The sequence below is a fragment of the Vibrio sp. MMH1-50 genome, assembly GCF_022347645.1.
Lineage (GTDB): Bacteria > Pseudomonadota > Gammaproteobacteria > Enterobacterales > Vibrionaceae > Vibrio > Vibrio harveyi.
The window spans coordinates 1-224,686 of record NZ_JAKRGG010000010.1 but is presented as its reverse complement, the minus strand read 5'-3'; the positions used below and the strand labels follow the sequence as shown (position 1 = coordinate 224,686).

Here is a 224,686-nt window from a genome sequence, read left to right as displayed (position 1 = left end):
GACGACTTAGAGCTTCCTGAATTCAGCGAAGAAGATGCGCTAGCGTCAATGGCAGAGGAGCCAGCGCTAACAGAATCGGAAACAGCCGATCTTGAAGCGCCAGTTGCGGAAGCAGAAGAAGAGTTCAACTTCGACGACTTAGAGCTTCCTGAATTCAGCGAAGAAGATGCGCTAGCGTCAATGGCAGAAGAGCCATCAACTGCTGAATCTGACACTATTAGTCCAGAAGCATCGAATGAGCGCTTAGAAACGCCTCAGCCAGTGTTGCAAGCTGACAATGACCACGATGCTTTGTTCGAAGTCTTTGCGCAACCAGAAGCTTTCAGTGCCGATGTGGAGCCAGAAGCGAACAATGCCTTTGAGTCAGAGTTAAATGACTTCGAAGAATCAGCGATGGCGAACCTGTTATCGGAAAATGCTGAATCTGAGGTCTTTGATGGCAAGCTAGATAGTGACACGATTGCAAGCGCTGGTATGGACTTCGAGACTATGCTGGATGTTGGTGATGACTGGGACGGCTTTAAACTGTCGCCAGAAAGCACTTCATCAGCAACAGAGGTACCAGAAGATCAGCGTGAAGTATGGAGTTCGTCTGACGCGTTAGCACAGCCAGAAATCGCGCAAGAAAACTGGGGTGAGCAAGAAGACTTAACGGACTTTGATCCTAAGAAGAATCAATTCATGACGATTGATGAGTTGATGGCGCAAGTGGACAAAGACGGTGGCGAGTTTGAAGAGCAAGATCTCAAACTCGATGTGGGTCTGAACGAATTTCCTGACGTGATTGGTGATATTGGCGATGTCGATGTAGATACCAATGCAGAAGCTGCAGGTAAGCTGGATCTCGCAAAAATCTACCTTGAGATGAACGATCCTCAAGGCGCGATTAAGTTGCTAGAAGAAGCGATTGTCTACGGAGAAGATGATATTCGCCGAGAGGCTAAAAACCTTATCGATACGATTAACGGTCGGTAACTAAAAGGGCAGCAAACGCTGCCCTTTTTGTATCTGGAAGGACTTACGTATATACTTCCCGCCCCATTTTAGAGTTCGAAGGTTAAAATGAGAATCGCATTAGGTATCGAATACAACGGTACAAACTACTTTGGCTGGCAACGTCAAAGAGAAGTGAAAAGCGTCCAAGAAGAGCTAGAAAAAGCATTGTCTGTGGTAGCGAATCACCCTGTTGAAGTTCAGTGTGCAGGTCGTACAGACGCTGGTGTGCATGGCACTGGTCAGGTTGTTCACTTTGACACCAACGTGAGTCGTAAAATGGTGGCTTGGACTATGGGTGCAAATGCAAACATGCCAAGTGATATCGCTGTCCGCTGGGCAGTGGAAGTGAACGATGACTTTCATGCTCGATTCTCTGCAACTGCGCGTCGTTATCGCTACATCATCTTCAATCATGCACTGCGTCCAGGTATTTTGAATTCTGGGGTGAGCCACTACCATGGTGAACTCGACGAGAAGAAAATGCATGAAGCAGGGCAGTATCTATTGGGTGAGAACGACTTTAGCTCATTCCGTGCTGCGCATTGCCAATCATTGAGCCCATTCCGTAACTTGATGCACCTTAACGTAACTCGTCATGGTGACTACATCGTGATTGATATCAAAGCCAATGCATTTGTTCATCATATGGTGCGCAACATCACCGGTAGCTTGATCAAAGTGGGTCGTGGTGAAGAAAAACCAGAATGGATAAAATGGCTACTAGAAGCGAAAGACCGCAAATTAGCAGGCGCGACCGCCAAAGCTGAAGGCTTATATTTGGTGGATGTGGACTACCCAGAAGAGTTTGGATTGCCACGAGTGCCGATCGGTCCGTTGTTTTTGCCAGATAATTTGAACTAAATTTGCGATTTTGTTTCAAAATATCGGTACTTTAGGCTGGATACGTGCTGAAACTGTGCGTTATTAATGATATCAAAAATAGGTACAACCAGTTTTTTATCTACAGTCGCGGCAAGATATGTTTTAATCCATCCGCAATATTCCCGAATTTATATCTTTCGCAATGAAGCGGAAGAGTTGAGAGAAAAGGTCTTCCATGAGTTGGCTTGAAAAGATTTTAGAGAAAAGCAACCTAGTAAGTTCACGTAAAGCTTCTATTCCTGAAGGCGTGTGGACCAAATGTACTTCTTGTGAGCAGGTTTTATACCACGCTGAGCTTGAGCGTAACCTAGAAGTTTGTCCTAAGTGTAACCATCACATGCGTATGAAAGCGCGCCGTCGTCTAGAAACATTCCTAGATGAAGGTAACCGTGTGGAACTTGGTACTGAGCTTGAGCCGCAAGATAAACTGAAGTTTAAAGATTCTAAACGCTACAAAGAGCGTATCTCTGCTGCACAAAAGAGCAGTGGTGAGAAAGATGCACTGATCGTAATGCAAGGTGAATTGTTGGGCATGCCACTAGTGGCGTGTGCTTTTGAGTTCTCTTTCATGGGCGGTTCAATGGGTTCTGTTGTTGGTGCGCGCTTTGTAAAAGCAGTAGAAGCAGCAATTGAAAACAACTGTGCACTTGTTTGTTTCTCAGCAAGTGGTGGTGCGCGTATGCAGGAGGCGTTGATGTCTCTAATGCAAATGGCGAAAACCAGTGCGGCACTTGAGCGTCTTTCTGAGAAAGGCTTGCCATTCATCTCTGTACTGACTGACCCAACAATGGGCGGTGTATCAGCAAGTTTGGCAATGCTAGGTGACATCAACATTGGTGAACCTAAAGCACTTATCGGCTTTGCTGGTCGCCGTGTAATTGAACAGACAGTACGTGAAGATCTTCCTGAAGGCTTCCAACGTAGCGAGTTCCTTCTTGAGCACGGTGCGATCGATATGATCGTTGACCGTCGTGAAATGCGTCAGCGTGTGGGTGGTCTAGTAGCTAAGCTAACTAACCACAAGTCTCCTATGGTGGTTTCGGTTAACGAATCTCCAAATGAAGAGCCATATTCTGTACCAGAAGCGGACGAAAAAGGGTAAAGTATCAACTAACATAAAAACCAAAGAAATTAATGGTTAAAGTTAGATGACCCAAAACTCTATTCCTCAAGCCACATCTCCTCTAACGATGTGGCTTGATTATTTAACAAATCTCCACACTTCAGCGATTGACCTTGGCTTAGACCGCGTTCAAGCGGTAGCGCAAAAGGCTAACCTTACCAAACCAGCTCCTACTGTGATTACTGTTGCCGGCACCAATGGCAAGGGCTCAACATGTGCGTTGATGGAAGCCATTCTATTAGATGCCGGTTACTCTGTCGGTGTTTACAGTTCACCACACCTGATTCGCTACAATGAGCGAGTACGTATCAATGGCGTCGATGCAGAAGATAGCAAACACTGTGAGGCGTTCGATTACATCGAAAAACAGCGCGGCGAGATAAGCCTAAGTTTGTTTGAATTTGGTACGTTAGCGGCACTTCGTATTTTCCAAGTTGAGAAAGTGGATGTGGTCCTGTTAGAAGTTGGTCTAGGTGGACGCTTAGACGCGACTAATGTGGTTGACCATGACGTGTCTGTTATCACTAGCTTGGCTATCGACCATGTTGATTGGCTGGGCGATGACATCAATGTGATTGGCTTCGAGAAAGCCGGTATTTACCGTGCGGGCAAACCTGCAATTTGTGGTCAGCCAACACCGCCGGCGACGGTTGCTGCCCATGCTGATGATATTCAAGCTGAGTTTTTCCAAGTCGGTATTCAATTTGATTACCAGATAACTGAGAAAGGTTGGAAGTGGAGCAGTGGCGCATTTGATTTAGAAGATCTGCCATTGCCATCTCTACCGTTACCGAATGCAGCAACAGCGTTAATGGCTCTCGGCGCGTCAGAATTGCAAATCACTGACATTAATATCGTTAATGGCTTGAATAATGCTCGCTTGGCTGGCCGAATGCAGGTTTTGCAAACGGGTCCGGAAATCGTCCTTGATGTTGCACACAACCCTCATTCAGCTGAATACTTGGTTGAGAAGGTGAAGCGTCAATATGCGGATAAGAACATCCACGTTGTGGTTGCTATGCTGCATGATAAAGACATCAAAGCAACAATCGAAGCATTAACTCCAATTGCAACGCAATGGTATCCAGCATCGCTGACAGGTCCACGAGCAGCGACAGCAGATGAACTGTGCCAATACTTACCTCAAGGTCAAGTTGAGTTCCAAGCTCCAGTAGAGGCGTTTGAGAGCGCGAAGACTCACGCAGCTCACGACGATGTCATTTTGGTGGTTGGTTCCTTCCATACTGTGGGCGAGGTGTTGGAGCATTGGCAATCAAATAATGAGTAATCAAAGGTAATTTGATGGCAAGTAAATTCCAAAGTCGTTTAGTCGGCACCATCATTCTAGTAGCGGTGGGGGTCATTGTGCTCCCTGACGTCCTAGATGGTAAGAAACTGCACTACAAAGAAGAGTTTGCCAGCATTCCTATCAAACCAGAACTTGATAGCGATGTGGAAAACTTTGAAATCTTGGAACCTGAAGAAGACAACGTTTCGTTACCAGAATCTCCGGTAACTGCGACGGTGGATGAATCTGAAGTGTCTCCAGCTGACGTTTCTGTACCAAAAACAGAGCCTGCCACTCAACCTGAACACGCGAACAAGCAGCCTGAAAAGGTAGAGGTCGCTGTTCGTCCGGTTGAAGAAAAAAATCAATATGAGGATTCGGCTTGGATCATTCAATTGATGGCACTGAAAAATCATGAGAATGCAGTTGCATTGGTAGAGGATTTACAGAAGCGCGGGTATCAAGCTCATGTAAAAAAAGAGAATACCTTTACTCGAGTAATTGTTGGTCCTGATGTATCAAAAAGTAAACTTGAACGACAGGTCAAGGAATTACAAAAAATTACAGGCTCAAAAGGTCAATTGCTTAAATTTAAGCCATTAAATCCATAAGAAAACGTTTGCGTCAGCATTTTTTCTGTTAAAATGCGCGCCAACTTAAGATGAAGAAAACATGAATTGGTTAGATTTTGTCATTTTAGGTGTGATCGGATTTTCAGCTCTGATCAGTTTAGTTCGCGGTTTTGCTAAAGAAGCTTTGTCTTTGGTGATTTGGTTCGGAGCATTTTTTATCTCCAGTAACTACTACGCCAAATTGGCGGTGTACTTCACCAACATCGAAGATGAAATGTTTCGAAACGGAGCCGCAATTGCGGCGTTATTCGTCGCAACCCTAGTGGTTGGTGCAGTGGTGAATTACGTCATTGGTCAACTGGTACAAAAAACAGGGCTATCAGGAACCGATCGAATTCTCGGTGTGGTGTTTGGTGGTTTACGCGGAGTACTGATTGTTTCTGCGGTGCTGTTTTTTATGGATGCGTTTACTGCATTCCCAAGCTCGGATTGGTGGAAAGAGTCACAGTTGGTCCCTGAGTTCAGCCGTATCATCGCCCCATTCTTCGAGCATTTAAAAGCAACATCAAGTTTTCTGTCTGGCACTATCTAGTAGTGCCAGCTACTGTCGCAAATCGAGGATTAGGACATGTGTGGTATTGTTGGAATCGTGGGCACAACGCCTGTAAACCAGTCTATTTATGACGCGTTAACGGTGTTACAGCATCGTGGCCAAGATGCCGCTGGTATTTGTACCATAGAAAGCAATCGTTTTCGTCTGCGCAAGGCGAACGGTTTAGTGAAGGATGTGTTCGAAGCAAGACACATGCAACGCTTGCAAGGTGAGGTGGGTATTGGTCATGTTCGTTACCCTACTGCAGGTAGCTCAAGCGCCTCAGAAGCTCAACCTTTCTACGTAAACTCTCCTTTCGGTATTACACTTGCCCACAACGGTAACCTGACAAACGCTCATGAAGTTCGTCAGAAACTGTTTGAAAAAGACCGCCGCCATATCAACACCACTTCAGACTCAGAAGTGTTACTTAATGTACTGGCTCATGAAATCGACACCGTTAAAGGTAACGTGACTTCTGAAGACGTGTTCCGCGCGGTGACTAATGTGCATCGCACTATTCGTGGTGCATACGCAGTAACAGCGATGATCATTGGTCACGGTATGATTGCATTTCGTGACCCTCACGGCATTCGTCCTCTTTGTCTTGGCAAGCGAGAAGTAAACGGCAGAACAGAGTATATGGTGGCGTCAGAATCTGTCGCATTGGATGCTGTTGGCTTCGATTTTGTTCGCGACGTGGCGCCTGGTGAGGCAATTTACGCGACATTTGACGGTGAGCTATACACTAAGCAGTGTGCTGACAACCCTAAGCTGAACCCATGTATTTTTGAGTTCGTTTACTTTGCTCGTCCAGATTCATTCATCGATAAGATTTCAGTGTACAGTGCTCGTGTTGAAATGGGTAAGAAGCTCGGTGAGCGTATCAGCGAAGACTACGCAGATTTAGACATCGACGTGGTTATTCCTATTCCAGAAACATCTTGCGATATCGCACTGCAAATTGCTCAAGCGATTGATAAGCCATACCGCCAAGGTTTTGTGAAAAACCGTTACGTAGGTCGTACCTTTATCATGCCGGGACAACAGCAACGTAAGAAGTCGGTACGTCGCAAGCTCAATGCGATCCGCTCTGAGTTCAAGGGCAAAAATGTCCTGCTAGTCGATGACTCTATCGTACGTGGTACGACTTCAGAGCAGATCATTGAGATGGCTCGTGATTCCGGTGCGAACAAAGTGTTTATGGTTTCTGCCGCGCCAGAAGTTCGTTTCCCGAATGTTTACGGTATCGACATGCCAAGCGCAACAGAACTGATTGCTCATGGACGCGATAACGAGACCATCTGCAAGCAAATCGGTGCGGATGCTCTGATTTATCAACGTCTCGATGATTTAGTCGAGGCAGTTGGTCTTGGTAACCAAGACATCACTACGTTTGATACATCCGTATTTAACGGTGAGTACGTGACGGGTGATATTGACCAGCAATATCTGGATTTCCTTGATGGTCTGCGCAACGATGATGCGAAAACACAGCGCGAAATCCAGCAAGACCTAGCAAACTTAGAGTTGCACAACGAAGGCGCTTAAATCGCACTTCTCAAGAGATAAAAAAACCAGAGCTTCGGCTCTGGTTTTTGTTTTCTATCGGCTTCTGTTTTTAGCTTAGTGAATGTTGTAAGCAATCACGAAGTCGATGAATAAGCGTACCTTTTCAGGTAAGTGGTCTTTGTGGTTGTAGAGCATGTAGATGTCACGCGGGTTTGCGCTCCAATCTGGTAGTACGCGCACAAGATCGCCGCTTTCGATGTACTCTTTGATCATCACGTCAGGCATCAAAGTAATACCTAAACCTTCTGAACAAGAGCTACGAACCACGTTAAGTGCGTTTGCTTGAAAACGACCGCGCTCTACGTTCACCACAGACTCTCCTTTGCTGTTAATCAGTGTCCACTTGATAAGCGGTGAGCCTTTTAGCAAAGAGTGGTTAGAAAGCTCCTCAGCGTGATTTGGAGCTGGGTTCGCCGTTAAGTAGTCAGGGCTTGCAACCAAAATATCTTTTACTTCACCAATTTTGCGTGCAATCAGACTTGAATCACGTTGCGGACCAACACGGAAGATCACGTCCCATTCGGTCGGATCAAGTTGATCCGCATTGCTTTCCGTCGTCAACTCAATGTTGATATCTGGGTACTGCTTCATGAACGAATTGAACATTGGCATCATCATGCGCTTCGTCAGATTGTACGGCGCAGAAATTTTGATTTTGCCCGATGCACCGCGGCAGTCATCCGTAATTTCCTCAGCTGTCGAGGTTAGGCGTTGCAGCAGAGGTGAGCATTCATGGTAAAAGCGTTCTCCAGCTTCAGTGAGAGAAAGCTTACGCGCATGACGGTTCAGCAATCGAAGATTGACAGAGTCTTCTAGCGCTTGAATGCGTCGGGTGATGGTTGCCACCGGAATCATGGTTTTTCGCGAAGTTGCGGTATAGCTCCCATTTTCGACAACCAATCGAAACAGGTTTAGATCATCTAATTTCATATTTCCAGACACATTAAATTACCGTTTATGGCTAATTTATAATTAACTTTGTGATCAAAGTTTGCTTTAAGTCAACATGTTGCACCATTTGAACACAGCAGGACGCTCTTAGTAAATACTGATAAACCATGGAATATTTGTATAAACGTCAATTTAAGGCTACGGTTTATAACAAGGTGAAAGGGCCTGACGTCTTGCTGCACAACGTTTTGTAAGATGTGAATACAACAAAAATAATAACGTATAAATTTGTTTTTTGACTGAGCTTTGTGAGGTGCAAAGGTATGTTTAAGACTCACGGTCAAACGGCAATGGTCTCGGCGCAGGAAGTGGTCAATCACAAGCTCATCATGTTGGTGGACGATGACCCCATATTTCGTAGAGTAACTAGTGCCTATTTAGAAAGTCAGGGTTACAAGGTAGTAGAAGCTAAAAACGGTTTAGAAGCACTGCAGCAATTGCGTGAGTGCGAGCCTGACCTTGTCTTATGCGACTTATCCATGCCCGTTTTAGACGGAATCGAGTTTGTGGAGGAAGTAAGCCTAGAATATCCATCGATGCCATTGATCGTGGTGTCAGGTACAGACGAAATGTCTGACGTGGCAAAAGCGCTTCGATTTGGTATCAAAGACTTCCTACCAAAACCTATTGGAAATTATCACCATCTCTCTCAAGCGATTGACAATACGCTGGAAGATTCGGACTGCCACTTTGCAGAACAACGAGATTTTTCGAGCCAGTGGTTCCGAGTTGATGATGGTGGAGAGATGCCAGATGACCAAGAGCTTCATTGGCATCTTGAGTATCTACAGCAAAACCCGAATGCAGCGCGTGATTTGTTGCACGCTCTATTGCCTGAGAAAGACACCTCTCAGGGAGATTGGAAGTGCTCGTACCGATTACTGCAATCGACAGACGTGATGCCATTGGTGTTTGACTACCGATGGTTAATGAACGGGCAATTTGCTTTCTACCTTGTGGATTCGGCTTCACTGCAGCAAGACGGCGTAGCAACCACATTACTGGTGAGAGCTCTGTTTGATGATTATCTACGCAACTTAAAAAGTTTTAGTGCCGATCTTAAAGACATGGTTGAGATCATTGAAAAGGGCATACAATGTTCAGAGTGTGCAGGTGCAGTAAATGCAGTGTTCGGCGTGGCTGATTTAGCATCATCGTCAGTCTCTATATTGCCGGCAGGTCTGGACAGTCAGTGGTCTGATGGACATGTTAATCAACACATCGCGGCCGGCAATCGTCTTGGCGATGGTAGTATGAAGAATTTTATTACCCGCGAACTTCCAATTACCACAGGTGGACAGCTTTCAATTGGCTGCTTAGGGACCTCAAGCTTTAGCCTAAACATTGTACGATTGAATCGTTTAATGTAATGAATTCAGAAATTCACGAGCAGCACTCATGTGCTGCTTTTTTTATTGTTTAAAATCCTATATCTTATTAATAATCATTCTCACAATAGCCTTACTTTTTGTTGGTGTTTAGCGTTTGCTGTTTAAGGTATAGTCAGCGCTTAAAACAATAATGACCCATTTGCGTAACGATAATTTAACGATATGTGATTGGGAGAAAGCTAAGTCAACAAGTGAGAAGAAGCATCATGGCAGACAAAGATTTTAAAGAGCCTTATAATATTTTTTACTTTTTAGGTTTCATTGCAGTTCTTTTGATCCCAACTTTACCTGCAACGCTAACCTGGATTCGCGTACTAAACGGTTACGCAGGTTTTTAATTAAACGATTGTTTTTTGGAGTCCACCATTCGTATTAAGCGTTACTTTTTCAATATTGCTGGTGGACTCTGCATGATACTTGGCATTGCTGGTATCGTCCTTCCATTACTTCCAACCACACCTTTTATTCTATTAGCCAGCGCCTGTTTTATGCGTGGTAGTCCTGCTTTTCATCGTTGGTTGCATGAGCATAAAACGTTCGGACCTATGCTAGAAAACTGGCACAAACACCGAGCGGTTACACGAAAAGTGAAGCAGCGTGGTGCTGTATTTATCGTGCTCAGTTTTACCGTATCTATTCTGGTTGCTCCCATTGTCTGGGTAAAAATTGCGCTTTTAGTGATGCTAATCGTTTTACTGAGCTGGTTTATGCGTCTACCTGTGACTGAGCTGGTTGCTGACCGAGAAGAAAATCACTAAGATTGTAGAGAATAGTGTGCCCGCTCTTCGAGTGGGCGTTTGTATTTTCAGCGCCTGTAACTTTTAAAATAATGAGTACGTCGCGCTGAAAACCTATTGTTTATTGCCCTCATATATACTGCGATAAGAACAGAGGGTGATGAGCCAATCTAAGTAAATCGGTATTATGACTACAGAAACAATTTCGCTGATCAAATCTAGCATCAAAAGCATCCAAGATTACCCAAAACCAGGCATTCTTTTCCGCGACGTAACTAGCCTACTGGAAGACGCAAAAGCGTACCAAGCAACGATTAACCTATTAGTTGAACGTTACAAAGACATGGGCTTCACGAAAGTGGTCGGTACAGAAGCTCGTGGTTTCCTATTTGGTGCGCCTCTAGCACTTGAACTGGGTGTGGGTTTTGTCCCTGTGCGTAAGCCAGGCAAACTACCTCGTCCTACTGTGGCTCAGTCTTATGAGCTTGAGTACGGTGTGGATACGCTAGAGATTCATACTGATGCAATCGTAGAAGGCGATAAAGTATTGGTTGTTGACGATCTGCTAGCGACTGGCGGTACAATCGAAGCAACAACAAAACTGATCCGTCAGCTTGGCGGTGAATTAGAGCACGCTGCGTTCGTTATTAACCTACCAGAAATTGGTGGTGATAAGCGCCTAGAAGGTCTAGGTCTTAACGTATACAGCATTTGCGAGTTTGAAGGACACTAATACATTCAATGAGTTATTTAGCTTTAGCGCGAAAATGGCGTCCTAACAAGTTTGATCAAGTGGTTGGACAAAGTCATGTCTTAACTGCTCTGGAAAACGCGTTAGCGCAAAATCGCTTACACCATGCGTACCTATTCAGTGGCACGCGAGGCGTTGGTAAAACGTCAATTGGCCGCCTGTTCGCTAAGGGCTTGAACTGCGAAACAGGGATCACTGCTAACCCTTGTGGGAAATGTGATACTTGTCGTGAGATTGATGAGGGTCGCTTTGTAGACTTACTTGAAATCGACGCAGCTTCTCGTACTAAAGTTGAAGATACTCGTGAACTGTTAGACAACGTTCAATACAAACCCGCGCGCGGACGTTTTAAAGTGTACCTCATCGATGAGGTACACATGCTTTCGCGTCACTCTTTCAACGCGCTGTTAAAGACATTGGAAGAGCCGCCAGAGTATGTGAAGTTCTTGTTGGCAACGACAGATCCACAGAAACTGCCAGTGACGATTTTGTCACGTTGTTTGCAGTTCCATCTTAAGCCAATCAGTGTTGATGATATCCATCAGCAACTTGACCATATTCTGGAAAAAGAACAAGTCTCTGCAGAAGCAAGAGCACTTGGCATGATCTCGCACGCTGCAGATGGCAGTATGCGCGATGCACTGAGCTTAACTGACCAAGCTATCGCCCTTGGTAACGGTACGATTCAAACTGACATCGTTAGCCATATGCTGGGTACGATTGATACAGACCAAGCTATCCATTTGCTGGAATCAATCAGTAGTAAGCAACCTCAACAAGCGATGGATAAAATCCAACTACTCGCATCAAATGGTGTAGAGTGGGATGGGTTACTACAGCAATTAGCTTCTCAGCTTCATCGTGTTGCGATGCACCAAGCTCTGCCTTCGACTTTGGACCAATCGCAGCCTGATGCTGAAAAAATTGAATTATTAAGTAAAGCTCTGACACCGCAAGATGTTCAGCTTTACTACCAGATCGCCTTGAAAGGTCGTGAAGACCTGACGCTGTCACCAAATGGTCGCGTCGGCATGGAAATGATTGTATTGCGTATGATGGCATTCCGTCCGTCAGCAAATAACAACGCAAACGTAATTTCTACCTCATCGCAGCCTCAAGTCGCGCCGACTGCGACAGTGAGCCAACCACAAATTGCTCCACAACAGCAATCACCTCAACTGCAGCCATCGAAGCAACAAACACCTGCAGCACAAGCGCCAATGCAGCAGATGCAAAGCCGCCCAGCGCAATCAGCGCCACAGCATGCAGCTTCTCAACCGATGAGCCAACCAGCGACGCAGAACGAAGCGCCACAGTATCAACCTGAGTATCAGGGTGGATACGATATGGCACCACCGCAATATGACATGGCTCCACCAATGAGTGAGAATCCTGCGCCAACGCAGCACGCTCCTCAACAGGCTCAGCCACAACAAAGTGCGCCTTCTCGCGGTAATTTGAGTGGTTTACGCCATCAATTGCGCTCACAGCGTCAAGGACAACAACAAGCAACAACTCCGACTGGTGGTCCAAAAAAGCCTAAAGCGGCACCTGCACAAAAAGAATCGGTTATTGACCGTTTAGCGCAATTGCATGGCAATTCTGCGCAGGTGTCGCCTAAATCTACTCCTCAAGCTGAAAATCAAGAGCCGGAGGATGAGGCATACCGTTGGCGACCAACAAAACCGGTCGAAAAGAAAGCCAATACGGAACTGACACCGACGCAGCTCAAACAAGCGTTAGAACATGAAAAAACGCCAGAAATGGCGCAAAAGCTGGTGGATGAATCTCTAGAAAGAAGTGAATGGGCGAATCTAATTAGCCAAATGGACACACCTAAATTGGTGGAACAATTGGCTTTGAACTCGCACTTTGATAAAGAAGGTTCAACGGTTTCACTACAATTAAGAGGCAATCAAGCTCACCTCAACACCGATAGAGCGCAGAGCGAGTTATTAAATGCTCTCAATACAGTGCTAGGGGAAGAGTGCCATTTAAGCATTGATGTCGGTGAAAATGGTGAAACCCCGCTAGAGTTAAGAGATAGGCTCTACCAAGAGAAATTACAACAGGCTCTGATCAGTTTAGAAAACGATCCACACGTACAGTTCATCGAACGTCGATTTACAGCAGAGCTTGATAAAGATAGTGTACGCCCTATCTAAAAATTGAACGGAATGGGGTTGAAAACGTAAAGTGATAACCCCATTAACAGATGCAACACCTAATTAAACCAGAGAGATAAACATGTTTGGTAAAGGCGGTATGGGCAACCTAATGAAGCAAGCCCAGCAAATGCAAGATCGCATGCAAAAGCTTCAAGAAGAAATCGCGAATATGGAAGTAACTGGCGAGTCTGGTGCTGGTCTAGTTAAAGTTACAATCACTGGCAGTCACAGTGTGCGTCGTGTAGAAATCGATGAAAGTCTGATGGAAGACGACAAAGAGATGCTAGAAGATCTAATCGCTGCAGCATTCAACGATGCAGCACGTCGCGTTGAAGAGACTCAAAAAGAGAAAATGGCTTCTGTAACTGGCGGTATGCAACTACCACCAGGTATGAAAATGCCATTCTAATCTGCTGAATTCTAACTAAGCGGATTTTCAATGCGTACCAGTCATATGCTGGAACAATTGATGGAGGCCTTACGTTGTCTACCTGGGGTAGGTCCCAAGTCGGCGCAACGTATGGCCTTTCATTTGTTACAGCGTGATAGAAAAGGCGGTCTGCAACTAGCAGACGCGCTGAGCCAAGCAATGACAGAAATCGGTCATTGCACCGAGTGTCGTACCTTCACTGAAGAAGAAATTTGTCATATTTGTACTAACCCAAAACGCCAAGAAAACGGTCAAATTTGTGTAGTAGAAAGCCCGGCAGACATCGCTGCAGTAGAAGCGACCGGTCAATACTCAGGTCGATACTTTGTACTTATGGGGCACTTATCACCGCTGGACGGAATTGGTCCAAGTGATATTGGTCTTGATGTTCTTGACTACCGTCTGCGCCGAGGTGATATTTCTGAAGTGATCCTTGCTACCAACCCTACGGTAGAAGGGGAAGCAACAGCACACTACATTGCAGAATTATGTAAAGAACACCAAGTCGACGCCAGCCGCATTGCACATGGTGTACCTGTAGGTGGGGAGCTTGAGCTCGTAGATGGGACAACCTTGTCACACTCACTCTTAGGTCGACACAAGATTTAATAAAAAAGCCGCTGAATTCAGCGGCTTTTTTGATCTTGCGGTTTGATAATCAATTAGTCGTTTGATTCTACACCTAGAAGATTCTTATAGATAAGCGCACCTAAGATACCACCAACAATTGGTGCTACCCAGAATAGCCAAAGCTGAGAAACTGCCCAATCGCCAACAAATACGGCAACACCAGTACTACGCGCAGGGTTAACGGATGTATTCGTTACAGGGATACTGATCAAGTGAATCAGGGTTAAACATAGACCAATCGCGATAGGTGCAAATCCCTGAGGAGCACGTTTGTCGGTCGCGCCCATGATCACGATAAGGAACATCATTGTCATCACAACTTCTGTTACAAGTGCTGCTACCATTGAGTACTGACCTGGAGAATGTTCACCGTAGCCATTTGATGCGAAGCCAGAACCAACTACATCAAAGCCAGCTTGACCTGTTGCAATAATGTAGAGCACACCGCCTGCAATCACGCCACCAATCACTTGTGCGATGATATAAGGGATAACGTCTTTGGTATCAAAACGACCGCCAGCCCATAAACCGACTGTTACAGCTGGGTTTAAATGACAACCTGAGATATGACCAATCGCAAATGCCATGGTGAGTACGGTTAAGCCGAACGCAAGAGAAACACCTAGTAGACCGATGCCAATATCTGGAAAGCCCGCAGCTAATACCGCACTGCCGCAACCACCAAGCACTAACCAAAAAGTACCAAAAACCTCTGCCATGTATTTATTCATGTTGTTTCCTATTTCGGATTTAGATTACCCGCTGAACATAGTAGAGAATTGTCAGAAAAGTGTGATTCGAAGCACGGAAATTAAGCGAATAACCAGATCGGCGGGTTTTTGTCTCAGATATGAAACGAAATACTCTATGAAGTGGAAACGTAGAGAACCTCGGTCATCATCATGAAGACGAATAACCGAGGTGAGAGGAAGGGTTAACTAAATGCGATGAAAGGTGAGATACACAGTAGAATACCTGTCGCAATGATTAGGTAGAGTGAAGCACCTTTGTATTTATGCAGTGAAGGAACTTGATACACCAAGTACGCAGGGATCAAACAACCAATCAAACCAAAGATCGGGCTACATATTGAAGTAAAACTCAATACTGGCAAGTTCAACACGATAGCGCCCCAAGCCATCAAAATAGCAAATAGAATGATGCCTTTGGTTACCAAATTACGGTTAATCTGCTCTTCAGGCATGACTTTCTTAAGAGCCAGCATTGCAAGACCTTGGCAAGAATCGCGGAACCCTAGGTACACCCCAAAGAACGCCGTCATAACAGAGAAAATGTTCAACATTAAGCTAAGCAATTTCAATGTTGTCCCGTCCATACCCTGTGCGACCATCGCTAATGCAGAGATGTTCTCTTCAGCTGCTTTTACTGCTTGATCGTGAGACATCGCAAGGGTGAACGAGATTGCATAGAAGAACACGGTGACAAACAGAATACCGAAAGCAATCTTCATCGCACGCATCGCTTTAAAACGCGCAACCTCAATTGATTTTTCTTTAGAGCGGTAAGAGATAACCATTGGGCTCAAGCTTTGAATAAACAAGATTGAAGTAAGAGTGAAGGGCAATAGTTCAATGGCGTCTTTCAAACCTGCACCTGCCGCAGGTACAGAGCCGACGTTAGCAAAGTCCCACTTTTCAATCATCATCACGCCAAGTAAGGCAACGGTACATAACTTGATCAAAACCAGACCAGTGCTCACTTTAAATAAGATCTTTTCACCACGTGACGCGATGGCCACTAAAGCACAAACTAAAGCAAGACCATACAGCGGGTTTTCCGACAATAGCCCCTTAGTGATGCCAAAGCTATGTAGGAAAGAGGCTGAGTCATTGTTGATTGCTGTGGAGTAAACGAACACCCAAATCACCAGCATGATGAAGTAGAGTATCCCCAACAGAGCCCCCCATTTATTTCCTAGGTACCCTGAAATGACACCAGCGTAGTCTTGGCATTTTGGTGACGTCGATAAGGTGTTAATGAATAATCGTTGGAATAAGTACATGGCAGGGTAACCAATAACTGCCGAAGCAAGGAATACCCAAATGCCCAGTACACCAACTTTTACAGGAAGAAAAACAATACCAGCACCGATTGCCATGCCGATACTCATGATCACCCAACCCCAGTCTGTGCTGTCAAACTTGGTTGCGGCTTTCCATTCTTCTACGGTCATTCCCGCCTTAACGTGAGGCGGCTCTTTGGTTATTGGAAGAGTTTGTGTAGGTACAGTAACGCTCATTGTCGTTGTCTCTTTGTTAGTATGAATTTTTCTCAAATCTATTTGAGAAAAAGAACAACAACAATTTTTTTGTGGAAAATTCAGATAAATTTGAGATCTCGGCAAAAATACTCAATAAAATCTGAAAAAAGATCGATTTATGTGATCTGAAGTAGTTGTTGTATTCGCATATAGTTGAAAGAATAGCTTTGAAATGAAAACTTACTTAAGAGTTTTCTTATTAAAATTAAAAATTATGTGAGGATTAAAATGAAAGAATTGATTACTTCAGAGCACGCTCCAGCTGCTATTGGCCCTTATTCGCACGGCACTGCTTACGGAGACTTGATTTTTACGTCTGGTCAACTGCCAGTTGATAGTGCAGTAGGCAAAGTAGTTGAGGGGGGCATTACTGCTCAGAGTCATCAATCTTTGACGAACCTAAAACACGTCTTAGAAGCAGGCGGTGGTAGCATTGACACTGTTTTGAAAACAACTTGTTATTTGGCGAACATCAGTGACTTTGCTGAGTTTAACAAAGTCTATGCTGAGTTCTTTAATAAAGAGTGTCCTGCGCGCAGCTGCTTTGCGGTAAAAGATCTTCCGCTAGGCGTATTGATTGAAGTTGAAGCGATTGCTTGCAAAAAGTAATACGGAGAAAAAACATGAATCAGCAATGGAACCAATATATCCAAATCATTAAGCAAGTTGTAAAACCTGCACTCGGATGTACAGAACCCATTGCTGCTGCATACGCGGCAGCAGTTGCAAAACGTGAGCTCGGATGCCAGACCCCAGAGATGATAGAAGTCCGTGTCTCTGACAATCTATTTAAAAACTCAATGGGAGTTTATGTCCCTGGAACCGGAAAGATTGGTCTAAAGATTGCCGCATCTGTAGGTGCGTTGGCCGGCGACCCTAATGCCGAATTGGAAGTTCTTGCCCATATTAATCAAGACAATGTGACTGCTGCTCAACAACTGATTGATGAAGAGCGCGTTAGCGTTGCGCGCATTGATACCCAAGAATTCATCTTTTGCAGCGTCACCATGACTGCTGGAGAAGACACGGTATCAGTGACAATCAGTGGTGGACACACCAACATTATTCAGATCACTCACAATGGCAAAGTGACATTTGATGCGCCCCAACAGCAACGAGTTGCAACTGGGTCTGTTTGTGAAGGTGTGGACATCTCTATCAAACAAATCTACGACTTTGCACTTAAAGCGCCTTTTGAAGAGATCAAATTTATCCTACAAGCGGCCGAGCTCAACAGCTCATTAGCGCAAGAGGGTATCGATAATGGTTATGGATTGGAGATCGGTCGTACATTAAAAGGTAATATCGAGCAAGGGTTGCTTGGTAATGATTTGATGAGCCGTATCCAAATGATGACCTCTGCCGCCTCGGATGCACGTATGGGGGGAGCTACGCTACCAGCCATGAGTAACTTTGGCAGTGGTAACCAAGGTATTGCGGCTACTATGCCAGTAGTCATTGCAGCAGAGGTTTTCCAAAGTACTGAAGAGCAATTAGCTCGTGCGTTAATCATGAGTCACTTAGGTGCGATTTACATTAAATCGTACTACCCACCGCTATCGGCGTTTTGTGGTAATACGGTCACCAGTGCCGCAGCTTCCATGGCGCTAGTATATTTGGCGGGAGGTTCGTTTGAACAGTCATGTTATGCGATTCAGAACGTGATTAGCGACAGTTCGGGCATGGTATGTGATGGGGCGAAATCGTCCTGCGCGATGAAAGTCTGCACTTCCTCTACCACCGCAGTACGCTCATATTTGATGGCTATGGGTAACCACAGCGTGAAGAATCAAGGTATAGTAGGTAACGAAGTCGAACAAACGATTAGAAATGTAGGCTCGATGGTTAGACTCGGTATGCCGTATACTGACAAATCTATTATCGATATTATGTCAGCCTAGCCTCAACGTTTTTGCTAAGGGAAGTAACATTGCTGCTTAAGAAACTCACTAAAAGTGATTTAGATATTTTGAATTCAATGAAGAACGTCGTGGATGGTATTGCACGCATGTATGGTGAGCACACCGAAGTCGTTCTTCACAGCCTTGATGCGGAAGCACCGGAAATTATCAAAATTGCCAATGGTCACATTACTGAACGTGGTGAAGGTGCACCGATTACCAACTTAGCAAGAATGAAGCTGTTAGAGGGCAATGACGTTTCAGACTCGTATTTAACGAAAACGGCGAGTGGAAAGACCTTGCACTCCATTACCACGATAGTTCGCAACCCTAAAAATAAACCGATCGGATTGCTGTGTATTAACGTGGACATGGACGTACCAATGCAAGATTTCTTGCGTTCAATTATGCCGCAACAGCAAAACGAATGTTGTACAGGAGCGCGTTCACCTGAGACATTCGCGCGTAATATTGATGAGACCATCATTAGCACGATTGAAACTGTTCAATCAGAAGTGTGGATGAATGAAGCGATCACACCATCCAAACGTAACCGAGAACTGGTCACCCGTTTGCAAGGGCTGGGTATTTTCAAATACAAAGATGCGGTTTTGATGGTGGCAAATCACCTCGGTATCTCACGCGATACGATCTACCTGTACCTAAGAGAGCTGGGGAACGATTAAGTGAGTTGCTCTAATTCTGAAATGTTGTTTAACGCTTCTTGATTTGTTTTGCCACACACAACCGGACATGGTTTGAAGTCGTGGCAAACTTTCGGGCGTTCTGGTTTTCCGAACAGCTTACACAGATTATCGTCATTTAATTGGATACAACGTTCACCTGCTGGTTTGCCATTTGGCATGCCTGGAATCGGGGAAGAGATGCTCGGTGCTATGCAGCATGCCCCACAACCTAATCGACAATCCATCTTAAAGCCCTCGTAAAAATGAAGGGGGCATTATGGACATTTCTCGCCAGATTGGAAGAGGCGCGCGTAAATTCATCGCAATATGATCGCATTGCTAAATGCGAACAAATCTTACTCAATATTCCTATCACTTCACTCACACCGTAAAACTTGAATTTTGATGCCCAGAGGGGTATAAAACGCACCCAATTCATTCCCACTCAGTAATAAGTAGTAAGCGTATGAGCACTCCATTTTGGCAAAGTAAATCGTTAGAGAACATGACAGAAGAAGAATGGGAATCTCTCTGTGATGGGTGTGGCAAGTGCTGTCTACACAAGCTAATGGATGAAGATACGGACGAAATTTATTACACCAATGTTGCTTGCAGTTGGCTGAACAGCAAAACGTGTTCGTGCAAAGATTACCCGAATCGTTTCACTTCAGGGGAAGAGTGCACCAAGCTAACACGTGAAGATATTGATGACTTTACTTGGCTACCGCACACTTGTGCCTACCGTTTGCTCGCAGAGGACCAACCACTACCAGAATGGCACCCACTGATAACGGGTTCCAAGTCAGCCATGCATGCTGCTGGCGAAAGTGTCAGAAACAAAGTGGTGTACGAGATAGACGTGGTGGACTGGGAAGACCATATCTTAAATCACCCTAATCGATAATATCGGAATAAAAACAAGCCTTTCATGTGAGTGAAAGGCTTGTTTGTTATTGGGGGAAATCGCCTAATTTTTCAAGAAGCGGTTGTAGACAAACAACAATACAAACGCGCCTAATGTGGCAGTGATGATGCTGCCGATATTTACGCCATCAGCACCGCCCAGCCCGACAAAGCTTCCCAAGAATCCGCCTACGAAGGCACCAGCAATGCCCAACACCATAGTCGCGATCCAACCGCCGCCATCATTGCCTGGCATCAGCCACTTAGCGAGTGCTCCGGCTATCAAGCCCAGAATGATCCAAGATAGAAAACCCATGATTTCTCCTTATTGATGAAACAATTAGCGTTCACTCCGTTCAATCATAGTCCATTCTTACTCAGGTGATGTATTTGTGGCGACGGTGATGCACACCTAATCTTCAGTTTGTATCAATATCAACACAATGGAACTTGTTATAGGTTTGAGCTAATAGCGAATAAAACAGAGTAAATAATGGACATTGATTATGAATTTTGACGCTTAATTTACTAAATGCTGCTCGGTTTGCGAATTCGTGTTGTAAACTTAGAGCATCTAATTTCAAGGATTTACATTCCATTTCTCGATCGTGTTGATTGGGATTGTCTCTTACGAGGTAAAAATGACGTTACTATCCCCCCTTAAAGTGCGTTTGACCCCATGGTTGGTTTTAATGGCTCTGCTGACTCTGACAATGAGCCCTTTCATTGTACAAGCTACGGAAAGCGTTGAGACCACAGTAGATACGCCAAAAGTTTCTGCAGCAGAGAAGGCTATTGATAATATTAACCGAGACATTCTCGACTTATCTGAAAGTTTAAAGTTAGCTAGTGGAGACGAACGCGATGCACTTCAACTACAGCTTTTCCAGAAAAACGAAGAACTGAGAAGTCGTCTCGCTACTGCGATCAGTAATAAGTCCATTCCTCATGAGAAGTTGATTGAGCTCGTACAAACTCAAGAGAAGTACTCAGAAGGTGCCGTGGTTTATCTCGATGACAAAATCAAAGCGCTGAATGAGGAAATCAATAAGTCAAAAGACGAAGATAAGCTTTCTTTAATCAATAGCTATCGTGAACTGCAACAGTATTTGGATGTGAGTTATGAATCGAGTTGGCAAAATTTAAACTGGTTGAAGAAGTTAGACGTCCAAGACGAAGATGCTGATGCTGAGTTTAAAGAGGGCGTAGATAAGCGTATGCGTCTGCTATCTGCGTCTATCGAGTACCTCAACCAGCAAAGCGAAATCATCGGTTCACAAGTCTCTTCCAGCCCAGAATCTGAAAAAGCGTCTTTACAACTGAGCCAACTGATCCTTAAACAACGCCTTAATATTGCTACCGATAGTCTTCGCAAATTAATTTCGATTGGTGACAAAGTAGGGCTGGAGACGTCTGAGTATAAACGTCAGATATTTGAAGTGACAGGTAGCATCACCCATGATCTTCTGAACTCAAAAGTCATTCTGTCTATCCTGAGTCATTGGTCGAACTCTGCGGTAGATTGGTTCGCGGAGAATGCGCCACAGCATGTTTTCCAGCTTTTTGTCTTTGCCCTGATCTTATTGATTGCTCGTTCATTGGCGAAGTTAACCCGAAAAGTCGTGAGTAAAACGGTAGCCTCTAAGAATTTGAAATTGTCGCATTTGATGCAAGATTTCTTTATTTCGATGTCGGGCAAGGCGGTATGGATCATCGGTATCATGGTCGGTTTGTCTCAAATCGGTTTAAACCTTGCTCCAATCCTAACTGGTTTCGGTATCGCCGGTGTGATCATTGGTTTTGCATTACAAGATACATTATCGAATTTTGCGGCAGGCATGATGCTGCTGATCTATCGCCCATTTGATGTTGGCGATTTCGTATACGCGGGTGGTGTTGACGGTAAGGTAAGCCACATGAGTTTGGTGAATACTACGATTCGTACATTCGATAACCAAATTATCATTGTGCCAAACAGCAAGATTTGGGGCGATGTGATTAAGAACGTGACGCACGAGCGTATTCGTCGAGTTGATATGGTCTTTGGTATTGGCTATGCCGATGATCTGCTAAAAGCAGAAGAAGTTCTGAATGATATAGTCACGTCTCACCCTTCAGTGCTTCGCTCACCAGAGCCAAACATCAAGGTTCATACGCTAAATACATCATCGGTTGATTTTATTGTTCGCCCTTGGGTGAAAACCGACGATTATTGGGATGTGTACTGGGATGTGACAAAAGAAGTGAAATTGCGTTTTGACCGCGAAGGTATTTCGATTCCTTTCCCGCAACAAGATGTTCATTTACATATGGTCGACAAGAAAGACGCGTAACTCTCTCAACAGAAACTAAAGGCACTCACTTGAGTGCCTTTTTTATTTTTGTGCTTTAACGCTTATAGCTCTTCAAAGAAGGTGATTTTTGGCTCACTAGCTAGTAAACCATCGATAGTACTAAGCAGAGCTTGGAAATGTTCAGTATTACAGTGTTGGTCAAAAGCCGCTTGGTCAGCAAATTGCTCTTGGAACAAAAATTGGCAAGCGTCATTTTTGTCTTGGAAAAGTTGGTAACGCACGCATCCTTCTTCATTACGAGTTGGCACTAACATAGCTTCTAGTGCCTGCTTAAGTGTCGATGTGTGTTCTGGTTTTGCGTGAAATGCAGCAGTTAAATGAATCATAGTTATGTTTACTTCTTTGTTGTTATTAAAGGTAACGACCTTGTCGTTGTAAGAATTCGATTTTGTAACCGTCAGGATCGGTGACGAAGAAGAAGGTTGCTAAGTGTTTTTGCTGGTGGTCAAACACCTTGATATCACTTGCCTCAATATCAAGTGATGTTAAGCGGCGGTGTGCGGCTTCAATGTCTTCAACACTCACCGCAAGGTGACCATAACCCGAGCCGTGAGTGTACGGTTCGCTTTGGTCATGATTGTGAGTCAGTTCAAGTTCGAACCCTGTTTCTGAGTTCGCTAGGTAAGTAAGAGAAAAGCCGTCGAATACGTATTGGTCTTTGATTTCTAGCTCAAGTGCGTCGCGGTAGAACTTAAGAGAACGCTCCAGATCGCTTACGCGGATCATGGTATGAATTATTTTTGTCATGAGTACTCCTTAATCGTGCGCCTAGACTAGTCAGTTTCGACGCGCAATGGGTAGTACTCAGGTACGACAATAAAATGCAGGGATCAGTGTTGCTCGCTCAAAGCTTTTTCAATCGTTGCCTGAGGTTGGCGGGCGTAGGTGAGGCAAGCGCAACGAAGTAGGGAAGCAAAGTTGTTGACTTCACCGTTGTGTTCCAGCGCTTCTTGGTAAACAGTGCTGATGAATTTTGGTACCGTCATGTCTTGTGCTGAGGCAATTTCTTCTAGTGTTAGCCAGAAACTTGATTCGAGCTTCACACTGGTTGCATGGCCATCAATACGAATCGAACGGGTCACAAACTGATAATTTTCCTGGGGCTGTTTGGCAAATATTTCACACATAGCATTGGTCATTTTTATAAATATTTGGCAAATAGTGGAGCGCGAAGCGCGAAGCGTCAACCGTTTCAATGTAAAAAAACGCCCTCAAACGAGGGCGTTGAAGTTTCATCAGAAGATGAAAGTAAGTGCAGAGCGGAAATTATTTAATTTGTTGAATGAGGTATTCGCCCAGTTGTGAGTGATGCATGATCTTTGATACTGGCAGGATGGTCCCCGCAGGTCCCCAAGCGAATACATTGACCGGCGTATGCGTGTGTGTACCCGTTCCCCACACTGTATTTTGTTTGGTCGCTTGTTCTCGAGCCAACAAGTTTCCGCGATCGTTGTATGGGAAAAAAGCATCAAAATCATTGATTGCTGGAACATTCTCTTCACTCAGGTACTTGTGGCTTGCCAGTCGGTAAGGGTTTGGCTTACTTGCCAATACGCGCTCAGCTTGCTCCGGAGTAATGGCAAAGTCGCTACTTGCATTCACGATTTCTGCTAACTTTTCTGGTGTTTGCTGCGCTTTATCGAGTTTTTGGAACTCGCTGATCATACCGTAGTAGCTTTGTTTTTGATTGTAGAGTCCATCGAGAATGTCAAACTGACCAAAGTTGAAGTTTGGTGCGTAATCACGCTTAGCAAAAGCTTCGCCACTGCGCTTTTCTGGTTTAAGAAGGTTTGCCGAGGAGTAGCTGAAGCCAAAAGAGCCTGTTTCATGGTCGGCAGTGACGATTACTAGCGTATCTTCACGACCTTTCGCCCATTCATAAACGGAATTGACGGCTTCATCAAATTTGATCAACTCATGAAGCATGGTACCTGCATCGTTGCTGTGACCTGCCCAGTCAATTTGACCGCCTTCTACCATTAAAAAGAAGCCATCTTTGTCTTTTGATAGCACATCCAGTGCTTTTTCTGTCATCTCTTTAAGGGATGGTTGGGTGCGTTTCGGGTCATTTTTGCTATGGCTGTAAGCAATGCCATCGTTCATTCCTGAGTAAGCAAATAGACCAAGAACTTTTTCTCCTTTAGCGTTTTCTAACATGTCGCGATTAAACGCTAAGCTGTAGCCTTGCTGTTGCGCTTCTGTCAGCAAGTTGCGCTCATCTTTACGCTTTGATTTTAGGTAAACATCGCCTTGGGTGAGCTTTTCAAGTTGCTTATATGTGTCGCCTTTGTCGTTGGTAGATTTTGGGATCCAATGACGAAGACCGCCAGAAAGCATGACATCAACACCCGTCTCTAGCATGTCGACGGCGATACTGTTTTCTAGTGAGCGGTGAGGTTGGTGCGAGGCGAAAGCGGCTGGGGTCGCGTGCGTCATTCGAGTGTCGGAAACAAGACCTGTCGCTTTACCTTTTGCCTTAGCTTTTTCTAAGATCGTTTCAACGTGGTTGCCTTGACTGTCGATACCAATTACTTCAGAAGCGGTTGGAATACCAGTGGCAAGCATGGTTGCAGAACAAGCAGAATCCACCACAATGGCATCTTCAGGGTTGGTTAACGATGAACCAATAACACCTTCCTGTGCCAGTTTATAAAGTGCGGTGGTTTCGCCTTTGTAGATTGAATTAGGTGCATGATTCGCGTAGGTCTCAAGCAAACCGACTTGTTGAGGTCCCATACCATCGCCAATCATTAAGATAACGTTTTTGATCTCTGCTGACAGAGCGCTGAAAGAGAGCGTAGATGCCGCCACTGCTGTGACGATTGGGGTCGCTAAGTGCTTCATTGTATATTCCTTATTTATAAAAGCGCTCGAATTACAACAAGGATTTATGACAAAAATACTACCGTCACAAAAGATTCATATGAGATACACAGGCGCATACTACGTCAGACACAAAAAAAGCTCACCGAAGTGAGCTTTGAGTTATGTTTAGGAGTTGAAAGTCATGGGCTAAAGCTACACTGCGTAAGAGGTACTTTGGGCCACGATTTGATTAAACTCGGCTCTGGATTGCTGGGCAGTTTCCGATAACTCGAGTTTTCTCTCTTTTGCCTTCATCACATTATCCAATAGGGCTTGCAACTCCTCTTGCATATCCTGCGGTAAGTGATGATCGGCAAAATCATTGTCGTCGCTATGTTCAAGAGCGAAAGCACGAATGCGTTTACGCAGTGTCATCAATTGTGCCAGTGCGTCACGCTCTTGCTCCGCCGCTTCTTGAGCGGCGTCTCGTGCGCGTTCAAACCTAGCCATTGCCATCCCTTCTGTTGACCAAGGATCAAATTCTGGTAGCTCTTCAATATTAATGGTTGGTTCGATGTAATCTTCCTGATGTCGAATATCCAATGTTGTCGCTCGAACAGCCGACACCATGAGCATAATTGAGATGCCAAGTAGAGGTAAGCCTCCAACAATTGCCGCTGTTTGTAAGGTGCTTAGTCCCCCCATAAACATCAGAACAGTAGGCAGGAAAGACAACGTAAATGCCCAGAACATTCGGTTCCAACGCATTGGCTCCTCAGTGACGTTGTTTTGTACAACAGAGGCCAGAATGTATGAAATCGAATCAAAAGTCGTCGCTGTAAAAATGATGCACAGCAAGGTAAATACAGCGATAACAAAATAGCTCATCGGTAATGCATCAAGCATCGAGAATATCGCTGCTGTAGCGCCTTCGGCATTCAAAATTCCGACGACATCGAGTTCTCCGGATAACTGCAAAGACAAGCCGTAGTTACCTAAGATCATGAAAAATAGGAAGCAGCCCAGTGAACCAAAGAAGATGGAACCGGAAACCATCTGCTTGATGGTACGACCGCGAGAAATGCGAGCGACAAACAGTCCCATACTTGGAGCGAAGACTAGCCACCACGCCCAGTAGAAGATAGTCCAATCTTGTGGGAAATGTGTGTTGTCAAAAGTGCCGTATCCACCAAATGGCTCTGCCCATGTCGCCATAACAAAGAAGTTAGATAACATACGACCAATCGAATCTAAGCCAGTCTCCAGCATGAAGATGGTTGGTCCTACTGCCAACACAAAGGCTAGTAGTCCCATCGCTCCCCAGAAGTTAATGTTGCTTAGTACTTTGATGCCTTTTTCCATGCCTGCGTAAGAGGAGTAAGCAAAGATCGCAGTACAGATCAGCAATACAAGCACTTGACTGTAAGTATTTTTAGGCATGCCGAAGAGGTAATGCAGACCTTCTCCGATCAAAGGTGCAGCTAAGCCTAAACTGGTTGCTGCGCCGCCAAGTAGACCGAAGATAAACAGTACGTCAACGATCTTGCCAGCGGTACCTTTGCTGCGTTCTTCGCCAAGTACTGGCATCAATGCACTGGAGACTTTCAGTACGGGTTGTTTTCGTACGTAGAAGAAGTACGCAATTGGTAATGCAGGAATAAGGTAGATAGACCAGGCAATTGGTCCCCAGTGGAACAGACCGTAAGTTGCAGCCCAACGTACAGCTTCTTCGCTACCAGGCTCTAGTTGAAACGGAGGAGATTGGTAATAGTATGCCCACTCGATACAGCCCCAATAGAGGATACTTGCCCCGATGCCGCCACAGAACAGCATTGCGGCCCACGATGCCGTGGTGAATTCTGGCTTTTCATCAGGATCGCCTAACTTGATTTGGCCCATGTCGCTAAAAACGACATAAATCATGAAAATAAAAGCGGCAAGTCCTAGTGCAAGGTATAAGAAACCGAGCTTGTCAGTCATAAAGGTTTTAGCAACGGCAATCCATTGTGCACCTTCAGCCGGAAACAAAATTAAAGGGAAAACAATCGAAAGGAGCAGCGCGATTGCGCCAAAAAAAGTGGGTTTGTCTATAAGCGAAAATGCGTTTTTCACAGTTCATCGTCCGTTAATGAATAGTTTTCCATTATGGACTTGGACAAAAAAAGCGTTCAAATGAGGTTACTTATCGTAACGAAAGAAACTCTTGTTTAACCTGATACTAAACGGTTAACACCTAAACAAGAGCTAAGATGATACCACCAACCGTGAGGGCTGCTGAAAGATATTGACCTGCAGAGTAAGAGCCATCTTCCTCTTCTTCGATAGTGTGAGGATGGTCCATACCCAGTGCTCCATGAGCAAAAGATTCGACTTTGTCGCCAACGGTTTGGTTTTCGAGTTCCGCCTTCTTGCTTTCATGATCGATTTGCTGAAGCGCAGCGAGTAGTGCTTTCCCTTCACTAGAGAGTGATACTTTATTTTGCTCAATCTTTAATGGTGCGCCATCGGTGATTTTTTCGCTGGCTTTCGCTTGTTCAACTTTATTTTGTTGAGCAGCGTATGTATTGACTGAATTGCTTCCTACTGGATTCATCTGTTACCCCTTCGAACAACGACACTCTCTGATTGAGTGCAGGTAAAAAGCAGTTATCTTTATATCGACGGCAATAGGTATATCTTGAATCAATCAGAAAAAATAGGTCTGTTTTTGCCGCTTCTTAGGTATACAAACCAAGTTGCTTGCAAAAAGCAGACCTATTTCTCTATATCGGTTGTAAGATGCTTCTGATTACTTACATTGAAGATCACTGTTGCGTGTTGCTAGGTGCTTGTACGCTGCCATTCGGTTGGCATCTTGTACATAACGCACTGGTGGAGAAAGTACTTCTAGTTGGTAATCCGAACTTTCCGAAGTAACCTCTGCTGTTGGGGTAATAACAACGACTTTTAGGTCTGGGTTACGGCGTAAAATGGAAGCAGCAGTGCCCAAACCATCTTCTGTGTGAAACTTACCGGCTATATGCACGACTTGAGTGTCAGGGTGTTTTGCAAGGTATTTGACGATCGAGTCCGCCATTGTTTCATCCCAAGTAACCTGAGCGGCGTATTGTTTCTCTGTTTGCTCTGGCTTGCCATGGTGCATAGATGCCATGAACTTTTCTTTGTATGGGCTGTTTGCCGTATTTACTTCATCAGCGATGAAGCTGCGCTCGTCACTGTCGAGCTTATTTATGTAATCTGCACCCTGACGACCGATACAGCGAACGATGTTCTTCGGTGCGTTTGCTGCGATCACAGGAATATCGGCTTGCTTAGCAAATTCCACCAAAGGACGGTAATCGCTTTCGTAGTTCGGCCATGCGTTGCTCTGCTTCATGAAGTACTGCTCGCCAATCTCTCCATCAAGGTAAGCGTCTAAGATAGCTTGTTTGTCGCGAGTAACTTGTTCCATTGAAAATGCTATAGGACGGTCTGTCTTTGACAGCTGTTTGAGCATATCTGTTTGAAAACGATGGATACCTGCGTGAGTGTGCCATTCACCAATTAAAATAACGTCTGCTTGTTGTAATTCAGAGGGTAATTGGTTGATTGAGATGGCTTTACCAGCAGGGTCATGTAGCTGGTAGTCATAGAAACTGGTTACGTCACCAGTTATCGCGTCAGGAGCGGTGGGTGCGTTTGAAGCACAGCCAGTTAGCAAGCCTGCAAAAATCAGACTTAGTGTAGAAAAGCGCATTAAAAAGCCTCCAAAAATGTCCGAACGATATTAATGGAGGCTGATAAATGAATCAATGGTAATGAGAATAATTAGCGTTACATTTATTCTTCGGTACCTGCTTGAGTCGTTTTCTTACGGTAGACACGCAACATAAAGTCAGCCTCACATTGGAAAAGTGTAGATGACTTTAGCTCGTCACGAAGTTCATCGCTGGCTTTCCATGCGAATGGTGTCATTTGCAGCAAATCGAATGCGACGCCATCTTTTAAGTCCATGGTGTAGTTCAGCTTCTGTTGGTGCTCTAATTCGAAACCTTCGATGTGCTCTGGCTCTTCATTGTGCAGGCGAACTTCTTGATAAATGCGCTCGCGGAACTGATACAAGTGGCGACCCGCTGGCGTCACAGTGATCACCACACCATTGTCTTTGATAACACGCTGCAATTCTTCTGCTTTGCATGGTGCATAGATGCGCAAAATAGCATCCAGAGACTGATCTGCATATGGTAGCCGATGGCTTGATGCAACACTGAAATCGCAATGTGGGTAGCGTTTAGACGCATAACGAATAGCGACTTTTGAGATATCTAACCCATAGACATTGGCGTTTTCATCTTGTGCATGTAATGAGCGCTGAACTTGGTCTGTGTAGTAACCTTCACCACAGCCAATATCCAATAACTGATGACTTGTACCTTGAGTATAGGTTGCACAAAGACGAGCGACTTCTTGGCGCATTGGGTCGTAATGATTTCCCTCAAGAAAGCGACGACGCGCCTGCATCATCTCTTTGTTGTCACCTGGATCTTTTGAGCGTTTGTGGTGTGCTGGCATCAAGTTTACGTAGCCTTCTTTCGCTAGGTCGAATTGATGATTGTTTTCACATTTAAACGTCTTTGCGGTGAGCTCAAGAGGTTGATGACATAGAGGACATTGATAGTTCATGACGATCTCTGGACAAGAAGTAGGGCGGCAGATTCTATCAAAAAGGGGGTGGGTAAGCGAAACAAAAAAGAGCCGAAAATATCGGCTCTTTGATGGTTTTACTTGATGGCTTAGTGGAAGAAGTCCACTTGGTGTTTCAAGTTTTGTGCTTGCTGTTGCAGCTCGGTCGCACTGTGTGATGTTTTTGCACTCGTGTCACGGCTTTCACGGTTCAACTCACTGATAGAGTGAGCATTTGCCGCGATTTCTTGAGAAACTTGTGCTTGTTCTTCAGACGTTGCCGCAATTGCGTCTGCTTGAGAGGCGATGGATTGAACTTGACCCGCAATGGCTTCAAGCGCTGTGCCTGCTTCTTGTGCCTTATCAAGTACCTTATTCGCGTTTTGCTGACTTTCCGTCATCATGCTTACGGCATTGCTTGTTGAGCCTTTAAGTTTCTCAATGATTTCCACAACGTCTTTCACCGAGGTTTGAGTGCGATGAGCCAGTGTACGAACTTCATCTGCTACGACCGCAAAGCCACGACCCTGCTCACCAGCTCGCGCTGCTTCAATTGCAGCATTAAGAGCGAGTAGGTTAGTTTGCTCAGCAATTTCATCAATCATTTTCGTGACAGTTTGGATGCTTTCACTATCACGGTTTACTTGCTCAATCGCTGCCGCAGATTGGTCTAGCTGATCGTTGAGCTGTGCCACATCAATGCAAACCCCTTCAACTACGCCCAAACCAGATTGGCTATCTGTGTTTGCAGAGCGGACGTTTTCTGCAATTTGTTCAACCTGTTGTGCGACAGATTGAGCGGATGATGCCATCTCCTCAATCGCAGTCACAACTTGTTCAACCTGTTCTTGCTGAAGATCGGATTGCATCAAGTTGCGGTTCGCATCATCCACAACACTTGTTGAGTTGCTCTCAACTTGGTCGCTTGTTGTTCGAATTTGACCAACTAACTCGTTCAATTGCCCCGCCATGTTAGCGACGCCGTTGTTCAGGTTAATGATTTCATTTTTAGACGCTTTTCCTGATGCAGGAATATCAATACTTACTTCACCTTTCGCTAAGCGGTTCATATAACCGTTCAGTACAGTGAGTGGGTTTAGCATGCGGTTTAGAACCAATGTCAGCACCAAAAATGTCGCCGCAGCAACAATGACAGAGATAGTCGCGATCAGTTTAAGCAACGTTTGGCTGCCTTTGGTCACTTCGTGGATAAATGTGCCACCCAACAGCTTCCAATTCCAACCAGGCACTTGAGTGTAAACAAGGTATTTCTCACCTACCGTTCCTTGATATTCAAATGGGTATCGAATCAGACCACTGTCTTGTTCGAATAATTGGTGGAAAGGCTTGTTACCGTTGTAGTCAGCAACTTCTTGAATCGGTGGCTCACTTTCTGTTCGTGTTGGATGAAGAAGGTAGTGACCTTGGTTACTTTTCTCATTATCCAAGATAATGGTGTAACCCGTATCTCCCCATTTTACAGTCTTTAATGAGTTGAAGAGATCTTGTGTCGCGCGCTCAACAGGGAGACCGATAAAAGAAATTCCTTGGACCCTACCATTTGCATCTTTTAAAGGGGCGTAGTAGGTGATGTAGCGCTCACCATAAAGTTTGATTTGTGCGTAGTAAGGCTGACCACTCATAAGTTTCTGATAGCCCGGGTGATTTTGACCAAGTGTCGTTCCCAGAGCTCGCTTACCTTGAGGATCTTTTAATGATGTTGCAACACGAATGAAATCATTTCCTAGTGGGGCAAATAGCGTTGCGATAGCGCCAGTATCACGCGTAAAGGTATCCACCAATTTGGTATCACCAATCAGGCTTTCGCTGTATTGGGTAATGTTTGGAACCTGGTGACCTTGAAAGTCGACAGTGTAATTCTCTACATATACACCAGCTAGATACCCATTACGGAAAGTTGATTCCAGAACTTCTGCCGTGTGTAAATAAGCGTTGAATTGACCGGCAATGGTTTTTGCCATCGATTCAACTTTAGATTGGTGTTCTTTGAGGGTGTTTTCTAAAAGTACGTTAGAAGCGTTTTGATAAACAAGCGCAGCAATGCTTGAAAATGCGATGAGTAGACACAGCGTGATTACCAGCTTTAGCTGAAAACCGACACTTTGGTTTCGATAATTGTCTAGCATGTAGTGTCATTCCTGATATTTTTCGATGTTATAAATCTTGTATCGGCATGCTATCGATTTATATGACGTGTTTTTTTGATTTTTATTAAGTTAGTTGTCAAAAAACCACCGCAACCAATAGCTTAGGCACTAACTGACCGTTAATTAAGCAATTTTCTTTCAAAAAAAGCTCGAAACTTTGATTTTAAGTTGGAGCAATGATGACCAATTTCCTTTCGCTAGATCGAGTTGTCGCCTAGAGATGTAAGATGACAAAACTCATACCTTAGATTTTTGTCACGTTTATCCTTGTTTTTTATAGGTATTGTTAGTGTTTTCTTGCGTGAAATATATGCTCATATGACAAAGAAAATCATTCTAGACACAGACCCAGGTATCGATGATGCGATGGCTATTCTTTTTGCAGAAGCTCATCCGGATGTCGAGCTTATGGGTATCACTACCGTTTATGGTAATGCGACCATAGACAATGCGACTCACAACGCGCTGTACCTAAAACAGAAGTTTGGTATGAATGCTATCGTTGCCAAGGGGGCGGATAAACCTTTAATAAAAGCACCTGTCGGAGCGACGGTTGTCGTGCATGGCGAAGAAGGCTTTGGCGATGTGAAGGCACCAAGCTCACTGAATGTAACTGCTATTGATAAGCCCGCTTATCAGTACATTATCGATAGCGTTCGTGAGCAGCCGGGAGAGATTATCTTAGTGGCTGTTGGTCCACTTACTAACCTTGCTCTGGCACTGGAAGCGGACCCTGAAATTGTTCACTTAGTTAAGGAAGTGGTTGTGATGGGTGGCGCTTTTGGTGAGAACGACCATAGAGGCAATGTCACGCCATACGCAGAAGCAAATATTCATGATGATCCTCATGCCGCAGACAAGGTATTTACTGCATCATGGCCGGTGGTGATTATTGGATTAGATGTCACAGAGGAGAGCTTCTTTACTGGTCAATACCTTGATCAACTTCGAGATGATGCAGGGGAAGTGGGGCAGTTTATTTGGGATGTGAGCCGTTATTACCTGAAGTTTTATTCGGAAAAGGTAGGGATGGATGGATGTCATGTTCACGATCCTTCCGCTATTGCCTATGTGATTGACCCAACACTCTTCAATCTGCGTTGTGGGGCTGTAAGAGTGGTTACTGATGGACCGGCAGAAGGTATGACGATCCAGAAAGCCGATCAGCGCAAATATATGAATGATGAATGGAGCGTATTCTCTGCGCAAAATGTCGGGGTAGGAGTGAAGAATGAGGCACTACTTTCGCTTTATCGAGAATCGATTATTCGTTATGGCACGCAATAACACAGATGAGTTTATCGGTAATAGTCGATGACTTGGACTGATTTCCACTGGTTGTCTGACTCGACGGGACGTATGAAAGCATTCAACTTTGAAGCTTGGTTCTGATTGTCGAAGGTTAGCCCTTCAATTTTCTTAAACGGTTTGTTCGTCTCGTAGAACCTTTCGAAGGTTACTTGGGTATACATCCAAATAAAAGAGTAGCGGACAGTGGTATCAGGAAAACAGTGTGTTTCATCATATGTGCCTTTTTTAGACGAATGTGTTTTTGCTCCGATGCTTGTACTTTAAAGTATGGCACTGGCTACCAAAACCTTGTACCTGCTGGTGGCAAAAAGGTCGGTTGAACCGACCTTTGAGTAGTGTTAATGGGCAGAAATCACAGTAATAAGCTCGTGAGTCTCGCCTGGCTGCAAGGTTTTGCCTTGCTTGATACTTGGTGCATGTACCGTGGACTCAACACACAGCATGGTCTCGTAACCATTGTCTGCCATATCACCCATGCCTTGTGCTCCTGTAGCCCAAGGGTTCCACAATACCGCAGAGTTATGACCTTGGTTTTCTACACTTAGTGTGCGATTCAGTACCGCGTCTTTCACCAAGATTTGTGCTTCTGGTTGAGTGTAAACACGGTCAATCGTATCAGTCAGTTGAAGGACATCACCGCCTTGGCAGATTTCACCTTCTTTTAAGCTGTCGATGTATTCAGGTCCCATGCCTGTTGTTTGTGCTTGCTTGATATCACCAACGTTTAAGTAGGTATGAAGTGCACCAGAGAATGTCCACTCTGCATCATCGATGTTGGTGACTTTTAATGTCACTTTCAATTGGTCGCTGATTTCAACCATCAAGCGAGCATCAAACATGTGTGGCCAGATGTCGTGAGTTTCTTCAGTTGGGAATAGAGCGAGTTCAACGATCACGCCATTATCATTTTCGCGGTGTTCAGCTAGTTCCCATTCCGCCGTGCGAGCAAAGCCATGAGCCGGTGCCGCAATGCGACCAAACCAAGGCCAACAGACAGGAATACCACCGCGAAGTGCTGCTTTACCATCAAAAATTGCTTTCTCACTCATCCAGATGAGGTCTTCTTTACCCGCTGGTGTAAATGACACAACGTGACCGCCATGTAGCGCGATGCCTGCCGTTGCTTTCTCATGAATAACGCGGACGACTTTAACCTGATCAACTTCAACGATAGTGACGTTGTCAGATAACACAGTGAGTGCTGGGAGAGTTTTTAAATCCATGTGTTATTTCCTATAGCTGGGGGAGAGCGTTGTCGATACTTGCAGAACAGATGTTATATCGATTTTATATTCTCTCAAATTCCAGATACAAAAAAGGCGACTCTAGAGCCGCCTTTTCTTTAACGAAGTTATTCGCTAATTGCTAACTGTCTAATTACTTAGAGATGTGAGCGATTAGGTCTAGAACTTTGTTTGAGTAACCGATTTCGTTGTCGTACCAAGATACAACTTTAACGAAGTTATCAGTTAGAGCGATACCAGCTTTAGCATCGAATACTGAAGTTTGAACTTCGCCGATGAAGTCTTGAGAAACAACTTGGTCTTCAGTGTAGCCTAGTACGCCAGCTAGTTCGCCTTCAGAAGCTTCTTTCATTGCTGCACAGATAGCTTCGTAAGATGCGCCTTCTTTTAGGTTAACTGTTAGGTCAACTACAGAAACGTTAGCTGTTGGTACGCGGAAAGCCATACCAGTTAGTTTGCCGTTTAGTTCTGGAAGAACAACGCCTACAGCTTTAGCAGCACCAGTTGATGATGGGATGATGTTTTGAGAAGCACCACGACCACCGCGCCAGTCTTTAGCAGAAGGACCGTCTACAGTTTTTTGAGTTGCTGTAGTAGCGTGAACTGTAGTCATAAGACCAGATTCGATACCGAACTTGTCGTTAAGAACTTTAGCGATAGGCGCTAGACAGTTAGTAGTACAAGAAGCGTTAGAAACGATGTCTTGACCAGCGTAAGTAGCGTGGTTAACGCCCATTACGAACATTGGAGTAGCGTCTTTTGAAGGACCAGTTAGAACAACTTTCTTCGCGCCAGCAGTGATGTGCTTACGTGCAGTCTCGTCAGTTAGGAAAAGACCAGTTGCTTCTGCTACTACGTCAACACCGATTGCGTCCCATTTTAGGTCTTCTGGGTTGCGCTCTGCAGTTACACGTACAGTTTTACCGTTAACGATTAGGTTACCGCCTTCAACTTCAACAGTACCGTTGAAACGGCCGTGAGTTGAGTCGTACTTAAGCATGTATGCCATGTAATCTACGTCGATAAGGTCGTTAATACCTACAACTTCGATGTCGTTGCGCTCTTGCGCTGCACGGAATACGAAACGACCGATACGGCCAAAACCGTTAATACCTACTTTGATAGTCATTATAGTTGCTCCACAACTTAATTTCTGATTAAAGATAACTGGTAGTAAAATTACAAAATCCAGTAAACATCTGCAACAGATAATCGGACTTAACTTGTTTAAAGTCAAAAAAAAGCGACGCTTTTTTTAACAATTCTTCGCAAATGCTCGTTTTTTAAACTTTTAACTGGTTATTCTACATTCCAGTTGGCGTAATATAACTTTCGAGATAAGAACTCGTATCAAATTAATTACACATGGTGTCCTGGTGAGAAAGTATGTGCTACAACTGTTACGAGAAGCAAGTTTTTTGCTAAAAAAGTCATTGCCAAAAATAAGAAATAAGGAACAGAAATTGGTAGAACAAAGCGGAAGAAAAGTAACGAAGTCCGATGAACAGTGGCGTGAGCAGCTTTCAGAGGAAGAGTTTCGCGTGTGTCGTGAGCATGGTACAGAGGCTCCGTTCAGCGGTAAACTGCTTCACAATAAAGACACAGGTGTGTATACCTGCACATGTTGTGATGCCCCTCTATTTATCTCCGATAACAAGTACGATTCAGGGTGTGGATGGCCAAGTTTTGATGCACCAATTAATGATACCGCGGTGCGCTATCTAAAAGATCTAAGTCACGGAATGGTTCGTACAGAGATCCGATGTGCGGCTTGTGACAGCCATTTAGGTCACGTTTTTGAAGATGGACCGCAAACAACAGGCGAACGCTATTGTGTAAACTCAGTGTCGTTAATTTTCAACAAATCCGACCAATAACGCCATTTTGGACTGAAAGAATGTTTCATCCTTTCAATTAATATAAGACAAACGATTACTCTACAAATAAAAAAACTCCCTATATGAATGGGAGTTTTTTTATTTTATAAATCGCTTGTAATCATCCTTGGCGAATAATTTCCTTTCTCTATTGCCTTAGATATTGATTTAGCAAGATCGTCTAATTGTTCATATTTCTCTGGCTGTGCAAAGTTGAACATGCGTTTTAACTGCTGCTCATCTGCAAGGGGAACATCGAAGCGCTTAGCCACCATTGCCCACAAGTACGCTTGTGCTTTGTTTCCCTGACCTTGGTTGATGCTTGCTAAGGATTTTAAAATCTCAGGGTTTAAGTTGTCCTCATTCGACATCGATAGTGAATTATGAAGTAATGTTAATGTTTTTTGCTGATCGCGGTTGGTATAGAACGTTGCCAAGGCGTATTGCATTTCTGCTGTATTCAGTTCTGGCGAACCTTCCATTTGTAAAAACTGTCGGCGAGCTTGTGTGTCACCTGTTTGCGACCATAAAAAATAGAGAGTGGCAGGGTCTTTTGTACCTTTGAGCTCATTCACAATGCGATCTAGTTCATCAATGCTGTGCACCAAGGCATCAAAGCGTTTACGCTTTAACGCACTTTGATCGATAGGCGTGATTTGCGAAGCGAGTTCTAGACACTTGCGGTACTCTGCCACCAAGCCATATTCGATCACTTGGTTGGCTTCAGTCGGGCTCTTGAGCAATTCAAAACGATGCCAGACAAGATTCGTACGCGGAATTCGACATTGACCATCGTCCATATTTAACTTCTCGCAGCGAAGTTTGGGGTTGTTTTGACACAATTCTTCCGTTGTGACATTGCCTTCAAAGCAGCCAGTTAATGTTAGGCTGAAAAGGCTTGCTAGTAACCAGTATGTTCGTTTCATGGTTTTGCTTGTGATCCGTTACACCAATTCATTTTCAGGTTCTTGACTCTGTTTTCTATACCGTTATGTTCTGTAAATAGAATGTAATAAGAAGGTACATTATGGACGCAGAACAATTATTAGATGCGATAACTCCAGAAGTCTATGATCGATTGGTTTACGCAGTAGAAACAGGTAGATGGCCCGAGGGTACACCACTTTCTCAAGAGCAGCGAGACTCATGTATGCAAGCTGTGATGTTGTATCAATCAAAACATAATACTGAAGCTCAACATATGACGGTTGCCGCTGGTGGTGAAATCAGCTTTAAGTCCAAGCAAGAATTGAAAAAACAGTTTAAACAAGAAGAGAGTGACATCGTTCGAGTTAATCCAAACCTCAACTGATTCACCTTTTAGATGTAAAAAGCCCAATCATTTCGATTGGGCTTTTTCGTGTTCGGTGGAACCATTAACGTGTTATAGACTCATTTCACCTCGAAGCACTTCTTGCATCTTCAGTTTGATCTCTTCATAAGACAAGTTTTGGCTTAGAAGATAGTGAAGTTTCGCAAGTGCCGCTTCTGGTGTCATATCAAAGCCGCTGATCACGCCAGAATCTGCCAGGGCACAACCTGTCGCATAGCCACCCATGTTCACTTTACCTGCCAAACATTGAGTCAGGTTTACGACGATCACTCCACGTTCTGAGGCTTCTTTTAAATGGCCAAGTAGTTCAGGGTTTTGTGGTGCGTTACCTACACCGAACGTCAACAGGATCATAGCGTTAACTGGCTGGCGTAGCGTGTTGCGGATTACTTCGTGTGAAATGCCAGGGTACATGGTGATCACACCAATTGGCTGTGGCGTGATGTTGTGTACTTTGAACTCACCTTCTGGTTTTGCACCAACCGAAACATTGTTACTGATTTGGATATTGATCCCTGCTTCCAAAAGCGGTGGCAGGTTAGGTGAAGTAAAGGCATTGAATCCATCTGCGTGAGATTTGGTACTACGGTTACCACGCATCAACTGGTTGTTGAAGAACAGTGTTACTTCGTTGATTGGGTAGTTGGCCGCAATGTGCAGAGCATTAAGGAGGTTTGCTTGTCCGTCTGAGCGTAGCTCAGCCAACGGAATCTGTGAGCCTGTCACGATAACGGGCTTACCTAAATTTTCCAACATGAAAGACAAGGCTGAAGCGGTGTATGCCATGGTGTCAGTACCATGCAAAATCACAAAACCATCATATTTTTCGTAGTTGTCACGGATGTCGTCTGCGATTTGCTGCCAGTCAGCAGGCGTCATATCTGAAGAGTCGATCAGTGGTTCGTACTCGTGGATAGTGTATTCCGGCATTTCTGGACGGTGGAACTCGGGCATACTGGCTAGTTGCTTTTCCATAAAGCCAGCCACAGGCACGTAGCCGTGATCCGATTTTTGCATACCGATGGTGCCACCGGTGTAAGCGATGTAGATATGTTTTCTAGTCATCGTTCTACTTTACTTCATGTAGGGGAACAGTGGCGGGGATTATAGCGAAATGAAACCTAATAAAAAGGGGCATCTCGCACAGAGACGCCCCTTTTTGGCTAAGCTAGGAAAGCTATTGCACTTGGCAGTTCAAACAGAACGCATATTGACCTTTTGGATCGTTAAAGCTTTGCAGCATGCTTGCGTCTTGCTCAAATTGTTGAGCGACAGGTTGAAGGCTCTTTGGTAAAAACGCAGTCGCGTCGATACCGAGAGATACTTTGACCTGATTCATAAACTCTTGGATCAGTTGTTCTGTTGGCGATAGTGGCTCTTCGACCCAGTAGATATCGTAGTTGTCGACTTCTGCTAATTTCGCAGCCAGTTCTACCGCATCATCGAAGTCACCCATTTGGTCAACCAAGCCGAATGACATTGCGTCTTGACCTGTCCAAACTCGACCTTGTGCCACTTTGTCGACGTCTTCCACAGACATATCACGGTTGGACCCCACCAGTGAAATAAAGCGCTTGTAACCGTGCTCAATGCCAAGCTGGAATGCTTGAGACGCACCTTCAGACAATCCCGTTGTGATACCGTCACCTGAGAATGGTGAAGTGCCTACGCCATCGGTGCTGATACCAAGTTTAGTGAAGCCTTTTTCAAATGTAGTGATCACACTGAAGATACCAATTGAGCCTGTCAGCGTTGTTGGTTGAGCAACGATCTTGTCTGCGCTCATTGAGATCCAGTAACCACCTGATGCAGCAAGGCTAGACATAGATACGACCACAGGTTTACCTGCTTCTTTAAGCGCTTCCACTTCATTACGGATCACTTCTGAAGCAAATGCACTACCGCCAGGGCTGTCCACTCGAAGTACGACTGCTTTTACCTTGTCGTCATTACGAGCTTGGCGCAGTAGGCTTGCAACCGTATCGCCACCAACAGTGCCACGTGGTTGCTGACCATCCATAATCGCACCGCTCGCGACGACAACAGCAATGTCATTTTCAGACGGCATTAAGTTAGGGCGCATGGTCGCTAGGTAATCGTAGTAACCAATTGCGTTGTAACTGTCCTTGCCATCACTACCAAATTCTTTTGCGAATAACTTTCGAACGTCTTGACGCGTTGCAAGTTCATCTACTAGACCCATTTTCACAGCAAGTTGTGCAAGATCACCATCAACGGATTTCATTTCAGCAAGGAGCTCATCCATTGTTGGGTTTAGTACTTTTGCATCAATGTTACGGTTAGTCGCAACGTCATCGACAAAGGCACTCCAAAGTTGGGTTATCCAGCGTGTTGCTGATTCTTTCGCTGCATCAGACATATCGTCACGGATGAAGGGCTCAATTGCGGATTTGTAGGTACCAACACGGAATACGTGTGTTGATACGTCTAGCTTCTCTAACAAGGTTTTGTAGTACATTGAGTAAGAGCTGTAACCCTTGATCAACACGCCACCATCAGGTGCTAGGAACACTTTATCTGCATAACTTGCCAGGTAGTATTGGCTCTGGTTGTAGAAGTCCCCGACGGCATAGACAGGCTTGCCTGACGTTTTAAATTCGTTCAACGCTTTGGCGATGTAGCGAAGCTTGGTCAGGTTGGTTTCCGGCATATCGCGTAAAGCTAGGACTAAGCCAGAAACTTTCGGATCGTCTTTGGCGTAACGAATGGTATCGACGATATCGAAGAGTACGTTTTCTTTCGGAATTTCGTTACCTAGGATTGAACCTGCGACGGAGTCCATTGGATTAACATAACGGCGCTGCTCGACGATAGGACCAGAAAGGTTCATCACAAGAGCCGATTCTTTTTCAACAGTAGGTTGACCTTCACCAGTGTATGTAAAAGCAAAGTAAAAGACGGCAATCATCACTAGGAAGATCAAATTTGCCAGAGCAAGTCTGACAAAGGTAATGGCTTTCCATATTCCCTTAAATATCAGACCAATAAATTGGAAGATTTTTTTCATCTTGTCTCCATAACGAGATAGTCATTCCCTAATAGTACAAAGTATGGGGTCTTATCTCTAAGATCTCAAAAGATAACAATTTTTTTAGCTTATCACGCTCATTCAACAATTGGCATAGTTTAGCGCGAGATTGACGTGTGTTGCAAAAATGTAAACGCTTGTTTGATTTTTTGGTTTTTGCGGCGTACTGTGGTCAGACCACAACAATAAAAATGGATGTTTAGTGATGTCTGCCATGTACCCAAATTTGTTAAAACCATTGGACTTAGGTTTTACACAGCTACGAAACCGCGTCTTGATGGGATCAATGCACACCGGTTTAGAAGAACACAAAGAAGGACTACAAAAGCTTGCGGCGTTCTATGAAGAGCGTGCGAAGGGCGGTGTAGGTCTTATCGTGACGGGTGGCTTTTCTCCAAACTTACGTGGTCGACTACACCCTTTGAGTGCTGAGTTTAGTAAGCCGAAACACGCTAAAGCACACCAGGTTGTGACAGAAGCCGTACATAAACATGGTGGCAAAATCGCTTTGCAAATTCTTCATGCCGGACGTTATGCGATGCACCCATTCGCGCAAAGTGCGTCGGGAATCAAAGCTCCGATCGCAAAATTTGCACCTAGTGAAATGAGCGAACGTCAGATCAAAAAGACCATCGACGCTTTTGCTAACAGTGCTGAATTGGCACAGCTTGCGGGTTACGATGGCGTGGAACTGATGGGCTCTGAAGGTTATTTGATTAACCAGTTTTTATGTAAGCGCACCAACATGCGTTATGACGAGTGGGGCGGCAGCTACAAAAAACGCATGCGTTTCCCGGTTGAAATTGTCAAAGCGGTGCGCAAAGCGGTTGGTGAAAAGTTCATTATTATTTTCCGACTCTCTATGCTTGATTTGGTTGAGCAAGGCAGCACCTTTGATGATGTGATTGAACTGGCAAAGGCACTAGAAGAAGCGGGTGTAACCATCATCAATACGGGTATCGGTTGGCACGAGGCTCGTATCCCAACGATTGCGACTCAAGTTCCGCGAGGTGCGTTTACTTGGGTTACTGAAAAAGTCAAACCTCACGTTTCGGTTCCTATTATTACTTGTAACCGAATCAATACCCCTGACGAAGCTGAACGTATTCTCTCTTCTGGACACGCTGATATGGTATCAATGGCGCGACCTTTCTTAGCTGATCCTTACTTTGTCGCTAAGGCTGAACAAGAGAAGTCCCAATTGATTAATACTTGCATTGGTTGCAACCAAGCGTGTCTGGATAACGTATTTAAAGGCAAGCGAGCGAGCTGTTTGGTCAATCCGCTCGCCTGTTATGAAACAGAAATTGTCGTAGAGCCCGCATTCAAGAAGAAAAACATTGCCGTTATTGGGGCGGGTCCTGCCGGTCTTGCGTGTGCTACTACACTGGCTGAGCGTGGACACAAAGTGGATCTGTTTGAGAAAAATGACCGCATTGGAGGGCAGTTCCGCTTAGCGATGCAAATCCCGGGCAAAGAAGAATTCCGTGAAACGATTCGTTACTTTGCAAATCGCATTGAGGAAACGGGCGTTAACCTTCACCTAGAAACAGAAGCTAACTATGACTTATTGACCGAATACGATGAAGTGGTGATGGCTTCGGGTGTAGAGCCTCGTAAAGTTAAAATCGATGGCATCGATAATCCAGAAAAAGTGATCGACTATCAAACACTCATTCGAGATAAAACTCCTGTAGGCGAGAAAGTTGCCATTGTTGGTGCTGGTGGTATTGGTGTCGATGTAGCCACCATGCTCACTGAGCCAGTTGGTCAGACGTTGGATGATTGGCTACACGAATGGGGAATCGACAAAGAGATGTCTCAACCAGGCGGTTTATACCCTTATCCTGATGCTGTTAGTGATAAAGAAGTATGGGTTCTACAACGTCGTAAAGGTCGTGTCGGTAAAGGTCCGGGTAAAACTACGGGTTGGATTCATAAACGCACATTAGAGAAACGCGGTGTTCACTTATATGGTGGCGTGTCTTACGACAAGATAGATGATACTGGTTTGCACATTCATGTGAATGGCAAAGAACAATTGTTAGCTGCAGATAAAGTGGTGATTTGCGCCGGTCAAGAGTCGGTTCGTCCATTTGAAGACAAGTGGCACGAGCTTGGTGAAAAACTGCATATTATTGGCGGCGCAGATCATGCAGGAGAACTTGATGCGGTGCGCGCTATCCGTCAAGGCGTCAAACTTGCTGTAAAACTGTAGTTATCTGTGACGGATCTTTTTCATTCTTAACCTTTTGTGGCTGCGCCTTGTGCGCAGCTTTTTTTATGGTTTTAAACCCTATAAAACAGAGTGTTATTTGCCAAAGTGGATTATGCTAAAGTGAACGCGTAAAAATAATAACTCACCTAATAAGGACTTGTTCATGGAAGCTCTCGATCTTTTGCTCAACCGCCGTTCTATTGCCAAGTTGTCTGAGCCTGCACCAGAAGGGCAAGCTCTAGAAAATATCATTCGTGCAGGTCTGCGAGCGCCAGATCACGCAGGATTGACGCCTTGGCGTTTTGTTATTGCTCAAGGGGATGGTCTTAAAAAGTTGTCAGATATCCTTGTGAGAGCAGCAGAAGCTGAAAACAGCGAAGACGCGGTGATAGAAAAAGTGAAAAACGCGCCTTTTCGCGCGCCTATGGTTATCACTGTGATTGCTAAAGTGATAGAACACGAAAAAGTCCCAGAACTGGAACAATATCTGTCTGCAGGTTGTGCGGTGCAAGCGATGCAAATGGCGGCGGTTGCCCAAGGTTTCCAAGGCTTTTGGCGTTCAGGAAAGTGGATGTTCCATCCAGAAGTACATCAAGCGTTTGGTCTTGAAGGCAAAGACCAAATCGTAGGTTTCCTGTATTTAGGCACCCCTGGTTGTACGCCAATGAAAGTGCCAGAGCGTGAACTGTCTCAATTCGTTGAGTTTCAATAATCTAGAATCGTGACCTTATCACTGTTCATCTGTACAGTTTTTCTTGATTTGTTAGGGGGACATTAGATAATGTCCCCCTCATTGTTTTGATTTTCTGAACTTTATGTCTCGTCTGTTTATTGCTGAAAAACCAAGTCTAGGTCGCGCTATAGCGGCTGCGTTGCCAAATCCTCAAAAGAAAGATCAAGGCTTTATCCGCTGTGGAAACGGTGATGTCGTAACTTGGTGTATTGGTCACCTGTTAGAGCAAGTAGAACCTGACGCTTATGACGAACGGTATAAGAAATGGAATCTGGCTGATTTACCGATTGTTCCACAGCAATGGCAACTGAGACCGAGGAAGAGTGCCAGTAAACAACTCACAGTGATCCGTAAACTTCTCAAAGAGGCTACGGAGGTCATTCATGCAGGAGACCCTGATCGAGAAGGGCAACTGTTAGTGGATGAGGTTCTGGACTATTGCAAACTCTCCAAAACCAAAAAAGAAGCCACTCAACGATTGTTGATTTCGGACTTGAACTTGCCCGCAGTAAAACGAGCCTTAAGCTCGATGCGCAGTAACCGCGACTTTATTCCTCTTTCTGTTTCTGCTTTGGCGCGTTCTCGAGCCGATTGGCTTTACGGAATGAACATGTCGCGTGCTTACACTTTGCTGGGCCAAAAAGCGGGCTATCAAGGTGTTTTGTCAGTAGGGCGGGTGCAAACTCCAGTGTTAGGTCTGGTGGTCCGTCGTGACGAAGAAATCGAGAACTTTGTGCCGAAAGACTACTTCACGCTGCATGCTTTAATTCCATATCAAGATCAAAATGGTTCGTTTGATATACGTGCGCGTTGGAAACCTAGTGAGGCGTGTAAACCATGGCAAGACGAAGAGGGGCGTGTTCTGAGTAGAAAGCTCGTAGAGAACGTGGCGAATCGCATTGCCAATCAGCCCGCCAAAGTGACCGAGTCAGAACAAAAGCAAACCAAACAATCGGCTCCGCTTCCTTATTCACTATCTGCGTTACAAATCGATGCTGCTAAACGTTATGGGATGAGCGCACAACAAGTACTAGATACCTGTCAGGCTCTCTATGAAAAACATAAGTTGATCACTTACCCGCGTTCGGATTGTCGTTACTTGCCTATGGAGCATTACGCACAAGCGGGTTCTGTTACCTCTGCTATCTCCAACAACGCCAAAGAGCTACAAAGTGCGGTGCAAGGTGCGGATTTGTCAATTAAGTCCAAAGCGTGGAACGACAAAAAAGTTGATGCTCACCACGCAATTATCCCAACGCCTAAACAAGCAAATGTGAACGCGTTGTCAGGTAATGAGATGAAGGTGTATCAACTCATTGCACGTCAATATTTAATGCAATTCTATCCAGCTGCCATTTACGCAGAAGCGAAGCTTGTATTTGATATCGCTGGTGGCACGTTTATCGCTAAAGGTCGCCAGTTGGTTTCTCCGGGGTGGAAAGCACTCATGGGGAAAACGGACAAAGAGGACGAGGGCATCGATGCTGTACCGCCATTACAAGAAGGTACGGTACTGACGTGTCGGGAAGGGGAAATTAAAGACCGTAAGACAGAACCTCCAAAGCATTTTACTGAAGCGACATTGCTGCAAGCGATGACTGGGATTGCGCGTTACGTAGCAGACAAAGAACTGAAGAAGATCTTACGCGATACAGACGGTTTGGGAACAGAAGCGACCAGAGCCGGCATTTTAGACACTTTGTTTAAGCGCCAACTTTTAACGCGTCAGGGAAAGTCGATTTTAAGCTCACCAGCAGGGCGTGGTTTGATCCATGCTTTGCCGATGGACTCGACTTATCCCGATATGACAGCACATTGGGAACACCAATTGCAGGGTATGGCAGAGCGAAATCAAGCTTATCAACCTTTTATGCAGGCGTTAGAGCAACGTATCGATGGTTTGATGGGCGAGGTGAAGTCCGGTCCTATTCCAGATTCTTTACGTCACCTTCCTAAGGTCGAGCGTCCTGCATTTAAACGCAAGAAGCGCAGCTATTCCAAAAAGAGCACATCAAAGTCGAGTACAGGCAAACGTATACCCAAGTGACTTCAAGATGCAGGATTCAGAGCGTTGTCATTGATTCGAGGTCAAGGAAAACAACGCAGCGTAATAGCCAGCTCTTTCCAAGTTGTTTGACGCAGCCATTTGTTTGACTAAAAAAGCGAGTCAAAGACACGCTCCCAAAGGGCGCTCTTTGCAAATATAAGGGTCTTGGCTTATATACTTTGTTGCCGATTCTTGAATTAGACCCACTAAACCTTTAAATCGCCGTCGCGTCTACAAACCAAGTTATTCTCGCTGAACCTAGCATCTCGAGGTTACTTGGGTAGAAAGCGTCTAAATAATCAATAAGCGAAGCGGCACCTGGAGCGCCGCTTTTTATCATTTATGGATCGCTGCTAATCAAATAGCTCCCCATTACTTTGTATCGCACCGCGCACATCATCTTGCGTTAAAACACGCTTTCCTAAATCTTGCTTTACTTGTCGTCACAAGTCGACAAGCGTGTCTCGGTTCGCTTGAGTTTGACGTTTACCTGCACTTCTCAAGCAGTAATTGAGCTCATGATCTTCACTGAAATTGACCAGATCTTTATCTGCAGCCATGGTTACTCTCCTTAGTGGTCGATATCCTCACTAAGTCTGGATAGGAATGAGTGAAATTCAAGTAAAGTGATGAGATAAAGAAGGGGGGATAGAAAGATCACGACACGATTAGATTGTCGTGACCCAACTTTAAGCTATTGATTGCGAAAGATTACCAAGGAAGCATGGTTCCGTCGTAGTTGATGAACTGACCAGAGTTTTCCTGCGAGCTTTGCTCTATTACTTTTGCAAGACCTACTGCGGAGGTTTGAGTATCGATAAGGGCGTTTGGTCCGCCCATTGCTGTTTGTACCCAGCCAGGGTGTAGAGCGAGTACGGTAAAACCTTCACCTGTTAAATCATTACTTAAGCTTTTTACTACTGAGTTTAGTGCAGCTTTAGAAGAGCGATAGATGTAACCTCCTCCAGAGGTATTTTCTGTCATGCTGCCAACTTTAGAAGAGATACATGCGATCTTCTTAGTTGTCCCTTTTTTCATTACAGGATAGAAGCTCTCGACAAGCTTTAAGGGCGCGATCGTATTTATCTCGAATACTTGACGCCATTCATCAACGTCTGTATTTCCAAAACCATAACCTTTCGGCCCGTAATACCCAGCATTGTTGATCAGCAGATCGATAGCAGGGAGTTGGTTAGCTAACTCAGTAACATCGTCGTAATTGGTGACGTCTAACTCATGCAAAGTTAACGTGTCATAGTTTGATGCTAACGCTTGCAGATCTTTGCTTTCTGCTAGATTGCGACTGGTCGCATGTACGTGAGCACCTTGTTGTAAATACAGTGTTGTTAGGCTCAAGCCTATGCCGCGATTTGCTCCGGTGATAAAGACTGTCTGACTCATGGGTGTGCCTATCTGTGTGATTCAATTAGGTGATATAGAAGTAAGATCATTGTGTTAGCTCAGAGCAATAAAATCAACCAGCCACCAAGCTCCAACCATCATTGACATGAAAAGCGATATCGCGCAAAAAGAGCCAAAGAAAGCGCCAAGGATCGTATATAACGTTTTGTTCATAATGAAAGGAAATTAATTGATATTGAAAATCATTATCAATTAATTTCCTTTTTAATCAACTCTTGGAGTTGGTACTATTTCACAATGATTGTTGAAAAGAATGTCTCATGTTGCCACTGATCTATCATCCCATCTACTCACAACTGGAACTGCCGGAAGGTCACCGTTATCCAATTATGAAGTACCAATACCTTTATCAAGCGGTGAAGGACAAGTTGGTTCAACAAGATTGGGGACAACATATCGAATTTTCCCAACCTCAACCGCTTAATGTGGATGAGATCAAGCTGGTTCATAGTGGGGAGTATGTGGATTTGCTTGTTAGTGGCGATATGCCGGCAGCTAAAATGCGTCGAATAGGATTTCCTTGGAGTGAGACCTTAGTCTCGCGGACGCTTATGTCGACAGCGGGCACCGTTTTGACTGCAGAAAAGGCATTAGAGCACGGTGTCGCGATTCACCTTAGCGGTGGCTACCATCATGCGCATAAAGATTTTGGAAGTGGTTTTTGTCTATTCAATGATTTGGTGATCGCGGCAAAACACATGCTGGAGACAGAGCACGTAGACAAAGTGCTTATTATTGATAGCGATGTGCACCACGGTGATGGTACTGCAACTTTATGTGCAGACGAGCTTGATATCATCACCCTGTCTTTCCATTGTGATAAGAACTTTCCCGCGAGGAAACCGGATTCAGATCTCGACGTTCCGTTGAGCCGAGGAACCAGTGACGATACTTTCTTAATGACGTTTAAAGAAGTGGTTGAAATGGCGCTCAACCTGCACCGCCCGGATATGGTTATCTATGATGCGGGTGTAGATATACATACCGACGATGAACTTGGTTATTTTGACGTATCCACGCAAGGGATATATGAACGAGACCGTTTCATAATGCAGTTGATGAAAGATAAAGGGATTCCTGTTGCCGCTGTTGTTGGTGGTGGGTATCGAAGTAATCACTCAGATTTAGTACCCATTCACATGCAGCTTATCAATGCCGCAGAAAGCGTATATAAACCACGATAGTAGAACCAATGATTGTGAAAGGTGAGGCACTGATGTCTCACCTTTTTTATTGTGGCAAGCCTAAGACCTATACTTAAGGTGAGTATTGTCAAAAAAGAGGCGGCAGCGTATGGATTTTACGGAAAAGCTGCGTTTGCGGGAGAAAGCAATCGAAGACCTATATTTTGCAGAAGTTGATAAAAAGTTAATCGAAGCTTTGCATGAAAAGCAAAATCAAGAAGGGTTAACCAAGTCGCGGGAATGCGATGAAGACGACATCAATAATTAACGGGTTTTACACTTGATTGGGATGTTAAGATGGGAATCCTTTCCCTTTTTATTTTCCTAGCCTTTGACGTTGTCTAAGCAACAAATAGATGGATTTAGCACATGCCAGAAAGAGAGTCCTGTCATTTGCCGAGATAAATATTAGGCTAGCTGTAACCTTAGCAACAGTTATAAACACCTTATAATTCGCCTAATAATAAATGTAAGTCACTCTCAAGGTACACCTACACTTCAGGTTGTGGGCTTTTTTCTTATCAGTTGAGGAGTGATAAATGTTTGGAGTAGTGGCACTCTTTTTGATTCGCATCGCAACGAACATTTCTAAGAGTGGCTACGTATCGAGGTTGTACTCAACTAGGGATTTAGAAACCCCGTAATTCTCCGAGCGCTAAAACGATAAAAGCTCGTTGATTTCTCGACGAGCTTTTTAAATGTGGCTGAGTGCGGGGACGCCTAGTCCGGGGGGGCGCTCAACTAGGGATTTAGAAATCCCGTAATTCTCCGAGCGCTAAAACGACGAAAGCCCGCTGATTTTTCAACGGGCTTTCTAAATGTGGCGGAGAGATAGGGATTTGAACCCTAGATACGCTATTAACGTATGCCGGTTTTCAAGACCGGTGCTTTCAACCACTCAGCCATCTCTCCGTTGTTGAGGCGCATAATATAAGGCTTTGAAAATCTTGTAAACCCTAAAATGAATCGTTTGGACGTTTAGTGCACGATTTTGTGTTGTTTGTGGAGAAAAGAATCAAAAAAGCTCTCCGGGTGGAGAGCTTTTGTTCAATTAATTGCTTTTAGAATAGAAGCGTTGAAGCTCTGTCAAACCTTGCATTAGAACAGGCAGTTTAGGCGATGTTTCGCGCAAACGCTTGTAATTGTCATCGTACAGCTTGTAGTTACCAAACTTATCGATAACGGTCGTTTGAGAGCCGGTGATCAGTGCGATTTCACGTGTATCGCCGGCTAAGATCCAACGACGGCGACTTTCATCAAACAAATTACGCCCGCTGCTGTAATCGTATGGGTTTGAAGATACGCCCAGCATGTCTTGCAACAGTGTCACTGACAAGTCTAAGTGGCTTGTACTGTGGGTAAATTCCGCTGGTAGCATACCTGGCCAATGGATAACCATAGGCACTTGCAGTTGATATTTGCTGTAGTTGCTGTTTGCGCCCCAACTGTTGGTATTGGTTTCGTTGAACTCGCTACCATGGTTTGAGGTAATAACCACAATCGTGTTTGCAAGCAGTTGCTTTTCTTCTAGGTCTGCGATGATCTTCGCAACTGTTTTATCAGCCGATTTTACCGCTTGCTCGTAAGCTTGCTTGAATCGCTCGCTAGCAGGGAGCTCTTCATTTGCTGCCATCGTTTCTGATTCGAAGTTATCAACGGTTGTCACTTCAATGAAGCTAAACCAAGGCTGCTGGGCTTGCTCTGTTAGCCATGTGTTCCACGCAGAAATAGATTGTGGATCGGTATGAGCTTGGCTTCCATCGAGTGAGTTTGCCAAGTTTAAGCCGCGGAAGATAACTTCAGAATACAAGTCTTCTTCAAAGCCATTGCCACTGAATAAACCAAAGCTATAACCCTGATCTTTCAGTACATCTAGCATAACTGGTGCGCTACCTTGAGCTTTGATGCTACTTGCGTAGCTACTCGGTAAACCATAGAACAGACCAAATGCACCGTATGTATCATTGCTCGAACTGTAATGATTAACAAAGTTTTGATTGTCTTGTGCGAACTGGTACAAGCTCGGCATTTCGTCTTGGTTCAATGCGTCGGCACGTAAGTTGTTCACGCTAATCATCAGCACGTTTAACTTGTTAACACGACGATTGAATTCTAGCTTCTCTAGTGGGTAGCTTACTAAATCAATATTACCTTGGTTCTCAGCTAAGCGTTTTAGGTACTCTTCGCGGTCAAGAAGACCGTGTTTTTCCATAAAGCTCTTCGCTGTCATAGGGTATGACAGTGGGAAGTTAGAGCGTTGGCTGGTAATAGGATTGTAAAAGTAAGCATCAGCCCAGATGTAAACCAAATGGCTTGCGATGAAGCTTAAGAAGAACACGGCGGCCAATGGTCGACCAACGTGTTTATGAGAAAGTTTGCGCTGTTTACGCCATACCCATTCAGATAAAGCGAGTTGAACAAGGAAGATCAGCGGCATCACAACAAATAAATGTTGGAGATCTGAGCTGAGTGCGCTTTTGTCTTCGCTAAACAACAACTCCCAAACCACAGGGTTTAGGTGCAGATTAATTGATTGATACGCTTGAGTATCAATCAGCAGCACGGTTTGACCAACCGTAGCAAATATCACTGCCACCAAACGGAAGAGTTTCCTAGATGGCAGGACAAACGTTAGCGGAAATAGAACCAATAAGTACAGAGCAAAAACAAGAAAGCCAAAATGCCCCACCCACGAAACCGCCAAATAGAATTGACCCATCAGGGTTTCTGGCCAAGGCGATTGAACGATATAGCGTGTACCTATCAACATCGAAGCGACGATGTTGAAGAATGCAAACCAATGCCCCCAACCTACTAGTCGGGATACGCGTTCGCCGTATGAGTTTCCGCTGTCTACCATGTACTTGTTCTATTATCCGTTTTTAGTGTGATTTTGGCGCTTCAAGAGAAGACATCAGTGCCTGAGCAAATTTTTCAGCAATAACTTTGCGTTGTGAAGCAGCAACTTGTTGATTTAAGACATTGGTTGCGATATTTCCGGCAATCATTAGCGTCAACTCAGGAGAAGCAGCGTGTTTTTCAAGAACAGCACCCACTTCAGCAAGAATTTTCTCTACTTGTTCGTCAGTATATTTAGATGTAATCGGCATAAAGACTCTAATAATGATAGTAAAAGCGGCTTATGATAACCTACAATGCCCAACAACTTAAACCTTGTAGCAAGATAAAATCACTATGAGCCTTCATCTTTCAAACGTTATTCTGCATCAATTGTGCAAAAACGATCAGGACGAACTGGTTGTTAAACTTCGCCCGGCGTCGTTAGAAAACGATACCTCAACAGAAAACCTTGTCGCGGAACTGCATCGCGTATTCCATTCTAAAGCAGGAAAAGGCTTCGGCTCTTTCCAATCAGACAGCGAATTTCAGTTTTGGCTTCAAGAAATGCGCAAAGGAGAGAGAGATTTTTATGATTTCTCACAAATTAGTGCAAATCGCTTGAAAGAAGAGTTGATCAAGTACCCATTTGCTGACGAAGGTATCTTAGTCTTTGCTGAGTATCAGAGCTTGGCTACGGATTATTTATTTATTGGTATCTTACCAATGAACCAAAGCCTAAAAGTGACAGAAGGCTTAGATATCGATGCTACGGATTATTTAGACATCACTAAGATGGACATCGCGGCACGCATCGATCTATCGAGTTATGACACTGATCGTGATTCAAACCGTTACCTTTCTTACATCAAAGGTCGCGTAGGTCGTAAAGTGGCAGACTTCTTCTTGGATTTCTTGCAAGCGGATGTTGGTTTAGACACTAAACAGCAAAACCAAGTGCTGATGCAGGCGGTGGAAGATTTCTGTGCCGATTCTAAGTTAGAAAAGCAAGAAGCGAACGAATACAAAAAGCAGGTTTACAATTACTGTAACGAGCAAATTAAATCAGGCGACGAGGTGCAAATCTCTGAACTGTCTGGTGAGCTTCCTCCTAGCCAAGATGGTACTAGCTTTATGGATTTCACCAAAGAGCAAGGTTACGAGTTGGAAGAGTCATTCCCAGGCGACCGTTCTACAGTGCGTAAACTAACTAAGTACGTTGGTGCTGGTGGCGGCTTAAATATTAGCTTTGATAGCCTGTTGCTGGGTGAGCGTATTTTCTACGATCCAGAGACAGACACGCTTACGATTAAAGGTACACCGCCAAACTTGAAAGATCAGTTGAGCCGTAATTAATTGAAAGAAGAGAGCATTGTGCTCTCTTTTTTTATGTGAAGTGTGCACACTAAAAGCGCAATTCATGGTATATGCTTGTTATTAATAGAGATAATTGAGGAATGGGCGTTGCTGCAATTCAAAGAGGGAATAAAACAAGCAATCTGGTTTTTGTTTGCGGTATGGTGTGCCTTTGCCGTGGGTATTTGGCTGCAAGCTCAACAAACCATACGTACGATTTCAACCGTTGATGAACTCAGCGGCAAGGTTGATGAAGTGCGTCATATCTTTAACTTTGAGCTGCCTTATCGTGCTCAGCACGTTGACCAAGTCTCTCTCAAACTTCAGCTTGTTTATGCAGTTCGTTTGCAATTGCAGAGCGAGTACTCTGACCGCTGGGGTGGTCCGGACTTAACGCAACTGCTTTATTCAACTGATCGCTTTCTTGAAGGCGCGAGAACATTTATCGGTAGCGATAGTGAGCTAGTCGCGCTGGCTGACCAACTCCATAACAGCCGAGAGTCAGCCAGTAACTCTGAGCAACTGAGAACCATGTACTATCGCTTAGGTGCTTTGGTCTTAGAAGCCATGTTTAGCGATGCAGCGACAAGCTCAGATACTTACCAAGAGCTTGATTCTCTTTTTACCGAATCACAAAAGCTAGAGCAAAAAGAGCAAGGGGCATTCCAACGTCGATTGGCTCAAACGTCAAGCGTGCTTGCCGCTCATGCTCAAGGCAGCCACCTCGCTAACCAATTGCTTAACCCTGAATTTTCTAATCAGTTTGCCTCTGTCATTAGCTCTCTTGAACAAAAGCTGATGTTTTACATCTCCTTTTTAGTGTTAGTAAGTGGTTCCTTACTCGCGGTGGTTTCTTGGGCTTTGTTCTACAAGGAAACTCCAGTCTTAGATGCTCCAATTCAACCTTGTGAAAAAACGGATACACCAATGAAGCCGAACCCACCTGAAGTGATTTTGCCGACAGAGAAGCAAGTTACCGAGCCAAGTGGTGAGGAGCGCATGCCAGTGGATGTGGTAAAACCAACCACACCTCTAGAAGAAGAGAATGACGATGCATCTTCTTTAGCCGCGAGTGTGAGCGTGGAGACGGATGAGCCTTATATCGATATAGAGAAAATGCTTGATTCGCTCTCTGGTGATGAAGAGTCTGTGCGTATGTTGTTAGAGGTTTTCATACAAGATCATTCTGAAGATGGTACGAAGCTAAGAACATTGATAGCTGAGGGTAAGGATGAAGAACACGCTCAGCGTATCGCCCATAGCTTGAAGGGAGTGTCAGGCAGCATTGGGGCTATGCCTCTACACTATATATCTGGGGATATCGAATCTTTAATTAAACAAGGTCAGGAAGTCGTTACAGGCAAGCTGGATATGTTGGAAGATACCCTGCAGAAAACGACACTTTTTGCTGAGGCAGTTCTTAATAGTGAAAACATTCGAGAAGTGCTAACAGATTGATATTCCTCTGACTTAAAATAGTAGAGATTCAGGTATTAAGGGGCGCTTGCGAACCTTATGCTTTGGTTCGTCATTGTTCCTGTCCTACACCATTTGATCATAGGTAATTTAATGTTCATCCGCCGACTGTCTTCTTGGTTGATAGCCTGTCTGGTTTTAAGCCTTTCGGGATGCTCTCTCTTAGAAGTAAAAATCGATAGTCAAACTGTGCCGCTCACCAAACAAGAGCTAAACATGCGCATTATGACGCGTGAATACGCTCAGCAGTTCTTTGCTCAAGTAGAGCAAGCTGCCGATGTGCTCCAAGACAACTACGAGCCTAACGATAAAGTAAACCAATCTTATATTTTACTTTGGAAAATCAATGCGGAAGAAGGGCTTCAAGCTGCCGCTTACCAAGTCTCGCCAATGGCGGCTCTGATTGACACGTGGGTATTTACTCACCAAATGGACCAGTTCTTCAGTGTCGGTGCAGGGAAAGATCTATTCACTACCGGGGAAGCACAACAAGTGTCTGCTCACTTAGCCAAGGAAGTCGATAAGCTTGCACAATCTTTGTTGAAAAAAGACGTGTATTCGAAAACCAAAGTGTTTGTGGCTGACTTTGTTGAGAAATACCCATTCGCGGATTTGAGTATGATCCGTACACCAGCTTATCGAGCTTGGTTACAAGTGAATCAGATCAGTGAAGAGGAAGCTGTAACGACATTGGGTACGATGCCTGAGGCTATCGGTGATGTGTCTGATCGTTTGAGCTTAGTGTCTGAACAAACACCAAAAATCATGACGTGGAAAGCGCAGTTGCTCGCACTCAATAGCTCAGCAAGTATCGAACAAGTAAATGCAGCGCTAAACAGCTTGAAGGTTACTTCTGAGTCGTTGAAAGACTTTATCGATAATAACCCAGAGTATATGCGTAACTTGGCACAGCAAATGGCAGTACAGTTGCAGCCACTTGTTGAAGATATCGACCAGAAAACAGAAGAACGGTTGGTTCAGTTGAGTGAAGAGCGACAAGCACTAGAAAAAATGGTGGCGAGAGAACGCCAAGAGATTGCTCAAATTATTACAAACGAAAGAGAGAAGTTTGCGCAAGACCTCGACCACGTTTCACAGGAGGTTGTGAACCTTGCAATGGATAAACTGATCGAACTGGTGAAGAGCACCATCATCTACTTCATTTTGTTCATCCTAGTGATCTTCTTTGCTCCTCTTGTTTTGGGCTATGCCTTAGGTAAACGTTCAGCGGTAAGAGCAGGTACCAAATCTGCCTGATTAGCCGGAGCTTAGCCAAACGACAAACATAAAAAAGGACCGAATCGTCGGTCCTTTTTCTATTCTATTGAAAGTTAGAACTATTTAAGCCGTTTGCTGCTTTAGTTCACCTTCTGCTTGTTCTTCTGTTGCTGGTGCTGTTGGTTCGCATTTATCGACAAACCAACCCATGTACGACGTGAAGATAGTGACGATAATACACACGAAGCTCAACCACATGAATGGCGCGTAAGACAATGTTGCCACACCCAGAATACTCGCCATGTAGATGCCGTTGTCACTCCAAGGCACCATACCTGACGTTAACGTACCACCAAACTCGGCGTTACGAGATAGGTTTTTACGTTTGTAGCCAAGGCGATCGTAGTTTTTCGCACAGATTTTTGGTGTCAGAATCAGTGATACGTACATCGCCGAGCCAAATACGTTACCCATGAAAGCTGTACCAATGGTGCTTGTCGCCAGAGAACCCGCACTTTGAACACGTCGCTCGAACAGTTTCGCAATTGTCTCAAGCACGCCCACCTTATCTAGCAAGCCACCAAAACCAAGACCAAATACGATAACTGCAACAGAACCTAGCATAGAAGACATACCGCCTCGGTTCAGAATCGAGTCAATGAAATCCACACCCGAAGAAATTGCAAATGGTGCCCAAGCGGTATTGAATGCCGTTAGGAAGTCTACATCCTGAATCATTACTGCCCAGATAATACCTAGTAGTGAACCGAAGCTGATCACAGGGAAAGAAGGCATGCGCATAGCGAGTAGAGCCAATACGATAATGACTGGAACAAAAGAATAAGGCGTAATGAAAAATTGTTGTTCCATAGCCTGAATTACTGAGTCAACTTGGCTCATATCCACTTTACCTGCGAAGTGGAAGCCAAATGCAGTAAACATAATACCCGTAATAATGTAACTGATCAGGGCAATAGGCAGCATCCCTTTGATGTGCTCTACGACTTCTACGTTTGACATTGAAGAAGCAAGAATCACGGAATCAGAAAGTGGAGACATTTTGTCGCCAAAGTAACAACCTGATAAAACCGCGCCAGCTGTAATTGGTGCTGGAACCCCAAGACCTTGACCAATTCCCATCATGGCAATACCAGCAGTACCTGCCGCACCCCAAGAAGTGCCTGTTGCTAACGCAGTCAAAGAACAGATGATCATTGTCGCTAACAAAAAGATAGAAGGGTGAATGGCTTTTAAGCCGTAGTAGATGATGGTTGGTACGATACCACCAGAGATCCAAGTACCGACTAAGGCACCTACAGCAAGAAGGATCAGCACGGCACCTAAACCATTAGAAATCCCGTTTAGTGCTGCTTTTTCAAGGTCTTTGTATTGGTGACCTAATCTTAGACCCAATAACATGATAATGAACCAACCAATGTACAGCGCAAGCTGGATTGGAAGGTCTAATTTGGCAGTAAATGAAAATGCCAAAAGAAGAAACAAACCTAGTGAGATAAATACCTGTATCAGACTAGGAAGACGTGTTGTAACTTGCTTCATATGTGCCTCTGTCGTTCATGGAGCAATAGAGGAAGGCCGCTCCCTGTTTTAATCGCGCATAACATACATTAACAAAAATTATATTTCGAACATTTGGTGCTTTATCTTGACTTTCATCCGATAAAACGTTTGCTTGTGAAATTAATAACTAAAAAACTTTAAGTTTAATAGTTTGAAATGTTTTGTGATGTAAAAAATATGTGCTGCAAATGTTGTTTTCTCACGGAGTGGTAAGACCATGTAGCACAGTGTTGGCAGTTTTCTCGGTAGGTTTTAGTGCTGAACCGATAAGAAAAGAGAAGAAAATACCTTGGATTATAAAAATTCGCGGTAAACGTTAAAAAAGTTGTGTTTATTTGCAAATTAGGGCTTGAGATTTTGTGTCGAAAATTGAACTATGGAGAAAGTTTCAAAAATATACATGGAGAGTTAGTGCGATGAGAGTAGGTTTAGTTGGTTGGCGCGGCATGGTGGGTTCAGTCCTAATGCAACGTATGGTTGAAGAGAAAGATTTCGATTTGATCGAGCCAGTTTTCTATAGTACGTCTCAAATAGGTATCCCAGCTCCAAACTTAGGTAAAGAAGCTGGTTTACTTCAAGATGCGTTCGATATTGACAGTTTAAAACAACTTGATGCAGTGATTACGTGTCAAGGTGGTGGTTATACAGAGAAAGTTTATCCAGCGCTTCGTCAAGCTGGCTGGAAAGGTTACTGGATCGATGCTGCTTCGACACTTCGTATGGTCGACGACTCTATCATTACGCTGGACCCTGTTAACCTGAAACAAATTCAACAAGGCATTCACGGTGGTACAAACACGTTTGTTGGTGGTAACTGTACCGTTAGCTTGATGCTTATGGGTCTTGGCGGTCTGTTTGAGAAAGGTCTTGTCGAGTGGACGAGTGCGATGACGTACCAGGCGGCATCTGGTGCAGGCGCGCAAAACATGCGTGAGCTGATTTCTCAGATGGGCGTAATCAACGACTCAGTAAGCTCTGAACTAGCAAATCCAGCGAGTTCAATTCTCGATATCGATAAAAAAGTTGCCGACACCATGCGCGGCTCTTCATTCCCAACCGATAAGTTTGGTGTGCCACTAGCTGGCTCTTTGATTCCTTGGATCGACGTCAAGCGTGACAACGGTCAAAGTAAAGAAGAGTGGAAAGCGGGTGTAGAAGCGAACAAGATCCTTGGTTTCCAAGATGCACCAGTGCCAATTGATGGTACGTGTGTTCGTATCGGTGCAATGCGTAGTCACTCTCAAGCACTGACTATCAAGCTTAAGCAAAATGTGCCAATGGATGAAATCGAAGAAATCATCGCAACGCACAACGACTGGGTAAAAGTGATTCCGAATGACCGCGACATCACGGCTCAAGAACTTACGCCTGCGAAAGTAACAGGTACCCTGTCAATCCCTGTTGGTCGTCTACGTAAAATGGCAATGGGAGATGATTTCCTAAATGCGTTCACTGTCGGTGACCAGCTATTATGGGGTGCAGCAGAGCCATTACGCCGTACTCTACGCATCATTCTTGCTGAGAAAGCTTAAAAGAACGAACACTGCGTTTCTTGAGAGCTAAAAGCTATATAAAAGCCGATGTGAATTCATCGGCTTTTTTGATCGTAAGTCTGGAGTACGGAACGGGCTGTACTTTGCGAAAGTTCTTTATTAAGAGAGACAAATAGAGGGGCTGGCGCCCTCGTTCTTTAGAGTGAGAGATATTGTTCTCCAAACTAACGCCGCGTCATTCCCGAAAGCGACGAAGGAGCGCAGTCGGGAATCTCTTGTTGGAGGCATTACGCCCTGAGACTCGGGAGTGCTCCACTTTAGGCATCGAAAGCCGATTCCTGGTCTATTCTTCCTCGTCCGCACTCACGACGCGATTATCAGGATCTGCTAGTTCACTGCCACAATGCTTACAGTGCATCGCATCTGAATCATGACCAGAGCGATTACAATTCGGGCACTTTACTAATTGTTTGTGCGCATTCATCTCATTACTGAGTTCTGCAGTGATAATGCCGGTTGGGACCGCAAGTATCGAATAACCGAGCAGCATAGTTAATGATGCGATGGCTTTCCCAAGGTGAGTTTGCGGCACCATGTCGCCATACCCAACAGTGGTAATCGTTACGATCGCCCAGTAGATGCTTTTAGGAATACTCGTAAAGCCGTTGTGCGGACCTTCAATAACGAAAATCAGTGCGCCGAAAATGGTGACCAGAATACCTACGGTGCTAAAGAAGATAAGAATCTTACGACGCGCCATCAATAGAGAGCGTAGCAATATGTTGGAATCTTGTAGGTAGCGCACCAATTTCAAGATGCGGAAGATACGCATGACACGTAGTAATCGCACTACACCCATAAACGAAGCACCAGGGAAGAAGATCGCTAAATAGGTCGGCAGAATCGCTAACAGATCAACTACACCATAAAAGCTGGTGGCATAAGACTTAGGTTTTGGAGAGCAGTACAGTCTTAATAAATACTCAATAGTGAATAGGGCTGTGAAGGTGTATTCGATGTAACGCAGTTCTCGCGACCATTCAGTCATTACCGATGGCAGTGATTCTAGAATCAAAACCACGAGAGAAGTAATGATCGCAATAATCAGTGCGATATCGAAGGCACGCCCAGCACGTGTATGAGTACCGAAAATAATGACGTATAAATGATGCTTGAAAGACTTGCGAGGCATGATGTTGCACTGTCAGCGTTAAAATGAAACGGATTGCAACATCATACCAGAAGTTATGAAATTTAGGCTAAACCAGGGAATAGGTTTCTTAAACCGTTAGCAATAAACTCAATACCAAGAGCGCCCAAGATTAGACCCATAATACGGGTAATCACGTTGATGCCTGTTTGACCAAGGAAACGAACGATCAAAGGCGCAGAGCGGAACAACAACCAAGAGCAAAAACAAAACAGCATGATCGTAACGCTAATACCAACCGTGTCGAGTGCACTTGGGTAACGTGCGCCATAAACAATGGTTGAGCTGATTGCACCTGGGCCTGCCATCAAAGGCATCGCTAGCGGTACTACACCGATTTGTTCGCGGCTTACGTATTCCGACTTCTCTTGTTTATTTTGCTTATCTTCACCTAGTTTACCGCTCATCATCGAGAACGCGATACTCAGAAGTAGTAAACCGCCCGCAACACGGAAAGAGTCCAGAGAAATACTGAACATATCCAACAACAACTGACCAGCAAAAAGAGAAATGATCAAAATAATCGCAACGGCAACGTTGGCTGTCGTGGCGGTCTTATTTTTCTCTTCTGGTGTCATATGACCGGTTAGTGATACGAACACAGGCATGATACCAACAGGGTTCACTGCTGCGACCAAACCTAAGAAAAACTGTAGGAAAATAGCTAACTCTAAAGTCTGCATGTTGCTTACTCGTAAACGTTCACAATAGTGAAAAAGAGAGGGGGTAATTTTAGGCGGTAATGTAAGGCAAAAGTGCGGTAGGAAGAAATGAAAAAAACTAACGTATTTGGGCTAGTATTTGTGAGAAAAACTAATTATTGAAGAAAATGTATTCAATCTGGAAACGAATTGTTACGTAGAAAATTGATGAGAGAGCATACTGATTTACACAAACGTTAACATTCGCACATTTTTCACAAAAAGAAAGGTGGTTTGTAGAGAGATAAGACGTATTCGATATACTCTCAGTAGCACAAAAATTAGGGTCCACATGTAATTTTGTTGGCTAAAAATGAAACTTTTTTACAGATTGTTGTTATTTCTTTTAGTTTTTAGTTCGTTTGCTTCTTTTTTGCTCAATAAAAAATGAAGTTTAATTTATTTGTTTATCAATGATTTATGTTGTTTTGTTGTGGTAAACCACTACTTTGGGGGTATTTCAGTTGTGAGAACTGATCCAAGTCAATTTTTTTCACACTCTGAAATATTATACTCAGCCCTGAAAGCAATTTACTAAGATGGTTGTTAGTTAAGTCGCTGATAAACAGTAAAAACGAAAGACAATAACCTTACTAAAAAGTTTTTAATATTTATTATTTTAGGAGATCCACCATGCCTGTAACTAACTTAGCTGAACTAGATGCTCTAGTAGCACGCGTTAAAGCAGCACAAGAAGAGTTCGCAACATTTTCTCAAGAGAAAGTAGATGCAATCTTCCGCGCAGCTTCTCTTGCAGCTAACCATGCTCGTATCCCACTAGCACAACAAGCAGTTGCTGAATCTGGAATGGGTATTGTTGAAGATAAGGTAATCAAAAACCACTTCGCTTCAGAATTTATCTACAACAAATACAAAGACGAAAAAACATGTGGCATCTTAGAAGAAGATGACAACCTAGGCACAATGACTATCGCTGAGCCTGTAGGTATCATCTGTGGTATCGTTCCAACGACTAACCCGACTTCTACTGCTATCTTCAAATCTCTAATCTCTCTAAAAACTCGTAACGGCATCATCTTCTCGCCACACCCACGTGCGAAGAACTCAACTAACGATGCGGCGAAACTAGTTCTAGATGCAGCAGTAGCAGCTGGTGCACCAAAAGACATCATCGGTTGGATCGACCAACCATCTGTAGAGCTTTCTAACGCTCTTATGAAGCACGACGGTATCGCTCTTATCCTTGCAACTGGTGGTCCAGGCATGGTTAAAGCAGCTTACTCTTCTGGTAAGCCAGCTATCGGTGTAGGTGCAGGTAACGTTCCTGTAGTTATCGATGAAACAGCTGACATCAAACGTGCTGTTGCTTCTATCCTAATGTCTAAAACTTTCGATAACGGTGTAGTATGTGCTTCTGAGCAAGCTGCAATCGTAGTTAGCGAAGTTTACGACGAAGTGAAAGAGCGTTTCGCTTCTCATAAAGCTCACGTTCTATCTAAAGCTGACGCTGATAAAGTACGTAAAGTACTTCTTATCGACGGCGCACTAAACGCGAAAATCGTAGGTCAACCTGCTCCAGCAATCGCTGAAATGGCTGGCGTTAAAGTTCCTGCTGACACAAAAGTTCTTGTAGGTGAAGGTCTAGGTAAAGTTTCTTACGATGATGAGTTCGCTCACGAGAAACTATCTCCAACTCTAGGTCTATTCCGTGCTGACAACTTCGAAGATGCAGTTGCTCAAGCGGTAACAATGGTTGAAATCGGTGGTATCGGTCACACATCTGGTCTTTACACTAACCAAGACGTAAACGCAGACCGCATCCGTTACTTCGGTGACAAGATGAAGACTGCACGTATCCTTGTAAACATCCCGACTACTCACGGTGGTATCGGTGACCTTTACAACTTCAACGTAGCACCTTCTCTAACTCTAGGTTGTGGTTCTTGGGGTGGTAACTCTATCTCTGAGAACGTAGGTCCTAAGCACCTTATCAACAAGAAAACTGTAGCTAAGCGAGCTGAAAACATGTTGTGGCACAAACTACCTAAGTCTATCTACTTCCGTCGTGGTAGCCTTCCAATCGCAATGAGCGACCTAGAAGGTAAGAAACGCGCATTCCTAGTAACTGACCGTTTCCTATTCAACAACGGTTACGCTGATGAAGTAGTTAAACTGCTTAAAGAGCAAGGCATCGAAGTTCAAACATTCTTCGACGTAGAAGCGGATCCAACACTATCTGTTGTTGAGAAAGGTGCAGAAGCAATGAAGAGCTTCCAACCTGACGTAATCCTAGCTCTAGGTGGTGGTTCACCAATGGATGCTGCGAAGATCATGTGGGTAATGTACGAGCACCCAGAAACTCACTTCGCTGAACTAGCAATGCGCTTTATGGACATCCGTAAACGTATCTACAAGTTCCCTAAAATGGGTAAGAAAGCTGAGCTTGTATGTATCACTACAACTTCAGGTACTGGTTCAGAAGTTACTCCATTCGCTGTTGTTACAGACGACAAGACTGGTGCTAAGTACCCACTAGCTGACTACGAAATCACGCCAAACATGGCTATCGTTGATGCTAACCTAGTAATGAACATGCCTAAGTCTCTAACAGCATTCGGTGGTTACGATGCAGTAACTCACGCTCTAGAAGCTTACGTATCTGTTCTTGCGAACGAGTACTCAGATGGTCAAGCTCTACAAGCGCTTAAGATGCTTAAAGAGTACCTACCTTCAAGCTACGCGAACGGTGCAAACGACCCAATCGCTCGTGAGAAAGTACACAACGCGGCAACGATCGCTGGTATCGCGTTTGCTAACGCATTCCTAGGTGTTTGTCACTCAATGGCGCACAAGATTGGTGCTGAGTTCCACCTACCTCACGGTCTAGCGAACGCACTACTAATCTCGAACGTTGTACGTTACAACGCGAACGACAACCCAACTAAACAAACTGCGTTCTCTCAATACGACCGTCCACAAGCACGTCGTCGTTACGCTGAGGTTGCTGACCACCTAGGCCTAAGCCAAGAAGGTGACCGTACTGCTCAGAAGATTGAACGTCTACTAGCATGGTTGGACGAGCTGAAAGGCGACCTAGACATCCCAATGTCTATCCAAGCTGCAGGTGTTTCTGAAGCTGACTTCGTAGCGAAACTAGACGAACTAGCTGTTGAAGCGTTCGATGACCAGTGTACAGGTGCTAACCCTCGTTACCCTCTAATCACTGAGCTAAAAGAAGTTCTAATGGCTTCTTACTACGGTAAAGCATTCGTTGAAGGCGAAACTTTCGAAGGTACAACTGTTATCAAGAAGAAAGCAGACCAAGTAGCGAAAGAAGCAGCACCAAAAGCTAAGAAAGAAAAAGCTAACGCATAAGTACGACGTTAGTTATGAAGTAGGTTTTCGCTAGCACGAAACTTACAATCGGGAAAACTCAAAGCCCCAGTCGAAAGACTGGGGCTTTTTTTTGTTCTTTACATTACCAACGGCTCTGTTAGGTGGCGGATTTAGGTAGGAAGGTTTACTTAGACTTCGGTCGTGACGACGCGTCCGCTAAAGTACTCATTTGCGACAATGTAGGCGGTATTTCTTACCAACTCATCTTGGATCTGAGCCCAATGTCGCTCGTCTAGATCTTCGCTGGTATGGTTTACGGATGGGATGACGCCACCCACACGAATATTGAAAGGGGTCAGCTCTTTTGCCCAGCTGTGAGTAAAGCCAGACACCAGTGCTGCCATACTCTCTACTCCAGTGAGATCTTCATGGTTGTCATGTGAGATAACGTTAACGATCACGCCTTTCTTCTCTCTCGAACGAAATCGTTCAGCACTGACTTGCCCATAGGTATAGAGAAAGCGAGCCGCAGAAGAAAGGTGGTCAATGTAGGTACTCATTGGCTCTGGAGCCATTAAGCTTGGCATTGGTGAGCTAGTCCAGCAGTTTACGATTACATCGGGAGTCGCACCTAATTGCGACTCTATTTGGTCGAACAATAAGTTGATGGATGTCGTGTTGTCATTGCACACATTCATCGCATATACCCTGTCGGAAAACGCACTGATTTGCTCGTAGCTTGCCTTCAAGGCACTAGGGTTCTGATCACAAAGTACCAACGTTGCCCCAAGATGGGCAAAGTGGTTGGAGCAAGTTCTGCCCAATACAGAGCCTGCAGATGTGACGAGAATGATTGAGTCTTTAATATCCATAGCACCTTCACTGTAATTTCTTGTGTTAAACAATACATCAGTGGTTTGTGCTATCAGCATGGATGAATTTATTTGAGCTCAGTGTGAAAAGGCTCAAACTAACGCTTTTGCGCGACAATTATTGTTTAGGAATTTGTAAGGCGTCACATTTCTGACGTGCTTGGAATGTAAGCGCTTGGCGGAAAAGTGAAACGTTATGCTTGAGTTTGGATTTGGTAATGACGTTGAGCCGTCACTAGTTGATTGTACAAACCTGCATCGGGAATAAGGGTTTTGTTGCGCTCACCTAAGCTGCGGCGTTCGTGACCTGAAAGGTTGTGATAAACCTCTTCTGGTAGATTAAATGTGTCTTCAGGAAGGTAAGTGAGTGCATCAGGCTTTAGGTAGTGGCTCAGTTTTGCCGAAGGCAAGCCAGCATCATGAAACTGTTTCGCTTGTTCTGCTGCGAGTTCATAGCTACTGCTATCAGAACGTAGAGACTGAGGTTGAGATAAACCGAATTGTTGACGAAGAATGTCATCACTGGTGATCACTTCTTGGACTTCTTCAACCGGAACCACATCGCGGACATCGTTAGAAAACATAGACAGAATCAACGAGAAATCAGCGCGACGACCTTCGTGTACGGCATGGTTAATACCATTACCGAACTGAAGTTCGTTGATGATTGCTGCTTTGTCTAAAGTATGGATTTGCATGATGTTCCTCGCTTGATGCACTTTTAGCGGCAACGGAGAGAAGAACTTTAGGAAAAAGAGGGGATTAATTGAAGAAATCGGTTAGAGATGTAATAAAAAAGCCCGCAACAATGCGAGCTTTTTGAATATGACTAAATTGAACTTAGGGGGAAGTTAATTACTTCGCTAGGTTCTCAGCTACGAAATCCCAGTTTACAAGCGCCCAGAAGCCGTTCATGTAATCAGGACGTACGTTGCGGTAATCGATGTAGTACGCGTGTTCCCACAGGTCAACAGTTAGAAGTGGAGTCGTACCTTCTTCTGTTAGAGGTGTAGCAGCGTTAGAAGTGTTAACGATTTCTAGAGAACCGTCAGCTTTCTTAACTAACCAAGTCCATGAAGAACCAAAGTTGTTGATTGCTGCGTCAGTGAACTTCGCTTTGAATTCTTCGAAAGAACCGAATGCAGCGTTGATTGCATCAGCTACTGCACCAGTTGGCTCGCCGCCCGCGTTTGGCGCTAGGCAGTGCCAGTAGAACGTGTGGTTCCAGATCTGTGCTGCGTTGTTAAATACGCCACCAGTAGAAGTCTTGATGATCTCTTCTAGTGTTTTGCCTTCGAACTCAGTACCAGGGATAAGACCGTTTAGCTTAACAACGTAAGTGTTGTGGTGCTTACCGTGGTGGAAATCTAGAGTCTCTGCAGAGATGTGTGGTTCTAGTGCGTCTTTCGCGTAAGGAAGAGCTGGTAGTTCAAATGCCATTGCTCGATTCTCCATAGATATGAAAGGGTTACCTTTCGATTGCTTCCAGTGTTTTTATTTATATGTAGTCGTTACGACTGACTTGAAAAGTATTTTAGCAAGTTTTTACTTTATTAAAACCCCGATATGAAAATATTTTAAGAGGAAAGGGGTAAAGACTTACTAATTATATGGTTTTTATTCTGTGTTTATTGAGTAGAATGTGGCAATAATTAAAGTTCACGTCCATGAATGAGGAAGCGATGGAAACTATCGATAAAATCAAACAGCAGATCTCTGAAAACGCAATCCTGCTGTACATGAAAGGATCACCGAAACTACCTAGCTGTGGTTTCTCTTCTCAAGCAGCACAAGCTCTAATGGCATGTGGTGAGAAGTTCGCTTACGTAGACATTCTACAAAACCCAGATATCCGCGCTGAGCTACCAAAATACGCTCAATGGCCTACATTCCCACAACTGTGGGTTGAAGGTGAGCTGATCGGTGGTTGTGACATCATTTTGGAAATGTTCCAAAAAGGTGAACTTCAGCCTCTTATCAAAGAAGCTGCGGCACGCGTTGAAGGTGACGCTGAGTAATTCGTAAATACTTACATTTGGCGATAGAATACAAAGGAGCCGCATTGGCTCCTTTTTCTTTTTTAGGTTAGTGGAATGAACTTGAAGCTTTACTACGTACATGATCCAATGTGCAGCTGGTGTTGGGGCTACAAACCAACCATCGAAAAATTGAAGCAGCAACTGCCAGGTGTGATTCAGTTTGAGTATGTTATGGGTGGGCTTGCGCCAGATACTAATCTGCCGATGCCTCCGGAAATGCAGCAAAAGATTGAACAGATTTGGAAGCAAATCGAAAGTCAGCTTGGTACCAAGTTTAACTACGATTTCTGGACGTTGTGTACACCAGTACGTAGTACTTACCAATCTTGCCGTGCAGTTATCGCTGCAGGTTTCCAAGACTCTTATGAGCAAATGCTGGAAGCGATTCAGCACGCTTACTATTTACGTGCGATGCCTCCTCATGAAGAAGCAACCCATCTGCAACTCGCAAGAGAGATTGGCTTAAACGTTCAACAGTTTAAGAATGATATGGATGGCACTTTGCTGGAAGGTGTTTTCCAAGACCAACTCAGTCTTGCAAAGAGCTTGGGTGTTAGTTCTTACCCGAGTTTGGTACTGCAAATTAACGACGCTTACTTCCCGATTGAAGTGGACTATTTGTCGACAGAAAATACGTTGAAGCTTATCCGCGAGCGCATCATCGACAACATGCCAGCGCAGTAAACTGAAACTGGTTTTCAAAGCCCAAATAACAAAAAGCCGCTCAATGAGCGGCTTTTTCGTAACGAATTGTATCCATTTAAATGATGCGACTACAGCACCATTGCAGCAATCCAACCGAAGATGATCAAAGGGATGTTGTAGTGGATAAATGTCGGCACTACGGTTTCCCAGATGTGCTCGTGCTGACCATCTGCGTTTAGACCCGATGTTGGACCTAACGTTGAATCAGAAGCCGGAGAGCCTGCATCACCTAGTGCTGCTGCTGTACCTACTAGTGCGATTGTCGCCATCGGTGAGAAACCAAATGCTAGTGAAAGCGGCACATAGATAGTTGCAAGGATTGGAATCGTAGAGAACGATGAGCCGATACCCATTGTTACCAACAGACCAACGATCAGCATTAATAGTGCTGCAAGAGGCTTGTTGTCACCGATGCTGGTTGATAGCGATTGTACAAGCGTCTCAACGCCGCCGGTTTGCTTCATTACTGCAGCGAAACCTGCCGCCGCAATCATGATGAAGCCAATCATTGCCATCATGTGTACACCTTTAGTGAACACGTCGTGCGTCTCTTTCCATGCGATAACACCACCGAAAGTGAACACCATGAAGCCAGCTAGTGCACCGATGATCATTGAGCCCGTGTATAGCTGTACGCTTAGCGCAGCAAGAATACCTAAGCCTGCAACCACAATATGTTTTTTGTTTAGCTTCTCTTCAGATTCTTGAACAACGGTCAGTTCAGTTTCTTTGTATTCACGAGGCTTACGGTAGCTAAAGAAGATTGCAGTTAGAAGACCAAACAACATACCCGCGCCCGGCAACAGCATTGCCGTTGGAACTTGGCTTGCCACGACATCTGTTAGACCATTGTCATGTAAGTTCTTCAATAGGATGTTGTTTAGGAAGATGCCACCAAAACCTATTGGTAGAACCATGTATGGCGTGATCAAACCAAAGGTAAGCACACAAGCAACCAAACGACGGTCCAGCTTCAGCTTAGCGAATACGCCCAAAAGAGGTGGAATCAAAATTGGAATGAAGGCGATATGTACCGGAATCACGTTTTGAGATGACATGGTAACAAGTACAAGAGCAACCAATACTGCGTATTTTAGACCCGTAGTCGACGCAGAGCTCTCTTTACCATTTAGGCGCTTAATTACGCTTTTTGCCAGAAGGTCAGTGATGCCAGAGCGAGAAATCGCAACAGCGAAAGTGCCTAGCATTGCGTAGCTTAGCGCGATAGTCGCACCGCCACCCAGACCACTTTCAAATGCAGCAACGGTATCCCCAAGGCTCATGCCTGCAACAAGGCCACCAACGATGGCACTAAACGTGAGGGCAACCACCACGTTTACGCGCATCAATGCTAACACGAGCATGACGCACACAGATATAACGACAGGATTCATACTTTTCCTAATATGTTGTGTTTACTTATTATTCTTCGTCTACAAGCGGCCAACCGCCTAGGGCCTTCCATTTGTTGACGATGCCACAGAATAACTCTGCAGTTTGTTGTGTATCGTAGAGGGCTGAGTGTGCCTCACGATTGTCGAATTCCATCCCTGCTGCTTTACATGCTTTAGCGAGAACAGTTTGACCATAAGCAAGCCCACTTAATGTTGCGGTATCAAAAGTGGCAAATGGATGGAAAGGGACTCTTTTAAGTTTACAGCGTTCATTCGCTGCATTAACAAAACCTAAGTCGAAAGCGGCGTTGTGTGCAACCATGATGGCACGCGAACAGTCTGCTGCTTTTTGTTCTTTGCGAATCAGTTTGTAGATTTCTTTAAGTGCTTCTTGTTCGGAAACTGCACCGCGAAGAGGGCTGAATGGGTCACGAATACCATTAAACTCCAGCGCTTCTTTTTCTAAGTTCGCGCCTTCAAAAGGTTCGATATGAAAATGAATGGTTGAGGCAGGATGCAGATCGCCATTTTCATCCATACTTAGGGTGACGGCGCAGATTTCTAAAAGTGCATCAGTTTGAGCATTGAAACCTGCGGTCTCAACGTCTACTACCACTGGAAAATAACCACGAAAACGCTTTTTCAGGGTTAGAGCTTCATTTTCTATTGTCATGTTGGCTTATATTTGTGTGACGAAGGCTGCATTATTGCAGATTCTACCGATGAGAAAAACCGCAATTTGGGAGAAATGTAGAATTCTACTCCCCATTAACCAGTGAGGGTTATAACCAAAAACAAGGGGGTCGGTCACCTGTTATTCTCGTGATGTTATTTACCATTTTATACCCAAGTCATTCTCGTTGAAGCAAGCATCTCGATGTTACTTGGGTATATGCACTTGCCAAAGTGAGCGTTAACTCCTTATAACCACTTGTAAATTCCATGTTGGCGGGATTTTTGCATTGTTTTGCATGTTTTCAATTGATTCAAGTAAGTGGCAATAGACTGCCGTTTGAGAGATGTACCTAGATGAATAAATGGCTAGTAACCAGTGGTATCGTGATGTCTTTGCTTAGCGCAAACAGTTTTGCGTCGATGGGCAAGCGTTATGTCGCCACACCGCAACAATCACAGTGGGAGATGGTGATGAATACGCCATTGGAGTGCCAACTTGTGCATCCTATCCCTGGGTTTGGTGATGCGGTATTTTCGTCTCGTGCGAGTAAAAAGATAAACTTGGATTTTGAGCTGAAGATGCGTCGACCTATGGGTGAAACACGTAATGTCAGTTTGATTTCTATGCCTCCTCCATGGCGTCCCGGCGAGCATGCTGATCGCATTACTAACCTCAAGTTCTTCAAACAGTTTGATGGTTATGTTGGTGGGCAAACCGCTTGGGGCATTCTTTCTGAGTTAGAAAAGGGACGTTACCCAACGTTTAGCTACCAAGATTGGCAGAGTCGGGATCAGCGTATTGAAGTGGCGTTGTCATCGGTACTATTTCAGAACAAATACAACGCGTTTAGTGACTGTATTTCTAACTTGTTGAAGTACAGCTTCGAGGATATTGCGTTTACGATCCTTCATTATGAACGCCAAGGGGATCAGCTCACCAAAGCATCGAAGAAACGCTTATCGCAAATCGCAGATTATGTGCGTCACAATCAAGATATCGATTTGGTGCTGGTGGCGACTTACACCGATTCAACTGACGGTAAGAGCGCAAGTCAAAGCTTATCGGAGCGACGTGCTGAATCGCTGCGTACTTACTTTGAGTCTCTTGGTTTATCTGGTGATCGGATTCAGGTCCAAGGTTATGGTAAGCGTCGCCCGATCGCAGACAATGGCTCACCAATTGGCAAAGATAAAAACCGTCGTGTAGTGATTTCACTTGGGCGAACTCAGGTTTAATCTGACATTTGACACAATAAAAAACGCCAGAGAACAAACTCTGGCGTTTTTGTAGCTATTTGACGTTGTTTGAATACTATTGTTAATCGTATTGGCTTATTGCCGAAAATTAGTTGAGTCGGAACTTGGCGATAATCTCACAATTCGTCGCGGTATCAATCTTCTCAACTTGTTTGGCAATCGTTGGATTTGGATGGCGTTTCATAAAGTCAATCAAGGCTTTTGTACAGCATCCAATTGAATCAATAAAGCTTGCGCAATCTTTGTTTGGACACTGAGGGATCAGTGTCAGTACTTTTTCAGACGCTAACTGAAGGTATTTGAGCTCGTACTCTGTATCACCTGCCCAACGCCAAAACTGAGCTAGGTTGTGGCATGAAATCACCGAAATCAATAGTCTCTCATCGGCTTCTATTTCCACGCATTCGCTAATATCTTCACTCAGGCTAAGGGCTTGCTGGTAATGAAGAATGCTGCGAACAGGGTCATCTAGTTGAAGTGCTGTATCGGCTAGAAGTGTGTGTTTTTCCCATTCACTGATCATTATCGTTATCCCACATATCGATGTTGCTGACAAATCTAAACGATAACCATTATCAAGTAAAGCAATTTGTTTATAAACAACAGGCAGGTCTCAGACCTGCCTGCAACAACATGATATGTTTCAATAGAGAAAGGGATTAACCTTCTAAACCTGCCGAAGCTTGTTTATTTTGAATCAGTTCTACCATGTAACTATCGGGGTCTTTGACAAAAGCGATGTGGGTTGTACCGCCTTTAACTGGACCCGGCTCACGAGTTACGTTCCCACCTGCCGCTTTGATCGCGTCACACGTTGAGTAAATATCGTCTACACCGATCGCAATGTGACCAAATGCAGAGCCTAGGTCATACTCAGTTGTGCCCCAGTTGTACGTTAGTTCAATGACAGCACCTTGAGACTCATCTCCGTAGCCAAGAAATGCAAGGGTGTATTCGTACTCTTTATTTTCATTGGTACGAAGCAATTGCATGCCCATTACTTCAGTGTAGAACTTGATAGATTTGTCTAAGTCACCCACGCGCAGCATGGTGTGAAGAATTCGACCGTTTGACATTTTTTTGCTCCTAGCGATTGTTTCAGACAGGGTTATTCGTCTGGATACACTTTATCTTTGAATTCACACAGGTCTTCGATGATACAACTACCACAACGCGGCTTTCGTGCAACACAGGTGTAGCGACCATGAAGGATCAGCCAATGGTGTACATCAAGCTTAAACTCTTTTGGCACCACTTTAAGAAGTTTTTCTTCCACATCGTCGACAGTTTTGCCCATCGCAAACTTTGTACGGTTCGAAACACGATAGATATGCGTATCTACCGCAATTGTTGGCCAACCGAATGCGGTGTTCAGTACAACGTTAGCTGTTTTACGACCCACTCCGGGTAACGCTTCAAGCGCTGCGCGATCTTCTGGCACTTCACCGTTGTGTTTTTCGAGCAGGATCTTACAAGTCTTAATGGTGTTTTCGGCTTTTGAGTTAAACAGACCGATGGTTTTGATGTATTCCTTTAAACCATCGACGCCCAAATCAAGAATGCCCTGTGGTGTGTTGGCAACTGGGTAGAGTTTATCTGTTGCTTTGTTCACACTTACGTCTGTCGCTTGCGCAGAAAGTAGTACGGCGATAAGGAGTTCAAACGGAGTGCTCCAATTGAGCTCCGTTTGAGGATTAGGATTGTTTTCTCTTAATCGTTCGAGAATTTCAATTCTTTTGACTTTGTTCATTGCTGACTTCCAAACCCGTCTTTGCGGTTTATGAAAAAGGCCCTACGAGTGGTAGAGCCTTGATTTTAGAATTTTTACATTATGCGTTAGTTACGCGAGCACGCTCAATGGCTGGTTTTTCTTCTTTTGGCTGACGTGCCTGAATTGAGCTATCGATAACATTTTTCAACGCTATCAAAAGTCCTACCCCGATGAAAGCGCCTGGTGGTAATAATGCAAGTAGGAAGCTGCTATCGAAGTGGAATACTTGAATGCGCAGTGCTGCAGCCCAATCGCCAAGGAGTAGGTCTGCACCATCAAACAGGGTGCCATTACCGATAAGTTCACGCATTGCGCCAAGTACAACCAGTACAGTTGTCATTCCCAGACCCATCCAAAAACCATCTAGTGCTGCTGGCAGTGGATCATTTTTAGATGCGTAAGCTTCCGCACGACCAATGATAATACAGTTGGTTACGATCAGAGGAATGAAAATACCAAGAGATAGATACAAGCCGTAGGCATAAGCATTCATGAGCAGTTGAACGCAAGTTACCAAAGAAGCAATGATCATAACGAAAACGGGAATACGGATTTCTTTTGGTACGTAGTTACGAATCAGTGAAACCGTCACGTTCGAACCGACAAGCACCAACAAAGTCGCAATACCCAAACCAAGCGCGTTGGTAATGGTGGAAGAAACCGCAAGTAGAGGACACAAACCCAGAAGTTGCACTAGGGCTGGGTTATTACTCCACATGCCGTTTTTCATTAGCAGTTTATTTTCACTCATGGTTGCCTCCTGCGCAGTCTAGGGGCTGGTTCAGAATCTCATCACGAGATTTATTAACATAGTTTACCGTGTTTCTTACCGCTTTCACTACCGCGCGAGGGGTAATCGTAGCACCAGTGAACTGATCGAAATCGCCACCATCTTTACGAACGCGCCAAGAATTCCAGTTACTTTCTGTCACTTGTTTACCCGTGAAACTCAAAATCCAGTCGGTAACACGTAAATCGATTTTATCGCCCAACCCCGGTGTTTCTTGATGGCTTAGGATACGAGTACCAAGGATCTTGCCTTGGTTATCGATGCCAGTGATGATTTTGATTTCACCGTTGTAGCCATCTGGAGCGATGGATTCAATCGCCATTGCCGTTGGTTGACCATCTTTAGTTGCGATGTAAGTTGGCATCGCTCGAACCGTACCTAGATCGGGCGCTGACACCATCGTACACGCTGTAACAAGATTGTTGTCATGCATTTCTTCCGGAATCACTTGGTTAAGAACCGACAGCAATTGCTTTTGTTCCTGAAGTTTAATTTGATCTTTTGTTAGGTACTGAGTCAGTGCCACAAGACCGGTTGTAGCACAAGCGAAGATCGCAAGTGTCAGACCATTTTTTCTAATAGCGGTTAACATGTTTACCTCAGTGACCGTAAGTTCTTGGTTTGGTGTAGTAGTCGATCAACGGTACACACATATTGGCAAGCAGAACGGCAAAGGCAACGCCATCTGGGAAACCGCCCCAACTACGAATAATAAATACCAATGCACCAATAAGCGCACCAAAAATCAAACGACCTTTCACGGTAGTGGATGCTGATACAGGATCAGTTGCGATAAAGAATGCGCCCAACATCGTAGCACCCGAAAGTAGGTGGAAGATTGGTGAAGCAGTTTCTCCTGGTGTGATTAAGCTAAATACTGTGCTAAACAGCGCCAAACTGCCTAGGAAGCCAACAGGAATGTACCATTGGATGATGCGCTTTTTGATCATAACCAGTCCACCGACTAAGTAAGCAAGGTTTACCCATTGCCAACCGATACCAGCAAGACCACCAAACATAGGTTGTGATAGTACTTCACTTGGTGTCGCACCAGTGTGGATACCGGTTTTAAATGCGTCTAATGGGGTTGCCATTGTCACGCCATCCACTCCAGCGCGAACTTGTTGTAGTGACAAGCCATCAAAATCATAACCAGTGAAGATCAGAGATAACGCGTCTGCAAAACTAACGTGCTCAGACATCAATGAAACAGGTGCGCTCCAACTTGTCATCTGGACAGGGAAGGAGATAAGTAGCACCACGTAGGCGACCATCGCTGGGTTAAATAGGTTTTGACCAATACCGCCGTATAGGTGCTTCGCGATCACGATGGCAAAAATCAAGCCGATGACCATGATCCACCACGGAGACCATGGTGGGATAGCAACGGCTAATAACCATGCTGTCACGATGGCACTGTTATCACGAAGTGCACGCATTGGTGAACGCTTACGCACAAGCATGACTAGCGCTTCTAGCGACACCGCGACCGCAATAGCGAACACAAGTTGAATGATGGTGCCCCAACCAAAGAAGTAGGTTTGAGCCACTAAGCCAGGAATTGCACACAGCGCTACCCATTTCATCAAATCAGGCGTACTACGACGGCTGTGAGCGTGTGGTGAACTGGCAATAAAAAACGACATTACTCGTTCTCCTCAGTATTGTTCTTATTCGCTTCTTGCTGAGCCTTACGCGCTTTAGCGCGGGCAATGGCAGCGGCAACTGCAGCTTTCTTCGGATCCACTTCTGGCTCTTCAGAAGCTCTTCAGAAGGCGCTTCTTCAACGGATTCAGATTGTGCTTCTTGCTGAGCCTTACGTGCTTTAGCGCGGGCAATGGCAGCGGCAACTGCAGCTTTCTTCGGATCCACTTCTGGCTCTGCAGAAGGCGCTTCTTCAACGGATTCAGCTTGTGACTCTTGCTGAGCCTTGCGTGCTTTCGCACGAGCAATGGCTGCGGCAACAGCGGCTTTTTTCGGATCTTCAGCTTGTTCAGCAGGAGCTTCAGTTTCTACAGGTTCTGTAGAGTTTTCTTGCTTAGCTTTGCGCGCTTTTGCACGAGCAATCGCTGCAGCAACTGCGGCTTTCTTAGGATCTTCCGCTTGTTCTGCAGGTGCTTCCGTTTCTACAGATTCAGTTGATTCTTCTTGCTGAGCTTTGCGCACTTTTGCACGAGCAATGGCAGCAGCAACTGCGGCTTTCTTTGGATCTTCAACTTGCTCTGCAGGCGCTTCCGCTTCAACAGACTCTGTTTGTGCTTCTTGCTGAGCTTTGCGTGCTTTAGCGCGAGCAATGGCTGCGGCAACAGCGGCTTTTTTCGGATCTTCAGCTTGTTCAGCAGGTGCTTCCGTTTCTACAGATTCAGTTGATTCTTCTTGCTGAGCTTTGCGCGCTTTTGCACGAGCAATGGCAGCAGCTACAGCAGCTTTCTTAGGATCACCGCCTTGCTGTTCAGACGTTTCTGATTCTACAGGTTCGGTTGAATCCTCTTGTTGTGCTTTTTTCGCTTTAGCTCTGGCGATAGCTGCCGCGACGGCTGCTTTCTTGTCACCAGCTTCAGCAGGTGTTGATGTGTCTTCTTGCTGAGCTTTCTTGGCTTTTGCACGGGCAATAGCGGCTGCAACTGCAGACTTCTTATCGTCAGCATTATCCTCAGATGTGTCACCTTGCTCTTTTTGTGCTTTACGCTCACGAGCAATACGTTTGCGCTCTTCGCGTAGCTTCGCCATTTCTGAGTTATCAGGTTCTGCTGCGCCAGATTGAGCTGCTGCAGCTTGTTTTGCTTTTGCTTTGGCAATCGCGGCAGCAACCGCTGGTTTCACTGCTGGCTCGGCTTTCGCTTCAGCGTTCTCTTTTTGCGCTTTCACACGAGCGATCGCTGCTGCAATCGCATCGTCACCACCAGATGCTTTCATGTCTTTACGACGATCATCCGCGGCTTTCTTGAAGCGATTCTCACGTTCTGCTTTTTCGCGTTCCATACGCGCTTTTTTCTCTTCAAAGCGCAGTTTAGCTCGTTCAGCGGCTGCCGCTTCTTGAGCGCGAGTACGGATTTCAGCTTTCGCTTGACGATAATATTGAACCAGTGGAATCTCACTTGGACACACAAATGCACACGCACCACATTCAATACAGTCTTTTAAGTTCAGCTCTTCCAGCTTGTCGTATTCTTGGCTTTTCGCATACCACTGGAGCTGCTGTGGCAGTAGTGACGCAGGGCATGCCTCAGCACATTGGCTACAACGAATGCATTCCATTTCGTGTTGGTCAGAGGCGATCTCACGACGTTTCGGTGCCAGAATACAGTTTGCCGTTTTAGTGATAGGAACCTGAGCGTGAGGTAGGGTAAAGCCCATCATTGGACCACCCATGATCAGACGCTGCAGCTTTTTATCTGCTTTATAGCCAAACTCATCTAAAAGCGCTTGTACTGGCGTACCAAGAAGTGTCCAAACGTTACGTGGTTGTTTGAAGGTTTTACCTGTAAGCGTCACGATGCGATTGACCATAGGTTCGCCATCGATCACTGCACGTTTAATTGAGTATAGAGAACCAACGTTTTGAACCAGGATGCCAATATCTGCAGGGATAGCACCGCTAGGAACTTCTTTATTGGTCAAAATCTTGATGAGCTGCTTCTCACCACCAGAAGGGTATTTGGTTGGGATAACGCGGATCACGATGTCTTTGTTCATCGCCGCTTGTTCCAGTGCTTTGATTGCTGCTGGCTTGTTATCTTCAATACCGATGATGGTCAGTTTTGGCTTAAGGATATGCTCGACGATCTCGATCCCTTGGATCAATTCGTCAGCATGTTCTTGCATGAGTTTGTCATCGGCGGTGATGTAAGGCTCACATTCGGCTGCGTTGACGATAAGAATTTCGGTACGTGCGATACCCGATTGGATCTTCTTAGCAGTAGGGAAGCCTGCGCCACCCATGCCAGAGATACCAGCAAGGCGAATCACATCGATTAACGCATCAGCGGATTCTTGAGTGTAATCGGCAACGGGCGTTTTCTCACACCAAGCATCGTTACCATCAGGTGTAATCACTGCGCACAGTTCGCTCAAACCCGATGGGTGAGCAACGGTTCGTGGCTCAATAGCCGTCACTTGACCGGAAGTTGGTGCATGAACAGGAACGGTAAAGCCACTGTCTGACGCCGTTAGCTGTTGACCTTTCAACACGGTGTCACCAACAGCAATTAGTAGATTACCTGCTTTACCGATGTGTTGTTTCAGAGGTAGGACGATTTCCGACGGAATGGCTGCATGAACCAATTCAGTTTTGTTGGATTGCTTTTTGTTTTCTGCCGGATGCACGCCGCCTGGGAAATCCCATAGCGAACCAGTACGAATTTGTTCAATCAAAGACAACATACGAAACCTTATTTAATTGAATCAGTCACGTTCGCTGCGTTGGCAGCATCCGTAATGTTAACCACTGGAATAGCGTTAAGCTTCCACTTCCAGCTCTCTGTGGTGGTTTCCACAGGAATCATTTCAATACAGTCAGTTGGACAAGGAGCAACGCACAAGTCACAACCGGTACACTCGTCTTTGATAACGGTATGAAGGGCTTTAGTACCACCAACAATCGCATCGACAGGACACGCTTGAATACACTTGGTACAACCGATACACATGTCTTCATGGATGAAAGCAACGGTTTTGACTTTGTTGTCGAGGTCGTGTGCCGACTCTTCCGCTTCGACACCCATCAAATCCGCCAGTTTTTCAATGGTCGCTTGACCTCCTGGGGGACACTTGTTGATTTGATCGCCGTTAGCAATCGCTTCTGCGTATGGACGACAACCTGGGTAGCCACACTGACCGCACTGAGTTTGAGGAAGAATAGAATCGATTTGATCGACGATTGGGTCGGCTTCTACTTTGAAGCGAATCGACGCAAAACCGAGTATGGCCCCAAATACAGCGGCAAGCGCTGCAAGGGCAATGATCGCAATTAAAATAGTACTCATTGGTCTACTTCACCAAACCAGTAAAGCCCATGAAGGCAAGAGACATAAGACCTGCGGTGATCATTGCAATCGAAGCACCTTTAAATGGTACAGGTACGTCAGCTGCAGCAATACGTTCACGCATTGAGGCAAATAGGATCAATACCAAAGAGAAGCCAACTGCCGCACCAAAACCATAAATGATCGATTCAATGAAGTTGTGGTTTTCATTGATGTTAAGCAGGGCAACACCCAAAACAGCACAGTTCGTTGTAATCAATGGTAGGAAGATACCCAACAGACGATAAAGCGTCGGGCTGGTTTTGTGCACGACCATTTCGGTGAACTGTACAACAACAGCGATCACCAAAATAAAGCTCATGGTTCGTAGATATTCGATGCCCAGTGGACGTAAAACATAGCTTTCCACTAAGTATGCACACACAGACGCGAGCGTTAGTACAAAAGTTGTAGCTAAGCCCATGCCAATTGCTGTTTCCAGTTTTTTAGACACGCCCATAAAAGGACACAAGCCCAAAAACTTCACCAGTACAAAGTTGTTCACCAGCACAGTGCCGACCAACAACAAAATATATTCGGTCATAGTTATTACGTTCTTAAAATCCGATCCCAATATTATCGTGTTTTGTGACACCAATAACAACCAAAGAACGGTGTGGTTTTATGCACCCGATGGAAAATTATACGTGTATGTGATGTGAGTGGATGGATTAATAAGAAATTGAAAAGTTTGGTGAATGGTTGTTAACAATGGAAAACGCAATTTTCGTCACTGATTTAACGCACGCTTTGCTGGCGGCTCCACTCTTCATTTCTTGGATAAAACGAAATAGAAAATGCTCATACCCCTAATGAGCTAGGGGGATGAGCTAAGGTTAACGTTTCTAGATTGATTTACAGTTTTTCTGTAAAGGTGCGGCTGATAACGTCTTGTTGCTGCTCTCTCGTTAGCGAGTTAAAACGTACTGCGTAACCAGACACTCGAATCGTCAATTGAGGGTATTTTTCAGGATGTTCAACCGCATCTAACAGCATGTCTCGGTTGAGAACATTAACATTGAGATGCTGACCACCCTCAATCGCAATAGCCTCATTGCTTGCTTCATGATGGAAGTACCCATCCATTAGCGCCGCAAGGTTCCTCTTCTGGCTTGACTCATCTTTACCTAATGCATTGGGTACAATTGAGAAGGTGTAAGAAATGCCATCTTTCGCGTAAGCAAACGGCAGTTTGGCAACCGAAGCTAACGAAGCAACCGCTCCTTTTTCATCACGACCATGCATTGGGTTTGCACCTGGACCAAACGGCATACCTGCGCGGCGACCATCTGGCGTGTTACCCGTTTTTTTGCCGTAAACCACGTTAGATGTGATGGTTAGGATCGACTGAGTTGGCACAGCTTCACGATAAGTGTGCATCTTCTGAATTTTTGTCATGAAGCGCTCTACTAGATCACAAGCGATGTCATCAACGCGTGGATCATTGTTACCGAATTTCGGGTAGTCGCCTTCGATTTCAAAATCAACGGCGATGCCATTCTCGTCGCGAATCGGTTTCACTGTTGCGAATTTGATTGCAGCTAAAGAGTCTGCCACCACAGATAGACCCGCAATACCACACGCCATGGTTCGATGTACGTCACGATCCATCAGTGCCATTAATGACGCTTCGTAGCTGTAACGGTCATGCGAGTAATGGATGATGTTCAACGCAGTGACATATTGAGTCGCTAACCATTCCAACATGTTATCGAAGCGCGGCATTAGTGCGTCAAAGTCGAGAATTTCATCTTGAACTTTTTCTACAGATGGACCTACTTGCGCTTTAGATTTCTCGTCTATGCCGCCGTTGATTGTGTATAGCAGCGCTTTTGCAAGGTTGGCTCGTGCGCCAAAGAACTGCATGTGTTGACCAACAATCTGTGGACTCACGCAACAAGCTATCGCGTAATCGTCGTTATTGAAATCTGGGCGCATCAGATCGTCATTTTCGTACTGAACGGAAGACGTATCAATTGACACTTTTGCTGCGTATTGCTTAAACGTCTCTGGTAATTGCTCTGACCAAAGGATCGTCATGTTTGGCTCTGGTGCTGGTCCCATGGTATGCAATGTATGCAAGTAGCGGAATGTCGTTTTAGTTACGAGCGTGCGACCATCTACCCCCATCCCAGCCATGGCTTCTGTTGCCCAGATTGGGTCGCCAGAAAACAATGAATCGTATTCTGGTGTACGGAGGAAGCGAACCATGCGCAATTTCATGATGAAGTGGTCGATCATCTCTTGCGCTTGTGATTCATCAATCAAACCATTTGCGATATCGCGTTCTAGGTAAACGTCTAAGAAGGTTGATGTACGACCCAATGACATTGCAGCGCCATTTTGTGATTTAACCGCCGCTAGGTAGCCAAAGTAGGTAAATTGAATCGCTTCTTGTGCTGTTTTTGCGGGTAGCGACATATCAATGCCGTATTTCAGACCCATTTGACGAATGTCTTCAAGTGCTTGAACTTGATCGGCAATCTCTTCACGCAGGCGAAGTGTCTTTTCAAGATCACTGCCACGCTCTAGGAAAGTTTGTGTTGAGTTGTATTGCTCTTTTTTATCTGCTTTTAAGAATTCGATACCGTAAAGGGCGATACGTCGGTAATCACCGATGATACGTCCACGACCATAAGCATCTGGAAGACCAGTAATGATGCCTGATTTACGACACGCTAGGATCTCTTTGGTGTACAGATCGAAACACGCTTTGTTGTGAGTTTTGCGGTATTCGGTGAAGATCTTTTCTACGGTTGGGTCTAGCTCTCGACCGTACACTTCGCACGAGTTTTTCACCATACGAATGCCGCCATTGGCGATAATGGCACGTTTGAGTGGCTGTTCGGTTTGTAAGCCAACGATCTTTTCTAAATCTTTGTTGATGTAACCCGCATCGTGAGAAGTAATCGTTGATGGCAGATCGGTATCGAAATCAACAGGCGCGTGTGTGCGGCTTTCTTGTTTAATGCCTTCAAGCACTTGGTTCCACAATCCTGACGTAGATTCACTTACCTCAGCTAAGAAGGACTCGTCTCCTTCATAAGGGGTGTAGTTTTTTTGGATGAAGTCACGAGTGTTGACAGCATTTTGCCATTCACCAGCAGCGAATCCAGTCCATGCGTCAAGCATATCAGTCGTCGGAATAGTCATTAGTAAATCCCTAAGTTATTGATAAATAGAATGGAGGCGACGAGTAGGCCGGAACCATTCTTAACCCTTTCAATCGTATGGATTTACTATCTATGAGTAAAATGAATGCTTTTCATTTTTTAAATGATTAAAATGCATTAATTTTTGAATCATAGGCTTATGGTTATCTTTTGCTTTCAGAACCACACATTTAATGCTTGGTATCGTGAATTTATCGGCGAATTAAAAGTAAAACAGAGTAATGAGCAGATTTGCCGTCATTCGAATTAGGAAGAAGCGGTGTGTATGAAGAGATTGTGTAACTGTATTTACTAAGCTTATTTGTGCTGAGATTCTAGGGGAGCAGATACGAAAAAGCCGCGTCTTTCGACACGGCTTTGTCTGGAATTTGGCTCCTCCTGCTGGATTCGAACCAGCGACCTGCGGATTAACAGTCCGTCGCTCTACCGACTGAGCTAAGGAGGAATTGCTTTGCTTGAAAGCGGGTCGAATCTTACCGAGCACCTATATTTCTGTCAACACCTAAAAAACACATTTCTAGTAAAAAATAATGGAATTTTATCTTTACTTTCTTGTAATCCTTGCCAGTAAAGGGCTGGAGTTACTTATCCACCAAATTTGTGGATAACTATGTTGATGAGATCTGAGTAAAGAACTTTTATATGCAACAGTGTTGTTTTGTTTTGAATTTTTAAGCAGAAATAGGCACTGAATAAGCAAATAAAACAGTGATTTATTTAGATTGACGCAGAATTAGTTAAAGTGGATAAAATTTAGCCTTTTGGGGATAAAGGATAATATTAGGTCTTTCTGGGGAAAAGTTGTGGAAATTAAATTGTGATGATTTGGGGAGTATCACCAAGTAGGGCGAAAGACTATAACAGAGTCACCAGACTAAGGCTAGATCAAAATAGAGAAAGCACAAAAATTAGTAACAATGAGCTATAAATCTAAAATAGACGTAGATTTCATCTAATAAGGTGTATATATATACAGCCAAAGTGCAGTAAATTTGAGGAAGGGTATGAGTAAAGTTTATGAACTGGTCTCTGAGTATCAACCATCTGGTGATCAGCCAACCGCTATCAAACAGTTATTGGAAGGGTTAGACGCAGGTCTTGCTCATCAGACGCTATTGGGTGTAACTGGCTCAGGTAAAACATTCACGTTGGCAAATGTGATTGCGCAAGCGCAGCGTCCTGCCATCCTCCTTGCACCCAACAAAACGCTGGCAGCTCAGCTGTATGGTGAGATGAAAGCCTTCTTCCCAAATAATGCCGTAGAGTACTTCGTCTCTTACTATGATTACTACCAACCCGAAGCATACGTTCCAACGACGGACACCTTTATTGAAAAGGATGCTTCAGTTAACGCTCATATTGAGCAAATGCGTTTATCGGCCACTAAAGCCTTACTAGAACGCAAAGATGCGATCATCGTAGCGTCGGTATCGGCTATTTATGGTTTGGGTGATCCGGAATCGTATCTGCAAATGATGTTGCACCTGCGTCGTGGAGATGTGATTGATCAGCGTGATATGCTGCGCCGTCTTGCAGAGTTGCAATATTCTCGCAATGACGTTGCATTCGAACGTGGTCAGTTCCGCGTTCGTGGTGAAGTGATTGATATCTTTCCGGCAGAATCAGACCAAGATGCGGTCCGTGTCGAAATGTTTGATGATGAAGTGGATTGCATTAGCGTATTCGACCCTCTGACTGGAGTGGTGAAACAGCGTGACTTACCACGTTATACCATCTATCCAAAGACTCACTATGTGACCCCGCGTGAGCGTATCCTTGATGCGATTGAAAGCATCAAAGATGAGCTTGAAGTTCGCAAGAAGCAGTTGCTAGATAACAACAAGCTTCTAGAAGAACAACGCATCAGCCAACGAACTCAGTTCGATATTGAGATGATGAACGAGCTAGGCTTCTGTTCAGGTATCGAAAACTACTCCCGTTACTTAAGTGGTCGAGCGGAGGGTGAGCCGCCCCCAACACTATTCGATTACTTACCTCATGATGGTTTACTGATCATCGACGAATCGCACGTTACAGTTCCACAAATTGGTGCGATGTATAAAGGTGACCGTTCGCGTAAAGAGACGTTGGTGGAGTTTGGCTTCCGTTTACCTTCAGCATTGGATAACCGTCCGATGAAGTTTGAAGAATTTGAGGCGATTTCTCCACAGACGATATTTGTATCAGCGACACCAGGTAACTACGAGCTGGAAAAATCAGCCGATGAGATTGCTGATCAGGTTGTACGCCCAACGGGTCTGCTCGATCCGGAATTGGAAGTACGTCCGGTATCGACTCAGGTTGATGACTTATTGTCTGAAATTCGCATTCGAGCGGCGAAAGATGAGCGTGTTCTGGTGACGACGTTAACCAAGCGTATGGCAGAAGACTTGACCGAATACCTTCACGAGCACGATGTGAAAGTTCGATACCTTCACTCAGATATCGACACCGTTGAGCGTGTAGAAATTATTCGCGACCTTCGTTTAGGTGAGTTCGACGTGTTGGTAGGGATCAACTTGTTGCGAGAAGGTCTCGATATGCCCGAAGTATCGCTGGTGGCGATCTTGGATGCAGATAAAGAAGGCTTCTTGCGTTCAGAGCGTTCATTGATTCAGACCATTGGGCGTGCAGCTCGTAACATCAAAGGAAAAGCGATTCTTTACGCAGATTCGATCACTAAATCGATGAAGAAAGCAATGGACGAAACGGACCGTCGTCGTGAGAAGCAAAAGGCATATAACGCAGAGATGGGCATTGAGCCTCAAGCCTTGAAGCGCAATATCAAAGACATTATGGAGCTGGGGGATATCACTAAGTCCAAACGTCAACGGAACACTAAACAAGTTCCGTTATCGAAAGTGGCAGAGCCTTCGCAAACCTACGAAATTATGTCTCCACAGCAGTTGGAGAAAGAGATCAGTCGTCTAGAAGCGGCGATGTACCAACATGCTCAAGATCTGGAATTTGAATTAGCAGCGCAAAAGCGTGACGAGATTGAGAAGTTACGCGAGCAGTTCATCGCTAACAGTTGATTGATTGCTTCATTCCATGCCCAAGTGTTTGTGTTTACATAAATTGCTTGGGCACTTTCTTTCCCCTTACTGAACAGACAAAAAAGAAGCCAATAGGCAGTCGGATCTATTGGCTCGTTTTGTGAACATATCGTTCACTAACAACGTCAGTTGGCTAGGTGACCCGAGGGGTCATTAGTTTAAGAGCATGGTTTGTGCCATAATTTAACCTGTTGATATTCGGTTTAGTTTATTTAGAATACCCACAATCTTACGAATGATTATTTGCAAAATGCAAAGCGTAATGCGATTATTATTTAAAACACAACAAAAAATCGGCTAGGCTATGCAACAAATAACAGAAGGTCAAAAGTCTCGTTATCTACTAATGGTAGAAGACACCGCATCTGTCGCGGCATTGTACCGTTCTTACCTAACGCCACTCGGCATCGATATCAATATTGTTGGTACAGGCAGAGACGCAATCGAAAGTCTGAACCACCGTATTCCTGATCTTATTCTGCTCGATCTTCGTCTACCTGATATGACGGGGATGGATGTATTGCACGCAGTGAAGAAAAGTCATCCAGACGTGCCAATTATCTTTATGACTGCCCATGGCTCTATCGATACTGCGGTAGAAGCAATGCGTCATGGTTCTCAAGATTTCTTAATTAAACCATGTGAAGCTGACCGTTTACGCGTCACGGTAAATAATGCGATCCGTAAAGCTACCAAGCTTAAAAATGAAGCGGATAATCCGGGCAACCAAAATTACCAAGGCTTTATCGGCAGTAGCCAAACCATGCAGCAGGTTTACCGCACTATTGACTCGGCGGCGAGCAGTAAAGCAAGTATTTTCATCACGGGTGAAAGTGGTACTGGTAAAGAGGTGTGTGCCGAGGCAATTCACGCAGCAAGCAAACGTGGTGATAAGCCGTTTATCGCCATTAACTGTGCTGCCATCCCTAAAGATCTGATTGAGAGCGAGTTATTTGGTCACGTAAAAGGTGCATTTACTGGCGCGGCAAATGACCGACAAGGTGCGGCTGAGCTTGCTGACGGTGGCACTTTGTTTCTTGATGAGCTTTGTGAGATGGACCTAGACCTCCAGACAAAGTTACTAAGATTCATTCAAACGGGGACGTTCCAAAAAGTCGGTTCTTCGAAGATGAAGAGTGTGGACGTACGTTTTGTTTGCGCAACGAACCGCGACCCTTGGAAGGAAGTGCAAGAAGGGCGTTTTCGTGAAGACTTGTACTATCGTTTGTACGTGATCCCATTGCACCTTCCACCGCTGCGTGAGCGTGGCGAAGATGTAATTGAGATTGCTTATTCGTTGCTTGGTTATATGTCTCACGAAGAAGGCAAAAGCTTCATCCGCTTCTCGCAAGAGGTGATTGATAGGTTCAATAGTTATGAATGGCCGGGTAACGTTCGTCAGTTGCAAAACGTACTGCGCAACATTGTGGTATTGAACAACGGCAAAGAGATTACGTTAGACATGCTGCCACCGCCGTTGAACCAGCCAGTGGTTCGTCAATCGGCATCAAAATTTATTGAACCTGACATTTTGACGGTGTCAGACATTATGCCGCTTTGGATGACTGAGAAAATGGCCATCGAGCAGGCGATTCAAGCGTGTGATGGCAATATTCCACGCGCTGCGGGCTACTTAGATGTCAGCCCATCGACGATTTATCGCAAGTTGCAAGCTTGGAATAGCAGGGACGAAAAACAAAACGTATGAGTATGAACGTATTAAATCAGCAAAAGATTGAAGAGCTGTCTGCTGAGATAGGCAGTGATAATGTGCCCGTTTTGCTTGATATTTTTTTAGGGGAAATGGACACCTATATAACCCGATTATCTGATCTTAAAGGCAATGAGCAATTGATCTATTTGAAAGAGATCAGCCACGCACTCAAAAGCAGTGCCGCAAGCTTTGGTGCAGATCGACTGTGTGATTTGGCTATTGCGATCGACCGAAAAGCGAAGTCGAATCAGTTAGCCGAGCAGGGTGAGGATGCCACAGAAATGCTCGCTTTGCTTGATGTCACACGTGATGCCTATCGCTCTTGGACAAACTAGCGCTTTGTTGACGCTATTCAATGAGCACTAAAACATAAAGCCCTTCCGGTGTGGAAGGGCTTTTTCATTCGATCAAATTGCTCTAGCTGGAGTCGTTTTCTCGATGCGAACTTTCTAGTTCGACGGCAACTGGTTTTCAATCGCAAGTTTGAGCTTGTCTCGATCATGACGCCAATCGCGATTAGTAGAAGCTAACGACTCGGTGACCACATTCCAGTTCTCAAGCACCTCTGGCTCTGTTTCTTCTGCCAATACGACATCAATCTTTCTTCCTTGGCAAGCGCGCTCGCACCACTCGAGTTTTTGCTTCATTGTCATACGCCCAGCAGGACCATACTCTGGACTCAAGTTGGCGACAAAAATCACTTTTGCAGTTTGATTTGCGGCAATAGCTTTACCCAATTCAGGTAGGAGCAGTGGCGGCATAATGCTTGTTAAGAAACTTCCGGGACCAAGAATGATGGCGTCAGCTTCAGCAAGCGCTGTCACAGCTTCTTTGGTTGCGGGAACTTCTGGTGATAAATCGAGACGACGCAAATCGGTATCCATCTCATCGACGTTGGTTTCGCCTGTAACCCATTGCCCATCGACCGATAATGCGGTGAGATCGGAAGGGTGCTCAGACATAGGAAGAATGTTGACGTCGACTTTCAACATATTGCGAATAAGGTTAATCGCTTCTAATGGGCGTACCGATAGGTTATCCAGAGCGGTCAGCATTAGGTTACCTAGGTTGTGTCCGTCGAGTTCGCCAGTACCTTTGAAGCGATATTCGAACATCATGGAACTGATTGATGGTTCAGTGATCAACTGGTTGATACAGTTACGCGTATCACCCCATGCAATACCACCTTGGCAATGGCGAATACGACCGGTTGAACCGCCATTGTCGGTTGTTGCAACAATGCCAGTTGCATTGCTGCCAAAATCTTTTAATGCTGCCAACATACGGCCTAAACCGTGACCACCACCAACTGCGACCACTTTCTTATCGGTGTAGATATTCATTACGTTCTTCTAATAATCTTGTAAAAAACGACTACAATTTAACTTAATGAGTGCCAAAGGGGTACTCACTAAGCGGTAAATTGTGTTTCTAGAGAGTTTTTTATCACTCAAGTCTGGATTCCATTACAAATATTAAGTATTTTACACGGCAAAGCTATCAGGGGTTTACCTCCTCTGGTTGCCATAACTCCGAGCTCACTATGCTAAGTCTAAGGATAGGCGTTTTGAGCCAGTGACATTCTGTCACAAGGGCATAATTGGAAATGATTATGCCTCCCGTGTTTGGAAAGGTGTTCCGTGGCGCAACAATTCGAAGACAAATTTCATCGTAAGTTCTATTACTTGCGTCTGTCTGTGACTGACGTATGTAATTTCAAATGTACCTATTGCCTTCCTGACGGCTACAAGCCATCGGGCAATAAAAACTCGTCTTTTTTATCTCTCCCTGAGATCAAGCGTGTCGTAAGAGCGTTTGCAGATTGTGGTACCTCAAAGGTCCGCATCACAGGTGGTGAGCCGAGTTTACGCAAAGACTTTACTGACATTATCCATTCTGTCGCAACGACGCCTGGCATCAAAAAAGTCGCTACAACGACTAATGGCTACCGCATGGCGAAACAGGTTGCTGATTGGCGTGAAGCTGGGCTGACTAATATTAATGTTAGTGTGGATAGCCTTGACCCCCGCATGTTCCATCAAATTACTGGTGAAAATAAGTTCACTGAGGTGATGAATGGTATCGAGCGCGCATTTGAAGTGGGTTATGAGCAAGTCAAAGTTAACGTGGTGCTGATGAAAGACCTCAACCACAGTGAGTTGCCTGCTTTTCTTAACTGGATTAAAGACCGTCCAATCCAATTGCGTTTTATTGAGTTAATGCAAACAGGAGAAATGGATGAGTTGTTTGCTAAGCACCATGTTTCTGGTGTTGCGATCCGAAATCAATTAATCGCCAACGGTTGGTTACTGAAAGTCCGTTCTCATAATGATGGACCTGCTCAGGTTTTCGTTCATCCTGATTACAAGGGTGAAATTGGTCTTATCATGCCTTATGAAAAAGACTTCTGTGAGAGCTGTAACCGACTTCGTGTCTCGGCTATGGGTAAACTGCATCTTTGTCTGTTCGGTGAACATGGCGTGGAGTTACGTGACCTGTTAGAGCGCGACGAGCAAGAAAGCGAATTGATTGAACGTATTCAGGCACAGTTGCAAACGAAATCCGTAAGTCACTTCTTGCACGATGGCAACACTGGTATGACGCCGCATCTTGCGTCTATCGGCGGTTAACTCCAATCAGATTTCACATCAGGAGCAGACGTGGCTTCTGATGATTTTTCCAGAATCGATACCTTGCGTATCAAAAAGCAAATTAAAGAATAGGTGAACAAATGGGTCACGCTGAAAGCAAATTTCAACCTGCAAACATTGCCGTTCTAACGGTATCTGACACTCGTACTGAAGAAAACGACACCTCTGGTGGTTACCTAGTTGAACACGCGAAGGAAGCTGGTCATAACGTCGTTGATAAGCAAATCGTAATTGACGATATGTACAAGATCCGTGCGATCGTTTCCCAGTGGATTGCGGATGAAAACGTACAAGCAATCATGATCACTGGTGGTACTGGTTTCACTTCACGTGACAGCACTCCAGAAGCGCTTAAGCCTCTATTCGATAAAGAAGTAGAAGGCTTTGGTGAGCTGTTCCGTTTGGTTTCTTATGAAGAAATTGGTACTTCAACCATTCAATCTCGTGCGATTGCTGGTTTCGCTAACCACACTGTTATCTTTGCAATGCCTGGCTCTACAGGTGCGTGCCGCACAGGGTGGACGAAGATCATCAAGCAACAACTAGATGCAAGTCATCGTCCTTGCAACTTTATGCCACACCTATCTGTATAACCTTTCCTAAAAGCGAAGGAAAAACCATGACCCAATTTACACATATCAATGCGTCTGGCGAAGCGAACATGGTCGACGTATCAGCGAAAGCGGAAACGGTTCGTGAGGCGCGTGCAGAAGCATTCGTTCACATGGCACCTGAAACTCTGCAATTGATTGTTTCTGGCCAACATCATAAAGGTGATGTGTTTGCAACCGCACGCATCGCTGGTATTCAAGCGGCAAAAAAAACGTGGGACCTAATTCCACTTTGCCATCCTCTATTGCTTTCGAAAGTAGAAGTACAACTTGAAGCAATTGAAGCTGAGAGCATGGTACGCATTGAATCCGTTTGCAAGCTAGCAGGTAAAACTGGTGTTGAAATGGAAGCGCTAACGGCAGCTTCTGTAGCTGCATTGACGATTTACGATATGTGTAAAGCGGTACAAAAAGACATGGTTATTGGTCAAGTTCGTCTTCTAGAGAAGACGGGTGGTAAATCTGGTCACTTCAAGGCGGAATAATGATTAAAGTTCTTTTCTTTGCTCAAACGCGTGAACTGGTTGGTATCGATGCGCTTGAGCTCGATGATCAATTCAACAATGTTGAAGCGATTCGTGCTCACTTGGTTGAAATTGGTGAAGGTACAGAAGGTAAGTGGGATCTCGCCCTTGAGCCTGGTAAATTGCTCGCTGCAGTAAACCAATCTATTGTTCCACTGGATACTGAAGTGAAAGAGGGTGATGAAGTTGCTTTCTTCCCTCCAGTGACAGGAGGTTAAGATGGATTCTCGTGTTTCTGTACAGACTGAAGACTTTTCTGTTGATCAAGAATATCAGCGCTTGTCGGAAGGCACTGCGTCTGGAGCCGTTGTTACGTTTATCGGTAAGGTTCGTGATATGAATCTTGGTGATAATGTGATCGGTCTGCACTTAGAGCATTATCCTGGAATGACAGAAAAAAGCCTGATCGATATCTGTAATGAGGCGGAGTCACGTTGGCCATTACTTGGGGTCCGCGTGATACATCGTGTTGGTGACCTTGATACCGGCGATCAAATTGTGTTCGTAGGAGTCTCAAGCGCTCATCGAGGTGCGGCATTTGATGCTTGTGAATTCATTATGGATTACCTAAAGACTAAAGCGCCATTCTGGAAAAAAGAACGTACAACGAGCGATAACCGCTGGATTGAGTCACGAGATACTGACCATCAAGCTGCGCAGCGTTGGGAAAAGTAGAACCGTTTTTTATTCTGCGACCAAATCTACTAAAGCCAGATGTTCATCTCATCTGGCTTTTTCTTTTTTTACGATAAAAACGGAGTTTACTTCCTACTTTGACCTGCTGATAAATTCATCACCTTTCCTTCCTTTCACCTCTCGGTGACCTTGTTCACAATAAAAAATATCGAACAAGATATATGCAATTATTAATTAGACTCAATGTGTCACAAATGTTAATTTTTATACATATATCTAGCATAAGATGCTACCAAAGAGTTTGAATTTAGATTTATCGACAGTTTTGCCTGCCAAATGAACTCGCAAATCTGTATTTATCTACCCAATACAAACTATGTAGTATTTATTGCTAAATATGAGCACTAATTACAGAATTATTAGTTTTTTTGCTACATTTTTATGGCAAATTACTTCAATGATTGCTAATGTGTGCCGCAGTCTTTGTAAGGTTTTAGTGTTTTGTGCTCAGAAAGTGTACTAAAAAATTCTAAAATTCTGACCGTTCCAGTCCCTTGCAGAGAAGTCATGGATGCTAATGAAAAACTTGGAGTTTTACGCATGTATAAGAACAAAATCACCAAAGCCCTTCTTCTAGGTGCTGGTCTGGCAGTGGCTGCCTCTTCTTCTACCGCTTTCGCTGCTGACGTTCCAGCAGGCACTAAACTAGCAGATAAACAAGAACTCGTTCGTGGTAACGGTACTGAAGTTGCAACAATCGACCCGCACAAATCTCAAGGGGTTCCAGAGTCGCATGTGATTCGTGATCTTCTTGAAGGCTTAGTGAACCAAAATGCAGACGGCGACACTATCCCTGGTGTAGCTGAGAGCTGGGAAACCTCAGACAACAAAACTTTCACCTTCCATCTACGTAAAGACGCAAAATGGTCTAACGGCGATCCTGTAACAGCGCAAGATTTTGTATACAGCTGGCAGCGTGCGGTCGATCCTGCGACGGCTTCACCATATTCTTGGTACATGGAATACACCAAGATGAAGAATGCAAAAGACATCGTTGCGGGCAAAAAAAACAAGAGCGAACTAGGTGTTAAAGCGACTGACGACCACACGCTAGTGGTTGAGCTAGATACCGCCGTTCCTTACTTTGTAATGATGGCTGGTCACACAACAATGAAACCAGTACATAAAGCGACAGTTGAGAAGTTTGGTGATCAGTGGACGAAACCAGAAAACTTCGTAGGTAACGGCGCTTATGTCGTAAACAACTGGGTTGTGAATGAGCGTCTAGAGCTTGTTCGTAACAACGAATACTGGGATAACGACAAAACGGTTATCAACAAAGTAACGTACCTTCCAATTGAGAACGGTGTTGCTGAAATGAACCGTTTCCTATCTGGTGAAATTGATTTCACGTCTAAACTGCCTACAGAGCACTTTAAGCGTCTGAAAAAAGAGCACCCAGAATCAGTATCGGTTGAAGGTAGCCTGTGTACTTACTACTACTCATTCAATACTAAGAAAGAACCATTCAACGACGTTCGCGTTCGTAAAGCGATTTCTTACGCTATCGACCGTAACATCGTAGCAAACGCAATTCTTGGTCAAGGTCAGAAGCCTGCTTACTTCCTAACGCCTGAAATTACAGCGCATTTCAACCCTGAGCTACCAGCTTACGGCAAGATGACGCAAAAAGAGCGTAATGCAGAAGCGGCACGCCTATTGGCTGAAGCGGGTTACGGTAAAGACAACCCACTTAAATTCTCTCTTCTATACAACACGGATGAGAACCACAAGAAACTAGCAGTAGCACTAGGTTCTATGTGGAAGAAAACTCTAGGTCTAGACGTAACGCTAGAAAACCAAGAGTGGAAAACTTACCTATCGACTAAAGACCAAGGTGATTTCGAAGTGGCACGCGCCGGTTGGTGTGGTGACTACAACGAAGCATCTTCATTCCTAACCCTAATGGTTAGCTCGAACACAACTGGTGGTCAGCACTGGGGTAATAAAGAGTACGATGCTCTGATTGATAAAGCGATCAAATCGACTTCTGAAGAAGAGCGTACCAAAATTTACCTAGAAGCTGAGCAACTGATGGCGAAAGATATGCCAATTGCGCCTATCTACCAGTATGTTCGTTCTCGTCTATTAAATCCGCACGTTGGTGGTTTCCCTGCAAACAACGCGGAAGAAAAGATCTACACCAAAGATCTTTACATCAAAGCTGACTAATTAAAGTCACTTCAAAACTATAAGAATAAGGCTCACACGCACCATTGAAGGAGCGTGTGCAGCCTATCATTTACATTTTAACTGTCACAGACTGAAAGAGTGAGTTTATGCTTAAATTCATCGCAAAAAGGATATTTGAGGCGATCCCAACCATGTTGGTTTTGATCACCGTATCTTTCTTTCTCATGCGTTTCGCACCGGGTAACCCATTCTCGAGCGAGCGCCCATTACCGCCAGAAGTTATGGCGAACATTGAAGCTAAATACGGTCTAGATAAGCCTGTATTTGAGCAATACACCACATATTTGACCAACGTTATCCAAGGTGATTTTGGTCCTTCATTCAAATACTTAGATTACACAGTAAATGAGCTAATCTCTGTTGCATTACCAGTATCAGCGAAGGTTGGTTTTATCGCCTTTATCTTCACTGTAATTTTGGGGGTGACGGTTGGAACCATAGCCGCACTCAAGCAGAATACTTGGGTGGACTACGCCATAATGTCAACGGCGATGCTCGGGGTAGTTATGCCGTCCTTCGTATTGGCTCCTGCTCTGATTTACTTATTCTCTCTCCATTGGAATTTATTCCCCGCGGGTGGTTGGCATGACGGAGGGTGGCAATACATTGTGCTACCTGTGATCGGTATGTCATTGCTCTACGTGGCGACTTTCGCACGTATCACTCGTGGCTCGATGATCGAAACATTGAACAGTAACTTTATTCGTACCGCTCGCGCAAAAGGTCTAAGTTACCGTTACATCATCCTGAAACACGCACTAAAACCAGCTCTGCTTCCTGTTGTGTCATACATGGGACCAGCGTTTGTAGGTATCATCACAGGTTCGGTTGTTATCGAGACCATTTTTGGTCTGCCTGGTATCGGTAAGCTGTTTGTCAACGCTGCCTTCAACCGTGACTACTCGCTAGTAATGGGTGTGACCATTCTGATTGGTTTCCTATTCATTCTATTCAACGCTATCGTTGATATTCTGCTAGCAATGATTGACCCGAAAATTCGCTACTAACAGGGAAGTATGGTTATGTTAACGAAAAAAGAGAATCTTGAAGCGGTCGAGAAATTTGCAGAGAACCTGGAAGTTGAAGGCCGTAGTTTGTGGCAAGACGCCCGTATCCGCTTTATGCGTAACAAAGCGGCGATGGTGAGCTTGTTCATTCTTGCATTGATGACCCTAGCGGTAATCTTCTTACCGATGATTGCCCCTTACGCTTTTGATGATACTGACTGGTATGCAATGCACGTTGGTCCGAGTGCTGAGCACTGGTTTGGTACAGACAGCTTAGGTCGAGACCTTTACGTACGTACGCTGATTGGTGGTCGTATCTCTCTAATGGTTGGTGTTCTAGGTGCATTAGTTGCGGTTGTGATTGGTACACTTTACGGTGCGGCTTCTGGCTTCATTGGCGGTAAAGTTGACCGTATCATGATGCGTATTCTTGAGATCCTATATGCGGTACCGTTCATGTTCCTAGTTATCGTACTGGTAACATTCTTCGGTCGTAATATTGTTCTTATCTTCGTCGCTATCGGCGCTATCGCATGGCTAGATATGGCTCGTATCGTACGTGGTCAAACGCTAAGCCTGCGTAGTAAAGAGTTTATTGAAGCGGCACACGTTTGTGGTGTGAGCAACTGGAAGATCATCACTCGCCACATCGTTCCAAACGTATTGGGTATCGTAGCGGTTTACTCAACACTACTTATCCCAAGCATGATTCTAACGGAATCATTCCTTTCATTCCTTGGTCTTGGTGTACAGGAACCAATGACAAGTTGGGGCGCACTTCTACAAGAAGGCTCACAAACAATGGAAGTAGCAATCTGGCAGCTGGCATTCCCAGCAGCGTTCATGGTTGTGACTCTATTCTGCTTCAACTACGTTGGTGACGGTCTGCGCGATGCGCTGGATCCAAAAGACAGATAATTAAAAATAGAAAGAATAAAGGAAGCAATGATGAGTTTATTAGATGTCAAAGATCTGCGCGTCGAATTTACCACGCAAGATGGTATCGTAACCGCAGTAAACGATTTGAACTTCTCTCTGAATCAAGGCGAGACCCTAGGTATCGTAGGTGAGTCTGGTTCAGGTAAGTCACAAACTGTATTCGCAATCATGGGTCTACTGGCTAAGAACGGTATTATCTCTGGTAGCGCGAAATTTGAAGGTCGAGAAATCCTTAACCTTCCAGAAAAAGAGCTTAACAAGGTTCGAGCGGAACAGATCGCTATGATCTTCCAAGACCCGATGACCTCTCTTAACCCATACATGAAAGTCAGTGATCAGCTGATGGAAGTACTGATGCTGCACAAAGGTATGGGCAAAGCAGAAGCATTCGAAGAGTCTGTTCGTATGCTTGAAGCGGTAAAAATCCCAGAAGCTCGTAAGCGTATCACTATGTACCCACACGAGTTCTCGGGCGGTATGCGTCAACGTGTAATGATCGCAATGGCGCTGTTGTGTCGTCCAAAACTGCTTATTGCGGATGAGCCAACAACGGCATTGGACGTTACGGTTCAAGCGCAGATCATGGATCTGCTGAACGAGCTGAAATCTGAGTTCAACACTGCAATCATCATGATCACGCACGACCTTGGTGTTGTTGCAGGTTCATGTGACAAAGTACTGGTTATGTACGCGGGTCGTACCATGGAGTACGGCACAGTGAACGAAATCTTCTACAACCCAAGCCACCCATACGCAGAAGGTCTATTGAAGGCTATTCCTCGTCTAGATACAGAAGGCGAGATTCTGCCAACGATTCCTGGCAACCCGCCAAACTTGCTTCGTCTACCACCTGGCTGTCCTTACCAAGATCGCTGCCATCGCGTGATGGATCGTTGTAAGCGTGAAGCACCAATTCTGACGCCATTTGGTGATGGTCGTCAGCGTGCATGTTTTTCTGAATGGGAGGCTTGGAGCAAATGAGTACAGATAAAAAGCTAATTCTGGATGTATCTGATCTGAAAGTTCACTTCAGCATTGCATCAAAATCTGCGTGGCCTTGGTCAAAACCGTCAAGCCTAAAAGCGGTAGACGGCGTAAACGTTCGTTTATACGAAGGCGAGACCCTTGGTGTAGTAGGCGAGTCCGGTTGTGGTAAATCGACATTTGCTCGCGCCATCATTGGTCTGGTGGAAGCAACAGACGGTGAAGTGGTTTGGTTGGGTCAAGATCTGACAAAAATGAAAGACGTCCAACGTCGTGAAACGCGTAAAGAAATCCAAATGATTTTCCAAGATCCTCTGGCTTCTCTTAACCCACGTATGACGGTTGGTGACATCATCGCTGAACCATTAGAGACATTCTACCCAGAGCTGACTAAGCAAGAAGTGAAAGACCGCGTAAAAGAGATGATGGCGAAGGTAGGTCTTCTACCAAACGTTATCAACCGTTACCCACACGAATTCTCTGGTGGTCAGTGTCAGCGTATTGGTATCGCACGTGCTCTGATTTTAAAACCTAAGATGATTATCTGTGACGAGCCAGTATCAGCACTGGATGTATCGATTCAGGCTCAGGTAGTTAACCTATTGAAAGAGCTGCAAAAAGAGCTTGGTCTTTCATTGGTGTTCATTGCGCACGATTTATCAGTTGTGAAACACATTTCTGACCGCGTACTGGTTATGTACCTAGGTAATGCTGTGGAGCTGGGTGAAGCAGATGCGTTGTTTGCAGATCCAAAGCACCCATACACTCGTGCACTAATGTCTGCTGTGCCTATTCCAGATCCGGAAATTGAACGGAGTAAGAAGATCCAGATGTTAGAAGGTGATCTACCATCTCCGATCAGCCCACCATCGGGCTGTGTATTCCGTACTCGTTGCCCTCAAGCAACGGATGAGTGTGCAAAGACAAAGCCAAATATCCAAGGTTCTGATATTCATGCAGTTTCTTGTTTGCACGTAGCGGTGTAATTAAATTCGGCCTGTGACGGGCTTAAGCGCGGCTCCTTTTATAGGGTCGCGCTTTTTTTATGCCTACGATCTAGGCTTGATTTAGTTCATTCGAAATTCTTGAACAAGTTGAACTAAGCGGTTGGATTTTAAGCTTTGCATGATTCGCTAATATAGTGGAAAACAGAATCTGAGGAGAGCAGTCATGGGTAAGTTAGTTGAAGGTGTTTGGCACGATGTATGGTACGACACTAAATCAAGTGGCGGTAAATTCGTGCGAGAAGATGCAGGGTTTCGCAACTGGATTAAAAACAAACCGGATGCAACCTATCAACCAGAGTCTGGTCGCTATCACTTGTATGTTTCACTTGCTTGTCCTTGGGCGCACCGAACGTTGATTTTTCGCAGTCTCAAAGGGTTAGAAAAACACATCGATGTCACCGTGGTGTGTCCTGATATGCTAAACGAGGGCTGGCAGATGGGATTGCCTGAGCCATTATTTGGTCACTCCCGTATGCATCAAATTTATACTGAAGCTAAACCGGATTACACTGGTCGAGTTACAGTGCCAGTATTATGGGACAAGAAGACCAATACCATTGTGTCGAATGAATCGTCAGAAATCATCCGAATGTTTAACTCTGAGTTTAATGAGTTAACAGGCAATCATGATGATTATTACCCGGAGCAGCTTCAAAGTGTGATTGATGAATGGAATGATTACATCTATCCACACGTGAATAACGGTGTTTATCGTTGCGGGTTTGCCACAACTCAAGAGGCGTATGAAGAAGCTTTTGATTCACTCTTTGATGCTTTGGATAAAATTGATGCCCATCTTGTGACGCATCGCTACTTAGCAGGTAATAAAATCACTGAAGCGGATTGGCGCTTGTTTACTACTCTTGTGCGTTTTGACGCGGTGTATGTTGGTCATTTCAAGTGTAATAAACAACGTATTGCTGATTACGCAAACATTCAAGGTTATTTGAAAGAGCTGTATCAAATAGAGGGTGTGGCAGAAACCACGGACTTCTACCACATAAAGCGTCACTATTATTTTAGCCATACTGGCATCAACCCAACACAAGTGGTACCGAAAGGTCCTGAATTAGATTTGGATTCACCTCATGGTCGAGAATCTATCTAAGTTTAAAACCTCTAAGAAAAGCGCCATTTGATGTGGCGGTTTTCTTTTTTCTCAATATCTTCTTAGCATCACAGCTTCTTCCTACCAATCACATAAACTGATGATATAACAACCGATCTTTGACCGAGGTGGGGTATGGATATCAATGAGTTTGTCAGTGGCGAGCATCTAATTTGGAATCTGTTTGTTGCTCTGCTTTTAGGTGCGATTGTGGGAACACAACGTGGCTGGGTGATGCGTAATAGCGTCGAAGGCAGTCGCGTTGCAGGTATCCGCACCTTTTCTTTAGTCGGTTTGCTTGGTGGCTTGGTTGGGATTCTTGCCAATCTGTATACGCCTTTGCTACTCGGCTTTGCTCTTATTGCCTTGGTTATTCTTGCTTGCATTGCGTTTGTTATTCAGCAGAAAAAGAGTGAAGACATCAGCATTACTGGTGTCGTCAGTTTAGTCATTACGTTTGTTCTTGGTAGTTTGGCTGTATCCGGTGAGCCGGTTCTTGCTGCGGCAGCTGCCGTTATCACCGCAGTTGTTCTGGACAACAAGAGAGAACTTCATCAGGCGCTTCAACGCCTCCAAGAGTACGAGCTTGATGCCGCTTTGCGCCTGCTGCTCATTTCCATCGTCTTGTTGCCGCTCTTACCTAATCAAGCTTACGGTCCTTGGAATGCACTTAATCCTTATGAGATTTGGTGGATGGTGGTGTTGATTGCGAGTATTTCATTTGTGGGCTACTTTGCGATTAAAATTGGTGGGGCGAAGCGAGGCATTTTGTTTACTTCTGTCTTCGCTGGCTTAAGCTCATCTACTGCGCTCACACTGCAGTTCTCCCATCTTTCACGCGAACAATCGAGTATCAGCCCTTTGTTAGCAAGCGGCATACTATTGAGTTGCGGTACCATGTTTCCTAGGCTGCTAATTGTGCTGTCAGTGATTAACCCTCAGTTAGTGACATTGTTGTGGCCCATCGTCATGATTATGATGATTGCTCTTTACTTCCCTGCTTGGTGGATATGGCGTCGAAGTGAGGTAGGGAAGGTGGAACAATCAAATAAACAAACCAATCCTTTGGCATTGCAATCGGCGTTGTTTTTCGGTGTCGTATTGGCTGTGATTATGCTGTTATCGCATGCACTGTCTGATCTGTTTGGTAATGCTGGTGTTCTGATACTATCTGCGCTATCCGGCATTACAGATGTCGATGCTATTTCCCTTGCTCTTGGGCGACAAAGTACCCAAACCCTAAGTGTGGAAACCGCGGCACTGGGTATTCTTATCGCGGCATCAGTCAATACAGTGGTGAAAATGGGGATGGTTGTCGCAATAGGGGATAAGGCATTGTGGAGAAGAGTTGCGCCCGTCATGGTTGGATGCGTGCTTTTTGGCGCTATTTTGTTTTTGGCTTTGTATTGATTTATCCGAATACGAAATGGAAAAAAACCTCGCCGTGGCGAGGTTTTATTATTTTGGAAGAAGCGAAGTTATTAGTTAACTGCTTTTTCTTTTGCTTGGTCAGCTTGATCTGCCTGAATCGCAGTTAGAGCAACTGTGTACACGATATCGTCTACTAGTGCACCGCGAGATAGATCGTTTACAGGCTTGCGCATACCTTGCAGCATTGGACCGATAGATACTAGGTCAGCTGAACGTTGTACCGCTTTGTAAGTCGTGTTACCAGTGTTTAGGTCTGGGAATACGAATACTGTCGCTTTACCTGCTACTGGAGAGTTAGGCGCTTTAGAAGCTGCCACGTTTTCCATGATTGCTGCGTCGTACTGTAGAGGACCGTCGATCACTAGATCTGGACGTTTCTCTTGAGCAATCTTAGTTGCTTCACGTACTTTATCTACGTCTGCACCCTTACCAGATTCACCAGTAGAGTAGGAGATCATAGCAACGCGAGGGTCGATACCGAATGCCGCTGCAGAATCAGCAGATTGGATAGCGATTTCAGCAAGCTGTTCAGCTGTTGGATCTGGGTTGATCGCACAGTCACCGTAAACCAATACTTGGTCAGGTAGCAGCATGAAGAATACAGAAGATACGATAGACGCATCAGGTGCAGTCTTGATGATTTGGAACGGAGGAACGATAGTGTTTGCTGTGGTGTGAACCGCACCAGAAACTAGACCGTCTACTTCGTCGTTCTCAAGCATCATTGTGCCTAGGAATACTGAATCTTGTAGTTTCTCACGAGCAACAACTTCAGTCATACCTTTCGCGCCACGTAGCTCAACTAGACGAGCAACGTAGTTTTCACGAACTTCATCAGAGTTGATGATAGTTACGCCAGCACCTAGCTCAACGCCTTGTTGTGCAGCAACGCGACGGATTTCGTCTGGGTTACCTAGAAGCACACATTCAGCGATACCGCGCTCAGCACAGATAGCCGCAGCTTTAACTGTACGTGGCTCGTCACCTTCAGGAAGAACGATACGTTTGCCAGCTTTACGAGCGAACTCAGTTAGCTGGTAACGGAATGCTGGTGGGCTTAGACGACGAGACTTCTGAGTACCTTCAGTCATAGACTCGATCCAGTTACCGTCGATGTGACCAGCAACGTGCTCGTTGATGAACTCAATACGCTCTTTATCGTCTGCAGGTACTTCGATAGAGAAGCTCTGTAGGTTTAGAGAAGTCTGCCAAGTGTTACCTTGTGCTTTGAAGATCGGTAGACCAGTTTCGAACGCTGGCTTACAAAGACCAGTGATCTCTTCAGGGATGTCGTAACCGCCAGTCAATAGAACTGCACCGATATCAACACCGTTCATTGCTGCAAGTGCTGCTGCAACGATTACGTCTGGACGGTCTGCAGAAGTAACAAGTAGAGAACCTGGTTTGAAGTGCTCAATCATGTTTGGCAGAGAACGTGCACAGAAAGTGATGCTCTTAATACGACGAGTCGCAATGTCACCTTCGTTGATGATGTCAGCATTTAGGTGCTGAGCCATATCGATAGCACGAGTAGCGATCAGATCGATGCTCCATGGCACGCAACCTAGTACACGAATTGGAGAAGTGTTGAAGATTTCCATCACTTTCATTTCGTTTTGCTTCGCGCTGTCTGCATCGTCAAAGATTTCAGATAGGTCAGGGCGAGTACGGCCAGCTTCGTCAACAGGTGCGTTTAGCTTGTTGATGATTACGCCAGAGATGTTCTTGTTCTTAGTACCACCGAAGTTAGAACATGCTACTTCGATGCGCTCTTTAAGTTGAGCTGGGTTATCTGTACCAGGAGTTGCAACAAGAACGATTTCCGCGCCTAGAGTCGCTGCGATTTCCGCGTTCACTTGGTTAGCGAATGGGTGCTTACGAGTTGGTACTAGACCTTCGATAAGCGTTACGTCTGCATCTTTGTTGATTTGGTTGTAACGCTCAACAACAGTTTCTAGCAGCTCGTCCATGTTGTCGTTACCGATTAGGCTTTCAGCAACAGACATCGCTAGTGGTTGACCGATCTTCATATCGCTGTTGTAACCAACGATAGTTGAAGTTAGATCAGGTTGATCACCGCCAGAACGTGGCTGTGAAATTGGTTTGTAGAAAGAAACCTTAACGCCTTTGCGCTCCATTGCGCGAAGAACACCCATGCTTACGCTAGTTAGACCAACACCAGCACTTGCAGGGATAAGCATAATAGTACGAGACATTCGTAGAGTACCTTTAGCTATTGGGGGATAAAAGCTCAACTCTTATTCCATGAATAATTCAGAGAATAGGAGTTAAGCCCCTAAGAAATTCTTTTGGAAGAAAAACTGGCTAGCCGAGTGGCTAGCCAGTTCAATCTATTAAAGACCTGCTAGGCGTGCAGTGTCTTCAGCAATTACTAGCTCTTCGTTAGTAGAGATAACCATTGCTGGGATACGGCTGTTAGCTGTAGTGATAGTACCTTCGCCGCCAAAACGTGCTTTAAGGTTAGCTTCACCATCAACTTCGATACCGAAGATACCTAGACGGTTTAGAACCATTTCACGGATAGGACCAGAGTTTTCGCCGATACCGCCAGTGAACGTGATTGCGTCTAGACGACCTTCCATAGAAGCAGTGTAACCAGCTACGTACTTAGCTAGACGGTGACAGAACACGTCCATTGCACGAGTTGCTTCTTCTTTCTCACCGTAGTTGTCTTCAACGAAACGACAGTCAGAAGTCACTTCAGTTAGACCAGCAAGACCAGACTCTTTAGTTAGCATGTTGTTGATTTCTTCAACAGAGTAACCTAGAGCGTCGTGTAGGTGGAATACGATAGCTGGGTCGATATCACCACAACGAGTACCCATTACTAGACCTTCAAGAGGAGTAAGACCCATAGAAGTGTCTACAGATTGACCGTTCTTGATTGCACAAACAGAAGCACCGTTACCTAGGTGACAGTTGATGATGTTTACTTCTTCAACTGGCTTGTTTAGTAGGCCTGCAACTTCACGAGTGATGAATAGGTGTGAAGTACCGTGCATGCCGTAACGACGGATACCGTGCTCTTTGTATAGTTTGTATGGAAGAGCGTATAGGAAAGACTCTTCAGGCATAGTTTGGTGGAACGCAGTGTCGAATACAGCAACGTTTTGAAGCTCTGGGAAGTTGTGTTTAGCAGCTTCGATACCGATGATGTGCGCAGGGTTGTGAAGCGGTGCGAAAGTCGCAGCGTCTTGAATACCTTTTAGTACGTCATCAGTGATTAGTGCAGATTGAGTGAACTGCTCACCACCGTGTACGATACGGTGACCGATAGCGCCTAGGTTAGCTTTAAGCTCTGGCTTAGAAGCAAGAATAGTTTCAACCATGAACGCTAGTGCTTCTTCGTGTGCTGCACCGTTGCCTAGTTGAGCTTCGTGTTTACCGTCAAGTTTCCACTTGATACGTGCTTCAGGAAGGTGAAGACATTCAGCAAGACCTGATAGGTGCTCTGCACCTGTTTCTGCATCAACAACAGCAAATTTAAGAGAAGAACTACCGCAGTTTAAAACTAAAACTAGCTTAGACATGTGTGACTACCTGTTATTCGTCTGATCAAAATCAGTTAAAGGATGAAAAATTAATCACAAGAATAGACGATACCGCCAAGGGTGCGTACTAATCTTGGTCAAAAATTGTTCTAATTCCGTATAAATGAATAGTGATGAACCCATCCACCACTATGAAGCGATCCGTGCAGAATAAAATCTCGGAGTTGCTTAAATTGTAAATAACGGCAACAATGAGATTGAGGGTCTGCAAAGGATAGCGATAATAGGCAATGATAACAAAAAAATTTTGAAAGAATATTAACTTTCATCAATTTTTTGCGCCTTCAGTTGAAATGTTCAACTATTTTTTAGTGAGAGAGCGGTATGAGCAAACAAGTCGGATTGATCCATAGCCTGAAAGACGGCCAGAGTTACATGGAGATCTGGCCGGTTCGTAAAGAGCTGAACGCCATTTTTCCCGAGCAACGCATTATTAAAGCAACACGCTTTGGCATTAAAGTGATGCCAGCGGTTGCAGCAATCAGTGTGCTCACTCAAATGGCTTTTAACAATTATGATGCGCTTCCTCAAGCCATTGTGGTTGCACTGTTCGCAATCAGCATGCCACTGCAAGGCATGTGGTGGTTGGGCAGCCGTTCCAATACTAAGTTGCCACCTGCTTTAGCATCGTGGTATCGAGAGCTGCACCAAAAAATTACCGAAACAGGATTTGCTTTAGAGCCTGCTAAAGCGCGTCCAAGATATAAAGAGCTCGCAGTAATTTTAAACCGAGCTTTTCGCCAACTGGATAAGACTTCATTAGAGCGTTGGTTCTAATCTTCTTGTTCGGTCATCAACTCATTGAAATGGAGTGTGCTTTTAGCCACTCCATTTTTTATGCCCGCAACATGGTTTTTTACTCTTTGCTTATTTGTAATCACCGCCTCTCGTGCCGATTGTGAGATCACAAATGTTACTTTGTTGTTAAATCTTACTTTTCTTTCCTGAGACTTAGCGTTAATAATGATAATTAGATGCACAAAAAGTGCGCAGCTATAAACACAACATCCCATCTTCTACTTCAAAGACTCGTGAGTACGTCAGCAACATTGTGCTTGCAGTTCAAGGACGAAGAAACATCAAGGAGTCATGATGAAAACAAAACGTTTACTCGCCATTGCTATTCTTGCTACGACCACGGCTTTTTCTTCCGCTAGCGTTCTGGCTAAAACCGCGACAGTCGCGGTATCACAGATTGTTGAACACCCTGCTTTGGATGCAACTCGTCAAGGGTTGTTAGACGGTCTGAAAGCCAAAGGGTATGAACAAGGGAAGAACTTAGAGTTTGACTACAAGACAGCGCAAGGTAATCCAGCAATCGCCGTTCAGATTGCACGCCAGTATGTAGGAGAAAGCCCAGACGTCCTCGTTGGTATAGCAACGCCATCAGCACAAGCTTTGGTCTCTGCGACTCGCTCTATTCCTGTTGTGTTTACTGCAGTGACGGACCCTGTTGGTGCCAAGTTGGTCAAATCGATGAGTCAACCAGGAAAGAATGTCACAGGACTCTCTGATTTATCTCCGGTCGCACAGCACGTTGCGTTGATTCAGGAAATCTTACCTTCGGTGAAATCCATTGGCGTGGTTTACAACCCAGGGGAAGCAAATGCCGTCACCTTGGTACAGTTATTGAAAGAGAGCGCTGAGTCAAAAGGATTAAAAGTTGTTGAAGCGACGGCACTGAAAAGCGCAGATGTACAATCTGCAACTCAAGCTATTGCAGCGAAATCGGACATCATTTACGCACCAACAGATAACACGGTTGCAAGCGCGATTGAAGGAATGATCGTTGCCGCAAACCAAGCGAAGAAACCGGTATTTGGAGGCGCGACGTCATATGTTGAGAAAGGGGCTATCGCAAGCTTAGGTTTTGACTACTACCAAGTCGGTGTTCAAACAGCCGATTACGTGGCAGCTATTCTTGAAGGGCAAGAGCCGGGTAAGTTAGATGTAAAAGTGGCGACAGGCTCAGATCTTGTCGTGAATGAAGGCGCGGCAAGTAAGCTTGGTATTCAATTGCCAGGTTCTGTTGTGAAACGTGCAACTAGTATGCAGTAAGCGTTGTTTTTAGGTCGGTGTTCTGCCGACCTGATTTATGCAGAAAGGAGCAGTTATGTCTGCATTTGCTTTTTTTGGTGCGCTCGAGATAGGGCTTATCTACGGCTTGGTCGCTTTGGGCGTTTACCTTACGTTTCGTGTCCTTGACTTTCCGGACCTAAGCGTTGACGGTAGTTTCCCTATGGGGGCGGCTGTTGCAGCAACAGCCATCGTTGCGGGCATCAACCCTTGGTTAGCAACGGGACTGACGATAATCGCTGGTGGCATGACCGGGTGGGTCACCGCTTTTCTTGCCGTTCGTTGCGGCATCCTTCATCTTCTTGCCTCAATCCTGACCATGATTGCGGCATTTTCCATCAACATCCGCATCATGGGAAAACCGAATATGGCGCTACTAGGCGAAGATACGATTCTGACGCCTTTTGAAGCCATGGGAGATGCAATGTACATCCGACCATTGGTCGTGGGTGTATTGGTTTTACTCTCTGCGTTATTTGTTGTGCGCCTTCTAAATAGTGATTTTGGTTTAGGGTTAAGAGCAACAGGCGTAAACGCTCGAATGGTCGCGGCACAAGGAGCCAGTACGGGATTCTACACGTATTTTGGTTTGGCATTATCCAACGGGTTTGTGGGTTTTGCTGGGGCTCTGTTTGCTCAAACAAATAGCTTTGCCGATGTCACGTCTGGTGTAGGGACGATTGTGGTTGGTTTAGCGGCGGTGATCCTTGGTCAGACTTTGATTCCAGGACGCAAAATCTGGGTTGCTGTTTGCGCGGTAATTATTGGTTCGGTGCTGTACCGTCTGGCGGTTGCTTTTGCGCTGAGTTCCGGCATGTTTGGTTTGCAAGCATCGGATCTAAATCTGGTGACAGCGGTGCTGGTGGCGGTCGCTCTAATTGCACCGAAACTTAAACAGAGGATGAAAGCAAAGCAGCGAGTGAGTAATGCCAAACAAGCGGCATCCAAAAACGGCTCAGGGGAGGCGCTATGATTGAACTTAATGACATTCAGGTGACGTTTAACCCTGGTACGATTTTAGAAAATCGAGCCTTAAAGAGCGTGTCCCTAGAGGTTCCTGAGCATCAATTTCTTACGGTGATTGGCTCTAACGGTGCGGGGAAATCAACTCTACTCGGAGCCGTGACGGGGGAAACGCCAATGATTGGCGGAAAGGTGATCATTGATGGGAAAGACGTGACACGGAAAACCGTTGCTCAGCGTGCTACTCAATGTGCGAGGGTGTTCCAAGACCCATTGGCTGGTACATGTGGCGAGCTTTCCATCGAAGAAAATATGGCGCTTGCTTACATGCGAGGAAAACGTCGTGGTTGGGGAATGGCTCTTTCTACTAAACGCCGTAAGCTGTTTCAGGAACGTATCAGCATTCTTGGCTTGGGGTTAGAAGATCGCTTAGGTGACAGCATTGGTCTGCTCTCAGGAGGACAGCGACAGGCTGTCAGCCTTGTAATGGCAACACTTTCAGACAGTAAGCTGTTGTTGCTTGATGAGCATACCGCCGCGTTGGACCCTCGTATGGCAGCGTTTGTTATTGATTTAACTAAACGCATTGTTACTGAGTTCGACCTTACTGTGATGATGGTGACGCATTCCATGAAAGACGCGTTAGCGTGTGGTGACAGAACCGTCATGCTTCACCAAGGTGAAATAGTGCTAGATGTGGCAGGGGAGCAACGTAAAAATATGCAAGTTCCCGACTTGCTTGAAATGTTCTCTAAAGTGCGCGGAGAAGAGCTGGCTGACGATAGTCTCCTACTAAACTAGCATTGACTGCTCATCGACTACGCCTACCAAACGTGATCCTCCTTAAGAAAATGACCCATACGGTATTTTTAAAAGGAGGATTTTTAGGCAGAAGCTCTTTATTAAAATAGTGGAATATTCCAACACAAAGAGCACTTGCCATGTCCCTTCCATTTATCTTCCATAGCCAAACGAAAGATGGTCTTGAATTCGATGGTGAACGGCTGACCGTCGTTCTCAAAACGGATGACACCCAATTCGATCGCATCCATGTAAGGTGCGAGCCTGATAATGAAGAATATCTCATTGAGATGCAGCCTCATGGTAAAGCTGGTGAGTTGCAGTTGTGGAAAGGTCAGTTTGCTCCAAACAAAGATCGAGACGTGACACATTACGTGTTTAAACTTGTTAAGGGGGCGAGCCAGTTCTGGTTAGACGCGAGAGGTGTGCATAAGCGCGTTCCGCCCAAAGAGTTTCACTTTAAGTTAAACGTACAATCTCAGCCGCCAAGCTGGGTTCAAGAGCAAGTCTTCTATCAGATCTTCCCAGATCGTTTTGCTGCTAGTCAGGAGCATACCGCTATAAAAAATGCTTATGCACATCACGATTCAAGTGCCATGGTGAAGGCGTGGGGAGATGCCGTTGGAACGCACCAAAATACGGGGGCTCGCGAGTTCTTTGGTGGGGATCTAAAAGGCATTGAACAAAAGCTGGATTATCTATCCGGTCTGGGTGTAACAGCACTTTACTTTAACCCAGTTTTTACAGCGCCAAGTAATCATAAATATGACACAACGGATTACTTCCAGATTGACCCTATGTTTGGCACGAATGAGCAGTTTGCGCAGTTGTGTGAGCAAATTCGTGGCAAACAAATGAAGATTGTTTTGGATGCTGTGTTTAACCACACGTCTGTTCATCATCCTTGGTTTGATATCAAGCAAGAAGGTCAGGGCGCTTATGGAAATCCCAATTCAGATTTCCGTGATTATTACTTCTTCGAAGGTCAAACCAACAACTATATTGGCTGGAAAGGGATTGGTAACCTCCCTGTTCTCAATTTCGAAAATGAACAGGTACGTGATTACATCTACCAAAGTGAAGAAGCTGTGATCAAACATTGGCTCAAACCTCCGTATTGTGTAGATGGTTGGCGCTTCGACGTTATCCATATGCTAGGCGAGGGCGATGGTGCGAAGAATAATGCCCACTATGTGGAAGCTTTCCGTCAAGCTGCTAAGTCCACCAATCCGAATGCATATGTGTTAGGTGAACACTTCTTTGAGGCAACGCAGTGGCTACAAGGTGGACAAGAAGATGGAGCGATGAACTATTATGGCTTTGCCCACCCTGTACGTGCGTTATTTGCCAAACAAGACATTATGTATGATCCGATTGATATCAATGCGTTGGATTTCAAAGAATGGGTAGATGAAGCTCGTGCCAAAGTACCGTTTGCAAATCAGCTGTCGCAGCTTAATCAATTAGACAGTCATGATACCGCCCGTTTTCTGACGCTATTAAATGGAAATGAAGAAAAAATGCAAATGGCGCTTGCATTATTGATGACTTACGTTGGAACACCTTGTCTTTATTATGGCAGTGAAGTTGGACTAGAGGGAGGGCTCGACCCAGACAATCGACGTTGTTTCCCTTGGGACCAAATAACGACTTCTAAATGGTTACCTTTGTATAAGGAATGGATAGAAATCCGTAATAAATACAAGGCACTACAATGTGGTAGCTTACAATGGCTTCATTGTGGTGAACAAGTCATGGCATATGTGCGTCAATGGCAAGATGAAGCAATAGTTGTGGCATTTAACCTTAGCAGCAGTGACCAAGATGTTAACCTACCATTGTGGCAACTTGGCTTAAATGCTAAACACCTGCATCAATTATTAGACAAAGGTGAACTAATGCCTGTTGAACGTCATTTTTCTGTCAATATCCCAGCAATGAACTGCAAAGTATGGCAGATGGAGTGACTTCGAGCGCCTTCTTTATTAAAATTTATGAATACATAAGTGAAAAACTATAAATAGCCCTTCGATAGCCTAAGCTTTCGAAGGGCTGATATTATTATAATCAATGGTGTTCAATGGGTACTAAAAGGCGATTTAGCCTCAAGTTTGTCATCTTCTTCCCCCTACTATTATTCCTTGCCGTCATGGTGGTGACTGCAAAGAACTACTACGACGCGATGAATCGCTACATTACATTAGAGTACGCGCAAGTTGATCGTGCTATTAATCGTGCTATCAAAGTATTAACGGCGCTGGATTACAGCTTTGTTAACTACTCCAACCCAGCTCACCCTCTGTTTCAAGAGCACAATCATATGATCAAAAATGAACTGTGTTTTGTTTGGCCGATTGATGTGCTGCTTTTAGAAAACAAGCACTCCGGAGGTCTGCCTGCCGTTGAGCTTGACTACATGATTGTTGGACAAAAAGAACTGTGTGAACCAGGAACTAAACTGTTTAAGTTGGCAGAACAAAAAGCAGGCTTTGCTCCGTCTTTGTCATTTCTACATGATATCGAATCACATGTGATTGGTATTCACTATATTGATCAGCGTGGGTATGTTATTTCTTCTCCAGATACTTACGCTCAGTACTTTTCCAAAGCACTTTGGGAGACTTTAAAGGCGAGACCTTTCTGGCAGAAAACAGCGCAGGAAACCGTCAAAGTAACCATGTCTGGTCCCGCACCGATGTTAGATCGGCACGATGGGCAAGTAGTGAGCCTGACTGTACCTATCTACGAAAAGGGTAAACACCAAGGCGTTTTATCCATAGATTTTGATGTGGATAACTTACTTGAAACGAATGAAAACCTAATAGGTAAGTTACATATCATCTCTGGAATGATGGACATACCTAAGCATGTAATCCGTTTACAGCCAATAGAACATGAGCGTTTGAGCTCAAATCATCGCATATTCTATGAATACAATTGGTGGGATGAATTTAAGAATTTATTAGTCTTTGAAAAGTACAGCGTGGCTGTAGCGTTTTTCATCTACGTACTGAGTACTGTGGCCTTGTTCTTAGTGAATACCCGTACAGAGCGCCGTTATTTCCAAGAACTGGCGGCAAAAGACCCAATGACGGGGCTGCTAAACCGCCGTGGCATACAAGCGGTTTGGCGCAATAAAATGACCAAAAAACATGTTGCGCTCGCAGTGTTTGATATCGATGATTTCAAAGCAATCAATGATACACATGGTCATGATGTCGGCGACGATGCTATCCGTCTGGTTGCAAAGTGCATACGCGAGAACATCCGCCACTCGGACGTCGCATCCCGTTTTGGTGGCGAAGAGTTTGTCTTAGCGATTTATGATGAAGACTTTGACAGTATGCTTCGCATCTTAGAGCGTGTGCGAAGCGCAATTGCTAAAAACTCACGAAAAGTGGTGTCTGGTGGGTTCACAGTGTCGGGAGGGGTTGAGTTTCAGTCTTCTCCTCAACTGGAAAGCTTTGATGAGCTATTCAAACTTGCCGATGAAAAGCTTTACGAGGCGAAGAGCACGGGCAAGAACAAGATTTGCTATTAAGAATAGAGAAATACAAAAGGGCGATATCATCGCCCTTTTTTATGTACTAATGGGTTTATTCCGCGCTAAGCGACGCGAGATTGCAACTCATCTCGGTAGCGCTGAATATGTTCAACAATAGGCGCGGCTTTGTTAAACGTGCGGATTTCTCTAAATAGCTCGTTGGCTTCTGGGTAAGCTTGACGTAGATAGGAGAACCATTGTTTTACGCGGTTAGGGTAATACAGACCTTTGTCGCCCTTCATCTCAAATTGAGAGTAGTAAATCAGCAGTTCGACAACTTCTGACCAAGCCATTGGCTTATGATCGTATTTCACCATGTTACCAAGGTTTGGGATATTAAAGGCACCACGGCAAACCATCAGAGAATCAACGCCAGTCGTTTCGATGCAGCGTTGACCATCTTCGTAATTCCAAATCTCGCCATTTGCGATTAACGGGATATCAAAACGCTCGCGGATCTTTGTGATGTATTCCCATTTGATTTCAGAAGCTTTATAACCACCTTGCTTTGTACGAGCATGAACCGTTAACTCATTCGCGCCGGCAGATTGAATCGCGTCAACGATTTCAAAGCAGTCTTCAGGGTTTTCCCAACCTAAACGGATTTTTGCGGTAACAGGAATATCCGTAGGTACCGCGTCACGGCACGCTTTTACAACGTTATGGATCAACTCCGGATGCTGCAATAAAGCCGCTCCACCTTTACTTTTATTCACCAATCGAGCAGGGCATCCGAAATTAAGATCAATGCCACGAGCACCAAGTTCTGCCGCCTTGATTGCGTTTTCTGCCATCCAATTAGGCTCTTGTCCAAGTAATTGAACGTGAACAGGTACGCCAGACGCGGTTTGTGACCCTTGAAGAAGTTCTGGACACAAACGGTGGAATACGTGATCAGGTAAAAGCTGATCGATCACTCGAACAAATTCTGTCACACACAGATCATAGTCGTTAATTTCGGTCAGGATTTGGCGCATCAAATGGTCCAAAACGCCTTCCATTGGACCTAATACAACTCGCATAGTTTACCTAATACACTTTGGTGGGGAAAAAGAGGGCGATTGTAGCGATGTGAGTGAAGTTTGTCATTAAAAGACTCATCAGCATCGAGTGACATCAACGAGCATCCTATATACCCAAGCATCTCGAGGTTACTTGGGTATAAGCTCTGGGGTATAATGCCGCCAAATTTATGAGAAACCAGATGTCATGCAATACACATTAATTGAGAAAGGTGAAGTTCAGTTCGATGAGTCTTCATTGTTTTTGGAAGGGGCAGTGCTCGCTGCTAACCTAACCACAAAACCATTAGCGCCAGAAACGTGGCTAGAGCCACTGCTTGGTGAGGGCTTTAAAGCTCTTCAGCCTGTCATCGAAGAGCAAATTCACAAACAACACAATTACATCCTGAGAAATGAGTACTCGATTCTCGCGTTGACCAACGATGATTCAGATCAGTTAGCTGACTTTGCTGAAGGTTTTATGTCTGTATGGTCCATGATTGAAGAGCAATGGCATGATGTCGTGCTCAACGATGGCTTAGAGCGTATGTTGCAAGCTTTGCTTACGACAATGATGCTAGCGATTGATGAAGAGCAAACGCAACAGCAAATGCGTGATGCGGGTATTGAAACACCGCCAGCACTAATGGATTTTATTGATCAGCTTGATTTGATGATTAACGAAGTGGCGCTTGGTGCTGATGAGCTAATGGTAGGTAAAAAATCCAAGAGCTTGAATCCGTTTAAGGATGTCGGTCGTAATGACCCTTGCCCATGTGATAGTGGTAAGAAGTTCAAGCAGTGCTGTGGTAAGTAATTGAACTAAAGATAAAAAGCCGACCATGAGGTCGGCTTTTTTGATTGGTTTAATCTGCTTTTAGTGCAATCAGTTGGAGCGTTACTGAATAGGGTTTTTACGCTTTCCGCCAAAGAACTGGGCAATCACAATAAAGGCAAGGGCGACTAAGTTACCTGCAAAGATCACCACAAGCCACTGAGGCATGGAAAGACCAAGGAACTGCCAAACGATCTTCGCACAATCGCCGTATGCTTCAAACATCCACGGAACCCATTGGTTTAATGGTGCCCAGCTAGGGAATGTGACAAACAAATCGCACGTTGCAAATGGCGATGGGTTGAACTGATAGTCCACATGTTGCATCGCTAACATCAAGCCTTTGTAAGCACTTGCTCCCCATGCGGCGAGCGCAATCCAACGTACTAATGGGTTATTGGGTGCAACAAGACCAATCATGGCAGCCACGCCAATCCCCATCATAGCGACACGTTCATAAATACACATGACACAAGGTGCCAGCATCATTACGTGTTGGAAGAAGAGGGCGCAAGCTTCAAAAAAGATGATAGCTAAAAGAAGGAGGAGCCAAGATAAGCGTCCCTTCGAAAACTGGTTTAGTGATGCAAAAATACTCACGATTACGATCCTGTTTGAAATATAAAAAAGCTCTGATTACTCAGAGCTTTTTAACTTGGATAAGTTTCCTAATCAACTCAAATTTTTAGTGTCCACCTGACACAACTGGAGCTAGATCACCACTACTAGGTACAATCCAGCCTGCATCGTAGAAGAATGCTGTCGCTGGTTCTAGGAAGAACATGATACCCATCAGACCAACAAGCGCTAATACAACCGTGTAAGGAAGCGCCATGATCACCATGCGACCGTATGATAGACGAATCAATGGTGCCAGTGCTGATGTTAGTAGGAATAGGAATGCGGCTTGACCGTTTGGTGTTGCAACTGACGGTAGGTTAGTACCTGTGTTGATTGCTACTGCTAGTAGGTCAAACTGCTCACGAGTGATCAAACCTTCCATCAATGCCGCTTTCACTTCATTGATGTAAACCGTACCAACAAACACGTTATCCGATACCATCGATAACAGACCATTTGCTACGTAGAATAAAGCGAGCTGTGTGCCTTTATCTTCAACTGCGAGTACAGAGTCAATCACAGGTTTAAATAGTTCTTGGTCAATAATTACCGCAACAACCGAGAAGAAAACAGCAAGTAACGCGGTGAAAGGCAGTGCCTCTTCAAACGCTTTACCCATTGAGTGTTCCTCGATAACACCAGTGAACGATGTTGCTAGAATAATCACTGAAAGACCAATCAAACCAACGGCTGCCAAGTGAAGCGCTAGCGCAACAATCAGCCAAACCGCGATTAGGCTTTGAACCCATAGTTTTGCAACGTCTTGGTTAGTACGAGTCTTGCGCTCTTCACGGTCGAAATCTACAAGGATCTGACGAACGTTATCAGGCAGCTGCGCACCGTAACCAAACACTTTAAGCTTCTCAACAACGGCACAAGTAATCAGACCGCAGAAGAATACAGGCAGCGTTACTGGAGCCATGCGGATCAAGAACTCACCAAAGAACCAACCTGCTTGGTCAGCAATAATCAAGTTTTGAGGTTCACCAACCATGGTTGTTACACCACCGAGCGCGGTACCCACACCTGCGTGCATCAATAGTGAACGCAAGAAAGCACGGTAGTTCTCAAGGTCGTCACGTGTTAGCTCAGTAATCGTGTCATCTTGAGTATGGTCATGATCACCAATTGGGTTACCAGAAGCGACTTTGTGGTAAATCGAGTAGAAACCTACCGCTACGCTGATAACCACCGCGATTACAGTCAGTGCATCTAGGAATGCTGACAAAAATGCTGCGGCGAAACAGAACGCAAGGGAGAGTAGCGTTTTCGAACGAATACCAAGCAGGATCTTTGTAAAGATGAACAGCAGAAGCTGCTTCATAAAGTAGATACCGGCAACCATGAATACCAATAGTAGAAGTACTTCGATATTCGCAACTAGCTCATGCTTCACCTGGGCAGGGCTAGTCATCCCGATAGCGACCGCTTCAATTGCAAGTAAACCACCTGGCTGAAGTGGGTAACACTTAAGCGCCATTGCTAGTGTGAAAATAAATTCCGCAACTAACAACCAACCTGCAACAAATGGGTCAATTAGGAAGAAGACAATCGGGTTAATAATTAGGAAGGCTATAATGGCAACTTTGTACCAATCAGGCGCTTTACCAAGGAAATTCTTGATAAAGGCATTTCCGAGCGACATCGGCATGATAATTCTCTTTATAACAAAATTATGAATAGACACTACAATAGTGCTTAAGTATCTGTTTGTTAGACTTATTATTTAGTCTTTTAAAACAATAACTTAGAAAAACAACAATCCATTGTTTTACTGTAGTCTTGCCAAGTTACTTCCCCTGAACTTAAGCACCGCTCACTTTCGACCGCAACTCTACACCCCGGCATTTATTAGTCAATAACAAAACGTGATGCTGCCGACTAAAACTGCTTTTTATTTGTAATAACGCGATCAAAACGGCGTTACTATACCACGAAAAGATTAAAAAAAATCACCTTGGAATTTAAAACCAAGTCAATTACTAGAAAAGATAAATTAAGAAAGAATATTAATCGTAAAACACAAATTTATTTTGCATATTTTGAGCAGAAAAGTGTGACGAGGTAGGCTTTATTTTTCCTGAGTTTGTGGTCTGTACATTTTATTCAAAATATAAATTTTGCGCGTTTGGTTCCAAGTGGTTAACGTTTTAAATTGAAAATATATGTAGAGTATTAACTCTATATTGAGATTTCGTTTCATTTATTGATCGTTAATTTTCGCAAATCGTTAAGTAGTGGTATGATGAGTCGTATCGACCCTTAGAAATCAAGATTGGATAAAAACAGAATGGTCATTAAGGCTAAAAGCCCTGCGGGTTTCGCAGAAAAATACATTATCGAGAGCATTTGGAACGGCCGTTTTCCACCTGGCTCAATTTTACCCGCTGAACGTGAGCTATCTGAACTAATTGGTGTTACCCGTACGACTCTACGTGAAGTACTTCAACGTCTTGCTCGTGATGGCTGGTTGACTATTCAGCACGGTAAGCCAACCAAAGTGAACCAATTTATGGAGACATCTGGTCTGCATATCTTGGACACGCTGATGACTCTAGATGTTGATAACGCGACAAACATCGTAGAAGACCTGCTTGCTGCACGTACTAACATCAGCCCTATCTTCATGCGTTATGCATTCAAAGCAAACAAAGAAGCGTCTGAGCGTACTATTCAAAACGTTATCGAGTCATGTGAAGCTCTAGTAAAAGCACCTTCATGGGACGATTTTATCGCGGCATCTCCTTATGCCGATAAGATTCTGCAAAGCGTGAAAGAAGACGCGGAGAAGGATGAGGCGAAACGTCAGGAAATCCTGATTGCTAAGACGTTCAACTTCTATGATTACATGTTGTTCCAACGCTTAGCGTTCCATTCTGGCAACCAAATTTACGGTTTGATCTTTAACGGTTTGAGAAAACTGTACGATCGTGTGGGCAGCTACTACTTCTCAAATCCAGCATCACGAGATCTAGCGCTGCGCTTCTACCGCCAACTTCTAGAAACGTGTGAAACCGGTCAACGTGATCAGCTTCCTGTTGTGATTCGTCACTATGGTATGGAAAGTGCTCAGATCTGGAATGAGATGAAGCAAGAACTGCCGACCAACTTCACGGAAGACGACAGTTAATCAGCGCTCTTGGCAAAATATTCAAATACAAAACCGCAGGCATGTACCTGCGGTTTTTTATTATTAGTAGTAACTCACCGAGAGCAGTCAAACCATCATCGAATCGTTAAGCTAAGGACAGTTTGGGTAATGGTAGGTAAAGGGTCTCTATGATGTCTGAGAGCATCTGGTCATAGGTATTGAACACAGTAAGGGACAAATCAGAAGTAATGTCGTACAACTCCTCTTCGCTCAGTGACAGTATTTCACCTTCTATATATTCATTTAGAGATTGAATCGACCTAGCGGACATCGGAGAGGCAACGCTCAAGGGGCTAATTACTGCCAATTGATTGAGCCTTCTAATCATTACCGATGCGTAATTTCTCATCCTTTCAGGCCCTCCTCTGTCTTGCATGTCTTGAATGCTGATACGGAGCTGTGTCAGCGTTTCTAAGCTATCAATCACGGTTTGCCAATTCATATGGTACTCGTCATGTAACTCGTCTCTCTGGGCAATAGCGAGCCATGCGATGGTAACCTCATCCATTAAGAACAAACTATGGCGGATCAGTTTGCCATGCTCCATCTGATTCCGTGCTACCGTGTTGTCCTGCCATTGTTCTATCAACTTATCGATTTTGATTTGCAGCACGCGATACATGGGTTTGTTCTCAAAGCGAGAAGTTTCCACGAGCTGATGCAGTTTATAACCTAACTCCTGATGAATTTGCTCTATCTCTTTTTCATGATGTTGTTGGTATTGGATAGAGTAGTGGGTCACCGCTCGGTGACGGCGTAGTAGGTGAACCACATCGCGTAATAAGGTGAGTAATTGATATTTGCGAGCATGTTGTTTTTCTCGCTTCGCTGCCAAATTATAGATTCCTGCCAGAATGGCAATCGAGATCAAAGTAGAAATCAAAACAAACATAACCAACTCCTTGTTAGTGCTGTTGACCTAGCAACTAAGTAAGAGCATCTTTGATGCCAATAGTTAAGTTGTTTTAAAACAGTAGCTTAGCTTTTTTATGAATAAAGAACTGTACGATTTTGGTGCGTAATTTCACCAAAAGTGTGAATTTTGTCAAAAAAATCCCCGCCAAATTTGGCGGGGATTTTTACGTTTGATCGTAAAGTGACGAATTACATTACACGCATGCCTGGTTGAGCACCTTCATGTGGCTCAAGGATCCATAGGTCGCTGCCACCAGGGCCCGCTGCTAGGATCATGCCTTCTGACATACCAAACTTCATCTTACGAGGTTTTAGGTTCGCTACCATTACAGTTAGCTTGCCTTCTAGCTCTTCAGGTTTGTAAGCTGACTTGATGCCAGAGAATACCTGACGAGTTTCACCGCCGATGTCTAGTTGGAACTTAAGCAGTTTGTTTGCTTTTGGCACTTCTTCACACGAGATGATGCGAGCAATACGCATATCAACCGCTGCGAAAGCATCGAACTCAATCTCTTCAGCGATTGGATCTTTATCTAGCTCAGTTTGGCTAGCTTTGTTCTTTTCTGCTTCCGCTTTTTCTTTTGCTGCCATTTCTGCCGCAGCGTCTTCCTTTGATGCTTCGATCATCGCTTCGATGTTCTTAGGATCGATACGGTTAAACAACGCTTTGAACTTAGTGATCTCGTGACCAGTCAGTGGTGCAGCGATGCCTTCCCAAGTTAGCTCTTCGTTTAGGAATGCTTCAGTACGCGCTGCTAGTGCAGGCATCACTGGTTTTAGGTAAGTCATCAGCACGCGGAACAGGTTAATGCCTACAGAACAGATTTCTTGCAGTTCCTGATCTTTGCCTTCTTCTTTTGCAACAACCCAAGGTGCTTTTTCGTCAACGTATTGGTTTGCTTTGTCTGCTAGTGCTGTGATTTCACGGATCGCACGACCAAACTCACGAGTTTCGTAAAGCTCTGCAATGCGGTCTGCTGCTGCAACGAATTCGTTGTATAGCTCAGGTTCTGCAAAGTTTTCAGCCAACTTGCCTTCAAAACGTTTAGAGATGAAGCCAGCGTTACGAGAAGCTAGGTTAACGATTTTGTTTACTACGTCAGCGTTAACACGTTGAGTGAAGTCTTCAAGGTTAAGGTCTAGGTCGTCGATACGGCTGTTTAGTTTTGCAGCGTAGTAGTAACGCAGACACTCTGGGTCTAGGTGGTTTAGGTAAGTGCTTGCTTTAACGAACGTACCTTTAGACTTAGACATCTTCGCACCGTTTACTGTTACGTAGCCGTGTACGAATACATTGTTTGGTTTACGGAAACCGCTGCCTTCTAGCATTGCTGGCCAGAATAGTGAGTGGAAGTAAACAATGTCTTTACCGATGAAGTGGTAAAGCTCAGTTGAGCTGTCTTTCTTCCAGTATTCGTCGAAGTCTAGACCTTCAGTCTTGTCACATAGGTTCTTGAAAGAAGCCATGTAGCCAACTGGTGCATCTAGCCATACGTAGAAGAATTTGTTCTTCTCGCCTGGGATTTCGAAGCCAAAGTAAGGCGCATCACGTGAGATGTCCCACTGTTGCAAACCAGACTCGAACCACTCTTGCATCTTGTTAGCAGTTTCAGATTGTAAAGAACCTGAACGAGTCCACTCTTTTAGCATGCTTTCGAACTGAGGTAGGTCGAAGAAGAAGTGCTCAGAGTCTTTCATGACTGGCGTTGCGCCAGATACTGCTGATTTCGGGTTAATCAGTTCAGTTGGGCTGTACGTCTCACCACAGTTATCACAGTTGTCACCGTATTGGTCTTCTGACTTACACTTAGGACAAGTACCTTTTACGAAACGATCCGGTAGGAACATTTCTTTCTCAGGGTCGAACAACTGAGAGATAGTGCGGCTAGAGATAAAGCCGTTTTTCTTCAGCTCAAGGTAGATGTGAGACGCTAGCTCGCGGTTCTCGTCTGAGTGTGTGCTGTGGTAGTTATCAAAGCTAATATCAAAGCCAGCGAAGTCTTTCTGATGCTCTTCGCTTACTGCAGCGATCATCTCTTCTGGTGTAATTCCCATCTGTTGTGCTTTTAGCATGATTGGCGTGCCGTGAGCATCGTCAGCACAGATGAAGTTTACAGTGTTGCCACGTAGGCGTTGGTAGCGAACCCAGATATCAGCTTGAATGTGCTCAAGCATGTGACCTAGGTGAATCGAACCATTAGCGTACGGAAGGGCACAAGTTACCAGCAGTTTTCTTGGATCGTTTGCCATACTTAATAATCGCTTTTTGATAGGTATAAAAAATAGAGAGTAATACTACCCCATGAGCTTCCTAACGCCAAGGCATCAAACCATGGATTGCCTTAGTTTTTTTGGGGTTCTGAATCTCGCCGCTGGGTGCTACGATTAGATGCATAAAGGAGGTCTCATGCATCAGTTCACTTCAAAACAAGATTTTTGTCATTGGCTCAACCAGTTCCAACATCCACAGTTGGTGGAAAACTGGGCGGACATTCACGGTATTGTCGTGATTCCCGCACAAGGTGGCATTCAAATCACTTTACCTTTCGCGAGTAACGAACTTCAAGTTTCGTTATCCGATTGGATACAAGAGCAACAGGCATCAGGTGACGTTCCTGCATTTGATTTCCAGATTGAGCTCAACGTTAAAGCACTTGAGACTCAAGTCACCAATGCGGTAAAGGGCGTTAAAAACATTATTGCGGTAAGTTCCGCGAAAGGTGGGGTTGGGAAATCAACCACAGCAGTAAACCTTGCCCTCGCAATTGCGCAATCCGGAGCAAAAGTAGGTTTGTTAGATGCCGATATTTATGGTCCATCGGTTCCTATGATGCTTGGTCAAGAAGACGCTAAGCCTGAAGTTCGTGATGCTAAGTGGATGGAGCCTATTTTTGCCCACGGAATCTATACTCATTCTATTGGCTACTTAGTCGATAAATCGGAAGCAGCCATTTGGCGTGGTCCCATGGCCTCTAAGGCCTTATCACAGCTACTGACAGAAACGGATTGGCCAGAGCTTGATTACTTGGTGATTGATATGCCACCGGGTACGGGGGATATCCAACTAACGCTGTCTCAGCAAATTCCAGTAACAGGTACGGTGCTTGTTACAACACCGCAAGATCTCGCATTGGCGGACGCACGTAAAGGTGCGGCGATGTTCCATAAAGTCAACGTGCCTGTTGTCGGCGTCGTTGAGAACATGAGTTACCACATTTGTAGTCAGTGTGGGGCTGTTGAGCATATTTTCGGTACTGGTGGGGCAGAGAAAATGTCACAAGAATTTGGCTTGGCGCTGCTTGGGCAAATTCCGCTTCATATCTCTATGCGAGAAGACATTGATGCTGGTATTCCGACCGTGGCGAGACGTCCGAATAGTGAACACGCTGGTTATTATAAACAACTTGCTGATCGTGTTTGTTGTACAATGTATTGGCAAGGCAAAGCCAAACCTGATGCAATCAGTTTTACTATGGTGAACTGAGTTTAATATTAGCACTGGTTGAATATTGTTCATTTAAACGTTTGCTCGGAGGTTAATCCTCTGAGCTGACAGAAACTTATAACGAAACCCTAATTCCAACTAGTAACGAACGGGTGAACTCCCTATAATCAGGCAGTTTATCTTTTTATGTGACTAGAAAATCATCATCGGGTGCAAATTAATGTCTGATAATAATCAATGCGTCATCGTAGGTATTGCTGGCGCTTCTGCTTCTGGAAAAAGTCTGATCGCGAGCACTATTTACAATGAGCTTCGCGAGAAAGTGGGCGATCATCAAATCGGTGTCATCACGGAAGATTGCTACTACAACGACCAAAGCCAACTAAGCATGGAAGAGCGTGTAAAGACTAACTACGACCACCCGAGCGCGTTAGACCACGACCTGCTGTGTGAACACTTAGAAAAATTGGTTCGTGGCGAAGCAGTAGAAGTACCTGAGTACAGCTACACTGAGCACACTCGTACAAGCAATACCACTCCAATGACCCCTAAAAAGGTCATCATTCTTGAAGGTATCTTGCTTCTGACTGATCCGCGTCTTCGCGACTTAATGCACGCGACAGTATTTATGGATACGCCATTAGATATCTGTCTATTGCGTCGTGTTAAACGTGACGTTGAAGAGCGTGGTCGTACAATGGAATCTGTTCTTAAGCAATACCAGCAGACAGTACGTCCGATGTTCATGCAATTTATTGAACCTTCTAAGCAATACGCGGACATCATCGTACCTCGCGGTGGTAAAAACCGTATCGCAATCGATGTTCTTAAAGCGCACATTGCAAAACTTCTGAAAGCTTAAGCGTTTAGACGGCTATATCGCTTTATTTTTGTATGAAGAAGTGGCACCTTAGGTGCCACTTCTTTTTTTTGTTTTTAAATTAGTCAGTTGCACTACAAAATCGGACATTTTTCACGCTTTCGTGGAACGGTCAGCGATAAAACAAGTCTGTGCTTATAATTGTAAAAACACTCGAGCAAGGAAAAAGCGAATGAAGAAACTGCTCTTAATCATTGCCATTCCAATTGTGGCGATCTTAGCTGTCATTTTAGGGTTGGTTATTTTTGTCAATCCAAACCAATTTAAACCACTTATCGTGGAGCAAGCGCAAAAGCAAACTGGATTGGAGCTCGTAATCGAAGGGGATATCAGCTGGCAGTTTTTCCCGTCGATTGGTTTCGAATTGGGTCGTACTGAACTGAGAAACCCACAAGGTTTTAGTCAACCAAACCTATTTAAAGTCGAGACAGTAGGTGTTGATGTCTCGGTTACCCCGCTATTAAGCAAACAGCTGGAAATTGGTAATGTCACCCTTGATGGTGCGGAGTTCTATCTTGAAACACTGAAAGATGGCACGAAGAACATTGATGCGTTAACCAAAGCACAAACTCAACAAGCAGAACAAACGACCGAAGCTTCGCCAGAAAAAGCGGCAGACTCACAAAGTGCTGCTTCTGATTGGACGATCAATCTCGCTGGAGTCAGCATTTCAAATGGCTATGTTGAAATCCAAGACAAGCAAACAGGTAGCTACACTAAGCTTTCTGACATTTCTTTAAACCTTTCTCAGTTTGCTTTTGATAACTGGACAACGGCTGATTTCGGCATGAAAGGTGAGATGAATGACCAAACGTTCACAGCACAAGGCAAAGCGGACTTTAAAGTAGCAAAAGGTCTGGCGAGCTACGCACTGAAAAACATCAACTTTGATGCGACTTACGCTGACCCTGCAAACAAAATTGACTCAGCAACTATTGGCCTAGATACGTTTGAGTTCGATAAAGTGAATAACTTGAGCTATGCATTGAAAGGTGACGCTGGTGGTATGAAGCTTGATATGCAAGGTGGTGGTGAGCTAAGTATCGATAAGGCGATCAGTAAGGTACAACTGAATAAGCTGACGTTGAATGCGACTTTTGAGGGAGATGCGCTACCGCAATCACCAATGAAAGTTGATATGGTCTCTGATCTTTCATTCGACCTCACTAAGAATCATCTGAGCTTTGTGCTCGAGAAACTTACGGCGAACGCAATTGCGCTCGATGGTAAAACAGATGTGACTCTGGGTGATATTCCTAAAGTACGTTTTGCAGTGCATAGTCCTAATATCGATTTGGACGAATTCCTTGGCTTGAATAAGCAAGCTCCTGCGGGTGATAAACCAGCATCAGGTGGCAACAGTAGTGCATCTACTGGTCCTGAAGTTGAGCCGGACTTGTCTGCACTAAAAACGCTTGATGTGAAAGGCAATATTACGATTGACAAATTTAAGGCGGCTAATGCGAAGATGGAAGCAGTGAAAGCAAGCTTCTCTGTTAATCGTGGTGTCTTTGATCTTACTTCATTCAGCTCTAAGTTGTACCAAGGCACGATCACTGCGACAGCCAAACTGGATGCGCGTAAATCACCTGCCACATACTCTGCTAAGAAATCAATCAAAGGTGTACAAGTCCAACCGTTACTTGTCGATGTAGCAAATAACGACATGCTGGAAGGTACTGGTAACATTGATGTCAATGTGAGTGGTAAGAGCCTAACGCCAACTGGCATCAAAAAGAACCTTGTTGGTACAGTGGTGATCAATTTTGCAGATGGTGCTGTGAATGGCATTAACGTTGCTCAGCTAATCCGCGAAAACTACGCGCGATTTAAAGGTCAAAGCATTGAAGGCACAGATGAAGTTAAGAAAACCGACTTCAGTGCGATGACCGCGACGTTGAAGTTAAATAAAGGCACGGTCTCAACGGATAACATGAAAGCGCAGTCTCCACTTCTTCGTGTTCGTGGTAAGGGGCAGGCAAACTACTTGAATGAAACTGTTGATTTCACCATTAGTACTTCGATAGTGGGTTCATTGGAAGGTCAGGGTGGTAAGACCATTGATGAACTGAAAGACATCACTATCCCTATCAACGTTTCTGGCAAATGGGCAGATCCTAAGTTCAAGCTAGTCTTTGATGACGTGTTGAAACAAAAAGCTCAGAAAGAAATTGATCGTGGAGTAGAGAAGCTCACGGACAAGATCAAAGATGAGAAAACAAAAGAGGCGGTAGATGGTTTGTTGAAGAACTTGTTCAACTAAAGGACCAAGCTTCTTTATGAGGATATAGGTAAAGTAAAAGGGTTGGCATTGAGCCAACCCTTTTTAGTTTTTAGTCTTTTCGGAAGCAACGGCGGACGCTTACCAATCTATGCCTTTCAGAGCTTTAACTCCGGATTCAAAGGCGTGCTTAACGTTTTTCACTTCTGATACTGTATCTGCCATTTCAATCAAAGTACGGTGCGCTCCACGTCCTGTAATGACGACCGATTGCATTTTAGGGCGATTATTTAGTGCTTCGACGACTTCGTCTAAGTCTATGTACCCGTAACTCACCATATACGTTAGTTCGTCGAACAGAACCACATCAATTGATTCATCGGCAAGCATACGCTTACATTCTTGCCAAACAAGTTGGGCGGCTTCAGTATCGGCTGTTTTGTTTTGGGTTTCCCAAGTAAAGCCTGTTGCCATAACTTGGAACTCAACACCTAGCTTTTCAAGTAGGTTACGCTCGCCGTTATCCCATGTACCCTTGATAAACTGTGCTACGCTGCACTTCAAATCATGACCAACTGCACGCGCAATTGTACCAAAACCGGAAGTCGATTTGCCTTTCCCATTACCAGTGATGATCAGTAATAAACCTTTCTCCTCTTGGGCGGCTGCGATTTTCGCGTCTACCTGCTCTTTTACTTTTTGTTGGCGCGCCTTGTGGCGTGCTTCTTTGTTTTCGTCGATAGACATAATGCTTCCTCAATTCCTTTTTTGAACTGACCCAAGCCGATTTGGGTTCATTGAATTATCTCGTTATGATAGACCAACAGTTGATGAAGAAAAACCATCGATAATTCAGGGAATAAAATGAAGAAATTACTCGTTGTTTGTATGGGAAATATTTGTCGTTCGCCAACTGGTGAAGCGGTATTAAGATCTAAAGCCAAAGAACTGGGCATATCAGTGGAAGTGGACTCTGCAGGGACCATTGGTTACCACGCCGGAAATCCGCCTGATGCTCGCGCCATGCAAGCGGGAAAGCAACGCGGTTATTCGTTCAAAGGAATGCGTTCTCGCAAGGTAACAGTTGGGGACTTCGATGAATTTGATATGGTGTTAGCTGCAGACAAAGCCAATCTCGCCGATCTATTGGATATTTGCCCGGTAGAACACCGTCCTAAAGTGTCGTTGTTTTTAAGTCATGGTGACTCTGATTATGACGAGATCCCAGACCCATATTACGGTGGCGATGCTGGTTTTGAACTGGTACTGGATTTGATTGAAGAGGCGTCAGAAGCGATTTTGAAAAAAATCTGAGTATTTATTAGCTTAAAATAGATAGCAAAAGGGATGAGTCATGCTCATCCCTTTTTGTTTTTATTAACCTGCAAGTACGTCGGTTGCAACCTTATAGCTTGGGTCTTCTTTTACGTTGATTTCAACCAAGCTACCTGCTTTATCTAGTAGCTTACGGCAATCTGGGCTCAAGTGACGTAGGTGAAGTGTTTTACCAAGTGCGGCGTAACGCTCAGCCAACGTTTCAATCGCTTCGATAGCAGAGTGGTCTGTTACGCGAGAGTCCGCGAAATCAACAATGATGTCTTTTGGATCGCCATGTGCGTTAAACAATTCTAGGAAGTTTGCCGCAGAACCAAAGAAGATAGGACCGTGGATCTTGTACTCTTTTGAGCCTTCTTCATTTAGACGCGTATCTGCGTAGATGTGCTTAGCATGTTGCCATGCAAACATTAGCGCAGATGCAATCACACCCACGGCTACTGCAACAGCGAGGTCAGTCAGTACCGTCACTACTGTTACAAGAACGATAACGAAGAAATCCTGCTTAGGTACGCGACGTGCAAGTTTGAAGGTTGCCCATTCGAATGTACCGATAACCACCATGAACATGACACCAACGAGTGCAGCAAGTGGAATCATCTCAATGAGTGAAGAAGCAAACAGGATGAACATTAGCAGAGCGATAGCCGCAACGATGCCTGATAGACGACCACGACCACCTGAGTTTACGTTGATCATTGACTGACCAATCATCGCACAACCACCCATTGCACCAAACACAGAACACGTCATGTTTGCCATACCTTGACCGATACATTCACGGTTAGATTGACCGCGAGTGTTAGTCATTTCATCCAGCACTGTTAGTGTCAACAGAGACTCGATCAGACCGATAGCGGCAAGGATGATTGCGTAAGGTAAAATGATTTGCAGAGTTTCTAGAGTGAAAGGTACCGCTGGAATAGAGAAGGTCGGAAGAGAACCCGCCAAAGTCGCTGCTTCATCGCCAGACATAGTACGTAGGAAGTCAACTACGGTACGTGTTTCTAGATCCAAGCCAACAACAAGTGCAGTAACGGTCACGATCGCAACCAGAGAAGAAGGCACTGCCGTTGTGATCTTCGGTAGGAAGTGAATGATAGCCATTGTTAGCGCAACCAGACCTAGCATTAGCAGCATTTGGTCTTGTGGTAGCCACGTTAGCATACCGTTAAGGTCTGGTGCTTTGAACTGACCTAGTTGTGCAAGGAAGATAACGATAGCCAGACCGTTTACGAAACCAATCATCACCGGATGAGGAACGATTCGGATAAATTTACCTAGCTTAAATAGACCGGCTGCAATTTGAAGAATACCCGCCAACATAATTGCGGCAAATAGATATTGAACACCGTGAGTTGCAACAAGCGACACCATAACAACTGCCATTGCGCCAGTCGCACCGGAAATCATACCTGGTCGACCACCGAAAATAGAGGTGATAAGACCGACAATAAAGGCTGCGTAAAGACCAACCATAGGGTCTACACCAGCAACAAATGCAAATGCTACGGCTTCAGGAACCAATGCGAGCGCAACAGTTAGACCTGATAGCACGTCGTTTTTTACGGAGTGCTTAGAAAATTGAGGAAATTCGAACATGTTTTGTATTGAGTTCTCTTGGCGATGAATTTCTCCCGACACATATTCGTATTTGCACAAGTACTGCTGGTGAAAGTGAAGTCACTTCTATCAGCACAAACCGTATTAAAAAAAGAGCCGCATCAGAATGGTGTCGAAAACTTGAGTCGGCGAATGCTACCGAAAAGTGTGATTAAGTTCAACAATGAAGGGGATATTGACGCACAAATGTGATCAGTCATTGATATTAATATAGCTAATTAGAGTTAACACTTACTTCAACAAAAAAGGCTGCCGATTGGCAGCCTTTTGTTTCGTATTTCGCTTAATGCGATGACAAAGTAAAACTTAGTTAAAGTTCGGTTTTGTCATTACTGCTGATGCACGGTTTGTTGCTACTTGGCTACCTGCGCCTTTCGGTGCGTAGCGCTCAGCTTTAAACGGTGCCGCTGTAACCGTAATTTCGCGAAGCTCTTGAGGACCTGGCGCTTTAGTCATTGGAGCACTAGCGCGTGGCTTAGCAGCTACTTTGATAACTTCTGCTTTAGGTTTTTGCGTTTCTACTGGCGTTTCTACTGGCGTTTCTGCTGTAACTTCTGTTACCGCTTCTTCTGCCACTTCAACGGCTGGTTCCTGAGCTGGAGCTGTTTCAACTGCAGATTCAGTCACTTCGACAACAGGTGCTTCAATGATTGGCTCTACTTGCGTTGTTTCAACTACTGTAGCTTCAGCTTGCTCAGTAACGGCATCCTCTACCACTGGCACTTCTGCAACAGGCGCTTCTACTTTCGCTTCTACAGATTCTTGAACTTTCGTTTCAACTGCTGGTGCTTCAACAACTGCAGGTTGTTCACGACGGATGATTACTTTACCCATCGCCATTTCAGGGCAAGCAAAACCACCTTGAATTGCAGGAACTGCTGCTGCCGTTACCACTACTTCTTCCTTCACTCGCTCTTCCTTCTTAGGCGCTGGTTTTGGAATGTAACGTGGCATCACTTTACCCATTGCCATCTCAGGAGATGCTACACCACCTTTACGTAGGCGGAATGGGTTAGGACGACGATCGCGACCACGACGACGACGTTGACCGCTTGCACGTAGGTGACGTGGTGAACGGCGGTTACGACGCTGCTTAGACTCTGCTTTGTTGTCTTGTTGCGCTTCTGCTGCTGCCTCAACTGGCTTCTCAACCGTTGCTTCAACTGCTTCAACAGGTTGTACTGGTACTTCCTGTTCTGCTTGCTCAGCCGCTTGCTGGTCTTTAACACGTACAGATTTGTTTAGCTTGCGACGTTGACGGCGCTCTTTTACTTTCTCTGCTTTTGCGTTTGACTTCGCTTTATTTTCTTCCGGCTTCGCTTCTGAACCAGTACGAGCTTCAGCAGCTAGCTGCAGACCTTTTTCCGCGACTTTCGCGTTAACTTTAGGCTCTTGTGCTTTTTCAGCTTGTTGAGCTCTAGGTTTACGTTTCTGGTTGCGGTTTTGCTGCTTGTTAGGCTGCTGTTGTGTTTCGTTCTGTTCAGTCGCTTGTTCTTCACGCGGTTTACGACGACGTTTGTTATCGCGGTTGTCACGACCTTCGCGGTTATCACGCTGGTTGTTGTTGCGACGACGATCGTTGCGGTCACGCTTGTTGCGCTTGTTATCGCGGTTTGGTTTTTTCTCTTCTTTCTTAGGTTCTTCTTTAACTTCTTCAGAACCACTGAATAGGAAACTACCAATTGCTTTAAACAGACGGCTGAATAGACCTGGTTTTTCTTCTTGCGGAGCTGCTTCTTTCTTCTTCGCTGCTGGAGCAGGTTTAGAAGTTGCTGCTGGCGTAGGAGCAGTTTGCGCTGGCGAAGCAAAACCTTTTAATACAGGCTCTTCGATACGCTTAGGCTTGACATCAACCTCTGCTGGCTCTTTGCCTTCTGCTTCTTTCATTGCTTCCAGTTTCTTAGGAAGTAGGTAAGAAAGCAGGTCAAACTCTTCGCCTTCTCGAACACGGATAACTTCGAAGTGAGGCGTTTCCATGTCTGAGTTTGGCACAACCGTAATCTTCACTTCTTGAATACGTTCGATGTGGTTGACCGAGCGACGTTTTTCGTTCAGAAGGTAAGATGCGATCGGCACAGGCACTACTGCTAGTACTTGGGCTGTATTGTCTTTTAGAGCTTCTTCTTCGATCAGGCGAAGTACAGAAAGTGCTAGAGATTCGTTATCACGAACAACACCTGTACCGCTACAACGAGGACAAATATGGTGGCTTGCTTCTGCTAGAGAAGGGCTCAAACGCTGACGAGACATCTCCAACAGACCAAAGCGGGAAATGCGACCGATTTGTACACGAGCACGATCTAGACGAACGGCTTCACGCAGACGGTTTTCAACTTCACGCTGGTGGCGCACCGGTGTCATATCGATAAAGTCGATAACCACCAAACCACCAAGGTCACGTAGACGCAATTGACGAGCGATTTCGTCTGCTGCTTCTAGGTTAGTATTAAGCGCTGTTTCTTCGATATCGCCGCCTTTGGTTGCGCGAGCCGAGTTGATATCGATAGATGTTAGAGCTTCCGTTGGGTCGATTACGATAGAACCACCTGATGGTAAGCGCACTTCACGTTGGAAAGCCGATTCAATTTGGCTTTCGATTTGGTAGTGGCTGAATAGTGGTACTTCGCCTTCGTATTTCTTAACGCGGCTGATGAAATCAGGACGTACCAGTTTGATGTGCTCTTTAGCACGCTCATAAATGGTGTTGCTGTCGATTAGGATTTCACCGATATCACGACGTAGGTAGTCACGGATTGCACGAACGATTACGTTACTTTCTTGGTGGATTAGGAAAGGAGCAGGGTTAGAATCTGCTGCGCCTTTAATTGCACCCCAGTGGTTAAGTAGTACGTTCAAGTCCCACTCAAGCTCTTCTGCACTTTTACCAACGCCAGCAGTACGAACAATCAGACCCATGCCCTGAGGCAGTTCTAAAGTGCTTAATGCTGCTTTTAGTTGAGTGCGCTCGTCACCTTCGATACGACGAGAAATACCGCCGGCACGAGGGTTATTAGGCATAAGAACAAGATAGCTACCCGCAAGAGAAATGAAAGTAGTTAGAGCTGCGCCTTTACTACCACGTTCTTCTTTTTCCACTTGAACGATAACTTCTTGACCTTCAGTCAGCACTTCTTTAATGCTTGGGCGACCTTGGTAAGTGTAACCTTCTGGGAAATATTCGCGGGCAATTTCTTTGAGAGGGAGGAAACCGTGACGCTCAGCACCGTAATCAACAAATGCGGCTTCTAAGCTTGGTTCGATACGTGTGATACGTCCTTTGTAGATATTCGCTTTTTTAGATTCATGACCCGGACTCTCGATATCAAGATCGAAAAGTCGCTGGCCATCAACCAGAGCGACACGCAACTCTTCTTTTTGAGTTGCGTTAATTAACATTCTTTTCATTGAAAATTTCTCGTTGTCTTTTCTTTTATCTTTCTTTTCAACTTGTCACTGGCTTTTCGCTCTTTCACGGTGCCTGATCCCATGGCTTATATTTTGCAGCCTCCCGGCTGGAAGGGGATGCTCTAGGGCACTTCAGTCATCACAAATTGCTTTGGGTTTCGTTGGAAACGTTAACTTGTGACCCGCTATTCGGGCGGTAGATACTCAACGTGAATATGCGAGGAGTAGAGTGACAAGTGTGTTGAACTCAACGTGTCTTACGCCAATGCTGCACCTGACGTTCAACAATCTACTCACATTGCTTGGGGATAAATGATTGGTAATGAACAAAATGTAACCAAACCTTCCTTAGCAGCTGTGAACTATAGCAGTGCAGGTGGATATCAGCAATCTGCTTTAGCGCAAACGATGGAAAATTTGGCGCTAAATTCAATTTTTGTAATTTATAACTGGCTGTTTCATAAGCACTTGAGTCTTGCAAACTGAGAAAGACACAAATCAAAACGAGAAGTTGATAAAGACTTTTAATAATCTAAACAAAAGCTTGGCGAGTTTTAGAACAATTTATGACAACGAGTGTTTCTTTTGCAGCAAGAATAATGTGAAGTCACACAGATTTGGGTTTACAATACCGCGCATGAGCGAAATAAGAACAAAAGTCCAGTTCGTTGATATCGACGAAGATATGGCAGGTCAACGCATTGATAATTTTTTGCGTAACCAATTAAAAGATATCCCTAAGAGCATGATTTACCGAATCGTGCGTAAGGGGGAAGTGCGCGTCAACAAAAAGCGTATTAAAGCCGAGTACAAACTCAAGGCTGGCGATCTCGTACGTATTCCACCAGTAACGGTAGAGAAAAAAGAGGACGACGTTGCGCCAAGCACTAAGTTGAACAAAGTAGCAGAGCTAGAACATATGATCATTTTTGAAGACGATCATATGCTGATTCTAAATAAGCCCTCTGGTACAGCTGTGCATGGTGGCAGTGGTCTTAAATTTGGTGCTATCGAGGCACTTCGTGCGTTACGTCCGCAAGCTCGCTTCCTTGAACTTGTTCATCGTATCGACCGCGATACTTCTGGTATTTTATTGGTGGCTAAGAAGCGTTCAGCATTGCGCCATCTGCAAGCGCAATTTCGCGAAAAGACCGTGAAGAAGTTCTACTTTGCCCTTGTGATGGGGGAGTGGAAAAGCAGCTGTAAGGTCGTGAATGCGCCGCTACTTAAAAACGAAGTGAATAGCATCGTGCGTGTGAACCCAAATGGGAAGCCGTCAGAAACTCGATTCAAGATTCTGGAAAAGTTTGACCAAGCAACGCTTATCCAAGCTAGCCCAATTACCGGTCGTACTCACCAAATTCGTGTGCATACTCAATACACGGGTCACCCAATTGCATGGGATGATCGCTACGGCGACCGTCGCTTCGATGCTTACACTGGGCAAGTGGGCTTAGACCGTTTGTTCCTTCATGCAGCGAACATCAAGTTCCAACACCCATCGAATGATGAGTGGATGGAAATCAATGCGCCGATGGAAGCGAGATTAGAGAAAGTACTCGCGGGTCTGCGTAAGAAGTAGAGGTGAGAGCGGGCTTCACCCTATGGGATAGCAAGACTGCTTCGCTTCGAAAGATGAGAAAAGAGATCCCCAACTCGCTCGTTCCTCACTCTTGAGGATGACGCGCTGCGACTTCTGAATCTAAGTGGGTAATTCTTATTTTTAGAGGAATGGGCTGACACAGCGTCTTTCCCGAGAGCGACGAAAGAGCATTGTCGGGAATCTCTATCTTAGATATAGAGTGATTAGTTTGACGCTGTGATTTTAATCTTCTCGCACTGGCATTTAAAAAAGGGTTGGCGCTTTCTCATGCCAACCCTTTAACGTTTATTAACTATCAATACCTATTACACAATATCTTTTACATAGTACTTTTTACAAAACCTCAAACCCTTGCTTTTGTAGCATGTCGATCAAGTCAATGAGAGGCAGACCTACTAGCGTATTCGGATCTTTGCCGGCTAATTTGTTGAAAAGACAAATTCCCATTCCTTCGCTTTTAAAGCTGCCAGCGCAATAAAATGGTTCTTCTCTGTCGACGTATCGTTCAATCTGTTCAAGCGTCAAATCTCTAAAATGAACTTCGAAGGTGTCGAAGCCGACTTCAGTGTGATTCGTGGCAGTATTATGTACCGCAAGCCCAGTATAAAAAGTGATGGTTTTACCGCTTTGAGCCAATAATTGCTTGATGGCATTCTCTCGGTCTAATGGTTTGCCGACTATCTTGTCGTCAATAACACAAACTTGATCGCTCCCGATCACCAAGCTGTCTTGGTCGGTATCGCAAGACGTCGCTTTTCCAATCGCAAGCCTTTGTACCAAATCTAAAGGCGTTTCGTTAGGGAAGGGGGTCTCATCGCATTGCGGAGATAAACAAGTAAACGGTACTGATAGCTTTTCCAGCAGTTGTTTACGAAAAGGGGAAGTTGAGGCTAAAACCAGTTGGTAATTTTTCATTTTGAATTACAATTCACGCGAGCATTTCCAATAGGATAATCGATCAAAATTGATTCTGGCTAATGCTCTATATGTTAAGCGTAAAAAAGTACAACTTTTTTGCCTTTTTCTTTGACTAATTTTGATTTGGAAGATAATATTCGCGCCCTATGCAAAAGGTAAAAATACCGCGAACGGTTGATCCAGCAAAGTCCGCACAGAAACGATTAGATTACGATGGCATCATCCAAGCTAGTCTTTTCAAGCGCTTAGCGGAAACAACTGAAGGCGTAAAACGCGACGCAGAAGTCTCATTGTCATTTGATATTGATGAACAGCGACTTGTTGTTATCTCTGGTAAAGCTAACATCGAAGTTGATTTAGAGTGTCAGCGTTGTAATGAGGTATTCACACACATGTGTGAAGTTGAATTCCTTTACACTCCTTACTACGGTGAGAAGACGGAAGAGGAAGCACCAGAAATTTATGATTTGGTAGATCTAAATGAGTACGGTGAATTAGACCTTATACAACTGGTTGAAGACGAGTTCATCTTAACATTACCTCAAATCGCAATGCACGATGATGCGGATTGTAGCGTTGACTCAAATAACATGGTTTTTGGTGAAATTCCTGAAGAAATTGAGGAAGAAAAACCGAATCCATTCGACGTTTTGAAAAATCTGAAAAAGTAACTGGTGTGGTAGCCGCTTCTTCTTTAGGTTTTTAACCCAATAGTATAGGAGTAGGGTCAATGGCCGTACAGAAAAACCGTAAAACTCGTTCTAAGCGCGGTATGCGTCGTTCACACGATGCGCTAACTACAGCTGCACTATCTGTAGACGCGACTTCTGGTGAAACTCACCTACGCCACAACGTAACTGCTGAAGGTTACTACCGTGGTCAAAAGGTTATCAACAAGTAAGGTTGAACCTTTGCAAAGTATTACCGTTGCACTTGATGCAATGGGCGGGGATTTCGGTCCACGCGTAACAGTGCCTGCCGCCGTGCAGGCACTGTCTCATTTCCCAGAGCTAAAAGTGATTCTTATAGGTGATCAATCTCTGATCACGTCTCAATTATCTCAACTTGGTACCTCTACCAGTTCTCGTTTGAGCATTCTTCATAGCGAGAAAGTGATTTCTAATTCAGAAAAACCGTCTTTGGCCCTTCGCAATAGCCAAAATAGCTCTATGCGTATGGCGATTGATCTGGTTTCTGAAAATGAAGCTGATGCTTGTGTGAGTGGTGGTAACACCGGCGCATTGATGGCGCTGTCACGTTTTATTCTTAAGCTGCTTCCTGGTATTGAGCGTCCTGCTTTAGTTTCTGCGTTACCGACCATCAGTGGAAAACGCACCTGGATGTTAGATTTGGGAGCAAATGTGTCGTGCGATGCCGACAGTTTATTCCAGTTTGCCGTGATGGGCAGTGCATTAGCAGAAGAACACCTAGGTCGACCTCCTCGTGTTGCGGTGCTGAACATTGGCGCAGAAGAAATCAAAGGTAACGATTTAGTCAAACGCTGTGCAGAGATGCTTTCTCAAACCGACGCCATCAACTTTGTCGGTTATATTGAAGGTAATCAAATTTTGCATGACGTAGCCGATGTCATTGTTTGTGATGGCTTTGTCGGTAACGTATGCTTAAAAGCCAGCGAGGGAACAGCTCAACTCTTCATCGAAAAACTAAAAACCAGCATGATGGAATCGACGATTAAGGGTTGGATTGCTAGAAAGTTGTTTTCTCGGCTATTTAATGAACTAAAAACACTGAACCCCGACCAGTATAACGGCGCAAGTTTGCTAGGATTGCGCGGCATTGTCATAAAAAGCCATGGAAGTGCGGATGTATCTGCGATTGTCAATGCACTTGGCGAGGCAGTACACGAGGTCAAACGACAAGTACCAAGCCGTATTAGCGATCGTTTGGAAGCGGTTTTACTCGAGAGGCATTATTAGTCTTCATGTATAGCAAAATTTTAGGTACTGGCAGCTACCTGCCATCTCAGGTGCGTACTAACGCAGACCTAGAGAAAATGGTAGATACAAGTGACGAGTGGATCGTAGCTCGCACGGGTATTAAAGAGCGTCGAATTGCAGCAGAAGATGAAACTGTTGCGGACATGGCATTCTACGCAGCTGAAAACGCTATCGATATGGCCGGCATTGATAAAAATGATATCGACCTAATTATCGTTGCTACCACGAGCAGTAGCCATACTTTCCCTTCATCTGCGTGTCAGGTGCAGGCAAAGCTTGGCATTAAAGGTTGTCCTGCTTTCGACTTAGCCGCTGCTTGTTCAGGCTTTGTATACGCAATGTCTGTAGCTGACCAACACATTAAATCAGGTATGTGTAAAAACGTACTTGTGATTGGTGCTGACGCATTATCGAAAACGTGTGATCCGACTGACCGCTCAACTATCATCTTATTTGGTGATGCGGCAGGCGCGGTGGTAATTGGTGCGAGCGAAGAACCTGGCATCATTTCGACACACGTATATTCAGATGGTCAATTTGGTGATCTTCTGAGCCTTCCTGTACCTGAGCGTGGTAAAGATGCAGATAAATGGCTGCACATGGCGGGTAACGAAGTTTTCAAAGTGGCAGTAACTCAGCTTTCGAAGTTAGTGAAAGACACGCTTGAAGCAAACGATATGCACAAGTCTGAACTAGACTGGTTGGTTCCGCACCAAGCCAACTACCGCATTATTTCAGCGACAGCGAAAAAGCTTTCGATGTCACTAGACCAAGTCGTGATCACACTTGATAAACACGGCAACACATCAGCAGCAACCGTGCCAACAGCACTGGATGAGGCGGTACGTGATGGTCGTATTAAACGTGGTCAAACTCTACTTCTTGAAGCGTTTGGCGGCGGATTCACTTGGGGTTCTGCCCTGGTGAAATTCTAAGTTTCACAAGATTCAAAATTTAAGATGCGCTACGGTGCATCTTATTTCTTTTTACTTTGCTTAAAGGAAAACAACATGAGCAAGTTTGCTATCGTATTTCCAGGTCAAGGTTCACAAGCAGTTGGTATGCTTGCTGATCTAGGCGAACAATATGACGTAGTAAAACAAACATTTGCAGAAGCATCTGACGCACTAGGTTACGACCTATGGGCGCTTGTTCAAAATGGACCTGCAGAAGATCTAAACCAAACTTTCCGTACTCAACCAGCTTTGCTAGCGTCATCTGTTGCTATCTGGCGTGTATGGCAAGAGCTTGGTCTTGAGCAACCAGCAAACCTAGCGGGTCACAGCCTAGGTGAGTACTCAGCGCTTGTGTGTGCTGGCGTGATTGACTTTAAAGAAGCAATCAAACTGGTTGAGCTACGTGGTCAACTGATGCAAGAAGCGGTACCTGCGGGTACAGGTGCAATGTACGCGATTATCGGTCTAGATGACGAAGCAATTGCAAAAGCTTGTGAAGAAGCAGCACAAGGTGAAGTCGTTTCTCCAGTAAACTTCAACTCACCTGGTCAAGTTGTTATCGCAGGTAGTAAAGACGCGGTAGAACGTGCTGGTGCACTATGTAAAGAAGCAGGTGCTAAGCGTGCACTTCCTCTTCCTGTTTCAGTGCCTTCACACTGCGCACTAATGAAACCTGCAGCAGAGAAACTAGCTGTCGCGCTAGAATCTATCGAATTCAACGCACCACAGCTTCCGGTTATCAACAACGTTGACGTGGTGGCTGAAACTGATCCTGCAAAAATCAAAGACGCACTTGTTCGTCAACTTCACAGCCCAGTTCGTTGGACTGAGAGCGTGCAGCTAATGAACGAGCAAGGTGTAGAAAATCTTCTTGAGCTTGGTCCTGGCAAAGTTCTGACAGGTCTGACTAAACGTATCGTGAAAACACTAAGCGCAGCAGCAGTTAACGACGTAGCGTCGCTAGAAGCCGCTAAGTAATCTGTTCACGATAAGAAAAGGAAAACACAACATGATGAATCTAGAAGGTAAGATCGCTCTAGTGACAGGCGCAAGCCGTGGCATTGGTCGTGCGATTGCTGAACTTCTTGTTGAACGCGGTGCAACGGTAATCGGTACTGCGACTTCTGAAGGCGGCGCAGCGGCGATCAGCGAGTACCTAGGTGAAAACGGTAAAGGTCTAGCACTTAACGTAACTGACGTTGAGTCTATCGAAGCAACACTAAAAAACATCAATGATGAGTTTGGTGCAATCGATATTCTAGTAAACAACGCTGGTATCACGCGCGATAACTTGCTAATGCGTATGAAAGATGACGAGTGGAACGACATCATCAATACAAACCTAACGCCAATCTACCGCATGTCTAAAGCGGTTCTACGTGGCATGATGAAAAAACGCGCTGGTCGCATCATCAACGTAGGTTCTGTTGTTGGTACTATGGGTAACGCTGGTCAAACAAACTATGCAGCAGCAAAAGCGGGTGTGATTGGTTTCACTAAATCAATGGCTCGTGAAGTGGCTTCTCGTGGTGTAACAGTGAACACGGTTGCTCCAGGTTTCATCGAAACTGACATGACTAAGGCGCTAAATGACGACCAACGTGCAGCAACGTTGTCGAACGTGCCAGCAGGTCGTCTAGGTGACCCTCGTGAAATTGCATCAGCAGTTGTATTCCTAGCTTCACCTGAAGCGGCTTACATTACTGGTGAAACTTTGCATGTAAATGGTGGCATGTACATGGTTTAATGCACAGTTCGTGCAAAATAAGCTATTTTACTTTATGAAAAATAGCCTATAGTTGCTGTTAACTGTCATTAAGTTGTCATGCTCATGCGCAAGATTTGTGCATGATTTAAGTCAAAAATGTATTGAAATTCGGTTAAATTCGCTAATTTTGTGGTTTGACCAGCAAGGACCCCCTTGCAAACTTCAATAGTTCGAATAAACTACGGAATCATCGCATTAGGCGAAATCTGTAAAGGAAAAGAAAAATGAGCAACATCGAAGAACGCGTAAAGAAAATCATTGTTGAACAGCTAGGTGTAGACGAAGCAGAAGTTAAAAACGAAGCTTCTTTCGTTGACGATCTAGGTGCTGATTCTCTAGACACTGTAGAGCTAGTAATGGCTCTAGAAGAGGAATTCGACACTGAGATTCCTGATGAAGAAGCAGAGAAAATCACTACTGTTCAAGCTGCAATCGACTACGTAAACAGCGCTCAGTAATTATCTCTCCCAGGCGGTCTCCTAGACCGCCTGTGTTCTTTCTAACTTCTTCTATCCTCTCATAGAAACATTCAATTCCCGGAGAATTATATCGTGTCCAAGCGTCGTGTAGTTGTCACTGGCATGGGTATGTTGTCACCGGTAGGCAACACAGTAGAATCATCTTGGAAAGCCCTGCTAGAAGGTCAAAGCGGTATCGTAAACATCGAGCACTTCGATGCAACGAACTTCTCGACTCGTTTTGCTGGTCTTGTAAAAGATTTTGATTGCACAGAGTACATGTCTAAGAAAGATGCTCGTAAAATGGATTTGTTTATCCAGTACGGCATTGCTGCGGGTATCCAAGCATTGGATGACTCTGGCTTAGAAATTACCGAAGAAAACGCGGCTCGAGTTGGTGTAGCAATCGGCTCAGGCATTGGCGGTCTAGACCTAATCGAAGCAGGTCACTCAGCGCTAGTTGAGAAAGGTCCTCGCAAAGTTAGCCCATTTTTTGTTCCTTCGACCATCGTAAACATGGTTGCGGGTAACCTATCTATCATGCGTGGTCTTCGTGGTCCTAACATCGCGATCTCTACTGCATGTACTACAGGTCTTCACAACATCGGTCACGCGGCTCGTATGATTGCATACGGTGATGCGGAAGCTATGGTTGCTGGTGGTGCAGAAAAAGCATCTACGCCACTTGGTATGGCAGGCTTCGGCGCTGCAAAAGCACTATCGACTCGTAACGATGAACCGCAAAAAGCATCACGTCCTTGGGATAAAGGTCGTGACGGCTTCGTTCTAGGTGACGGTGCGGGCGTGATGGTTCTTGAAGAGTACGAACACGCAAAAGCGCGCGGTGCTAAGATCTACGCAGAGCTTGTTGGCTTCGGTATGTCTGGTGACGCTTACCACATGACTTCTCCAAGTGAAGATGGCTCTGGTGGCGCACTGGCAATGGAAGCGGCGATGCGTGACGCAAACATCACAGGTACTCAAGTTGGTTACGTGAACGCTCACGGTACATCAACACCAGCAGGTGATGTGGCTGAAATCAAGGGTGTGAAACGCGCACTTGGTGAAGAAGGCTCTAAGCAGGTTCTTGTCTCTTCTACTAAATCTATGACTGGTCACCTTTTAGGTGCAGCAGGCTCAGTAGAAGCAATCATCACGGTTCTTTCATTGGTAGATCAAATTGTTCCACCAACGATTAACCTAGATGATCCAGAAGAAGGTTTAGATATCGACCTTGTGCCGCATACTGCGCGCAAAGTTGATATGGAATACGCAATCTGTAACTCGTTCGGCTTCGGCGGTACTAACGGTTCGCTTGTATTCAAAAAAATCGCTGAGTAAAAGTCTCTAACACAGTTTTAGAGTAGCGATACTTGTATTCTAACGGCTCGATGCTTAGCATTGAGCCGTTTTGTTTTATTTGTCGATCAGAAAGCAAGGGTATCTGAATGTTCTGGGTAAATGGACTGCCACAAACACATGTTCCACTCGGTGACCGCTCTTTCCAATATGGTGATGGCTGTTTCTCTACCATCAAAACCAAGAAAGGGCAGTTGGAGCATTGGCAAGCGCATGTTGAACGTATGGAAGCATGCTTAACGACATTACAAATCCCTTTTCCTGATTGGCGTACGGTCTTGGATTGGGCGATGTCGGCAACTTTAAAAGATGAATCTGCCGGAATCAAAATTCATATTAGCCGCGGTTGTGGTGGTCGAGGGTATAGTCCTAGCGGTGTCGAAGGTCCGGTTGTCACTATCTCGAATTTTACATTCCCTGCTCACTACCTTGCTTGGCAAGAGCGTGGCGTGCAATTAGGTGTTTGTGAAACCCGACTTGGAATCCAGCCATTACTTGCCGGACATAAGCACAATAACCGTATAGAGCAGGTGCTCGCAAAGGCAGAAATTGATGGTACTGAATTTGCTGATGCTGTGACGTTAGATGTGCAAAATCATGTCATTGAAACTACAATGGCAAATCTTTTTTGGGTTAAAGATGAAAAGGTGTTCACACCCGGTTTGTGTTTATCCGGTGTGGCTGGCGTGATGCGCCGTAAGGTTTTGGAATATCTCCAAAGCGAAGGTTACTCAGTGCAGGTAGCCGATTTCACACTGACAGATTTGCTCGATGCAGATGAGGTGTGGATGTGTAATTCACTATTGGGTGTAGCACCGGTTTCCGGTATTTCAGCACCAGAGAACAAGATTGACTTTCCAATTGGGAAATTGACTCGACGACTTCAAGGGAATCTAAATACGTGATTAAAAAACTGTTTGCTTTTGTTGTACTGATTGCCGTTATTGGTGCAGCAAGTGTTTTTTACGTTGTTTCACAGACTAAGCAATACGTTAACTCGCCAATTCTTATTGAGCAGCCTCAGCTGTTTACCGTTGAAAATGGCACCAGCTTTCACCGAGTAATGCGTGACTTGGCGAAAGATAACATCATCGAAGCTTCAGACTACACTCGTTTAATGCCTCATCTCTATCCTGAGCTTCTTCAGGTGCGAGCAGGCACTTACCAACTAGAACCTAACACCTCTCTATATGACACGTTGGAACAACTAAACACAGGTAAAGAACATCAGTTTGCGATTACCTTTGTGGAAGGCAGTCGCTTTTCTGAGTGGGTTGAGCAGTTAAGTGCAGCGCCTTATGTCAAACATGATTTGACCGGATTATCGGAAAAGCAGATGGCTGAAAAGCTGGGGATAGAGCGCGAAAAGCTTGAAGGCTTATTCCTTGCCGAAACCTATCACTACACAGCTGGTACAAGTGAGAGTCAGATCTTAGAGCGTGCTCATAGTAAGCTGAACAAGATTTTGGATGCTAAGTGGGAAGAGCGCCAAGAGAAACTGCCACTAAAAGACAAATACGAAGCGCTGATTCTTGCTTCTATCATTGAAAAAGAGACGGCGATAGACTCGGAGCGTGAGCGTGTCGCATCTGTATTTGTGAATCGTCTTAACAAACGTATGCGTTTACAAACAGACCCTACAGTTATCTACGGTATGGGAGATGCCTATGATGGTAATATCCGTAAGAAAGATTTGCGTACTCCTACACCATACAACACATACACAATCAATGGTTTGCCACCAACGCCGATTGCCATGGCGGGTGAAGCTTCGATTGAAGCCGCGTTAAACCCTGAAAACAGTAACTATCTATATTTCGTAGCAAGTGGGAAGGGCGGACATGTATTTTCGAAATCACTTGCTGAGCACAACCGTGCTGTACGTGCCTATTTAAGAGAACTAAGAAAGAACAAATGATGAAAGCAAACTTTATTGTCGTTGAGGGCCTAGAAGGCGCGGGTAAAAGTACTGCAATTAAAACGGTTTTGGATACGCTGAAAGCTGCAGGTATTGAAAATATCGTTAATACTCGTGAGCCCGGTGGAACCCCTCTCGCTGAAAAGATGCGTGCATTGGTTAAAGAAGAGCACGAAGGCGAAGATTTGAAAGATATGACGGAGCTGCTTTTACTCTACGCAGCTCGTGTCCAGCTAGTGGAAAATGTAATCAAGCCAGCACTTGCAAACAATCAATGGGTGGTGGGTGACCGCCATGACTTGTCTTCTCAAGCTTACCAAGGTGGTGGTCGTCAAATCGATGCGTCGCTGATGAAAAACTTACGCGACACTACGCTTGGTGAGTTCAAACCTGCTTTTACGTTGTACATGGATATCGATCCTCGTGTTGGTCTTGAGCGTGCTCGTGGTCGCGGTGAGCTAGATCGAATTGAGAAAATGGACATCAGCTTCTTTGAACGCACTCGTGAGCGTTACCTAGAGTTGGCTAATGCAGATGACTCTATCGTAGTTATCAATGCAGAGCAGTCGATTGACGAAGTGGCACATGATATCAGAGCTGCACTAAATGCATGGCTTGCAGCTCAGTAAGCTGAGGGTAGATTGAGGTGATTCATGTTAAATGACTTTCCATGGTTACAGCCCGTTTGGGATAACCTCAAAATCAGTTTGGATTCAGAGCGAGTTCCTGGAGCTTTGTTACTACAAAGTGAGAAAGGACTGGCAGTTGAAAAACTGGTTGAACTCTTCAGCCACTCTCTTTTGTGCCAAAACTACACCAGTGAGGCGTGTGGTTTTTGCCACAGTTGTCAGCTAACTCAATCTAATAGTCATCCAGACTTACATTGGGTTAAGCCGGAAAAAGAAGGCAAATCAATTACGGTTGATCAGATCCGCGCTTGTAATCGTCTTGCTCATGAATCATCACAGCTAAATGGATATCGCGTGTTCATTATTGAACCTGCGGAAGCAATGAACGAGTCTGCGTCCAATGCGTTGTTGAAAACACTAGAAGAACCAGGGCAGAAGTGTTTGTTCTTGCTTGTTACACAGAACCATGAGCGATTACTGCCAACGATTCAAAGTCGCTGTCAGCAATGGGTCGTGGCTACGCCTTCAACAAAGCAAGCTATGAGCTGGATGAGTGAGCAAGGGGCTTCTCAAGTGCCCCCTTATGCGCTTAAGTTGAATATGGGTTCACCAATAAATACGCTGGAAGCAGCAAAAAGTGGTGAGCTGGATGAGTATCAAGCGTTTGAGCGCTGCTTGATTGAGACTTTGTCTTCGCCTTTGTCAGATGTGTTTCAGTGCGCGACGTTAATGGCTAAGAATCCAGACAAAGCGTTAGACTGGGCGTGGTATTTGTTGACCGATGCTCAGAAAGCGCAATTTGGTGTTACGGAAGTGGATCTGCTTCCTGGCGCCGCTCAGTTTCAGCCCGGTAGATATAACGGTCTGTATCAAGCGGCCCAAAAGCTGCTTGAATTGAAAGCTCAACGACAAACCTTTCCAGGCTTAAACCTTGAGCTACTATCTATGAATTGGTTAATTGAATCACGAGAGGCATTATGTTCGTAGATTCGCACTGTCATCTAGACAAATTGAATTACGATGACCTTCATATTAATGTTGAAGACGTTATCAACAAAGCTAAGCAAGCTAATGTTACTGAGTTATTGTCCGTTGGTGTGACTTTGGACTCTTTCCCTAAAATGCTCGAAATGATCACACCTTACAATAACGTTCACGCGTCTTGTGGTGTTCATCCTCTTGATGTTGAAAGTGCCTTTTCGATGGATATCTTACGAGAGTACGCGTCCCATGAAAAAGTTGTGGCGATCGGTGAAACGGGGCTGGATTACCATTACAAACCAGAGACCGCCGCACTGCAGAAAGAGCGTTTTGAGCAGCAAGTTGACCTAGCGGTAGAATTAAACAAACCACTGATTATTCATACTCGTAATGCACGTGAAGATACATTAGAAATTCTACGCAATGGCGGAGCCGAAAAATGTGGTGGCGTCATACACTGTTTTACTGAAGATCTGCCTTTTGCAGAAGCTGCACTCGATTTAGGGTTTTACATCTCAATTTCAGGTATCGTGACTTTCCGCCAAGCGACGGAATTGAAGGATGTTGTGAAAGCCCTACCTCTTGAAAAGTTGCTTATTGAGACGGATTCTCCGTATCTTGCCCCTGTTCCACATCGTGGAAAAGAGAACCAACCAGCCTATGTTGTCGAAGTTGCTGCCTATATTGCACAGTTGAAAGAGTGTGCCTTGTCTGAAGTTGGGCAAAAAACCAGCGAAAATTTCCGAAATCTTTTTTTGCGATGAAAAATCAATAGGCAGATTAAAAAAGGGGCTTTTGCCCCTTTTTTGTTGATAAATGCACCAAAAAGATCATTTAGTTTAATGTTTACTAAATTTGTTGATTTAACCGCATCCAAATCCCTCAAATGTAATTTTGTTACTAAAAATAACATCGACCTTTATTTTATTTACGCCTTAAAATTAATTATGTAGATAATAAAATCTTTATAAAACAATAACATAAGTTTAATGCAAACCTTTTCATCGACGGTTTTTAGGTGTGATCTGCGGCTTGTTTTGAAACTAAATTTCGTAACTGTGTGGAAAGTTTGAGGGCCATCAATATATATTTAGAGCCGGAAAATATAATGCAACGTGTGGTTACATTTTCATTGGGTGCTAACATTTAGGCTACGGGGGTGTGCCGTTAGTGCCCAAATAATACTTATAATTTATCAGGAGCATAAACATGTTTAAGAACCTTTTTGCAAACCTGCAAAAAGTTGGTAAAGCTCTGATGCTACCAGTATCAGTATTACCAGTCGCAGGTATCCTACTAGGTGTTGGTGCTGCCCACCTAAGCTTTATTCCAGAAGTGGTTTCTAACCTAATGGAACAAGCTGGTGGTTCAGTATTCGGCCAAATGGCACTTCTATTTGCTGTTGGTGTAGCACTAGGCTTCACAAACAACGACGGTGTAGCTGGTCTAGCTGCTATCGTTGGTTACGGCATCATGACAGCAACGCTAGGCGTTATGGCTGGCATTATGGGCGTTGAGAAAATCGACACAGGTGTACTAGGTGGTATCCTTGTCGGTGGTGTTGCTGCTTGGGCATTCAACCGTTTCTTCAAAATCCAACTTCCAGAGTACCTTGGCTTCTTCGCTGGTAAGCGTGCTGTGCCAATCATCACTGGTTTCGCTGCGATCATCCTAGGTGTTGTACTATCTATCGTATGGCCACCAATCGGCGGTGCAATCTCTGCATTCTCTGACTGGGCTGCACACCAAAACCCACAGCTTGCGTTCGGTATCTACGGCGTAGTTGAGCGTTCTCTAATCCCATTCGGTCTACACCACGTATGGAACGTACCATTCTTCTTCGAAGCAGGTACTTGTGTGAACGCTGCTGGTGAAACTCAAAACGGCGTACTAACTTGTTACCTAGTTGCAGATGATGCATCTCGTGCTGCTGGTAATGGCTTCGGTCAGCTAGCGGGTGGTTACATGTTCAAGATGTTTGGTCTACCAGCTGCAGCAATCGCTATTGCTCACTGTGCTAAACCAGAAAACCGCGCGAAAGTAATGGGTATCATGGCGTCAGCTGCACTGACTTCATTCCTAACTGGTATTACTGAGCCAATCGAATTCTCATTCCTATTCGTTGCTCCTGTACTATACGGTATCCACGCTCTACTAGCTGGTTCTGCATACGTTGTTGCTAACACTCTAGGCTTCGTACACGGTACTTCATTCTCACATGGTCTGATCGATTTCCTAGTTCTATCTGGTCACGCTCAGAAGATGGGGCTGATGGTAGCTGTTGGTCTAGTTTACGCTGTAATCTACTACGTAGTATTCCGCACAGTAATCACTGCTCTTGACCTTAAAACTCCAGGTCGTGAAGATGAATCTGAAGAAGCTGTTGCAACTTCTGGTTCTGACATGGCAGGTGAGCTTGTTGCAGCATTCGGCGGCAAAGCAAACATCACTGGTCTAGACGCATGTATCACTCGTCTACGTGTAGCGGTAGCTGATACAGCTGCTGTTGACCAAGACAAGCTAAAACAACTAGGCGCTGCTGGTGTTGTAGTTGTAGCAGGTGGTGTTCAGGCTATCTTCGGTACTAAGTCTGATAACCTAAAAACTGAAATGGATGAGTGGATTCGTAACCACGGCTAATCTCAGTCATTCATAGAAAAGAGGAGGCTTCGGTCTCCTTTTTTTGTGCCTGTTTTTCATGCTGAAACCACGACGACTAACGGCTTATCTTTAATTTAACGTCCCACATCGTGACACAATACGCAGCCTTACAGTTGTAGCGTTTTTCGTACCTCTCCCTTACTCATTGCTGACATACCAAAACTAAATCATGTTTGAATTATGCACGCCGTTTTTTTTAGAGTGATGACGTGTATGAAAAAACAAATAATGCTGGCAGCAGCACTGTTACCTAGTGTAAGTATGGCAGCAAACCAACCGACGAATTTTTCCGTTGGTATGGCAGTGGATCAGCAATTGAGTGTCGTAGTTGAAATCGATGATAAATATCGAGGTATCATCGGTAATGACGGTATGGCATTTGACTATATCGCGAAACGTGGTTCTTTTGAGCAAAATATGCCGCTGACCTGGTATGTAGGTGTTGGTGGTTGGTACGAGTGGGATGATGAATTTGGTTTTCGTGTTCCGCTTGGCGTGAATTGGGATCTTTCAAAAGGATGGGATCTCTATGCGCAAATTCATCCAGAGCTCGATCTGTATAAAGGACCCGATCTTCAAATTGGTGGAGCTCTTGGGGTTAAATACAGCTTTTGAGTTAAAGCAGATACAAAAATGCCGGCATAAACGCCGGCATTATTCTTGATAAAGGATCGGTATTATTGCTGCTTATCCATCGCTCGCTTGATGCACACAGCTGCGCCACCCCAAGTGATGCCAAGACCAATAACCATCATAATAATTGCACTTGTTGTCATTACGCTTTCTCCTTGCTTACCACATTAATCAGTACACCAAACACAAATAGCGCGGCAATCATTGCCCAGCCAAGAGTTAGGTCGTAGCCACCGTAACCTTCTGTTAGAAGGGCATATAGCTTAGTTGCTAGGATAATTGCTAGCATGATTGGAGTAACAAAACGTAGGCAGACTACAAACCATTGACCAATAGAGAAATCTGAACGCTCATTTACATAGTCACGAACTTGTGGCACTTGTTTAAGTAGCCAAGCCATTAAGACGATTTCAACCAGACCGCCAACCATGATGCCGACGTTATTAGCAAAGTGGTCGACAAGGTCAAGTAATAATAGACCTCCGTTTGTTGCAAATGCCATTGAGACAATAAAGCCAATACCAATCACCACGTTTGCCGCTTTTTTACGGCTCCATTTCAGTTTATCGATAACTGCAGATGTTACCGCTTCCATGATTGAGATGTGCGAGCTTAAGCCAGCTACAACGAGAGCAAAGAAGAACAGAGGACCAAGAATATATGGCGCTGGTAACAAATTGATAGCGGCAGGTAGCGTTACGAACGCAAGGCCAACACCAGCAGAGACGACTTCAGTCAGTGGTTTACCTTGCTCTTGAGCCATGTAACCAAGCACTGAGAAGATCATGATACCGGCTAAGATGGAGAAACCACAGTTGATAAGGACAGTCATGAAGGCGTTATTCGTGATGTCTGATTTCTCAGGCAGATAACTGGAATACGCTAGCATGATGGCAAAGCCGATACTTAGGGTAAAGAAGATCTGCCCGTACGCAGCTGCCCACACTTTCACGTCCCAAATCTTACTGAAATCAGGCTCAAACATGTAGTTTACGCCATCTAGTGCCCCAGGAAGGAAAATCATACGACCGATCAAGAACACGACCATGATGAACAAGATTGGCATCATGATTTTTGATGCTCGTTCGATACCCGATTTAACACCACTCACAATGGCCGTGTAGGTGATTGCCCAAGCAATCAGCATGGATACTGCGATCTTCCATTGAATGCTGCCCAAATCCGTTGGTGAGTTATCACCAAGTTTTAGGTATTCACTAAAGAAGAAAGCATTGGTGTCAGAACCCCAACTTTGGGTAAACGACATACCAAAGTAAGAAATTGCCCAGCCAATAACAGCGACGTAGTAAACGGCGATAACCGCAGCTACACCCACTTGGAACCAGCCAAGCCACTCAAACTTGACGTGGATTTTAGCTAATGTTTTCGGAGCAGAACCACGGTATTTTTGACCCATACTGAATTCCAGGATCATAAATGGAATACCAGCAGTAATCATGGCGAAAAGGTAAGGAATAAAAAAGGCACCACCACCGTTCTCATAAGCCATATAAGGGAAACGCCAGATGTTACCCAGACCGATGGCTGAACCGACTGCAGCTAAGATGAATCCCGCACGGGATCCCCATTGTTCTCGCTTCATATTTGACTCCTGTACAACTCCCTAAGGAATGAAGCTCTTCTTGGCAGGTGTAAATCCCAGCAGAATAAAGGGCAACTGTTATCCGTCAGTTTTCTATCCTAAATTCGGTATTATTGTTGCTTTCTGGTTTTTTACTTTGTTTTGCCAATGAAGAATCAGAATTAAATGCTTTAAATTTTGATGTGTGTTTACAAAAGCTGAAATATTCTTCTGCTTTCTGTCTTCAGACTAACTTTTTACATTATTTATCGCAATAGATTCTAAATGTTAACGGCGAGATTTTATCTGGTTTAAATATTGTTAAATCGTGATTTGCTAGGTTATCTGATCAGTGAGGTGGGGTTATTTTCAGAGTATATGACTGTCTTATTGATGTGATCTTGGTCAAATAAACTCTTTTTGATTATTAGGGCGTATCTCTGCGTTCGATACACCCTATAGACGATTTGGCGTCAAAACGATTCTTTAGAAGTGAAAGCCGTTAGAAGCGGAAGCTAAAGCCAATATTGGATTGAAATTGGTTCATCCAGTCGGTTTCAAACTTGATTACACAAGAAGAACCATCAGTAGGAAGCACGCATGCTCCTGAGGTGTCGTTGTCAACAACGGTACCTAACCAACGAACTTGAGCGGTCAATGCAAAGTTTTTAGAAAATGTGTACTCAAGTCCTGCGAAAGCACTAGCTGAGAAACCGTATTTGTCATCCACCCAATCAGCATCAGCATATGAAGCACCTAATCCAAGACCAACATAACTTTGCCAACCTGTCGCCACTGGATAGTAGATGCTGCTTTGAAACTGCAGGTAATGGATGTCTGCTGAGTTGTTCACATCTTGTAGTTCAGAAGACTGATTCGAATAGAACAAACCTAAGCGACCCATTTCAAAAGGAGTCTCTACCGATAAAGCGTAGTTAATTGAAGGGTCAAGATCGTAGGTGCGATTGTTTTCATCTTCTACTTTGCCTCCTCCCGTGAAGCCAATGTAGGGAGTGACGATAACGTTTGCTTGAGCTGCCATAGAACAGCCCAATAATACACTCCCAACTAGCCAGCCAATTTTATTGTTCATTTGCTATCTCCTTATTATGACTAAGCTAATTGTGATGCCTTAGTCAAAATCGTGCGACTAAATTAGGCAATTCTTGAACATAATTCACACTGGTGTTATTAATTTGTTACAACAAAAGGAGGTGTCTATGGAACACGATCTAAAATCAGCCCTACTCATCGTCGTTACGGTATTCGCAGTTTTACTCTCTTTTGGCATCATTGCGATTACGACGGCTTAAACTAACGGCATTACGCCTATGATACGCAACAGCGGTATTATCACTGATAGCCATGCTGAGCTCGACATTCAAGTGTATGAGCAGTTTAGAAATGGCAAAACTGCCCTTGTCGCACAAGGAGGAGGGCAGAGAGGGATTTTTACCGCTGGTGTGCTAGACGCATTTCTTCTCTCTAATTTCGACCCATTCGACGAATTCTATGGTACGTCTGCCGGAGCGCTTAACCTTTGTGCTTTCCTTTGCCGTCAGCATGGTATGGGTAAAGCCTTTATAACCGATCTGACCACGGCTCCCGAATTCTTCCATCTGATCCGCTACATTCGTAAAAAACAGTACTTAGGTTTGGAGTGGGCGCTCGAACGTATTCAAGATTACCCTTATAAACTCGATCTGGATCTTGGTCGCTCTACGCTAGGCCAAAGAGGAGCGTTTGCTGCGGTCACTAACGTCGATACGCTCTCAGACCACTACTTACCAATACTCGGTGGTGATTGGCTCAATACGATGGTGGCTACATGTGCTATTCCAAAACTGTATCAAGGTGCTGTAAATGTAAACGGGCAGCATTTTGTTGATGGCGGCGTTTCTGCATCGATTCCCGTTCAAGAAGCGTGGCGTAAAAATGCACGAAATATCATAGTGATCCGCACTGAGCCTTTCTCTGAATCGGAAGCCAAAGCGCAAAGTGAGCTTGGTGAAGAAGGGATCAAATGGTACCGAGAGTCCATAAACTCGGTTCAAGAATCTTGGCAAGATAAGGTCCATCAATGGAAGGAAGATTGGAGCAATTTCTTGCAGCAAAAAATTAACGCAGCACATCAATCTAAATTGTCTGGCAGAAAGTTATTAAATGGTGGGCGTTGGCTATTTGGAGCCGATAACCTCTATCGTTTGAGCCATTTGATTGGTGAGAATTTTGATTCTGGATTAGCAGACATGTTGATGATCCACTATCAAACCTTTGAGTTGACGCAAGCTTTCCTTAGCGCACCGCCTGACGATACTTTTATTTTGCAATTGGCGCCGAAAGAGGAGCTGCAATCCTCATCTCTTTTAAGTGACCCTGAAGCTCTTGAGCATGATTATCAGCTTGGTTTGCAAACCGGTTTTAACCTGATTCAGCTTTACGACAAATTAAATATGGAAGGTCGAGAGACAGCCTAGATAATAAAAAGGGCACCATTTCGGTGCCCTTGCTTATCAAGTGTTGAACTTATGCTGACAGGATTCGCATGCAGTTGGTTGAACCAACCACGTCCATAACATCACCTTGAGTGATGATCACCAAATCCCCTTCATCCAATAAGCCTTGTTCTTTTAACGTCACAATTGCATCGTGCGCGGTAGTTAGACCTGCGCCACCTTTTGAGTCAAAGTACACCGGAGTTACCCCACGATAAAGCGCAGCACGATTCAGTGTCGATTCGTTGCGTGATAACGCAAAAATAGGCAGACCTGAACTCAAACGAGACATCATGAGCGCAGTGCGACCAGATTCGGTCAAGGCAATCATCGCTTTTACGCCTTCCATGTGGTTAGCTGCGTACATAGTGGACATTGCGATGGTTTCTTCTGCGGTTGCAAAGGTGCGATCCAAGCGATACGTCGACAAGCTTGCTTCAGCCATCTTCTCTGCGCCCATACATACTTCTGCCATGGACTTGACAGTTTCTACTGGGAATTGGCCCGCCGCCGTTTCTCCAGAAAGCATTACTGCATCTGTACCATCTAGCACGGCATTGGCAACGTCCATGACCTCTGCTCGGGTTGGCATCGGTGCCGCAATCATAGACTCCATCATTTGAGTCGCAGTAATCACGATGCGGTTTAAGCTGCGAGCACGACGGATGAGTTTTTTCTGCACGCCAACAAGCTCTGGATCACCAATTTCTACACCCAAGTCGCCGCGAGCAACCATCACTACATCGGACGCAAGAATAATGTCATCAATCGACTCGCTGGTGGCTACCGTTTCTGCTCGTTCAACTTTGGCAACGAGTTTTGCTTCTAGACCTGCATCTCTTGCCAAACGGCGAGCATAGTGCATATCTTCGCCATTACGAGGGAAAGAAATCGCAAGGTAATCGACTTTGATTTTAGCGGCAGTGAGAATGTCCGCTTTGTCTTTCTCTGTTAATGCATCGGCAGATAAACCGCCACCTTTCTTGTTGATACCTTTGTTATTAGACAGAGGGCCACCAACGGTGACGCGTGTATGAACTTTATTTCCTTCGACACTGGTGACTTGCAGTTGAACACGTCCATCGTCAAGGAGCAGGATATCGTTAGGTGAAACGTCTTGCGGTAGCTCTTTGTAATCCAAACCAACGGACTCTTGGTTTCCCTCACCTTTTGGTAAATCGCTGTCTAGTGTGAATTTGTTACCGACATCAAGATGAATTTTGCCATCTTTGAAGGTGGATACGCGGATTTTTGGACCTTGTAAATCACCAAGAATGGCAACTTGACGTCCTAGTTTTGCCGCAATAGCACGGACTTTTTGCGCGCGTTGAATATGATCGTCACTGGTACCGTGAGAGAAGTTCATACGGACGACATTTGCTCCAGCTTTGATGATCTCTTCAAGGACATTGTCTTTATCTGTTGAAGGGCCAAGCGTTGTAACAATTTTGGTTCTTCTTAATATGGAAGTCATAGATTCTCCGAAGAATGCAGGTGTAGGACTAGATAACTCGAATTCTATTCTCGCTAAGTATATGCACAGTATGCGCGGATTGTTGGCATTTAGGTCAAAGTGCTGAAAAAACATCAACACACAGGTGTTGTGACCTAATTTGATGAATAAAATAAGTTATTTTTCAAACAATTTAACAGGAGTCGATTTCTAGTTATTTGATTGAATACACAAACAAACATGTTTATACGTGATGCTTGTCACGGGGATTTATCAATTCACTTCACAATTACTTCGCAAAGTAAAAAAATTATCCCGTTATAGAATTTCGGAGTGCAAGATGTACATGGCTCAACCGGGCCATATTGATCATATCAAACAGGTCAATGCTGGTCGTGTATACAAACTAATTGACCTAAAGGGTCCAATATCTCGAATCGATTTATCCAAGCAAAGTGAGCTTGCGCCTGCGAGTATCACTAAGATCACTCGAGAATTGATTGAAGCCCACCTGATCCATGAAACAACGGTACAGGAAGCAACCAGTCGCGGTCGTCCTGCGGTGGGGTTACAGGTCAATAATGAAGGTTGGCAATTCTTGTCGATGCGTTTAGGTCGAGGCTACTTGACGATTGCACTGCACGAGCTTGGCGGTGACGTTCTTATCGATACCAAAATCGATATCCACGAACGTGACCAAGATGATGTGCTGGAACGTTTACTCTACGAAATTGATGAATTCTTCCAAACCTACGCCGATCAACTTGATCGTGTTACCAGTATTGCGATTACTCTGCCCGGTCTAGTGAACTCAGAGCAGGGTATCGTGTTGCAAATGCCGCATTACAATGTTGAGAACCTAGCGTTAGGTCCTGAAATATACAAAGCAACAGGCTTACCGGTTTTTATTGCCAACGATACGCGTGCATGGGCACTAGCAGAGAAACTGTTTGGTCATTCACAAGACAACGACAACTCGGTTCTTATCTCTATTCACCACGGCTTAGGCGCAGGTATTATCTTGGATGGTCGAGTGCTACAAGGTCGACACGGTAACATCGGTGAACTCGGTCATATCCAAATCGATCCGAATGGCAAGCGTTGCCATTGCGGCAATATTGGTTGCCTTGAAACCGTTGCCAGCTCACAAGCGATTCGAGAAGAGGTTGTGACTCGTATTGCTCAAGGTGAAGCTTCAGTTCTTGCTGAACAAGAAGAAATGAGCATTGAAAGTATCTGTGAGGCGGCTGCAAATGGCGACCCTCTGGCTGTTGATGTTATCGAGAAGCTTGGTCGTTACTTAGGCTCTGCTATTGCGATTGTTATTAACCTATTTAACCCAGAAAAGATCTTAATTGGTGGGGTGATCAACCAAGCGAAAGAGGTGCTTTATCCTGCTGTTCGTCGTTGTATTGAAGAACAAAGTTTGCCGGTTTACCACCAAGACCTTGAACTGGTGGAGTCTCGTTTCTATAAACAAGCGACCATGCCGGGAGCGGCTTTGATTAAGCAAGCACTGTACGACGGTCAGTTGTTGATGAAGGTGATTGAAGGTTAATTTTTCTGACATCAGAATAGGGCATTTACAGAGGGTGAACAGGAAGGTTCGCCCTTTTTTGATCATATGAGCAGAGAAAACTCGAATCTGAGCGCTGCTTCATTGCTATATCAATAGCATTAATGTAATTTTCGTAAGTATTGTAGAACACTCATAAAAAAGTATTACTTTGTTGTTCCAACACAGTTTTCTATAAAGAGTGAAAGGTAGTCGTTCAAAGTTAGGTAGTGGTATGTCCGGAGTGTTAAATACGGTTGATCAGCGTACAAATCTAGTAGGTGAAAACCGACTAGAGCTTTTGCTGTTCACGCTAAATAGTCGCCAGTTATTTGCGATTAACGTTTTTAAAGTGAAAGAGGTGATCAAACTGCCTCCGCTTACTAAGCTGCCAGGTTCTCACTATAACATTCGTGGTGTGGCATCTTTGCGTGGCGAAGCTGTGCCTGTGATTGATTTACGTTGCTCGATCGGTTTCCCTCCATTGCGTGGTGAAGTTGAAGAAGAGAACTTGATCATCACCGAGTACAACCGTTCTATTCAAGGTTTCCTTGTAGGACCGGTTCGCAACATCATCAATACTGCATGGACTGAGATTCAGCCGCCACCATCTACATCAGGACGCTCTAACTACCTAACTGCTATCACCCAAGTGAAAGATGGTGATTCATCTCAAATCGTTGAAATTATTGATGTAGAAAAAGTACTGGCTGAAATCGTTCATTATGACGTGACCATCTCTGACGGCATACTAGATCGAGAACTGGCTCAAGCAATGATTGGACAAAATGTCCTCATTGTTGATGATTCATCAACCGCGCGTAATCAGGTAAGAGACACCTTATCTCAGCTTGGTTTGAACATCATCGAATGTCGCGACGGTTTAGAAGCATTAACGGTTCTTAAACGTTGGTGTGATGAAGGCAAAGACATCGAAAAAGAACTGCTGATGATGATTACGGATGCGGAAATGCCAGAGATGGACGGGTATAGGCTGACTCATGAAGTGCGTTCTGATTCTAGAATGTCCAAGTTGTTTATCACCTTGAACACATCTTTAAGTGGTAGCTTCAACGAAGCCATGGTGCAAAAAGTGGGGTGTGATCGCTTTATTTCTAAGTTCCAGCCTGATCTTTTGGTTGAAGTTGCACAAGACAGAATGCGTCAAGTTTTATATACGTAGAATTAATCAGTGAGCCCTAAATTAATCCATAAGGATAGGTGATTAATTGAACGGTGATTGCTAAACTGTTTTACATATTTCTGAGAATGAAATATGTAAAGTATATCGCGTCACTTTTCACCTATGAGTCTATTTAGACTTATCAATATAGGGTACTTCCGTTTAATGATATGGTTAACATCGAAAGTCATCATGACTTTATCCTTGTTACTGTATAGGAAATACAAGACTAAGCGTACGGAAACGATGACTGAAGATTAATTCAGCAGAATCAAAAAGGGAGGCTTGACCTCCCTTTACTTTTTTCGGTGCAATGCCTTTTCCTACCTCTAAAACATGATTGCTTAATGGAAGTCGCGTGATTTACTTTTCAGCTCAGCAAGATTGTGCGTGCAATCGATGAGCTTACCTGCGATCACGTGCGTGACTTCGCCTTCACGCTCTAAAATTCCTTTGACCATCAACACCTTTGAAGTGAGATAAGCTTGCTTTTGGGCGCGTGCTGTTGCTCGCCATACCACCACATTGATGTTGCCTGTATCGTCTTCCAAAGTGAAAAAGGTCACGCCAGCAGCGGTGCCGGGAGATTGTCTGCCTGTGACAACACCGACAACCGTCACTAAAGATTTATGCTCTTTTTCGACTAACTGCTTCATCCGAGTAAAACGCGGTAACTTACCAGCTTCTTCCAGCAACGTAATCGGATGGCGACTTAGTGATAGTCCGGTACTGGCATAATCTTCAACTAAGTTCTCGTATTCAGAAGGCTGAGCCTGGTAACTTACCATTGGCTCTTCCATGTGATGGAATAAAGGTAAGTCTGATAGTGAATCCATCGCTGCCCAGCGAGCGTTATAGCGATTACCTGAAAGGATTTGAAACGCATTAGCAGAAGCGAGTAACTCAATATCGCGGCGGTTTCTTAAGATTTGCTTCACCTCTTGGATAGCGCGATAGCCGGAGCTTGGTCGTCGTTCAACTAGCCGAAAGGCGCTTTCCTGATTAAAGCCCTTTACTAAGCGAAAACCCAGTTGCACACCAAGGCGACCATTCGGACGTTTGACCAAATGGTGCTGATAGGAGGAATGATTGATGCAAACAGGCAGCACTTCAACACCGTGTCGGCGCGCATCTTGAATCAATTGTGAAGGGCTATAAAAGCCCATCGGTTGGCTATTGAGTAGGGCAGTATAGAACTCAGCAGGGTAGTAATATTTCAACCATGCAGAGCAGTAAGCTAGCACAGCAAAAGAGGCTGAGTGACTTTCCGGGAAGCCATATTCACCAAAGCCGCAGATTTGGTCGAAGATGCGCTCAGCAAACTCCAAGTCATAGCCTCGCTCACGCATTCCGTCGATCAGCTTAGGTTTGAACTTGGCAAGATCGCCGTTTTTCTTCCATGCTGCCATTGCACGGCGTAATTGATCGGCTTCACCACCACTAAATCCTGCCGCTACCATCGCCAGTTTGATTACTTGTTCTTGGAAAATCGGCACGCCCATAGTGCGCTCTAGTACGCTTTTCACTTCTTCTGATGGATAGCTGATTGGCTCTTCACCATTTCGTCGTTTTAAAAACGGATGCACCATATCACCTTGAATTGGACCCGGGCGAACAATGGCAATTTGCACCACCAAGTCATAGTAACGCGCGGGTTTTAAACGCGGCAGCATGCTCATTTGCGCGCGAGACTCAATTTGGAACACACCAACGGTATCGGCTTTTTGGATCATACGATACACGTACGGATCGTCTTGCAATCGCGTGATCTCGGCAATCGACAGTGATCGCTGATGGTGTTTCTCGACCAATTGAAAGCATTTACGGATCGCGTTTAACATACCGAGCGCGAGGACGTCGACTTTCAGTAGTTTTAAACTTTCTAAATCATCTTTATCCCATTGAATAATGGTGCGATCTTCCATCGAAGCGTTCTCAACAGGCACCAGTTCGTACAAAGGACCAGAAGAAATCACAAAGCCGCCAACGTGTTGGGATAAATGGCGCGGAAAGCCAATGATCTCGTTCACCAACTGGATAAACTGCTGACCTTTTAACGACTCTGGCTGCAATCCTAATTCGATGATTTGCGCTTGCCAACCTTGGCTGCGATCACGTCGATTAACGTTTTTGATGAAGAAATCCAATTGAGTCTCTTCAATCCCCAACGCTTTGCCTACTTCACGCACGGCACTTTTAAAGCGATAGCTGATAACGGTGGCTGCCAGAGCGGCACGCTCGCGCCCGTACTTTTTGTAAATATATTGAATGACTTCTTCACGGCGCTCGTGTTCAAAGTCGACATCAATGTCTGGCGGCTCTTTTCTTTCTCGGCTAATAAAGCGTTCGAACAGGACCGAGATTTGCCTAGGATCGACGGCAGTGATTTCTAAGCAGTAGCACACCACCGAGTTCGCTGCGGAACCTCGCCCTTGATAGAGAATGCCTTGTTGTTTAGCAAACATCACAATGTCGTGAATGGTGAGAAAGTAATAGTGATATTGCAGCTCTTCAATGAGTGTTAATTCATTCTCAATGGTTTGATGAATGTCTGAGGGTACGCCCTCAGGAAAACGTCGATTTTTACCACGCTCGACCAACATACGTAGATAAGTAGTAGGAGTGTAACCGTCCGGAATCAGTTCTGTTGGGTATTCGTATTTCAGCTCTGAAAGCTTAAATGCGCACAAGCTCGCAATATGAGTGCTTTCTGCTAGCCATTCGGATTTGTAAATTCGAGATAGTTTGTTCAATGGACGCAGTGCTCGCTCGGCATTGGATAAGCGACCAAAGCCAAGCTTGTCGACGCTACAACTATGTTTTACGGCGGTTAAGACATGTTGCAATGGTAAGCGCTCAACCGCATGCATTAAGACGCCACCACAAGCGGTAATTGGTAATTCGAACTCGCTTGCCAGTAACTCACAGTGTGTGGTGTAGGCATTATCGTCGCTGTCTAAATGACGTTGAATCGCGACCCATAATCGATGAGCGTGGTGTTGTTGGAGCCAACGCCCCCAATAATGGTCGCTTTCTTGATGAGTAGGGAGCCACAGTACTAAACAGTGACGAATCGACATCAAGTCCCATTCAGACAATTGATAACTGCCTTTCTCGCTACGTCGCCTTGCATTAGTGATGATCCGGCACAGCTCTGCATAAGCTTTACGACAAGGACAAAGCAGCACCACTTGGCACTCATCATTGAGCCAAAACATGCTGCCGACAATTTGCTTGATGTCGAGTTTATGCTGCTCGATGGTCGTATGGGCTTTCACAATGCCCGCGACGGAGCACTCATCGGTGATTGCAATGGCTTGATAGCGATAAAACGCCGCCTGCAACACTAATTCTTCTGCATGAGAAGCGCCAGTGAGAAAGGAGAAGTTGGACTGACAAAACAGTTCTGCGTAACTCATAACGATCTAATAAAAATAACTGTCGATTTAACAAAAATAGCCATGGAGAAACCAATGTTTGTGCTGATCGCGAAATACCCATAACCAGCGACCTTGCTTGGTGTGCGCAATGTAATAATCACGCATGATCTCATCACCATCCCACCATCCAGAGACAATACGCTCAGGTCCATGTACTAGAGATATTTGCTCTTGTAGCGCGATAGGTGCGGGCAATTGCATCGCGGGGCGCAGTAGAGCAGGAACGGTGTTAATTGAGACATCTGGCTCATCGGCTGGGCGATATTGGCTGGCTTTCTCTGGTCTTGGATCGCAGGCAATATTGGGTTTGAGTATTGCGCTTTTGCCCAATTTAGCTTGCAGTAAAGAGAGCAGCTCTAATGCGTTCATTTGCCCTTTTTGCCCAGCAAAAAAATCGCGTGCAGAACTTAAAGGCTCACCTTGGCGTTCTACTTTTAACGTCAGACCGATAACAGGGCCGTTTAACGTGACGGATTCCAAACTCAAACTCGCGAGCTGTTGCCAACGTTGGCACAAGTAATCACCTTGTGCGGATGTGAGCGGAAGGTGCTGTGCTTGCTTGTCTCGCTGGTGGAGGGTTAAACAGAGTTCAAACGCGACTTTATCACGCAGCTTGAGAAAGGTTTCGAGCTGACGAAGCAACTTAGCTAGTGGCTTTTCAATCCATTGGACGTTTTCAATCTCAAACAGCAGTTCTAAATAAACTTGGAAGGATTCGGTAGGGTGATAAAAGTCGACAGGGTGCTTAAACTGTCCAGTCAGTCGGCCAACGTAGTTCACCAAATCAATATCGAATCGGCGTGCAATGTCTTGTAGTGGTAGTTCAAGTAAGCCTTGCAGTGTGGTGACGCCTACACGTTGTAACTTCTCTACAGTAGCGCTTGATAAATCTGTCAGTGTTAACGGTAGTGGCGATAAGGCTTGTTGTATGGCAGATTTGTCTTCGCTGATGACGTTCGTCCCTGCTAATGCCATCAATTTGGCAGAAAAAGGCGAAAAGCCACATCCGAATTGAAAACTCAGTTTCAGCTCCGATAAGTGAGCTCTGACTTTATTCCAATAGTTTTGGAGCCCTTCATACAGATTAAGCATTGGAGTTGCGCGCAGTAAAATACCTTGGTTTGGCATCAATACGACGTCAGATGTGATCAAATACAGCCATTGCGCAATTTCTTGTAACTTGCTCAATTCGGTTTGCGGATGATAAGGGTGCACTTGCAAATCTCGGCACAAAGAAGCCGCACTACCCAAGCCCATATTTGGTTTAATGCCTTGTTGCTCGGCAATCTCGTTGTATTGAATGATCCGACAACGTTGGCTTTCTACAATCACCACGGGTTGCTCTTGGTTATCGCCAAAGAGTGCGTCTAGCTGCAGGCGAGGGAAGTGCAAATAAATCCACAAAGCCATACCACTAACCTTGATTCGCCAATGGGAAATTGACCACAGTTGATGGAATGTGAGTCGTGGTTGGCATCACCAATTGTGGGTAGTGGTGTTGGAAATTGATGTCGACACTACCTTTGCTCCAACCGCCTTTTCGTTTGAGAACTTCCACGCTAACGCCTTGTCCATGACCTTGCAATTTCAGACTCAACGAAACAGGTAAAGACAAGCGGTTTGTCATATTAGGTTTGAGCATAAACAGAGGGCAAGATCCTTGCTCGCTCGCCACTTGCAGACGTTTTACTTGGTGGATCTCTAGTTCATCTTGCCATAGCAAAACGTTGGTACAAACACCGCTCTTGAGGCACTGCTCCGCTGCCCATAATGCATCGCGCTGATGTTCAGGCGTGACCACCCACACCTGGTTGATGTCTAGCCCAATGCCGTGTAGGAACAATGAATTCATCAATGCTGGTGGCTGAATGAATGCCGTGACTCCTCTCGAAAGGGATGCTTTTAAGTAAGGCGCAAGCAAACGCAGCTCGCCAATGCTGCCTATGGATTCCATTTCCACCACACCGTGAGGAGGAAAGCCGCCACCAAGCAGAGCATCTAGCTCCGGAAAACCAGAACTATTAAGGAACTGATGATCGTCAGCTTTGGTTAGATTTGCTTGCCAAACAAGATGCTGGCTTTTTAAGTGTTGGATGATGTCTTGCATAAATAAAATACCTGTATATACATACAGTATATTTCTGTGATGGAAAGTCGCAAGATTTTTATAGGCAGAAATACGAAAAAAGGCAGCATTTGCTGCCTTTTCAATCAATTATGTGAGGTAACCTAAGTGGGTTATTTACGCTTTGGTTGAGCGTCGATGCACTGACCGTTTACATCAGTGACTGCTGGGTCCATCAAGTGAAGGTAAAGCAGCATGATGTCCAGCGGTGTTTTTAACGTGTTTGCATCTTCACCTGGGTAGGCTTTTTCACGCATACGAGTACGAGTTGCACCAGGGTTAATTGCATTCACACGTATTGGTGTATCACTCAACTCATCAGCCAAGACTTGCATCATACCTTCTACAGCAAACTTAGAAATAGCGTATGGACCCCAGAAAGCACGACCAGAGTGACCAACGGTTGAAGAGGTAAAGACAATACGACCCGCTTCTGATTTACGCATGATCGGTAGTAGTGCCTGAGTCATCAGTACTTCCGCTTTCACGTTAATCTGCATGATGTCGTCGAAGTCTTCTTCATTGATTTGCTCAAACGGACACAGCGTGCTGAGAACACCGGCGTTGTGCAATAGACCATCCAAACGACCAAATTGACCTTCGATGGTTTCTGCCATGTCGATGTAGTGTTGCTTCGTTGCACCTTTTAGATCGAGTGGGATGATCGCTGGTTGAGGGTAGCCCGCAGACTCGATTTCATCGTAAATGGATTCAAGGTTTTGAACGTTTCGACCCAGTAGAATCACAGTCGCACCGTGCTGAGCGTAAGAAAGGGCGGCTTGGCGACCGATACCATTGCCTGCGCCAGTGACAAGAATGACTTTACCTTTTAGAGCATCTGCTGAAATGGAGTAGTTCACGGTAGTTAATCCTTATTATTGTATCTAGTTCCGACGTACAGGCTTCATGTTCGTTTATGTAGAAATGCGCCTGTTTCTCAATGGAAAATCTTGGTAATCGTGACAAGTTGGTTACAATACACCAATTCATGTGTTATACCAATTCCAGAACGGTTGTCCGGTATGTTATTTGAACGCTATCAATCAGAACAAGAGGTTGCTGATTTTCTTGCCTTCTCTCTGATTTTTCTACGTAACATATTGATGACTATCACTGGTATGAGATAGAGGAACTCTCATTGGAATTTTTATTAGATTACGGTCTGTTTTTGGCTAAGATTGTTACCGTTGTTGCGGCAGTAATTGTGCTGTTGATTATCGCAAAATCAGCGAGTGGTAAGTCGGGTGCAGCAAAAGGCGAATTGGAAGTTACCAACCTTTCTGAACGTCATAAAGATGCGGTAGAACAGTTGGAGCATCACCTGCATGATGACGCTTTCATCAAAGCTCGTGATAAAGCAGTCAAGAAAGAAGAGAAAGAGAAGAACAAATCTCGCGAGAAAGAAATCAAACAAGCGAGCAAAGAAGGTTATCTCGATAGCAAGCGCGAACCGCATCTGTTCGTGTTGGACTTCAACGGCAGCATTGATGCAAAAGAAGTAGGCTCGCTACGTGAAGAGATCACTGCAGTATTAGCTGTCGCTCGTGAAGGCGATGAGGTTTTGCTGCGTCTAGAGTCTGGCGGTGGCATGGTTCATGGTTATGGCTTGGCATCTTCTCAACTTGACCGAATCAAAGCAGCGGGTCTGCCTCTGACGATTTCTGTCGACAAAGTTGCAGCAAGTGGCGGTTACATGATGGCGTGTGTGGCAGACAAGATTGTCTCAGCTCCGTTTGCGATTGTGGGTTCTATCGGTGTTATTGCACAGATCCCTAACTTCAACAAACTGTTGAAAAAGCACGATATCGAGTACGAGCAGCTAACGGCTGGTGAGTACAAACGCACACTGACTATGTTTGGTGAGAACACTGACAAAGCGCGCGATAAGTTCAAGCAAGAACTTGAAGAAACACACGTACTATTTAAAGACTTTATCCGTGAGCGTCGCCCAGATCTAGAGCTTGAAAAAGTGGCAACGGGTGAGCACTGGTTTGGTACGCAAGCGAAAGAGCTAGGGCTGGTGGATGAAATCAGCACTTCCGACGATCTGGTTGTCGCTGCATGCAAAGAGAAAACCGTACTAGCAGTGCATTACGTGCAGAAGAAGAAACTGGCAGACAAGCTCGCTGGTGTTGCAGGTAAAGTGGCTGATAGCGTAGTACTTAAACTTGCAGAACGCGGTCAAAAGCCAATTGTTTAATCGATAAGATACGATTCAAACTTAAAACGGCGAGGGTGGAAACTCTCGCCGTTTTTATTGGAACTTTCCTCAATAGTGTGAATCCAACTGCGCATTGGGTGTAATGCTTTACACGACATTTTTCCTCGCTCCAGAGGACGATTACCCGTATAATACGCGCCTCGAAAACCGAGCAAATTGCTGAAAAAGAAATTATAGGTGGAGAAGAACATGTCCTCTCAAACTCCGGTTGTTACCGTAGATGGACCTAGTGGTGCAGGTAAAGGCACTTTATGTATGTTGCTAGCGAAGAAGTTGGGCTTCCACCTTCTGGATTCTGGCGCAATTTATCGTGTACTTGCACTTGCAGCGATTCACCACGGTGTAGACACAGAGTCAGAAGACGCGCTTGTCCCACTTGCTACTCACCTAGACGTTCAGTTTATTGCTGAAGGTGACTTAGTAAAAGTGATTCTAGAAGGCGAAGATGTTTCTGGTGAACTTCGTAAAGAAGAAACCGGTATGGCTGCGTCTAAAGTGGCAGCACTGCCACGCGTTCGTGAAGCATTATTGCGTCGTCAGCGTGCATTTGAGACCGCTCCGGGTCTGGTTGCTGATGGTCGTGACATGGGTACGGTTGTATTCACAGGTGCACAAGCGAAAATTTTCCTTGATGCGAGCGCAGAAGAGCGTGCAAATCGACGCCTTAAACAGTTGCAAGATAAAGGGTTAGATGTTAGATTTGCTGACCTTTTGAGCGAGATCCAAGAGCGTGACGATCGCGATCGTAACCGCCCAGTGGCGCCACTACGCCCTGCAGAGGATGCGCTTGTGCTAGATTCTACGTCGATGACTATCGACGAAGTGGTAGAAAAGGCACTACAATATATCGAATCGAAGCTAGCTGAGTAATTACGCTCGGCTAGGCTAAGAGCGTCGGTCGCAAGGATGATGATTGGCGAATTTAATAACCCCATGCGGTAGGATACCCGTGGACGTTTAATTTATTGAAGATTAAATAAATGACTGAATCTTTTGCTCAACTCTTTGAAGAGTTTCTAAACGAAACAGAATTCCAACAAGGCAGCATCGTTAAAGGTACTGTAGTAGCTATCGAGAACGGTTTCGTTCTTGTTGACGCTGGTCTTAAGTCTGAATCTGCTATCCCTGCTGAACAGTTCAAGAACGCTGCTGGCGAACTTGAAGTTGAAGTTGGCGCTGAAGTAGACGTAGCTCTAGACGCTGTTGAAGATGGTTTCGGTGAAACTCAACTTTCTCGTGAGAAAGCTAAGCGTCACGAAGCTTGGATCGTTCTTGAGAAAGCTTACGAAGAAGCTGAAACTGTTGTTGGTATCATCAACGGTAAAGTTAAAGGCGGTTTCACTGTTGAACTAAACGGTATCCGTGCTTTCCTTCCTGGCTCTCTAGTAGACGTACGTCCAATCCGCGACACTGCTCACCTAGAAAACAAAGAGCTAGAGTTCAAAGTTATCAAACTTGACCAAAAACGTAACAACGTAGTTGTTTCACGTCGTGCAGTTATCGAATCTGAGAACAGCGTTGAACGTGACGAGCTTCTAGAAACTCTACAAGAAGGTTCTGAAGTTAAAGGTATCGTTAAGAACCTTACTGACTACGGTGCGTTCGTTGACCTAGGTGGCGTTGACGGTCTTCTACATATCACTGATATGGCTTGGAAGCGTGTTAAGCACCCATCTGAAATCGTTAACGTTGGTGACGAGATCCAAGTTAAAGTTCTTAAGTTCGACCGTGAGCGTACTCGCGTATCACTAGGTCTTAAGCAACTAGGCGAAGATCCATGGGTAGCAATCGCTAAGCGTTACCCAGAAGGTCACAAACTAACTGGTCGCGTAACTAACCTAACTGACTACGGCTGCTTCGTTGAAATCGAAGAAGGCGTTGAAGGTCTAGTACACGTTTCTGAAATGGATTGGACTAACAAGAACATCCACCCTTCTAAAGTTGTTAATGTTGGCGACGAAGTTGAGGTTATGGTTCTTGAAATCGACGAAGAACGTCGTCGTATCTCTCTAGGTCTGAAACAGTGTAAAGCTAACCCATGGCAGTCATTCGCTGAAGCACAAGCTAAAGGCGACAAAGTTACTGGTAAGATCAAGTCTATCACTGACTTCGGTATCTTCATCGGTCTAGAAGGCGGCATCGACGGTCTAGTTCACCTATCTGACATTTCTTGGAATGTTGCTGGCGAAGAAGCTGTACGTGAGTACAAGAAAGGCGACGAGATCTCTGCAGTTGTTCTAGCAGTAGACGCTGAGCGTGAGCGCATCTCTCTAGGCATCAAGCAAATGGAAAACGACCCATTCAATGCTTACGTTGCTGACAACAAGAAAGGTGTTCTAGTTAACGCTACTGTAACTGCTGTTGACGCTAAAGGCGCTACAGTTGAAATCGCAGAAGGCGTTGAAGGCTACATCCGTGCTTCTGAAGTATCTCGCGATCGCGTAGAAGATGCTTCTCTAATCCTAAGCGCTGGTGATGTTGTTGAAGCGAAGTTCACAGGTGTTGACCGTAAGAACCGCGTAATCAACCTATCTATCAAAGCTAAAGATGAAGCTGAAGAGCAAGAAGCAATGGCATCTATCAACAAGCAAGACGAAGCTGCTTTTGGTAATGCAATGGCTGACGCTTTCAAAGCTGCTAAAGGCGAATAATTTACTCGCTTAAGCTAAAAAGGAGCCGCAAGGCTCCTTTTTTATGCTTGCTACTTTGCGAGTAGTAATACTAATGTTGATAAACTATGCTAAAAAAAGACATTTTTTGATTGCGCATTTTGTGTAAAATTTGTCTAGAATTGATAGCAAGTGTTTGTTGGAATTAGTATTACTTACTATAATGAGTGATAAAGATACTCAAAGAGGGCAACTATGACTAAGTCTGAACTGATTGAAAGACTCTGCGCTGAGCAAACACATTTATCAGCGAAAGAGGTAGAAGATGCTGTAAAAGATATTTTAGAGCACATGGCTTCTACGCTAGAGAGCGGTGACCGTATCGAGATCCGTGGCTTTGGTAGTTTTTCTCTTCATTACCGCGAGCCTCGCGTAGGTCGTAACCCTAAAACGGGCGATAAAGTGGAGTTGGAAGGTAAATACGTTCCTCACTTCAAACCTGGTAAAGAGCTTCGTGAACGTGTAAATATGGTTGGCTAAGGCTCTCTTATTAGTTTGAAAAAGCGGCATACTCTCGTGTATGCCGCTTTTTTATAACTAGATTATTGGTAATATACATGGTCTGAAGAAACATTTTACTGCATAATCTTACCTACTTACTCCTCGAAGGGTGATGTAACATGAAAATTATAAAAATCGTTGCTGTTTTAGCTCTCTTTTTAATTGCACTGGCTTTAGGTTCTCAAAACCAAGAGATCGTGACTTTCAATTACCTTTTAGCGAAGGGTGAATTCCACTTATCAACGCTACTAGGTGTGGTCTTTGTGGTTGGCTTTGCTCTGGCATGGGTTATCTTTGCTAGCATCCAATTCAAGACTCAACTTCAGGTTCGTCGTCTGAAAAAGAAACTTAAAAAGTATGAGCCCGCTGAAGCAGAGAAACCTGCTAAACCAGCAGTAGCAAAACAGGCATAAGGATAAGGCTTAACTTTAATGCTTGAACTACTCTTCTTGTTATTGCCGATAGCCGCCGCCTATGGTTGGTACATGGGGCATCGCAGCGCTCAGCAAGACAAGCAGAAGCAATCTCATCAGATATCCCGTCAGTACGTGACGGGTCTTAACCTGCTTTTATCTGATCAGTCAGATAAGGCGGTTGACCACTTTATTGAATTGCTCCAAGTTGATAACGAAACGATAGATACACACCTAGCGTTAGGTAATCTTTTCCGTTCTCGTGGTGAAGTCGACCGTGCAATTCGTATCCACCAAAACCTGATTTCCCGTTCTGGTCTGACTCTGGATCAGAAAAACCTTGCTCTCCAGCAACTGGCGAAAGACTACATGGCCTCCGGCTTTTTAGACCGTGCCGAGAAGATCTTTGAGCAGCTAGTTGATGAGCCAGACCATCGTGAAAGTGCCCTTCAACAGTTGGTGACTATTTACCAACAAACCCGTGAGTGGGAAAAAGCGATTCACTACGCAAACCAGTTAGCGAAAATGGGCAAAAAACGCACTCGTATTCGCGCTAACATTGCGCACTTCTGGTGTGAGCTGGCGATGCTTGACCAAGCGGATGGCAATACCAATAAAGCCATTCAACATTTCAAGAAAGCACTTTCAGAAGATCCTAAATGTGTTCGTGCGAGTATTGCTCTTGGTCGCGTGTACTTGGAATCAGAAGACTACAAACACACCATCAAATACCTGACTGGCGTGCTTGAGCAAGATAAAGACTTTATTAGTGATGTACTGCCAACAATTGCCGAGTGTTATCACCACCTTGGTCAAGAAGATGAGCTGGTGGAATTTTTACGAGCATGTATCGATAAGAAAGCCGGTGTATCGTCTGAATTGATGTTGGCACAGTTAGTTGCGCACCATGAGAGTGTGGGAGCCGCACAAGAACTACTAACCAAACAACTATTGAAAAACCCAACTATGAAGGGCTTCTACCGCCTTATTGACTACCATATTGCAGAAGCAGAAGATGGTCGTGCAAAAGACAGCCTTTCTACACTACAAGCGATGGTTGGTGAGCAATTAAAAGTTAAACCGCACTACCGATGCCGGAAATGTGGTTTCTCCACTCATTCCCTTTACTGGCACTGTCCATCGTGTAAAGGGTGGGGGACGATCAAGCCAATCCGAGGATTGGACGGTGAATAATTTTAATGCAGCTGGCAGAGTTTCTGTCCGCTGCATTTTTTTGACCTTTATTTAATAAGAACCAAAAACAGTTAGGAGATGAAATGATCGACCAAAAAGTTATTGTCGCACTGGATTATGATAACCAAGCTGATGCGCTTGCGTTTGTAGACAGAATTGATCCTGCGTCATGTCGCCTTAAAGTAGGCAAAGAAATGTTTACGCTATTTGGTCCTGATTTCGTACGTGAGCTTCATAAACGCGGTTTCTCTGTATTCCTAGATCTGAAGTTTCACGATATCCCGAATACGTGTTCAAAAGCGGTTCGCGCAGCAGCTGAACTGGGCGTATGGATGGTGAATGTACACGCAAGTGGTGGCGAGCGCATGATGACAGCATCGCGTGAAATTCTTGAACCTTACGGTAAAGACCGCCCGCTACTTATTGGTGTGACAGTGTTAACAAGCATGGAGCAGAGCGATCTTGCTGGAATCGGTCTGAACGTCGCTCCTCAAGAGCAGGTTATTCGCCTAGCAACTCTGACAAAGAACGCTGGTCTTGATGGCGTAGTGTGCTCTGCGCAAGAGTCATCTCTACTTAAAAATGAACTTGGAAAAGAATTTAAGCTAATCACTCCAGGTATCCGCCCAGCAGGCTCTGAGCAAGGTGATCAACGCCGCATCATGACGCCAGTAGATGCAATCCAAGCGGGTTCTGACTACCTTGTAATTGGTCGTCCGATTACTCAGGCTGTGGATCCTGCATCGGTCCTTAAGTCAATTAACGATAGCTTAGCAAATATGTAATGTTGATTTGAACCGAACGAAAAAGGTGAAGTGGGAACGCTTCGCCTTTTTTGTTTTTGCTGCACTGAAAAAATAGAGGTAGCTGTAATTGATATCGTTTTGCCTTGACTGTATGGCTAATGGCACTGCTAGGTTCACACTTTGCTAACATAAACCGCTGTGATACTCGGAAAGTGCAACCATGTGTTATGGATGGGTTGCGTTACAAATGTGTAACGAATACTATGGAGTGGATGCATTCACTGCGTTGTAAGGTCAGGATGACCTAGTGAAACTCTCTGATATTTATACGGAAGTGAACAGGACTTCACTTTGTATTCGCTCCCATTATTTCCTTTACTGTGTATTAAACACAGTCGCTTCGAGATTCACTTGTTGTCGTTCTTCTGGTCTTACTGCGCAAACACGACAAGGAAGAAAACAATGATAAAAACTCTGCCATTCTCGGCATTGGCAATGTTAGTGGCGAGCAGCTTTCAGTTAAATGCTGCGGAGCTACCTGCTGACATCGAATGGATTTCGAATAATAACGAGCCTCTTTTCGCTTCTGATGAAGCTGTACGAGGCGGCACTCTGCGCACATATATGATGAGCTTTCCACAGACTCTTCGTAGCGTTGGTCCTGATGCTAACTCAGGTCTACGTCACTACTTTATGGATGGCGCACCTAAATTGGCACAGCGCCATCCAAACACCGGTAAATGGATCCCACAATTAGCCAAAGAGTGGGCGTTCGGTGAAGATAATAAAACAGTTTACTTTAAGCTGGATGAAACCGCTAAATGGTCAGATGGTGAGAAGATCACCGCAGACGACTACGTATTTATGATGAAGTATTACACTTCAGAAGACATCATCGATCCTTGGTACAACGACTTCTTTAAAAACAGTATTGTGAGCGTAGAGAAGATTGATGAATACACAATTCGCGTTAATCTTTCTGTTGCGCAAAGCCACGACTCTCTCATGGTTTTGATCAATATGCCAAGTAACGGCTTCCAACCTCGTCCAGAACACTTCTTTGAGGGTGAAAAGGACGAAAACAAAGACGGTATGCCAGATAACTTCGTCCGCAAGTTCAACTTCAAGGCAGAACCGACCGCCGCCCCTTACTACCTTGATAAGATCAAAAAGGGTAAGAGTGTTACCTTTAAGCACGTTGGTGAAGATTGGTGGGGCTATAACAACCGTTATTACAAAAACCGTTACAACGTAGACAAAGTACGTATCACTGTAATTCGTGACCAAGACATCGCGATGAAGCACTTCGAAAAAGGCAAGCTTGATTACTTTGATATGGTGCTACCTAACCTTTGGCACGACAAAACAAACAGCGATGGCTACACCAAGGGTTATATCCAAAAGTATTGGGGCTTCAACCAATCACCTCAAGGTGCAGGTGGTCTGTGGATGAACACAGCAATGCCGATGCTAGGCAATATAGAAGTACGTAAAGGCATCATGACTGCAACAGACTACGATGGCATGATTGAAAACATCATGCGTGGTGACTATTCACGTAAGCCACATGGTTTAGGCTTTGGTCATGGTGAGTATGATGATCCAAACAATACACCACCAAAATTTGATCCAGCAGAAGCGGTTAAGCATTTCGAGAAAGCGGGTTTCGATAAAATAGGGGCGGATGGTATTCGTGTTAATGACAAAGGCGAGCGCCTAAGTTTTGCGATTACTTACGGTTACAATTCTCATACTCCTAGAATTGCTTATCTAAAAGAACAAGCGAAATTAGCGGGTCTTGAGTTTACCCTTAACCTTGTTGATGGCTCCTCTGCGTTTAAATACATCCTAGAGAAAAAGCACCAACTGGCATTCCTAAATATGGGCTCAGGTGAAATCCCAGCATATTGGGAATACTTCCACTCAGCGAATGCGAACAAGCCGCAAACGAATGCACATACGAACTACAGTAGCCCTGAGCTAGATAAGTTAATTGAAGCGTATGACAACGAGTTTGAACAACAAAAGCGTTATGACTTGTCACGTCAGATCCAGAAGTATGTTGGTGATGCAAACGTGATCGTCCCAGGTTACATGGTACCTTATACTCGTGTTGCACATTGGCGCTGGCTGATTACACCAAAGGATGCAATGACCAAATCCACCGAGAGCATGTTCCATCCAATGGATATTGGTAACTTCTGGATTGATAAGTCTGTGAAGAAAGAAACAGAGAAAGCGATGAAGAGTGGCAAAGTGTTCCCAGAAGTGACAGTCATTGATGATCGTTACAAGCTTTCATCAAACTAATGCTCTCCCTTAGATAATAAAAAGCCCCGATACTCGATTGAGTCGGGGCTTTCCTCATCGCTTTCAGGAGTCTTTTCTTAAAGCGTGCATTTATCCATGTCTAAGTGCTGCAGAGCGACCAAGGATAGACAATGTTGTGCCGTTATGGAGTAGAGCACTCATCGTTGGGTTGAGCCAACCTAACGCAGCAGCAAGCATGATTCCGCTATTCACGTATTCTGCGATCTTGATGTTAGAGTTGATCACATGCATGGCGATATTGGCAAGCTCACGCGCTTCTGCCAGTCCGTATAGCTGATCACGAAGAAGCACGACATCGGCAACTTGGCGGGCAAGTTCAGTACCTCGACCCATTGCGACACCGACATCAGCTGCGGTTAAAGCCGGCGCATCATTTACGCCGTCACCAACAAACATAACAGTGCGTCCTTCAGCTTGAAGCGCTTCAACGATAGTTGATTTCTCTGAAGGGACTGCTTCAGCGAAGACTCGATCTAGTTTCAGTTCATCAGCAAGAATGCTGGCTTTGAATTGGCTGTCACCAGTAATCATGATCAGCTCTTTGACACCAAACTGGTGCAGTGCATTTAGCGTGTCTAATGCATCTTCACGCAAGTGATCGCGTAAGCCAATCATGCCGATCAACACATTTTGATGCGAGATGAAGATAAGGTGACGACCTTGCGCTTCATACTTCTTGATCACATCTTCAAATGGTGTGAAGTCAACACTCTCATGCACTTCTAAGAAGTGGCGACTGCCCATTACCAACTCATGATCATTCATGGTGCTCTTGAGACCATGGGCAATCACGTATTCCACTTCACCGTGCTCGATGTGTGGTAGTTGATTGTGTTTTGCCGCGTTTACCACAGCCTGAGAAAGTGGGTGGTTGCTGTGTTCTTCGACAGACGCTGCAATAGCGAGTAAATCACGAGCCGTGTTGGAATCGCATAATGGAATCACATCCGTTACCTGCATATCACCATGAGTGAGCGTGCCCGTTTTATCAAACACACAGGTGTCTATTTTTACCAATTTTTCAATTGCGCTGCCGCCTTTGAACAAGATCCCTTGTTGTGCCGCACGGTACATGATGGATTTGAAGGTTACTGGCGTACTGAGTTTGAGCGCACAGGAGTAATCTACAAGGAATACAGACGCGACGCGATTAATATCCTGAGTTAGCGCAAAGACTGCGGCTCCGATACCCAAGGTAATTTTCACGCGGCGGTTTGCCATGTCTTGTGTAACCTGCTGAATTTCGCTCTTTTCACTCAGCGAGTCATAAATCAGTTTGGCAATTTTTGCGGTGGTCGCTTCGCTACCGACCTTGTCGACGCGAACTTGAATTGTACCTTCGTGCACGCTAGTTCCAGAGTAGACGACAGCACTTTCCTCACGACGAACTGGCACATTTTCACCAGTCAAAGAGGATTGGTTAATCAGTGCTGCCCCTTTGATGATAGTGCCATCAACAGGAATAGACACACCAGGAGCCAGCTCAATGACATCACCAACGTCAAGCTCCGTTGAGTTCACTTGTGTGCGTTGTGTTCCGTCTACGCGCCAAACAATCGATTCCTGAGGACGCATCAAATCAGCCAGTAGTTGATCACTGTTGCGACTGGTCTTTTGCTCCATGTATTCGCCAAGACTGATTAAGCTTTGCGTCATCATCGCAGTACGGTAATCACCGCGCCAAGCCGATAAACCAACAGCAATTGCATCTAAGACTTCAACAGAAATGTTCTTGTCTTTGAGATCGCTGACCCCTTCAAATAAGGTTGGAGCAATCAATGTTGCGGTTGATATTGCTCCCCATTTGTTGGGCAGTAAAGCCGCCGCGATAGTACCAATCACGTTCATGGCAATGTCGCCACGCGTAAATTTGTGTTCTGCTTCTTCTTGAGTGGCTTCTGCTAAATCAAGTTGGCTTAGACGTTCTTCAACCGTTTTTGCTTGTAGCAGTTGTGTGTCATATTCGACGACAACAGATTGAGCAGACTCATTGACCCGCACAGCACTGATGCCTTGGATTGCCATTAAACTGGTTTCAATCCAAGTGCCGACATCTTTGTGATGCCTTAATGCTGATGCTTTAAAGCGGATCCGACCGGGAAAGTGATGCTTTACCTGAATCGAGATCATTCTTCGCCTTTGTATAGGTTACGGTAGTATTCCAGCTCTGCTTGTGTGTCTTCTAAGCGTTCTTTAAGCTCTTCTACTTCACCACGGACTGCGGACCAAGCTTTCTCACCAGTAGTCGTAACACCTTGCTGAAACTTTTTGTTTGTCAATAGGTAAGCAACTGCTGCCCCGGCTGCCATACCCATCATAAAATGCGTTTTTGTGTTTTGCTTTTTATATGGTTGCTCTGCAGCCTGCTGTTGTGGATCCACTGCTTGGTTTTGTTGCTGTGGGTAGCCGTAGTAAGGGTAACCGTAGTATGGGTTGTTATTGTTCATCTTTAGATTCCGAAACTTGATCCATTAAGTAAAGACCCGCTGCACCTACGCTGAGAATTGTCAGCATAGAGAGTGCAGGGCGACCGGCCATTTTTTCTGCCACATACGTTGTCGCACCAGCGATTGCTGCAGTCTTAAGTGCAGATTTTGCGGCGCTGGTAGCCATTTCATTAGTGTCGATATTGCCCGCTTTATGCTCTTTCCACTGGCTGGCAATCGCCGCGCTGCCACCTGCGATAGCACCGACTAACATGGCACGATTGGCAGAACTGAGTTTATTGGCTGAATTACTCATGTTCTTTGATAACTGGTTGACCGTTTTCACCTTCGTTTTCTTCACTAGGTGCTTTTTCGGCAACTTCTTTGATTGCAGGTTCTGCTTTGTGACGCTCTACAGATTCTTGGAAGCCTTGTTTACCCGCAGCATAAGTCTCTTTAAAGATTTCACTTCCTGTCGACACGTTCTCTTTCACTGCACTTGCAGTGTTTACGGCGCCTTCTTTTACGCTTGAACCACCAGATTTCAGCATGTCGCCAGCACCTGATACCAAGCCCATTAGTTTGCCGCGCACATTTTCATTGCTTAATAGAAGTGCTGCTGCAGCGCCTACCATAGCGCCTTTCCAAAACTCTTTATCGTTCATACCGAAAGTTCCTAATATCTCTTTAAACATGCCTGCTTCTTCACCGAGAGCGCCTTCTAGCATCGCCTGAGCTTGCTCGAATAATGGATCGCTTTCTGGTGTTTCAGAGGTTTGAGGTGGTTGTTGAGGTTGCTGTGGGTGTTGCATCATCCCCGCATGCGGCCAGTGTGGGGGCGGTGGCATCATTCCCGGGTGGAATTGTGCGCCCATGCCCGGCGGCATTTGGTGAGGATGACAAAATGCAGGATGTGGGAAATGCGGCATCATACCCATTTGATGAGGCATCATCATTGGTGGCATTTCACCGTTTTGCATGCTTGCCATGTAAGCATTCGCCATTTCCTTTTGCATTTCCATCATGGCCTTGAAGTAGGCTTCGTATGGATTTGCGTTGTTCAATGAGTCACTCATGAACGTTCTCCATCTAAGTCTAGTTGCTCAGCTATCGCGTAGCATGCTCGTTCAGCAACCTCTTTTGATTCCGAAAACAACGCGTCAATTGCTTTGGGGTTGACTGTTGTTGGGTCGTATTCAATGACGATACTGCCCGTCGCATTATTCAACTTATAGTTTTTGAATGCCGGAATTGAAGAAATGGCTTTCTCGATGTCGTCACTTCGGAAACTGGCAAGATGCGCTACGATGCCGAGCTTGTATTTGAGTCTTACTCTTCCCGGGATATGGTGGCCAATCGATACCCACTTTCTTAGTTTTAAGGCCTGGTCGACGTACTGTTTCATAAAAAAATTATACGGTAAGCGAGGTCAGATTCATTGAGAAAAAGGATCATGTGACGAACTAATTACAAATGCTTTGCGCTTAATCAATTTCAATGCTACTGTTGAAAATAGTAATGGTTATCATTTGGATTGACGCTAGCATGAATACTTACATTCACAAGACAAATCATAGGCTTAGGGTTCGTTCTGACTATATTAAAGATCACCCCAAAGAGGTCGAAGAATTGATTTGTCAGTTGGAAGGGATTGATGCTGTACGTGAAGTAAAGCATAAGAAATATGCAGGATCTGTAGCGATCAGCTTCGATAGTCGTGAGCTAGATTGTGACAGTTTGATGGAAATTCTAGAAAGTCATCATTGGACGCAAAGCAGCGAAAAGCCTTCTTTTGTTGAGAAAGCAATGGTGAGCGGAACAAAGAGTCTAGTGAAAGGATTAACAGGGGTCGCATTGACTCGTATCGTTGGTCCATCAGTCAGCCGAGTTATCATGAATTTGGCATAAGCGGTTGAGAAAAAAGAACATTAAAAAGCCCGGCATCAAGTCGGGCTTTTTTGATCAAGTACGTTTGGCTATCGCTTTACTTGTGACGTTAAGCACTAAGCTTAAACTTCTTCGCTGCGCACTTACAAATGCCATTCGAGAGAGCAGGGCAACGCTTGCAAGGTGGTGATTTCAAGGGCAAATGACCGACTGATTTAACTGAAAATGCAGGTGTTGAATCGTTCGCTGACTGTTTTGATAACGGTACTGAGGTTTTTTTAGGCGCAGTGGTGAAATCAACGACACCGCCAGCATCGTTAAACCAAGATAACAGTGGATTGAGAGGCGCGGCGAGCTCATATGCTGCACTCATTACAGCTTGGTTTGCGACGCCTTTCAGCTCATTAACGAGTTCACTTTGTGAAGAGAAAGTGTGAGATTTTGATGTGGCAGGGTTGCCTAATGCGTTGTTCTTTAAAGCACTAAGCTGTTTATGTGAAGAAGAAGCCATTTTTTTTACGGTTTTCTTCTTCAATTTTTTTAGCGCTTTCTTCGCGTTCATTGCAAAACCTCATACGATAACTGCCGATAATTTAACAGTAATGCGATTAAAAATAAATCTCATTTAAGGTTTGCAAGCGCAATTTTTTACTTTAGCTGGCTTGGCTTCTAAGCAACTAAGTAAGAAGCCTCTAGTAGGTAAGTTTTAGCATCGCCCAACAAAGCAAATTCTTTGTCGATAGCTTTAAAACGTTCATCAATAGAGTCCGTTGCCACAATTTGGCTAAAGGCTTGTACCGAGAAAGTTTCGTTAGACTTAAAGAATTGATGCACATTTTCCAATTGGACTTTATGTATGTGCTCCACCTTGCTTAATGCGGTGGTTAGATCTGAAATGTTAATCGACATTGCTGCTCAAGCGCCTTATCTATTGACCATTAGGTCATAGGATTGGGGATTTATAGTTTTCGCTAAGGGTATCCTAAGCGACGTGCTTCAAACATGATTGAGATCAGGCTGAGCGCATTTATTGAGCATATTAAGTAGCAAGTAGAGTGTATATTTTCATTATTTCTCGCAATTGCCGTGAGATTGGCGGCACAACTCTTCTAACCATTTTAGGTGGTACTTTCTTAGCTGTTTTGGTGCGAAGTATTTTGTAAGCCAGGTCATTCCACCGCGTTGGGTACTTTCCGTTGTAATACAGCAACCTGTTTTTGTCGGCTCTAAAACCCAAGCGTGGTACATATCAACACCTCCTTTTTTGCCTTTCCATGCCAAGCGTTGATTCAAGGTGTATTCGACTACTGTGCAGTGAAAATCAACCCAAGATGTTTTCCAACGAAACATGGTGTTTTTGCATAACGTGCTATCGCCACTTAAGATCTGAACCATGGTTTTAGAGTGACGCCATGCCGGCCACTCAGGAGCGCGAACCAGATGTTGCCAAACAACTTCTGGTGGTTCAGGGATCTCGATTTGGCTGCGTACGTGTATATGAGAATGTTTAGGGTGGTAATAATCTGGCCAGATAACTTCCGATTTATTCATCATTAAGCTTTGCCTAAGTGAGAAGGTTATTACTAGCTTAGAAGATCCTACGTTGGCGTGCTGCAGCGCCTTATGTTGAGGGGACTAAAAATATAGTCCAAGACCAACAAGAAAACCGTGAGAGGCAGTATCGTATTCGAAGGTTCCCTTATTGACATAGTCCACCCAAGTCGATTTGTAAGCCAGGTTAATGTCCGACCAATCATTCATGTGATAACGCAAGCCTATTTGTGTCGCATAAGTAAAGTTCGTATCTGCTCCAAGACCAGCGTCTAAACTTGCATGAAAACGCCAGTCTTTAGTGAGATTGTTTAACCAACGCACGCCCACTAAGAAATCAACCCAGTCCTCTTTGATGTTTAATCTGTCTGCGAGAATGCGGTTATCGTTACGGTAGACTTTACCCTTGATGTCGTTATCCCACCAACGTAAGCCAAACATGTAATCAATCATGCCAAATGAATGGATTTCTCGTTGGAACACTTTTGCTTCAAGTACGCCTTGTCTGACGTCCAGATCTGCACGATAAGTAACATTAGGTAAAATGCCAGATAGATTATTCGCACTGCCATTTAGATCCATAAAGCTGTAATCGAGGTAATAACCCCATTTATTTTTGTACACTCCTTCAAGCCTTGCCATCGCACCAATATCAAGATGATCCATGATGAACTTAGGATCTACGTCAAGGTCAGTTGAGAAATTCCCCATTGTGGAATCGCCATTAATATTGAGAGCCTGCATGTAGACTTCAACACTATGCTGCCAATGGCTTGGTGACGAGTATGTATCGTCTGCCATTGCAAAAGGTGCTATCAGATAAGAAGAGAGCAGAGAAAGAACCGGCAGGATTTTCTTAACCATATCAACGTCCATATTTTAATTAAATGAGTTGCATAAAGATTAGCGTAGGGCATGGAGTGGGGTAATTCAAAAACGACGACTAACGGAAACGCTTTATTTCACTCACGGTATCGCTAGATATGGCTTAATAGTGTTTTCTCTGGATGATGTTGAGAGAAGAGGGCGATTAGAGATTTGAAGAAGAAAACGCCCACTCCTCAATTGGAGTGGGCGAGAGAGTTTTATAGTTGAGCAGCGATTTGATCAGTAAGGTTATTCAACCCAGCGGAAAGCGCGTCAACAAGCGCATCATAACCTTCGTCTTGCAAAGGCAGTTTGATTGTTACAGGTGCACTGTTTTTCACTTTGCCATTCGCATCAATGATAAGCCATTCGCCTTCAATTTCTGCGTTTCCTTCATAGCTACCATTAAACTTACTCAGCGATAACTGAAGTTTACTTTGGTCACTTTGGTCGAGTAAGTTGTTCACTTCTACCGGCCAGTATTGGCTTTGCTTAGCACGTAGATCATCAATCATGCGTTGAGTAATTTGCTCAGAGATACTGTGCGCCCACTGGTTGTGTTTTGCTTGAATGATTTGAGTCTCAGATGTTCGGTACACAATGCCACTGTCAGCAAGATAGCTTGCTAGTTGAGCTGGACGAACAACAAGCTGTGGACGTTGTGCAATCATGGTGTCGCTGATTTTCGCTGAGCTTGCTTCAGGCAACACATACAATGCCCCGGTGTTTTCTGGTGCACTGCTACAACCTGCCAATAGGGCAGAAATCAATAAAAGTCCGCGTTTCATTATTTTTGCCCTCTAACAGGAATTGGATCATTCACTTCATCTTCACCAAAGACCAATGAGTTTGGTTTTTCATTTAGTTGCTTAAGAACGGGCTTGAACTCCGTCATTACCTGCTCCAACTCTTTCAATGTGGACTCCATCTCACTATACATAGTGGAATTCGGACCATAACCATCCAAGGTTTTCTGCAACTGTTCTAAGCTCTTGCGAATGTCTTGTGGAATGGCTTTGGTATCGTCTTGGTTAAGCAATTTGTCAACACTGCTTGCAACGCGCTCAGCAGAAGCGAGAGTGCGCTCTGATGTTTTCAGGGTTTTATTTAATGAGTGAAGCGTCTCTTCCATCGGTAAGCTATTAATTTTTGTCAGGAAGTCATTTACTTGGCGTTGTACTTGAGCGAACCCACCTTGTTTGGTCGGGAAGACGTCTAAGCCTTCAAACTCGCTTGGGACGTATGGGTCTTCATCAGGATAAAAATCGGTATCAATGTACAATGCGCCAGTCAGCAGGTTGCCGGTTTTTAGTGTTCCACGAAGCCCTTTAGCAAACTCTTCTTTCAGTTTCTGTTTGAAAAGAGGTAGCTTGTCGGCAGGCAAGTCGTTGTACACGCGTCCAAGTTCAATACGAACTAAGACAGGAATTTTTTTCGCAGAGAAATCTTCGTCTGGCGTTGGCATACGCATTGGCACTTTCATTACAGTACCGATACGTAGACCGCGATATTCCACGGGTGCTTTACGTTTAAGACCACGTACTGATTCTTCAAACATCATGACAAATTGGATGTAGTCGTCGTACATGCCTTCACGCACTTGCTTAACGTCATCGAATAAACGGAAGTGCGTCATATCCTCTTTGACTTCATCTCCCGCTCCTAAGCCAGGTAAGGTATCAAAGACAACCCCTCCAGTGATTAAGCTTTCAAGAGAGCCAAACTTCACCTCAAAACCTTCGGCGTTCAGTTGTAAGTCAACACCTGAACTTAGCCAAAAATGAGTCTTAGTGCGCACAAGGCTGTCGTATGGTTTGAAGATAAATAGTTGGTACAGTGCTCGGCGAGTATCCACGTCAAAGCTGGTGGTTTCTACACGCCCAACGGTGAAGCCTTTGTAAATCACCGGATCGCCAACGCCGAGTTTGCCTGCTTCGCGGTGGGTCAAGACAATGCGTAGACCCTCTGCATCAGGGGAGGCAACGGGTGGAACGTCAAGTACGTTAAAGTGTTCCTTTTCAACTTTGGAGTTGCCTGGTTGCAGCTGGATATAGGCACCGGAAAGTAGCGTTTCTAAACCAGAAACTCCCTCCCGACCAATACGCGGTTTGACGACCCAAAACATCGAATCCTCACGCAGCATACGATCGGCATCTTTGTTCATTTGTGCCGTGGCAATAATGTGGTCGTAATCTTTGCTGAGCTTAACATCTGTGATCACTCCCACTTTTACATTGAGTGCCTTGATTTCAGTCTTGCCGACTTCAATGCCTTCTGCTGTTGGTAGCTTCAGAGTGATCTCGGGACCAGTACTGTTGATGTATTGAAACAACATCCACGCTCCCATCGCCAGTGCAAGGATCGGGATGATCCAAATTGCGGAGACCTGCTTTTGCGGTTTTATTTGAGCGGTTGCTTTGTTCTCATCACTCATATTTAGCTTTCTCAGTTAAGTTATTCGTCATTGGCTTCTGCGCTTCGTTTTGTGGTAATTGCCATAACAAACGCGAGTCAAAAATCATGGCAGAGAGCATGGTGAAAATGACCACTGCCGCAAATGAAAGGGCAGCAGGACCAGGGTAGATCGCCATTAGGTTTTGCAGTTGTACTAACGCAACCAAAATCGCGACCACAAAAATATCAATCATTGACCAGCGCCCAATAAACTCGGTCATTCGGTACACTTTTAAACGCGAGATACTTTCCTCTGGTGGCAAGTATTGAGCTTTCTGCGCGTTGTAATAAAGCCATGCTAAGGCGAGCATTTTTGCCATAGGAATAAAGACACTAGCAAAGAAAATAACGGCAGCGATTGGGTAGGAGCCTAGTTGCCACAGCAGCACCACACCCTCCATGATGGTTGAACCTTCGGAATGACCAAGGCTAACGGTATACATCATTGGATAAAGGTTGGCTGGAATGTAAAAGATGATAGAGGCAAACAACAGTGCCCATGCTTTCTGTAAGTTATTCGCAGGATTGTATTTATGAACTGGGCTATGGCAACGAAGGCACTTTTGATGTTTAGTATCTTCGATAGGGTTAAGCTGATGGCACGTGTGGCAACCAATGTGATTATTGTCATGGTGCGTGTCACCTTCTTTCACATTTGGTAGTTCGATAGATGGGATGAAATGCCCCCATAGCCAGCTCTTATCTACCATAGAAATACACTTCACCACCAAAACTGTGTACACACAGAATGCCCAGAATGAACTGCCCATGCCTATCTCAGCCAGCGAAGCAATCTTAATTAGGCTCACTAACACGCCAATTAAAAAGACATCGACCATCAACCAAGGTTCTACTCTAAACAGAATTCGACACAGAGTCTTCGCCATGCGAATTTGTTTTTTACTCAATGGATGCTTGAGCGACTTCAAGGCTTCAAGATGAAGGAAAAGAATCAAACCGACGTAGATCGCGGGAAGGATGACAACGGTCGCAAGTAATAAAGCGCCAAGGAGCGCATTATGAAATTCCGCTAGCATCTTCGCTGCGTGCATTAGAGTGATTTCTTGAGATAAACCTTGAACGCTGAACGACATGAATGGGAAAGAGACACTCAAAACTAGCATGATCAAACAAGCGACCGAGACAGCAAGAACGCTTTGATACGGTTTCGCGTTGATTTTAGTTAGCGAATGCTCACAGCGAGGACACTGTGCTTTTTGACCTTGTTCGATATCAGGAATACGAACGACCAAGCCGCACTCTTCGCAGGAGATCAATTGACGTGAATTAGGTTGGGTGCTCATTCATTAATTATTTCGTACTTTTAATAACTAAGAATAACCCTTTTTCACGTTATGCGCTTGTTTTTGCGGGATTGTTTACACGTTTCTTACCTGTTTAATGCAAAAACCAGCCTTAGAGACTGGTTGTTGCGTTATCCAGAGAGGGCGAGGAGCGACGAGACGCTCTAATGTTCGTTTTAAGCTTTCGCGTCTTGTTCAAACTTGGCCTTGATGAAATCAATGAAGGTTCGCAGACGTTTAGGCTGGTAGCGGTCACGATGGAAAATCGCTGACAGAGGTACCGATGGGATTTCCCATTCTGGCATCACTTTGACCAACTTGCCTTGCTCTACTTCTTTGTCACAGTAACTTAAGGGTACGCGAATAATGCCGTTACCGTAGAGTGCGCCCATCACAAGAGCGCGACCATTCTTACAACGTAAATTACCTTTCACTATCACGTCACTGTGTTCAGTTGGTGTAGCAACGTTACGGTAGCTCCACCGCGTAACTGAGCCTGTGAGAGTACGGTGTTTCGCAAGCTCTTTAGGGGCGACTGGTTCGCCATGTATTTTAAGGTAACGTGGACTCGCGAGTGTGACCATGTCGATCATCATCAACTTACGCGCAACGAATCCCGCGTCTTCCAGCTCCCCCATACGAATCGCAACGTCGAACTGGTCTTCGATCAAATCAATTCGAGGCGAAGAGAAGTCCAAATCCACAAATACATCTGGGTATTCCAACATGAATTCATTGACGTATTTAGCGACGATGTCTTCGCCGATATAACCGCCGACGCAGTTCACTCGGATCAACCCTCGAACTTCTTGAGTATCGTCGACAGCGGCAATTAATGCTTGGTCGATATCATGCAGTGCTTTTTCGCATTCTTGGTAAAAACGTTCACCGGCATGAGTCAAACGCAATGTTCGCGTAGTTCGAGTGAGTAGAGTCACGCCCATTTGCGCTTCTAGCCCACTGATTTGGCGAGACACATGAGAACGCGATACTGAAAGGGCTTCTGCCGCTTTGGTGAAGTTGCCCAGTTGAGCAATCAAAACAAAGGAGCGAATATCAGCAAGATTAACTTTATTGAGCATGTTGAATTATTTACGGAAATGGTAGTCATAAGACTATCATAATTAGCTACCAATGAGAGCGGCGCAGAAAATTCATACCACTTGAGGTTTATATAAACTTGCGTATGATTCCCGCCAACGATTGACAATCAAAACGAATATGCTTGCATCCACTTCACAATCTTCTGCATCCCAACATCAAGGGAAATGGCTCCTAGCTTTGATTGGCTGGGTGATTGTGGTGTGCCTGTTGAAAAACTCCGGCTTGATGTTCAGTTGCGCCATGCAATATGACTCGAACACGACCTCGGTGTTGGTTGATGGGGGGCGAGTTAATGATGTCACAAAGATTGAGAGAGCCGACAGTGGGCACGATACGGGTAAATGTGAGTTATCTGAAAAACTGATTCAATTTGCTCAACAGCAACTGGAAACCATGGTTGTTGTGCTGTTTGTTGGTCTCTTCGTATTAGCCGTGTGGCGCTGCTGCGCATTTGCTAACCAAAGGCAATGGACAGAACCGATAATCCATAAGTATCGGGTCCATCTCACCCTATGTGTATTCCGTGAATAACAAGTGATTTCTGACGAGTATTTTTCCGTCAGTATTTTCTACACTTGTTTTTAACTAGGAATCACTATGAACCACATTAAAAAAACAACTCAAGCTGCGGTTATGATCTTCATGACGTTAGCGCTGAGCTTATTCTCGTTATTTGCCCAAGCACAGACGACAGACACCGGGTGGCTGACCAACCCTCAACATCCACCTGTACAGACGCGCTTTGTACTTACCGGACAACAAGATCCCAATACCAACACACTTACTGGTTATCTTGATGTCAAACTCACCGGCGATTGGAAAACCTACTGGCGTTCACCGGGTGAAGGTGGTGTCGCGCCTTCTATTGATTGGAAAAAATCACAAAACCTAACCAAAGTGGATTGGCAATGGCCGTACCCGCAGAAATACGAACTGCTTGGTATTGAAACGCTGGGTTATAAAGGTGACACCGTTTTCCCAATGACGTTGCACGTCGAAGACATGAATAAACCAGTGACGATTGATGCGACGCTGACACTGTCTTCGTGCACGACCATTTGTGTCCTGACGGATTATCACATTCAACTGTCTTTCCTACCTTCCGACTTACAAGTTGATGAAGGAGTGATGTTTACTTACGCGCAAGCAGTGAGCAGTGTACCTCAGCCTTCTCCTTTTGTTGAAGTTACGCAAGCAAACTGGGATGCGAGCCAATCTAAGTTGCAAATCAAACTGACCAACTCACAAGGATGGCAGAAGCCAGAAGTGTTAGTCGATGGTGTCGATGAAACAACGAGCGATTACAGCTTCAAGTTGGAAGGGCTGCATCAAGAGGGCAATACGCTTACCGCAAACTATTTAGTGAATACTTGGTTGGGTGACGTAGAGCTGGATAACCAATCGCTTTACGTCTCAATCAAAGATAACAACCTACTGGCGCAAGAAACCGCGCAAGCAAAAGCGGGTGTTATCACGCAAGCTTTGCCAACCACTTCACTGGTGAACATATTCTTGTTTGCGCTACTAGGCGGCTTGATTCTGAATATCATGCCTTGCGTACTACCAGTACTAGGTATGAAGTTAAGCAGCATTGTGGCCGCACAAGGTGTTGAACGTCGCCAAATTCGCACTCAATTCATCGCTTCTTCGTTAGGTATTCTGACTTCGTTCTGGCTTTTGGCTGGGTTTATCTTAGTGTTGAAGCTGACAGGTAATGCTATCGGCTGGGGTGTGCAATTCCAAAGCCCTTGGTTCTTAGGCTTAATGCTGCTGGTGACCGGATTATTTGGCGCCAACATGCTTGGTTTGTTTGAAATTCGCCTGTCTTCAGGTACGAATACTTGGCTAGCGTCGAAGGGCGATAACTCGCTATTTGGACACTACGTGCAAGGAATGTTCGCGACTCTGCTTGCAACGCCTTGTTCTGCGCCTTTCTTAGGTACCGCCGTTGCGTTTGCACTGGGTGCGGACGTAGCAACGTTGTTTGCTATTTTCACCGCACTGGCATTAGGCATGGCACTGCCTTGGATCTTAGTCGCTATCTTCCCGGGTATCGCGTTGAAGTTACCAAAGCCAGGGCAGTGGATGAATGTCGTGAAAATCGTATTCGGCATCATGATGCTGGCAACCAGTGCATGGTTGTTGTCATTGATGGCGAATCACTTTCCAGTATTTTGGGTCATCTTAATCGGCTTGGTTGCATTCATCGTTATTATGGCGCGTGTCAAGCGAGTCTACGGTAACAAAGCGCTGGCAGTGTCAGGTACGGCATCGCTCATCTTAATCGCTGGTGGACTGATGCTAGGCAGCATGACAGCGAATCATTGGGCAACCCCATTGCCTGAAGACTTGGCTTGGGAAAAGTTATCGAATGAAGCGATTGCGGAACACGTGAAAAATGGTCGCGTAGTATTTGTGGATGTGACTGCTGACTGGTGTGTCACTTGTAAAGCCAACAAGATCGGTGTGATCTGGCAAGATCCAGTTTACTCATTGCTGCAAAGCCCTAATGTTGCGACGTTAAAAGGCGACTGGACGCATCCCAATAGTTCAGTTACCGATTTCTTAAGAGCACATGGTCGTTTTGGTGTGCCATTCAACATAGTTTATGGTCCTGCTGCACCAGAAGGTATTCCTTTACCAGTGATTTTGACTGACGATGTTGTGGTGAAAGCCATTGAGCAAGCAAGCGGAGGTGTGATTAAGTGAACACCGTAAAAAAGCGCAAGTCGCTGAAATATTGGCTTGGTCAAGCGCTACAAATCATCCTCATGGTGACTGTTATATCGGTCGCGATGGATTGGTACCGCACCAAAGACATTCCCAAAGAGCATGCGCCGCCTCTTAGTGCAATCATGGCGGACGGTGAGTTCGTCGATGTGATTGCCAAAAGCCATGACGAGCCTGTTGTCGTGTATTTTTGGGCAACGTGGTGCCCTGCGTGTAAGTTTGTTAGCCCTAGCGTGAGTTGGTTGAGCAACTATTATGAAGTCGTTGCTGTTTCTGGTGCCTCTGGTCCAGAAGAACGTGTACAAAAATTCATGCAGGCAAAAGACTACCAGTTCGATAATGTCAATGATCCCAAAAGCACCATCATGCAAGAATGGAGCATTAGCGTAACTCCGACTATCTATGTTGTAAAAGATGGGAAGATAAGCTCAATTACAACGGGTGTTACCACACCAGTAGGTATTTTAGCGAGGATCTGGATGGCTTAAATCAATGCGTAGCACGTCGACTTTTTTCACGCTTTTACAAGGACATAAGTGTATAGGTGAGTAGGGCGTGCTACATTGGCAAGCGTTCAAGAATTCAAGGAGGAATCATGGACGTTGCCAAAATGTATGATGAAGTATCTGAGCGCTACCAAAAGTTAATTGAAGACAGCCAATATGTTGGTCCACGTTGGGTCGACGGGAAGCTAAAAACACTCAATCTACAGCAAGGCTCAGTCCTTGATTTGGCTTGCGCCACAGGCAGCATCGGGAAAGTCATAAAATCTCATTACCCTGATGCCGTTCTACATGGCTTGGACATCTCCTCCAATATGGTGAACAAAGCGCGCGAAACCAACTTATATCAAAGCGTCAATGTTCATGATCTTGACCAACCTTTTTCCCCACTTTTCAATCAAACCTTCGACATCATTACCGCTCTCGGATTCACGGAATTTCTCGTCGATCCCCAGTCGCTACTTCAATGTATTGCTGAGCTGCTAAATGCTGATGGGCGTTGCTTTATCAGTTTCCAATGTCACGACCCAGATGGAAAAGATCTGCCGAGAAACACCTACAGTGGCACAGTCGTACACACCGCTTACACCGAGAACGAAGTTCGCGAGTTCAGCCAAAACGCAGGGCTTAAAGTCGTATCGCTTGAAAATCTTGTCGGCTACACATCAGGTGCAGGTTATGTATGTCGCTACCTTCTCTTAGAGCTAAGAAAGCCAAGTTAATCAATTAAATAAACAAGGACTGTTTTTGAAGACACAAGATCTCAGTGAGTTTGCATCAGGCATGGAATACGATGCTCAGTATGATAAACATTACGAAGATGATATCGCTCTGATACAAAAGTACATTACCGCGATGTGTGCTCGAAGTTTGCTGGATGTGTGCTGTGGTACGGGTATTGTCACCATACCTGTCGCAAAGCCACTCGATAACGCTGTTGGTATTGATATTGCCGAGGGGATGTTAATACATGCTAAACACAAAGCGCAGGGATTGGATAACGTTTCTTTTTTGCATCAGGATGCCACTCAATTCTCTCTCGATAAATGCTTTGATATGGCGATCATGACGGGCAATGCTTTCCAAGCTTTCCTCTCCGATAAGGTGCTAGTTGGTGTCCTTAATTCGATTTCCAATCACCTCAATAGAAGTGGGCGTTTCATCTTTGATACCCGTTTACCAACGCCCGATAACTTGGAAATGGATGCTGAAATGTCGTTGTGGCAAACCTATGAATTGCCCGACAAAGGCGAAGTAAAGTACATGGGAATGAGCGAACGTTATGACGCTAAAAGTGCAATCCTTTATTTGAAGAAAGAACGTCACTACCAAGATGGTTCAACAACTCACTCAAGCATTGATTTGAAGTATCGAAAGTTATCTGAAATTGAAGTGTTTCTTGCTCAGGCGGGTTTATGTATTACCGAAAAATACAGCTCTTGGACAGAAGATAAGTTTTCTGAAAACTCAAACAACCTAATTTGCGTCGCAGAGAAGCTTTGATTTATTGGGAGAACACCATGCAAGGATATCGCATTAGCACTGCCTTTGAAGAGATGGATCTGGATTGCATCCATCACTTCATTTCACAGAGCTATTGGGCGAAAGGAGTGCCGAGAGACACGCTAGATAAAGCGGTGCGAAACTCCTTTTGTTTCGGCGTGTTTACTGAGTCCAATCAACAAATCGCGTTTGCTCGCCTTATTACTGACAAAGCCACCTTCGCTTATCTTGCCGATGTTTTCGTACTCCCGGAATACCGTGGGCAAGGCATTAGTAAATGGTTGGTTTCTGAAATCGTGTCCCATCCAAATCTTCAAGGTTTGCGCAGAATGATGCTTGCGACGCGTGATGCTCATGGTCTGTATGAACAGTTCGGCTTTAAGCCTATCGAGTCCGTCGAGAACTTTATGCAGATATGGAACCCAGACGTGTATCAAGGTGAGAGCCAATGAGGCGAGAAGCGCAAGATGTGGCAATCAGATACCTTGAAGAAATAGATGCCGTTCCTTTGTTTGAAAACTACTTTGGCGATGAGCAAACGTGTTTGTACCTCAATCGACAAGCCCATCAAAGCCCAAACCAAACGTTACAAGCGATCAGTCGATGGCGAGCTCAATATGAGTTGGCTCACCCTAATATCTTGGTGTTCGCAATTGAAGAAAACGCGACCCACGTTCCCATTGGTTGCTTAGTCTTAATCCCTGAAAAAAGTCGTAGCGAAATTCACTTTGGGATTTCTAGGAATTATCAAGGTAAAGGGTATACGACTCAGGCGTGTAAGCTTGGTATCGAGCATCTGAAAAGCATCGGAGTCGAGGAGATTTACACAACCCCACATATCGACCATCAAGCCAGTATTCGCGTGCTGGAAAAATGTGGATTTAAGAAACAAGACGTGCTGAAGGAATACACGGTATTTCCTGCGTTAAGTATGTTTCCGCAGGACTGTTTAAGTATGCGGTTTAAAAGGGGATAAGCATGAAGTGGACGCTATGGTTTATTACTTTTATCGCGGTAGAAGTTATGGCAAAAGAGCCACTTAGAGTTGCGATCAATCAAACACCGTATTCCGCCGTTTTACGGCTCACGAGTTTTGAAGAAATAAAGCAAGGTGTTGATGCATACTACGAAATTCAAGCTGACGTACTCGAAGAGATTCGAGGGAATTTTTCGTCTCACATATCTTTCAAAATGTATGCAGCGAAGGGAGATGAGCCAAATTTAGGAGCTGCAGCATCGATTATTGTGCTCTGTCATGATGACCAAGGGTATTTTTGGCCCGGCACTGGTTCTGAGTTTAAGGCGAGTAAGCAAAATATCGCTATCGCTAAAGAGGCGGCTGAATATCAAACTGAAGAACAAGAGTTGTTTTCTCTATGCCCACAATAGTGGATATTGAACCACGGAGACGGCAGGGGTTTGTCCTCAAGTTGATTGCTTAACTTATTGAAAATTAAGAACTGTCATACCATTGTCGCCATGGTGTCACATGACAAAAAGGCGACTGTCGTCTGTGCGTCGTTTTTATAGTGTCGATCTTGCGGCACGATGTGAACATCATTGAATGAATAGGGATATGTGATGCAAACAGGGAAAACAATTTTAACCAGCTACTTTGAATGGAAAGGACATGACATTACTGTCCAAATCTCAATGTTAAGTGGCAAAGAGTGGGTTTACGTCGATGGTGAACTCGTATCCCAAAAGTCCAATTGGTACTTTAAATCCAGTCATATGATTGAGATTGAAGGAGAGAAATTAGAAGTCCAAATTTGCCTAAACGGTAAGTGGATGATAACGGTCTTCCTAAAAAAGGGTTATCGAAGTATTGATGAGTATGAATTTGGGCTAACTCATCTCCAAATTCTCAAAGGCATTGGTGTTGCTTTTGCATGTGGTTTGCTTGTTGGTTTTGTCACTATCGCTGTGTTTTTTGGTGGGAAAGGGTGAATGGATGCAATTAGATACCTCAAAAATTCGCCACCTAAGGCAGCACAAAGCATGGACCCAACAACAACTCGCCGATATCTGTGGGTTAAGTTTACGCACCATACAACGTGTTGAGCTTCACGGAAGTGCTTCTTTGGAGACGGGGCGTTCTCTGGCGGCTGCATTTGATACCGAATACACGGCACTTTTGGTCAATGCTAAACCTGATAACTATGGGAGTAACGAACCTTCATCTTTTAGCTATTCTCCTAACCTTATATTAATTAGTGTAGGAATGTTTGTATTCGGTGTATTGGTCGGTGCACTTGCAATGCTCCTATTAAGATAGATTGGGTTACACCGCATGCCCAAAGCAATGTGCTCTGGGCATAACAGATTGATGTTGATATTAGACGACTTGCTCGTCTGGATGACTCCACATCAATGGATCAGAAAAAGGTCCCTTGATGGATGAAGTGGACTCACCAACCCCAGTTAACGCGTCTGCTGTTAACTCTCGTGCAAACCAGCAATCTAAAGGCGCATTGGACGGTACAGGTAGTAATACGCTGTGAGTCGTGTTGTAACGATTCGCATAATGCATCGGATCGCCCATTACAAAGATAACGTCAGCGTTTAACTGCTTTTCTGCTTCTTCCATCAATCTTGTCGCATAACCTTTGCCTTGGAACTCAGGTAGTACCGCAAGTGGTGCAAGTACATAGCATTTTAGGTGTGGTGCTGCGTCAATCACGATAGGGGAATAGCAGGCGTGTGCTACGCCTTCGTAGACGATTGAAAAGCTGCCATCTGCAATAAGATTGTCGGCAAATTCTGCATAGAGTTTGGCGTGTCTCTCATCATATAGCCCACCGGCTTTCGCGAACGCTTCGTATTGAATTTGATAAGGTGTATTCATTGGTTTCTCCTTAGTTTTTATATTTAATTTACTAAACCGACTGACCGTGCAGTCAGTTAGTTTAATCAAAAAAATCACGCAACGAGATGTGCATGATTTTTTGGTTGGTTTAGCAGTACTTTTTGATGAACTCTTGCCTGATTTCTTCGATAGGGAAGTCCTCATTGAGTAAATAGTTCATGGCAATACCATCGATCTCCGCGATGAACATTTTTGTTACGACAACAGGGGTCGGGTGCCCCAGTGAGCGAAAAACTTCTTCAGTGGATACCTGTAAACCTTGGTAGCGTTCGTCTATCAGATCGACAACAATCGCTCTCGTGGTCGGGTGAACCATCACACTAAAATTGAACTGATAAATCTTGCGGTGTTCAGGAACGGTCATACCATCGAAGATCGAGTGGATCATTGCTTCTAAGCGATCGTCATTCTCTGATATGTGTTCATCACTCTTATCTGTTTCTTCGATAATCTGAGTGATATGAACAAAAACTTCTCTTAACAGTTCGTTTTTATTTTTGAAGTGGTGAAACACCAAGCCTTTTGAAATTTCAGCCTTCTCACAAATGGTGGAGACGGGCGTTTTCTCAAAACCATGTTCCGCAAATAACTGCGTTGCAACTTCAATGATCTGTTGTCTTTTGTCCATAGTACTCGCTCTAAATACCGACTGACCAATTGGTCAGTTTTGCGAATGATAGTGTGTTTTTTGATCTTCCGTCAAGTCTTAATAGGATCAAAACAGCAGTGTTGGTGCTTTCGAAGTGAAGTAAAAAGCATTGAGTCATTTCCAAACTGCAAAATCGAAGCGGTAGTGGGTGGCTTTCATCTCGTGGGCTTGCCCGTATTTAATAGTATTGGTGGTACTAAAGACGACATCAAAGCATTAGGTAAAGTCTTGTCAGAATATCCTGTTGAGAAGTTTTACACGGGTCACTGTACGGAGATGAAGGCGTATCATTTACTGAAAGAAGTGCTTGGTGATCGTCTAGAGCATTTACCAACTGGTCGCCGTGTTGACATTTAACCAATGATCATTTTACGCCAAGTTCAGCGATTCACTCCGGCTATTGTCTTTTAGTGATTACATAGCCATACCAAATATGACAAATATCCTACATTAAAGCCGATATTATCCTAGAACTTTGTGTTCACGAGATGGTCACAAGACTACACAACAATAACTGGTATCAATGATGGCAAAAACTTGGCTTGTCTCTGCTGTGAGCGTTGCGCTGCTCGGTGGCGGTGCGTATTACTATCTGCAATCTTCGGCTCAGCCGGAAGCGTTTCCAACTCTAGCGGTGGAAAAAGGAACCATTGAAAAACAAGCGGTCGCTGTTGGTAATATTGTTCCAGCGCACTCGGTTTCTATTAAGTCACAAATTGACGGTATCGTTGGTGAAATCTATGTCAACGTCGGCGAAAAAGTAAAGCAAGGGCAACCCTTGATTAAGGTGCGTCCTAACCCGACACCTCAAGCACTGACGGATGCGTCTACCGATTTGATGCGCAGTGAAGCGGATCTTGAATCAGCCAAACAAAAGCTTGCTAACCTAGAGAGCTTGGTCAAGCAGGACATCATTCCTAAAAACTATGACGAGTATGTGAGTGCGCGATCAGCGGTTAAGTCTGCTCAAGCGAATGTATTGCAAAAACGTCAGAACCTTGAGTTGATTCGTAGCGGCGAAGCCTCTATCGGGAATGCACGTTTGACATCGACCATTTATGCGCCGATTGATGGCACTGTTCTTAACCGTAAAGTGGAAGTCGGTGAGCCGATTATTTCTACACAATCAAGCCAAGAAGCAACGGCAATGATGTCACTGGCTGATATGAATAGCCTGATTTTCAAAGGCAGCGTGAGTGAACATGATGCTGCTCAGCTTTCCCCGGGCATGCCAGTTGTGATCACTGTCGCTCCTTATCCAGATGTTGAGATCTCTGGAGTGCTGACTAAAGTGGCCATTCAGTCTGAGAACTTAAACTCACCTGCTGGAAACGCATCCGCGAAAAGTTTCGATAATGGCTTTGGCGTTGAAGTGGGCGAACTAAGTATTCCGAAAGAAGTGCGTTTGCGCTCGGGTTTTTCGTCGACGGCAAAAATCACGCTAAAGAAATCAGAAAATGTTTTAACACTGCCAGAGCGTGCGCTTCAGTTTAATGGCGATACACCAAGCGTTTTGATCCCAGACACTTCTGAACAAGGTTTCCACTCACAACCAGTCAAACTCGGACTATCAGATGGAATTAATGTGGAAGTGCTTGATGGTGTCGAACTGAATGAAGAAATCATCGACAACAGCATGATGATGGGAGCCGCTCATGGCTAAGTTAACTTTGTCCAAATTAGGCTGCGCGATATTAGCTGCCACGTTAAGTTTACCTAGCTATGCGATTTCTATCGAGCAAGCGTGGCAACAGGCAAAACAAAACGACCCAAATTATGAAAAAGCTAAGATTGGTGTGCAACTTGGCGAGGTCGGTGTTGATGCGAGTCGCAGTTCACTTTTGCCCGGTTTGACTGCCACGGCGTCTTCAAACTGGAGTGAGTCAGCAGACAATATCAACCGCTACGAGGCATCCCTCTCTCAAACCATTTGGGACAGCAGTTTGTGGTCAGACTTAGACCGAGCAAATGCAAACTACCTTAAAGCGCAGTTGGAGTTGACTCAATCACATAACGAATTGGCGCAAAGGCTCCTATCGTCTTACCTGGATGTTGCGAGTGCGCAAGGCGATTTGCAACTGGCGCAATCTAAGCTAGAAGAAGGCAATAAGTTACTGAAAATAATCGAGAAGCGGTATCGTGCAGGTAAAGTGAAATCGGTTGATGTAGAAGAGATTCGTGCGACACAGGTTTCTGAACAAGCGGGTATTTTAAGTGCTCAAGCTGACTTAGAAGTGAAAAGAGCGACACTGGCAGCTTTAATCAACCAAACGCCACAAAATGTCGATCAAATTCGTACTGATTCGCTCATCCAGCCACCAATGTTGGTGAACTCCCAAGAGCAATGGTTGAAACTGGCAAAAGACAGCAGTCCTGAGCTATTAGTCGCTGCGCAAAATGTCAAAGCCAGTGAGTTTGCCAAAGATTCAGCGAAAGGTGGTTACTACCCCACGTTGAAAGGTGACATTGGTTACAACGATGATGATCGACGCAAAGACGGTGAGTTCAACGCTGGCATCACCTTGAGCGTGCCAATTGACCTCAACGGTGCAACGCGCGCTAAAGTTGATGAAGCGTCACTTAATATCCTCAGTGCGAAACAAGATTTGCGTAAAGTTGAAATCGATATTCATAAGCGCGTTATCCAGCAGTTTACTCAGGTCGAGATCAACTGGAACCAAGTGCTGATGGCAAACGAGCTTGTGCTTTCTCGCGAGAAAGTCTTACGCAGTAAAGAGAAGCTTTACGACGCAGGATTGTTGGAAGTCTCAGAGGTGATCAGTGCGCACAACAGTTTGTTTGAAGCCAAAAATAGCCTAAAAACCAACTTGTACAGCTATTGGCGTCAGCGCATTGGTTTGCTTCAAACCGCAGGAAAGCTGGATGATGACACGATGGCGTTGATTTCTCGAGCTTTTAACTCATGACCAATCTATTGCAGCAAACCTGGCAAACTTTGATGGCGCATCGTATGAAAAGTGCGTTGGCGATCATTGCTATTGCTTGGGGTGTCATTTCAGTGGTGGTGTTGATTGCGTTGGGAGAGGGTTTCTATCGTCATCAAACTCAACAGCTTTCTTTTTTGATGAACAACGTCCAAGTGGCATTTCCCTCAAGCACAAGTAAGGCTTGGCAAGGCTTACCGGCTAGGCGTCAAATCAGTATTTCACAAGAGCAAGTTGAGATGATCAAGAGCGCGGGTTTTGTCGAAGATGTTTCCAGTGTGTATGCCAAGTGGGATGGCAGCGTTACCAATGAAAAAGGACAACGTTTATCGAGTAATGTGAGTGGCATAGATTCGACGTATTTTTCACTAATGCAAAGCAAGTTTGAAACTGGCTCGCGCCATATCTCACCGAGTGATATCCACAATCACACACGCGTCGCAGTATTAGGTGAGCAAATCGCGAAGATGGGTGCACTTACCACTGGTAATACGGTGAAAGTTAATGGCATTCCTTTTCTGGTGATTGGCGTACTCAAAAATGAGGACTCTGGTATTTCTTTTGGTGATAACCGTACCGTCTTCATCCCTCAAACGACCTATCGAGATCTGTGGAACACCAAGCCATGGATGTTGTTGATGAAGCCTGCCGCGGGTATGGATGCCTATTCATTTAGGAAAAACGTTGCTGACTTTTATGCGAAATTGCTTCATTTTGATCCTAACGATAGAGATGCGATTGATATGCCAGATTTTAGTGAAGGAGCCTCATTGATTAAGGGGATCTTCCGTGGCATTCAGGTGTTCTTGGGCGCAAGTGGTGCTATGACCATGGCTGTTGGTGCACTTGGTGTTGCCAATATTATGTTTCTGTCGGTGACTGAGAGAACAAGAGAGATTGGGGTTCGCTTGGCGATAGGCGCTACTCAAAAATCGATACTGAATCAGTTTATTTTAGAAGGGCTCATTCTTGTTGCTGTTGGAACCGGAGTTGGGCTGATGTTTGCTTATAGTATTGTGACCTTACTTAGCTCAATCACCCTTCCTGAATGGGTTGGTATACCGGTGATAACACTCGGCTCTATTGTATGGTCACTCTTAGTCACGCTGATTTTGGCACTGATGGCGTCATACTTTCCTGCAAGACGAGCCTCTCGTCTCACACCAGTAATTGCTTTGAGTGCGAGGGCATAATCATGCTGTTACCAATGAGACAAATCTTCCAAGAGATGTCAGCAGAAAAGTTGCGTTTAGGCTTAACGATTTTGGCGGTGGCGTGGGCAACGCTTTGTATCGCTGCCATGCTGGCTGTTGGTGAGGGGATTCGACAGGGCGTGCTGAAAACGGCGCAAAATGGCAATGGTAATCTGATCTATCTGACTGGGGGGATTGCGACGGTTGATCATGGCGCTTTTCATCAAGGTAAATTTCTTACGCTTAAGATAGATGACGCTAAAGTCATCAAGGCATTACCTGAAGTAGCCAGTGTAGCATCCAGCGCGAAATGGAATGAAAACATCACGGCAGGAAACCGAGGATCATGGCAAAAGCCGCTCGCGGTTCCAACGGATTACGCATCAATGACTAATCTGAAGCCTTTACCCGGCGGGCGATGGTTGAATCCACTTGATCAAAAACAGATGCGCAAAGTGGTTGTGCTCGGTTATTCATTAGCTGCGGATTTGTTCAACCCAGTTGATGATTTTAACTGGTTTGCCGCTGTTACCTTGCAAGCCGATCCGGTTGGTAAAAAGGTTAAAATTGGTAGCGAAGAGTTTACCGTGGTCGGGGTACTTGCCAAAAACAGTGGACGCGTTGAGCAAGGCGATGACATCAATTATTCGAGCTTTGTTCCGCTTGCGACTTGGCAACGCTTTCATGCAAATGGTGATATTGGTGGTATTAATGTTGAGCCAAAATCGGAGACCGACCGCAAGAGGTTGGCTGAAACCATTCGCCAAGTGATTGCGCGTAAACATGGAGCCAGTGTCAGTGATGAACAAGTCGTACAAGTGGAAGATATGTTCATGCAACAAAAGAGCATGCAGCAGTTCCTGATTGGTTTGCAAAGCTTTCTCGGCATTATTGGTTTTGTCACGCTAGCTGTGGCTGGTGTTGGGATCGCGAACGTGATGTACGCGACTGTTAAACGCTCTACCCGAGATATTGGAGTTCGTATGGCGGTAGGGGCAACGCCAACGGCGATCCGTCTGCATTACTTAGTTCAATCGTTAATGACCATGATGATGGGAGGCGCGTTGGGGCTCGGTGTTACCTACAGTCTCATTTCCGCAATCAGTGCCATCAATCTAGAAGGGAATGTCTTCTATGAGGATCTCGGTAAACCGGTTCCAGAACTTTCGTGGACTGTGGTTGCGATAGTGATCTCTACCTTGGTGTTTATCGGCGTCGCGTCAGCTTGGTTACCTGCCAATCGGGCAGCCAAAGTGAGTCCGCTGGAGGCACTACAAAGTGAATAATAATAATTCTGGAGAAAGCATGGTGAACAAGCCGCTTGTCGAGCTGACTAATATTTGTAAGTACTACGCGAGTGGTGAGGTCGAAGTACGTGCACTAGACGGCGTTGACTTAACCATCAACCAAGGAGAATTTCTTTCTATTCTTGGACCATCTGGCTCTGGCAAATCGACGCTGATGAATATGCTTGGTTGCCTGGATAAACCGACGGATGGTGAATACGTTTTGGGTGGTCAAAATGTTGCAAGCTTAACTGCTAATGCTCTAGCAGGGATTCGCAATCAAAAGATTGGTTTTGTGTTTCAGAGCTTTAATTTGCTTGAATACGCAACGGCTCTAGATAATGTCGCATTACCGCTTGTGTATTCGGGTATCAAAGCTAAAGAGCGTCGCCAACGTGCCGCAAAATTATTAGAACAAGTGGGACTAGGGGATCGACTCGATCACAAGCCGAACCAGCTTTCAGGTGGTCAAAAACAAAGGGTTGCGATTGCACGAGCTTTGGTTAATGACCCGCAAATTATCCTTGCCGATGAACCAACTGGTGCTTTGGATTCCAAATCAGGTGCAGAGATTGAAGCCTTGTTCAACCAACTTCATGCAGAAGGTCGAACCCTCATCATCGTCACACACGACAACGCTTTGGCAGAGCGTACTAAACGCATCATTACGATTAAAGATGGTAAGGTGATTTCAGACCGCAAACCGGATTAGAGATTGTCCTTAGGTGTCTATCGTTCGCTTAAGCGTTGATACTTAACTGTTGTTGATGAAAGCGCACTTGGATGTTTGTCTGAGATGCGCTTTTTTATTGAATATTGAGCGAAAAAAAGCGTGAGCTAGGTTTTTAAATAAGCTTATCAATCTGTTAGTTAAACTCTTCTAGTTGCTGAGATTGCGCTAATGTGCCATTGTCGAATCTACGTTTCATGCTAGCGTGATATGACATTCATAGCGGATAAACTTATGCCAAACCCAACGCCAAGAAAAAGTGGAGATCTCCACGTTCAAGCGGTTACTTCTGAAATCCAGCACTATTTACAGGCGAAAACGCTTCCGAAAGCTGATGGGATTGCTTCGGGGACTGCGCGATTTATCATTGAGCAGCAAAGTAACATCTCTCAAGTCCAGAACAAATTTGAGGCTGACAACTCAAATGTCGCGCCTGATCTAACCTTGCATCTAGCTAATGGAGACGTTGTTTGTGTCAACCTGTTCAAAATAAGGCCTAAAAGAGTGATACAGCCAAAGAATTTAGGAGCAAAAAGCTTTATTGCAAAATACTTTGGATCAGCTTCCCTTCAGAGTGAATTCAATGATTACTTTGCTAAGGTTTACCGTCAGTTTTTACTCGATAGTGCTAATCGCATAGTGGGTGATGTGTCTAATGAGGCGACAGAACGTGAATTGAAGCGTTTACTAAAAGAGTCTTGTCCTAAGTTCACGCAAGAACTTGAAGAGTTTCGCAGTAAGCTTCTTTATGAGCTGAGAGAGAAATGCTTTGGCTTGTTTCTGGATGAATATAACCAAGCCTCTGAAACCATCGAAAAGGCATTTAACTCCTTATTTATGACTGACTCCTTCAATGTTATTACTCAGTATGATGGCGAAAGGCTAAAGGGTGTTAAAGAATTTAAAATTGATGTTCACGAGATAAAAAACGTCAGCATATCCAAGGTTGGCTCGAATTCCGTTGGCATTACTGCCGACAATATTACGCTGTTGATCCGATTTAAGTTTGAAAGTGGTCCTGACTCTGCGATCAAGCTAGCGACCAGCTACGCAACACCTAAAGCTGAGAATAAGATCGCTCAGGACAATGCGCGATCTTTGCAGCAGTTTAACGATGCTTTGTCTGTTACACATAAACCTGAAGGTGGGAAAGCGAATTCCAACGCAATCGGCAAGTGCTCCGAAGCTATTTTTTATGCTCAGCTTCTCAAGGTAAACCCAAATGTCATCCAGCTTGATAATCATGCGTTTATTGAGATGTTCGCGAAATATGCACCGGATATTACTGCTACAGAGTTCGAAGGGATACGAGCGACTTCTGTTGGTGCAGTGGATGGTTTAAGCGCGTTTTTGAAAGAAAAGCATGGTGACTTTAAGATCGATTCTATCGAGCTAGTGCCTGATGCGTATTTGGACAACCGCCTCAACACTGCCGATATTGAGTTAGTGCTACGAGTAGGAGATAAGTACGTAACGGAACCTATCTCTCTGAAGGCAATTGCTAAGGCGACCAATACCATTAACTGTAAAAACCCGGGTATTGGGCAAATTTTGGGGAACACTTATTTCGACCTCAGACAAGAAGAGCTCAACGGCACGCTTGAGGTGCTTAAAGAAACGTTCATTAATGATGATGCAGGACGAAGTAGGACGTTGGAATGTCTCTCGGGCAATATTGGTAAACAGCTCGCTAACGCGGTAGAAAATGAGCCACAAAAGCTCATTAAAGGCACTAAAGCGTTGTTGGGTAGTGCGCTGGTGGTTGTGGTCTATTATGCGGACAACAAGTATGCAGTGCTAGAACATGACTTTTCGATTACCAAAGTTCAGGTGCATCGAGACACTCCTTCTTTAATTCAAAACACCTTGTCTTGGTCTCATGGTGGGGATCAAGTGAGATTACGGGTCAAATTCAGTGGGGGTCAATCTCACGGCTGGACATCAATCAAGTTGGCATGCGCTTATACTTTTGCCAAAGAAAGAATCCGCAGTAATGTGTGATTGATATATACCCAAGTGACCTCAAGGCGCAGGATTCAGTGAGATTGGTTTAGGTATATGGATCGAATGTTTTCTGTTCAGCCCTTTGTTTGAAGGGCTTTCTACGGTTGAGAAGTTAAGTAGGTCGTATTTCTGCAACCTTTGTTTGGTCATATAAAACTTGCTTGTAAATGAGAATTACTTTCAATAACATGAAAGATCTCAGTTAAATGGACATCAGTATCTGGAATGCAGTCAGAATCAGTGACCAAAGTAAAGAATACGTTTCTTTCTGGAATATGGGCGACCTTAGTCAGTATAGGCATCGGATTTACATTCAAAATCTGGCTTGCTGCTTGGGTGCCGAAAACCGACCTAGCCCTATTTCACAGTGTGGTTGACATCATCTCGCTTTCTATGATCCTAATGACTGGGTTTCGATCTTCTATGGTCGTTACTTATTCTCAAACTCAGAATGACACGGATATTATCAATATCTTTCGATTCACTCTGATTTTGGTTGTTTTGATTACTTGGGGAGGTGTGATTCCCTATATCAAACACAGCCTTAGTATCGGAGTGGAGTATCTTCAGTTAGTCGGGATAATCTTTGGTCTTGGACTTAAACTGTACTTTACGAACCTCGTCGCGATGTACCGCCTGTACGATATTACTAACCGTACGACTTGGCTTGACCCTTCACTCAATGTTCTTCTGTTTTTGTTCGCCTATTATGTTGCTGGATACAGCGCACTAACGGCATTGTTTTATGGGTTGACCATTTCTTCACTCATTACCGCTTTGTACATGTACATCAGCCGCCGCAAAGTGATTTCTACTCTCCCAATTAAACCGGTACGTTTAGATCCGGACATGTTTGGTTATGTGAAGAAGAGTTTTACAGCTACGCTTGAGGCGGGTGCCAGCATTCTGATGATCTACATCGCGGTGTTACTGACGATTCGTTACTTTAGTGTCGATGAGCTGGGGGACTTTCAGGTGGTAGTTCGCCCAGTATTTACGTATATGACCATGTTGTTTGTTTTCCCTATCTACCGGTTCGTATTGCCAGAGCTGTCGGTCAAAATCCGTAACGGGGAATACCAAGAGATTCAGTTGATACGACGTTGGGTGTTTAAACTGTCGTTTATTGTCAGCGCTGTTTTCTTCACGACGATGCTGCTGTTTGGTTCAAACATTGTCGCTGGGCTTTTCCCGCCGGAATATATGGGTGCAGTACCAGTGCTGTTTCATTTTTCTATCTTCTTTATTTTCATGATGCTCAACGCTTATCAACTTGCGTATATCAAAGCGAATGGTTATTTCAAAACCAGCTTGTTTATTCGCTTGTCAGGTATCGTGACCTTAGTTGTTATGTTCTACGTGATATCCGCATTTACCCACAATGTCGTCGCCATCATTGTCGCTTTGTGTCTTGGTTATCTGATGATGTTTGTCTTATCGAGTTTCAAAGAAAAGCAGATTCGTGAATCACTATTGCTCGATCCGGTTCAACCGTAGAAAGCCGCAGTTAATCGGTCTTGCGGGGAAGTGGGAGGCGGGATTGGCTCTGTCCTAAAACGCAAAAAGGTGACCTTACGATCACCTTTTGTATTCATCATTCCTATTCAGCTAGATAGATTCACAAATAGGTATTCTGGTTGCGTCTGTCTTAAAGGTTAGCAACGAACTGCTGGTTAAACTGAGCGTTTACTTTGTCACTTAGCTGTTCGTATTTCTCGCTCAATGCAATTTGTTGAGTCTGTAGTTGACCTGTGGTCAGGTTAGCTGTGTGAAGCTGCCCCATCTCTTCCATAAAGCCACTTGTTAGCTGGCTAAAGATGGCATCTTTGCCGATGATAAAGCTAGCGAAGTTCTCTTTTACAAACGCTTGTTCATCACTACTCAAGTTTTCTAAACCAAGACGAGCTTGGTTCGCTGAGGTCACATCTTCAAACGTCGCTTTTGCCGGATCAGTACCAGGCTTTAAGTACGCTGCTTCATTTTTGAAGTCTGCTGCTGTATGTGTTTGTGCGTTTTCAATCAGCTTTTGAGAAAAGCCTCTTACTTCAAAAGTAGACTGTACTGGCTTATGGTCGCTGATATTCTCAAAACCTTCAGTGATAACACTGGTTTCATGGTTTTGTAAGTTGCCTGTTTTGTTGGTTAAGCCGGTATTATCGAGCTCACCGAAGTCAGGACGGTCGCGACCTTCTTTCTGTTTAATGTTGCCAGTGTGCTTATCAAGTTGCATGTAGGTGTGGCTATTAAGTGGTTTGAACTTAAAACCGTGCTTGGCAAGGTGCGTATCATCGTGTGCGACAGGATCGTACATTACGTCAGAACCTTCAGCGATACGCTTTTCACGCTCATTTAGGTCACCAGTGATCAGAACCTCTTCGTTCGGTTTGATCCCCTCCATCAACTTGTTACCTTCGAATTCACGTTTGACTTCTTTGTTAGAGTCCAAGTGTGCAGAAATGACGTTTAAGGCTTGACCATTGATCTCCAAAGCCGTTTTTACGCCACCCTTGTTACCAGTGATACCCATGAAGAATTCCATGTTTCGACCACCGATACCGTGACGGTATTCAGACTCTTTTTTGACGTTAATATCGACGCCGTCTTTTGCAAAAACAGACATTGACGTGTAGCTAACACCTTCACCAAGACCTTTCGTCATAACTTTCATTTTGTTTTGACTCAGAAGGTTCATACCATCAAGCTCAAGATCGTTAGCAAGCAATTTAGACTCTTGTTCCGCAAACAAGACTACATCATAGTCGCCTTTTTGAATCAGGTTCTGGAAGTAGTTCTTTGTGTCTTCCGGCATCTTTTGGTTTGCTTGGTTATAGGTCAAAGTTAAGACCTTAACGTTGCCGCTGCCTTCTTTTTTATGCAGTTGCTGATTCATCTGATTTAGCTTTAAATCACCGTTTTTTGAAGAATCGGCTTTACTAAAGAAACGATTAAAAAAACTGCGATTCTCTTTTTGTTTTAGAGTAACGTCACCATCGCTATTTTTAGTTACGCTGTACTCTTTACCAAATACAGAACCAAATTTAACGGTATCGCCTTCTTTGGCGTTAGTTTTGATATTTTGAATATCTGCGAGGTCTAAATTACCTCGATGCTGGCTATTAATTTGAATTGTAGACATACATTAAACTCGTATTTTAAATAGGGGAATTCGCAGTAGAGATTAAATAAAGATCCCAGCAGGAAGTGTTTCTGGGATTGTCTCTGCGTTATCCGCTTGCTCAATAAAATGGTGCCATTGCTCCATTCTTTCTAACAGTTGCTGAAAAGTGTTCTGCACATAATCTTGAGGTTTGTTTGAGAGAGAAATAACCTTGTAGATAGTTAATCTTCGGCTATCAGGCATTAGACCGATACCAAAACCACCACGGAAAGGTTCAAGTGCGTGTTCGCCAATCGCGATGGCAATCTTTTCTGGAAGAGGGGTTGGTAACTCCACAGGGCTGGTGAGAGACATGTGTAAGTTAATGGTGGCTTCGTTCTTAAATACGGTTAAGAAAAGTGCGTCATCATGGTTATTCGTATCCGATGATAACTCGCACTGAAATAATCCGTTTTCATCAAAATCCGCGCCGTTACCTAAAAAGCTGATACTTTCTTGATAAATATCCATTGTGTTCCTTCTCTGTATTTTTCTGATGGTTCTTATTTGAATGAGAAGAATTATAAAGATGAGGGAATCGCAAGATATTAAGTATGGACGTAAGTTTTTATAATTACTTTCATTCGCTTTGTTGGGTGGTTTTGTCTAAGCCATGAATTTCTTTCATGTTCAACGTGAAGTAATACCAATGTTCTTCACGCAATGAAGCAAGTATAAAAACAGACTGCTCTGGTGTCAGGCACTGTACAGCTGTTTTTAGTCCGAATCCTTCAAGGTAGAACGCTGCACAAACTGACGATTGGGATAATCAAAAAACAAAACCATCCCCAAGAACAGAGCGAGTAATCAGTCAGCGTTTATCTAAGGAAATAGGATACCAAGTCACCATGAATAACGATTTCACCTTTGCTATCAAAAGCATTCGTTTTGATGAGAACTACCAACCGTCAGACAGCACTCGTATCACCACTAACTTTGCAAACTTGGCTCGTGGAAGCAGTCGTCAAGACAACCTACGTAATGCACTACGAATGATCGACAACCGCTTTAATGCATTGGCACATTGGGATAACCCGACTGGCGATCGCTATTGTGTGGAATTAGAAATCATCTCGGTTGATATGGATATCCAAGGCAGTGGTGAAGCATTCCCTTCCATCGAAGTGCTTAAAACCAACATTGTTGACCGCAAAACCAACGAACGTATCGAGGGGATTGTGGGCAACAACTTCTCTTCTTATGTGCGTGACTATGACTTTAGTGTTTTACTGTTGGACCACAATAAAGACCAGCCGAAATTCAGTATCCCAGCAGGTTTTGGTGAACTGCATGGCAAGCTGTTTAAAGCCTTTGTGAAATCAGAATCGTACCAACAACATTTCCAGAAGCCGCCAGTGATTTGCTTGAGTGTATCGGACAATAAAGTGTACCGCCGCACGGAAAACCAGCATCCGGTTCTAGGTTTTGAATACCAGCCAAATGAATCATCACTAACCGAGCAGTACTTCAAAAAGATGGGCTTGCAAGTGCGCTACTTTATGCCGCCAAACAGTGTCGCGCCGTTGGCGTTCTACTTCTTCGGTGACCTTTTGAATGACTATTCGAACCTAGAGCTGATCAGTACCATCAGTACCATGGAGACGTTCCAAAAGATTTATCGACCAGAGATTTACAATGCGAACGCGGTAGCAGGGCAGTGTTACCAGCCAAACTTGAAGAACCTCGATCACTCGTTGACCCAAATCGTTTATGACCGCGAAGAGCGCAGCCAGCTTGCAATTGAACAAGGGAAATTTGCTGAGGAGCATTTCATTAAACCTTATCAATCAATCCTTGAGCAATGGTCTGCCGCTTACGCGTAATCAATTTAGAATTTGAAAGGGAATGACGATGAAAACACTATTACCGACTTCAACAGCAGGCAGCTTACCTAAGCCATCTTGGCTTGCAGAGCCTGAAACGCTTTGGTCACCATGGAAACTGCAAGGCGAGGAACTCATTGATGGTAAACGCGATGCGCTGCGTGTCTCTTTACAAGAGCAAGAATTAGCAGGCGTCGATATTGTTAGTGACGGAGAGCAAACTCGCCAACACTTTGTGACGACATTTATTGAACACCTTAGTGGCGTAGACTTTGAGAACCGAAAAACTGTGACTATCCGTAACCGCTATGATGCGAGCGTGCCGACGGTTGTAGGTCCAGTAAGCCGAACCAAACCCGTGTTTGTGGAAGATGCGAAGTTCTTGCGCCAGCAAACCAAACAACCGATCAAATGGGCGCTGCCGGGACCAATGACGATGATCGATACGCTTTACGACGCTCACTATGGAAGCCGTGAAAAATTGGCATGGGAGTTTGCCAAGATCCTTAATCAAGAAGCAAAAGAGCTTGAGGCGGCAGGTGTCGACATTATCCAATTTGATGAGCCGGCATTTAACGTCTTTTTTGATGACGTGAATGACTGGGGTATTGCTTGCTTAGAGCGCGCTATCGAAGGACTAAAATGCGAAACGGCAGTGCATATTTGTTATGGCTACGGCATCAAAGCTAACACGGATTGGAAGAAAACTTTAGGCACTGAATGGCGACAGTACGAAGAAGTGTTCCCAAAACTGCAAAAATCAAACATCGATATTATCTCGCTTGAGTGTCACAACTCGCGCGTGCCTATCGAACTACTTGAACTGATCCGTGGCAAGAAAGTGATGGTTGGTGCAATTGATGTGGCAACCAACGAGATTGAAACGCCAGAAGAAGTAGCAAATACACTACGAGAAGCACTTAAGTATGTCGATGCCGATAAACTCTATCCTTGTACTAACTGTGGCATGGCACCTTTACCTCGTGAAGTTTCAACTGCAAAGCTGAATGCACTGAGTTTAGGGGCGCAAATCATCCGTAACGAGATTGCTGATTAATTTTTGTATCGATAGTTAAGGATACAGAGAAAACCAAGACTGAGTGCTTGGTTTTTTCTTTACGCACAATGTTAACGACACCAGAGGTTAATAATTGATTACTTCCTGCTCAGTAGGGAGCTTCTTCCTGTATTCAAAGAACTGGGCGATCAAGTTGCAGACGACCATTAATGTCATCACACCAATCTGTACGTGAGTCAGGGAATCTCCCATGAGCGTGACGCCTAAGATCATCGCCAGAATCGGGTTAAAGGTGCCAAAGAAGCTGAGCTCATTAGTGGTAATTAAAGGGATGGTATAGACATAAGCTCCGTAGGCCACTGAGGTTAACCCGATGACAATCCAACCCATCGCCAGCCATTGTTCTAAGTTCTCTGGCAATAAAGGAACCGTGATGATTCCCCCCGAAAAAACGTCCCAATAGGCGAGAGGCAATAAAATGATGCCGCCAAAGATGAGCTTCCATGTCAGTAACTTCCACCAATGGATTTTCTTCATCACGTGTTTAGCAACAACACTTCCTGCAATCAATGCACTCATGGCACCAACCAAGAGTAATACCGCTGATAGGCTGATGGGTGCGCGGCTGGTTAAGAATAGATAAGCGGAACACGCCAATAGCACCATTGCCGACATCAATTGGATCATGGAGGGTTTGATTTGATGCGCGATCCCCATGATTGCCAAGCTCACAACAGGCAAAGCGATCATGCCTACTCCAACCAAAGTGCTAGGCAGTCGCAGTGCTGCAGCGAATAACAAACCAAAAAACAACGCAATATTAAGGAAGCCAATTAAAAGTAGAGCAGGGAGCTCTGATAACTTGGGCATAGTTGGCTTTAAAATCAATAGGATGAAGCCAGCAGGTAGGGCTCTCCATACTGCTAGTGCAAAAGGTGACCAACCCACAAACTCTGATGAAACGACGGCGTAAGTCGTTCCCCAAAGTAAGGGCGCTAAGATTGCCAAGATGATTTTCATGCGTTGCCTCGATCCAGTTTTAAGTAAATTATGTTTAAATAAACATAATTTACTTAAACATAAAATGAGGTTAAAGTCACCTTAATTGATCTTTTCTCTGATCTGCTGAATCTAAAATCAGATCATGCGGACGTCAGGCAAGAGAAAGGAGTAAAAGCATGAGTGAAATAAGAGGTGATGAAGGTGTTGGATTTGGTAAAAGCAGTGATTAAAACCCTAATAGGCTTTTTCGTAGATGTTTTCGCAATTTCAGTAATGGTACTATTTACGTTCGGTCTTATTCTTGAAGTTCTCTACTTCGATGCAAAGCTTGTTTTTAAAAAGCAGCATCGCCGTGTATGGCACAGTGGTGATAAGCAGCAAGAGTAGAATGGTATAGAGCGTTATTACACGGATTCATTATTTTGAGCATGACGAGCAAGCAAGTTGCAGAACAGTGGCTATCGATAAACCAAGAGTTGGACGGAAATGTTATTGAACTTGTGACATTGTTTGTTCGGTTTGGTACTTCACTTTCTGACACCAGAAGCCACTTTTGCAAGAAGCATGGACTAAACCCGTCGGAGTTTGATGTTTTAGCGACATTATACCGTTCTGGCGAGCCTTATGAGCTGACGGCAAAAGCACTCAAAGAGCAGACATTATTGCCATCTTCAGGCGCACTATCAAACCGATTGGAGCGCTTAGAAGCAAAAGAGCTTGTCGTCCGAAAACATGATTTAGTTGATAAGCGCTCAGTTAAAATATCGTTGTCAAAACAAGGGCTAGCGCTGGTTGCCGCAATGGGACCCGAGTTTTTTGGTGAAATGGCAACGTTATTTGCAGCACTTCCCAATGAACAGCGACAATCGCTATTGAGTTTGATGAGCTCACTTCAGGCTTAAGCGCGTAACCTTAGTTAAGCATTACGGGATATAAAGCTCGAATGCCGCTCACAGTAAAGTGAGCGGCATACTTCGTTTTCCGCCTCAGACAAGGCTTAATTCAATTCCACGTTCTTCACCTCAGGATGCTTCAATAACATCACGCGAATCCAGTGGTGTACTACCCACATCACCATTGCGGTCAGCAGCACTGCTACGAATATCGAACTAAAACGGTACAAGATGGAGAAGAATGCGTCTTTCTGTTCAGGCACTAAGGAAGTGGTGAGTGGTACAGATAACGCTGACATTGCCGAGAAGGCGATAGCTGCTTTGACCTGACCTTTCGTTAGCCATAAGCAGAAAGGTCCCATTGCAATAGTAAACGCCAGCCAAAACAACAGACCGTAGCCAAACCAACTGCCCAAGATTAACTGCACCGCCATACCCGCGATACAACCTAGCGCTGTACCGATGATACGGATTTTCGCCATGGCCATTGAGCCCGCCAGTGTCATTGGCGTTAGGATGATGAGGATCGAAGCCTGCGCCGAAAGCGAGTCGTACAAATCACCTATTTGGAACACCAAAAATGCCGCCATTGCTACCACCCAACCCATAGCAACTTGGCTGATGTAGTCGATATCGCTTTTTACTGGCGTGGTCATTTCTGTTTGCAAGATCTTCGACTCTGGCTCTGGGAATAACCAATAAGCGAGAGCACAAACGAAGATGTTACTGAAAGAGATCACCCAAAGATTGACGTTGAACTCTTCAATATCCATGAAATCGTAGCTAGCAAAGTTCAGAACAATCGAGCCAACCAATAACCCCATGTAGCCAAATAAATACGTCTTTGGGTTCATCATTGCAACGCACTTAAACAACATCATAATGCCCACCGCAGCAAACATTAGTAAGGGATGAAACTGAAGGTATTCAAGAATAAAGGTCGCCTGTACTGTGGTCCAAATTGCGGAGAAGAAGACCATCAAAACTAAGGGTAAGCTGAAGTGGTCCATGCGTCCAAGAACGAACAATGGCAGCATGATGGCAAAAAAGCCGTAAGACCAACCAAAGATCATGCTCAATGCCAATCCCATTGAGCAGCCAAACCAAATACGTAGTGTCTTCATCACTGCCACCTAATAGATAAAGTGGAACCAGCTTGCGAGGTGGATCTGTGCTTGTGCCATCAGTTTCCAGAATGGACTGTTGTCTGGGTAAAGCACAATGGTGGCACGTGAACCGACGAATAACGATGAAGGAAGCGCCTCTTGGCTGGTCAAATTAACGCGAGTGCGCTGCGCATCACGTACCCAACGATTGTTTACTTCTACTTTGGTCAGTGCACCGTTCGGCGTTTGTTGTGCCGCAGCAACACCATAATCACGACTGGATAAATCGAAATCGTATACTGAGCCTGGATTGGCATCGAACGCCACCATTGCGTGATAGTTTTTATCAACTCCTGCGACGGATTTTTCTCGAAAATCTGCTGCAACCCACATAGAACCAGTTGGGACAAATGTCAGCATTGGCATATTGGTGTTTGCCATGGTACCTACTTCTAACTGTAGGTTCGTTACAACGCCGTCGCTTGGCGCCATGACTGCCGTATTGGCAAGATCGAGCTGGGCTTTTTCAATGCCATTTTGGGCAATACGTACCGCAGTGCTTTGCCCTTTTTTATCCCCCAGTTGCGCTTCAATCACTTTCAGGTTTTGTTGCTCGGCTTTAAGTGCCGCGCGAGAGACTTGGTTTTGCGCGTAAGCGTTGTCTAGCGTGGACTGTGAAATCACCTTTTGTTTAGATAGCTTTTGTAATCGTGTGTACTCACGATGAGCGTTGTTATAAGTCGCTTCGGCGCGCGCAATGTTTGCTTGCGCAGCTTCACGTTGAGAGTAAAGGGTCGCTTCTTTTTCATATGCCGATTGTAGAGACAGTTTGGCTTGCTCTAGAGCAATCTTGTATTTTCTATCGTCAATCTTGAATAGGACATCACCTTGGTGGACTGACTGGTTATTTTCAATCAGTACGTCGGTGACTTTTCCTGAGACTTCAGGTGCAACTTGCACCACATAGCCCTGCACTCGACCTTCGGTGGTGATGGGAGCGTGGCGGTCGGCAATAATAATGTAGAAAAATAGTACAATGAACAGGACAATAAGTGTTCGCATCCAGTGTTTGAATTTATGATCCGCTGTCATAACTGATACCTGAATTTATGGGGCTAACAAGCAAATAAGACAAAGGATTATAGAGAAGTTGGTCACAGTTCAGTAGAATGGCAATAAGTGCATGAGCGACCTAAAAGTAGGACAATGAACGTAAGCTTTGATGATCTTCACTTGTTTAGCCAAACCGTGGTGCACGGTGGCATTAGCGCGGCAGCGCAGGCAAATCAATTGCAGCGCTCAAAAGTAAGCCGTCGCTTGCAGGAATTAGAGAAAGCCTTAGGCTGCCCATTATTGATCCGTACAACACGAACGATAGAGTTAACCGAACATGGTAAGCGTTTGTTTGAATTGGTTGGGCAACCGATAGAACATATTCAGCAAGGCTTGAATGTCATGCATGAATATCAACAAGAGTTGACGGGGAAAGTGCGTGTCGCGATTCCATCCGCCTTGATGAGCTCGGCAGCATTTAACTGGATTATAAACGAGTACACCACGCGTTATCCTGAGATGTCGGTTGAGATTGAAAACCATCAAGAGAGTGTGGATCTCAAGCGCCAAGCGTTCGATCTACAACTCCTACCGAGTGTGGCCAAAGTGTCTGATGACAGTTACGTTCAATTCAGCTTGTTGCCATATCGTAGCCACTTCGTTGCATCTCAAGCTTACCTTGCAGCGCATCCACCGCTGCAAAGTATGGAAGATTTAAAGCATCACCGTTTGCTAACAAATCGCTACAACGCCGATTTGTTAGACCCTGAACTTCATGTCGCTGTGAGATCGGACGATTTAAATTTGCTACGTCTAATGGCGATTGCTGGTAATGGCATCGCCTTTATTCCACAGGTGCATTCAAAGCCAGCGCTGGAGGACGGTAAGCTGGTCGAGGTTTTGCCGGAATTTACCCATCCTAAGCAGCATTTGACACTGATTTATCCTTCTAATTTGTTCTTACCCAATAAGGTAAAGGCATTGATTGATTTGTTTAGAGAAAAATTCAAATAGCGTGAGCAGACAGTCACTTTGTCACTTTGCTTGACGGCGGAGATACTGATTCTTGATTTAGAATGACTAGATCTTTAAATCGCCGCCGCGTCTACAAACCAAGTCATTCTCGCTGAACCTAGCATTTCGAGGTTACTTGGGTATACATTGATTATGTTCGAAAGCTTGGAGCAACAAAGAAAGGCGCTTCAAGCCCGCAGAGGAGATAAGAATGCTATCGAAAAATACAACTGGTCTTATTGTTGTCGATGTACAAGGTAAACTCGCAACCTTGATGCACGAAAGTGAAGCCTTGATTGAAAGCACCACCAAATTAGTCAAAGGCGCGAAAGCTCTGAATTTACCGATTGTTTGGCTTGAGCAAAATCCGGAACGTTTGGGACCAACAGTAGAACCGATCCGGGAGGTGTTGGATAAGGCGCACTTGCCGATCGCAAAGTACACTTTTGATGGTGTGAAAGAACCAACATTCAAACTTGCAGTAGAAAACGCCAATGTTGATACGTGGTTAGTTTGTGGTATCGAAGCGCATATTTGCGTATATCAAACGGCGGTATCGCTGCGTCAAATGGGCTTCAAAGTGGAGCTTGTGACCGATTGTGTCTCTTCGCGAACAGCGGCAAACAAAGCACTGGCACTAGCAAAGTTAACCGCAAACGGAGTCGGCCTGACGAGCGTAGAGATGTGCTTGTATGAAATGGTAGAAGATTGCAGAGCGCCAGAGTTCAAATCTATCCTAGCGCTTATTAAGTAACGCTACTTCGTTTATTCAAATTCTCGTTGATACCTTGGCAACATCGATTCGTTGCCAAGTAACCCACCTTGGTGGATATAAATCAACGTTTTATCTTCATTCTCTGCCAACCACGGCTGTAGGCATTGCCACATGTAAGGGTCATACAGTAGATCGAATTCTAGGTTGGTTTGATCGTAGAGCGCATTCCACGTCTCGTAATCGCTTTGATATAAACGACCGAAATGATGTTTATCGCGTACTGAGAGAATAGTGGGGTGATTTTCGGTTTCTAGCGTGTTGAATTGCTCAGTGAGGTAGTGCGCATCACCCACACAAGCACAGGTCACGACCTCGATTCCATGAGGTTTTAAGTGTTTACTTAAGTACAGTGCGGTGGTTCCGGTTCCCGATGGTAACGCCACTACAAACTGTTTTCTGCCTTCAAGGCGTGTCCAATCAAGCAGCTCTCTCGCTAGTTGTTTTACCCCAGCTTCGGCAATCTTCGCTTTACCACCTTCCGGGACGACCAAGGTCGTATCGTCCAAGCCTCGTACTTGCTCGATGTATTCGGTTGGATGCAGTGTTGAACCAAGGTCTTGCATCGCGGTGATGCTCATACCTAAATCAAGCGCACCTCGATAGTTGCCGATAGGGGAGTCTTTAAGCCAAGACGGAATATGTTGAACATAGAACTCGAAGTTCCAGCCTTTGATTTGCGCCAGAGCGGCAAGAGAATACATCGCATTGGATTGAGCTGAGCCGTAGCTGATGAGCGTTTTGGTATCGCTGTTCTGTGTTTCCATCAACGCCATAAATTTACGTGCTTTGTTCCCAGAAAAGTGAGAATGCAGCATGTCATCACGCTTAAGAAAAAACGTGTGACCATTAAAGTTATGTTGAGTTATCGGGCTTTCAGAGAGTTTCATGCTACTGCTGACGTGTCCAACCACGCGACCTTGCCGTTAAAAAGGGCGCGTAGTGTAACGCCATTAAACCCAGATAAAAAGTCTGGGTTTCAGAGCATCAGATTCGGTTATTCCTGATGCTCTATCATAAGCACAATGGGTTTCTTTAATAAGACGATATTCCATGGCTCGCCTTTCTGCCTCAAGCCACGTAAACTACGCCGCTTATTTCTATTCAATCAGAAGGCTTGGTTTTGCAGACTCTAGAACAATTAAAAACAGGACAATTAGTAGGAATTAAACAACTAAAGTTGGCGGAAGGGCTGACAGAGTTTCCTATGGAAATTTTAGAGCTTGCAGACACGCTTGAAGTATTAGATTTATCTGGCAATGCACTGTCTGAATTACCACAAGAATTAGAAAAGCTTACCAAGCTAAAAATCATTTTTGCTTCGAACAACCTGTTCACGCACTTACCAGAGGTGTTGGGAAAGCTTCCAAGCCTAGAGATGGTTGGGTTTAAAACCAACAAAATTAAAGAGGTAAGTGAAGCGTCACTACCAACTCAGTTACGCTGGCTGATCCTGACAGACAATGAGATTGAAGTTCTTCCAAACAGTCTGGGTGAAAGGTCGCGCCTAAGAAAGCTTGCTCTGGCGGGCAATCGCATCAAGCAACTGCCAAACAGCATGGAAAACTTGGTCAACTTGGAATTGATTCGTTTATCTGCGAACCAGTTAGAGTACTTCCCGGATGTATTGATGAAGCTGCCTAAATTGGCGTGGTTGGCTTTCGCAGGTAACCCATTCTGCAAGCATCCATCTTCGCTAGACAGTGTGCCTAAAGTGACCACAAGCAGTTACTCGCTTAACCATGTTCTTGGTCAAGGTGCGAGTGGTGTGATTTCTCACGCGAACTGGACTGACGCTCAATATGACTTCCCGAGTGAAGTGGCGGTGAAAGTGTTCAAGGGCGAGGTCACCAGTGATGGTTTCCCTCATGATGAACTTGAAGCATGCTTACAAGCTGGTCATCATGACAACTTGGTCAAATCTATCGCGCAAGTGGATGACGGTACTGAGCTTGCTCTAGTGATGGAGCTGATACCAAACAGCTACTACAACTTGGGTTTGCCACCAACTCTTGAAACTTGTACTAGAGACACCTTCCCAGAAGGGTTCAAGTTGACGATGACTCAAATTGAACTGATTGTAGAGCAGATGGTAGATGTGTTTAATCATCTGCATGACAACAAGGTGTGTCATGGTGATCTATACGCTCACAACACATTGGTTAACGCGCAAGGGCAGATGATTTTTGGTGACTTTGGCGCGGCGAGCATTTACGGATATTTATCGGGCGAGCAGCAAGCAGCCATCAGAGCAATCGAGGCGAGGGCATTGGCGTGCTTTATCGAAGATTTACTTTCTGTCGGTGACGCGTCTGAGGTGGGCTCTGAGAAGCATCAGCGATTGAGTACGCTAGCGGCATCGCTATACAACGCCTAACTCTACAACGCTTGGAGTCGAAAGGCATCGACGCACAGGAGTCGTCATCAGACGATAGTGCAAAGTCGGTGCCTTGGTCTGAGGGTGGAATGCACTTGGCTAGGTTTGATGTTCCAATGCAAGATTTATAACGGCTTCGCACCCACCGTCTGGGTGAGTTCCGATGTCAAATTGCCAGCCGTAGCGGTGACACAGGTCATCCACAATCATTAAACCCAACCCATGCCCTTCTGAATGAGGGATACTGGAAAAACCTTCCCCTTCATCACGAACCCAAATGGTATCCTCGTTCATGCCAATATGGATCGCCCCATATGGCGTTGCCGCAATGCCATTTCGAATCAAGTTACCAAGAATGATGGTCAAGACCGCATTGGTAGCACGCGTTTTGGGGTTACCGTCTATCTGCACATCAAAACTGAGTGCTTTCTCATCCGCTTGCGCCTGACTTTGCGCAATAATTTGTGTGAGCTCTTCTTCGCTAATGCTTCGTACGGGTGAGTCATCTGTATTTCGTTCATATCGCACTAAGCCGAGTAGAGCGTCCACCATCGTCGACATTTGTTGCGTTGCATCTTGAATACGATGAACCTGTCGCGTTTGAAAATCCGTACCGGCGCTTCTCGCCAATAAACTGCTTGAGCCTTTCATTACCGTCAATGGTGTGCGTAGTTCATGGCTTGCGTAACGTGCAAAAGCTTGCTCCCGTTTGATGACTTGATTGATCTTACGGCGATACTCATTAAGCTCATCCGCTAAGGTTTGAAACTCTTTTGCCGAACTTTCCGGCACACTAAAGGTTTGGGTTGGATCACCTTGGTGTTGGTCAAGTTGCGTTTTTAGGGCGTTAACAGGCTCGATCAAGCGTTGTGATAACCGCAGTAACAAGCTACCAAACAAGAACACCAAGATTGCGACGATAGACAGCACCATAGCAACCACCATGATGAACTCTTCGGTGGTAATTTCGATTTCATCAATCAGGGATACGAGGATTACTGGATGCTCTACACCTTTACTGGTGTAGGTGCTCATATAAATCATTCTTGAACTAGGCTCATCCCCGACTTCATCCAAAAAATGTTTTTTACCTATTAAATACTTCTGAAATGGGGCAGGTACTAAGGCAATGTCGTTGTAGGCGGTGGTCAATAGGTCTAATTGTATAACGCCTGCATTTGGATGAGATTGAAAGTGTTCGATCGCCTCTTTTTTATCGATCATGATCCGGCGCTCGCCGACACGATCTTCTGACCATAAAAGAGCACCAGTGATGAGTGCAAAGCAGAAAATACCGATAACGACAGAAACGAAAGAAAAAAACAGAGCGAGTCGCCCTGTCATACTTTGTGTGCTTTGCGTACTGGCAAGTAAGCGGTTGATCATGCACCTGTCTCCAAGCGGAAGCCAACTTTTGGAACCGTAATGAGCACATGTCGTTCGAACGGCTTATCAACTTGGTTTCGCAGTTGGTAGATATGGCTGCGCAGTACGTCGTTGTTCGGCTCGTTCTCTTGCCATAGGCGAAATGCAATGTCTTCGCGAGTGACGACATCTGGTGCGTTCTTCACCAACATTTCCAAAATCGTATAAGTGGTCGGATTGAGGGCGAGGAGCTTATCTTGGCGATACGCTTTACGGGTTTTCTGATCGATTGAGACTTCACCATAAGTTAACTTGCAAGACGCGACCGTACCGCGATAACGGCGAATCAAAGCGGTCATGCGTGCTTCCAATATGTCTAGATCGAAAGGTTTTGTCAGATAGTCATCCGCACCGTGGTTGAAACCTTTTAACATGTCGTCTCGACTGTCGAGTGCGGTGAGCATCAATACAGGCGTATTGTTGCCTGCTTCGCGTAATTTATTGCACACAGTCAAGCCATCCATGCGAGGTAGCATTAGATCAAGCAGAATAATATCGAAGGTATTTTCCATCGCTAATTTCAGACCAAGCTCGCCATTGTCAGCGTAATCGAGTTCCATACCCGCACACTCAAAATAGTCGAACAGCATGCCTGCAATTTCTCGATTGTCTTCGACCAAAAGTACGCGTTTCATGTATTTCTCTCCAATTTGGCAGGTTTTGGAAATTAGGGACTTTTCTTAACAGAACATTATGCACTAAGGGCGTGAAAAAGATGTCAACAACATCTCTTTCACATGGTGACTTGTAGACTGCATCCATTCATTGGATTTAGTGGAAGAGTAGCATGTCAACCTTCAACATTCACGCCGCAACCTTTTCAAAGGTGAGCCAACACGCTGAGCCTAAAACAGTCTTGTCTGTTGTGGTGCCATTCTTTAACGAGCAAGAAGTGTTGCCAGAATTCCATCGCCGTCTCACAGTAGTATTGGATGACATACCTGAGCGATGTGAAATCGTATATGTCGATGACGGTAGCAAAGACGACAGTTTAATGATTGCGCAAAACTTTTCTCAATCTTCTAGCGACGTTCGCTGTCTAGCACTTAGCCGTAACTTTGGTAAGGAATCGGCGATGAGTGCCGGTCTTGAGCATTGTCATGGCGAAGCTGTGATCGTGATTGATGCCGACCTACAAGATCCACCAGAGCTTATTCCAAAGATGCTATCTAAGTGGCGTGAAGGTTACGACGTGGTCAACATGCAGCGCAGCGAACGCCATGGCGAGACATGGTTTAAGCGCTTTTCAGCGGCGTGCTTTTACAAAGTCTTAAACAGTATGGCGAAGCTTGATGTTCCGGAAAATGTTGGAGACTTTCGCTTATTAAGCGCCAACGTTGTCAAACACATCAATGCTCTGCCAGAACGCAATCGCTATATGAAAGGCATTTTTTCTTGGCCTGGATTTAAGCAAGTTACGGTGCCGTTTGAACGTGATGCTCGCTTTTGCGGTGAAACCAAATGGAATTACCTCAAGCTGATCGGACTCGCGATGGACGGTATCACTTCCTTTTCTATCCGTCCTTTACGCCTAGCAACGCTTGCAGGTGCGTTAGTTGCGTTCAGTGCATTTATCTACGGCGCATTCATTGTGATGAAAACGGTCGTATTTGGAGAGCCAGTTTCCGGCTATCCATCCATGATGGTGGTTCAACTCGCACTTGGTGGTGTCCAATTGCTCTCTATCGGGTTGCTTGGTGAATACATCGGGCGCATTTTCATCGAAACCAAGCAACGACCTCTTTACCTTATCCAGTCTGTTTTCGAGCGACCAGCAAAACATCAAACCATCCAAGCTATGAAGTTTAAATTTGGAGAATCTGCGTAGTCATGAGTATTAATAAAACCCACCTATGGTTGTTGTTGGCGTTCGCGTTGTTACTTCGCCTTATTTCTTTGGCTACGTATCCACTTATGGACACGACAGAAGCTCGCTATGGCGAAATGGCGCGTTTGATGGTGGAGACAGGTAATTGGCTCACCCCACAATTTGATTACGGCGTGCCATTTTGGGGTAAGCCACCTCTGTTTACTTGGATGAGTGCGTATGGCATTGAGTTATTTGGGCTAAATGAGTTTGCGGTGCGCGCACCTCATTGGTTAGCGGGTGTCGCGACTATTATTTTTGTTGCAGCCATGGCGCACCGTGCTGGTTTTAGTGCGCTTGTCGCATCGTTAGTGTTGGCAACATGTGGCATTTTCTCGATTGCAGCGGGCGCGGTGATGACGGATATGGCACTCACGTTAGCTATGACAATGGCTATGTTTGGCTTTTATTATTGTTGGCTCGGAAAAGACAAACACAGCCAACTTTGGGGCTATCTGGGGTTCTTCGGTCTGGCGTGTGGGTTACTCGCAAAAGGTCCGGTTGCGATTGTTATCATGGGGATTGCTGTCTTTCCTTGGCTGGTTATTCAGCATGGCTTTTTTGGTGCTTTTAAAGCCTTGTGGCAGCGTTTTCCATTGATTTCAGGCTTAGCGTTGATGTTGGCGATCGCACTGCCTTGGTACATCATGGCGGAGATGGCGACGCCGGGGTTCATTGATTATTTCATTGTTGGTGAGCACTTTAAACGCTTTGTCGTAAGTGGATGGGAGGGGGATCTATATGGTTCTGCTCATGACCAACCACGTGGCATGATTTGGCTATTCTGGCTGCAATCGGCTGCGCCATGGTCGCTCGTGTTGCCTGTTCTGGTGTGGAAGCGCCGACACACAATCAAATCAATAGAAACGGATCATCAAGGCTTGTTCAGTTTCTTAATGTGTTGGCTGATCTCGCCAATGGTTTTGTTCACTATGGCAGGGAACATTTTGCCGGCCTACGTGCTACCAGGTGTTCCTGCATTGGGTATCCTGATTGCAATGTTAGTGGATAAATATGACTTTAAGTGGCTTACTGGCACGGCAGCAGTGTTACCTGTGCTGCTCATGATCGCTATGTTGGTCTTAAACATGGGCAAAGCAGACAGCCGAAGTGATCGTATTCTATTTGCAGAGATCACCGACAATGCACCTGTTTTTTACATTGGGAAACGTCCGTTCTCTGGTCAATTTTATAGCCAAGGACAAGCGAAAAAACTGGAAGATGTAACAGAGCTCAATCAACTAAATAAGTTCTACCTCATTGGTAAAGAACGACAAGTTGACAAGTTGATCCATGATAACGCCTTGAGCTGTACTAATGAGTTTACTGCTAAGTCAAAGCGCACGCTCTATACCTGCGTTATATACCCAAATAACCTCGAGATGCAAGAATCGGCAACAAAGTATACAAGCCAAGGCCCTTATATTTGCAAAGAGCGCCCTTTGGGAGCGTGTCTTTGACTCGCTTTTTTAGTCAAACAAATGGTCGCGTCAAACACTTGGGAAGAGCTGGCTATTACACAGCGTTGTTTTCCTTGCTCTCGAATCAATGACAACGCTCTGAATTCTGCATCTTGAAGTCACTTGGGTATAGGGTAACGTGATGAGTAGATTATTGACATTTGCTATGGTGGGTGGTGTCGGCTTCATCGTCGATACACTCATTTTTATGGTTTTATTTCAATGGGCTGGGGGCGAATTAATGATGGCTCGAGGGCTGGCATTTTGCGTTGCTGCGACCACAACATGGTTGGGCAATCGATGTTTGACGTTTTCGCAATCAACAAAGGATAGAGCATTTAACCAATGGCAAAAGTTTATGCTTAGCGCAAGCATCAGCGCATTACCAAACTTTGCCGTTTTCAAAGTCACCACACTCTTATTGGGTACACAAGGGACAACAGTTTACATTGCTTTAGTGATGGGAATTTTGGCGGGTATGGTGAGCAATTACTTGCTGAGTATGCACTGGGTGTTCCAACAATCGAGCGAATAATGGCTTGGTTATCCAGATAATAATTGCAGTGAAAACAAAAAGATGAGGAAAATTAAATGTGATCTAAATCACGAAATGATTAATCGACTCGTAAGCATACCTCTACTTTAATATTTGATTACTTTCATATAAAAGCCATCTTTTTTGTAAGGTTTAAGTTCCGTAAATACAAAGAGTTATACTATCAACTTAATCACTTTATTTATTGTGCAGCTCATTACCTTTAAATATAAAGTCCCCTCGCCAGTTAATTCTGTTAATAAAATTGATCTTTCTGTTCTTTTTTTATTCATATCTTGGCGCCTCCTGTTCACTTCTGTTGTTTAAAATCCACGATATTTCAAAAACTAACGCCAACTTATTTTTAGTTACAGAGGTTTCTATGTTTAACAGTATACGAACGCGAATTGCGGTCAGCGCTGGTGGAGCGATGGCTTTCACTTTGCTTATTGCCATGGGAATGACCACAAACGCATTTACCGATGTAAACAAACAAGTGAACGAGAAGGTCAAAACGCAGTTAACAGATGCGACCAACACCGACTTGCAAAATACCGCAATTCAGCAAGGTTTGAATGTAGCCAACCAACTCGATCCTGTGTTGGCAAACCTTAAACAAGTACGTTCGATTATTGAGTTAAGTGCAGAGACAGATGCGAGCGCAGATCTTATTGTTAAACAGTTTACTGCCGCATTAGAAGCACAAAACAAAGCCGTATTTGCTGGTTATATGGTTTGGCAAGACAAAACATGGTCACAGCAAACGACTTTTAGTCCTGAAATCGGCTTTAACAGCCAAGGCTACCTCGCACCTTTCTTCTCTCCAAACGATAAGAATAGCTTTGACGCTGTCGCAATGGAGAGCTTTAGTAATACGGAGTTAAACAACAACGGTGAGCGTAAAGACGATTGGCACTTAATGCCTTACGAAACAGGCAAAACTTTCGTAATGGAGCCGTACTTTTATCCAGTTCGTGGTAAACAAGAGTTGATCACTACCATCAGTCAGCCAATTAAGCAGGATGGTAAAATCATTGGCTCACTCGGTTTTGATCTCTCGCTACACGAGCTGCAAAGTCAGAGTGAGTTGTTTGCACGAGACCTGTTTGAAGGACAAGGAAAAATCCTTATCACATCATGGAAAGGCATTACATTGGCAAACAGTCGTGATGCAGAAATGGTAGGCAAGAAGGTGTCTTCTGAGCTTGCAGCACAGTGGGCAAACATTCAGTCGATCGCGAAAGAAAAAGGCGCTGGTCTCGTTACTTTTGGTGGTGACGAATATGCGATTACGTCAATTGAAACGAGTGATGCTCCGTGGGTAGTCATGGTGTCAGTTCCCAGCAACTATCTTACAAAAAGCGTCGACACCTACCAACAATGGAGTGATGAGCAGAATACAAAAGCGCTTGAAAAAGGTGTGTGGGCGGGGATCATCGCTGCTCTTTTAGGTATTGCTGCTATGGCGTTTATTGCCAGCTCTTTAGGTAAAGTGCTCAATAACTTAGTCGAGCGCTTTAAAGATGCGGCACAAGGCGAAGGCGATCTGACCTACCGCATTGAAGTGAAAGGCAAAGATGAAACAGCGCAGCTTGCCCACTGGTTCAATACTTTCTTATCCCGTATGCAAGAAATGTTGTTGACGGTAATGAGCACTGCAGATCAGGTAGATAAGAACGCCACAGAAGGTCAAACGCGAGCAGCGGCATCTCGTGATCAACTCAACGCGCAGGTGAATGAAGTGAATTCACTGGCAACTGCAATCAATGAGATGAGTGCAACCGCGCAAGAAGTTGCAAACTCTGCGGTTCAAGCGGCTGCTGCAGCAAGCCAAGTGCAAAGCAACAGCCTAAATGGCATGACACGCATGGACAATGCGGCGAGTGCGGTCGACAATTTAGCGATGCAAGTCAACGATGCACAGCAGCAAACGCAAAACTTGGTCGATTCTAGTACCGCGATTCAGGGTATTTTGAGTGAGATTGGTGGTATTGCTGAACAAACCAACCTGTTGGCACTGAATGCAGCGATTGAGGCGGCACGTGCAGGTGAAGCGGGTCGAGGTTTTGCAGTAGTAGCGGATGAAGTTCGAAATCTAGCAAATCGTACTCAAGGTTCAACAGAAGAAATCCGCGCTATGTTGGCTCGCTTAGAACAAGAGACACAATCTATTGTCGTGTTGATGGAGCAAAGTCAGAAACAAGCCATTGATACCAAGGGCGAGACTCAAGCAGCGCATTTGGCTCTGTCTGAAATCAACCAAGCGATTGAAGTCATCAATGACATGAACAATCAGATTGCTTCTGCAGCAGAAGAGCAAAGTTCCGTGTCAGAAGAGATCAACCGCAATGTTGTGATCATCAACGATACGGCGGTAGAGGTGATGGACACCATGACATCATCGGTTGAAATCAGTAACGAGTTGACGGTCAAAGCTGGCGATCTTCACGGAGAACTCAGTAAATTCAAGCTTTCCTAGTTTGTTTTTACTACCCTATAGTTTTATCGAACCGAGCGCATCGAGCGCTCGGTTTTTTTATGTCCTAAATAACCTGTCCAATTTTTTCTTCTGTATCTGCGTCTTTTTAAACTCAGATTCGTCTTATAGGTATGGAATGGAAACAAGTCGATTGTACGCCCACATATCTCAAGGTGACTTAGATATACAAATTGGGTATGTGAGATGAAATTTTATTCATCTTGTGTCGTGGTTTGAGCGTTTTGATTGAAGTTGATTTTATAAATCAACTTGCATGTAGAATGAGAATTTACCGTATGTGGTTTTTACTGAATTTTAGAACTTGTTCTAGATCATTAAAGTATTCAAAAATGCAATCTTTGATTTTAAATATTTAAACTTTGACAAGGTTTAAGAAATTAAACCGAATTCATATGTTTTTGGTGATCTTGTTCAACTATTGTGCGTGATTTTGATCATTTATTCGATTTTTGCTGGTGTTTTGAGCGTGAGTTTGCAGTTTACAGAAGTTTACTCTGTATTGCTGAACCTACCCGAAAGGAGTAGTTTTTCGTCATTGAGTTCAAAAATGTAAACCGAAATGATGAGCGTAAAGCAAGTTAGATTCACCGACGAAGACAGAGCATGTTTAAGCAACTATTTTCGCTTGGCAGATACAATCGCCGACTTGATCGGACCGTATTGCGAAGTCGTTATTCATTCATTTGAAAGCTTAGAAAATTCAGTCGTGAAGATTGTGAATGGTCATCATACTGGGCGTGAAATTGGCTCGCCAATCACTGATTTGGGCTTACGTATGTGGAGCACCTTCGAGAAAACGGGCGAGGTCTCTCCGAAGAGTTATTTCACCAATGCCGCCGATGGTTCGCTACTGAAATCGACCACGTGCATTTTGGCTGGTCCAGAGCAAAAGCCGATTGGCATGCTATGTATCAACATGAATTTATCTTTCCCATTCCCTGAGATCGTCAAGACGCTGATGCCACAATGTCACGTATCACAAACCTTGGTCAGTGAGACCTTCAGTAACAACGCCAATGATGTCATCAAGCAAGCGTTAAGTGCTGCCACGCAAGAGGTTGACCAAGATGAGACGGTTTCAGCTAAAGGTCGTAACAAAGCCATTATTCGTTGTTTGTTTGATAACGGTGTATTTGAGCTAAAAGAGACGACGACACAAGTATCAGAGCAACTTGGGATTAGCCGTCAGGCGGTTTACAAGTTTATCCGAGAATTTAAATCAGAATAAAATTAATCACTTAGGAGTTGTATCGTGAAAAAAATTATTGCCACTGAACAAGCACCAGCAGCTATCGGTCCTTACTCTCAAGGCACAGCTTACGGCGACATGGTTTACACATCAGGTCAGTTGCCACTGGTTCCAGAAACCATGCAATTTGTTGAAGGCGGCATCAAAGAACAAGCTCGTCAGTCACTAGAAAACTTAAAAGCAGTTCTAGAAGCAAGCGGTGCGGGTCTAGACACAGTATTGAAGACGACATGCTTCCTATCAGACATGGAAAACTTCGCCGCCTTTAACGAAGTGTACACAGAGGTATTTGGTACAGAAAACGCACCCGCTCGCTCTTGCGTTGAAGCAGCAAGACTACCAAAAGACGCATTGGTTGAAGTTGAAGCCATTGCATACAAAAAGTAACCGATTTTCGGACATAAATGGGTATCAATAGGAGATTCTCATGAGCGTTTCATTTATTGGATTGAGCATCTTGTTCTTTGGGTTCTACGCATTACTTGCGAACTTCAAAAAACAAAAGAAAAGCTTTAACTTCCGCGTACTGAGTGCGCTTGCTGCTGGCCTGTTATTCGGCGGTGCAATTCAGCTCGTATTCGGCGTAGGCAACGTTGCAACGGCAGGTTTTGCTGAACTGATTTCTGTGTTCGGTAAAGGCTACATCAAGCTTCTACAAATGATCGTAATCCCACTAGTATTTGTGGCGATGATCTCTTCGATCATGAACGTAGAAGGCGGCGGTGCACTATCGCGTATCGCACCAAAAATCATCGGTATTCTACTTTTCACTTGTGCTATTTCTGCTGCAGTGGGCATCGCAAGTATTTACCTGTTCGGTATCGATGCAAACGCACTAGTGAGCACTATCGGCACTAACAGCGCTATTGAAGCGCGTGGCGACTCTCTGATTGCAACGCAAGATGCGATGGCGAGCAGCGGCCTGTCAGGTATGGCTCTGTCTATCATCCCAACGAACATCTTTGACATGCTAACGGGCTCTCAACGTACTTCGACGCTATCGACCGTCCTGTTCGGTATGTTCCTTGGCTACTGTATCCTGCAAGTGAAAAACCGTAAGCCAGAGAAAGTGCAAAACTTTGTTGATTTCATCAACTCAGCAAAAGAAGTAGTGCTTTCAATGGTACGTGAAATTCTGAAGCTGACGCCTTACGGTGTATTTGCTCTGATGACTACGTTCATGATGACAAACGATTTGTTCGCACTAGCAGAAATGGGTCGATTCCTACTAGCAAGCTACGTGGCAATCGGTGTAATGTTCGCTATCCACTTCGTGATGGTGTCTTTGTTCGGTCTGTCTCCTGCTAAGTTCATGAAGAAAATCTGGCCAGTGCTCGTATTTGGCTTCGGTTCTCGCTCAAGCATGGCGGCAATCCCACTAAACGTTGAAACTCAAACTCAACGTCTAGGTGTGGACGAAGAAACAGCAAACATGTCAGCAACATTCGGTACCAGTATCGGTCAAAATGGCTGTGCAGGTATCTACCCAGCAATGCTAGCTATCATGGCGGCTCAAGTAATGGGCATGCCAGTTGACCTAGGCTTCATCCTACAATTGATTGCTGTCATCGCGATTGCTTCATTCGGTATCGCAGGTGTTGGTGGCGGTGCAACGTTCGCAGCAGTAGCGGTACTAACCATCATGGGTCTAGACATTACGGTTGTGGCGATTCTGGTTTCTATCGAAGCGCTTATCGATATGGCTCGTACCGCGCTTAACATCTCTGGCTCAATGTTGTCAGGCGTGCTAACCGCGAAGAAGAATGGCTCACTAAACACTGAGCAATACAACGCAGATGTGGCTGCAACAGTGTCAAAAGAAGCAGCAGTGTAATTTCCAAACTTAATAAAGAGCACTCAACGCGGGTGCTCTCCGTTTTTCCTGAGTTCAGGTTATTTAGGTAATAAATATGAAAGTTGTTGTCGTAGGCGGTAGCGCTGCAGGTATGAGTTTCGCAGCGAAATACAAACGTAATCAGCCATCAGATGAAGTGATTGTGCTGGATAAGCGCGATTACATCTCGTTCGGAGCGTGTGGCTTACCTTACTTTGCTGGTGGCATGTTTGATGACACTGAGCGCATGATTTCTCGTACGCCAGAACAAGCGATTAAATCTGGTTTAGATGTGCGCATTGAAACCGAAATGGTGGTACTAGACCGCAAAGAAAAGCAGATTAAAGTTCGTCACCAAGGTGAAGAAAGCACCATCGATTACGATATGTTGGTGATTGCCACTGGCGCTCGTCCAATCGTGCCATCGTTTGGTGAGTTCAACCCAGAGCACGTATACACGCTAACCAGCATGGAAGATGGCTTGGCAGTAAAAGAAGCGCTTAAGGATAGCAACAAACAACGCGTTTGTGTTATCGGCGGCGGCTTTATCGGCCTTGAAGTGTTCGATGCAGCGCACTTATTAGGTAAGCACGTCACCATCATTGAGCGTGAACAACATGTAATGAGCTGTCAGTTCAGCCCTGAGATGATTGAAGTGGTAGAAGGTGCGATTCGTGAATCTGGCGCTGAGCTAAAAAACGGTTGTAGCGTATCAGCCATTCGCGACGCGGAGCAGGGCGGTTACATCGTAGAAACCGACAACGGCAATGTAGAAGCAGACGTTGTGATCATGTCACTTGGCTTCAAACCAAACACAGAAGCGTTCGAGCTACCGAAAGCAGCGAACGGCGCACTACTCGTAGATGAGTTTGGCGCAACAGAAGATGCACACATTTACGCTGTCGGCGACTGCGCTGTGGTTCACCACATGGCGCTAGGAAAATCAGTGTATGTTCCACTGGCAACCACTGCTAACAAACAAGCGCGCATGATGGCTGACAAACTTGCTGGGAAAGACACTTATATGAGCGGCTTCTTGGGGTCATCTTGCTTGAAAGTGCTGGACTACGAACTGGCATGCACAGGCGTATCGGAACTTCTAGCTAAAGAACACGGTTTGGAAGTGAAGGTTTCAACCATTTCAGATAAGAACCAAACCGACTACTACCCAGGTCAAGAAGACATTAAAGTGAAGCTGGTTTACCACCCAGAAACTAATGTGCTGCTTGGTGGTGAAATCGTGGGCAAGAAAGGCGCAGTAGGGCGAATCAATGCACTCGCTGTTGCCATCACTGCGAAGATGACCACACAGCAACTAGGCTACATGGACTTCTGCTACGCTCCACCATTCGCACGTACTTGGGATGCACTAAACGTTGCAGGTAACGTAGCGAAATAATGTAGTTATACAAGTCAATTCAGACAAAACAAAAGGGCTCCAGAGTTATCTCTGGAGCCCTTTTTAATGCTTGTTTTGAACTATGAAGCGGGAGTGGCTTGCTATTCACCAGTTGCTTTTAAGCGTTCGATTTCAGATTCAGTTTGCCACTTACCGTTGTATAGGTATTCACGCTCAGGAAGTGGGGCATTTGACGCCCTTAAATCAAATACCTCATCGGTTTGATATTCTTTATAACAAACTGGCGTACCAAACAGTCTAGCCTCTGGCTTAGCTTCAAATAGCTTTTTGTGGTCTGCGACTTCTGTACAGTCAAGCTTATATTCCGTCGCTAGCTGATTGACCATAGACTCTAAGTCAGACACGGTTTTGAAAAATACGTAATAGTGGAATCGGTTGTGTAAGCGTGAAATCTTGGTATGTTCCATATTAATATATTCGCATGTGTAAAAGCCAATCTTCTCGTTCGCCTACTCTCACTTCTGTTGCTTCATCAGGCTGTCGTTTAAGCATACCAAATGAAACCAATATAAACCCACCAGCTCCGGCAAGAACCATGGGGCCAGCAACCCCAACCATCACGACACAAACTATTGCTCCAATCCAGCCCATGACTTGAGCCGCGGAGTTTACCCAATTCGGTAAATTACGTCGTTTTTTTATAACTAACCCGCGATCGGACAAGGTGTAATCATAACGATTGTCCAACCCAAATGTCAGATAAGATACACCAGACATGATTATCGTCAGACCCGATAAAATGTAAGTTAAGATCATGTCGCTGTTGTCATGTAGGAAATAGGTAAGGAAAAATAATGGACTGACAGCGGCTATAGCAATCGACAGGTATAAGTATCGAAAAGGCTCTTCAATATCGTGCTTGTGCCAGATTGTGAGATTCATCCCCTTTAGAATTTGTTGCTCTTGTTCTTCTTGATAAGCCGAAAGCTCGTCTGGCGTGATGTAAAAAGGTAAATAAGCCAAAGGTTACTCCTTGGCTGTTGTTA

At 44.7% G+C, this 224,686-nt stretch carries 206 protein-coding genes, 2 tRNA genes, 4 pseudogenes and 1 riboswitch; of the genes and pseudogenes, 125 read left to right on the top strand and 87 right to left on the bottom strand.

Annotated elements, in window-relative coordinates:
- The 7 genes from MHO32_RS10835 to purF form a co-directional block, all read left to right on the top strand.
- A partial coding sequence (locus tag MHO32_RS10835; protein ID WP_336246145.1) for a FimV/HubP family polar landmark protein occupies positions 1 to 975 on the top strand: 975 nt, incomplete at its 5' end.
- Positions 976 to 1,062: 87 nt separating this feature from the next.
- Positions 1,063 to 1,857 carry a tRNA pseudouridine(38-40) synthase TruA gene (truA, locus tag MHO32_RS10830; RefSeq protein ID WP_005452100.1) on the top strand — a complete coding sequence of 265 codons (795 nt, stop codon included), beginning with the start codon at positions 1,063 to 1,065 and terminating at the stop codon, positions 1,855 to 1,857.
- Between the two features lie 196 nt (positions 1,858 to 2,053).
- Positions 2,054 to 2,980: an acetyl-CoA carboxylase, carboxyltransferase subunit beta gene (accD, locus tag MHO32_RS10825; protein ID WP_005452095.1), complete on the top strand. Its 927-nt coding sequence runs from the start codon at positions 2,054 to 2,056 to the stop codon at positions 2,978 to 2,980.
- 46 nt (positions 2,981 to 3,026) lie between these two features.
- Positions 3,027 to 4,289, top strand: a complete 1,263-nt coding sequence (gene folC, locus MHO32_RS10820; protein ID WP_005452094.1) for a bifunctional tetrahydrofolate synthase/dihydrofolate synthase — start codon at positions 3,027 to 3,029, stop codon at positions 4,287 to 4,289.
- A gap of 14 nt (positions 4,290 to 4,303) precedes the next feature.
- Positions 4,304 to 4,900, top strand: coding sequence for an SPOR domain-containing protein (locus MHO32_RS10815; RefSeq protein ID WP_049536866.1), 597 nt, complete (start codon positions 4,304 to 4,306; stop codon positions 4,898 to 4,900).
- A 61-nt stretch (positions 4,901 to 4,961) separates the two neighbouring features.
- Positions 4,962 to 5,453 (top strand): CvpA family protein, encoded by a 492-nt coding sequence (locus MHO32_RS10810; RefSeq protein WP_005432921.1) that lies wholly within the window; start codon positions 4,962 to 4,964, stop codon positions 5,451 to 5,453.
- A gap of 36 nt (positions 5,454 to 5,489) precedes the next feature.
- On the top strand, positions 5,490 to 7,004 hold the full coding sequence (gene purF / locus MHO32_RS10805) for an amidophosphoribosyltransferase (RefSeq protein WP_009698549.1): 1,515 nt from the start codon (positions 5,490 to 5,492) through the stop codon (positions 7,002 to 7,004).
- 75 nt (positions 7,005 to 7,079) lie between these two features.
- Here purF and MHO32_RS10800 read toward each other — a convergent pair whose 3' ends face one another.
- The gene (locus tag MHO32_RS10800; protein WP_005452091.1) at positions 7,080 to 7,955 is read right to left on the bottom strand and encodes a LysR family transcriptional regulator; all 876 of its coding nucleotides are present in this window, start codon (positions 7,953 to 7,955) and stop codon (positions 7,080 to 7,082) included.
- A gap of 284 nt (positions 7,956 to 8,239) precedes the next feature.
- Here MHO32_RS10800 and MHO32_RS10795 point away from each other — a divergent pair, with 284 nt between their 5' ends.
- The 7 genes from MHO32_RS10795 to recR all read left to right on the top strand — a co-directional run bounded on the left by MHO32_RS10795 (position 8,240) and on the right by recR (position 14,062).
- On the top strand, positions 8,240 to 9,346 hold the full coding sequence (locus tag MHO32_RS10795; protein WP_239211754.1) for a response regulator: 1,107 nt from the start codon (positions 8,240 to 8,242) through the stop codon (positions 9,344 to 9,346).
- Positions 9,347 to 9,573: 227 nt separating this feature from the next.
- Positions 9,574 to 9,705 (top strand): hypothetical protein, encoded by a 132-nt coding sequence (locus tag MHO32_RS25765; protein ID WP_005452089.1) that lies wholly within the window; start codon positions 9,574 to 9,576, stop codon positions 9,703 to 9,705.
- Positions 9,706 to 9,720: 15 nt separating this feature from the next.
- Positions 9,721 to 10,125, top strand: a complete 405-nt coding sequence (locus MHO32_RS10790) for a YbaN family protein (RefSeq protein ID WP_005452088.1) — start codon at positions 9,721 to 9,723, stop codon at positions 10,123 to 10,125.
- A 166-nt stretch (positions 10,126 to 10,291) separates the two neighbouring features.
- Positions 10,292 to 10,837, top strand: a complete 546-nt coding sequence (apt, locus tag MHO32_RS10785) for an adenine phosphoribosyltransferase (protein WP_005452085.1) — start codon at positions 10,292 to 10,294, stop codon at positions 10,835 to 10,837.
- 8 nt (positions 10,838 to 10,845) lie between these two features.
- Positions 10,846 to 13,020 (top strand): DNA polymerase III subunit gamma/tau, encoded by a 2,175-nt coding sequence (gene dnaX, locus MHO32_RS10780; RefSeq protein ID WP_239211751.1) that lies wholly within the window; start codon positions 10,846 to 10,848, stop codon positions 13,018 to 13,020.
- Between the two features lie 82 nt (positions 13,021 to 13,102).
- Positions 13,103 to 13,432: a YbaB/EbfC family nucleoid-associated protein gene (locus tag MHO32_RS10775; protein ID WP_005432961.1), complete on the top strand. Its 330-nt coding sequence runs from the start codon at positions 13,103 to 13,105 to the stop codon at positions 13,430 to 13,432.
- 30 nt (positions 13,433 to 13,462) lie between these two features.
- The gene (gene recR, locus MHO32_RS10770) at positions 13,463 to 14,062 is read left to right on the top strand and encodes a recombination mediator RecR (RefSeq protein WP_017817816.1); all 600 of its coding nucleotides are present in this window, start codon (positions 13,463 to 13,465) and stop codon (positions 14,060 to 14,062) included.
- Positions 14,063 to 14,115: 53 nt separating this feature from the next.
- Here recR and aqpZ read toward each other — a convergent pair whose 3' ends face one another.
- Positions 14,116 to 14,814 (bottom strand): aquaporin Z, encoded by a 699-nt coding sequence (gene aqpZ / locus MHO32_RS10765; RefSeq protein ID WP_038899574.1) that lies wholly within the window; start codon positions 14,812 to 14,814, stop codon positions 14,116 to 14,118.
- Positions 14,815 to 15,017: 203 nt separating this feature from the next.
- Entirely contained in the window at positions 15,018 to 16,277 is a 1,260-nt protein-coding gene (locus MHO32_RS10760) for an amino acid permease (RefSeq protein WP_005452078.1), read from the bottom strand.
- A gap of 315 nt (positions 16,278 to 16,592) precedes the next feature.
- On the opposite strand from MHO32_RS10760, the gene MHO32_RS10755 reads away from it, so the two are divergent.
- Genes MHO32_RS10755 through MHO32_RS10745 form a run of 3 tightly spaced genes read left to right on the top strand, consistent with a single transcriptional unit; the run spans position 16,593 to position 18,951 of the window.
- Positions 16,593 to 16,973: a RidA family protein gene (locus MHO32_RS10755; RefSeq protein WP_005452076.1), complete on the top strand. Its 381-nt coding sequence runs from the start codon at positions 16,593 to 16,595 to the stop codon at positions 16,971 to 16,973.
- Between the two features lie 14 nt (positions 16,974 to 16,987).
- Positions 16,988 to 18,265: an L-cysteine desulfidase family protein gene (locus MHO32_RS10750; RefSeq protein WP_009698544.1), complete on the top strand. Its 1,278-nt coding sequence runs from the start codon at positions 16,988 to 16,990 to the stop codon at positions 18,263 to 18,265.
- A gap of 29 nt (positions 18,266 to 18,294) precedes the next feature.
- The gene (locus MHO32_RS10745) at positions 18,295 to 18,951 is read left to right on the top strand and encodes a helix-turn-helix transcriptional regulator (protein WP_005452072.1); all 657 of its coding nucleotides are present in this window, start codon (positions 18,295 to 18,297) and stop codon (positions 18,949 to 18,951) included.
- Here MHO32_RS10745 and MHO32_RS10740 read toward each other — a convergent pair.
- Positions 18,948 to 19,196 carry a YkgJ family cysteine cluster protein gene (locus MHO32_RS10740; RefSeq protein ID WP_239211749.1) on the bottom strand — a complete coding sequence of 83 codons (249 nt, stop codon included), beginning with the start codon at positions 19,194 to 19,196 and terminating at the stop codon, positions 18,948 to 18,950. The two genes, MHO32_RS10745 and MHO32_RS10740, sit on opposite strands and share 4 nt — an antisense overlap.
- Positions 19,197 to 19,417: 221 nt before the next feature.
- Here MHO32_RS10740 and MHO32_RS10735 point away from each other — a divergent pair, with 221 nt between their 5' ends.
- Positions 19,418 to 19,855: a YcgN family cysteine cluster protein gene (locus MHO32_RS10735; protein ID WP_005452070.1), complete on the top strand. Its 438-nt coding sequence runs from the start codon at positions 19,418 to 19,420 to the stop codon at positions 19,853 to 19,855.
- Between the two features lie 63 nt (positions 19,856 to 19,918).
- On the opposite strand, the gene MHO32_RS10730 is transcribed toward MHO32_RS10735, so the two are convergent.
- On the bottom strand, positions 19,919 to 20,170 hold the full coding sequence (locus MHO32_RS10730; protein WP_005452067.1) for a GlsB/YeaQ/YmgE family stress response membrane protein: 252 nt from the start codon (positions 20,168 to 20,170) through the stop codon (positions 19,919 to 19,921).
- A 325-nt stretch (positions 20,171 to 20,495) separates the two neighbouring features.
- Here MHO32_RS10730 and MHO32_RS10725 point away from each other — a divergent pair, with 325 nt between their 5' ends.
- Complete coding sequence (locus tag MHO32_RS10725) at positions 20,496 to 22,187, top strand: mechanosensitive ion channel family protein (RefSeq protein ID WP_110415926.1); 1,692 nt, start codon at positions 20,496 to 20,498, stop codon at positions 22,185 to 22,187.
- Positions 22,188 to 22,249: 62 nt separating this feature from the next.
- On the opposite strand, the gene MHO32_RS10720 is transcribed toward MHO32_RS10725, so the two are convergent.
- From MHO32_RS10720 to MHO32_RS10680, 9 genes are all read right to left on the bottom strand, one after another.
- Complete coding sequence (locus tag MHO32_RS10720) at positions 22,250 to 22,534, bottom strand: putative quinol monooxygenase (protein WP_005452063.1); 285 nt, start codon at positions 22,532 to 22,534, stop codon at positions 22,250 to 22,252.
- Between the two features lie 25 nt (positions 22,535 to 22,559).
- A complete protein-coding gene (locus MHO32_RS10715; RefSeq protein WP_005452061.1) occupies positions 22,560 to 22,955 on the bottom strand; it encodes a VOC family protein in 396 nt (131 codons plus the stop codon).
- Positions 22,956 to 23,038: 83 nt separating this feature from the next.
- Positions 23,039 to 23,335 (bottom strand): ribbon-helix-helix domain-containing protein, encoded by a 297-nt coding sequence (locus MHO32_RS10710; protein ID WP_239211757.1) that lies wholly within the window; start codon positions 23,333 to 23,335, stop codon positions 23,039 to 23,041.
- Between the two features lie 139 nt (positions 23,336 to 23,474).
- The gene (locus tag MHO32_RS10705) at positions 23,475 to 25,052 is read right to left on the bottom strand and encodes an alkaline phosphatase (RefSeq protein WP_239211729.1); all 1,578 of its coding nucleotides are present in this window, start codon (positions 25,050 to 25,052) and stop codon (positions 23,475 to 23,477) included.
- A gap of 174 nt (positions 25,053 to 25,226) precedes the next feature.
- Positions 25,227 to 27,125, bottom strand: a complete 1,899-nt coding sequence (locus tag MHO32_RS10700) for a BCCT family transporter (RefSeq protein ID WP_005452055.1) — start codon at positions 27,123 to 27,125, stop codon at positions 25,227 to 25,229.
- A gap of 121 nt (positions 27,126 to 27,246) precedes the next feature.
- Positions 27,247 to 27,606, bottom strand: a complete 360-nt coding sequence (locus MHO32_RS10695; RefSeq protein WP_005452054.1) for a hypothetical protein — start codon at positions 27,604 to 27,606, stop codon at positions 27,247 to 27,249.
- 195 nt (positions 27,607 to 27,801) lie between these two features.
- A complete protein-coding gene (locus MHO32_RS10690) occupies positions 27,802 to 28,749 on the bottom strand; it encodes a ChaN family lipoprotein (protein WP_005452053.1) in 948 nt (315 codons plus the stop codon).
- Between the two features lie 83 nt (positions 28,750 to 28,832).
- Positions 28,833 to 29,675 (bottom strand): 23S rRNA (guanine(745)-N(1))-methyltransferase, encoded by an 843-nt coding sequence (gene rlmA / locus MHO32_RS10685; protein ID WP_017817821.1) that lies wholly within the window; start codon positions 29,673 to 29,675, stop codon positions 28,833 to 28,835.
- 110 nt (positions 29,676 to 29,785) lie between these two features.
- Positions 29,786 to 31,822: a methyl-accepting chemotaxis protein gene (locus MHO32_RS10680; protein ID WP_239211727.1), complete on the bottom strand. Its 2,037-nt coding sequence runs from the start codon at positions 31,820 to 31,822 to the stop codon at positions 29,786 to 29,788.
- 339 nt (positions 31,823 to 32,161) lie between these two features.
- Here MHO32_RS10680 and MHO32_RS10675 point away from each other — a divergent pair, with 339 nt between their 5' ends.
- Positions 32,162 to 33,130: a nucleoside hydrolase gene (locus MHO32_RS10675; RefSeq protein ID WP_050907297.1), complete on the top strand. Its 969-nt coding sequence runs from the start codon at positions 32,162 to 32,164 to the stop codon at positions 33,128 to 33,130.
- Between the two features lie 362 nt (positions 33,131 to 33,492).
- Here MHO32_RS10675 and MHO32_RS10670 read toward each other — a convergent pair whose 3' ends face one another.
- Positions 33,493 to 34,377 (bottom strand): D-hexose-6-phosphate mutarotase, encoded by an 885-nt coding sequence (locus MHO32_RS10670; RefSeq protein ID WP_239211713.1) that lies wholly within the window; start codon positions 34,375 to 34,377, stop codon positions 33,493 to 33,495.
- A 154-nt stretch (positions 34,378 to 34,531) separates the two neighbouring features.
- On the bottom strand, positions 34,532 to 35,527 hold the full coding sequence (gap, locus tag MHO32_RS10665) for a type I glyceraldehyde-3-phosphate dehydrogenase (RefSeq protein WP_005452046.1): 996 nt from the start codon (positions 35,525 to 35,527) through the stop codon (positions 34,532 to 34,534).
- A gap of 334 nt (positions 35,528 to 35,861) precedes the next feature.
- On the opposite strand from gap, the gene msrB reads away from it, so the two are divergent.
- A complete protein-coding gene (msrB, locus tag MHO32_RS10660) occupies positions 35,862 to 36,275 on the top strand; it encodes a peptide-methionine (R)-S-oxide reductase MsrB (RefSeq protein WP_005452043.1) in 414 nt (137 codons plus the stop codon).
- Between the two features lie 104 nt (positions 36,276 to 36,379).
- Here the strand turns inward: msrB and MHO32_RS10655 are convergent, their stop codons facing one another.
- On the bottom strand, positions 36,380 to 37,201 hold the full coding sequence (locus MHO32_RS10655; protein WP_239211709.1) for a DUF2989 domain-containing protein: 822 nt from the start codon (positions 37,199 to 37,201) through the stop codon (positions 36,380 to 36,382).
- A gap of 101 nt (positions 37,202 to 37,302) precedes the next feature.
- On the opposite strand from MHO32_RS10655, the gene MHO32_RS10650 reads away from it, so the two are divergent.
- Positions 37,303 to 37,587, top strand: coding sequence for a YeaC family protein (locus tag MHO32_RS10650; RefSeq protein ID WP_005444637.1), 285 nt, complete (start codon positions 37,303 to 37,305; stop codon positions 37,585 to 37,587).
- Between the two features lie 72 nt (positions 37,588 to 37,659).
- Here the strand turns inward: MHO32_RS10650 and ansA are convergent, their stop codons facing one another.
- Together ansA and sppA are read right to left on the bottom strand one after the other, a co-directional pair.
- Entirely contained in the window at positions 37,660 to 38,673 is a 1,014-nt protein-coding gene (gene ansA, locus MHO32_RS10645; RefSeq protein ID WP_017189343.1) for an asparaginase, read from the bottom strand.
- A gap of 112 nt (positions 38,674 to 38,785) precedes the next feature.
- Entirely contained in the window at positions 38,786 to 40,636 is a 1,851-nt protein-coding gene (sppA, locus tag MHO32_RS10640) for a signal peptide peptidase SppA (protein WP_005444641.1), read from the bottom strand.
- Between the two features lie 226 nt (positions 40,637 to 40,862).
- Between sppA and MHO32_RS10635 the strand changes: the two genes are divergently transcribed.
- The 3 genes from MHO32_RS10635 (at position 40,863) to MHO32_RS10625 (ending at position 45,655) form a co-directional block, all read left to right on the top strand.
- On the top strand, positions 40,863 to 42,875 hold the full coding sequence (locus tag MHO32_RS10635) for an NADPH-dependent 2,4-dienoyl-CoA reductase (protein WP_009698533.1): 2,013 nt from the start codon (positions 40,863 to 40,865) through the stop codon (positions 42,873 to 42,875).
- Positions 42,876 to 43,038: 163 nt separating this feature from the next.
- Positions 43,039 to 43,587: an NAD(P)H nitroreductase gene (locus tag MHO32_RS10630; protein ID WP_239211706.1), complete on the top strand. Its 549-nt coding sequence runs from the start codon at positions 43,039 to 43,041 to the stop codon at positions 43,585 to 43,587.
- A 103-nt stretch (positions 43,588 to 43,690) separates the two neighbouring features.
- Positions 43,691 to 45,655: a DNA topoisomerase III gene (locus MHO32_RS10625; protein ID WP_017817824.1), complete on the top strand. Its 1,965-nt coding sequence runs from the start codon at positions 43,691 to 43,693 to the stop codon at positions 45,653 to 45,655.
- Between the two features lie 353 nt (positions 45,656 to 46,008).
- Here MHO32_RS10625 and MHO32_RS10620 read toward each other — a convergent pair.
- Positions 46,009 to 46,215: pseudogene (locus tag MHO32_RS10620) on the bottom strand (hypothetical protein).
- Positions 46,216 to 46,366: 151 nt separating this feature from the next.
- On the bottom strand, positions 46,367 to 47,056 hold the full coding sequence (locus MHO32_RS10615; RefSeq protein ID WP_239211703.1) for an SDR family oxidoreductase: 690 nt from the start codon (positions 47,054 to 47,056) through the stop codon (positions 46,367 to 46,369).
- Between the two features lie 281 nt (positions 47,057 to 47,337).
- Between MHO32_RS10615 and MHO32_RS10610 the strand changes: the two genes are divergently transcribed.
- Together MHO32_RS10610 and MHO32_RS10605 are read left to right on the top strand one after the other, a co-directional pair.
- The gene (locus tag MHO32_RS10610) at positions 47,338 to 48,261 is read left to right on the top strand and encodes a histone deacetylase family protein (RefSeq protein ID WP_017189346.1); all 924 of its coding nucleotides are present in this window, start codon (positions 47,338 to 47,340) and stop codon (positions 48,259 to 48,261) included.
- A 109-nt stretch (positions 48,262 to 48,370) separates the two neighbouring features.
- Positions 48,371 to 48,529, top strand: a complete 159-nt coding sequence (locus tag MHO32_RS10605) for a hypothetical protein (RefSeq protein ID WP_005444649.1) — start codon at positions 48,371 to 48,373, stop codon at positions 48,527 to 48,529.
- 553 nt (positions 48,530 to 49,082) lie between these two features.
- Here MHO32_RS10605 and MHO32_RS10600 read toward each other — a convergent pair.
- The 3 genes from MHO32_RS10600 to MHO32_RS10590 form a co-directional block, all read right to left on the bottom strand.
- A tRNA-Ser gene (locus MHO32_RS10600) sits at positions 49,083 to 49,173 on the bottom strand.
- Between the two features lie 139 nt (positions 49,174 to 49,312).
- Positions 49,313 to 51,121 carry a DUF3413 domain-containing protein gene (locus MHO32_RS10595; RefSeq protein WP_009698525.1) on the bottom strand — a complete coding sequence of 603 codons (1,809 nt, stop codon included), beginning with the start codon at positions 51,119 to 51,121 and terminating at the stop codon, positions 49,313 to 49,315.
- A gap of 22 nt (positions 51,122 to 51,143) precedes the next feature.
- Complete coding sequence (locus tag MHO32_RS10590; protein ID WP_005444651.1) at positions 51,144 to 51,371, bottom strand: YejL family protein; 228 nt, start codon at positions 51,369 to 51,371, stop codon at positions 51,144 to 51,146.
- An 85-nt stretch (positions 51,372 to 51,456) separates the two neighbouring features.
- On the opposite strand from MHO32_RS10590, the gene yejK reads away from it, so the two are divergent.
- The 3 genes from yejK (at position 51,457) to MHO32_RS10575 (ending at position 55,188) form a co-directional block, all read left to right on the top strand.
- Positions 51,457 to 52,455, top strand: coding sequence for a nucleoid-associated protein YejK (gene yejK, locus MHO32_RS10585; protein ID WP_005444652.1), 999 nt, complete (start codon positions 51,457 to 51,459; stop codon positions 52,453 to 52,455).
- Positions 52,456 to 52,563: 108 nt separating this feature from the next.
- A complete protein-coding gene (locus MHO32_RS10580; RefSeq protein ID WP_239211700.1) occupies positions 52,564 to 53,913 on the top strand; it encodes an Hpt domain-containing protein in 1,350 nt (449 codons plus the stop codon).
- A 111-nt stretch (positions 53,914 to 54,024) separates the two neighbouring features.
- The gene (locus MHO32_RS10575; protein WP_049536822.1) at positions 54,025 to 55,188 is read left to right on the top strand and encodes a hypothetical protein; all 1,164 of its coding nucleotides are present in this window, start codon (positions 54,025 to 54,027) and stop codon (positions 55,186 to 55,188) included.
- Positions 55,189 to 55,272: 84 nt separating this feature from the next.
- Here MHO32_RS10575 and nhaC read toward each other — a convergent pair whose 3' ends face one another.
- Positions 55,273 to 56,709, bottom strand: coding sequence for a Na+/H+ antiporter NhaC (gene nhaC, locus MHO32_RS10570; protein WP_005444657.1), 1,437 nt, complete (start codon positions 56,707 to 56,709; stop codon positions 55,273 to 55,275).
- A gap of 437 nt (positions 56,710 to 57,146) precedes the next feature.
- Here nhaC and asd point away from each other — a divergent pair, with 437 nt between their 5' ends.
- A complete protein-coding gene (gene asd, locus MHO32_RS10565) occupies positions 57,147 to 58,262 on the top strand; it encodes an aspartate-semialdehyde dehydrogenase (protein ID WP_047516610.1) in 1,116 nt (371 codons plus the stop codon).
- A 304-nt stretch (positions 58,263 to 58,566) separates the two neighbouring features.
- Here asd and MHO32_RS10560 read toward each other — a convergent pair whose 3' ends face one another.
- Positions 58,567 to 59,415 carry an ion transporter gene (locus tag MHO32_RS10560; RefSeq protein WP_005444660.1) on the bottom strand — a complete coding sequence of 283 codons (849 nt, stop codon included), beginning with the start codon at positions 59,413 to 59,415 and terminating at the stop codon, positions 58,567 to 58,569.
- 62 nt (positions 59,416 to 59,477) lie between these two features.
- A complete protein-coding gene (locus tag MHO32_RS10555; protein ID WP_005444661.1) occupies positions 59,478 to 60,116 on the bottom strand; it encodes a YchE family NAAT transporter in 639 nt (212 codons plus the stop codon).
- A gap of 651 nt (positions 60,117 to 60,767) precedes the next feature.
- Between MHO32_RS10555 and adhE the strand changes: the two genes are divergently transcribed.
- Positions 60,768 to 63,470: a bifunctional acetaldehyde-CoA/alcohol dehydrogenase gene (gene adhE / locus MHO32_RS10550; RefSeq protein WP_005444662.1), complete on the top strand. Its 2,703-nt coding sequence runs from the start codon at positions 60,768 to 60,770 to the stop codon at positions 63,468 to 63,470.
- Between the two features lie 149 nt (positions 63,471 to 63,619).
- Here adhE and MHO32_RS10545 read toward each other — a convergent pair whose 3' ends face one another.
- The 3 genes from MHO32_RS10545 to sodB all read right to left on the bottom strand — a co-directional run bounded on the left by MHO32_RS10545 (position 63,620) and on the right by sodB (position 65,743).
- Positions 63,620 to 64,363 (bottom strand): SDR family oxidoreductase, encoded by a 744-nt coding sequence (locus MHO32_RS10545; protein ID WP_017189356.1) that lies wholly within the window; start codon positions 64,361 to 64,363, stop codon positions 63,620 to 63,622.
- Between the two features lie 134 nt (positions 64,364 to 64,497).
- Positions 64,498 to 65,001, bottom strand: coding sequence for a VC2046/SO_2500 family protein (locus tag MHO32_RS10540; RefSeq protein WP_009698520.1), 504 nt, complete (start codon positions 64,999 to 65,001; stop codon positions 64,498 to 64,500).
- Between the two features lie 157 nt (positions 65,002 to 65,158).
- A complete protein-coding gene (sodB, locus tag MHO32_RS10535; RefSeq protein ID WP_005444665.1) occupies positions 65,159 to 65,743 on the bottom strand; it encodes a superoxide dismutase [Fe] in 585 nt (194 codons plus the stop codon).
- Positions 65,744 to 65,985: 242 nt separating this feature from the next.
- On the opposite strand from sodB, the gene MHO32_RS10530 reads away from it, so the two are divergent.
- Complete coding sequence (locus MHO32_RS10530) at positions 65,986 to 66,321, top strand: Grx4 family monothiol glutaredoxin (protein WP_005444666.1); 336 nt, start codon at positions 65,986 to 65,988, stop codon at positions 66,319 to 66,321.
- A 75-nt stretch (positions 66,322 to 66,396) separates the two neighbouring features.
- A complete protein-coding gene (locus MHO32_RS10525; protein WP_005444667.1) occupies positions 66,397 to 67,026 on the top strand; it encodes a DsbA family protein in 630 nt (209 codons plus the stop codon).
- Between the two features lie 89 nt (positions 67,027 to 67,115).
- Here MHO32_RS10525 and MHO32_RS10520 read toward each other — a convergent pair whose 3' ends face one another.
- Positions 67,116 to 68,441 (bottom strand): Na+/H+ antiporter family protein, encoded by a 1,326-nt coding sequence (locus tag MHO32_RS10520; RefSeq protein WP_005444668.1) that lies wholly within the window; start codon positions 68,439 to 68,441, stop codon positions 67,116 to 67,118.
- 28 nt (positions 68,442 to 68,469) lie between these two features.
- On the bottom strand, positions 68,470 to 69,114 hold the full coding sequence (gene rnt, locus MHO32_RS10515; RefSeq protein WP_009698519.1) for a ribonuclease T: 645 nt from the start codon (positions 69,112 to 69,114) through the stop codon (positions 68,470 to 68,472).
- A 356-nt stretch (positions 69,115 to 69,470) separates the two neighbouring features.
- Here rnt and motY point away from each other — a divergent pair, with 356 nt between their 5' ends.
- Positions 69,471 to 70,352 (top strand): flagellar protein MotY, encoded by an 882-nt coding sequence (motY, locus tag MHO32_RS10510; protein WP_009698518.1) that lies wholly within the window; start codon positions 69,471 to 69,473, stop codon positions 70,350 to 70,352.
- Positions 70,353 to 70,461: 109 nt separating this feature from the next.
- Here motY and MHO32_RS10505 read toward each other — a convergent pair whose 3' ends face one another.
- The 11 genes and pseudogenes from MHO32_RS10505 to MHO32_RS10455 all read right to left on the bottom strand — a co-directional run bounded on the left by MHO32_RS10505 (position 70,462) and on the right by MHO32_RS10455 (position 81,576).
- The gene (locus MHO32_RS10505) at positions 70,462 to 70,896 is read right to left on the bottom strand and encodes a DUF2753 domain-containing protein (RefSeq protein ID WP_005444671.1); all 435 of its coding nucleotides are present in this window, start codon (positions 70,894 to 70,896) and stop codon (positions 70,462 to 70,464) included.
- A 136-nt stretch (positions 70,897 to 71,032) separates the two neighbouring features.
- Positions 71,033 to 71,449 carry a lactoylglutathione lyase gene (gene gloA, locus MHO32_RS10500; RefSeq protein WP_239211697.1) on the bottom strand — a complete coding sequence of 139 codons (417 nt, stop codon included), beginning with the start codon at positions 71,447 to 71,449 and terminating at the stop codon, positions 71,033 to 71,035.
- Positions 71,450 to 71,481: 32 nt separating this feature from the next.
- Positions 71,482 to 72,123: an endonuclease III gene (gene nth / locus MHO32_RS10495; RefSeq protein WP_005444675.1), complete on the bottom strand. Its 642-nt coding sequence runs from the start codon at positions 72,121 to 72,123 to the stop codon at positions 71,482 to 71,484.
- A 79-nt stretch (positions 72,124 to 72,202) separates the two neighbouring features.
- On the bottom strand, positions 72,203 to 72,895 hold the full coding sequence (locus MHO32_RS10490; RefSeq protein ID WP_009698515.1) for an electron transport complex subunit E: 693 nt from the start codon (positions 72,893 to 72,895) through the stop codon (positions 72,203 to 72,205).
- Complete coding sequence (rsxG, locus tag MHO32_RS10485) at positions 72,888 to 73,526, bottom strand: electron transport complex subunit RsxG (RefSeq protein ID WP_005444679.1); 639 nt, start codon at positions 73,524 to 73,526, stop codon at positions 72,888 to 72,890. The genes MHO32_RS10490 and rsxG overlap by 8 nt, the downstream gene beginning before the upstream one ends.
- 7 nt (positions 73,527 to 73,533) lie before the next feature.
- Positions 73,534 to 74,580, bottom strand: a complete 1,047-nt coding sequence (gene rsxD, locus MHO32_RS10480; RefSeq protein WP_009702728.1) for an electron transport complex subunit RsxD — start codon at positions 74,578 to 74,580, stop codon at positions 73,534 to 73,536.
- Positions 74,580 to 77,317 (bottom strand): annotated as a pseudogene (gene rsxC / locus MHO32_RS10475) (electron transport complex subunit RsxC). The gene rsxD and the pseudogene rsxC overlap by 1 nt, the downstream one beginning before the upstream one ends.
- An 8-nt stretch (positions 77,318 to 77,325) precedes the next feature.
- Positions 77,326 to 77,919: an electron transport complex subunit RsxB gene (gene rsxB / locus MHO32_RS10470; RefSeq protein ID WP_029790465.1), complete on the bottom strand. Its 594-nt coding sequence runs from the start codon at positions 77,917 to 77,919 to the stop codon at positions 77,326 to 77,328.
- 4 nt (positions 77,920 to 77,923) lie between these two features.
- Positions 77,924 to 78,502 (bottom strand): electron transport complex subunit RsxA, encoded by a 579-nt coding sequence (rsxA, locus tag MHO32_RS10465; protein WP_005425202.1) that lies wholly within the window; start codon positions 78,500 to 78,502, stop codon positions 77,924 to 77,926.
- A 311-nt stretch (positions 78,503 to 78,813) separates the two neighbouring features.
- On the bottom strand, positions 78,814 to 81,111 hold the full coding sequence (gene pflB / locus MHO32_RS10460) for a formate C-acetyltransferase (protein WP_239211694.1): 2,298 nt from the start codon (positions 81,109 to 81,111) through the stop codon (positions 78,814 to 78,816).
- A gap of 389 nt (positions 81,112 to 81,500) precedes the next feature.
- Positions 81,501 to 81,576 (bottom strand) — tRNA-Asn (locus MHO32_RS10455).
- A gap of 559 nt (positions 81,577 to 82,135) precedes the next feature.
- Between MHO32_RS10455 and uvrB the strand changes: the two genes are divergently transcribed.
- From uvrB to luxU, 3 genes are all read left to right on the top strand, one after another.
- Positions 82,136 to 84,166 carry an excinuclease ABC subunit UvrB gene (gene uvrB / locus MHO32_RS10450; protein WP_005444695.1) on the top strand — a complete coding sequence of 677 codons (2,031 nt, stop codon included), beginning with the start codon at positions 82,136 to 82,138 and terminating at the stop codon, positions 84,164 to 84,166.
- 325 nt (positions 84,167 to 84,491) lie between these two features.
- A complete protein-coding gene (gene luxO / locus MHO32_RS10445; RefSeq protein ID WP_005444697.1) occupies positions 84,492 to 85,895 on the top strand; it encodes a quorum-sensing sigma-54 dependent transcriptional regulator LuxO in 1,404 nt (467 codons plus the stop codon).
- Positions 85,892 to 86,236: a quorum-sensing phosphorelay protein LuxU gene (gene luxU / locus MHO32_RS10440; RefSeq protein WP_005444699.1), complete on the top strand. Its 345-nt coding sequence runs from the start codon at positions 85,892 to 85,894 to the stop codon at positions 86,234 to 86,236. Before luxO ends, luxU begins: the two co-directional genes overlap by 4 nt.
- A 114-nt stretch (positions 86,237 to 86,350) precedes the next feature.
- Here the strand turns inward: luxU and MHO32_RS10435 are convergent, their stop codons facing one another.
- A complete protein-coding gene (locus MHO32_RS10435) occupies positions 86,351 to 87,244 on the bottom strand; it encodes a YvcK family protein (protein ID WP_005444701.1) in 894 nt (297 codons plus the stop codon).
- 175 nt (positions 87,245 to 87,419) lie between these two features.
- A riboswitch (molybdenum cofactor riboswitch) is annotated at positions 87,420 to 87,553 on the top strand.
- Between MHO32_RS10435 and moaA the strand changes: the two genes are divergently transcribed.
- The 12 genes from moaA to MHO32_RS10375 all read left to right on the top strand — a co-directional run bounded on the left by moaA (position 87,542) and on the right by MHO32_RS10375 (position 99,031).
- Positions 87,542 to 88,531, top strand: coding sequence for a GTP 3',8-cyclase MoaA (gene moaA, locus MHO32_RS10430; RefSeq protein WP_005444703.1), 990 nt, complete (start codon positions 87,542 to 87,544; stop codon positions 88,529 to 88,531). It overlaps the preceding riboswitch by 12 nt.
- 101 nt (positions 88,532 to 88,632) lie before the next feature.
- Entirely contained in the window at positions 88,633 to 89,145 is a 513-nt protein-coding gene (moaB, locus tag MHO32_RS10425) for a molybdenum cofactor biosynthesis protein B (protein ID WP_005433210.1), read from the top strand.
- A 26-nt stretch (positions 89,146 to 89,171) separates the two neighbouring features.
- The gene (moaC, locus tag MHO32_RS10420) at positions 89,172 to 89,648 is read left to right on the top strand and encodes a cyclic pyranopterin monophosphate synthase MoaC (RefSeq protein ID WP_050908866.1); all 477 of its coding nucleotides are present in this window, start codon (positions 89,172 to 89,174) and stop codon (positions 89,646 to 89,648) included.
- Positions 89,648 to 89,905: a molybdopterin synthase sulfur carrier subunit gene (moaD, locus tag MHO32_RS10415; protein WP_005444716.1), complete on the top strand. Its 258-nt coding sequence runs from the start codon at positions 89,648 to 89,650 to the stop codon at positions 89,903 to 89,905. The genes moaC and moaD overlap by 1 nt, the downstream gene beginning before the upstream one ends.
- A gap of 1 nt (position 89,906) precedes the next feature.
- The gene (gene moaE, locus MHO32_RS10410; protein WP_005444719.1) at positions 89,907 to 90,362 is read left to right on the top strand and encodes a molybdopterin synthase catalytic subunit MoaE; all 456 of its coding nucleotides are present in this window, start codon (positions 89,907 to 89,909) and stop codon (positions 90,360 to 90,362) included.
- Between the two features lie 561 nt (positions 90,363 to 90,923).
- Positions 90,924 to 92,555, top strand: coding sequence for an ABC transporter substrate-binding protein (locus MHO32_RS10405; RefSeq protein WP_239211691.1), 1,632 nt, complete (start codon positions 90,924 to 90,926; stop codon positions 92,553 to 92,555).
- Between the two features lie 107 nt (positions 92,556 to 92,662).
- On the top strand, positions 92,663 to 93,583 hold the full coding sequence (gene oppB / locus MHO32_RS10400) for an oligopeptide ABC transporter permease OppB (protein WP_005444724.1): 921 nt from the start codon (positions 92,663 to 92,665) through the stop codon (positions 93,581 to 93,583).
- Positions 93,584 to 93,598: 15 nt separating this feature from the next.
- Positions 93,599 to 94,501 carry an oligopeptide ABC transporter permease OppC gene (gene oppC, locus MHO32_RS10395; RefSeq protein ID WP_005444726.1) on the top strand — a complete coding sequence of 301 codons (903 nt, stop codon included), beginning with the start codon at positions 93,599 to 93,601 and terminating at the stop codon, positions 94,499 to 94,501.
- A 30-nt stretch (positions 94,502 to 94,531) separates the two neighbouring features.
- Complete coding sequence (locus MHO32_RS10390) at positions 94,532 to 95,503, top strand: ABC transporter ATP-binding protein (protein WP_005444728.1); 972 nt, start codon at positions 94,532 to 94,534, stop codon at positions 95,501 to 95,503.
- Entirely contained in the window at positions 95,500 to 96,492 is a 993-nt protein-coding gene (gene oppF / locus MHO32_RS10385) for a murein tripeptide/oligopeptide ABC transporter ATP binding protein OppF (protein ID WP_009698507.1), read from the top strand. The genes MHO32_RS10390 and oppF overlap by 4 nt, the downstream gene beginning before the upstream one ends.
- 184 nt (positions 96,493 to 96,676) lie before the next feature.
- Positions 96,677 to 97,621 carry a glutathione S-transferase family protein gene (locus MHO32_RS10380; protein ID WP_239211681.1) on the top strand — a complete coding sequence of 315 codons (945 nt, stop codon included), beginning with the start codon at positions 96,677 to 96,679 and terminating at the stop codon, positions 97,619 to 97,621.
- Positions 97,622 to 97,756: 135 nt separating this feature from the next.
- Entirely contained in the window at positions 97,757 to 99,031 is a 1,275-nt protein-coding gene (locus MHO32_RS10375; protein WP_050940796.1) for an MgtC/SapB family protein, read from the top strand.
- Between the two features lie 71 nt (positions 99,032 to 99,102).
- Here the strand turns inward: MHO32_RS10375 and pta are convergent, their stop codons facing one another.
- Together pta and MHO32_RS10365 are read right to left on the bottom strand one after the other, a co-directional pair.
- Positions 99,103 to 101,268 carry a phosphate acetyltransferase gene (gene pta / locus MHO32_RS10370; RefSeq protein ID WP_005439640.1) on the bottom strand — a complete coding sequence of 722 codons (2,166 nt, stop codon included), beginning with the start codon at positions 101,266 to 101,268 and terminating at the stop codon, positions 99,103 to 99,105.
- Positions 101,269 to 101,406: 138 nt separating this feature from the next.
- Complete coding sequence (locus tag MHO32_RS10365) at positions 101,407 to 102,603, bottom strand: acetate kinase (RefSeq protein ID WP_005444740.1); 1,197 nt, start codon at positions 102,601 to 102,603, stop codon at positions 101,407 to 101,409.
- A gap of 345 nt (positions 102,604 to 102,948) precedes the next feature.
- Here MHO32_RS10365 and yfbV point away from each other — a divergent pair, with 345 nt between their 5' ends.
- The 6 genes from yfbV to MHO32_RS10335 all read left to right on the top strand — a co-directional run bounded on the left by yfbV (position 102,949) and on the right by MHO32_RS10335 (position 110,005).
- Entirely contained in the window at positions 102,949 to 103,401 is a 453-nt protein-coding gene (gene yfbV / locus MHO32_RS10360) for a terminus macrodomain insulation protein YfbV (RefSeq protein ID WP_005444743.1), read from the top strand.
- A 315-nt stretch (positions 103,402 to 103,716) separates the two neighbouring features.
- Positions 103,717 to 104,682, top strand: coding sequence for an ABC transporter substrate-binding protein (locus MHO32_RS10355; protein WP_050902819.1), 966 nt, complete (start codon positions 103,717 to 103,719; stop codon positions 104,680 to 104,682).
- A 55-nt stretch (positions 104,683 to 104,737) separates the two neighbouring features.
- Positions 104,738 to 105,673: an ABC transporter permease gene (locus MHO32_RS10350; RefSeq protein ID WP_239211674.1), complete on the top strand. Its 936-nt coding sequence runs from the start codon at positions 104,738 to 104,740 to the stop codon at positions 105,671 to 105,673.
- Positions 105,670 to 106,464 carry an ABC transporter ATP-binding protein gene (locus MHO32_RS10345; RefSeq protein ID WP_005444750.1) on the top strand — a complete coding sequence of 265 codons (795 nt, stop codon included), beginning with the start codon at positions 105,670 to 105,672 and terminating at the stop codon, positions 106,462 to 106,464. The genes MHO32_RS10350 and MHO32_RS10345 overlap by 4 nt, the downstream gene beginning before the upstream one ends.
- Before the next feature lie 140 nt (positions 106,465 to 106,604).
- Entirely contained in the window at positions 106,605 to 108,431 is a 1,827-nt protein-coding gene (malZ, locus tag MHO32_RS10340; RefSeq protein WP_239211672.1) for a maltodextrin glucosidase, read from the top strand.
- Between the two features lie 113 nt (positions 108,432 to 108,544).
- On the top strand, positions 108,545 to 110,005 hold the full coding sequence (locus tag MHO32_RS10335; protein ID WP_239211670.1) for a sensor domain-containing diguanylate cyclase: 1,461 nt from the start codon (positions 108,545 to 108,547) through the stop codon (positions 110,003 to 110,005).
- A gap of 65 nt (positions 110,006 to 110,070) precedes the next feature.
- Here MHO32_RS10335 and dusC read toward each other — a convergent pair whose 3' ends face one another.
- Positions 110,071 to 111,030: a tRNA dihydrouridine(16) synthase DusC gene (gene dusC, locus MHO32_RS10330; protein WP_005444756.1), complete on the bottom strand. Its 960-nt coding sequence runs from the start codon at positions 111,028 to 111,030 to the stop codon at positions 110,071 to 110,073.
- A 187-nt stretch (positions 111,031 to 111,217) separates the two neighbouring features.
- Here dusC and MHO32_RS10325 point away from each other — a divergent pair, with 187 nt between their 5' ends.
- Positions 111,218 to 111,826, top strand: coding sequence for an SEC-C metal-binding domain-containing protein (locus MHO32_RS10325; protein ID WP_005444758.1), 609 nt, complete (start codon positions 111,218 to 111,220; stop codon positions 111,824 to 111,826).
- An 81-nt stretch (positions 111,827 to 111,907) separates the two neighbouring features.
- Here MHO32_RS10325 and dsbB read toward each other — a convergent pair whose 3' ends face one another.
- Positions 111,908 to 112,444: a disulfide bond formation protein DsbB gene (gene dsbB, locus MHO32_RS10320; protein ID WP_017189373.1), complete on the bottom strand. Its 537-nt coding sequence runs from the start codon at positions 112,442 to 112,444 to the stop codon at positions 111,908 to 111,910.
- 85 nt (positions 112,445 to 112,529) lie between these two features.
- Positions 112,530 to 114,116, bottom strand: a complete 1,587-nt coding sequence (gene nhaB, locus MHO32_RS10315; RefSeq protein ID WP_009698498.1) for a Na(+)/H(+) antiporter NhaB — start codon at positions 114,114 to 114,116, stop codon at positions 112,530 to 112,532.
- A gap of 639 nt (positions 114,117 to 114,755) precedes the next feature.
- Here nhaB and fadR point away from each other — a divergent pair.
- Positions 114,756 to 115,595, top strand: coding sequence for a fatty acid metabolism transcriptional regulator FadR (gene fadR, locus MHO32_RS10310; protein WP_110414860.1), 840 nt, complete (start codon positions 114,756 to 114,758; stop codon positions 115,593 to 115,595).
- Between the two features lie 106 nt (positions 115,596 to 115,701).
- Here the strand turns inward: fadR and MHO32_RS10305 are convergent, their stop codons facing one another.
- Together MHO32_RS10305 and metG are read right to left on the bottom strand one after the other, a co-directional pair.
- A complete protein-coding gene (locus tag MHO32_RS10305; RefSeq protein WP_239211668.1) occupies positions 115,702 to 116,508 on the bottom strand; it encodes a hypothetical protein in 807 nt (268 codons plus the stop codon).
- Positions 116,509 to 116,720: 212 nt separating this feature from the next.
- Positions 116,721 to 118,781 (bottom strand): methionine--tRNA ligase, encoded by a 2,061-nt coding sequence (metG, locus tag MHO32_RS10300; RefSeq protein WP_017817847.1) that lies wholly within the window; start codon positions 118,779 to 118,781, stop codon positions 116,721 to 116,723.
- 157 nt (positions 118,782 to 118,938) lie between these two features.
- Between metG and apbC the strand changes: the two genes are divergently transcribed.
- The 3 genes from apbC to MHO32_RS10285 all read left to right on the top strand — a co-directional run bounded on the left by apbC (position 118,939) and on the right by MHO32_RS10285 (position 123,119).
- On the top strand, positions 118,939 to 120,015 hold the full coding sequence (apbC, locus tag MHO32_RS10295; RefSeq protein ID WP_026000246.1) for an iron-sulfur cluster carrier protein ApbC: 1,077 nt from the start codon (positions 118,939 to 118,941) through the stop codon (positions 120,013 to 120,015).
- 181 nt (positions 120,016 to 120,196) lie between these two features.
- Positions 120,197 to 120,838, top strand: a complete 642-nt coding sequence (gene udk, locus MHO32_RS10290) for a uridine kinase (protein WP_005433235.1) — start codon at positions 120,197 to 120,199, stop codon at positions 120,836 to 120,838.
- 190 nt (positions 120,839 to 121,028) lie between these two features.
- The gene (locus tag MHO32_RS10285; protein WP_005444772.1) at positions 121,029 to 123,119 is read left to right on the top strand and encodes an AsmA family protein; all 2,091 of its coding nucleotides are present in this window, start codon (positions 121,029 to 121,031) and stop codon (positions 123,117 to 123,119) included.
- Positions 123,120 to 123,218: 99 nt separating this feature from the next.
- Here the strand turns inward: MHO32_RS10285 and cobO are convergent, their stop codons facing one another.
- On the bottom strand, positions 123,219 to 123,824 hold the full coding sequence (gene cobO, locus MHO32_RS10280; protein WP_154203496.1) for a cob(I)yrinic acid a,c-diamide adenosyltransferase: 606 nt from the start codon (positions 123,822 to 123,824) through the stop codon (positions 123,219 to 123,221).
- Positions 123,825 to 123,941: 117 nt separating this feature from the next.
- Between cobO and MHO32_RS10275 the strand changes: the two genes are divergently transcribed.
- On the top strand, positions 123,942 to 124,391 hold the full coding sequence (locus MHO32_RS10275; RefSeq protein ID WP_005444780.1) for a low molecular weight protein-tyrosine-phosphatase: 450 nt from the start codon (positions 123,942 to 123,944) through the stop codon (positions 124,389 to 124,391).
- Between the two features lie 63 nt (positions 124,392 to 124,454).
- Here the strand turns inward: MHO32_RS10275 and MHO32_RS10270 are convergent, their stop codons facing one another.
- Both MHO32_RS10270 and rne read right to left on the bottom strand, forming a co-directional pair.
- A complete protein-coding gene (locus MHO32_RS10270; protein WP_005444782.1) occupies positions 124,455 to 126,014 on the bottom strand; it encodes a SulP family inorganic anion transporter in 1,560 nt (519 codons plus the stop codon).
- A gap of 327 nt (positions 126,015 to 126,341) precedes the next feature.
- The gene (rne, locus tag MHO32_RS10265; protein ID WP_239211665.1) at positions 126,342 to 129,440 is read right to left on the bottom strand and encodes a ribonuclease E; all 3,099 of its coding nucleotides are present in this window, start codon (positions 129,438 to 129,440) and stop codon (positions 126,342 to 126,344) included.
- Positions 129,441 to 129,752: 312 nt separating this feature from the next.
- Here rne and MHO32_RS10260 point away from each other — a divergent pair, with 312 nt between their 5' ends.
- Positions 129,753 to 129,926, top strand: coding sequence for a hypothetical protein (locus MHO32_RS10260; protein WP_017189381.1), 174 nt, complete (start codon positions 129,753 to 129,755; stop codon positions 129,924 to 129,926).
- 151 nt (positions 129,927 to 130,077) lie between these two features.
- Positions 130,078 to 131,022 carry a 23S rRNA pseudouridine(955/2504/2580) synthase RluC gene (rluC, locus tag MHO32_RS10255; RefSeq protein ID WP_005444789.1) on the top strand — a complete coding sequence of 315 codons (945 nt, stop codon included), beginning with the start codon at positions 130,078 to 130,080 and terminating at the stop codon, positions 131,020 to 131,022.
- 354 nt (positions 131,023 to 131,376) lie between these two features.
- On the opposite strand, the gene MHO32_RS10250 is transcribed toward rluC, so the two are convergent.
- Entirely contained in the window at positions 131,377 to 131,958 is a 582-nt protein-coding gene (locus MHO32_RS10250) for a Maf family protein (RefSeq protein ID WP_005444793.1), read from the bottom strand.
- Positions 131,959 to 132,107: 149 nt separating this feature from the next.
- Here MHO32_RS10250 and yceD point away from each other — a divergent pair, with 149 nt between their 5' ends.
- The 15 genes from yceD to MHO32_RS10175 all read left to right on the top strand — a co-directional run bounded on the left by yceD (position 132,108) and on the right by MHO32_RS10175 (position 145,264).
- A complete protein-coding gene (gene yceD, locus MHO32_RS10245; RefSeq protein ID WP_005444794.1) occupies positions 132,108 to 132,632 on the top strand; it encodes a 23S rRNA accumulation protein YceD in 525 nt (174 codons plus the stop codon).
- Positions 132,633 to 132,691: 59 nt separating this feature from the next.
- Positions 132,692 to 132,862, top strand: coding sequence for a 50S ribosomal protein L32 (gene rpmF, locus MHO32_RS10240; protein ID WP_005396978.1), 171 nt, complete (start codon positions 132,692 to 132,694; stop codon positions 132,860 to 132,862).
- A 10-nt stretch (positions 132,863 to 132,872) separates the two neighbouring features.
- The gene (gene plsX / locus MHO32_RS10235) at positions 132,873 to 133,898 is read left to right on the top strand and encodes a phosphate acyltransferase PlsX (RefSeq protein WP_005444797.1); all 1,026 of its coding nucleotides are present in this window, start codon (positions 132,873 to 132,875) and stop codon (positions 133,896 to 133,898) included.
- 5 nt (positions 133,899 to 133,903) lie between these two features.
- Positions 133,904 to 134,854, top strand: coding sequence for a beta-ketoacyl-ACP synthase III (locus tag MHO32_RS10230; RefSeq protein ID WP_005444799.1), 951 nt, complete (start codon positions 133,904 to 133,906; stop codon positions 134,852 to 134,854).
- Between the two features lie 75 nt (positions 134,855 to 134,929).
- Positions 134,930 to 135,853, top strand: a complete 924-nt coding sequence (fabD, locus tag MHO32_RS10225; RefSeq protein WP_017189384.1) for an ACP S-malonyltransferase — start codon at positions 134,930 to 134,932, stop codon at positions 135,851 to 135,853.
- 34 nt (positions 135,854 to 135,887) lie between these two features.
- Entirely contained in the window at positions 135,888 to 136,622 is a 735-nt protein-coding gene (gene fabG / locus MHO32_RS10220; protein ID WP_026000247.1) for a 3-oxoacyl-ACP reductase FabG, read from the top strand.
- A gap of 245 nt (positions 136,623 to 136,867) precedes the next feature.
- Entirely contained in the window at positions 136,868 to 137,101 is a 234-nt protein-coding gene (acpP, locus tag MHO32_RS10215; RefSeq protein ID WP_004406112.1) for an acyl carrier protein, read from the top strand.
- 93 nt (positions 137,102 to 137,194) lie between these two features.
- Positions 137,195 to 138,442, top strand: a complete 1,248-nt coding sequence (gene fabF, locus MHO32_RS10210) for a beta-ketoacyl-ACP synthase II (RefSeq protein WP_005444811.1) — start codon at positions 137,195 to 137,197, stop codon at positions 138,440 to 138,442.
- Positions 138,443 to 138,549: 107 nt separating this feature from the next.
- Positions 138,550 to 139,365: an aminodeoxychorismate lyase gene (pabC, locus tag MHO32_RS10205; protein WP_239211662.1), complete on the top strand. Its 816-nt coding sequence runs from the start codon at positions 138,550 to 138,552 to the stop codon at positions 139,363 to 139,365.
- Positions 139,362 to 140,378, top strand: coding sequence for an endolytic transglycosylase MltG (gene mltG / locus MHO32_RS10200; RefSeq protein WP_239211628.1), 1,017 nt, complete (start codon positions 139,362 to 139,364; stop codon positions 140,376 to 140,378). Before pabC ends, mltG begins: the two co-directional genes overlap by 4 nt.
- Positions 140,375 to 141,007: a dTMP kinase gene (tmk, locus tag MHO32_RS10195; protein WP_033001763.1), complete on the top strand. Its 633-nt coding sequence runs from the start codon at positions 140,375 to 140,377 to the stop codon at positions 141,005 to 141,007. Before mltG ends, tmk begins: the two co-directional genes overlap by 4 nt.
- A gap of 24 nt (positions 141,008 to 141,031) precedes the next feature.
- Positions 141,032 to 141,994 carry a DNA polymerase III subunit delta' gene (locus MHO32_RS10190; protein WP_017189388.1) on the top strand — a complete coding sequence of 321 codons (963 nt, stop codon included), beginning with the start codon at positions 141,032 to 141,034 and terminating at the stop codon, positions 141,992 to 141,994.
- Positions 141,985 to 142,752, top strand: a complete 768-nt coding sequence (locus tag MHO32_RS10185; RefSeq protein ID WP_009698484.1) for a TatD family hydrolase — start codon at positions 141,985 to 141,987, stop codon at positions 142,750 to 142,752. The genes MHO32_RS10190 and MHO32_RS10185 overlap by 10 nt, the downstream gene beginning before the upstream one ends.
- Before the next feature lie 445 nt (positions 142,753 to 143,197).
- Positions 143,198 to 144,628, top strand: a complete 1,431-nt coding sequence (ptsG, locus tag MHO32_RS10180; protein WP_005439576.1) for a PTS glucose transporter subunit IIBC — start codon at positions 143,198 to 143,200, stop codon at positions 144,626 to 144,628.
- 234 nt (positions 144,629 to 144,862) lie between these two features.
- Positions 144,863 to 145,264 (top strand): hypothetical protein, encoded by a 402-nt coding sequence (locus tag MHO32_RS10175; protein WP_005444828.1) that lies wholly within the window; start codon positions 144,863 to 144,865, stop codon positions 145,262 to 145,264.
- Positions 145,265 to 145,326: 62 nt separating this feature from the next.
- Here the strand turns inward: MHO32_RS10175 and MHO32_RS10170 are convergent, their stop codons facing one another.
- From MHO32_RS10170 to MHO32_RS10160, 3 genes are all read right to left on the bottom strand, one after another.
- Positions 145,327 to 145,425, bottom strand: a complete 99-nt coding sequence (locus tag MHO32_RS10170) for a MetS family NSS transporter small subunit (protein WP_005444829.1) — start codon at positions 145,423 to 145,425, stop codon at positions 145,327 to 145,329.
- On the bottom strand, positions 145,425 to 146,885 hold the full coding sequence (locus tag MHO32_RS10165) for a sodium-dependent transporter (protein WP_038897692.1): 1,461 nt from the start codon (positions 146,883 to 146,885) through the stop codon (positions 145,425 to 145,427). The genes MHO32_RS10170 and MHO32_RS10165 overlap by 1 nt, the downstream gene beginning before the upstream one ends.
- A 481-nt stretch (positions 146,886 to 147,366) precedes the next feature.
- Positions 147,367 to 147,957 carry an outer membrane protein gene (locus tag MHO32_RS10160; protein ID WP_017817853.1) on the bottom strand — a complete coding sequence of 197 codons (591 nt, stop codon included), beginning with the start codon at positions 147,955 to 147,957 and terminating at the stop codon, positions 147,367 to 147,369.
- Positions 147,958 to 148,084: 127 nt separating this feature from the next.
- On the opposite strand from MHO32_RS10160, the gene cydH reads away from it, so the two are divergent.
- Together cydH and MHO32_RS10150 are read left to right on the top strand one after the other, a co-directional pair.
- Positions 148,085 to 148,177 carry a cytochrome bd-I oxidase subunit CydH gene (gene cydH, locus MHO32_RS10155; protein WP_005444835.1) on the top strand — a complete coding sequence of 31 codons (93 nt, stop codon included), beginning with the start codon at positions 148,085 to 148,087 and terminating at the stop codon, positions 148,175 to 148,177.
- Positions 148,178 to 148,195: 18 nt separating this feature from the next.
- Positions 148,196 to 149,341 (top strand): patatin-like phospholipase family protein, encoded by a 1,146-nt coding sequence (locus MHO32_RS10150; protein WP_050934180.1) that lies wholly within the window; start codon positions 148,196 to 148,198, stop codon positions 149,339 to 149,341.
- A gap of 49 nt (positions 149,342 to 149,390) precedes the next feature.
- On the opposite strand, the gene pyk is transcribed toward MHO32_RS10150, so the two are convergent.
- Positions 149,391 to 150,833: a pyruvate kinase gene (pyk, locus tag MHO32_RS10145; RefSeq protein ID WP_061065242.1), complete on the bottom strand. Its 1,443-nt coding sequence runs from the start codon at positions 150,831 to 150,833 to the stop codon at positions 149,391 to 149,393.
- A 319-nt stretch (positions 150,834 to 151,152) separates the two neighbouring features.
- Here pyk and mlc point away from each other — a divergent pair, with 319 nt between their 5' ends.
- Together mlc and MHO32_RS10135 are read left to right on the top strand one after the other, a co-directional pair.
- Positions 151,153 to 152,370, top strand: coding sequence for a sugar metabolism global transcriptional regulator Mlc (gene mlc, locus MHO32_RS10140; protein ID WP_005444840.1), 1,218 nt, complete (start codon positions 151,153 to 151,155; stop codon positions 152,368 to 152,370).
- Positions 152,371 to 152,602: 232 nt separating this feature from the next.
- Entirely contained in the window at positions 152,603 to 153,550 is a 948-nt protein-coding gene (locus MHO32_RS10135) for a chemotaxis protein CheV (protein WP_005444843.1), read from the top strand.
- A gap of 344 nt (positions 153,551 to 153,894) precedes the next feature.
- On the opposite strand, the gene MHO32_RS10130 is transcribed toward MHO32_RS10135, so the two are convergent.
- The 4 genes from MHO32_RS10130 to MHO32_RS10115 all read right to left on the bottom strand — a co-directional run bounded on the left by MHO32_RS10130 (position 153,895) and on the right by MHO32_RS10115 (position 159,975).
- Positions 153,895 to 156,969 (bottom strand): error-prone DNA polymerase, encoded by a 3,075-nt coding sequence (locus MHO32_RS10130; protein WP_239211625.1) that lies wholly within the window; start codon positions 156,967 to 156,969, stop codon positions 153,895 to 153,897.
- 27 nt (positions 156,970 to 156,996) lie between these two features.
- On the bottom strand, positions 156,997 to 158,400 hold the full coding sequence (locus MHO32_RS10125) for a Y-family DNA polymerase (protein ID WP_239211622.1): 1,404 nt from the start codon (positions 158,398 to 158,400) through the stop codon (positions 156,997 to 156,999).
- Positions 158,401 to 158,404: 4 nt separating this feature from the next.
- The gene (gene imuA / locus MHO32_RS10120; RefSeq protein WP_009701881.1) at positions 158,405 to 159,097 is read right to left on the bottom strand and encodes a translesion DNA synthesis-associated protein ImuA; all 693 of its coding nucleotides are present in this window, start codon (positions 159,095 to 159,097) and stop codon (positions 158,405 to 158,407) included.
- 131 nt (positions 159,098 to 159,228) lie between these two features.
- Positions 159,229 to 159,975, bottom strand: a complete 747-nt coding sequence (locus MHO32_RS10115) for a YciK family oxidoreductase (RefSeq protein WP_239211619.1) — start codon at positions 159,973 to 159,975, stop codon at positions 159,229 to 159,231.
- A 278-nt stretch (positions 159,976 to 160,253) separates the two neighbouring features.
- Between MHO32_RS10115 and sohB the strand changes: the two genes are divergently transcribed.
- From sohB to MHO32_RS10075, 8 genes are all read left to right on the top strand, one after another.
- Positions 160,254 to 161,315 (top strand): protease SohB, encoded by a 1,062-nt coding sequence (sohB, locus tag MHO32_RS10110; RefSeq protein WP_239211610.1) that lies wholly within the window; start codon positions 160,254 to 160,256, stop codon positions 161,313 to 161,315.
- Between the two features lie 210 nt (positions 161,316 to 161,525).
- Complete coding sequence (gene cmk, locus MHO32_RS10105) at positions 161,526 to 162,206, top strand: (d)CMP kinase (RefSeq protein WP_005533590.1); 681 nt, start codon at positions 161,526 to 161,528, stop codon at positions 162,204 to 162,206.
- A gap of 110 nt (positions 162,207 to 162,316) precedes the next feature.
- Entirely contained in the window at positions 162,317 to 163,987 is a 1,671-nt protein-coding gene (rpsA, locus tag MHO32_RS10100) for a 30S ribosomal protein S1 (protein WP_005444855.1), read from the top strand.
- A 213-nt stretch (positions 163,988 to 164,200) separates the two neighbouring features.
- Positions 164,201 to 164,485, top strand: a complete 285-nt coding sequence (ihfB, locus tag MHO32_RS10095) for an integration host factor subunit beta (protein ID WP_005444856.1) — start codon at positions 164,201 to 164,203, stop codon at positions 164,483 to 164,485.
- 140 nt (positions 164,486 to 164,625) lie between these two features.
- Positions 164,626 to 164,919, top strand: coding sequence for a lipopolysaccharide assembly protein LapA domain-containing protein (locus tag MHO32_RS10090; RefSeq protein ID WP_005444857.1), 294 nt, complete (start codon positions 164,626 to 164,628; stop codon positions 164,917 to 164,919).
- A gap of 18 nt (positions 164,920 to 164,937) precedes the next feature.
- Positions 164,938 to 166,113 (top strand): lipopolysaccharide assembly protein LapB, encoded by a 1,176-nt coding sequence (gene lapB, locus MHO32_RS10085; RefSeq protein ID WP_005444858.1) that lies wholly within the window; start codon positions 164,938 to 164,940, stop codon positions 166,111 to 166,113.
- A gap of 83 nt (positions 166,114 to 166,196) precedes the next feature.
- Positions 166,197 to 166,898 carry an orotidine-5'-phosphate decarboxylase gene (pyrF, locus tag MHO32_RS10080; RefSeq protein WP_005444860.1) on the top strand — a complete coding sequence of 234 codons (702 nt, stop codon included), beginning with the start codon at positions 166,197 to 166,199 and terminating at the stop codon, positions 166,896 to 166,898.
- 423 nt (positions 166,899 to 167,321) lie between these two features.
- Positions 167,322 to 169,169 (top strand): extracellular solute-binding protein, encoded by a 1,848-nt coding sequence (locus MHO32_RS10075; RefSeq protein WP_239211607.1) that lies wholly within the window; start codon positions 167,322 to 167,324, stop codon positions 169,167 to 169,169.
- A gap of 90 nt (positions 169,170 to 169,259) precedes the next feature.
- Here the strand turns inward: MHO32_RS10075 and MHO32_RS10070 are convergent, their stop codons facing one another.
- Genes MHO32_RS10070 through MHO32_RS10050 form a run of 5 tightly spaced genes read right to left on the bottom strand, consistent with a single transcriptional unit; the run spans position 169,260 to position 173,021 of the window.
- Positions 169,260 to 171,320, bottom strand: a complete 2,061-nt coding sequence (locus MHO32_RS10070) for a heavy metal translocating P-type ATPase (protein WP_239211595.1) — start codon at positions 171,318 to 171,320, stop codon at positions 169,260 to 169,262.
- Positions 171,317 to 171,637 (bottom strand): hypothetical protein, encoded by a 321-nt coding sequence (locus tag MHO32_RS10065; protein ID WP_005444865.1) that lies wholly within the window; start codon positions 171,635 to 171,637, stop codon positions 171,317 to 171,319. Before MHO32_RS10065 ends, MHO32_RS10070 begins: the two co-directional genes overlap by 4 nt.
- Positions 171,627 to 171,932 (bottom strand): magnetosome protein MamC, encoded by a 306-nt coding sequence (locus MHO32_RS10060; protein WP_239211581.1) that lies wholly within the window; start codon positions 171,930 to 171,932, stop codon positions 171,627 to 171,629. The genes MHO32_RS10065 and MHO32_RS10060 overlap by 11 nt, the downstream gene beginning before the upstream one ends.
- A complete protein-coding gene (locus MHO32_RS10055; protein ID WP_009698467.1) occupies positions 171,925 to 172,692 on the bottom strand; it encodes a YtxH domain-containing protein in 768 nt (255 codons plus the stop codon). Before MHO32_RS10055 ends, MHO32_RS10060 begins: the two co-directional genes overlap by 8 nt.
- Positions 172,689 to 173,021: an HMA2 domain-containing protein gene (locus tag MHO32_RS10050; RefSeq protein ID WP_005444868.1), complete on the bottom strand. Its 333-nt coding sequence runs from the start codon at positions 173,019 to 173,021 to the stop codon at positions 172,689 to 172,691. The genes MHO32_RS10055 and MHO32_RS10050 overlap by 4 nt, the downstream gene beginning before the upstream one ends.
- A 224-nt stretch (positions 173,022 to 173,245) precedes the next feature.
- Between MHO32_RS10050 and MHO32_RS10045 the strand changes: the two genes are divergently transcribed.
- Positions 173,246 to 173,524, top strand: coding sequence for a hypothetical protein (locus MHO32_RS10045; RefSeq protein ID WP_235612192.1), 279 nt, complete (start codon positions 173,246 to 173,248; stop codon positions 173,522 to 173,524).
- Between the two features lie 88 nt (positions 173,525 to 173,612).
- Here the strand turns inward: MHO32_RS10045 and MHO32_RS10040 are convergent, their stop codons facing one another.
- From MHO32_RS10040 to MHO32_RS10005, 8 genes are all read right to left on the bottom strand, one after another.
- Complete coding sequence (locus tag MHO32_RS10040) at positions 173,613 to 174,065, bottom strand: hypothetical protein (RefSeq protein ID WP_239211568.1); 453 nt, start codon at positions 174,063 to 174,065, stop codon at positions 173,613 to 173,615.
- A gap of 107 nt (positions 174,066 to 174,172) precedes the next feature.
- Complete coding sequence (locus MHO32_RS10035) at positions 174,173 to 174,412, bottom strand: hypothetical protein (protein WP_005444872.1); 240 nt, start codon at positions 174,410 to 174,412, stop codon at positions 174,173 to 174,175.
- 159 nt (positions 174,413 to 174,571) lie between these two features.
- Positions 174,572 to 175,054 carry an SRPBCC domain-containing protein gene (locus MHO32_RS10030; RefSeq protein ID WP_009698463.1) on the bottom strand — a complete coding sequence of 161 codons (483 nt, stop codon included), beginning with the start codon at positions 175,052 to 175,054 and terminating at the stop codon, positions 174,572 to 174,574.
- A gap of 84 nt (positions 175,055 to 175,138) precedes the next feature.
- Positions 175,139 to 175,918, bottom strand: a complete 780-nt coding sequence (locus MHO32_RS10025) for a hypothetical protein (protein ID WP_239211566.1) — start codon at positions 175,916 to 175,918, stop codon at positions 175,139 to 175,141.
- Positions 175,919 to 176,139: 221 nt separating this feature from the next.
- The gene (locus MHO32_RS10020) at positions 176,140 to 176,709 is read right to left on the bottom strand and encodes a PqiC family protein (RefSeq protein ID WP_009698461.1); all 570 of its coding nucleotides are present in this window, start codon (positions 176,707 to 176,709) and stop codon (positions 176,140 to 176,142) included.
- Entirely contained in the window at positions 176,709 to 178,355 is a 1,647-nt protein-coding gene (pqiB, locus tag MHO32_RS10015) for an intermembrane transport protein PqiB (protein WP_005444880.1), read from the bottom strand. Before pqiB ends, MHO32_RS10020 begins: the two co-directional genes overlap by 1 nt.
- Positions 178,348 to 179,679 carry a paraquat-inducible protein A gene (locus MHO32_RS10010; protein ID WP_005444882.1) on the bottom strand — a complete coding sequence of 444 codons (1,332 nt, stop codon included), beginning with the start codon at positions 179,677 to 179,679 and terminating at the stop codon, positions 178,348 to 178,350. Before MHO32_RS10010 ends, pqiB begins: the two co-directional genes overlap by 8 nt.
- Before the next feature lie 176 nt (positions 179,680 to 179,855).
- Positions 179,856 to 180,761: a LysR family transcriptional regulator gene (locus tag MHO32_RS10005; RefSeq protein WP_005444884.1), complete on the bottom strand. Its 906-nt coding sequence runs from the start codon at positions 180,759 to 180,761 to the stop codon at positions 179,856 to 179,858.
- 139 nt (positions 180,762 to 180,900) lie between these two features.
- On the opposite strand from MHO32_RS10005, the gene MHO32_RS10000 reads away from it, so the two are divergent.
- From MHO32_RS10000 to MHO32_RS09955, 10 genes are all read left to right on the top strand, one after another.
- The gene (locus MHO32_RS10000; RefSeq protein ID WP_050932991.1) at positions 180,901 to 181,314 is read left to right on the top strand and encodes a hypothetical protein; all 414 of its coding nucleotides are present in this window, start codon (positions 180,901 to 180,903) and stop codon (positions 181,312 to 181,314) included.
- A 66-nt stretch (positions 181,315 to 181,380) separates the two neighbouring features.
- A complete protein-coding gene (locus tag MHO32_RS09995) occupies positions 181,381 to 183,492 on the top strand; it encodes a protein-disulfide reductase DsbD family protein (protein WP_239211563.1) in 2,112 nt (703 codons plus the stop codon).
- Positions 183,489 to 184,001, top strand: a complete 513-nt coding sequence (locus tag MHO32_RS09990; RefSeq protein ID WP_050925350.1) for a protein disulfide oxidoreductase — start codon at positions 183,489 to 183,491, stop codon at positions 183,999 to 184,001. Before MHO32_RS09995 ends, MHO32_RS09990 begins: the two co-directional genes overlap by 4 nt.
- Positions 184,002 to 184,108: 107 nt before the next feature.
- Positions 184,109 to 184,738, top strand: coding sequence for a class I SAM-dependent DNA methyltransferase (locus MHO32_RS09985; protein WP_239211560.1), 630 nt, complete (start codon positions 184,109 to 184,111; stop codon positions 184,736 to 184,738).
- 25 nt (positions 184,739 to 184,763) lie between these two features.
- Positions 184,764 to 185,519 (top strand): class I SAM-dependent methyltransferase, encoded by a 756-nt coding sequence (locus MHO32_RS09980; protein ID WP_239211557.1) that lies wholly within the window; start codon positions 184,764 to 184,766, stop codon positions 185,517 to 185,519.
- A 17-nt stretch (positions 185,520 to 185,536) separates the two neighbouring features.
- The gene (locus MHO32_RS09975) at positions 185,537 to 185,971 is read left to right on the top strand and encodes a GNAT family N-acetyltransferase (protein ID WP_029790898.1); all 435 of its coding nucleotides are present in this window, start codon (positions 185,537 to 185,539) and stop codon (positions 185,969 to 185,971) included.
- Entirely contained in the window at positions 185,968 to 186,495 is a 528-nt protein-coding gene (locus MHO32_RS09970) for a GNAT family N-acetyltransferase (RefSeq protein ID WP_050934086.1), read from the top strand. The genes MHO32_RS09975 and MHO32_RS09970 overlap by 4 nt, the downstream gene beginning before the upstream one ends.
- A 2-nt stretch (positions 186,496 to 186,497) precedes the next feature.
- Complete coding sequence (locus MHO32_RS09965) at positions 186,498 to 186,908, top strand: hypothetical protein (protein ID WP_049536704.1); 411 nt, start codon at positions 186,498 to 186,500, stop codon at positions 186,906 to 186,908.
- A 192-nt stretch (positions 186,909 to 187,100) separates the two neighbouring features.
- Positions 187,101 to 187,469, top strand: a complete 369-nt coding sequence (locus tag MHO32_RS09960) for a hypothetical protein (protein WP_009698451.1) — start codon at positions 187,101 to 187,103, stop codon at positions 187,467 to 187,469.
- Positions 187,470 to 187,473: 4 nt separating this feature from the next.
- A complete protein-coding gene (locus MHO32_RS09955; protein ID WP_005444913.1) occupies positions 187,474 to 187,797 on the top strand; it encodes a helix-turn-helix domain-containing protein in 324 nt (107 codons plus the stop codon).
- A gap of 60 nt (positions 187,798 to 187,857) precedes the next feature.
- On the opposite strand, the gene MHO32_RS09950 is transcribed toward MHO32_RS09955, so the two are convergent.
- Together MHO32_RS09950 and MHO32_RS09945 are read right to left on the bottom strand one after the other, a co-directional pair.
- Positions 187,858 to 188,367, bottom strand: coding sequence for a GNAT family N-acetyltransferase (locus MHO32_RS09950; protein ID WP_239211555.1), 510 nt, complete (start codon positions 188,365 to 188,367; stop codon positions 187,858 to 187,860).
- Between the two features lie 109 nt (positions 188,368 to 188,476).
- On the bottom strand, positions 188,477 to 189,016 hold the full coding sequence (locus MHO32_RS09945) for a TetR/AcrR family transcriptional regulator (protein WP_239211530.1): 540 nt from the start codon (positions 189,014 to 189,016) through the stop codon (positions 188,477 to 188,479).
- 126 nt (positions 189,017 to 189,142) lie between these two features.
- On the opposite strand from MHO32_RS09945, the pseudogene MHO32_RS09940 reads away from it, so the two are divergent.
- The 8 genes and pseudogenes from MHO32_RS09940 to MHO32_RS09905 form a co-directional block, all read left to right on the top strand.
- Positions 189,143 to 189,394, top strand: a pseudogene (locus tag MHO32_RS09940) (hypothetical protein); the annotation flags it as partial.
- Between the two features lie 169 nt (positions 189,395 to 189,563).
- On the top strand, positions 189,564 to 190,700 hold the full coding sequence (locus MHO32_RS09935) for an efflux RND transporter periplasmic adaptor subunit (RefSeq protein WP_005444921.1): 1,137 nt from the start codon (positions 189,564 to 189,566) through the stop codon (positions 190,698 to 190,700).
- Positions 190,693 to 191,964, top strand: coding sequence for a TolC family protein (locus MHO32_RS09930; protein ID WP_239211528.1), 1,272 nt, complete (start codon positions 190,693 to 190,695; stop codon positions 191,962 to 191,964). Before MHO32_RS09935 ends, MHO32_RS09930 begins: the two co-directional genes overlap by 8 nt.
- The gene (locus MHO32_RS09925; protein WP_009699986.1) at positions 191,961 to 193,175 is read left to right on the top strand and encodes an ABC transporter permease; all 1,215 of its coding nucleotides are present in this window, start codon (positions 191,961 to 191,963) and stop codon (positions 193,173 to 193,175) included. The genes MHO32_RS09930 and MHO32_RS09925 overlap by 4 nt, the downstream gene beginning before the upstream one ends.
- Positions 193,176 to 193,177: 2 nt before the next feature.
- Complete coding sequence (locus MHO32_RS09920; RefSeq protein ID WP_239211526.1) at positions 193,178 to 194,461, top strand: ABC transporter permease; 1,284 nt, start codon at positions 193,178 to 193,180, stop codon at positions 194,459 to 194,461.
- A 19-nt stretch (positions 194,462 to 194,480) separates the two neighbouring features.
- Positions 194,481 to 195,173: an ABC transporter ATP-binding protein gene (locus tag MHO32_RS09915; protein ID WP_050907089.1), complete on the top strand. Its 693-nt coding sequence runs from the start codon at positions 194,481 to 194,483 to the stop codon at positions 195,171 to 195,173.
- 252 nt (positions 195,174 to 195,425) lie between these two features.
- Complete coding sequence (locus tag MHO32_RS09910; protein ID WP_239211524.1) at positions 195,426 to 197,192, top strand: hypothetical protein; 1,767 nt, start codon at positions 195,426 to 195,428, stop codon at positions 197,190 to 197,192.
- Positions 197,193 to 197,420: 228 nt separating this feature from the next.
- Positions 197,421 to 198,692, top strand: a complete 1,272-nt coding sequence (locus MHO32_RS09905) for a hypothetical protein (RefSeq protein WP_239211522.1) — start codon at positions 197,421 to 197,423, stop codon at positions 198,690 to 198,692.
- A 151-nt stretch (positions 198,693 to 198,843) separates the two neighbouring features.
- On the opposite strand, the gene ati2 is transcribed toward MHO32_RS09905, so the two are convergent.
- Both ati2 and ati1 read right to left on the bottom strand, forming a co-directional pair.
- Positions 198,844 to 200,331: a T3SS effector inositol phosphatase Ati2 gene (gene ati2 / locus MHO32_RS09900; protein WP_005444942.1), complete on the bottom strand. Its 1,488-nt coding sequence runs from the start codon at positions 200,329 to 200,331 to the stop codon at positions 198,844 to 198,846.
- A 42-nt stretch (positions 200,332 to 200,373) separates the two neighbouring features.
- Entirely contained in the window at positions 200,374 to 200,823 is a 450-nt protein-coding gene (ati1, locus tag MHO32_RS09895; protein WP_005444944.1) for an Ati1 family type III secretion system chaperone, read from the bottom strand.
- A 377-nt stretch (positions 200,824 to 201,200) separates the two neighbouring features.
- Here ati1 and MHO32_RS09890 point away from each other — a divergent pair, with 377 nt between their 5' ends.
- Together MHO32_RS09890 and MHO32_RS09885 are read left to right on the top strand one after the other, a co-directional pair.
- Complete coding sequence (locus tag MHO32_RS09890; RefSeq protein WP_005444946.1) at positions 201,201 to 202,175, top strand: DUF1852 domain-containing protein; 975 nt, start codon at positions 201,201 to 201,203, stop codon at positions 202,173 to 202,175.
- 28 nt (positions 202,176 to 202,203) lie between these two features.
- Positions 202,204 to 203,232, top strand: coding sequence for a methionine synthase (locus tag MHO32_RS09885; RefSeq protein ID WP_005444948.1), 1,029 nt, complete (start codon positions 202,204 to 202,206; stop codon positions 203,230 to 203,232).
- An 87-nt stretch (positions 203,233 to 203,319) separates the two neighbouring features.
- Here the strand turns inward: MHO32_RS09885 and MHO32_RS09880 are convergent, their stop codons facing one another.
- The gene (locus MHO32_RS09880) at positions 203,320 to 204,213 is read right to left on the bottom strand and encodes a DMT family transporter (RefSeq protein ID WP_045489511.1); all 894 of its coding nucleotides are present in this window, start codon (positions 204,211 to 204,213) and stop codon (positions 203,320 to 203,322) included.
- Positions 204,214 to 204,390: 177 nt separating this feature from the next.
- Here MHO32_RS09880 and MHO32_RS09875 point away from each other — a divergent pair, with 177 nt between their 5' ends.
- Together MHO32_RS09875 and MHO32_RS09870 are read left to right on the top strand one after the other, a co-directional pair.
- Positions 204,391 to 204,582: a hypothetical protein gene (locus tag MHO32_RS09875; protein ID WP_005444950.1), complete on the top strand. Its 192-nt coding sequence runs from the start codon at positions 204,391 to 204,393 to the stop codon at positions 204,580 to 204,582.
- Positions 204,583 to 204,623: 41 nt separating this feature from the next.
- Entirely contained in the window at positions 204,624 to 205,097 is a 474-nt protein-coding gene (locus MHO32_RS09870) for a MarR family winged helix-turn-helix transcriptional regulator (protein ID WP_029790916.1), read from the top strand.
- 95 nt (positions 205,098 to 205,192) lie between these two features.
- Here MHO32_RS09870 and MHO32_RS09865 read toward each other — a convergent pair whose 3' ends face one another.
- Positions 205,193 to 206,212, bottom strand: a complete 1,020-nt coding sequence (locus MHO32_RS09865) for a DUF2955 domain-containing protein (protein ID WP_005444960.1) — start codon at positions 206,210 to 206,212, stop codon at positions 205,193 to 205,195.
- A gap of 9 nt (positions 206,213 to 206,221) precedes the next feature.
- The gene (locus MHO32_RS09860) at positions 206,222 to 207,286 is read right to left on the bottom strand and encodes an HlyD family secretion protein (RefSeq protein ID WP_047516502.1); all 1,065 of its coding nucleotides are present in this window, start codon (positions 207,284 to 207,286) and stop codon (positions 206,222 to 206,224) included.
- A gap of 114 nt (positions 207,287 to 207,400) precedes the next feature.
- On the opposite strand from MHO32_RS09860, the gene MHO32_RS09855 reads away from it, so the two are divergent.
- Both MHO32_RS09855 and MHO32_RS09850 read left to right on the top strand, forming a co-directional pair.
- Entirely contained in the window at positions 207,401 to 208,261 is an 861-nt protein-coding gene (locus MHO32_RS09855; protein ID WP_239211520.1) for a LysR family transcriptional regulator, read from the top strand.
- A gap of 211 nt (positions 208,262 to 208,472) precedes the next feature.
- Positions 208,473 to 209,015: an isochorismatase family protein gene (locus MHO32_RS09850; protein ID WP_009698436.1), complete on the top strand. Its 543-nt coding sequence runs from the start codon at positions 208,473 to 208,475 to the stop codon at positions 209,013 to 209,015.
- 11 nt (positions 209,016 to 209,026) lie between these two features.
- On the opposite strand, the gene MHO32_RS09845 is transcribed toward MHO32_RS09850, so the two are convergent.
- Positions 209,027 to 209,923, bottom strand: a complete 897-nt coding sequence (locus tag MHO32_RS09845; RefSeq protein WP_005444968.1) for a 1-aminocyclopropane-1-carboxylate deaminase/D-cysteine desulfhydrase — start codon at positions 209,921 to 209,923, stop codon at positions 209,027 to 209,029.
- Between the two features lie 233 nt (positions 209,924 to 210,156).
- Between MHO32_RS09845 and MHO32_RS09840 the strand changes: the two genes are divergently transcribed.
- Positions 210,157 to 211,410, top strand: a complete 1,254-nt coding sequence (locus MHO32_RS09840; protein ID WP_172458557.1) for a leucine-rich repeat-containing protein kinase family protein — start codon at positions 210,157 to 210,159, stop codon at positions 211,408 to 211,410.
- A 99-nt stretch (positions 211,411 to 211,509) separates the two neighbouring features.
- Here the strand turns inward: MHO32_RS09840 and MHO32_RS09835 are convergent, their stop codons facing one another.
- Positions 211,510 to 212,796: a sensor histidine kinase gene (locus MHO32_RS09835; RefSeq protein ID WP_239211518.1), complete on the bottom strand. Its 1,287-nt coding sequence runs from the start codon at positions 212,794 to 212,796 to the stop codon at positions 211,510 to 211,512.
- Positions 212,793 to 213,470, bottom strand: coding sequence for a response regulator transcription factor (locus tag MHO32_RS09830; RefSeq protein WP_005444974.1), 678 nt, complete (start codon positions 213,468 to 213,470; stop codon positions 212,793 to 212,795). Before MHO32_RS09830 ends, MHO32_RS09835 begins: the two co-directional genes overlap by 4 nt.
- Positions 213,471 to 213,622: 152 nt before the next feature.
- On the opposite strand from MHO32_RS09830, the gene MHO32_RS09825 reads away from it, so the two are divergent.
- From MHO32_RS09825 to MHO32_RS09790, 8 genes are all read left to right on the top strand, one after another.
- Positions 213,623 to 214,663 (top strand): glycosyltransferase family 2 protein, encoded by a 1,041-nt coding sequence (locus MHO32_RS09825; protein WP_017817884.1) that lies wholly within the window; start codon positions 213,623 to 213,625, stop codon positions 214,661 to 214,663.
- Positions 214,664 to 214,665: 2 nt separating this feature from the next.
- Positions 214,666 to 216,162, top strand: a complete 1,497-nt coding sequence (locus tag MHO32_RS09820; protein WP_239211516.1) for an ArnT family glycosyltransferase — start codon at positions 214,666 to 214,668, stop codon at positions 216,160 to 216,162.
- Between the two features lie 142 nt (positions 216,163 to 216,304).
- Positions 216,305 to 216,697, top strand: coding sequence for a GtrA family protein (locus tag MHO32_RS09815; RefSeq protein ID WP_114092694.1), 393 nt, complete (start codon positions 216,305 to 216,307; stop codon positions 216,695 to 216,697).
- Between the two features lie 382 nt (positions 216,698 to 217,079).
- Positions 217,080 to 219,176, top strand: a complete 2,097-nt coding sequence (locus tag MHO32_RS09810; protein ID WP_005444986.1) for a methyl-accepting chemotaxis protein — start codon at positions 217,080 to 217,082, stop codon at positions 219,174 to 219,176.
- A 580-nt stretch (positions 219,177 to 219,756) separates the two neighbouring features.
- Positions 219,757 to 220,425, top strand: a complete 669-nt coding sequence (locus tag MHO32_RS09805; RefSeq protein ID WP_005444988.1) for a helix-turn-helix transcriptional regulator — start codon at positions 219,757 to 219,759, stop codon at positions 220,423 to 220,425.
- Positions 220,426 to 220,449: 24 nt separating this feature from the next.
- Entirely contained in the window at positions 220,450 to 220,833 is a 384-nt protein-coding gene (locus tag MHO32_RS09800; RefSeq protein WP_005444990.1) for a RidA family protein, read from the top strand.
- A 40-nt stretch (positions 220,834 to 220,873) separates the two neighbouring features.
- Positions 220,874 to 222,280: a cation:dicarboxylate symporter family transporter gene (locus MHO32_RS09795; RefSeq protein ID WP_005444993.1), complete on the top strand. Its 1,407-nt coding sequence runs from the start codon at positions 220,874 to 220,876 to the stop codon at positions 222,278 to 222,280.
- 76 nt (positions 222,281 to 222,356) lie between these two features.
- Entirely contained in the window at positions 222,357 to 223,679 is a 1,323-nt protein-coding gene (locus MHO32_RS09790) for a CoA-disulfide reductase (protein WP_239211514.1), read from the top strand.
- 101 nt (positions 223,680 to 223,780) lie between these two features.
- Here MHO32_RS09790 and MHO32_RS09785 read toward each other — a convergent pair.
- A pseudogene (locus MHO32_RS09785) lies at positions 223,781 to 224,663 on the bottom strand (hypothetical protein).
- Between the last annotated feature and the right edge of the window lie 23 nt (positions 224,664 to 224,686).

Coding starts and splice junctions, on each gene's coding strand:
- truA (WP_005452100.1), top strand. CDS start 1,063: ATGAGAATCGCATTAGGTATCGAATACAACGGTACAAACTACTTTGGC.
- accD (WP_005452095.1), top strand. CDS start 2,054: ATGAGTTGGCTTGAAAAGATTTTAGAGAAAAGCAACCTAGTAAGTTCA.
- folC (WP_005452094.1), top strand. CDS start 3,027: ATGACCCAAAACTCTATTCCTCAAGCCACATCTCCTCTAACGATGTGG.
- MHO32_RS10815 (WP_049536866.1), top strand. CDS start 4,304: ATGGCAAGTAAATTCCAAAGTCGTTTAGTCGGCACCATCATTCTAGTA.
- MHO32_RS10810 (WP_005432921.1), top strand. CDS start 4,962: ATGAATTGGTTAGATTTTGTCATTTTAGGTGTGATCGGATTTTCAGCT.
- purF (WP_009698549.1), top strand. CDS start 5,490: ATGTGTGGTATTGTTGGAATCGTGGGCACAACGCCTGTAAACCAGTCT.
- MHO32_RS10800 (WP_005452091.1), bottom strand. CDS start 7,955: ATGAAATTAGATGATCTAAACCTGTTTCGATTGGTTGTCGAAAATGGG.
- MHO32_RS10795 (WP_239211754.1), top strand. CDS start 8,240: ATGTTTAAGACTCACGGTCAAACGGCAATGGTCTCGGCGCAGGAAGTG.
- MHO32_RS25765 (WP_005452089.1), top strand. CDS start 9,574: ATGGCAGACAAAGATTTTAAAGAGCCTTATAATATTTTTTACTTTTTA.
- apt (WP_005452085.1), top strand. CDS start 10,292: ATGACTACAGAAACAATTTCGCTGATCAAATCTAGCATCAAAAGCATC.
- dnaX (WP_239211751.1), top strand. CDS start 10,846: ATGAGTTATTTAGCTTTAGCGCGAAAATGGCGTCCTAACAAGTTTGAT.
- MHO32_RS10775 (WP_005432961.1), top strand. CDS start 13,103: ATGTTTGGTAAAGGCGGTATGGGCAACCTAATGAAGCAAGCCCAGCAA.
- recR (WP_017817816.1), top strand. CDS start 13,463: ATGCGTACCAGTCATATGCTGGAACAATTGATGGAGGCCTTACGTTGT.
- aqpZ (WP_038899574.1), bottom strand. CDS start 14,814: ATGAATAAATACATGGCAGAGGTTTTTGGTACTTTTTGGTTAGTGCTT.
- MHO32_RS10760 (WP_005452078.1), bottom strand. CDS start 16,277: ATGACCGTAGAAGAATGGAAAGCCGCAACCAAGTTTGACAGCACAGAC.
- MHO32_RS10755 (WP_005452076.1), top strand. CDS start 16,593: ATGAAAGAATTGATTACTTCAGAGCACGCTCCAGCTGCTATTGGCCCT.
- MHO32_RS10750 (WP_009698544.1), top strand. CDS start 16,988: ATGAATCAGCAATGGAACCAATATATCCAAATCATTAAGCAAGTTGTA.
- MHO32_RS10740 (WP_239211749.1), bottom strand. CDS start 19,196: ATGGATTGTCGATTAGGTTGTGGGGCATGCTGCATAGCACCGAGCATC.
- MHO32_RS10735 (WP_005452070.1), top strand. CDS start 19,418: ATGAGCACTCCATTTTGGCAAAGTAAATCGTTAGAGAACATGACAGAA.
- MHO32_RS10730 (WP_005452067.1), bottom strand. CDS start 20,170: ATGGGTTTTCTATCTTGGATCATTCTGGGCTTGATAGCCGGAGCACTC.
- MHO32_RS10725 (WP_110415926.1), top strand. CDS start 20,496: ATGACGTTACTATCCCCCCTTAAAGTGCGTTTGACCCCATGGTTGGTT.
- MHO32_RS10720 (WP_005452063.1), bottom strand. CDS start 22,534: ATGATTCATTTAACTGCTGCATTTCACGCAAAACCAGAACACACATCG.
- MHO32_RS10715 (WP_005452061.1), bottom strand. CDS start 22,955: ATGACAAAAATAATTCATACCATGATCCGCGTAAGCGATCTGGAGCGT.
- MHO32_RS10710 (WP_239211757.1), bottom strand. CDS start 23,335: ATGTGTGAAATATTTGCCAAACAGCCCCAGGAAAATTATCAGTTTGTG.
- MHO32_RS10705 (WP_239211729.1), bottom strand. CDS start 25,052: ATGAAGCACTTAGCGACCCCAATCGTCACAGCAGTGGCGGCATCTACG.
- MHO32_RS10695 (WP_005452054.1), bottom strand. CDS start 27,606: ATGAATCCAGTAGGAAGCAATTCAGTCAATACATACGCTGCTCAACAA.
- MHO32_RS10690 (WP_005452053.1), bottom strand. CDS start 28,749: ATGCGCTTTTCTACACTAAGTCTGATTTTTGCAGGCTTGCTAACTGGC.
- rlmA (WP_017817821.1), bottom strand. CDS start 29,675: ATGAACTATCAATGTCCTCTATGTCATCAACCTCTTGAGCTCACCGCA.
- MHO32_RS10680 (WP_239211727.1), bottom strand. CDS start 31,822: ATGCTAGACAATTATCGAAACCAAAGTGTCGGTTTTCAGCTAAAGCTG.
- MHO32_RS10675 (WP_050907297.1), top strand. CDS start 32,162: ATGACAAAGAAAATCATTCTAGACACAGACCCAGGTATCGATGATGCG.
- MHO32_RS10670 (WP_239211713.1), bottom strand. CDS start 34,377: ATGGATTTAAAAACTCTCCCAGCACTCACTGTGTTATCTGACAACGTC.
- gap (WP_005452046.1), bottom strand. CDS start 35,527: ATGACTATCAAAGTAGGTATTAACGGTTTTGGCCGTATCGGTCGTTTC.
- MHO32_RS10655 (WP_239211709.1), bottom strand. CDS start 37,201: ATGAAACGAACATACTGGTTACTAGCAAGCCTTTTCAGCCTAACATTA.
- MHO32_RS10650 (WP_005444637.1), top strand. CDS start 37,303: ATGGACGCAGAACAATTATTAGATGCGATAACTCCAGAAGTCTATGAT.
- ansA (WP_017189343.1), bottom strand. CDS start 38,673: ATGACTAGAAAACATATCTACATCGCTTACACCGGTGGCACCATCGGT.
- sppA (WP_005444641.1), bottom strand. CDS start 40,636: ATGAAAAAAATCTTCCAATTTATTGGTCTGATATTTAAGGGAATATGG.
- MHO32_RS10635 (WP_009698533.1), top strand. CDS start 40,863: ATGTCTGCCATGTACCCAAATTTGTTAAAACCATTGGACTTAGGTTTT.
- MHO32_RS10630 (WP_239211706.1), top strand. CDS start 43,039: ATGGAAGCTCTCGATCTTTTGCTCAACCGCCGTTCTATTGCCAAGTTG.
- MHO32_RS10625 (WP_017817824.1), top strand. CDS start 43,691: ATGTCTCGTCTGTTTATTGCTGAAAAACCAAGTCTAGGTCGCGCTATA.
- MHO32_RS10615 (WP_239211703.1), bottom strand. CDS start 47,056: ATGAGTCAGACAGTCTTTATCACCGGAGCAAATCGCGGCATAGGCTTG.
- MHO32_RS10610 (WP_017189346.1), top strand. CDS start 47,338: ATGTTGCCACTGATCTATCATCCCATCTACTCACAACTGGAACTGCCG.
- MHO32_RS10605 (WP_005444649.1), top strand. CDS start 48,371: ATGGATTTTACGGAAAAGCTGCGTTTGCGGGAGAAAGCAATCGAAGAC.
- MHO32_RS10595 (WP_009698525.1), bottom strand. CDS start 51,121: ATGGTAGACAGCGGAAACTCATACGGCGAACGCGTATCCCGACTAGTA.
- MHO32_RS10590 (WP_005444651.1), bottom strand. CDS start 51,371: ATGCCGATTACATCTAAATATACTGACGAACAAGTAGAGAAAATTCTT.
- yejK (WP_005444652.1), top strand. CDS start 51,457: ATGAGCCTTCATCTTTCAAACGTTATTCTGCATCAATTGTGCAAAAAC.
- MHO32_RS10575 (WP_049536822.1), top strand. CDS start 54,025: ATGTTCATCCGCCGACTGTCTTCTTGGTTGATAGCCTGTCTGGTTTTA.
- nhaC (WP_005444657.1), bottom strand. CDS start 56,709: ATGAAGCAAGTTACAACACGTCTTCCTAGTCTGATACAGGTATTTATC.
- asd (WP_047516610.1), top strand. CDS start 57,147: ATGAGAGTAGGTTTAGTTGGTTGGCGCGGCATGGTGGGTTCAGTCCTA.
- MHO32_RS10560 (WP_005444660.1), bottom strand. CDS start 59,415: ATGCCTCGCAAGTCTTTCAAGCATCATTTATACGTCATTATTTTCGGT.
- MHO32_RS10555 (WP_005444661.1), bottom strand. CDS start 60,116: ATGCAGACTTTAGAGTTAGCTATTTTCCTACAGTTTTTCTTAGGTTTG.
- adhE (WP_005444662.1), top strand. CDS start 60,768: ATGCCTGTAACTAACTTAGCTGAACTAGATGCTCTAGTAGCACGCGTT.
- MHO32_RS10545 (WP_017189356.1), bottom strand. CDS start 64,363: ATGCTGATAGCACAAACCACTGATGTATTGTTTAACACAAGAAATTAC.
- MHO32_RS10540 (WP_009698520.1), bottom strand. CDS start 65,001: ATGCAAATCCATACTTTAGACAAAGCAGCAATCATCAACGAACTTCAG.
- sodB (WP_005444665.1), bottom strand. CDS start 65,743: ATGGCATTTGAACTACCAGCTCTTCCTTACGCGAAAGACGCACTAGAA.
- MHO32_RS10530 (WP_005444666.1), top strand. CDS start 65,986: ATGGAAACTATCGATAAAATCAAACAGCAGATCTCTGAAAACGCAATC.
- MHO32_RS10525 (WP_005444667.1), top strand. CDS start 66,397: ATGAACTTGAAGCTTTACTACGTACATGATCCAATGTGCAGCTGGTGT.
- MHO32_RS10520 (WP_005444668.1), bottom strand. CDS start 68,441: ATGAATCCTGTCGTTATATCTGTGTGCGTCATGCTCGTGTTAGCATTG.
- rnt (WP_009698519.1), bottom strand. CDS start 69,114: ATGACAATAGAAAATGAAGCTCTAACCCTGAAAAAGCGTTTTCGTGGT.
- motY (WP_009698518.1), top strand. CDS start 69,471: ATGAATAAATGGCTAGTAACCAGTGGTATCGTGATGTCTTTGCTTAGC.
- MHO32_RS10505 (WP_005444671.1), bottom strand. CDS start 70,896: ATGATCAGTGAATGGGAAAAACACACACTTCTAGCCGATACAGCACTT.
- gloA (WP_239211697.1), bottom strand. CDS start 71,449: ATGTCAAACGGTCGAATTCTTCACACCATGCTGCGCGTGGGTGACTTA.
- nth (WP_005444675.1), bottom strand. CDS start 72,123: ATGAACAAAGTCAAAAGAATTGAAATTCTCGAACGATTAAGAGAAAAC.
- MHO32_RS10490 (WP_009698515.1), bottom strand. CDS start 72,895: ATGAGTGAAAATAAACTGCTAATGAAAAACGGCATGTGGAGTAATAAC.
- rsxG (WP_005444679.1), bottom strand. CDS start 73,526: ATGTTAACCGCTATTAGAAAAAATGGTCTGACACTTGCGATCTTCGCT.
- rsxD (WP_009702728.1), bottom strand. CDS start 74,580: ATGTCGTTTTTTATTGCCAGTTCACCACACGCTCACAGCCGTCGTAGT.
- rsxB (WP_029790465.1), bottom strand. CDS start 77,919: ATGAGTACTATTTTAATTGCGATCATTGCCCTTGCAGCGCTTGCCGCT.
- rsxA (WP_005425202.1), bottom strand. CDS start 78,502: ATGACCGAATATATTTTGTTGTTGGTCGGCACTGTGCTGGTGAACAAC.
- pflB (WP_239211694.1), bottom strand. CDS start 81,111: ATGACTATTCCGACGACTGATATGCTTGACGCATGGACTGGATTCGCT.
- uvrB (WP_005444695.1), top strand. CDS start 82,136: ATGAGTAAAGTTTATGAACTGGTCTCTGAGTATCAACCATCTGGTGAT.
- luxO (WP_005444697.1), top strand. CDS start 84,492: ATGCAACAAATAACAGAAGGTCAAAAGTCTCGTTATCTACTAATGGTA.
- luxU (WP_005444699.1), top strand. CDS start 85,892: ATGAGTATGAACGTATTAAATCAGCAAAAGATTGAAGAGCTGTCTGCT.
- MHO32_RS10435 (WP_005444701.1), bottom strand. CDS start 87,244: ATGAATATCTACACCGATAAGAAAGTGGTCGCAGTTGGTGGTGGTCAC.
- moaB (WP_005433210.1), top strand. CDS start 88,633: ATGGGTCACGCTGAAAGCAAATTTCAACCTGCAAACATTGCCGTTCTA.
- moaC (WP_050908866.1), top strand. CDS start 89,172: ATGACCCAATTTACACATATCAATGCGTCTGGCGAAGCGAACATGGTC.
- moaD (WP_005444716.1), top strand. CDS start 89,648: ATGATTAAAGTTCTTTTCTTTGCTCAAACGCGTGAACTGGTTGGTATC.
- moaE (WP_005444719.1), top strand. CDS start 89,907: ATGGATTCTCGTGTTTCTGTACAGACTGAAGACTTTTCTGTTGATCAA.
- MHO32_RS10405 (WP_239211691.1), top strand. CDS start 90,924: ATGTATAAGAACAAAATCACCAAAGCCCTTCTTCTAGGTGCTGGTCTG.
- oppB (WP_005444724.1), top strand. CDS start 92,663: ATGCTTAAATTCATCGCAAAAAGGATATTTGAGGCGATCCCAACCATG.
- oppC (WP_005444726.1), top strand. CDS start 93,599: ATGTTAACGAAAAAAGAGAATCTTGAAGCGGTCGAGAAATTTGCAGAG.
- MHO32_RS10390 (WP_005444728.1), top strand. CDS start 94,532: ATGAGTTTATTAGATGTCAAAGATCTGCGCGTCGAATTTACCACGCAA.
- oppF (WP_009698507.1), top strand. CDS start 95,500: ATGAGTACAGATAAAAAGCTAATTCTGGATGTATCTGATCTGAAAGTT.
- MHO32_RS10380 (WP_239211681.1), top strand. CDS start 96,677: ATGGGTAAGTTAGTTGAAGGTGTTTGGCACGATGTATGGTACGACACT.
- MHO32_RS10375 (WP_050940796.1), top strand. CDS start 97,757: ATGGATATCAATGAGTTTGTCAGTGGCGAGCATCTAATTTGGAATCTG.
- pta (WP_005439640.1), bottom strand. CDS start 101,268: ATGTCTCGTACTATTATGCTTATCCCTGCAAGTGCTGGTGTTGGTCTA.
- MHO32_RS10365 (WP_005444740.1), bottom strand. CDS start 102,603: ATGTCTAAGCTAGTTTTAGTTTTAAACTGCGGTAGTTCTTCTCTTAAA.
- yfbV (WP_005444743.1), top strand. CDS start 102,949: ATGAGCAAACAAGTCGGATTGATCCATAGCCTGAAAGACGGCCAGAGT.
- MHO32_RS10355 (WP_050902819.1), top strand. CDS start 103,717: ATGAAAACAAAACGTTTACTCGCCATTGCTATTCTTGCTACGACCACG.
- MHO32_RS10350 (WP_239211674.1), top strand. CDS start 104,738: ATGTCTGCATTTGCTTTTTTTGGTGCGCTCGAGATAGGGCTTATCTAC.
- MHO32_RS10345 (WP_005444750.1), top strand. CDS start 105,670: ATGATTGAACTTAATGACATTCAGGTGACGTTTAACCCTGGTACGATT.
- malZ (WP_239211672.1), top strand. CDS start 106,605: ATGTCCCTTCCATTTATCTTCCATAGCCAAACGAAAGATGGTCTTGAA.
- MHO32_RS10335 (WP_239211670.1), top strand. CDS start 108,545: ATGGGTACTAAAAGGCGATTTAGCCTCAAGTTTGTCATCTTCTTCCCC.
- dusC (WP_005444756.1), bottom strand. CDS start 111,030: ATGCGAGTTGTATTAGGTCCAATGGAAGGCGTTTTGGACCATTTGATG.
- MHO32_RS10325 (WP_005444758.1), top strand. CDS start 111,218: ATGCAATACACATTAATTGAGAAAGGTGAAGTTCAGTTCGATGAGTCT.
- nhaB (WP_009698498.1), bottom strand. CDS start 114,116: ATGCCGATGTCGCTCGGAAATGCCTTTATCAAGAATTTCCTTGGTAAA.
- fadR (WP_110414860.1), top strand. CDS start 114,756: ATGGTCATTAAGGCTAAAAGCCCTGCGGGTTTCGCAGAAAAATACATT.
- MHO32_RS10305 (WP_239211668.1), bottom strand. CDS start 116,508: ATGTTTGTTTTGATTTCTACTTTGATCTCGATTGCCATTCTGGCAGGA.
- metG (WP_017817847.1), bottom strand. CDS start 118,781: ATGGCAAACGATCCAAGAAAACTGCTGGTAACTTGTGCCCTTCCGTAC.
- apbC (WP_026000246.1), top strand. CDS start 118,939: ATGCATCAGTTCACTTCAAAACAAGATTTTTGTCATTGGCTCAACCAG.
- udk (WP_005433235.1), top strand. CDS start 120,197: ATGTCTGATAATAATCAATGCGTCATCGTAGGTATTGCTGGCGCTTCT.
- MHO32_RS10285 (WP_005444772.1), top strand. CDS start 121,029: ATGAAGAAACTGCTCTTAATCATTGCCATTCCAATTGTGGCGATCTTA.
- cobO (WP_154203496.1), bottom strand. CDS start 123,824: ATGTCTATCGACGAAAACAAAGAAGCACGCCACAAGGCGCGCCAACAA.
- MHO32_RS10275 (WP_005444780.1), top strand. CDS start 123,942: ATGAAGAAATTACTCGTTGTTTGTATGGGAAATATTTGTCGTTCGCCA.
- MHO32_RS10270 (WP_005444782.1), bottom strand. CDS start 126,014: ATGTTCGAATTTCCTCAATTTTCTAAGCACTCCGTAAAAAACGACGTG.
- rne (WP_239211665.1), bottom strand. CDS start 129,440: ATGAAAAGAATGTTAATTAACGCAACTCAAAAAGAAGAGTTGCGTGTC.
- MHO32_RS10260 (WP_017189381.1), top strand. CDS start 129,753: ATGATTGGTAATGAACAAAATGTAACCAAACCTTCCTTAGCAGCTGTG.
- rluC (WP_005444789.1), top strand. CDS start 130,078: ATGAGCGAAATAAGAACAAAAGTCCAGTTCGTTGATATCGACGAAGAT.
- MHO32_RS10250 (WP_005444793.1), bottom strand. CDS start 131,958: ATGAAAAATTACCAACTGGTTTTAGCCTCAACTTCCCCTTTTCGTAAA.
- yceD (WP_005444794.1), top strand. CDS start 132,108: ATGCAAAAGGTAAAAATACCGCGAACGGTTGATCCAGCAAAGTCCGCA.
- rpmF (WP_005396978.1), top strand. CDS start 132,692: ATGGCCGTACAGAAAAACCGTAAAACTCGTTCTAAGCGCGGTATGCGT.
- MHO32_RS10230 (WP_005444799.1), top strand. CDS start 133,904: ATGTATAGCAAAATTTTAGGTACTGGCAGCTACCTGCCATCTCAGGTG.
- fabD (WP_017189384.1), top strand. CDS start 134,930: ATGAGCAAGTTTGCTATCGTATTTCCAGGTCAAGGTTCACAAGCAGTT.
- fabG (WP_026000247.1), top strand. CDS start 135,888: ATGAATCTAGAAGGTAAGATCGCTCTAGTGACAGGCGCAAGCCGTGGC.
- acpP (WP_004406112.1), top strand. CDS start 136,868: ATGAGCAACATCGAAGAACGCGTAAAGAAAATCATTGTTGAACAGCTA.
- pabC (WP_239211662.1), top strand. CDS start 138,550: ATGTTCTGGGTAAATGGACTGCCACAAACACATGTTCCACTCGGTGAC.
- tmk (WP_033001763.1), top strand. CDS start 140,375: ATGATGAAAGCAAACTTTATTGTCGTTGAGGGCCTAGAAGGCGCGGGT.
- MHO32_RS10190 (WP_017189388.1), top strand. CDS start 141,032: ATGTTAAATGACTTTCCATGGTTACAGCCCGTTTGGGATAACCTCAAA.
- MHO32_RS10185 (WP_009698484.1), top strand. CDS start 141,985: ATGTTCGTAGATTCGCACTGTCATCTAGACAAATTGAATTACGATGAC.
- ptsG (WP_005439576.1), top strand. CDS start 143,198: ATGTTTAAGAACCTTTTTGCAAACCTGCAAAAAGTTGGTAAAGCTCTG.
- MHO32_RS10175 (WP_005444828.1), top strand. CDS start 144,863: ATGAAAAAACAAATAATGCTGGCAGCAGCACTGTTACCTAGTGTAAGT.
- MHO32_RS10170 (WP_005444829.1), bottom strand. CDS start 145,425: ATGACAACAAGTGCAATTATTATGATGGTTATTGGTCTTGGCATCACT.
- MHO32_RS10165 (WP_038897692.1), bottom strand. CDS start 146,885: ATGAAGCGAGAACAATGGGGATCCCGTGCGGGATTCATCTTAGCTGCA.
- MHO32_RS10160 (WP_017817853.1), bottom strand. CDS start 147,957: ATGAACAATAAAATTGGCTGGCTAGTTGGGAGTGTATTATTGGGCTGT.
- cydH (WP_005444835.1), top strand. CDS start 148,085: ATGGAACACGATCTAAAATCAGCCCTACTCATCGTCGTTACGGTATTC.
- MHO32_RS10150 (WP_050934180.1), top strand. CDS start 148,196: ATGATACGCAACAGCGGTATTATCACTGATAGCCATGCTGAGCTCGAC.
- pyk (WP_061065242.1), bottom strand. CDS start 150,833: ATGACTTCCATATTAAGAAGAACCAAAATTGTTACAACGCTTGGCCCT.
- mlc (WP_005444840.1), top strand. CDS start 151,153: ATGTACATGGCTCAACCGGGCCATATTGATCATATCAAACAGGTCAAT.
- MHO32_RS10135 (WP_005444843.1), top strand. CDS start 152,603: ATGTCCGGAGTGTTAAATACGGTTGATCAGCGTACAAATCTAGTAGGT.
- MHO32_RS10130 (WP_239211625.1), bottom strand. CDS start 156,969: ATGAGTTACGCAGAACTGTTTTGTCAGTCCAACTTCTCCTTTCTCACT.
- MHO32_RS10125 (WP_239211622.1), bottom strand. CDS start 158,400: ATGGCTTTGTGGATTTATTTGCACTTCCCTCGCCTGCAGCTAGACGCA.
- imuA (WP_009701881.1), bottom strand. CDS start 159,097: ATGCAAGACATCATCCAACACTTAAAAAGCCAGCATCTTGTTTGGCAA.
- cmk (WP_005533590.1), top strand. CDS start 161,526: ATGTCCTCTCAAACTCCGGTTGTTACCGTAGATGGACCTAGTGGTGCA.
- rpsA (WP_005444855.1), top strand. CDS start 162,317: ATGACTGAATCTTTTGCTCAACTCTTTGAAGAGTTTCTAAACGAAACA.
- ihfB (WP_005444856.1), top strand. CDS start 164,201: ATGACTAAGTCTGAACTGATTGAAAGACTCTGCGCTGAGCAAACACAT.
- MHO32_RS10090 (WP_005444857.1), top strand. CDS start 164,626: ATGAAAATTATAAAAATCGTTGCTGTTTTAGCTCTCTTTTTAATTGCA.
- lapB (WP_005444858.1), top strand. CDS start 164,938: ATGCTTGAACTACTCTTCTTGTTATTGCCGATAGCCGCCGCCTATGGT.
- pyrF (WP_005444860.1), top strand. CDS start 166,197: ATGATCGACCAAAAAGTTATTGTCGCACTGGATTATGATAACCAAGCT.
- MHO32_RS10075 (WP_239211607.1), top strand. CDS start 167,322: ATGATAAAAACTCTGCCATTCTCGGCATTGGCAATGTTAGTGGCGAGC.
- MHO32_RS10070 (WP_239211595.1), bottom strand. CDS start 171,320: ATGATCTCGATTCAGGTAAAGCATCACTTTCCCGGTCGGATCCGCTTT.
- MHO32_RS10065 (WP_005444865.1), bottom strand. CDS start 171,637: ATGAACAATAACAACCCATACTACGGTTACCCTTACTACGGCTACCCA.
- MHO32_RS10060 (WP_239211581.1), bottom strand. CDS start 171,932: ATGAGTAATTCAGCCAATAAACTCAGTTCTGCCAATCGTGCCATGTTA.
- MHO32_RS10055 (WP_009698467.1), bottom strand. CDS start 172,692: ATGAGTGACTCATTGAACAACGCAAATCCATACGAAGCCTACTTCAAG.
- MHO32_RS10050 (WP_005444868.1), bottom strand. CDS start 173,021: ATGAAACAGTACGTCGACCAGGCCTTAAAACTAAGAAAGTGGGTATCG.
- MHO32_RS10040 (WP_239211568.1), bottom strand. CDS start 174,065: ATGAACGCGAAGAAAGCGCTAAAAAAATTGAAGAAGAAAACCGTAAAA.
- MHO32_RS10035 (WP_005444872.1), bottom strand. CDS start 174,412: ATGTCGATTAACATTTCAGATCTAACCACCGCATTAAGCAAGGTGGAG.
- MHO32_RS10030 (WP_009698463.1), bottom strand. CDS start 175,054: ATGAATAAATCGGAAGTTATCTGGCCAGATTATTACCACCCTAAACAT.
- MHO32_RS10025 (WP_239211566.1), bottom strand. CDS start 175,918: ATGGTTAAGAAAATCCTGCCGGTTCTTTCTCTGCTCTCTTCTTATCTG.
- MHO32_RS10020 (WP_009698461.1), bottom strand. CDS start 176,709: ATGAAACGCGGACTTTTATTGATTTCTGCCCTATTGGCAGGTTGTAGC.
- pqiB (WP_005444880.1), bottom strand. CDS start 178,355: ATGAGTGATGAGAACAAAGCAACCGCTCAAATAAAACCGCAAAAGCAG.
- MHO32_RS10010 (WP_005444882.1), bottom strand. CDS start 179,679: ATGAGCACCCAACCTAATTCACGTCAATTGATCTCCTGCGAAGAGTGC.
- MHO32_RS10005 (WP_005444884.1), bottom strand. CDS start 180,761: ATGCTCAATAAAGTTAATCTTGCTGATATTCGCTCCTTTGTTTTGATT.
- MHO32_RS10000 (WP_050932991.1), top strand. CDS start 180,901: ATGCTTGCATCCACTTCACAATCTTCTGCATCCCAACATCAAGGGAAA.
- MHO32_RS09995 (WP_239211563.1), top strand. CDS start 181,381: ATGAACCACATTAAAAAAACAACTCAAGCTGCGGTTATGATCTTCATG.
- MHO32_RS09985 (WP_239211560.1), top strand. CDS start 184,109: ATGGACGTTGCCAAAATGTATGATGAAGTATCTGAGCGCTACCAAAAG.
- MHO32_RS09975 (WP_029790898.1), top strand. CDS start 185,537: ATGCAAGGATATCGCATTAGCACTGCCTTTGAAGAGATGGATCTGGAT.
- MHO32_RS09970 (WP_050934086.1), top strand. CDS start 185,968: ATGAGGCGAGAAGCGCAAGATGTGGCAATCAGATACCTTGAAGAAATA.
- MHO32_RS09965 (WP_049536704.1), top strand. CDS start 186,498: ATGAAGTGGACGCTATGGTTTATTACTTTTATCGCGGTAGAAGTTATG.
- MHO32_RS09960 (WP_009698451.1), top strand. CDS start 187,101: ATGCAAACAGGGAAAACAATTTTAACCAGCTACTTTGAATGGAAAGGA.
- MHO32_RS09955 (WP_005444913.1), top strand. CDS start 187,474: ATGCAATTAGATACCTCAAAAATTCGCCACCTAAGGCAGCACAAAGCA.
- MHO32_RS09950 (WP_239211555.1), bottom strand. CDS start 188,367: ATGAATACACCTTATCAAATTCAATACGAAGCGTTCGCGAAAGCCGGT.
- MHO32_RS09945 (WP_239211530.1), bottom strand. CDS start 189,016: ATGGACAAAAGACAACAGATCATTGAAGTTGCAACGCAGTTATTTGCG.
- MHO32_RS09935 (WP_005444921.1), top strand. CDS start 189,564: ATGGCAAAAACTTGGCTTGTCTCTGCTGTGAGCGTTGCGCTGCTCGGT.
- MHO32_RS09930 (WP_239211528.1), top strand. CDS start 190,693: ATGGCTAAGTTAACTTTGTCCAAATTAGGCTGCGCGATATTAGCTGCC.
- MHO32_RS09925 (WP_009699986.1), top strand. CDS start 191,961: ATGACCAATCTATTGCAGCAAACCTGGCAAACTTTGATGGCGCATCGT.
- MHO32_RS09920 (WP_239211526.1), top strand. CDS start 193,178: ATGCTGTTACCAATGAGACAAATCTTCCAAGAGATGTCAGCAGAAAAG.
- MHO32_RS09915 (WP_050907089.1), top strand. CDS start 194,481: ATGGTGAACAAGCCGCTTGTCGAGCTGACTAATATTTGTAAGTACTAC.
- MHO32_RS09910 (WP_239211524.1), top strand. CDS start 195,426: ATGCCAAACCCAACGCCAAGAAAAAGTGGAGATCTCCACGTTCAAGCG.
- MHO32_RS09905 (WP_239211522.1), top strand. CDS start 197,421: ATGCAGTCAGAATCAGTGACCAAAGTAAAGAATACGTTTCTTTCTGGA.
- ati2 (WP_005444942.1), bottom strand. CDS start 200,331: ATGTCTACAATTCAAATTAATAGCCAGCATCGAGGTAATTTAGACCTC.
- ati1 (WP_005444944.1), bottom strand. CDS start 200,823: ATGGATATTTATCAAGAAAGTATCAGCTTTTTAGGTAACGGCGCGGAT.
- MHO32_RS09890 (WP_005444946.1), top strand. CDS start 201,201: ATGAATAACGATTTCACCTTTGCTATCAAAAGCATTCGTTTTGATGAG.
- MHO32_RS09885 (WP_005444948.1), top strand. CDS start 202,204: ATGAAAACACTATTACCGACTTCAACAGCAGGCAGCTTACCTAAGCCA.
- MHO32_RS09880 (WP_045489511.1), bottom strand. CDS start 204,213: ATGAAAATCATCTTGGCAATCTTAGCGCCCTTACTTTGGGGAACGACT.
- MHO32_RS09875 (WP_005444950.1), top strand. CDS start 204,391: ATGAAGGTGTTGGATTTGGTAAAAGCAGTGATTAAAACCCTAATAGGC.
- MHO32_RS09870 (WP_029790916.1), top strand. CDS start 204,624: ATGACGAGCAAGCAAGTTGCAGAACAGTGGCTATCGATAAACCAAGAG.
- MHO32_RS09865 (WP_005444960.1), bottom strand. CDS start 206,212: ATGAAGACACTACGTATTTGGTTTGGCTGCTCAATGGGATTGGCATTG.
- MHO32_RS09860 (WP_047516502.1), bottom strand. CDS start 207,286: ATGACAGCGGATCATAAATTCAAACACTGGATGCGAACACTTATTGTC.
- MHO32_RS09855 (WP_239211520.1), top strand. CDS start 207,401: ATGAACGTAAGCTTTGATGATCTTCACTTGTTTAGCCAAACCGTGGTG.
- MHO32_RS09850 (WP_009698436.1), top strand. CDS start 208,473: ATGCTATCGAAAAATACAACTGGTCTTATTGTTGTCGATGTACAAGGT.
- MHO32_RS09845 (WP_005444968.1), bottom strand. CDS start 209,923: ATGAAACTCTCTGAAAGCCCGATAACTCAACATAACTTTAATGGTCAC.
- MHO32_RS09835 (WP_239211518.1), bottom strand. CDS start 212,796: ATGATCAACCGCTTACTTGCCAGTACGCAAAGCACACAAAGTATGACA.
- MHO32_RS09830 (WP_005444974.1), bottom strand. CDS start 213,470: ATGAAACGCGTACTTTTGGTCGAAGACAATCGAGAAATTGCAGGCATG.
- MHO32_RS09825 (WP_017817884.1), top strand. CDS start 213,623: ATGTCAACCTTCAACATTCACGCCGCAACCTTTTCAAAGGTGAGCCAA.
- MHO32_RS09820 (WP_239211516.1), top strand. CDS start 214,666: ATGAGTATTAATAAAACCCACCTATGGTTGTTGTTGGCGTTCGCGTTG.
- MHO32_RS09815 (WP_114092694.1), top strand. CDS start 216,305: ATGAGTAGATTATTGACATTTGCTATGGTGGGTGGTGTCGGCTTCATC.
- MHO32_RS09810 (WP_005444986.1), top strand. CDS start 217,080: ATGTTTAACAGTATACGAACGCGAATTGCGGTCAGCGCTGGTGGAGCG.
- MHO32_RS09805 (WP_005444988.1), top strand. CDS start 219,757: ATGATGAGCGTAAAGCAAGTTAGATTCACCGACGAAGACAGAGCATGT.
- MHO32_RS09795 (WP_005444993.1), top strand. CDS start 220,874: ATGAGCGTTTCATTTATTGGATTGAGCATCTTGTTCTTTGGGTTCTAC.
- MHO32_RS09790 (WP_239211514.1), top strand. CDS start 222,357: ATGAAAGTTGTTGTCGTAGGCGGTAGCGCTGCAGGTATGAGTTTCGCA.